Origin of the sequence: Erythrobacter rubeus (assembly GCF_014705715.1) — a bacterium.
Taxonomy (GTDB): Bacteria; Pseudomonadota; Alphaproteobacteria; order Sphingomonadales; family Sphingomonadaceae; genus Erythrobacter; species Erythrobacter rubeus.
Genome location: NZ_JACXLC010000001.1, coordinates 1,575,326 through 1,797,384, shown reverse-complemented (window position 1 = coordinate 1,797,384; position 222,059 = coordinate 1,575,326). Strand labels below are relative to the sequence as shown.

Genomic DNA, 222,059 nt, shown 5'->3' with positions numbered 1-222,059 from the left:
CAAGTCGAAAGGCGCGGACAACATCGTCTACACCCAGATCAAGGTAACCTGGACCAACGGCCCCGATCCATCGAACGGTGCCTATGCGATCTACCCGGTCGAGAGCACCGGAGTGCTTGTCGACGGTGTCATCGTGTCGGGCGCGTCGGATGCGGGCATTTATGTCGGGCAATCGAGCAAGATCACGGTGCGCAATTCGATCGCGGAGAACAATGTCGCCGGGATCGAGATCGAAAACAGCCGGGACGCTCTGGTCGAGCATAACATCGCGAGGCTCAACACCGGTGGGATCCTTGTCTTCGACCTGCCCGGCCTTCCCGTGATGGGCGGCGGAAATGTCGTCGTTCGAGAAAACCTCGTCGCAGGCAATACGACGCCGAACTTCGCGCCTCCGGGCAATATCGTCGCCGGGGTAAAGCGCGGTACCGGGATTATGGTGATGGCCAATGAGAACGTCATGGTGACGCGGAACGTCGTGAGCGAGAACCCCACCGCCGCTTTCATGGTGGTGGCTTACACGCAGGCTTTCGATGACGAGCGCTACAATCCGTATCCGCGCAATGTCGTGATTGGCGAAAACGTGGCGGACGATGTTGGTGATGAGCCGGACTTCGAGGGCGGTGAGCAGCTCGTTCAAGCGTTTGGGGGATCGCTTCCCCCTCTGCTGTGGGATGGCTTGTCCGATTCCGACGGAATGCCGGCGGTTGCGGTGACCGATGGGACCGCGGGGTGGACCCTGGGCCTGACCGAGCAGGGGCAGGGCATCGAAAGTGCTCAGCCCGCTCCGTTCCAGGCGCCCGATGCCGGGATCGAATGGGATATGAGCAGCGTGGGCGCGCCGGCGGAGCTTGAAGAGCGCCTGTAATGCGGGGGTCGGGGCTTCTTCTGGTTGCAGCTGCGGCGCTGGCCGGGGCGGTGGTCGCCGAAGCGCGGCTTGTCGCGCCGACCGTTTCCGACGCGGCGATCCAGCAAGATGGCTATCCGCGCACGCTGGAGGAATTCGGGTTTTTCATTCACGCAGACGCGCAGATTCCCACCCTTGGCGTAGTCCCCTACGAACTCAACACGCCGCTGTTCTCCGACGGGGCCGACAAACTTCGCTTCGTGTATGTACCCGATGGCACCGCGATCGAGCCTGACGGCGAAGGGCTGCTGCAATTCCCGGTCGGAAGCGCGATCATAAAAACGTTCGCTTTCGGGGAAGGAGACGAGCGTCAGCTCATCGAGACCCGCGTCCTGCTGCACCGCGCGGACGGCTGGCTTGCGCTGCCCTATCGCTGGAATGAGGAGCAGACCGAGGCGCGCCTTGCGCTGGCGGGCGCGCGCGTGCCCATTACTACGCCGGTTGGCGAGGAAATCAGCTACCGCATTCCCAACAAGAACCAGTGCAAAGCGTGCCATAGCAAGGATGGCGAAGTCATTCCAATCGGTCCGAAAGCGCGAAATCTCTCTGCTGAATGGCTCTCCGATATGGTCGGCGCAGGTCACTTGGCCGCTGTCCCGCAGGGCGCCGATATCCTTCCTGATTGGGATGAACGTGCTGAGGGGAACACCGCAAGCCTCGCCCGTGCCTATCTCGACGTGAATTGCGCGCATTGCCATCAACCCGGCGGGGGAGCGTCCAATTCAGGGCTCGACCTTCGTTGGGAGCAGGATGATCTCTACGCTCTGGGTGTGTGGAAGCCTCCAGTGGCGGCCGGACGGGGTGCAGGCGGGCATGCGATTTCGATCGCTCCGGGCGATCCTGATGCGTCGATCCTGGTCTACCGGATGAATTCTGCAGAGCCTGGCATTGCCATGCCCGAACTCGGCAGATCAATCATCGATCCCGATGGCGTCGAAGTCGTAAGCCGGTGGATCGATCAAATGGACGGGGCAGAAATCACACAATGAAATGGCCGCTTCGGGTAGTTCTGGCGCTGATCGCGCTGGTCGTAATCGCATTCTTCATCTTCAGAACCCCCGATACCGACCTCGTGGAAATGCGGGCGAAATACGGGAACGCCCCATCTCAGTTCGTGCAGATCGGGGATGGCGTCATTGCGCATGTCCGCGATGAGGGGCCGCGCGATGCCCCCGCTATCGTCCTTCTGCATGGCTCGAATTCGGACCTGCGGACATGGGATGAATGGGCTGACGGACTAAAGCAGGAATACCGTGTCGTCCGCTTCGATCAGGTCGGGCATGGCCTCACCGGTGCGGATCCGAACGATGATTACAGCAGAGCCAATTTTACCGACGATATCCGGGCGTTAACATCGGCGCTCGGGCTCGATCGCTTTATCATCGGCGGCAACTCTATGGGCGGTAAGCACGCGCTTGCCTTCGCCGCTGCCTATCCTGAGAAGGTTGGCGGGCTCATCCTCGTCGACGCGAGCGGTGGCCCTGTCATGCGTCGCGATGATGAGGAAGACAGCGGCAATATCGGGTTTACCATTGCCCGCACCCCAATCCTTAACAGTGTCGCAGAGCAGATTACGCCGCGCAGCCTGATCCAGCAGTCGCTCGAACAATCGGTCGCCGATCCGGCAGTCGTTACCGAGTCAATGGTCAATCGTTATTGGGAACTGCTGCGCTATCCCGGCAACCGCCGCGCGACGATGCGGCGTTTCGCGACGGAATACGACCCACTGGCGGAGGGCGAAATCGCCGGGATTACCGCGCCGACGCTGATCCTGTGGGGCACCGAAGACCGCCTGATCCCGGTCGAAGCGGGTGAATGGCTCGATCGAACAATGCCCAACAGCCGGCTCATCACCTACCCGAACATCGGTCACCTTCCGCAGAAAGAGGCTCCAGAGGCGACCTTGGCGGATGTCCGTGAATGGCTGGCCGCTGTCACCGCCACGGGCGATGAGGAACCGACCGAGAATTAACCTCGTGATATGGACGCAGGATCAAGTTTGGCGTTAGATCGTTCTATCGCTTCTGATCCAATTCAAGGAACTGAATTTGCGCAAACTGGGACTTATCGGCGGAATGAGCTGGGTGTCGACAGGCATCTATTACGAGCGGATCAACAGGCTCGTGCAAAAGCGCTCTGCGCCGATGGCCAGCGCGCCGCTGCTGATCGAAAGCCTTGACTTTTGCGAGCTTTACGGCCTGCAGGATGACAAAGACTGGAAACGCGCCGCAGGCGTTCTTGGCCGCAGCGCCAAACGTCTCGAAGACGCTGGCGCGAAAGCGCTGATCATCGGCGCAAATTCGATGCACAAGCTCTACGACGAAGTCGCGGCGCAGGTCGATATACCGATCCTGCACATCGCCGAGCACGTAGGTCTCGCGCTGAAGGCAGCCGGTCACAAGAACGCAGCGCTTCTCGGCACTCGCAATGTGATGACGGAAAGCTTTTACCGGAAGCGATTGGTGTCACATGGAATTGATCTTCTGCCGCCTAACATGAAAAACGTCGAGACGCTGAACCGCATCATTTACGATGAGCTGATGGTGGGGAAAGTCACCAGGGACGCCGAGCGTCAACTAAGAACGATCATCACTACCAAGGCGCAGGATGGAGCCGATTCCATCGTGCTTGCCTGCACCGAGCTTGATTTAATCGTCGACGTCGACGCGAATGTCTTGCCCGTCTTCGATTCCACGCGGATCCATTGCCAGGCTGCAGCAGATTGGATTCTCGAGCAGGAGCTGGTGGACTAGCGGGCGCTTCATCGCTTTCAAGCCACGGTCCGGCTCAGCATCGCCTAACACTGGATGCAATGTGCATCACCCGCGCCTAGGCGCAGTGTTGAGTTTGTCATGATAGCACAACATGCAAATTCTGGGTCCTCGGGTCGCCTGAGGTCCTCGGGACCGCTCTTCACCCCCCAATACACCCGGAGAGCGGTCCCGCTCCTTCCAACGACAATTCAGTGCGGCGTCGGCGAACCGGTTGCTGTCCACGGCAATCATTTGAGGTTGCCGTTCTGTTCCCGTTGAGCCGTTGCCCGCGCTGACCTAATCGCTGATGCGTGATGACCCGCGCTCCATATGCTGCCGACCCTGCGCAAACACGCGGGCGCGAGTTCGACGTTGCTCGCCGCGTGGGCGAAGCTGGATCGGGAACTCAAGCCAGAGCGGAGTCAAGGGGGCCGCGGAGCGAGTTTCAGCGAGACCGGGACCGCATCATCCATTCGATGAGCTTCAGGCGTCTCAAATCGAAAACACAGGTGTTCATCGCGCCGGACGGAGATCACTATCGCACTCGGTTGACGCACAGCCTCGAAGTTGCCCAGATCGGACGCGTTCTCGCGCGCGCGCTTGCGCTGGACGAAGACCTTACAGAAGGGCTTTGCCTCGCGCATGATCTTGGTCACCCACCTTTCGGTCACGCCGGGGAGGATGCGCTGTCGGAGGCGATGAGCCGATACGGCGGTTTCTGCCATAACGCACAGGCGCTGCGTACGGTCATGCGGATCGAAAGCCCGTATCCTTCGCACGACGGGCTCAATCTGACTTGGGATTTGCTTGAAGGGCTGGCCAAACACAACGGGCCGGTCGAAGCTCCAAACTGGGCGCTTGCCGAGCTTGATGGTGCTTTCCCGCTGGATCTGCGAACTTGGCCGTCTTTGGAGGCGCAAATTGCTGCCGTTTCCGATGATATCGCCTACGATAACCACGATATCGACGACGGGTTGCGGGCGGGGTTCCTTGGCCTCGACGACCTCATGGAGCTCGACTTTCTGGCCGAACAATGGCGCGCTGTAGAAAGACGTTTTCCGAATGCGCCGCGCGACCGACTGCTTCGCGAACTTGTTCGCGATCAGATCGGAATAATGGTGAACGATGTCATCGAGCACACGCGCGAGCAGGCTGAAGGGATGGGCTCGGTGGACGACGTCAGGAATGCAGGCCGCCAGATCGGTGGTTTTTCGCCGCACATGGCCGAGCAAGAGCGGGCGTTGAAACGCTTCATGTATCGGAAACTCTATTATCATCCCGAGCAGGTCGAAGCCGCGCAGCGCGCTCGCGATGTAATTGCGCGGTTGTTCGCTGCGTATTCGCAGGATGAGCGGCTGATACCTGAAGATTGGCAAGCGCGTCTTCCAAACGGTGAACCTCAGCGTTCTCGCATGATTGCCGATTTCATCGCCGGAATGAGCGACAGTTTTGCAATGCAAGCCTGTGCTAGGATATACGGCGAACAACCGCAGGGATTGAGCAATGTCTAACCTCAGGAGCGCCCGGCAAGCGGACAGGACAATGGGCCGCAAGGCACCGGAGCGGATTGGTATGGTCGGCGCGACCGGTCTGATCGGTCGGCGCGTCATCGAGATTTCCAGCGAGACCGATCAGGTCCGGATCGTAGGCATTGCCCGCCGCGAAATCACCCTGCCGGACGGCGCACGGATGGAGATGTTCGTTGCGGATCCCGCAAAATGGGGCGAGGTGTTCGAGGCTATTAAGCCGCGCTCGTTCATCTGCGCGCTCGGCACGACGTGGAAAAAGGCTGGCCGCGACGAGGAAGCGTTTCGTGCGGTCGATCAGGACCTGATCTTGCAAACGGCCGAGGCTGCGCGCGAAGCCGGCGTGCTCAATATGGTCCTCATCAGCGCCGCGGGTGCCAACCCGGGATCCAAGAACCTCTATATGCGGGTTAAGGGCGAGACCGAGCAGCTCGTTTCGAAAGTCGGTTTCAAACGGCTCGATATCCTGCGTCCGGGCTTGCTGCGCGGATCGCGCGAGAACGATTTCCGCTTTGCCGAGAAGGCTGCGATGACTGTCGCGCCATTGGTCGAACCCATGCTTCCGGCGAAATACGGAATGTATCATTCGGTGAAGTCCGATCTGGTCGCAGAGGCGGCGCTCGGCCTCGCCATGCGCCGCGCGCAGGGGCGCTTCACACATGATCTCGATGCCATGAAACGTGCTGCGCGAGAATGGCGCGCCAAGGTCGAGAAGGACCGGGAGCCCGAGGAGTGATGGATTGGGGACTGGTCTTCAGCGCCGTCAATGTCATCGCACTTATCGCTTGGGTCTTCCTCATAGCGTTTCCACGCTGGCCTGCCTTGCTTTCCGCTGTGCTCTACATGGGCGTCGGGCTGCTGTGCCTCATTTACGCTGCCACGCTGATCGCAGTGCTTTCAGGCGTCCTGCCCGCGGGTGAGGGAGGGGCGGACTTCACTTCGATCGAGGGCGTGCGATCGATCTTTGCGAGCGATGTCGGCGTGACAATTGGCTGGACGCATTACCTCGCATTCGATCTGTTTGTCGGTCTGTGGATCGCGCGCGACGCGGACGCGAAATTCTTTTCACGCTTACTACAGGCTCCCATCCTGTTGGCGACCTTCATGGCGGGACCGCTCGGCCTGTTTGTCTGGTTGTTGATCCGTGAACGGCGGGCACGTGCAAGGGGCAGGTTTCAGTAGCGTAAAGCGCTGGACCGCTGCCGCTTGTTTGCCCTAGACTTCCCCGTAAATAACTATTGGGGAGAGATCAGAGCCATGGAGCAGAATGCTCATCACAGCCATGTCACGTTCGACGAAATTTTGAATTTCTGGGCGAAGGAGCGCCCCGATGCGACCGCGTTCGAGCAGGATGGGCGGATCACGACCTACGCGCAGACCGATGATCTGACGCGGCGCCTCATCACTCTGCTCAAGGATCGCGGCATTGCGAAGGGCGACCGGATTGCATGGCTCGGCAAAAACCACGATTTCTATTTTCTGCTCTACCTGGCAGCGGCCCGGATGGGCGCGGTGATGGTGCCGATCGGCTGGCGGCTCGCTCCGCGTGAAATCGCCTACATCCTCGGCGATACCGGCGCCAAACTGCTGTTCTGCGGCGATGAGTTCGTCGAAACCGCGCAAAACGTGTCGCAGGATGTTCCGGCAAAGCCGCAGGTGATCGAGGCCGAAGCGGCACGGCGCGCAGCATCGGAGCTGCCACATGCGAGCTATGAGGCGCCAGCGGTCGATGATCCCATCCTGCAGCTCTATACATCCGGCACGACTGGCAACCCAAAGGGGGCTCTCCTGTCCAATGGCAACCTGCTCGGCCTGCGTAATCCGGGAAATGAGGCAGGTCTGGAGTGGAACTTCTATGAGGATGGCGATTGCATGCTGATCGCCATGCCATGCGCGCATATCGGCGGGACCGGCCTCATGAACATCGCCGTAGCCAACGGTATCCGCAGCGAAGTTCAGGCCGAATTTACGCCCGTCGGGGTGCTCGAAGCGATCGAGAACGGGGCGACCCACATGTTCATCGTGCCTGCCGCTTTGCAAATGGTGGTCCAGCATCCTCGAGCTGCCGATACGGATTTCTCGAACCTCAAATACCTGATGTATGGCGCAGCGCCGATGCCGCTCGAATTGCTGAAGCAGGCAGTCAAGACGATGCCGACGGCGAAATTCCTGCAAGCGTATGGGATGACGGAAACTAGCGGTACGATTTCTCTCCTGCCGCCCGATGATCATAGCCTGGAAGGCAATGAGCGCATGCGCTCGGCTGGCAAGGCTGTGCCCGGCGTCGAGATCGAGGTGAGGGACAGCGATAACAACGAGATCCCTCGCGGAGAGATCGGTGAGGTCTGCATCAAGTCCCCGTCCAACACCGCCGGGTATTGGAAGCTACCCGAAGCCACAGCGAGCACGATCGATGACGATGGCTGGCTGCATACAGGCGATGCCGGGATCATGGACGATGATGACTACGTCTATATCCAGGACCGTATCAAGGACATGATCATTTCGGGCGGCGAAAATGTCTATCCAGCGGAGGTCGAGAACGCGATCTTCGGCCACCCCGCTATCGCAGAGGTCGCCGTGATTGGTGTGCCTTCCGAAAAATGGGGCGAAGAGGTGAAGGCTTGCGTGGTTTGTAAGGCCGGTGAGGAAGTCGACGAGGGTGAAATCATCGCTTACACCCGCGAGCGGATTGCTGCCTTCAAAGCTCCCAAGAGCGTTGATGTGATACCGGAGATGCCTCGCAATGCTTCAGGCAAAATCCTGCGCCGTCAACTGCGCGATCCCTATTGGCAGGGACAGGATCGCCAGGTCGGCTAGATGTGAAAAAGCACGCGCCCGCCACTGAGCGAAATCGAGAGGTCATCGCCGAGGTGCTGGCGAAGGAATTGCCCACTTCCGGCGTTGTTCTGGAGATCGCCAGCGGATCAGGCGAGCACGCGGTGTATTTCGCGCGTCGTTTTCCGAAGCTTGCCTGGCAACCAAGCGATCACGAGGCCGAAGCGCTGGCTTCAATCATCGCTTGGGAGGAAGATCACGGTGCGCCGAATTTGCGCCTACCCACCATTATTGACGCTGCCGATCCTGATAGCTGGGAAGTGCATGAGGCCGACGCGGTGCTGTGCAGCAACATGGTCCACATCAGCCCGTGGTCAGCGACAACCGGCATGTTCGACGGCGCTTCCCGCATCCTGAGCGGCGAGGGCGCGCCGATTATCTTGTACGGCCCGTACTTCGAAAGCGGTGTGGAACCAGCGCAGTCGAACATCGATTTCGACCTCAGCCTGAAGTCGCGCGATGAGCGTTGGGGCATCCGTAAAGTGAGCGATATCGATGCCCTGGCGGAGAAGTACGGCTTTGCCCGTACAGCACGGCACGAGATGCCGGCGAACAATCTGACGCTGGTTTATCGTCGCGGCTGAATACCCGCGCGATCAGTCGATGGCTTCTTCGCCCGCACGGCCGACGGACGATATATCTTCGCCCAAACCCTGGACAGTGTTGCATCCGGCGACGGCTGCCAGGATTGCTGTAATAGTGAGCGCGCGTGCGATCCGATTTTTCATCTGTGAGAAGCCTATCAGTGCCAAAGGGCTATGATCGCTCGGATCTTGTGAATGTGCAATGAAAAAGGGGCCAACCGCCATATCGCGGCTGACCCCGTTTTTCGATTGGCACTACGCAATTCAGTCGATGGCTTCTTCGCCTGCCCGGCCGACCGAGCTGATGTCTTCACCAGCGCCTTGCACGGTGTTGCAGGCCGCCGCGGTGAGGGTCATCGTACCGAGCGCAATCGCGATAATGGTCTTGCGGATCATGAGTAGCTCCTTGATTTATGACGCCGCTTCAATGATCGGCGAGGCTTTCCGGTTCCCTGCCATCGTCCGCTAGTGCGTTTATTCGGGCCAGCTGACGTTCGCGCCACGCAATCAGCACACCTGCACCAATGATGAGAGGTGCGCCGACCCAGAGATTCGCGCCGGGTGCCTGATCGAAGACACTCCAACCGTACCAGGTCGCCCAGAGTAGCGAGGTGTAATCCATTAAGAGGATTACGGCAGCCGAGCCAAACCTAAGCGAAGTGGTGAGCAATATCTGCGCGAGCGCGCCGCACAGCGCGACTGAAATGATGATCGCCCAGGTAATCGGATCGTGCGGCGCGATCACGAAGGGGACCGCGAGAGCCGATATCGGAGCGGTAATGGCGGTGAACCAGAAGACGATACTCCAAGGACTTTCAGTCTTGTTAAGATCCTGAATCTGGAAACTGATCAACGCCACAAGTGCGGCTGCGATCAGACCGACTGCCGCGCCGAAGGGGTCCACCAGATCGCTTCCTCCGCCTAGAAAGCTCGGTTCAGTGATGAGCAGCACGCCTGCAAAGCCCAACACGACTGCGCCCCAGCGATAACGCCCTACGGTCTCGCCAAAAAAGAGCACCGAGATAAGAACTGCAAAGAACGGCGCGGTGAAACTGATCGCGGTCGCCTCCGGCAGAGGCAGCAGCATCACAGCGCCGTATACGAAGAACATGCCGGTAAGCCCATATGCCGCGCGGCGAGCGTGGGCGCCGAACCGATTGGTTTTCACTGTCGCCAACCTGCCCCACGTTGCGAGCAATCCGGCGACGCAGATCAGCGTGATCGCCTGACGCCAGAACACCAGCTCTGCCAGATGGACGCCACGCGTGCCGGCCAGTTTTACCAGCATCGCCATAGTTGCCAGCGTCGCTGCAGTGGCGAGCCTGACGCCTAGCGCGAGGAGGGGGCGAGGGCGGGCGACAGATCCATCCATTGACCGGGCGCTGTAGGCAGCTTGCGATATTGCGCAAGCGCTTCGAGCGATTACATCGCCAGACTGTGACGGATTTCCTGACTCAACTTGCTTTCGCCAGCGACGCCGTTTTGCTGGCCTCGACGGGAGGACTTTTCTGGGTCCTGGCGGGTTTCTGCGCGTTCATGGAGCGCCGACGCAGCAAGGCGCGCTCGGTCGATCGGCTTGAGCGGGTCGGTTTTATGCCCTGGACCACCTTGTTTGTTCTGTGCGCGATTATTGGCGGCGGGATGCTCGCAATGAGCCTCCCGGTGGTTCTCGGGAATCTGTAGCAAGGTGAGCGCACGCTGAAAGGCGCGCGCGCTTCAGATCACAAGCACGCTTCCAGATACGCTTGGTCGAACCCGTACTGACGCGCTTTTTCAAGCGTGTAGGGTCGGAGGCCAGAAGCACGGAATTCGCCGAGGATCTTGCCATCTTCGCTCTCGTCGAGATATTCGAACTTGAACAGGTTCTGGGTGACGATCACGTCGCCTTCCATCCCGATCACCTCGGTAATGTCGGTCGTGCGACGCGAACCGTCGCGAAGGCGCTTTACCTGAACGATCAGATCGACCGATTCCGCGATCTGGCGGCTGATGGCTTCCTTTGGGATCTTGATGTCGCCCATCAGGATCATGTTTTCCATACGGCCAAGGCATTCGCGCGGGCTGTTGGCGTGAAGCGTACACATGGACCCGTCGTGGCCGGTGTTCATGGCGGCGAGAAGGTCGAAACATTCCGCGCCGCGAATCTCACCCAGGATGATGCGGTCAGGACGCATACGCAGCGCGTTCTTCACAAGGTCACCGATCGTAATTGCGCCTTGCCCTTCAAGGTTCGGCGGACGCGTTTCCAGCGGAAGCCAGTGCGGCTGTTGCAGACGAAGTTCGGCCGCGTCCTCGATGGTCAGCACGCGCTCACCCGGGTCGATCATTTTAGAAAGGGCGTTGAGCATGGTCGTTTTACCCGAGCCCGTACCGCCAGAGATGACGATGTTCATCCGGCATGCGCCCGCGATCTTGAGCGCGGTACACATCTTCTCGCTCATCGAACCGAATTCCTTGAGCATGTCGAGGGTGATCGGTTTTTCGGAGAACTTACGAATTGATATGGCGGTGCCGCGCAGTGAGAGCGGCGGGACGATGACGTTAACGCGCGAACCGTCTTTCAAGCGGGCGTCGGCCAGCGGCGTAGTCTGGTCGACGCGGCGGCCAACCTGGTTCACGATGCGCTGGGCAATCTGGAACAGGTGCTGTTCGTCGCGGAACCGGATCGGTGCGATGGTCAGCTTACCCTTTTTCTCGATGTAGGTCTGGTCGGGACCGTTGACCATGATATCGGAGACGTCCGGGTCGTTCAGCAGCTCTTCGAGCGGACCGAAGCCCAGCAGCTCGTCGATCAGAACCTTTTCGAGGGCGAATTGCTCTCGGCGGTTGAGTGTGACCTTAAGCTCAGCCAGCACTTCCATGATAATCGGTCGGAATTCTTCCGACAGCTCTTCCTTGGACAGCGTCGCGGCGGCTTCCGGGTCGACGCGCTCAAGCAGGCGTGGGAGTACCTGTTCCTTGATCTTGTGAACGCTGGCTTCGAACCCACCCTGTTCTTCAGGCGTGTGAGTTGCATTCATGCGTTCGGCGAGGCGATCCATCGCCTCCGCTGAGCTTTGCGATTTCGAATTGGCTGGCGGGGGGGCAGCAGATTCAGCCTTTTCCCCTTCCTCAGGGAGAGGTGGGAACTGCTCGCCGCCTTTCGCGTCATCGCTAGCAGGTTTGCCGGTCTTCATGGGCCGTGCGACGCCGAATGCCGGGCGTCCGCCCGCTTTCGCACCACCTGCACCGCCTTTTTTACCGAATGCGCTCATTCCAAGCCCCCGAGGCCACTTACTTTATAAAACAGCGCTTGCCCGCATCACGGCGAACAGCGCCTCTCGAAGTTTGGTGAATAATTCGGAAACCTTATTTTTTTCCTAAACTCCCGACCTTCGTATCGCGTCGACCCACACCTTCGGAGGTTCCTTGATTTATTACGCCCGCTTTCGCTTGCGTTTGGACGAAGCGGGGTCCACGGCGCCACCATGTACGGCCAGCTCAACATCCGATCATGACCCATGAGGAACGTATCGGTTTGGCGTATGCTGCTGCGGGATTTGCTATCCTAGCCGTGGGCGATGGTGTGGTGAAAAGCATGGCGGGAGAATGGCCGCCATTTGCAGTGGCTGCCTTGCGGTTTTCTATGGGAGCGGCGGTGCTTTCGGTGCTGCTCCTGCGAACCGAAGGCGTAAGGGCATTCGTCCCGCGTAGCCCCTGGCTTCAGGTAGCGCGCGGAGTCTGCCTCGCTCTCGCTTCGGTGTGTTTCTTTTCGGCGATCTATATCATGCCGCTCGCCGAAGCCTTGGCGATTGGCTTCCTCTCCCCCGTACTTACCCAGGTCCTGTCTGGTCCACTGCTTGGTGAAAGAGTCAAGCCGTCTGTGCATCTGGTATCGTTGCTGGCGCTCACAGGTGTTGCGATCATCCTCCGCCCTAATCTGGCGGAATTGGGCTGGAGCGCGTTGTTGCCGCTCGTGTCGGCGATCTTCTTCGCATTGCTGATGATCACGAACCGCGCGAGCGCGGGGCAGGGTAGCGCGCTCTCGATGCAGGTCTTCATGGCAGCGATCTGCGCGCCCATTCTCATACTCCTGAGCCTCGGACTAAAGCTTTCAGGAATCGATCAGCTGGATTTCGGCTGGCCAAGCTGGGATGTGGTCGCTCGCTGCACCATCGTCGCTTTTACCGCCACCAGTGCCCACTGGCTCGCCTATATCGGCACATCGAAGGCGGGAGCCTCGCAGGTTGCGCCGGCCATTTATATTCAGATGCTCATCGCAATCTTGCTCGGTTGGTGGTGGTTTGGCGACAGACCTGATCTGCTGACGCTTTTCGGGGCAGGATTGATCATTTTGGCTGGACTATTCCTGTGGAGGGATGGACTGCGAGACAGTTCGGGTTCAGGGAATTTGTCGTTCAGGAGATAGCGGCTAGGAACGCTCCCAAATCCAGGGCTTTATTCACTCAGTCGGGCCTTTCGCGCTCGTATCAGCAGGAAATCGAACGACAAATGTGCGGTATTATCGGAATCGTTGGCGGTGAGCCTGTCTCAGACCGGTTGGTCGATGGTCTGAAGCGGATGGAGTATCGCGGCTACGACAGCGCCGGTATCTGCACGTTGCACGATGGGCGGCTCGTACGCCGGAGAGCAAAGGGAAAGCTGTCGAACCTTGTCGACGCGCTGCGCGATAACGACGCACCCGGGAGTGTCGGCATTGCCCATACGCGCTGGGCGACCCACGGCGCGCCAACGGCTGAAAACGCGCACCCGCACGCGACTGGCGAAGTGGCGATCGTTCACAACGGGATCATCGAAAACTACAAGGAATTGCGTGCCGAGCTGCGCGATGATGGCCATTCCTTCGAAAGCGAGACAGACAGTGAAGTGATCGCGCATTTGATCTCGCGCCGGATCGAAAATGGTGAAAAACCTGCCGAGGCGGTTCAGAACGTGCTCCCCAGATTGCGCGGAGCCTTTGCTCTGGCGGTTGCGTTCCGGGACCATCCGGACATGCTTATCGGAGCACGGCTTGGGTCGCCTCTCGTGATTGGCTATGGATCCGAAGGCGAAGATCCGGAGATGTATCTCGGCTCAGACGCATTGGCTCTGGCGCCTTTGACTCAGCGTATTTCCTATCTGGAAGAGGGCGACTGGGCTGTCATCACCCGCGATAGCGCCCAGATATTCGATCTCGACGGTAATGAAGTAACGCGTGAAATCCGCACGTCAGGCGCTTCTGCGGCAGCGACGGAAAAGGGCAATTATCGCCATTTCATGCAGAAGGAGATCTTCGAGCAGCCTACGGTGGTGGCGCAGACGCTCGGCTCCTACCTGCGCCGCGATGACTACTCCGTTGCGCTCCCACAATTCGATTTCGATATCTCATCGGTGCGCCGCCTAACAATCGTCGCGTGCGGGACTTCCTATTACGCCGGCCTCGTGGCCAAATACTGGTTCGAGCAATTCGCGCGGCTGCCCGTGGACATCGATGTGGCGAGCGAGTTTCGTTACCGCGAGCCAGTTCTTGAGGATGGCGGATTGGCACTATTCATCTCTCAAAGTGGTGAGACGGCGGACACGCTTGCTGCGCTCCGCCACTGCAAGGAGGAAGGCCAGACCATCGGTGTTGTCGTGAACGTGCCGACCAGCACCATGGCGCGCGAAGCCGATTTGTTGTTGCCGACCCATGCGGGACCAGAGATCGGGGTGGCGTCAACGAAAGCCTTTACCTGTCAGCTCGCCGTGCTTGCCGCTCTTGCGGCGCACATGGCGGTAAAGCGCGGTTTGATGAGCCGGGCTAAAGAAACGGAGGTGGTTCAGCACCTGCTGGAAGCGCCCGCATGTCTGAACGCCGCGCTGGATCACGACGATGACATCGCTTCGATGGCGCACCTGATCGCCCCTGCGCGCGACGTGCTTTATCTTGGCCGCGGCCAGGATTATCCGCTCGCTCTTGAGGGTGCACTAAAACTCAAGGAAATCAGCTATATCCATGCCGAGGGATATGCTTCGGGCGAGATGAAACACGGACCCATCGCGCTGATCGATGAGGATGTACCGGTCGTCGTCATCGCACCGTCAGGCCCCCTTTTCGAGAAGACGGTTTCCAACATGGAGGAGGTCCGCGCGCGGGGCGGCAAGGTGGTGCTGATTTCCGATGCTCAGGGCATCAAGGACGCGGGCGAGGGCTGCATGGCCACCATCGAAATGCCAAAGGTTCATCCCCTGATCGCGCCGCTCGTTTACGCGATCCCGGTGCAGCTGCTTGCGTATCATGTGGCAGTGGTGAAGGGCACGGATGTGGACCAGCCACGGAACCTCGCGAAATCCGTTACGGTCGAGTGAGATTTCCTTTCACGGTGACCGCTTCGGTAATGGGCATGGTTAAGTTCGCCTAAATAGCGATCGTTACACCGAGCCTGATAAATATAAATCATTGTAAAATAGCCTAAATTTTTTCGTGAGACGTCGGCGAAATACTTTCGCCTTCCCTCCGCAATTTTACCCGCCCCTAACCTTTGCTCCCTAATCGAATTTTGGTGAGCAATCCGGTTCCATCCCAACAGCAGGCAGTGCCGCCTGAATTGTCCGTATCGGCGGTTCTCGGATTCAAGAACCGCGGCGATGCCGATTGGGCGCGCCTGCGGGGCATGCAATATGCCTCTTTGGCGAAATTGACCGTAAGCCGCGGATGCGCGCAGGCGGTGCTCGCATTGTTCGTCACTCAAATCTACTCGCCTTCTGTCCCGGTTCACTGGCTCGGTGCGTGGCTGCTGGCCGTTGCTCTCGTCTATGCACGCGGCGTTATGGTCGATCGCAAGCTGGCGGACATCGAGAGCCGCCCTGCGACATCCGAAGACTTCAAAAGGAATCTCTCAAGCGCCATGCTCGCCGGATTAGTTTGGGCGATACCGGTGCTGGCATTCGCTCCGCTGGGAACGCCGACGGACCTTGCTGCACTCTTGCTCGTTCTCGTCCTGATCGTTTCCGGTTCGATCTACTTTGCGACCAATGTTCCGATAAGCATAGTCGGAGCAACGGTACTTATCTCAGGCGCGGCGATGGCCCATGCCGCATTGTCCGAAATGTGGATCGTCATGGGCGTCGCATTCGTTTTCATGGTTGCGTCGGTTTTGGGTGCGATCGAGGTTGGCCGGATCCACCTGGCCGCTCGCATTGCCGAGGCGAGCCTGAGCGAAAAGGAAGAGGTCGTCTCGCTGCTCCTGCGGGAATTCGAGGAGAACGAAGCGGACTGGCTGTGGGAGGTCGACACGACGCGCCGTTTGCGATCGGTTAGCCCGCGCTTCGCTTTCGCGTTGGGACACCGGCAATCCGAGGTTGAAGGCAAGCCGCTGCTTGAACTGATCGCCACGCGCGACTGCGCCCCGCGCGACTATGCGCCTAGCCTGCGGGAACTCGCTGAACGGCTCAAGAACCACGAAAACTTCTCAAACCTTATCGTGCACGTGTCGATCAAGGGCGAGGAGCGCTGGTGGGAGCTTTCGGGTACGCCCATGCGTGATGAACGAGGCAAGTTTGTCGGGTTTCGCGGCGTCGGATCGGACGTCACCGAGCAGCGCGCTTCCAGCGAAAAAATCGCTTACCTTGCGCGTTTCGATACACTCACAGCTTTGCCAAATCGCCTGCAGATCAATGAAGGGCTGGGCGAGGCTCTACGTTACGCGGCTCAGTGGCGCACACGTTGCGCCCTGCTCATGGTCGATCTCGACCGCTTCAAGGCCGTAAACGACTCGCTCGGACATATGATCGGCGACAAGCTTCTGGCGCAGGTGTCATCACGGCTTCAGACCATCATTGGCGGCGACCTGCTTTGCGGTCGCCTTGGCGGAGACGAGTTCGCGATTGTCATTCGCGACGCCAGCGACAGCGATCTGATCAGCGATACCGCGCGTAAGGTGATCGAGGTGCTTTCCGAGCCCTACCAGGTCGATCAGCACACCTTGTATGTTGGTGCAAGCGTCGGTTCGGCGGTCGGTCCGCGCGACGGCAATTCGGTCGAGGAATTGATGCGTAATGCCGACTTGGCGCTTTACCGTGCCAAAGATGTCGGCGGGGGGGAACACTGCCGGTTCGAACCGGAACTGCACGCGACTGCGGAGGAACGCCGGCGGCTCGAAGTGTCATTGCGCAAAGCGGTGCTCGAAGACGAATTCGTGCTGCATTACCAGCCGGTTGTGGACGCGCGGAGCGAGGAGATCGTCAGCTTCGAGGCGCTTGTGCGTTGGAACAGCCCGGAGCATGGCTTTGTGAGCCCCGGTAAGTTCATCGCGCTAGCAGAAGACACCCGCCTGATCGTGCCGCTGGGACAGTGGATCTTGCGTGAGGCCTGCCGTGAGGCGCGGGCGTGGCCTGAAGATATCAAGGTCAATGTCAATGTCTCGCCTGAGCAGCTCTTGGAGCCCGAATTTCACCAGGACGTGGTCGATGCGCTCGCCGCCAGCGGATTGCGTCCTGAGCGGCTCGAGGTGGAGGTGACCGAAAGCATCTTCGTGCGCGACGCCACAACTGCTCGCAATTCTCTGGAGCAAATCATGGCGCTGGGTTGTTCGGTGGCCCTTGACGATTTCGGGACTGGATACTCGTCGCTAGGTTATCTGCGCAAGCTGCGCTTCTCGACCATCAAAGTCGACCGCACCTTTGTTCAGGGCGCTGCTCAGGAGAGCAATGAGAGCCTCGCGATCATCAACGCCGTTGTCGCAATGGCAAAAAGCCTCGACATGACAACCACCGCAGAGGGCGTTGAGACGGCAGAAGAAGCCGAGCTTATTCGGAACCTTGGGTGTGACAAGATCCAAGGGTTTTACTTCGGCCGACCGATGTCGAAAGAGGAAGCTCGCCGCCTGTTCTGTGCCGACAATGGTCAGCGCGAAGCAGGTTGATCGCGTTCTTGGTCAGGCGTCGACCAGTGCGCCTATGACATTTTCGAAGAGCCTGCGACCATGGGCCCCTCCCATCGAAGGGTGGGCGGCCGGGGAAATCGCGCGTTCAGGGTGAGGCATCATGCCAAGCACTCGCCCGTTCGCACTCAGAATGCCAGCTATGTCGCGCCGCGAGCCATTGACGGGTTCGCCGTAGCGGAACGCGACAAGGCCTTCGCCTTCGAGCGTGTCGAGCGTGGTTTCGTCGGCGAAGTAATTGCCGTCGTGATGCGCCACGGGGATGCGCAGTGTTTCGCCTTGCTCAAAGCCTTGGGTGAAGAGCGAAGAGGTGTTTTCCACCTTGAGCGGCACCGTCCGGCATACGAATGTCTGGCCTGAATTGCGCATCAATGCTCCCGGCAGCAAGCCGCTTTCGGTGAGGACCTGAAACCCGTTGCATACGCCGAGAACCGGCATGCCGCGCTTCGCCGCATCGACAACAGCGCGCATGATCGGACTTTTCGCCGCCATGGCGCCTGACCGCAGGTAGTCGCCGTAGGAAAATCCTCCGGGCAGTGCGAGCAAGTCGAGATTGTCCGGCAAAGTCGCATCGCCGTGCCAGATACGGATGGCCGGTTCGCCGGATACCGCTTCGAGCGCGACCGCCATATCGCGATCGCAGTTGGAGCCGGGGAAGGTAATGACCCCTGCGCGGAAAGCCATCAGGCTGGCTCCTTCTCGCTATCCAGCTTCTCGATCGTGAAGTCTTCGATCACCATGTTGGCGAGCAACTTCTCGCACATTGTCGTCAGCGCTTCGTCGCTCGTTCCATCGGCCACATCCATATCGATCATTCTTCCGATACGAACGTCTTCGACACTGTCGAACCCCAGCCCCTCAAGAGCGTGATGGACGGCTCGTCCCTGCGGATCGAGAACTCCTGGTTTCAGGCGGACGAGGATGCGGACGTTCATTCGGCGATTCCTTAGCTTGGCGGCAAGGTGGCAGGTGCACCGCCGCTATAGCGTACGCGCCTGATGGCGCAATTGCAGAGGTGAGCGTTACCAACGGCTCCGGCTGCCGGACTCTCATCTTGCAATTAGTGCCATGACATCGAAGTGGCTATCAGTCCGATGCGGCGCGAGCTTCCTCTCCCGGTACTACAATCACCTCAAGCGCGGTTTCCGGATCGAGGTACTGGTTTGCGACCGTTTTCAGGTCGGCAGGCGTGATCTTCATCAGCAGCTCCGGACCATCGAAAAATCTTTCCAATCGATCCGGCTGGCTCTGCGCATTGTCCGCAAGGCCCATCCAGCCGCCCAGGCTTTTGAGTGCGTTATCATAGGTTTCAAGCAGCGGTTTGCGCGCGCGTTCAAGCAGATCGCCATCGATCGCATCGCCATCGCGGATATCGATCAGCATCTTCGTGATTGCCTCTCGCGTAGCGCCGATCTGATCGACATCGATCGAGGCACCGAGTGAGAAGGTGCCATAGTCGTCATAGACCCGGCTGCTCAGGGTCGTCGCATATGGCGAATATGCCTGGCCCAGCTCTTCCCGAAGCCGGTCGAGCATCTCGAGCCGAACCGCTTCCGACAACAGCCAGATTCGCAGCGTTTCCTCGAAATCATCATCGTCGGTGGTCGGCCAATAGAAACGCAGTATCGCCTGATCGCTTTCGCCTGAGTGGGTAAGAACGCGCGGTGAGCGGTCCTCGGTGAAGCTCCGTATGCGGGCCTCGTTCCTCGGCAGGAAGTCGGCCTCTCGCGGTGGCAGCGCGCCCAGTGTAGCCGCCACTGCGGCAATTGCTGCCTCTTCATCGAGGTCGCCGACCAGTGCAATCTCTATCGCGCCTCGGCGGAGCCGATCCCCGATCGCCGCTTCGAGCCTGGCATAATCGAGCGCAAGGAAGCTCTCCTTCGGCTGCAGAGAAAACCGCGGGTCTCCGTCGGCAAGGATGCTGCCAATCTGAGTGCTCAGCGCACTGGATGGCGTCGCATCGAGGTTGGCGAAGTAGTTTTCTATGCCCCGGCGATAAATCTCGACGCCTTCGCGCCGGTATCCCGGATCGATGAGCGTTGCGGCCGCGACCTGCAATTGTAAGCCGAGATCGCGCGGAGTGGTGTTTGACCCGATCACGAAGCTTTCGGCGTTGCTTGCGAGCCCAAAGCCAACGGTACGTCCAGCCAGGATCGTGCGCAGTTCGTCTTGGCTATGTTGGCCAAGTCCCCCTGCCGCCAACGCCGAAACCATCGCCGTTTTTAGCGGCTCTTCAGCGGTATTCAGGAGATTGCCGCCGTCCACGGATATGCGAAAGCTGATGCGATCCTCGCGGATGTCGGTTTTCTTGAGAGTCAGCCGAACGCCGTTTGCGAACTTGATGTACCGGAAACCGAGGCGTTCTTCGGTGGTATCGGATACGACCACACCCGGATCGCCGAAATCAGTATAGGCGAACTCCAGTGCGCCGGTGTCCTCGGGCGCCGCGATCGGCAGCGCCAATCCGTCCGCAAGCGCCGTTCGCAGCGCGTCTTCCCCGCCCTCCGGTGCCTGTCTGCCCTGGAACCGGATCAGCGGCTCAAGAAGCGGGGCTGCGTCATCTTTGAGAGATGCGAGCACATTGTCTGGCGTGAGCTCATCTTCCACTTCTTCCAGCAATGCCAGACGATATGCCGGCGTCGTCGGTATGCGGTCGTTCGAGACCAATGAGAGGGCCGCACCTGCATATGCCTGATTGGTGCGGGTCGCCTCGCCCTCCACCGCATTCTCGAGCGCTGTGCGAAAACTGGCGAGCTGCTCGTCGATTTCAGCTTGTGTGAAGCCGAAGGTCATCGCCTGATGGACCTCCCGAACCGCTGCGAGAACGCCCTTCCGCCATTCTCCATCGGCGCTCGACACAGTGAGCGTCGTCGCGCGGGCGTCTTCGAAAATGTCATTGCTGCCAAATCGCGCGGCGCGGAACGGCGCATCTTCACCGCGCGAAAGACGCGAGAGGCGGCGGTTGACGATGCGATACCCGAGCGAGCGGATCACGCTCGCTCTGCGCTCTGCGACAGTGTCGGGCCGGTCCCGCCAAGGTGACAGGCGTGAGAAAGCGACACTCTCGGGGAGCGCCGGATCGATGTAGATATCTGTCAGACCCTTGCGCGTGATGTCGAGTGGGCCGGTTTCCGGATCGACCGGCGCAGGGGCGGCCTGCCAATCGGCGAATTTGGCGCGGATCGTGCGCTCCATGAGCTCGGTCGGAAAATCGCCGACAATGACGAGCACCGTATTGGCAGGGGTGTAAGTCCGCTCATATAGCGCTCGCAGCTGCTCGGCCGACGCCGTCTCGAGGCTTTCGATGGTGCCAATTGGCAACCTGTCGGCAAAACGGGCGTCCGGCGCGAGGAATTCGAAGCCGTCTTCCTGTGCTCGCTGGCGAAAACCGGCGCGGTCGCGGCGCTCGGACAACACTACGCCGCGCTCGCGTTCGACAGCATCGGGGGCAATTGTAAGCTCGCTCGCGGTCTCGCGCATCAGCATCAGCGCGGTATCGAGGAGATCTTCATCGTTCCTCGGGAGATTGAGCATATAGGTGATGGCTTCAAAGCCCGTGGAGGCATTGGTATCGGCACCGAATGCGAGGCCCTCTCGCTCAAGCAGCTTGATCATCTCACCTTCGGGGATGCCGGTAGAGCCGTTGAAGGCCATGTGCTCAAGATAGTGCGATAACCCGCGTTCGGTTTCGGTTTCATCGAGCGATCCGGAATCGATCCGCATTCTGACTAGCGCGGTGCCTTCGGGTGTGGAGTTCTGGCGAAGAATGTACCGAAGGCCGTTATCCAGCTCGCCGAACACATAGCCCGGATCGACTGCTACATCGCTTGTCTCAAACGCCCAGGTCGCCTTGTCTTGGTCGGGTGATTGCTCGGTCGCAGGAACGGGCTCCTGTGCGTCCAGACCGGAAGTTAAAGCGAAGCCGGGAAGGGCGAATGTCAGCCCCGCTGCAATAGCACGTGCAGGTAGTCTCATATGTCGTGGCAGTACCTTTTCATCCCCCAAGCCCTGCAGCTTAGCGAATGAACGAGCGCTGTCAGGTCATTTCTTTGTGGGGGGCGTGCCGCGAAGACGCGAACGATGGCTCGACAGGTCGAGCACTTCGCCAGGTCCATTGTCATCGTCCTGGAGCAGACCGAGCCGACGGGCGACCTCACGGTAGGCTTCTTCCTCTCCGCCGAGATCGCGCCGGAACCGGTCCTTGTCGAGCTTTTCGCCCGATTTCATGTCCCACAAGCGGCAGCCATCGGGGCTGATTTCATCGGCGAGGATCACGCGGCTGTAATCGCCATCGTAGAGGCGCCCAAACTCAAGCTTGAAATCGACCAGACGGATATCGATCCCGGCGAACATTCCGCACATGAAATCATTGATCCGGATCGCCATGGAAGAAATGTCATGCATCTCTTCGTGGCTGGCCCAGTTGAAACACGCGATATGTTCTTCGGCGATAAGCGGATCCCCAAGGGCGTCGTCTTTGAAGTAGTATTCGATCAGCGTGTAGGGCAGCGGTTCGCCTTCTTCGAGGCCAAGGCGTTTGCAGATCGACCCCGCAGCGACGTTGCGTACGACGACCTCGATCGGGATGATCTCGACCTGCCGAACGAGCTGCTCGCGCATGTTGAGACGGCGAATGAAGTGTGTGGGGATACCGATGTGCGAGAGGCGGGTGAAAACATGCTCGCTGATGCGATTGTTGATCACGCCCTTGCCGTTGATCGTGCCGGTCTTCTCGGCGTTGAAGGCAGTCGCATCGTCCTTGAAATACTGGATGATCGTGCCCGGCTCCGGACCCTCATACAGGATCTTAGCCTTGCCTTCGTAAATCTGGCGACGACGGGACATGTGAGCAGCCTCCCAGCTCGCCTTGAAAACCGCAGAAAGTGGTGCCCGGGGGCGGATTTGAACCACCGACACGCGGATTTTCAATCCGCTGCTCTACCCCTGAGCTACCCGGGCACTCGCTGCGGCGACGGTCTGGCACGAAACGCTCAAACCGGCGAGCAAATGAGAGCGGGCCTATGGCGAAGCTGCGCGCTCTTGGCAAGAGGGAAATGGGGTATTTGTGGACTTGCCAGCCTATTCCTGCGTGTCCCAATCGGCGGTCGCGATTTCTTCCGGGCTCGCGGGCCTGCTCGGCACCGCATATCCATCGCCGAACCATTGCGCGAGATCGCGATCCTTGCAGCGGATCGAACAAAACGGCGCGTGCTCTTCGGAACGCGGTTTCTTGCAGATGGGGCAGGGTCTTTGGGGCTTCGAGCTCATGATGCGACAATCTGGGCCTGCGCAGCTTCGAGCGCAAGGCCGGGATCAACCTCGATCCGCACCTGTTTGCCGGTGCGGCGCGCGAGTTCCTCGATCCATTCAGACTTTAGCTTTGCCTTAAGGGCTGGATGGACCGCGAGCAGCACGATCGGCCCCGTGCCTTCGACAAATTCCGCTCGGCGCAAAGCCATGCGCGCGCACATGCCGACGCGAGATGTGGCGAAGCGGTGAAGCAGCGAAGGCCCTTCGAGCCGGGCAACGAGTTGGACGAAGCCAAAGCCATTCATCGCCGTGCGCTCGTGCGGCCACTCGAACAATGCCCGCCCTAGGGTCTCATCGACAGCCTTGCGACCAGCTCTGTCGGTGATCGTCGGGAAGTCGATCCCGATACTTCCGCCGAGATCGAACCAGGAAAGCGCCTGCGCAATCGCTGGGATAGCCGCCAGCGAAAGCTCCTTGGCCGATCCGTCTCCGTCGATGTCCACCAATGTCATCGCGGGAGTGGTAGAGATCAGTATTTCACCGCTGGGGAATTCGACGCTGCCTGACGATGCCGCCGACCACACATCCTCCCACAGGCCCGGAGGTAGGCGGCGGACATTGTCGCCCAGCGTGAAAATGTCGCGGGACCGCGGCTCGTCGGTGGTCTTAAATTCTTCCGTGGGAGCACTCCCAACCACGATGCATCGCGCCTGCGCCAGCTTCAGCCGTCCACGCTCCGCGATCGGTGCGCGCGCGATCCTCACGCTGAGCCTCACTCCTTCGGTCGCCTCGGGCGGAAGTCTGTCCACCAGCACGTCCCGTCCGTCCTCAAGGCGGGCCGTGCCGCGCCGCGCGCCAGCATGCTTAGAAATCAGTGTCGCGAAAGCGAGGTCACCCGCGCGCAATTCTCCGGGCCAATGTAGCTTCGCCGTCAGCACCTGGTCACCATCGACGAGCAGCGCACGCGTTTCGCCGATCCCGCGTTCGACCAGCCATTCAGGCAATGGGAAATCCCGCCGATTTGAGCAGCGCGCGGGTTTCGTAAAGAGGCAGCCCCATCACGCTGGAATGGCTGCCTCTGATCCACTGGATGAGCCCCTCAGCCGCGCCCTGGATCGCATATCCGCCGGCCTTTCCGCGCCATTCATCCCCCGAGAGGTAAGCGTCGATCTCGGCACTGGAGAGCGATTTGAAGCGGACAATATTTTCGCTCAACCGTGATTTGCAGCTGCCGTCAGGCGCGCGCAGCACTACACTCGACAGAACAGTATGTCTGCGTCCGGATAGCAATTCGAGACATTTGCGCGCTTCATCTTCGGTTTCGGTTTTCGGCAGGATTCGACGGCCTGCGGCAACCACCGTATCGCCAGCGAGCACAAATTGCGGTGCCTCGATCGCAGCGGCCTTTTCTTGACCCATGCGCAGAGCATAATCGCGGGGTCGCTCATCCTTGAGGGGCGTCTCGTCGATGTCGGCAGGCAATACCGCATCCGGCGCGATCCCGAGCCGCGCTAGCAGCTCCTTGCGGCGCGGACTGGCTGAGGCGAGTGTCAGGTGAAGGGCGCTCATCGGCAGCCCATGCGATTAGGCCGGGCCTGGGCCCTGACCGGGGCCGCCGCGACCGGGCATGAAACGATAGGTGATGCGCGCCTTGGTCAGGTCATACGGGGTAAGCTCGCACAGCACTTCGTCGCCGACCAGCACGCGGATGCGGTTCTTGCGCATCTTGCCTGCGGTGTGGCCCAGAACTTCGTGACCGTTTTCAAGCTCGACCCGGAACATCGCATTGGGCAGCAATTCGACAACGCGCCCGCGCATTTCGAGGAGTTCTTCCTTGGCCATGTAGTTCCTTCAGTCATCTAAAGCGCGAAAATGCGCCGAAAAATTGAAGCCGATTGTCGACTACCGGCGGCCATTTAGCGATGCCGAGAACAAAATGGAAGCCTAGTGCGTTTGCGTCCTTGCCGGTTTGTCCCAGACCCATGTGCATCCTGTTCATGCATGTTCGCGTATTAAGTGGTGCAAACCGATACAATTCAGATGCTTGTCGGCACTGTCACTTTGCTCAAGAAAGCAGCCATGCACCGATCCCGCCCTTTCCATGCCCTGATGCACACGGGCGCGTATCTATCGGCTTTCGCAGCCGGATTCAGCGCTGCACCAGTTGCGGCGGCCTCTGTGCAGGATGGACAGCCGGATCAGCCCGAACCGCCCGATAGGATCAATGCCTCCCAATCGCCTGCGGATGAGATCATCGTGGAGGCCGAACGCCTGCGCGGGCAGTTGATCGTTGAGCAGCCACCCCTGCTTGAGCTGAACGAGGAAGACATCGCGGCTGAAGGGGTCGCGTCGATTGCTGACCTCGTCGAACAGATTACCGCGCAGACTGGGTCGGCACGCGGCCGTGGCGGCGGACGTCCGGTGACGCTGATCAATGGGATCCGGGTCGGCAGCTTTCGCGAATTCTTTCAGTATCCTCCAGAGGCTTTGGCGAGGGTCGAGGTATTCCCCGAAGAAGTCGCGCAGCGTTTCGGCTTCCCGCCCGATCGCCGCGTCATAAATCTTATCCTCAAAGACAACTTCGCAAGCCGCGAGGTCGAACTCGAATTCGAAGGGCCATCACGGGGCGATTACTTCGTCAATGAGCAGGAACTCGGCTATCTCAAGATCACCGACGGCGGCCGGTTGAACCTGAACTTCGAGGCCAACGATACAAGCCTGCTCACCGAATCGGAACGGAATATCATCCAGACGCCTGGCTCGATTTCGGACCTCGCCAGCGACCCCGATCAAGCGGAATTTCGCAGTCTGATCGCCGACAGCAGATCGCTCGTAGGCAATATCAGCTGGGCGAAGGCCTTCATCGACAGCGGTGCCTCGGTTTCAGCCAATCTCAATTACCAGCGCAATGACAGCACGGCTCTGTCCGGTCTCAACATCGTGACGCTGATGGATAAAACGGGTGAGACCGCAATACGGACATTCGGCGAAGACACCCCGCTCGAGCGCCGCGTGTCCAGCGATACGTTCTCCAGCTCAGGCTCTTTCAGCAAATCGGTAAACGCCTTCCGGCTGACCACAACCTTCGACGGATCGCTAAGCGAGACGGAAACGCAGATCGACCGGCGCCTCGATACCAGTTCGTTCGAAGCCGAAGCGGCTGCGGGCCTGCTGTCGCTCGATGGCCCGCTTCCGGCAAATGCGGATGCGGGGTTCGATATCGCCAGCAGCCAATCCATCGCGGCTGTTTCGCAATCCACGCTGCGCGGCCCCGTGGACAACTTGCCGGCTGGGGAGGTGATCGCAACGTTCGATGTGGGGGCAGACTGGCTGCGCATCGATAGCGACGATACACGGAGTTTTCTGGACACTCGGTTGACACGGCGACGCCTTTCGACCGGCGCGAACTTTGTCATCCCCCTTACCAGTCGCCGAAATGGTTTCGCCGATGCGCTTGGCAGCTTCACGCTGACCGCACAGGCTGGGCTGGAGGATCTTTCCGACTTCGGTCTCCTCGGCGATTACAATGTCGGCCTCAACTGGGAACCGACGGAGCGGCTTAACCTGTCGGTCAACTATATTCTGAGAGAAGTTGCGCCGACTTTGGCCCAGCTCGGCAATCCGCAGATCACGAATTTCAACATGCCGATTTTCGATTTCGTGAATGGAGAGACCGTGCTCGCCACGGTCATCTCGGGAGGTAATCCTGACCTGCTTGCCGAAACACAGCGCGACTGGAAATTTGCAGCGAACTGGCAGCTTCCGTTTTGGGACAACACCCGCCTCACGGTCGAATACATCCGCAATCGCTCTGATGATGTAACGTCCGACTTCCCGACAATCACCTCCGAAATCGAAACGGCATTTCCCGATCGGATCACCCGCGACCAAGCAGGCCAGCTGACAGAGGTCGACACCCGCTTTGTGACCTTCGCCGAAACCCGGTCGGACCGGCTGCAGATCAACCTTTTTACACGAGGCACCTTTGGCGCTCCTGATGGTGGCCAGGTCGAAGGGCGCCGGGAGAGGCGACGACCAGAATCTTCTGAAGCGGCCAGGCCCAGGGGCGGACCTCCTCGCCCGTCTGGCGGACCGCCCGATCCGGAGCGCCGTGAGCGGTTCATGCGATTGCGCTCCCGGATCTGCGCCGAAGATGGCGGGGAGGTCTTGTCGCGTCTCGTCAGCGCAGTCGAGAACGGGGAGGATCTTGGCGAGATAGCACCGGGTGTCCCGCCCCAATTCCTTGAGCGTGTGATAGACCGCGCGCGCGGCGAAGACGGTGCAGTATCCAAGGAGGCGCTGGACCAGTTTCGCGAACGGATATGCGCTGGGGAAGGGCGACCCGGAGGAGGAGGAGGAGAGGCAGAGCGGCAGGCGGCGGGCGAACGGGGAGCGCGTCGGGGCGGCGGCGGGCCGTTTGGCGGCGGCAATCCCTTCGCGTCGGGTCAACGGCCCGGATGGCGATACTTCGCGAGCCTTAACCATACGATCGAATTGCAGAATGACATCTTGATCGCTCCGGGTATCGCGCGGTTGGATCAGCTCGATGGAGACGGCACGGGCGCGTTCGGGTTCCCGCGCCACAATACTCGCCTCGAGGCAGGTTTGTTCGGCAAGGGGCTAGGTGTGCGATTATCTGCGCTCTACACCGGGGTAACGCGGCTCGATGGGTCAGGCCTGCCAGGCAGTAGCGATATCTTTTTCGATGATCTCGCGACGTTCGACTTGCGCGTCTTCTCGAATCTGGCCGATCTTTTCGGATCGGATAGTGCTGCGCTCAAAAACCTTCGGGTCAGCCTGCGGGCGGACAACATTTTCGATGGGCAACGTCAGGTGCGAGACGAGAATGGCAACACACCGATCAACTACCAACCCTTTCTGATCGACCCGATCGGCAGATTTATCGGCATCGACATCCGCAAGCTATTCTAGCTGAGCGTGACCTTCGGGAAGAGTATCCGCTGATGAAGCTTGGGCTCGAACGGAGCCCATTCGCCTTCTGCCTGACTCAATCGATCAGCCATCGCCACCATCACCGACGGGTTAAAGCCCAGGCCCAGATGGCTTGCATAGACCTCGATATTCTCGCTGGGATGGTCCGCATGCCCGTTCTCGGGGTGCTGGACGCTCCCGCGCCAGTGAACAATCCCGTCCGATTTCGTGTAGACAGAGGTGGTTGGCACCGGCGGCGCTGTATCGAGACCCTGAAATTGCCCGCCGCGCAGTTCCTCCGGTTCATTACCGTTGAAGAACTCGAATAGACGGGCTGCGTTTGTGTGGTTGCGATCATCCGAAATCGGGCTGCCGAGGCTCATGACAAGGCGGACCTTGTCGGGGTGTATTTTAGCGAGTTCGCGCGCGAGCACGCCGCCGAGGCTCCATCCGATGAGCGAAACCTTGCGGCCGCTCGTCTTGTGGAGACGGCTTAACTGCGACTCCAGTTTCGACAGCAATTCCTCGTTCACGCGGACGTTTCTGCCGGAATCCCAGCCATGCGCGTCATAGCCGAGACGTTTCAGCAATCGCCGCATCGGTGCGGTCGAATTGTTCGTCGCCATAAAACCGGGAAGCGCCACGATCGAATGGCCGTCTCCTTTGGGGAGCGCCGAAAGAAATGGCCGGGCCGCATAAAATGCGCCGAGTTCGAAGAATGCGCGACCTTCAGTGAAAGTCCAGAAGCGATTCGGTGGAACCGCTGCCGGCAATTCACGCCCGCCTGCATGCATACTTGGTGCCATGCTAGCCATTATTTGGTCTCCTTCGATGTACGACCTGTAGTTCGTTTTTTCGTTGTTTTGGTTACTGCCTTGCGCGCAGGCTTCTTCGCTGGCTTGGCATCCACCGCCTTTGCCGCGGCGAGCATTTCGTCAAAACTTTCCTGCAGGCACGCAGCGTAAAATTCCGGATCCGGCATGATGTCGCGGCAGGCAGTAAAGCTGATGATCGCTTCGTCGACGTAGCTTTGAACGATGTGAGCCAGGCCCAATCCGTCGGTCAGGCAAATCAGCGAAAGCGCCATGCTCTCCATGCGCGCGCCGGCGGAATAGATATGGACCGGTGGGCCGGGGACGTTGGTGACGACCGTGTTGAACGGCATTGCCACCCGGTGGGCGAGGCTGACGCGGCTGAACAGCTGCGAACCGAGCGCCATGTAGAGCAGCGGATTGACCTTGCTCACCTCGGTCATTGTGCGCGCGCCCAGCGCGTTGGTCATCGCCTTGGAATTGCTGGTTTTACTGAAGACGTATTCGAGCCGCTCGACATGATCGGCGATGTGCGTACCAAGCGGTGCGATCATCGCGGCGACCTGGTTGCCCATATCGCCTTTTTCGTCGCTCGAGCGGACGGAGATCGGCGCCATCGCCGTCATCGTGCCTTTCGGCAGATCGTCCTTCGCGCTGAGGTATTTATTTAGCGCACCGCCGATGATGGCGAGCGCGACGTCGTTGACCTTCGCTTCCGGCAGAAGCGCGCGGATCGATTTGAGTTCGGTCAGGCTGAAACTGCGGCCTTCGACAACGCGGTGGGAGGAGATCGAACGGTTGAAGCGTGTTCGCGGCGGAACGTAATCGCTCGATAGTTTGAAATCGCGTGTGACCAGACCCTTGATCGCGCTGGCGACCCCAGGAACGGCTTGAGCGGCAACCTGAGCCTGTTTGAGCGGGTTAAGCAGCGCGTTGACGTAGGACTTGCCAAGCAGTTCGACAGCACCGGGTATCTTTTCAGGCTTCCATGTATCGGGTTCGTTGGGCGGTGCGGTGGAAGGCGTCAGCGTGTGCAGCGCCTCCATCAGGTCGATGCCGCTCATGCCGTCGATCGCGGAGTGGTGGACCTTTGTAACGAAACCGAAGCAGCCCTTCGGAAAGTCACGCACATTGTCGAGCCCCTCGACCACGGTGAATTCCCACGGCGGGCGGGTCAAATCCATCGGCCGGGCGTGGATGCGCGCGGTCTGGATGCACAATTGGCGCCAGTCACCAGGCTTTGGCAAGGCAACGTGGCGCACATGATATTCGAGATCGAAGTTCGGGTCTTCGATCCAGTAGGGGTAATCGAGATCGAATGGCACGCGGACGAGGCGCTGCCGCATGGTCTTGGACAGCTGCATCCGGTCCTCGAAGAACTTCAGGATGTCTTTGAACCGAACGAAACCGCCCGGTGCGGTCGCCGGATTGTAGATCAACAGGTTGCCGATATGCATCGGCGAATTCGGCGATTCCAACGCTACGAACGAGGAATCCATGCCCTGCAATTGCCGCAAGGTTCTCTCCCGCAGGCAAGCCGATGTGAGGCTCGCTTCGGCCCGTTTTCGGGCTCTGCATCCGGCCTAGGAGTGTTTCAGTGCTGTGACAACCTTACGCGAACGGCAGACGTTGCCGTTAGGTCACGGAGTCGAGCAATATAATTACGCGGGGGCGGAAACGCGCCGGATCATATCTGGAAAGCTTGGGCCGCTGCATAGCCACTGGACCATGCCCATTGGAAATTATAGCCGCCTAACCAACCGGTTACATCCACAGCTTCACCAATGACGTAAAGTCCTGGCGATTTCTTCGCTTCCATGGTCTTCGATGACAGTTCGTTTGTCGAAATGCCTCCAATCGTGACCTCTGCCTTTGCGAAACCCTCTGTGCCGTTGGGTGTGAACCGCCAATCGGCCAGTTTTTCCCCAACGGATCGCAGGTCCTTGTCGGATACATTGCCCAGTTCTCGGTCGATTCCGAGGCGATCGGCGAGGGCGTCCGCCAACCGGTCCGGGAGGTGTTCGCGCAGGACTGTCCTAAGCGAGGCTTTGGGGCGATCGCGCTTTAGTTCCATCAGCCAGTCCCGCTCGGCCTGAGGCAGAAACCGGATGCGGATGGGCTCATTCTTTCGCCAATAGGAAGAGATTTGCAGGATCGCCGGGCCGGATAGGCCTTTGTGTGTGAACAACGCCGCCTCATCGAAGCTGGCTTCGCCGTTTCCGCTACCAGCCGTGGCACGGACGGGAGCCGATACGCCGGATAGCTCGCGAAACAGCACATCCTCTCCGCCGAGCGTGAGCGGGACAAGAGCGGGCCGCGGCTCGACCACTTTGAGGCCAAACTGCCGCGCCAATTCGTAAGCAAAGCCGGTCGCACCCATCTTCGGTATCGAAGGTCCGCCTGTTGCTATGACGAGATTGGGCGCGCTGTAGCTTTGTCCGCTCGCGAAAACGCCGTATTGTCGATCAAGAGCTTCGACCGCGGTGATCTCTGCATTGCAAATGATCTCGACCCGGTCGTCGGGACATTCATCGAGCAGCATCTGGACAATTTGCTTCGCCGAACCATCGCAGAACAATTGTCCGAGCGTCTTCTCGTGCCAAGTGATCCCGTGCCCGTTCACGAGATCGATGAAGTCCTGAGCGGTATACCGAGCAAGCGCTGACTTGGCGAAGTGCGGGTTGTCCGAGAGGTAGTTCCCAGGACCTGCGTTTACGTTGGTGAAGTTGCAACGCCCGCCGCCGGAGATCAGTATTTTTTTGCCGGGTTTTTCCGCTTTCTCGAGCACGGCCACTCGCAAGCCCCGCTGACCGGCCTGCGCGGCGCACATCAACCCTGCGGCGCCTGCGCCGAGCACGATGACATCGAATTGTTGCATAGCTGGAGCGATAACCGTGATCTCAGAGATTGCCAATCGCGGATCGCCGGACCCTTTGCAGCTGCGTCGTCTCGCCCTATCTGGACCTGATGTCGAAAACGCCCGCCGGCACTCCGCACAATCCGCAAGGGGCCGAACGCTTTAACGAGGAGCGCGCGGCCTACACGGTTGCGCGCGCACAGCCGAACCTCGAAGCCGGAGTGACCGCAATCCGGGAGACGGTGAAGACGCTCAAGCCGGTGCCCGGGGTTTACCGGATGCTCGATGCGCGCGGCGACGTTCTTTATGTAGGCAAGGCGCGCAGTCTCAAGGCTCGAGTGGCGAACTACGCGCAGGTTGCGGGGCTGAGCGGGCGGCTGCAGCGGATGGTGAGTCAGTGCCGGTCGATGGAGATCGTCACCACCAATTCCGAGGCTGAGGCACTGTTGCTAGAAGCGCAGCTGATTAAGCGGTTCCGTCCGCCCTTCAATGTGCTGCTGCGGGATGACAAGAGCTTTCCGTTCATCCTGCTCAGGGGCGATCACAAATTTCCGCGCATTCACAAGCATCGCGGCGCGCGACGGGCGAAGGGCAATTATTATGGGCCGTTCGCCAGCGCTGGCAGCGTCAACACAACGCTCAACGCACTACAGAAGCTGTTTCTGCTGCGGTCGTGCACTGACAGCTTCTTCAACAATCGCGACCGGCCCTGCCTGCTCTATCAGATAAAGAGGTGCTCGGCGCCGTGCGTAGACCGTATCTCAGAGGAGGATTACGAAGGGCTGGTCCGCCAGGCCAAGGACTTCCTCGCGGGAAAGTCGGGGAAGGTGCAGGCCGATCTTGAAAAGCAGATGGCGAAAGCGGCGCAAGACCTCGATTTCGAGACTGCAGCGATCCTGCGTGACCGGCTGCGCGCGGCGACCTTTATCCAAGGCTCACAGGCCATTAATGCCAGCGGAGTGGGCGATGCGGACGTGTTCGCGCTTTCGGCCAAGGGCGGTCACATCGCGGTGCAGGCGTTTTTCATACGCGGCGGGCAAAACTGGGGGCACCGCGCCTTTTTTCCGGCGCACATCAAGGACATCGACGAAGCGCAGGTCCTCGCCGATGTGATGCTGCAATTCTACGAGGAGGTACCGCCGCCGGCGACTGTCCTTGTCGATCGCGAATTGCCTGAGCAGGAACTCATCGAGGCGGCTCTGTCGGAACTTGCCGACAGGAAAGTGCAGCTGTCGATCCCTCAACGCGGCGACCGTCGGAAGCTTATGGAGCAGGCGAGCCGTAACGCGGTGGAGGCGCTGGACCGGCGCTTGGCGGAAACGGGAACCAAGGCGAGGGTCAATCGCGAGCTCGCCGAGTTTCTTGAATTGGATGCGCCGGCCGAGCGTATCGAAGTGTACGACAACAGCCACATTCAGGGCGCGAAAGCCGTCGGGGCGATGATCGTCGCGAGCCCCGAAGGTTTCGAAAAGTCGCAATATCGCAAGTTCAACATCCGCGAAGCGCAGACCAACGATGATTTCGCGATGATGCGCGAGGTCATGCAGCGGCGTTTCACCCGCGCGATGAAGGACGACCCCGACCGTGAGCGCGCCGGAATTTGGCCCGATCTCGTCCTTATCGATGGCGGGAAGGGGCAGCTATCGAGCGTGATGGAAGTGCTGGGTGAGCTTGGGATCGAAGACCTGCCCGTAATCGGCATCGCCAAGGGCCCGCATCATGGCCGCGAGGGGCGCGAGGTCTTCCATTTCCCGGATGGCCGCGAAAAAACCCTTCCGACCAATTCGAAATTGCTCTTCTACCTTCAGACACTCCGCGACGAGGTGCACCGTTTCGCCATCGGAGCGCACCGCGCGAAACGTTCGAAAGCGATCACCGCCTCACCGCTCGATGAAATTCCTGGCATCGGCCCGGCGCGCAAGCGGGCGCTGCTGCTTCACTTCGGCACCGCGAGCAAGGTCCGCGCCGCCGCGCTGGAAGATCTGCAAAGGGCCCCTGGGGTGAGCGATAAGGTCGCTCAACAAATTTACGATTTCTATCATGCTGGCGCTTAGGGTGATCGCGCAATCGATGTCGTGACATTGCAGCATTTGCTACCTAGCGTTGGAAATGAAGACGAATTCGGGAAGAAACGTGACGACCAATCTACCAAGTGACGCCGCGGCAGTTGAAGCCGCTGACGCCGCGAAACCACTCGACCCGCGCAAGCTTGCGCGTGATCTTGCAAAGTTCCGCACGCCCAATTCGGCGCGCAGTTGGTGGGAATTTGCGATCACGATCGTGCCGTTCGTCGCGCTTTTCGGGTTTCTTCTAAGCGCCGTTTCTGCCGGATATTATCTCGCGCTGTTGGCCACACCGCTGGCTGGCCTGTTTCTTTTGCGGCTGTTCATCATCCAACACGATTGCGGCCATGGTGCCTACTTCGAAGATCGGAAGACAAATGACTGGCTTGGGCGCGCGATTGGTGTGCTGACGCTAACGCCGTATGATTGCTGGCGCAGATCGCACGCGCTGCACCATGCGAGCACGGGCAATCTCGACGCGCGCGGATTTGGTGATGTCGACACGCTCACGGTGCGCGAATTCCGCGAGAAATCGTGGCTAGGGCGCTTCGGCTATCGGCTGTACCGGCATCCGATCGTCCTGCTCGGTTTGGGCCCGGCCTATCTCTTCATGCTGCGCCACAGGCTTCCTATCGGGCTCATGAAAGCGGGATCGATTTACTGGATCAGCGCCATGGCGACCAATGCGATGATCGCGGTCATTATGATCGGTCTGATCATTCAGTTCGGATTGATGGCGACGGTGCTGGTGTTTGTACCGGTCCTGCTGACCGCTGCTTCGGTAGGGGTATGGCTGTTCTACATCCAGCATCAGTTCGAAGATGCGCATTGGGACCACGCCAAAGAGTGGACGTTCCACGATGCAGCTCTTCTTGGAAGCTCCTATCTTGAGTTGCCGATTGGCTTGCGCTGGTTCACCGCAAATATCGGTATCCACCACGTCCACCATCTCGCCAGTCGCATACCGTTTTACCGGCTGCCCAACGTGCTCAAGGCACATCCCGAGCTGACCGAGGTGAACCGCTTTACGACCCGCCAGACGATCAAGCCTCTGCTGCTGACCTTGTGGGATGAAAACCGCCGCAAGCTGGTGAGCTTTCGCGAGGCGGCTCGTTTGCCCGCTTAGCGCCGCGGCCAAATCCAGGCGCAAAAAAGCCCGGCTCAGCACATGAGCCGGGCTCTTAATTTTTGGCGTCAATGAAGCCGCGGACTTACTTCGGGTAAGTCCAGGTCGTCCCGCGCTCCAGGTTTTCGCTTGCGAAAGCCCAGTTCAGCTTCGAACCGACAACTGCATCGAGATAGGCCGGACGCTTGTTCTGGTGATCGAGATAATATGCGTGTTCCCACAGATCGATGACGAGGAGCGGATTCACGCCATCGTGATCGGCGAGAGTGTCGCCGTCATGGGTCTCTTCGATCGCGAGACCGCCGTTCTTTTCGGCAAGCCACACCCAACCGCTGGCGAAGTGGCCTGCGCCGCGATCCTTGAGCTTTTCCTTGAGACCGTCGACCGATCCGAAAGAGCTTTCGATCATCGATTTCAGCTGATCTGACGGCGCAGTTTCGCTTTCGGCCATGGAATGCCAGTAAAACGCGTGGTTCCAGCTTTGTGCCGAGTTGTTGAATAGACCCTGGTCGCTATCGCGCGCCGCGCCAATTACATCCTCGAGCGACTTGTCAGCATGTGCGGTGCCTTCAATCGCGCTGTTGGTCTTGTCGATATAAGCCTGGTGATGCTTGCCATAGTGATATGACAGGGTCTCGGCTGAAATCGCAGGATCCAGAGCTGTATCGGGATAGGGAAGATCAATCAGGTTAAACGCCATTTGCGGGCCTCTCTTATTCACGGAGTTGAAGTCTTGTTTGGTGAACGCCTCGGCGCGGTAAAAGTTTCAGCTTCTGATCGCAATGCCGAGGGTATTAGCTCACTAGATTCGCGCGCTTGAATTCAGCATCCGATGAAAGCTGCGAATGCTCGACCCAGGTCGAGTGGACGCCGCTCGATATCTTGTGCGGTAGGGCGAGGCGGCAGATCGGTCCTTTGCCAATATCGCCGGCGTCGAGGATTGCACATTCTGACGTGCCGGTATTCTCGTCTATCAGGAATGTGATGAGGTACGCATCGTCTTCCGCCGTGCCTTCTTTCTTCGGAATGACTGGGCTTTCACTCGCATAGATACCGGCTGGGAGCTCGAATACCTGCTCTTCGCCGGATTCCGTGTCATGCCGGACATAGCCGTTGAAGAGAAACCATCCCGGCCGCGTGGTGGTCGACCAGATGAAGCGGTTCTTGCGCATCAGGTAATCGGGATTGATCATTCCGAATTCGACAATGCGATCGGATAGGCGCTCCTCATGGCATTCGCCTGTGCGGAGGTTAAAGCGCCAGCGGTGCAGCCGCGACTGGAAGGAATGCTCGTCGACATACGCCATCATGTGGCTGTATTCGCCTGCATCCTCGATCGGGTCGGGCATCGGTTTGTCTTGATAATACCCTTCGAGCACGACCTCGTCGCCGTCCGGGCCCGATACTTCATAGGCGTTGGTCCAGTGCAGCACATAAGTGGGTGAGGCCTCGAACCAGCGAATATCCTGGGGCTCGCCATGCCTCGGGATGAGAGCAAAGCGGGTCGGCACTCCGTCATGAATGCGCGCTGAGTGGATGTCGCGCTTCAGCAATTCCTCATCCCAGAACAGCGGCATGTCATTGAGGATCGACCAGTTCTTGGTGATGGCCATGTCGTGCGGCAGGCGCGGACCCGGTAGCGGGATCGGCACGTAATGCACCAGCTTTCCAGCCCGATCGATTACGCCGTAATGCATGAACGGTGCGTGCTTCGAATAATTGAAGAACATCAGCTCTCCGGTCGCTTCGTCCACTTTGGGATGCGCGGAAACTCCGTCTAGCGGTCCCCATGGGGCCTTGCCGAGATTATCCAAAGTGACCGGGTCCATCTGCCAAGCCTCTCCGCATTGGTAGAAGGTCGCCAACGCCACGCCTGCATGGACGACGATGTCGGTGCTTCCTGTATCCTTGAGGCTGCCATGCGCGCCGAAGCCGGGGCGTTTCGATAGAGCAGGCGCGTCCATCAATCCGCCCCACAACGCGCCACCCGCCATCTGCTCTTCGGTAAAGCACTGTGTCCGAACGAACCGGTTGCGATAGCTAGCCTTGCCGCCCGAGATGCTGACCTGATGGATCATCGCGTCGCCATCGAAAGGGTGGTGTCGGCCGAGCGGCTGGTGCACGGGATTTTCCGTGTTACGCAGATAAATGCCGTCGATATCCTCCGGAATCTCGCCTTCGATCACTTCAAGCTGATCGACGCCAACCTCTTCGTGCAGTGGCGTCCAAGGTCCCGAGAGATAGGGATGATTGGACGGCTTAAGCGTTGTCTTGACTGGCGGCTCTCGCGTGATCTGCATGGCGCAACTCTCCTGACTTCGCGATCCTAGCGCAGGTGGCTGCGCAAGAGAACTGCGATAAATCGCCACTCAAATTTGATCTCGATCAAGGCAGCTCGGCTCCAAGAAGCGCATGGTGTTGTCCAACACCAAAGGAGAGCCCCATGAAATCTATTCTTGTTCACGCTGCCGACGATAATTGCATGGAAGCCCGGATGCAGGTCGCGCTCGACATTGCCCGGGCCACCGGCGCACATATTACCTTCTTGCAGGCGGTAAGTTTCGAGGTATTCGCCCCCGGCGATTTTTATGGATCGGCCATGGCAGCGGCCATGCCGCGTATCCGGGAAGCGGCGAAAGAGCTTCGCGAAAAGATTGAGACCGATCTCGCCAACGAAGACGCCGCCTGGGAATGGCAGTTCATGTACGGCATGGCGGAAAACCGACTGCTCGAACAATCCGCGCTGCACGACCTCATTCTGGTCGGCCCGAGAGATGTCGGCGAGGAAGGTTCGCACCGCCCCTCGGCCATGGTCGGAAGCCTGGTCATGAAAGCTCCCATTCCCGTAATGGTCGTACCGAAGGAGACCAAACGGCTGGACCTCAACGCGCCGGTCATGGTTGCGTGGAACGGTTCATCCGAAGCATGCGTTGCGCTGCGGGCAGCGGTTCCGCTGCTCGCCCTTGCGAGCGAAGTGCACCTCGTCAGCGTGGCCGAAGAAAACGACAAGGAACGCTTCGATTTCCCAGCGACCGAAGGCGCGAAATATCTCAGCCGTCACGGGATCGAGGCCGAGATAGTCGAAATACCACGCGGCGAGGCGAAGATTTCGGACACTCTGTTCGCCGCAGCTGAAAAACGTGGCTGCGCGATGATGGTCATGGGTGCTTATGGACATTCCCGCTTGGCTGAGATGCTACTCGGCGGTGTGACCCGTAGGTCCCTGACCGATCCACAGCTTCCGATGTTCCTCGCCCATTAAAGCGCGCGGGTTCAATCGCTACTAGTGGATTTGCTCTTTCGCCTGCGCATCATGCCTTCTTGCGCGACACTCGCAACTAGGTCGCCTGCGCGGTTGAAGATTCGCCCGCGATTGAAACCGCGCCCGCTCCCGGACCACGGTGCATCGGTCGCATAGAGCAGCCATTCATCGGCGCGGGCCTCTTTGTGAAACCAGATTGCGTGATCAAGGCTCGCGCCGACGAGTTCGCCGCGCATCCATGAAAGGCCGTGCGGCAGGGCGCTGGTGCCGAGCAATGTGTAGTCGCTGGCATAGGTGATAATCGCGCGGTGCAGGTCGGGATCGTCCGGAAGCGGCGCGGCGGTCTTGAACCAGGTATGCGCCCGCGGTTCGCGCGGTTCGGAATTCATCCAGTGGAGCCTGTCGATCGTGCGCATTTCGATCGGGCGGGGGCGCAGCATGAGCGCACGCTGTGCGTCCGAAAGCTTGTAGCCCATCTTGTCCGCCATGATCCGGCGCATTTCCATGTCGGATTTAAGCTCTTCCGGGGGCGCTACATCTGGCATGGGGGAATCGACGTGCTCCATGCCGTCTTCTGCGACCTGAAAGCTGGCGGTAAGGTTGAGGATCGGTGTGCTGGTGCCATCCTCATTCTCCTGCGCTGCCACGACCCGGCGGTTCGAGAAGCTGCGCCCGTCGAAGTCCCGCTCGATCCGGTATTCGATTGGAATGCCTTCCTTGCCGCCGCGCAGAAAGTAGGCGTGGAGCGAGTGGGCGGTCTTGTCGTCGGTGATCGAAGCCTGCGCAGCCTGAAGCGCCTGCGCTAGCACCTGTCCACCGAACACGCGTCCGACGCCGCCTTTCTGCGGATGTCCGGCATAAATGTCAGCTGCACGCTTCTCGGCGGTCAAGAGCCGGACGAGGCCGGCCACGAGATCCGCCGGTGCTGCACTCTCGTTCGATGCCATATCCTGTCGTCTCCGCCTTCTAAACCTCTTGCGGTCGGGGCAGGGCCCAACAGCAAACGCAAATCGACGCGGGCGCTAAGGAACGCCCGCGTCGATCTGGTAGTCAGATTGTACGCTTAATCCAAATTCAAAAGAGGCGGCGGGCTATCGCCGTCCGACGGCACGTATGCCGGGTTGTATTTGTCGAGCCACGCAACGGCTTCGTTGATCCACTGCATGTGTACATCGTCGTATGGCAGGTTGTGCGTGCCCTGCTCCTGCACGATGTACTTGAAATCGCGTCCTTCGACCTTGCCCGATTTCTTCAGATTGCGAACTAGGACCTCAGCCTGTTCCATGGGAATACGGGCATCACGCTCTGCCGCTACGATGAGTATAGGTGACCATTCACCATCGGTATTGCGCGCTGGCGAAATGCCTTCTGGATCGTCGGAAGTTGCCTGAAATCCGCTGCTGAAGCGACGGAGGTTTTCGGCATCCCACTTGTTCATCAAAGGCATGTCGTAAACGCCCGCTCCGGCGATGGCACACTGCCAAAGATCGGAATCGCGCTGCGCTCCGCGGGCTGCTGCATAGCCGCCATAGGACCAGCCCATGACACAAGCGCGATCCGCATCGACAAGGCCTTTTTGAGCAAAATAGGTAACTGCATCGTTCAGGTCGTCCTACATGCGCTTGCCGTATCCGCCGGGCCTGCGTCCAAGAGATACGAAGTCTTTTCCGTACCCGCCCGAACCGCGGTAGTTCGGCTGGATTACCACATAGCCCTGTTCTGCGATTGCTTGATGCCACGGAAAGAAACCGATTTCTGCACTGTCGATTGCACCGAATGGACCGCCATGGGGCATTACGAGCACTGGGAGATTTCCCTGGCCCTTGCGGTGCCGTGGATAGGTAACGATGGTCTGGATCTTTGTCCCGTCACTTGCGGTGTACCATTCCGCTTTCATGGGGTTTGCGGGCGCGTCCTTCAAAGATGTCTTTTCCCAATTCAGGAGATTGAGCGAACCCGACTGCGTTTCAAACATGAAGTATCCACCGAACTTTGTCATGCCGCCGGCATAGACGACGATTTTGGACAGGTCCGCTGTGTAATCGATGATGACAGCTTCGTCCTTGCCGAAGACCTCCTCGAGCATCGATTTGACAGCCTTAAGATGCGGATCGGTGAAGACCCTGCACATCGTGCCATCAAAAGTTCGATAGCCGAGAACCTTCGACCTGTCTTCATTCAGGATTATCCCCTGAACATCGAACCCGTCGGTTGAAAACACCTTTTCAGTCAGGTCCAAGGTGGTCATGTCCATCTTGTAGACCGCAGTATGTCCCTGATGGTTCGCCAAGGTATAAACCATATTGGTGCCAAGGATGAACATCGAGGGGTCTGGCGCTCCCGACGTCCATGTTTCATCCGCCTGATTGTAAGCGGTCTTCAGATTACGATCGCCCTCGGCTTTAAACATAACGCGGACTTTGCCGCTATCGCCATCGAATCGAGAGCCGGAGCGTACTTCTCCATTGCTGTCGACGCCCCAGTCACGGACTTCCGGATTGGTCCGTTGAACCATCGAGTATTTGCCCGTCGCCACATCTACTTTGACGACTTCTGGAAAACCGTAGCGCGACAGTGATTCCTGGATTGCATCACGCTGCAGCAGATAAGTTCCGGTGTCGTGGTCGATATGTTTGATGAAGCCGGCATCCCCGCCTGCCTTGTCCCACGCTTGCTGCACAAGCTCTCCGCTATGGACATTGCAAGCCACCAGGCGGCGAAAATCGCCGAGCTGTCCTTCGATATTTTCTCGGCTGATCGTCGTAATCACGATGTGATCGTTGCCGATCCAGCGATACCCGCTCATGGTGCGCTCGCCGCTCTCGCGGGCCTCGGATGCGCGGAGGATGGGAGTTAGCTCCTTAGTCTCTAGATTGAGCGTAACCAACATGGATTCGCCATTGGCGGCTGCCGTATAAGCCAGGCGTTTACCGTCTGGCGAGATGCGTACCGTCTGCATGTTGGGCCTGCGCAATGGCCGGAGCAGGTAACACTGCGAATGCGCCAAGCGCGCTGCAGCTCAGGGCAAGCGCGCTTGTCCCGCGAATACGATGTTCTTGAATGTCATGCTAAATCTTGGCGTCCCAGTTTACTCTACGATCCAGGGAACCAGGCAACAGATGACATCCACCAGCGCCGCCCAACAGGACGGCCAGCTGCCGGAAGTGCAAAAGATATTCTTAGTCCCCAAAGGGGATCATGCCATTTTGGAAGTGAACTGCAAGTGAAAACCCCGCCCGGATTGCTCCGAGCGGGGTGAATCTCCCGAAAAATCGGACTGACTTTTTAGTGAGTTCCGGCCAGCGCCGCCAGCAGAAGCAGTGCGACGATGTTCGTGATCTTGATCATCGGGTTCACGGCAGGGCCGGCGGTGTCCTTGTAAGGATCGCCCACGGTATCACCGGTAACGGCAGCCTTGTGAGCTTCCGAACCTTTGCCGCCGTGATTGCCGTCCTCAATGTACTTCTTCGCATTGTCCCATGCGCCGCCGCCAGCGGTCATGGAGAGCGCGACGAACAGGCCGCCGACGATCACGCCGAGGAGCAATGCGCCTAGCGCTGCGAATGCCTCGTTCTGACCTGCAATGAAGTAGATCACGTAATAGGTCACGATTGGTGCAAGCACCGGCAGGAGTGATGGAATGATCATCTCCTTGATCGCAGCCTTGGTGACGAGGTCGACCGTGCGGGCATAGTCTGGACGGCTGGTGCCCGCCATGATGCCGGGATCGTTCGCGAACTGGTCACGCACGTCGACAACCACGTCGCCCGCAGCGCGGCCCACGGCGGTCATGCCCATCGCACCGAACAGGTACGGGAGCAATGCGCCGAGCAGCAGACCGACGATCACGTAAGGATTCTCGAGGCTGAAATTGACTTCAGCGGTCGGGAAGTACTCACGAAGGTCAGCGGTGTAGGCCGCGAACAGAACGAGCGCTGCGAGACCGGCTGAACCAATGGCATAACCCTTGGTCACGGCCTTGGTGGTGTTGCCCACTGCGTCGAGCAGGTCGGTCTTTTCACGAACGCTCTCGTCCAGACCCGCCATCTCGGCGATGCCGCCTGCGTTATCCGTCACCGGACCGTAGGCGTCGAGCGCGACAACCATGCCTGCGAGCGCAAGCATCGCGGTCGCACCGAAGGCGAGGCCGAGCAGACCAGCCAGCTGGTACGCGCCGATGATGGCTGCGATGATGACGATGGTCGGCAGGGCGGTCGATTCAAGGCTGATCGCCAGACCCTGGATCACATTTGTGCCGTGGCCCGTTTCCGATGCCTTGGCGATCGACTTCACCGGACGGAAGTTCGTGCCGGTGTAGTATTCGGTGATCCAGATGATGATGCCTGTCAGCGCAAGGCCTATAAGCGAGCAGTAGAACAGGTCACGCCCCGTGAACTCGACCATGCCGAGTCCAGGGTTGAGGACCGTGTTCATGTCTGCACCAACGGTTCCGAGCGCATAGGCGGTCGCGAACCAGATCAGCGGGATCGCCAGCACGGCGGTCACGATGAAGCCTTTGTACATCGCGCCCATGACATTGGTGCCATTGCCGAGACGCACGAAATACGTGCCGATGATCGAGGTAACGATACATGCGCCGCCGATCAGAAGCGGAAGCGCCATCAATGGCAGCAGCAAATCACCGATATTGGTAAGCAGCAGCGCCATCAGAACCATCGTCGCACCGACGGTGACGACATAGGTCTCGAAGAGGTCAGCCGCCATGCCAGCACAATCGCCAACGTTGTCGCCCACGTTATCGGCGATGGTCGCCGGGTTGCGGGGGTCATCCTCCGGAATGGACGCTTCGACTTTACCGACAAGGTCTGCGCCCACGTCAGCAGCCTTGGTGAAGATACCGCCGCCAAGACGCGCGAAGATCGAAATGAGCGATGCGCCAAATGCGAGGCCGACAAGACCGTCAATCACAGTGCGGCTGTTCACTGCCTGCGCCATCGGACCGATCAGGACGTAGAAGAAGACGGCGATTGCCAGCAGAGCCAGACCGGCAACCAGAAGGCCGGTTATGGCGCCTGCGCGGAATGCAATGGTGAGACCGTTTTGGAGGCCTTTTTCAGCCGCAGCGGCGGTACGCACGTTCGAGCGGACCGAGATGTTCATCCCGATATAGCCCGCCACGCCTGACAGCACAGCGCCGACGATGAAGCCGACCGCTGGAACTACGCCGAGGAAGACCCCGACAAGCACCGCAGCGACTACACCGACGATGCCGATCGTCGTGTATTGACGGTTGAGATAGGCCTGAGCGCCTTCCTGAACCGCTCCGGCGATTTCCTGCATTTTTGCGTTCCCGGCATCAGCGCCGAGAACCTGGCGGCTAGTGACGATGCCGTAGATCACGGCGAGCAGTCCCAGCCCGATAGATATGAGTATTAGGTCCACGAATTATCCCCTCTCGTGACGCGGAAATATGTTTGGGAAATGCGCCTGATTAAAAGATCCCGCTTTATGATTAGGCGGCGCAAGGACGCACAGTCATACGGGCTAGCTTCAAGCTGACAAGCCTCAAAGACGGACGACCTGGCCCGTTTCACCAGTTTTGGGAGGAAATAAGCGCCCTGACAGGCCTAGCCGTGCTGATACCCCAGCTCGTCGGGCTCTGCTAAGGCCTCTTTGTCGAGGATCAGCGGAGCGTCTCCGCGCTCTACCACCTGGCCGATCACGGCCGCCTTTACCGGGGGATCGCAGCCGGACGGGAGGGTGAAGAGCAGCTCGTAATCATCTCCCCAGCGCATGCAGTCGAGTGCACGATCGCGATCGGCGACCGGGACGGCCAAGCTTTCGATCGAGAAGGTCGTGCCGCTTGCTTCGGCCATTCTGAAGGCATCGAGTAGCAGGCCGTCCGATATGTCCATCATCCCGCCCACTATGGGCGCGAGCGCAATTCCTTCCTCGATCCGCGGTTCCGGCCGCTCAAACGCAAGGCGATGCTCCGCAGAACCTTCGAAGCCGAGCATTGCGCGTCCAATGGAGCCTGTGACGAAGATGCTCTGACCGGGCTTTGCGCCGCTGCGGGAAGGGACCGGCGTGCTGGTCGCTCGCCCAATCGCGGTAAGGCTGAAGGTGCTCGCCCCGGTTGACGCAATGGTGTCCCCGCCCATCAGAGGAACGCCGTAGGTGGTGAGCGCGGCTCGCAGACCTTCGATAAAGCGCTGATCGTTCCCGCCAAGCGCGTGGCCCAGCAGCACACCGACCGGCCTCGCACCTTTAGATGCTAAATCCGATAGATTGAGGGCGACAAGCTTCCACGCGACGTCGGCAAGGTCGGCATTACGGCGGAAGTGAGTGTCCTCCGCCATCACGTCGTGATTGAGGACAAGCGTCTCACCGCCAATCTCGATCAGCGCGCAGTCATCCCTGAGATCGCGCGCTCCGGGATGTAGCGGTAGCGTACGCAGCGCCGCCAGAAATTCGGCTTCGGTCATCATCGCAGCAGCTCTAGCATGGCGGTCCGTAGCTAGAAAATCAGCGGCGCGCATCCTTCGCCACCGCATCGAGAATCCCGTTCACGAACTTCGCCTCGCGGTCGTCGAAAAACGCCTTTGCTACGTCGACATATTCGCTGATCGCTGTGGCCGTTGGCACGTCGGCACGGGCAAGCAGCTCATATGCGCCCCCGCGCAGCACCTGCAGCATGGTTTTGTCCAGCCGAGCGAGCGTCCAGCCCGCCGCGAGCTTGTCGGTCAGCAATGCATCGATCTCATCGCGCCGGGCATCGACCCCGCGAACGAGATCGTCGAAAAACTCCACCTCGGCATCGGCGAAAACTTCGCCCTCATGTTCTTCGTCATCGACTTCCCGGCCCAGCCGGTGCTGGTGGAATTCGTCAAGCAGCTTGGCGAGCGGTGTTTTTTCCATTTGCTGCTGATAAAGCGCCTGCACCGCAGCAAGACGAGCGGTCGAGCGCGCTGTCGATCGGGCGGTTGTATTCATTTGCTTCGAAGCTCCACCGATCTGGCATGTGCTGGCAGGCCTTCCGCATGCGCGAGGGTAGCGGCTGCAGGACCAATTGCCGCGAAGGACGCGTCGTCGAGTCCGAGAAAACTGGTCCGCTTCATGAAATCGAGCACAGACAGGCCGCTCGAAAAACGAGCGCGCCGACCGGTTGGCAGTACGTGGTTGGGCCCGGCGACATAATCGCCGATCGCCTCGGGCGTCATCCGGCCGAGGAAGACGCTGCCAGCATGTTTGATGAGTGGAAGCATGGCCTCGGGATTGTCGATGGCAAGCTCGACATGCTCGGCTGCAAGCCGGTTGGCGAGGGCAGGCGCTTCCGATTCGAGATCGTTCACGACGATCACCGCGCCATTGGCCTCCCAACTTTCTTGCGCAGTCTTTGCAGTCGAAAGCTGGTTCAATTGCAACCTTACGCAATCGGCGACGAGCGAACCGAAACCAGCGTCGTCCGTGATGAGGATCGATTGCGACGTTGGATCATGCTCCGCCTGGCTAAGCAGGTCTGCGGCGATCCAGTCCGGATCGTTCTCGCCATCTGCGATCACCAGAATTTCGGATGGCCCCGCCACCATGTCGATCCCGACAACGCCGTAAAGCTGCCGCTTTGCCTCGGCGACATAAGCATTGCCGGGGCCGGTGATCACATCGACTGGCTTTATCCGCTCTGTCCCGTAGGCGAGGGCACCAAGCGCGTGCGCCCCGCCGACGCGCCAGATTTCATCGATCCCGGCTATATGCGCGGCGGCCAGAACGGTTGGATTGCTGTCCCCGCGCGGTGTCGGCGTGACGACTACAAGCCGCTCCACCCCTGCCACGCGCGCGGGTATCGCGTTCATAAGCAGCGAAGAGGGATAGGCCGCCCGACCGCCAGGCACATAAAGACCTGCTGCATCGACCGGACGCCAGATCGAACCGAGGCGCACGCCTGCTTCGTCCGTATAATCACGATCCGATGGGAGCTGCGCTTCGTGATAGGACCGGATGCGCTTCGCCGCGAGATCGAGAGCGTCCCGCAGCTCTGTATCCAGGCCGTCATAGGCCTCCTTGCACCGCTCGGGCGTGATGACCCAGTCCTCATCCAATGCGAGGGTGTAGCTGTCGAAACGCTGGCTGTATTCGACCAGGGCGTGATCGCCGCGAGATTTGACAGCTGTCAGAATGGCGGACACGCGCCCGGCAACATCCTCGTCCGTTTCGCGGCGAGCATTGACCAGACGAGTGAATTTCTTCTGAAAGTCGGGATCAAGTGTGGAGAGGGTCTGCATCAGGCTGCCTTTTCGGTTCGAGCCTGCGCATCGGCGCGGAAGGCTGCAACCAGATCCGCCACCCTCGGATCCTGCTTGAGCGCTGCCCGATTGACGATCAGGCGCGCGGAGATGTCGATAATGCGGCTGGTTTCAACCAAGCCGTTCTGTTTGAGCGTTCGCCCGGTCGAGACAAGATCGACGATCTGCCGGGCCAGCCCAAGCGAAGGCGCAAGTTCCATCGCGCCGTTGAGCTTCACGCACTCGGCCTGAATGCCTGCCTTCTCGAAATGCTTGCGCGTGAGGTTCGGATACTTCGTGGCAACACGCAGGTGGCTGACCCCTGCGCGATCCTCGGCATCGCTCTCCAATCGCGCGACCGATAGGCGGCAATGGCCGATATCGAGATCGACCGGAGCATAAAGGTCTGCGTAATCGAACTCCTCGATCACGTCTGAGCCCACTATGCCAATCTGGGCTGCTCCGTGAGCGACAAAGGTCGCGACGTCGAAAGCACGCACACGGATCAGGCGCATATCGCTGCGGTCGGTGTCGAAGGAAAGCGAGCGGTTGGACTTGTCGTGAAAGCCATCCTCGGGCACCACGCCGGCACGCGCCATCACCGGCAGCGCCTCATCGAGAATGCGCCCCTTGGGGACAGCGAAGGTCAGCTGCCCGAATGTGTCGTTTGCTTGTTCACCGGTCATTGCGCGGCGGCAAATAGGCATTCGAGGATGAAAGAGCAATCAAAAGGGGGCACTATGAGTGACGCGAAGATCATGGCGATCGAAGAGTTCGCCGAAGCGCTCGAATGGCAGGCCGCCCATGCGGAGAAAAACAACGCCCCTTGTACGGCACGCGTCATTCGCGCGCTGGCCAAGGTCAGAGAGGGAAACACGGCAACCGGCAGGCGCATCGCCGGTTGGGAGGGGCTTACGCTAAAGGATGCCATGCCTCTGCGGATGGCTGGCGGGTTGCATCACCTTCTGTTGTCTGGCGAAGATGAACGCTTGGCGCGTGTTTATTCAGGGCAAATCACCGATCAGGGACAGATCGACGCATTGGTGTGCGAGCTGGTCGAAACATACGACACCCAGCTGCTGCCTTGGCTCGATGGACCGCCGCAGACCAATGAAGCGGGACGCGCAGCAAGCATAATGAGCAGCCTGCTCTGGATTGCGCAGCGCGCGGCGCCGCAATTCGATCTGTTCGAACTGGGTGCCAGCGCGGGCGTCCTGACCATGCTTGAACGCTATCGTTTCAACCTGGGCGGAACCGAAGTCGGACCACCAGGTTCGCCGATGCGGGTTTGTCCTGAATGGCGAGGCGAAGGGGCCCCGCCGCCGCCGCCGGGCGATTTCAGAATTGTTTCCGTAAAAGGTTGCGACCTGGCTCCGATCGATCTCAGTGATCCCGCAAGTGCTCTAAAGCTCAGAAGTTATGTCTGGCCGGACGCGCCGGGCCGCATGGCGCGGATCGATGCGGCGATCGAACTGGCGAAGGCAAACCCGCCTGATCTCGTCAAACAGGATGCTGGAGATTTTGTTGCCCAAATGCTCGCGCGACCGCAGGCAGCCGGCACGACCCGCGCGATGTTTCACTCGATCATGTGGCAATACATGCCCGCCGAAACGCAGGCCGCAATCAGTGCGCGGTTCGAGGAGACAGGAAAGGAGGCGAGCAAAGATCGACCGCTGGCCTGGGTCTCGCTTGAGACTGACCCCAAGACGTTTCGCCATGAATTGACAGTGCGTCTATGGACCGGTGCTGAACATAGCGGCGAGCCCGTACTCCTCAGCCATGCCCATCCGCATGGCGCGTGGGTGGAGTGGCTGGACGGGCATTAAGGTTGCAATTTGAAACTTGATTTGATATAGCGTCGCAATGGCCGAACCGCTTCTTTATTCCGACCTGACCTTAGAGGACGCTCTTCATCAATTTCGCGAAGACAATGGTTTAAACACCAAGTATCGCGATATGCGGAAGACAGCGCAAGAACACTTCGAAAGGCACGACATCATCCACGTCCTTTTCGGGCTCGATACGAGCATGCGACAAGAGGCCCAGGCAGATGGCTGGACGCTGTTTGGGACGGACATTTCAATCGGCGATATCAAGGCTTTCTTCGATCTTCCCGAAGAAAAGGAGCTGATCGAAGATATCGGATGGTGGCCGATCACGAAGACGTACTTTCGAGCGTTTCCCGACTATTTTCGCATCGCATGGAAGTCTCGAAAGCTTCGCAAGAAATGGAAATGGGCTGGCAATCGGGCTTACCGGTCTAAAACCGTCGCTGCCATACGACGGGAATTCGGGATTCTGCGCGCCCTCGGCTGACACTAGCTCGCGAGAAAGGCCTCCATCGCGCTGTTGACTTTCTCAGGCGCTTCCCATGGTACGAAGTGCCCGCAATCGGGCACGCGCTCGATCGTTAACGGCTCGACGAGGTCCTCCAGCCCTTGAAGGTTTTCGGGCGGCAGAGCGAGGTCGTCGAGCGCCCAAATCACCAGCGTCGGTATGGTTAGCTTGGGAAGCTGTGGTGGGGTGTAGTCCGCCGGTACCTCAAACGGCTCATCCATGGTCGGGACAGTCATCGGGCTTGCGCGGTAATAGTTGAGCATTCCGAACGCCGCATCCCGGTTCTGCCAATCGCGGAGCAAGGCCGCCCGCTCCTCCGGCTCCATTGCGCTGGGGCGATCCCACTTGACCTCTTGCAGCATCAGTCCGGTCAGCCCCTGATCCTTTACCAAGGGATCGTTCGCAGGATCGCGGAATCCGCGGATGTATTGGCTCGCCTCGCGCTGGACAGGGTTCGTGTAGAGGAGTGTCTGGAAGATTGCCGGGTGCGGCGCGTTCGCGATAACCGCGCGCTCTACTCGCATGTGCTGACCGCCTAGCGCCACGCCCCAGGCGATCGCGCCGCCCCAATCGTGGCCGACGATCGTGAATTTCGGGATCGAGAGCGCGTCGGCGAGCAAAAAGATATCGCCGATCAGCTTGTCCGGCGTGTAGGCATCGACATCCTGCGGCTTCGAAGATCCGCGGTAGCCGCGCTGATCGGGCGCGATACAGCGGAACCAGTCCTTAAAATGCGCGATCTGGTGCCGCCAAGTGCGATGGCTTTCGGGAAAACCGTGAAGGAAGATGAGAACGGGCGCGTCGACCGGTCCTTCGTCTACCACATCGAGATGTATCCCGTTGGCAAGCTCGACACGCTTCTGCTCCATTGCCGTCAGCCCTCGCTTTCCATCTTTTCCATGTAACCGCTGGCGACCATCGCCGCGACCTGATCGAACAGCTCGTCGGGTGTGCGGCGCAGTTCACCCATACCGGCTTCGGCTCCCTGTGCGACGATGATTTCTCGCTCGCCCGCTGCGATCCCGTCCAGCATTGCCTTGGCCGCATCGGGGGCGGGGATACCTTCGTCGATCACCCTGTCGCTTCGCCCGCGCTTGCTGCCGTCGCCGACCATCGCGTTGCGCGCAACGTCGGTCGCGACGGAGCCGGGGTAGATCACATGCACGCCGACGCCAGTTTGCGAAAGCTCTGCCCGCAGCGCATCGCCATAGCCCGCCAGCCCGAATTTCACCGCGCTGTAGGCCGTGCGCATCGGCACGCCGACTTTTCCGGCAATGGAGGAGATGAAGGCGAGGGCACCCGAGCCGCGCTCGACCATGTGGCCGATCAGGCCCTGGGAAAAGGCTATCTGTGCTGTCAGGTCGATATCGATGATGTCGCGGTAGACCTGCATATCGGTGTTCAGTGCCCGGCTGCGCTGCGACACGCCTGCATTGGCAAACGCGACATCGACCCCGCCTTTCCACGCGATTGCATCCGCCGTCGCGGCCGCAAGCGCGTCGTCATCGCGCACATCGAAGGGAAGAACGAGCGTTTCGCCGCATTCCGCCGCGACCTTATCGAGGCGCTCTCGATTCCGCCCGGACAAAACGATATGCGCGCTGCGTGCCGCCGCATCCCTCGCCAGCGCTGCACCTATTCCCGATGACGCGCCTGTGATCCAGACGACCTTGCCAGCATAATCCATTGCTCTCTCCCAAACCGATTTCAGGGATAGCTGACCGTCTTGGGCACTTCCGGCAAGGGGATAAATTCTTCGTCGTCGCCCGGGACCTTTGGGAACCGGCCTTCGCGCCAGTCTTCTTTCGCCTGCTGTATGCGCTCCCGGTCGGAGCTGACGAAGTTCCAGAACACGTGGCGCTTGGTGTTGAAGGCTTCCCCGCCGAGCAGCATGACGCGCGCGCCATCGCGGCTGGAAAGTGTCATTTCGGCTCCCGGTGCGAGCACCGCCAGCTCGAATGAGCCAAGCGATACCCCGTCGATTTCGGCTTCGCCCCCGACGAGGATCACCGCGCGTTCATCGGCGTTTGCTTCGATCGGTATTGTGCCGCCTGGTCCGAGCAGGATTTCGGCATAGATCGTGTCGGCATAGGTCGTGGTTGCCGCGCTTTCACCCCACAGATTGCCCATGATCACCCACGCCTTTGCGGCTTTGTCTTCGATCATCGGCAGATCCTTAACCGCCTCGAAAGCCGGATCGATCTCTTCCCGTCCGTCGGGCAGAGCGAGCCATGTCTGCGTGCCGTAAAGCATCGGTCCCCTGGCTTTCTCTTCCTGCGGTGAACGCTCAGAATGCACGATGCCCCGCCCAGCGGTCATGAGGTTCACCGTGCCGGGCCTGATCGTCGAGAATGATCCGATGCTGTCGCGGTGATCGATCGCGCCCTGAAACAGCCAAGTGACAGTCGCAAGATTGATATGCGGATGCGGGCGCACGTCCATGCCGGTTCCGATATCGAGCTGACCGGGGCCGAATTCGTCAACGAAGATAAATGGACCTACCATTGTGCGCTGTCTTGACGGGAGCACACGCCGAACCTCGAACTGGCCCAGATCGTGAGTGGTCGGCGTGATTGTTTCGGTGATCATCCTGCGAGCTCCCTCTCAATGAGTTCCGCAAGGTTTTCAGGAAAAAGCGCCTCGTGCCAATCGGAAAGTTCGGCGAGGGTGAACCAGCGATGCTGTGTCATCAACCTTTGTTCGAGCTCGGTATGATGCGAAGTGTCGATTGCGGCCTCTTTGGCGCGCACGAGAAAGTAGCGCTCGTCACCTTGCACAGGTTCGCCTTCGACTGTGACGAATTCCGGTGTGGTTCGGGCGATCTGCCGACCGGGATCCGTTACAATGCCCGTCTCCTCGAAGAGCTCGCGCGTCGCCGCGTCCTCGAAGCTTTCGCCCGCCTCACATTCGCCGCCAGTGGTCACCCAGAAAGGCGGGCGATCGGGCACGTCGAAACGGAACATCAGAGCCCGGTCTTCCGGATCGAGCACGATGATCCTCGCCGATCGGCGCAGGCGCTTTGCGGGATTGAGATCGGCCATCAGGCCGGCGCACTTGCCTTGATCGCGACCGCGTGGACCCGCTCGCCGACGATATCGCCGAGGGCGGCAATCACCGCGCGCTGACGGGCGAGCCGGTTCATCGGCGTAAACGCATCCGCCTCGATCAGAATCGTGAAATGCGATTCGCCCGACCCGTCATCGCCGGAGTGTCCTGCGTGGCTGGCGCTGTCGTTGATGATGTCGAGTTTCGACGGCGTGAAAGCTTCTGTCAGCCGCTCCCGCATTTCCTCGGCGATTGTTCCGCTCATTCCCGATTGTCCCTTTTGCAATCACGTGATGGTTGGAATCTGGTGCGCAAGTCACCATTCTCAACCCTTATGCGTTCTGCAAAGTTCCACGGCCGTCACGAAACCGAAGACCGCGTCTGCGAGCATCCGACATGCCGCAACGCTGGTGAATTTCGTGCGCCGGGATATCGTCCCAACGGTTTTGATGGACCGGGCGAATGGCGCTGGTTTTGCCTCGACCATATCCGCGAATTCAATGCAGGCTACGACTGGTTCGAAGGTATGACTGCAGAGGAAATTCTCTCAGCCCAGTCCCCTGCCAGCGGATGGCGCACCGAAAGTGCGGCGTTTTCGCCCAAGGCAGCGGTGGACGGTATGCCGCGTTGGGCCGATTTCGACGATCCGCTCAATGCGATTGCGGCGCGCGCGAGCGGCATTCGCAGCCGCGCCGAGCGCGAAGCCCGAATGGCCATGGACGGGCGTTTTTCGAAAGACGAGGCCCAGGCTCTGGAAACGATGGGTCTTGGCAGCAACACAGACCGGCGGCGGCTGCGTCGGCGCTATTCCGAGCTTGTTCGCCGGTATCATCCCGACCGCAACGGTGGGGATCGCCAATACGAAGTGCGCCTGAACAAAGTCGTAGAGGCGTATCAACTGCTGAGGAAGAGCGCTGCCATCGCCTAACCTGTGGCGCTGTCCTCGATCAGCTTGGCGTCGATTGCGTTGGCTTCCGAATAAGTTGGGCGATCGGTCACGCGCTCGACATAGGCCTTGAACGCAGGCGTTTCAGGGATCGAACCGAACCGCAGGCCCCACACGAACTGACTGCCTACATAGGTGTCGGCCATGGTGAAGCGCTTCCCCGCCACGAAATCGTTGCCAGAAAGCCAGTCCTCCATCGCCGACAGCGCAAGTTCGAGGCTGCCGAATCCCGCCATGCCGGTCCGCTCTTTCGGTACCTTCCAGTCCATCGCCTGCGCAACCACCGCTTGTTCGAGCGGACCGGCGGCGAAAAAGAGCCAGCGAAAGTAGGCTGCCTTCTCGTGTGCGTCGGGAAGCAAGCCTTTATCGGGATGCGTTTCGGCGAGATAGTGATTGATCGCCGCCGCTTCGGTGATGACGAGATCGTGGCCACCATGGTGATGGACCAGAGCGGGCACCTTGTTCATCGGATTGATCTTGGTGAAGTTGTCAGGCCGAGAGGCAAATTCGAAGACGACCTGATCATAGTCTGCGCCTGCTTCGTGCAGTGCCCAGCGCGAAATCTGACCGCGGCTCATCGCCACAGTGTAGAAAGTGAATTCCGCCATCGTCAGCGTCCTATCTGCCCAGCGTATAGATCGGTTTGAAGCTGCCATAGATGAGCCGCTTGCCAGCGAACGGCATCTCATCAGGCGGTTCCATTTCTCCACTCTCCTCCATTGCCTTCGCCGCGCTTTCACAGGTTTCCTTGTCCGGCCAAACGACCCACGAGAAGACTATTTTCTCGCCTTCCTCGGCCTTCACTGCCTTCCGAAAATCGGTATGCGAGCCTTCGGGAAGATCGTCTTCGATTATCTCGACGATCTCAAGCGCCCCATATCTCTGGAACATTTCGCCAGCCTGTCGCGCCATGTCGATATAGGCGTCTTCTTTGCCCGGCAGCAGCGGAATAACGAAGCCTTGAATATGCATGATCGGTCTCCTCCCGGAGATGCATAATGCCTCAATTCTGACGAAACGCCCAGCGCAATGTCCGGCCCACGCCCCATGTCGCTGCGCGGGCGGGCAGGGCGGTCATCATCGGACGTCTCAAGCGCAGCATTGCGCGCGCCCATTCGGGCAGCATCGCCACCGCTTCGGCCCCGATCATCGTCTGCAATGCGGGCGGGGTGCCTTTCGGGCGCTGGCTGAGGACCAGCTGAGCCACTTCGCGCGCCTCTGGCGAAGCGCGTAAATCGCTGCGGAGCTCCCGGAAGATGGCGTCTGCCTCGTTCTGCGTTTCCGGCACTGGATCGGCGCCAAGCGCGCGGGCGATGACAGCAAACTGGCGGTAATACTCATCGCGGTCGGCGTAAGGCATGTCGGGGCGCACGTGTCTGACATATCCTGCAAGAAAGCTCTGCGCTTCGACGACATGCACCCACGCTAGAGTGCGCGGATTGCTGGCATTATAGGGCGTGCCATCCGGCAGCGTGCCGCCCACTTTCGCATGGATGCGGTTTACCCGCTCGATCGCCTTCATCGCTTCGTCACGGTGGCCGAAAGTCGTCACCGCGATGAATTTGGCTGTCCGGCGCAAGCGGCCGTGCATGTCCTCGCGGAAGTTGGAATGATCGAGCACCCCCTGAAGCGCGTGCGGATGAAGCATTTGGAGAAGCAGCCCGCGAATGCCGCCCGTCATCATGCCGACGAGATCAGCATGGACCATGCGGATAGGGGTGTCGCGTTCGAACAGCGCATCATCGGAAGGCGGAACCGGCTTTTGACCTTGCGAAGTGTCGTTGAAAACGCCGCGCACCTGCTCGACGAGCTTTAAGCGCAGAGTTTCAATCGGGTCGGCCATTTCGCCAATGTAATCACAATGATCGCATTTTTCGAGCGCGCGGGCCCTTTATTCCGCCGATCCGCGAGACCATCTGCGAGAGATGCAGATTAATGCCGATTTCGATGAAGCTGTGGCGATCCACACCGACCAGCTTGAGTGGCAGGCATCACCGATGGCGGGAGTAGAGCGGCGAATGCTCGACCGCATGGGCGATGAGGTCGCGCGCGCGACGTCGATCGTCCGCTACGCCGCTGGTAGCGCCTTTTCCGAACATACCCATTCGGGCGGGGAGGAGTTTATCGTCCTTGAAGGTGTCTTCCAGGACGAGCACGGCGACTATCCGGCAGGCACCTACGTCCGCAATCCGATTGGCACGCACCACATCCCGCGCTCCGATCCGGGCTGCACGATCTTCGTGAAGCTCTGGCAATTCGACGAAGCCGATCAGGACCAGATCGCGGTCGATCTCGGTGCATTGGCGACTACGCCCGATCCGCAGCGGCCCGGCGTCCGTACTGCCGTGGTGGCCAAGCGCTCGTATGAGGAAGTCGCGGTCGAGGATTGGAGCGCTGGCGCCGCGGTCAGGCTCGAGAGCGAAGGCGGATTTGAGCTGCTGGTGCTGTCAGGATCGATCGATCATGCGAGCGAGACCTATGCCGCGCAGGACTGGCTTCGCTGGCCACCCGGCCAATCGGCGGTTTTGGTAGCTGGCAGCGAAGACGCTCGCTTATGGATCAAGCGCGGGCACCTCGCGTCGATCCGGGTTCCTGGCAGATAGGCCAAGAAAAATAGCCTTACTTGTAAATTTAGCAGGCCGAGCCGTCTTGCGGCGCAGGCTCATGCGCTTTAACCGGGGCGCGCAATGAACTCACATTCCTCAGAAGAATTCGCCGGCGCCAGCGCCATTCCTTCGAAGCCGGACACGACGGTCGATGTGCGCGACACGTTCGGCATCGATATCGATTGGCAGGTTCCCGCGTTCAGTGAAAATGATGAGCACGTACCGGAATTCGATGACAGCTACGTCTTCGATCCGGACACGACGCTCGCCATTCTGGCAGGCTTTGCGCACAATCGCCGGGTGATGGTTCAGGGCTATCACGGCACCGGTAAATCGACCCATATCGAGCAGGTGGCGGCGCGGCTCAACTGGCCCAGTATCCGCGTGAACCTTGATGCGCATATCAGCCGGATCGATCTGGTCGGGCGCGATGCGATCGTGCTGAAAGACGGGCTGCAGGTGACCGAGTTCAAGGAAGGCATCCTGCCGTGGGCCTTGCAGCATCCGGTGGCGCTGACTTTCGATGAATACGATGCCGGACGTCCGGATGTGATGTTCGTGATCCAGCGTATCCTCGAATTCGATGGCCGCCTGACACTGCTCGATCAGAACCGCGTCATCACCCCTAATCCGTATTTCCGCCTGTTCGCGACGACCAACACCGTCGGTCTTGGCGATACCAGCGGGCTCTATCACGGGACGCAGGCAATCAACCAGGCGCAGATGGACCGGTGGAACATAGTTGTCGCGCTGAACTACCTGCCCGCTGAAACCGAGCAGCAGATCGTCAAATCGAAAACTCCCGAGAGCGATGACGCGCTGATCGCGGATATGGTGAAAGTGGCGGAGCTGACCCGGCAGGGCTTTATGAGCGGCGACATCTCGACCGTGATGAGCCCGCGCACGGTGATCACATGGGCCCAGAATGCCGCGATCTTCAATTCGGTCGGTTTCGCGTTCCGTCTCTCCTTCCTCAACAAATGTGACGAGGCCGAGCGCACGCTGGTGAGCGAGTATTACCAGCGGGTGTTCGACGAGGACCTGCCCGAAAGCGCAGCTCAGGGAAGCTGAGCAAAGCCACTTGCTTGCAGGTGTAATAGACTGCTAATACACTTCGTATGGGCCTGTTTTCGCGATTTCGAAGAAATTCCCGGCAAGATTACGATCGCGGCGGCGAGGCGGGTTACTTTCCGCTGTACGAATCGCAGCGGGCCTACGCCGGTGATGACGAGTTCGAGACTTCGCCCACGCCGCGTTTCTCGCCGGACTATGATAGGTGGGATAGGCGCCTTTCTTCCCTCGACACGGATGTCGAGCGTGAACGGCGAAGGCGGCTGCCGTGGTGGCGGCCATCGAAATATCGCGGACGGCGCAAGCGTTGGTGGGCGATCCGCATTTTCACGGCGGCCGTCCTCCTGTTCGTCGCGCTCATCGCGTGGCTCGCGATCACCGCGCCGCTATCGAAATCGCTCGAGCCGATCGCCGCACCGCAGATAACTCTGCTCGCGAGCGATGGCACGCCGATCGCGCGGAGCGGAGCGATGGTGGATGAGCCGGTGGAAGTGGCGCAATTGCCGCCGCACGTCATTAAAGCGTTTCTCGCGATCGAAGACCGGCGGTTCTATTCGCATTGGGGCGTCGATCCGCGCGGGATCGCCCGCGCTGTCTGGACCGGGCGAGGCGGGGGCAGCACCATCACGCAGCAACTTGCCAAGTTCACCTTCCTGACGCCTGAGCAGACCTTGACCCGCAAGGCGCGCGAAGCGCTGATCGCTTTCTGGCTGGAGAGCTGGCTGACCAAGGACGAGATACTCGAACGCTATCTGTCCAATGCGTATTTCGGAGACAATCAATACGGGCTTCGCGCCGCGTCGATGCATTATTTCTATCGCAAGCCGGAGAACCTGCTGCCGCAGCAAGCGGCGATGCTTGCCGGATTGCTGCAGGCGCCGTCGCGCTACGATCCGACCAAGCATTATGACCGTGCGAAGCGCCGGATGGATCTGGTTGTCGGCGCGATGGTCGCGGAGGGATATCTCACGCAAGCAGAAGCGGCCGCGTTGCCTGCGCCCAAGCTTGATGTGCGCACCCGCGACGACCTGCCCACAGGCACCTACTTCGCTGACTGGGCTCTGCCGATTGCGCGAGAGGGCGTGGAGGCGAGCTATTCGAGGCAAACCTTTCGGACAACGCTCGATTCCGGACTTCAGGAACTCGCTGGACGGGTTACGAGCAAAGCTGCTCTTGGAAACGCGCAGGTCGCGCTCGTAGCAATGCGGCCTACGGGCGAGGTCGTGGCGATGGTCGGGGGCAAGGACTACGCATCCTCGCCTTTCAACCGGGCGACCCAAGCCAGACGACAGCCGGGATCGACATTCAAACTATTCGTCTATCTCGCCGCACTGGAAGCAGGGTGGGAGCCCGACGACACGATCCCCAATACACCCATCGACAAAGGCAGCTACCGACCCAAGAATTCGCGCGACAATTACTCGCCAACGATAACGCTGGAGGATGCGCTGGCCACATCGAGCAATGTCGCCGCCGTTCGTCTGTTCAATGAGATCGGAAGCGAGAACGTCATCCGTACCGCGAGATCGCTCGGCGTGACATCCCCGCTGCCCGAAGGCGATCCGAGCCTTGCTCTGGGCACATCTTCGATGACACTCCTTGAGCTGACGTCCGCTTATGCGGGCGTCGCCGCGAATTCCTTTCCGGTTCGCGCGCACGCCTTCCCAAAAGCGGAAGACAGCTGGTGGGACTGGCTTCTTACGCCGGAGGACAATGTGTCCAGCCGCGCACATGACGATCTGGAGCAAATGCTTCGTGCCGTCATCAATCGCGGCACTGGCAGGGCGGCGACACTGCCGATCGCAAATTATGGGAAGACCGGCACCACCCAAAACAATCGCGACGCGCTTTTCGTTGGCTATGCCGGTGATCTGGTAGTCGGTGTGTGGGTCGGAAATGACGACAATTCACCGCTCGACGGGGTAACCGGCGGCGGATTGCCCGCGCGCATCTGGAAAGACTTCATGCGCGGTGCGCTGTCGCTGCCGTTACCGAAGCCGAGCGCGGCACCAGATCCTGAAGGTCCGATCCAGCCCTTCGACATCGAAGACGGCGCGACCATCCCGCTTGATGAAAACGGCTCGCGCATCAGTTTCGACGATGACGGCATCACGATCAGTACTGAGGTCGAGGGTATTCCGCTCGATTTCCGGCTCGATGACAATGGTCTCGCCGTTGAACCTGCCGATTCCGAAAGATAGCGATCAAGCCATCAGAATATTCATGACCGCTGTGGCAATTGGTTTGTCGCGGTCGTCCTGCCATGCTTCGACCGAGATGTTGGCGTTGCGCCTGCCGAGCCGCGTGATTTGGCCGATGGCGAAGCTTGGCTGCGATTTCCCCGCCGACAGGTATTGGACGGTGATATTCACCGGTTTCAACTGGGCTTCACGCCCCTCTTCCTTCAGCCGAGCCCGCAGCGCGCCGTAACCTGCGTTTTCGAGCAGGCCTGCAATCGCGCCGCCATGGTAATGCTTGGGGCGTCCCTCGACCGATGATCCGAATTGCACGGTCAAAATCGGCGCGCCGCCTTCGTCGCCGCTGACCTCTATTCCCAAAGCGCGGGCATAGGGAGGCAGTTCGATCTCACTCATCGCCAGTCCCCGCTGCGCTTGCCGATTTGATATTGCCGGGCGCGTCCGCCGGATTGCGGTGCGGCCCGATCGTCATGAAAACGCCTGCGACATGCGCAACCGGATCGTCTGCGTCTCCGTCATGAGCGATGCCTCTGACGAATGACGCGGACTTGGTTGTCTTATAGCACTCGACACGTCCCCAGACAGAGCTGCGCTCGCGCGTAGGGCGCTGGTAGTCCACCCTCAGATCGAGCGTCGCAATCAGCGCCATCTGCTGTTTAACGTGCCAGATCGACATTCCACTCGCCATATCCATCAGACTGATGATCGGCCCTGATGCGAGAACGCCTCGCTCCGGGTCGCCGAGCAGGTCTTCGCGCCAAGGCAGCTCGAGCTCGACCCAATTATCGCCGTGCGCCGAATATTTCATGCCCAGCCAGCCGGTATGGCCGTGGCGAAAGAACAGCTTCGACGCCTCGGCAGGATCGAAGATAGCTGGTGGTTTGGTCATGCGGGCGATCCTTGCGAGGCATCCCAGCGCATTACAATCCTTTAATTTCTCGGGGCCCCTTTCACCCGCCAGATTGCGCATGCGCCATCGGCAACCACGCCGCTGCGCTATCCAAGAAAGGACACATGAATGAACCTTCCCAAGATCGATCTCGCCACCATTCCGGGCCTTGAAACCGCTCAGGGCCTGTATGGATCGGCCACACAGTTCGGCGCGGCATACGAGGACGGCATCGTCGCCATCATGGTTTATGTCTACGACACCGGCGCTCAGGCCATCGTGGCCTGACGGGCAGTCCTTACGATGCAAATGCATTCTGAGATTGCGGCGCTGCGGAGCGATCCCGCCCTGCAGCGCCGCGTTCAGTCGCGGATGAGCCGTGTGGCGAGCGAATGGTCTGCCGACCTCGGTGTCCGGACTGTCGCATCGGAGCTCGCCCGATATGACAGTGGGAGCGAGCTTTCCGAGTGCCCTTCGCTGCAAAGTCTTTTCACGGATCCGAAGGCAGCGGCCAGCTTTACTGCCGAATGGCAACGCCACGTGCTCTGCGCGCTGCGGGACGAGCCGCTGGGAGAGGTTCAGCACCGATATCGATGCGCGGACGGCCTTACGAGCGTACAATTGCTGCAAAGCGGCGAAGCGACGCTCAACCTGGTGGCTTATGAGCGGCGCGAGAGGCCGAATTCCGTTCAAACCCAAACTGCACTCTTCAGCGATCGCGAGAGCATGGAGATCGTCTTGTCAGGTTCTGGCCGGGGTCGCCACTACAGCAGGAACGAAGGTGTGGGTTCCTGCCGTGCGATAACGGCGGACCAGTGCGATTGGCATGTAGGTGACACAATCGCGGTGTCGGGGCCATATCAGGCGCGGCAAGTGGTGGACGTCGACGGATCGATGGTTCTGCTCCAACTTTCGCGCACTCCTCGACAGCCGAAACCCACGCAGGAATTCCGGCTAGTTGACAGCGCGCTGCTGCGTTCGACCAGCGGTGACAAATCGGCGAGCGAACGGCTGATGGCTTTGGCGGTGATAGGTGCGATGGATCATCGCCAAGCCTTGCCGTTGATGGCGGAGCGAGCCCGCGACCTGGATGAAGACCTCGACGTGCGATGGGAGGCGGTCAGACAAACGCTCGGCCTCGATACCGCGCGCGGCCTCGCGCTGCTTGCCAGCCTTCGCGGTTCCTCCCTCGATCCGCTGTCCGGTCCGGCGCGCGATCTGGAGGCCAGATTATTGCGGCGAAGCCCGACCTTCTCATGTTCACAAGAGAGGGAAGTTCCGTGCCGCAACTGATTGAAAACCTGAGCGATGATCCTTGCTCCTTGCCTGAGTGTATCGAGGCGCTCGCAGAGCTGGGTTTCGATCCGAGAGATACCGATTGTACGCACGAGGCCGCCCGGTGGCTCGGGCGATTGACGAACAATCGCGCTTTCCTGGCCGACCGGCTGATCGATCGGCTTGCCGGACGAACCGAAAGCGAGATTGCGAGCGGTTTTGGGCCGCAAGCCATCGTGCTCAGCCCGGTGCGCAGGAACATGTTCCTGCGCGCGAATATCTGGCCTGCCGAAAACGATCTCTGCTTCCGAAACAGCGGAGCCGAAACCTTTGTTTACGGAGTGCCGCATGACCATAACTTCTCGTTCCTGACGAGTGGCTACTTCGGCCCGGGCTATCGCAGCGACTACTTCGAGTATGATTACGAGGCCGTGGTGGGCTATCCGGGTGAGGCTGCTCCATTGCGGTTCATTGAGCGCAGCGCGCTTCATGAAGGCAAGATGCTGCTCTACCGCGCGCACCGCGATGTCCATTCGCAATTGCCTGCCGAAAGCCTCTCAGTCTCCTTAAACGTAATGCATGTCGATCCAGCGCAGTGCTGGCACGACCAGTACGGGTTCGACCTGCAAAGGCGAGAGGTGTCACGCGTGCTCAGCCCCAACGCGACCGAAGCATTTCTGCGGGTGGCCGTCGCCTTCGGGACCGACGAAGCGCTCGAATTCGCCGACTGGGCGGGACGTTCGCATCCCAGCGATCGTCTGCGGCTGGCGAGTTTCGAGGCCAGGGCCGCACGCCTTGGGGCGGGAGAAGAGAGAGATGAACTGTGGCGGTCGGGTGAAGCATCGGGCAGCCGAATGGTAGCAGTAGTCGCGCGGGCACGTCGGGCAGCGCCTGCCGACTAGATCACTCCGCCTGCCAGCCGGTCGATCGCCCCTTGCAGGATGATGGCCGCAGCGTGGCTGTCGATCGCTTTGGCGCGTTTGGCGCGGCTTATGTCCTGACCGATCAGCGCGGCCTCCGCGCTCTGCGTGGACCAGCGTTCATCCCAGAGAAGTACTGGAAGCCCGAATGCTTCGGACAGGTTTCTGGCAAAAGCGCGGCTGGCCTGCACGCGAGGTCCTTCGCTGCCGTCCATATTGCGCGGTAGTCCTAGCACGACGCCTTTGACGTCTCGCGATGTGATCAGTTCGCCAAGGAGCGCCTTGTCGCGCGTCCATTTCCCGCGGCCCAGCGTCTTTCCGTTGGTTGCGAAACGCCAGCCCGCATCGCAGGTCGCCGTGCCGATAGTCTTGGTGCCAAGGTCGAGGCCGAGTAGGACCCCGCCATCGGGGAGCGCTTCAGCGAAATCGGGTGCCGCTTCGGTGATGAGATGGGCGCTGCTCAGTTTGCCGCTTCCATCGCTCGCACACGGCGCGCGACGTCTGCCTGTGTGTTCGCCCAGAAAAGCGGAATGTCGTACACGTGATAATTGTTGCCCGGCAGCACATAGGAACCAAGCTCCGGCGGATCGCCTATCAGCAGCAGGCCGCGTTCATCGCAGCGCGCCGGTACAGCGCCTGGCACTAGCTCTCCGCTCGACATGCTGTCGTCCGGCACCAACGTTCCGAGGTTTGCGCTCTCTGGAGCAGAGCCTCCAAACTTGCCTGTCAGCGGGTTCGTGCAGAGGATCGTGCTATCCCCGCGCATTTTGCCGTCGAAACCCAACGAATTCGAATAGGCTTTCATCACGCTGGAGGGATCGGCAGGTTCGGCGAAGCTGGACCACGAAAGCAGGCAACCGGTCTGAGCAGCGGTTGCGCAGGCTGGCAATCCAACAGCTGGCAAATCGTGATCGACCGAAATCGGCCACCCGATCGCATAGGCGGCGATGAGACGATCCGTTTCGGCTGAGCCTGCAACTTCCTCGCGAAGCAACCGCAAAAGATGAAGCGAACCCTGGCTGTGGCCGGCAAGAACTATCGGCGTATCGTCGTCGATCGAGCTGAGGAAATAGCGATAGGCTTCGAGCACGTCTGCGTAGGCGGCGCCTATCGCCTGCTGTCCTTCGGGAGCGTCCGTCAGGAACGCCCCCATCGTCGCCTGTCGATACCGCGGCGCCCAGATTTCGCTTGCCCCGTTGAACGGGCTCGCCATCCCGCGGATGTAGATGCGGGCGATCCGTTCGGCCTCTTCGTCGGCGTTCTCACCGATTGGCGCGTTCCAGTTGTTCCGGCTGAGGTAGCTGGTCGGGTGGATGAAGAAGACGGCGAAATTCGGAAGCGCTGCGTCGCGGGCGCGATCGACTGGATTCTCACCGCCGCTACTGACATCGGCAGCATAAGCAGGCTGCCAGCGCGCCGGATCATTTACGCCGATGCCGGGCCGCGAATACCACAGCGCAGGATCCTGATAGGCGTTTGCTTCCAGCGGCTCTGTCGGTGTGAATTCGTTCGAAGGAACCAGCGCGAAGGCTGCCAGCTCATCCTTGAACATCTCGTAACCGATCCGGCCGACGAGGAAGAGGACGATGCATATTGCGATGAAATAGAGAAACTTCTTGGCCATGATGTACGTTGAAACGCGCCCGCTATTCTTCGGTTTCATATCCTTCGGCGAGCGGAGGGCGAAGCGTCGTCCACGCTCGATCAGGGCGGAAACTGCCGAACCAGGTGCCAGGATTCCACGTCGTCGATCCGTCGAGCGAGAACGTTATGAACTCCGCGCGGCCGCCGATATTTTCAAGCGGAATGCCCCCGCCGAGCCCGCGCGCTTCGGCGGGTGCGCGGCTGTCGGCGCTTTCGTCACGGTTGTCGCCCATCACGAACACACGGCCCTCCGGAACGGTGTAAGGACCGAAATTGTCGAGCAATTGCTGCCTGTGGTCGATGATGAGGTAGGTCGCGCCATTGGGCAGCGTCTCGCGGTAGGCTTCGACCTCGAAATAATCCTGTCCGTCCGGGCCGGTTTTCTGGTACGGCTCGAAGTTCGTCAAGCAAGGCCTGCCGTCGCACAGCAGGTTCGGTTCGAACGGGATCCGCACGTCCGGGATCTGCTCGCGCCTCACAGGCGTGCCGTTCAGGATGATGCGGCCTTCGCGAACCTCGATCGTATCGCCGGGAAGGGCGACGACGCGCTTGATATAGTCTTCGTCGCGCGTCGGGTGCACCGGGATGACAATGTCTCCATATTCCGGGGTGTCGGGGAAAACTCGCCATTCGCCGCGCGGCAGCAGGTGAAAACTGGCCGAAGCCCACGACCAGCCATAGGGGTACTTGCTGACCACCAGTCGATCGCCGACCCACAGGCTGGGCATCATCGACGTAGAGGGAATGTAAAACGGTTTCGCCACGAGGCTGTGAAACGCAAGCACGGCAATCAGCATGATACCCAGCCCGCGCAGTTCGGCGAACCAGTTGATCTTTTCGTCGCCTGAATTTTCGCTCGCAGCGGGGTTGGTGGTCATCTTGAAAGGTTTCGAATTGCTCGTGTTCACAGGCTTAGCTTTATGATCGCGCTCACTTGGGCGTGGCTTCGATGATAACGAAAGCCTGCGCCCATGGATGATCGTCGGTTAGGGTAAGGTGGATGTGAACCTCATGGCCTGCCGGGACCATTTCTTCAAGCCGCTTTGCAGCTCCGCCGGTCAATGCAAGCGTTGGGGCGCCCGACCGGGCGTTCACCACGCCGATATCCTTCATGAATACGCCGCGCTTGAAACCTGTGCCGACGGCCTTGCTGAACGCTTCTTTCGCCGCAAAGCGTTTCGCGTATGTACCCGCGATGGTGAACGGGCGGCGTCGCGCCTTCGCGCGCTCGATATCGGTGAAAACGCGGTTCTCGAAGCGCTCTCCAAAGCGGTCCAGCGAGTTCTGGATGCGCTCGATGTTGCAAAGGTCGGAGCCCAAGCCGATGATCATGCACCGCTCCTGAGGAAAAGCGCCACCAGCAGCATGAGCACGATAAGATGCAGGAACACCTGCGATTTGAAGAGCGGGTGCGCAAAATCGCCCTTTGCCAGACGCAGCGAGCCGACAAAGCCAAAGACTTGGAGAACAACCCAGCCGGCAGCGAACGGGATCATCGCACTTTCACCCAGCGCATAGCCCAGAAACCCGACCGCTGTCAGGAAGAGTGTCGAACCAAAGAACGCCCAGCGCTTCTGCTCCGACGTGAGATCAGGGGCCTCGCTGGTGTCCATCCTAACGCGCGTCGTCCATCAAATCGCGCATGCGGCGAATTGCACTTTCAAGTCCAACGAACACGGCTTCGCCGACGAGATAGTGGCCGATATTCAGCTCGGCGAGCTGCGGGATGGCGGCGATCGGTTGCACATTGTCGAATGTAAGGCCGTGGCCTGCATGTGGCTCGATCCCGTTTTTCGCCGCGAGCGCGGCCATATCGGTAATGCGCTTCAATTCACGCGCCGTGCGATCGCGGTCTCCATCGAGAATTGCGTGCGCGTATTCGCCGGTATGAAACTCCACGACAGGTGCGCCGAGGCGCAGAGCGGTTTCCAGCTGGCGTTCATCGGCTTCGATGAAAAGCGAGACGCGGATGTCTGCGCTGCGCAATTCATCGACGATAGGGACAAGAGTGTTGTGCAGGCCTGCTGCATCCAGACCGCCTTCGGTGGTGCGTTCTTCGCGCTTCTCCGGCACGATGCAGGCTGCATGCGGTTTGTGCCGCAGCGCGATGTCGAGCATTTCGCGCGTTGCCGCCATTTCGAGGTTCAGCGGCAAGTCCGTCGCATCCTGTATCCGCGCCAGGTCTTCGTCGCGAATGTGACGGCGGTCTTCACGCAGGTGAGCGGTGATACCGTCGCCGCCGACACTCGCGACGATCTCGGCCGCGCGGACCGGATCGGGATGATCGCCGCCGCGCGCATTACGGATGGTCGCAACGTGGTCGATGTTCACGCCGAGCCTTAGCGGATTGGGATGGAGCGATGCGTTCATTGGCAATTACCTCGCGGCCTAATCCTTGCGGCTTCCCGGCTTTGTAATAGGTACGCGGGCAAGCTCCTCGGGGATGCTGCCCGCCGCATATGTGGGAAAATCGAAGGCGGCGAGAGGGTAGAAGGGTACGCCCAGATCGACTGCGCCGACCGATCGATCGATCAGCGCGCATTCTGCGATCACTTCACCGCCCTCGCGAGCGACCGCTGCGATCGCTTCGCGGCTCGAAAGCCCTGTCGTGACGACATCTTCTACCATCAGCACCTTAGCACCCGGATTGATCGCGAAGCCACGGCGCAGATGAAATGCGCCTTCCGGTCGTTCAAGGAAAAGAGCATCTTTTCCAAGTGCGCGAGCCACCTCATGGCCAACAATGATGCCGCCCATCGCAGGCGATACGACCACGTCGACCTGGTCGATGATGTCGGCAGGAATTCCGGCGACGATAGCTTCGGCGAGTCGCGCGGCGCGGGCCGGGTTCATCAGCACCCGCGCACACTGCAGGTAATGGCCACTGTGCTTGCCGGACGACAGTTTGAAATGCCCCTCCAGCAGAGCGCCGGATGCGCGGAATTCGGCGAGCACTTCTTCTTCGGTATGCGGCAGGCTGGCAGTCATGTTCATAAGTTCGAAAGACCAATTTTCCGGGCTAGAAACAGGCAATCTTGCGCATGTGTCATGGCGCATTGCATAATTTTCTCCCTAGAAGCGCTTGAGGCAGTGAGCAAGCGCCGCTAATAGGCACGCAAAGCTGACAGAAGTGTCAGCAATGGCGCTGTCCGCGATCACTCGTACCCGAGGCGATTTCGTTAGGATGGCATGGGATTAAAATCGAAAGCGATCTGGACACCTTTATGATGGGTCATATCCACACCCGTTTGAAATTGGGGCTTATTGCGCTCCTGGCTGCCGCAACGGCAATGATGGCTCCGCAGGCAGCAATTGCGCAGGAAGTCGTTGGGGCGGACGTTCCGGCTAGCGCCGAACCTCAGGAAGTTCCTGCAGGAGAAACCGAAGCGGCTGATGCTTCCAGTGGCTACGTGCCAATGGACCCGGTTGAGGGTAAGGGCATGCCGACCAGCGCCGAAGATGACATCTGGGCCAGCATGACTTTTCAGGATCAGTACACCGCCGACGGCGCATATGCGCTGGGCATGCACGATTACATCCTGCTGCCGGTTATTACCCTGATCAGCCTGTTCGTGCTTGGCCTGCTGCTGTGGGTCATCCTGCGCTACAATCGCAAGGCGAACCCGGTCCCGTCGAAGACTACTCACAACACGCTGATTGAAGTTGTGTGGACGATTGTGCCGGTCATCATCCTCGTGATCATTGCAGTGCCTTCGATCACTTTGCTTGCACGCCAGTATGAAACCCCGCCGGAAGACGCAATCACGATCAAGGCGACCGGTTATCAGTGGTACTGGGGATACACCTATCCCGATCACGGCGAGGTCGAGATCATCTCGAATATGCTTTCCGATGCGGACGCAATCGCCAATGGCGAACCGGCCCAGCTGGCGGTGGATAACCGCATGGTCGTACCCGCCGGTGTGCCGCTGCGGATTCAGACCACTGCGGCTGACGTGATCCACGCTTTTGCCGTCCCGTCGCTCTGGTTCAAGATGGACGCCGTACCAGGCCGTCTGAACGAGAAGATGCTGACGATCGAAGAGCCCGGCCTCTATTATGGCCAATGCTCCGAGCTTTGCGGCGCGCGCCACGCTTACATGCCGATTGCAGTCGAAGCGCTGCCTATGGCTGAGTTCGAGGCGTGGATCCTGGAGCAGGGCGGCTCGCTGCCCGGTGCCGAAGAAACCACGGATGAGGCTCTTCCGTTGGGTCAGGAAACCGGGGTCGAGGTCGACGCCGATTCCGACGCCGCAGATGCCGACATCCCCGCTCCTTGAGCGTGATACGAATTTGAACGACGAATAAGACTGAACCGAGAGACACTGAACGATGGCAACCACCGCAGAAGGTTTTGACGCTCCGACCGCCGGACATGGCGGAGATCACTCGCATGATCACGCGGACCACAAACCGGGCTTTTTCGCCCGCTGGTTCATGTCGACGAACCACAAGGATATCGGCACGCTCTATCTGATCTTTGCGATCATCGCGGGGATCGTGGGCGGTGCCATTTCCGGCATCATGCGCATGGAGCTGGCAGAGCCGGGTATTCAGTACCTGCAGTTCTGGGCTCAGTTCATGGGCGGTACGAGCGACATCAATACCGCTCTGCATATGTGGAACGTCTTCATCACCGCGCATGGTCTGATCATGGTGTTCTTCATGGTCATGCCGGCCATGATCGGTGGCTTCGGCAACTGGTTTGTGCCGCTGATGATCGGCGCGCCTGACATGGCGTTCCCGCGGATGAACAATGTGTCGTTCTGGCTGACTGTTGCCGGTTTCTTCAGCCTGCTGTTCTCGCTGTTCGTACCGGGCGGTACGGGTCCGGGCGCAGGCGTTGGCTGGACGGTCTACGCGCCGCTTTCGACGACCGGTTCGGTCGGTCCCGCGGTCGACTTTGCCATCTTCTCGCTCCACCTTGCGGGCGCAGGCTCGATCTTGGGTGCAACGAACTTCATCACCACCATCTTCAACATGCGTGCGCCGGGCATGACCCTGCACAAGATGCCGCTGTTCGTATGGTCGGTGTTGGTCACGGCATTCCTGCTGCTGCTCGCGCTTCCAGTGCTCGCCGCGGCGATCACCATGCTGCTGACCGACCGTAACTTCGGCACGACCTTCTTCGATCCAGCGGGCGGCGGTGACCCTGTCCTTTACCAGCACCTGTTCTGGTTCTTCGGCCACCCGGAGGTCTACATCATGATCCTGCCGGGCTTCGGAATGATCTCGCAGATCGTGGCAACCTTCAGCCGCAAGCCTGTCTTCGGCTATCTCGGCATGGCCTATGCCATGGTCGCGATCGGCGTCGTCGGCTTCATCGTGTGGGCGCACCACATGTATACCGTGGGCCTCGACGTGAACACGAAGATGTACTTCACCGCGGCGACCATGGTTATCGCGGTGCCAACCGGCGTGAAGATTTTTAGCTGGGTTGCGACGATGTGGGGCGGAAGCCTCGAATTCAAATCGCCGATGGTATGGGCGATGGGCTTCATCTTCCTCTTCACTGTCGGCGGTGTCACCGGCGTCGTGCTTGCCAATGGCGGCATCGACGACAACCTCCACGACACATACTACGTGGTCGCGCACTTCCATTACGTGCTGTCCATGGGCGCTGTGTTCTCGCTCTTCGCCGGGTTCTATTACTGGTTCCCGAAGATGAGCGGGCGGATGCATTCAGAATTGCTGTCGCACCTGCACTTCTGGCTGTTCTTCATCGGCGTGAACGTGATCTTCTTCCCGCAGCACTTCCTGGGCATGAACGGCATGCCGCGGCGCTATCCCGATTATCCTGAAGCGTTCGCCTTCTGGAATGAGATCAGCACATACGGCTATGTCATAATGGCCGGATCGATGCTGATCTTCTTCGCAAACCTTGCCTATGCGTTCACCGCTGGCCGCAAGGCAGGAAACAACCCATGGGGCGAAGGCGCAACGACTCTCGAATGGACCCTGTCGAGCCCGCCGCCGTTCCACCAGTTCGAAACCCTGCCGGTGATCGAGGATCATCACGATTATCACGATCACATGCCGCGCGACGGAAGCCCGGCAACGGCCTGATTGCAAAGGCCGGTGACAGCCGGCTCGCGCATCGACAGAATTAGGGGGAGGGCGCGCTGGCGAAAGCGCGCTCTCCCTTTGACCAGAGACCGATACAGTACGATTTGATGGACACGCTTTTAACCCCGACCGCCAAACCGCAGGCAATGCCGACCGACTGGCGTGATTTTTTCACCCTGACGAAACCGCGCGTGATGACGCTGGTGATCTTCACCGGCATTTGCGGATTGCTGGCTGCTCCGGGAAGCATCCATCCGGTGCTGGGCTTTACTGCGATCCTCGCCATCGCCATGGGTGCCGGCGGTTCGGCCGCGCTCAACCACTGGTGGGAAGTCGACCTCGACAGAGGTATGAAGCGCACCGCCAATCGTCCGCTGCCCAGCGGCCGGATGCGCCGCGAGGATGCCCGCGATTTCGGCATCTTCCTGTCCGTGACGTCGGTCGGTTTGATGGGCGTCGCGATCGGCTGGCTGGCAGCTGCGTCTCTCGCGGTCGCGATCATCTATTACGCCGTGATTTACACGATGTGGCTTAAACCGCGCACGCCGCAGAACATCGTGATCGGCGGCGGATCGGGTGCATTCCCGCCCTTCATCGGCTGGGTTGCGGTAACTGGCGAGATCACTTTGATGCCGGTGCTGCTGTTCGCGATCATCTTCATGTGGACGCCGCCGCATTTCTGGGCGCTCGCGCTCTTTATGAAGTCCGATTACGCCAAGGTCGGAATTCCGATGATGCCGGTCGTCGCAGGCGAGCGTTCGACGCGCCGGCAGATCCTCATTTACACTGTGTTTCTGGCACCAGTGGCCATCGCGCCGTGGGCAATCGGCGCGACCAGCTGGGTCTACGGGTCGGTCGCGGTCGTACTGTCGCTGCTGTTCCTCGCACTCGCCATGCCCGTCGGTACGCGCACGCGCGCCGATGAGGACATGATGAGTGAGGAAAAGACGCTGTTCAAATACAGCATCTACTATCTCTTCATTCTCTTTGGCGCGCTCGTCGCTGATCGTTTGCTCGAAAACAGCGGGCTGATTTCCGCAGGGCCGTTCGGATGACGCCTGAGGACGAAGCCGAAACGAAACGGCGCCAGAAGGCGCGGAATTACGTGGTGGGCGGCACGCTGATCTTCTTCGTCGTGCTGTTTTACCTGATAACTATCGCGAGGCTGGGCAGCCAATGAGCTCGGTCAATCCTTCGATCGATGACAAGAACCTTCGCACGGGCGGCCTGGCGCTCCTCGGCGCGCTTGCCATGCTCGGTCTGGGATACGCCGCGGTTCCGCTTTACGACCTTTTCTGCCGGGTCACCGGATTTGGCGGAACGACGCAGGTCGCGAGCGAAGCCGACGCAAGCCGCGCGGCGCAGGCAGGGATCGATCGCGAGATCTCGATCCGCTTCGATGCTTCGACTGCCCGCGATGTGCCGTGGAGTTTCCGCCCCGCTCAGGCGACCGACACGGTCCGCATCGGCCGACGCGATATTGCCAGCTACATCGCCCGCAATGATGACAGCGTAGCGATCACCGGCACCGCGACCTTCAATGTCGAACCCGCGCAAGCAGGCAAGTATTTCCACAAGATCCAGTGTTTCTGCTTCACCGAGCAAACGCTGCAGCCCGGGCAGGAAGTCAATATGCCCGTGCTGTATTACGTCGATCCGGCCATCCTCGAAGACGAGTTCATGGCCGATGTCGAACAGATTACGCTGAGTTACACTTTCCACCGCGCGAAAGAGGCCGTAAGCACGGGCTCCTGACGCGCAAACCGATTGACCACGTATCCTCTAGGGATGGAACGCAAACAATGGCTGGCAACGTAAACCACGATTATCATATTCTCGAACCGGACATCTGGCCGCTCGTCGGCTCGATCTCGGCGCTGACCTTTACCAGCGGGATGGTCCTCAGCTTCTACCCGGACCTGTTCGGTACGGCGAGTAGCATCGTGATGTGGGCCGGGCTCGCCGGGCTGATCGCAACGTTCTTCATGTGGTTCAAAAACATCGTGGTTGAGGCGCAGCAGGGCGATCACACGCCGGTGGTTCAGCTTCACATGCGCTATGGCATGATCCTGTTCATTGCCTCGGAGGTTATGTTCTTCGTCGGTTGGTTCTGGAGCTTCTTCGACTTCGCTCTTTTCCCCACGCCGCTCGAAGTGATCGGGGCCGGCACTGCCGAGCAGGAAACGATCAACAATTTCGGCGTCGCGGGCGCGCAGGCGAGCCTGGTGCCGGAAGGCATGGAAGTGCTCGACCCGTTCAGCCTTCCGCTGCTGAACACGCTGATCCTGCTGTGCTCGGGCACGACTGTCACTTGGGCGCACCATTCGCTGATCCACGGTGACCGCGAAGGGCTGAAGCAGGGTCTGTGGGCGACCATCGCGCTTGGCGTGCTCTTCTCCGCGATCCAGGCCTACGAATATGCTGTTGCGCCGTTCAACTTCGGCCAGAACACCTACAGCTCGGCATTCTACATGGCGACCGGATTCCACGGCTTCCATGTCATCATCGGCACCATCTTCCTCGCGGTATGTCTGTTCCGCGCATACAAGGGCCACTTCACGCCGCGCCAGCATTTCGGTTTCGAAGCGGCGGCTTGGTACTGGCACTTCGTCGATGTTGTGTGGCTGTTCCTCTTCATCGCCGTCTATATCTGGGGCGGTTGGGGCGCACCGGTCCATTGATCAAGCCGGGCGACAGTCCGACGCACGAGAAAGGGCAGTCGGGATTATTCCAGGCTGCCCTTTCTTGTTTGTGCCCGCGCTGTGCACAACCAACGCTGTTTGAGGCGCCCGCGCGCGTCGCGCTCAAATGCGAGAACTGCCAGTTGGATTTCACCGGCCTTGAGCGCGGAGGGCGTCTCGCGGGTCTGGTAACGGTCTTGATCGCGGCAATCCTGATCGGCCTTGCAACCGCTATTGACGTTGCGATTTCGCCGCCATTCTGGCTTCAAGTTATGTTCTGGGCGCCTGCGACCGTCGCGGCGGTCATTGGCGTGCTGCGCTTCTACAAGACGGCGCTTTTGTATCGCCAGTACGAGGCGCAGACTGGCAAGAGCGCATTCGGCGAATGATTGCGCGCATCCCTCTGATCCCGACAATTATCGTTGCTGCAGCGGCGATTACGATGGTGTGGCTCGGCATTTGGCAGCTGGGTCGCGCCGACGAGAAGGCGGAACTGCTGGCCCGCTACGATGCCGCGATCGCAGCGGGCGACGAAGCGCGCTTTCCCACATGGGGCGATGGCAAGGACGTATGGTTTCGCCGCACTACGATCGATTGCGACGAAGTGCTCGCGATCGAAACTGTCGCCGGGACCGCTTTAAATGGACAAAAAGGCTGGGCGCAGCGCTTCACCTGCGCTGTGGATGGCGGGACGGCCCTCGTCGATCTCGGCTTTTCGCGCGCCATCGAGCCGCCTTCCTGGAACGGAGGCCAGGTCAGCGGCGTGATCGCTCCAGGACCGCGATTGGTCGCCGACCCACCGCAGGCCGGTTTGCGCCCGCTCACGCGTCCCGATCCGAGCGACTTGCCCAATAACCACATGGCCTATGCCGGGCAGTGGTTCCTGTTCGCGTTGACGGCTCTGCTTATTTACGGGTTCGCTTTGCGGTCGCGGCTGCGAAAGAAGGACTAACGGGCGGGCGAGCCGAGCTTGCTTGCCCTTGCCAGCCCGCCCCGCTAACCGCAGCGAACCCATGGAATACATCTCCACCAGAGGAAGCGCTCCGACGCTTGATTTCGAAGGCGTCACCCTGGCCGGTCTCGCCACCGATGGCGGCCTGTATCTTCCCAGCGAGTGGCCGCGCTTCAGCGAAGCGGAAATCCGCGACTTGCGGGGCAAGCCGTACCACGAACTCGCCGCCACAGTGATGCGCCCTTTCGTGAAGGGCAGCCTGACCGATGACGAGCTCGATGCGATGTGTGCGGCGGTATATGGGGATTTCGGGCATGCCGCCGTGACGCCGCTCGTTCAGCTAAACGAACAACACTGGCTGCTCGAACTGTTCCACGGGCCGACCCTTGCCTTCAAGGATGTCGCGCTGCAAATGCTCGGGCATTTGTTCGAAACGTTCCTTGCGCGGCGTGAGCAAAGGATGATGATCGTCGGCGCCACCAGCGGCGACACGGGCTCCGCGGCAATCAATGCGGTGGCGAACCGCGACAATGTCGAAATCGTGATGCTCCACCCGAAAGGCCGCGTCAGCGATGTGCAGCGCCGCCAGATGACGACGGTGCGAGCGGCGAATGTCTACAATCTCGCGATCGATGGCAGCTTCGACGATGCGCAGGCTCATGTGAAATGCATGTTTCGCGATCCGAACGTCACCGGCGCACTGAAACTTGGCGCGGTGAACTCGATCAACTGGGCGCGGCTGATGGCGCAGGTGGTCTATTACTTTTATTCGGCGCTGCAGCTCGGCGCGCCCGAGCGGAAAGTCGCCTACAGCGTACCGACCGGCAATTTCGGGGACGTGTTTGCAGGCTATGTCGCGGCCCGGATGGGTCTGCCGATCGAGCGGCTGATCGTTGCGACGAACGTCAACGACATTCTGTACCGCGCCCTGTCCGATGGCGATTATTCGGCGGGGGGAGTCACGCCGACCATCACTCCGTCGATGGATATTCAGGTCAGCTCCAATTTCGAGCGTCTGCTATTCGATTGCGGCGGGCGCGACGGAGCGGCGCTCGCCGAGCAGATGGGCGCTTTCGAGGCATCGAAGGCGATGCGGCTGACCAACGCTCAGGCCCAGGGCGCATCCGCGCTCTTCACCAGTATCCGTGCCGATCAGGACGAGACGGCGCAGGCGCTTGCATGGGCTTACCGCGAGACGTCGCAGATCATCGATCCCCATACCGGCGTGGGCCTCCACGCGAGCATCGTGGCGGGCGACACCGGATTGATCGCAAAGGACGTGCCGATCATCACGCTGGCCACCGCGCACCCTGCGAAATTCCCCGATGCTGTCGAGCGGGCCGTGGGCGTGCGTCCGGCATTGCCGCAGCGCGTGGGTGACCTGTTCGGCCGCGAAGAACACTTCACCGAAATCTCCGGCGACTATGAGGCCGCCCGCAATTTCGTTCTGCAGAACGCTGCCGACGCCTGATGGCTGAAATCGCTTCGCAGCCTGTGGTAATGGAATGCGCGGGTTGGGACGCGTATCGGCTGCTCGATAGCGGCGCGGGCCGTAAATACGAGGCATTCGGCCCCTACGCTTTTGTCCGTCCCGAACCACAGGCGCTGTGGCAGCCGCGGCTACCCGACTGGCCTGCGGCGGGCGAGTTCATTCCCGGGTCTGACGAGGATGGCGGCGGACGCTGGCATCTCGACCAAGAGCTTCCCGAGCAGGGCTGGGAGCTTGCATGGGACGATGTTCGCTTCACTGCTCAGCCGACACCCTTTCGGCACCTGCAGTTTTTTCCCGACATGGCCCCGGTATGGGACTGGATGCGCGAACAGCTGAGCGGGAGAGACGACGCCGAAGCAATGAACATGTTCGGCTATACAGGGCTGGGGACGTTGGCGTTGAGCCGTCATGGCCGGGTTACCCATGTCGATGCGTCGAAGAAATCGGTCGCACAAGCGCGCGAAAACGCTGTTTTGTCCGGCATGGATGAACGGCCAATCCGCTGGCTTGTCGATGATGCGGCGAAGTTCGCTGCGCGCGAGGTCCGGCGCGATCGGCGCTATGACGGGATCATCCTCGACCCTCCCAAATTCGGGCGCGGACCCAAGAACGAGACTTGGCGGATCGAAGAGGGACTGCCCGGTCTCATCGGCGATTGCGCGCGCCTGCTCGATGAGAAGAGCGCGTTTCTGTTCTTGACCGTCTACGCGGTGCGCATGAGCTCGGTCGCGCTTGCCGGATTGCTCGAAGAAAAACTGCGCCATCTGCCCGGGGTGATTGAACATGGCGACCTCGCCGTGCGAGAGGAGCCGGCGGGGGAGGGCGCTCCACAGCGCCTGATGCCCACAGCTATCTTCGCGCGCTGGGCAAATCCCGGCTAAGGGCATCTGCGGTATGAACGATTCGCTTATTCTCGAAGTCGCCGATCTCGAAGTCGATGTCCTCACCGGCATCTATTCGGAGGAGACCGGTAAACCGCAACCGCTGCGCATTACGGTGCAGGCGCGTTACGATGTCGCCGATCATTACGACGCCGACACGCCGCTCGATGCGAGCAAGAATTATATGGACCTGAAATTCGCCGCTTCGGAAGGTTTGCCGAAAGGGGTGCATTTCAAGCTTATCGAGGCAGTTGCGGATCACATTTGCGAAAGCCTTTTCGTGCAAGACAGGCGCGTGCAGGCGGTGACGGTCAAGATCGTGAAGCTTGCGATTGCCGAGGCGAATGAGAAGATCGGCATCACGCTGCACCGCGAGCGGCCGGCCGACTGATGCAGCAAGTGCTGACGATCGTGGCGCTTCCAAAAAGCGGGATCGAAGCGAACGCCGTTTTCTTCGCAAAGTACTTTGATACCGCTCGCGCGCGGTTGACCGGCGCAGGCGTAACCTCGCTCGTCATCGTGATGCCGCCTGCGGGAAGCGATCACGACGACTGGCGCCGGTCGCTCGCTCGCGATCTTGCACGCGATCACGCCCCGCAGCGGGTTAATATCGTTGGCGGTGCAGGGGATCATATCGAGCCCACGCTCGCATATTTGGGGAATGCGCCGGGCGTGACCGGTCAGTATATTGCCCTCCATGAGTAGTCCGCTGAACACCGGAACGACCGCAAGAGCGGTCCGCAAGCCCGACCTCATATCCGTGGGCGGCGGTGCAGCGCCGCTGGTCGATCAATTCAAGCGACCCATTTCCTACCTCCGCCTGTCGGTGACCGACCGCTGCGACCTGCGCTGCTCGTATTGCATGCCGGAGAAAATGAAGTTTCTCCCGCGCCGCGAAGTGCTGACCCTGGAGGAGCTGTACGAGCTTGCCACCGGCTTCATTGCGCGCGGTGTCACAAAGATCCGGATCACCGGCGGTGAGCCGCTTGTTCGCCGCGACATTGTCGATCTTTTCACGGCGCTCGGGCGAAGGATCGGGCATGGCCTCGAAGAGCTGACGCTTACAACCAACGCCACGCAATTGGCACAGCATGCCGACGCGCTCGCAAAAGCAGGCGTGCGCCGCGTCAACGTATCGCTCGATACGCTCGACCGCGATCGATTCGCTGCGCTGACACGCCGCGACGCTCTCCCGCAGGTTCTCGAAGGTATCGCCGCAGCGAAAGGGGCGGGTCTTAGCGTCAAATTGAATGCCGTCGCGCTCAAGGGTGTCAACGAAGACGAGTTGCCAGATCTGATTGGCTGGGGGCACTCGGAAGGGCACGATGTCACGCTCATCGAGGTCATGCCGCTCGGCGATATAGAGGAGGAGCGCCTCGATCAGTTCCTGTCCCTGGGCGATGTGCGTGCGCGGCTGGAACAGCGCTGGACGCTGGAGGATATCGAGTATTCGACCGGTGGCCCGGCGCGGTATGTCCGAATCGCGGAGACCGGCGGGCGGCTCGGGCTGATCACGCCGCTGACCGGGAATTTCTGCGCAGGCTGCAATCGCCTACGGGTCACGGCGACGGGTCAACTCTACCCCTGCCTGGGCGGTTCGGAGCGGGTCGACCTGCGTGCGGCTCTGCGTTCCGATGAGCCGGAGCGAAAGCTTGCCGAAGCGCTGGCCCAGGCGATGATGATCAAGCCGGAGAAGCATCATTTCCGCATGGATGAGCGCGGAGCCGAGCCTGCGCAACCGCGGCACATGTCGATGACTGGGGGCTAGGGATGGCGGTGACGATCCTGTTTCTCGGGCCGCTGCGCGACAAAGCGGGCGAAGATAGCCGTGCCGTGGCCGCACCGCTCGACTGGACTGGCCTGATCGAGGCAGTGGGATCCGAAATTGCTCGAGAGCTTGCCGACGACCGCGTCAACATTGCGTGCGGTGGAAAGGTGCTTTCCGACAAAACCACTCTCAATGCGCTGGATGGCGATGAAGTCGCGCTGCTTCCGCCCGTCAGCGGCGGTTGATCCGAGGGACAGGTGGCAGAAGCCGTATTCGAAGATATCAGGCTGCTGACGGACCTATTCGATCCGCAAGAGATCATTCGCGCGACGGCGGACCGAACCATGACGAAGGGCGGCGCGGCTAGCTTTACTGGATATGTGAGCTCTAATGACGGTGTAGAAGCGCTTGAGCTGTCACATTACGAACCGCTCACGTTAACCGGGATGAAGAAGCTCGCGATCGCTGCCCGGGAGCGTTTCGATCTCAAGGCAATCACCATCGTGCACCGCGTCGGACGCATGACACCCGGCGATCCTATCGTCTGCGTCGCGGCCGCCTCTCGCCATCGCCGTGATGCGATAAACGCGGTCGATTTCTGCATGGACCATCTGAAAAGCGCGGCGTGGTTCTGGAAGCGCGAGCTCAAGCACGGCGAATGGCACTGGATCGAGCCGCGGCAGGCCGATCACGAGGATCTTGCACGCTGGAATCCGGAATAATTTCGGTGATTTGATCTGGATCAAGGTGAGCGTTGGCCACGCCGCATAATTCTCCTTCCAACGAAGGAGAAGCCCCATGAGTAAGCAAGTTCAAGACCTCATCGCTCGCGGCGAAGCGCGGATCGTGGAAGCGCCGGTTCATCTGCCGAACGGACCGCGTCACCAGGTCGAGCTCGACCGCAACTTTGAACTGCCGACTGCGCTTTATGCAGCGACTGTCGGTTGTTACCTTGCCTTTATCGGCCTCATGTTCGCGGCCTTTAACACTCCCGGCCTCGTCATCCCGATGGCGATCTTTGCGGTGTTCATCGTTGCAGGGTTCGGCGTTCCGGCGATCTGGACCCGGCTTAGGGGCAATCAAACCCGTCCGATGACGAAGGGGAAATTCGATCAGGTCGGCATCATGACCCATACCGGACGGCTGGCACCGCGCGATGCCACAATCCAGGTTCTGATCCTGCCGGTTCTCATTGTGCTTTGGGCCTGCGCTGCAATCACGATCGCCGCTCTGGTGTGATCGAAGGGGCTTGATTGCCCAGACGCTAGATCTGTGCCGGGCCTAGATGGTCTGGCGGCCAGAGAGGGCCTGAAGAAGCGCGGGGTCGACCAGTTCGATCCCGCGTTTTCCTTTGCGCAGAATGGCACCGGATTCTTCGATTTCGCCGAGCTTCCGGCTGACGGTCTCGATCGTCAGGCCCAGCATATTGGCGATCTCTCCGCGCGTAAGCGGCAATTCGAATTCCTCCGCGAGATGACAGGATGACTGGCTGGCAGCGACCGCAAAATCGTGGAGCAACGCGGCAAGCCGGGTTTCGGCGTCAGCCTGTGCGGTGAGTTCAAGCAGACTGCGGGTCGCGAGCAAATCCTCCTGGCTGCGGCGCAGCAGGGCACGTGCAAGGGCCGGATACTCGTCGATCGCCCGCGCGATATCCTTGCGCGCAAAGGTGCAAAGCTTGCTTTCGGTAAGCGCGACAACATCGTGATGCGCAAAGGGCGCAAAGAGCTCCCCAATAAAGCCCGATGGATGGACGAGAGCCAGGATTTGCTCGTTTCCGTCCTGATCGATGGCGGAGACTTTCAGCGCGCCGGAAACAAGGGTGGCGCAAGCCGCATCTTCATCCCCCGCTGCGAAGAGCATCTCGCCGCGTTTGAGAACACGTGTACGGCCCGCCGCGGCGAGCGCGTCGCGCTCCTCTTCCGTGAGGACTGCGCAGGCAGCACTCTCTTTAACCGGGCAGGTTTCGCAAGCGAGGTTCATTACCGGAGCTGTTCCCACAGCGAATCGAGTGTGTCATCCTGTTCCGCGAGCAGGGCGGCAACCTCCTCGCGTGCCGCGTCGATCTCTTCGGTCGGTGCAAAAGTCGTCGCGGCCTCGGCCTTCAGCAGATCGAGGTCACCCACCGCGAGGGTTGTATCGCTGCGCAGGGCCGTGAGATCGGCCAACGCAACCAGAGCGCGCTGGCGAGCGTTGCTCTCGATACCTCGCCCGCGAGCGCTTTCGACGAGCCGCGTCACACCAGTCTGCGCTTCCAGAAAGCGGTCATGCGATTGCTGCGCGCGCGCGGTTAACGCGCCGATATCTGCAGATGATGCTACCGGTCGAATCGGTTCCGGATCTTCAGCCGCAGTTGGCGAAAACTGGCCCATCGCCCGCTCCACATCGCGCACCGCGAGCGAGGGATAGCGGCTCGGATCTCCCGCGCAGCCTGTCACCGCAAAAGCAGCGAGAGCGACAGCGAGGAGGGAGGGGCAGGGCTTTCTCATCTCGGCTCAAGCGAATATCACGATGGAGGGGCTGCGCAAACCCGCGCGCTGGGGGGAAACGGCAAATGTCTCTGTGCGGGCAAATTAGTGGCGCACGAGCGTTGACTTGAAGCGGTGTTTCCCTTAACGGCGACCATCTTTCCGACGCTGCATCCTTTGCAGCGCCGCATTGCCGTTTGATTGGCGCGGACCGTTCGCGCGATATCAGACACGCCAAGAGATTGAGAGTATAAGCCATGTTCGCGATAGTGCGCACGGGCGGCAAGCAGTATCGGGTTGCCGCCGGAGATAAAATTGCCGTTGAAAAACTCGCAGGGGAAGCCGGCGATACGATTACGCTGGGCGACGTCCTGCTGGCAGGTGAAGGCGACAAGGTTGCCGACGCTTCCAAGGTGAGCGTTTCGGCAGAAATCATCGCACAGGCGAAGAGCGAGAAGGTTGTCGTTTTCAAGAAGCGTCGCCGTCACAACTATCGCCGGAAGGCGGGTCATCGTCAGCAGATGACACTGCTGCGCATCACCGATGTAGGCGAAGGCACGAAGAAGGCTCCGGCCAAGAAAGCCGCCGCTCCCAAGACCGAAGCAAAAGCTCCACCGGCGAAGAAGGCACCGGCTAAGAAGCCAGCGGCCAAGGGCGCAGCTGCCGAAGCCAAAGCGACGGCAACCGAAGCGCAGAAGGCAGCTCCTGCAAAGAAGCCAGCCGCGAAGAAAGCACCGGCCAAGAAAGCGCCTGCCAAGAAGGCAGCGCCCAAGGCCGACGAGAGCAAGTAAGGACGTAGAACCATGGCACATAAAAAAGCAGGCGGTTCATCGCGTAACGGTCGCGACTCAGCAGGTCGCCGCCTTGGTGTGAAAAAGTTCGGCAGCGAGAGCGTCGTTGCGGGCAACATTATCGTGCGCCAGCGCGGAACCAAGTTCTATCCGGGCGCGAATGTCGGAATGGGCAAGGACCACACCCTATTTGCGCTCGAGCATGGCGTGGTGCGATTCCACAAAGGCAAGCAAGACCGCAAATACGTGTCGGTCGACGCGATTGCGGAAGCAGCCGAATAACCGGACGGTTCGTTAAAGGGATCGTCCTCCAGGACGGTCCCAGCCGATAGATCGGCACACGAAGAGGGAGATGGGGCTTTCCTGGTAACCAGGGAGCCCGTCTCCCTCTTGTCGTTTCTCCCTCACAATTCGGCGAAATATTTATTTTGCCGCCATGTATTCGTCATCGATTGTCCCTATCTGTTTCGACAGGGGCGGTCTCGACCTTGGTGAGGAGAGAGAGTTCGTGTTCCATCGTAGCGACAGATTGCTGTTAAGACCGATCTGGCCGGAGGACTGGCAGGGCGTCCTCGCCGGCATTTCCGACGAGGGCGTGGTGCGTAATCTCGCCCGCGCTCCTTGGCCTTACGTCGCTGAGGATGCGCGCAAATTCGTTTCCTTACCGATCGATCCGAAATATCCGCGCTTCCTGATAACGCGAGCGCGCGATGCCGAGGTCGTCGGTTGCATCGGCATCGACCCTTTGGAGGACCGCACCGATGCGGTCGAACTGGGATACTGGATCGCGCGGCCGTTTTGGGGACAGGGCTTCGCGACGGAGGCTGGTGCAGCGGTGCTCAATATTGTGCCGACGCTCGGTCACGAAACGGTGGTTGCATCCCACTTTCTCGACAACCCGGCATCCGGTATCGTGTTGCGCAAGCTCGGTTTCGAACCGACGGGCAGAGTGGTTGAACGCCATTCATGCGCGCGCGGGGAAAAGGCGCCGACTGCCGAGTATGAGATATCCTTGACGGAGCGCGATGTGGTGCAGCCGGTAATGGCCGAATGGCGCGCCGCGTAAGATTATTCACTCACTCGCAAAAAAACCCCGGCTACTCGGTTGAGTTGCCGGGGTTTTTTCTTTCAAGATAATCGAACTCATTCAGCTGGCATGACAGCGTCTTTGTACGGGCTTTCCCATTTCTGGATAAGCTCGCGGTCGTCATGCTGCCACGGATGAAAGCTGGGCTTGAGGATGCTCGCCCATTCGAAGAACATGCGGCGCATCATGCCCGGTTTCCACCAGAGAAACGCATAGAGTTTGCGCTTCGCCTGTTTCCGGGTGAACCCATCCTGTTCAAGCAGCCCGATCGCGTCCCTGATCCGGTTGCCGAAATATTTCTTGGTGATGAGGGCGGCGATCATCGCGCGGGTCTTGTACCGCTTCCATGCGCTCCAATCGCGCGTTGCATGCAGCCAGACATCGTAGACCAGCCCCTTGTGCTCGATTTCTTCGGTCGCGTGCCAGCGCCACACTTCGGCGGCCACAGGATCTGCACCTTCGAGATAGTCGGGATACTGTAGCAGATGGCGGCTGATGATCGCAGCAAAGTGTTCAAGCGCGATGGTGATGGCGAGGTTGAATTCCTTCGGCCGCCCTTCGGTCAAAGCGAGCATCGCCTGAATGCCCTGGTCGATGCTTTCGACGTTGTAACCATGGTCGGAAACAAGCCGATTAAAAGCGACATGTTCACGGGTATGATTAATCTCCTGCGTGGTGAACGCCTTCACTTCGCGGGCCAGATTGGCCGGAAGGTCGTCCCTGAAAAGACGCAGAGTGTCGATGAAGAACGCCTCGCCGCGCGGCAGGCTGGCGGAGACCGAATTGTACCAAGCGGTCGCGACAGGATCGCCCGAGTGCCAGTGGCGCGGAACCATCGCTTCCCTCGGGAAACGTTCGTTTCGCACGATCAGCTCATGCTCCGCAGGCGTCGCGCTGGCGCGCGCCAGGCCGAGCGATTTGTCGCTCTGTGGGGTTTCATCGACGGCCGCGGAGCGGTCGATTTCGAACGAGGTTTGCTTGTTCATGGCTTTACTTTTTATTAGGGATGCAAATTAATGACAAGTCGCAAGAGGTTAACGCCCGAAGAGTCGCGCAGTTCCGCCCTTGAGGCCGCGCGCGCACTGCTTATCGAAACAGGTCCGCAATCGGTCACGCTGAAGGCGGTGGCCGCGCGGATCGGGCGTACGCACGCCAACCTGCTCCATCATTTCGGTTCCGCATCGGGGCTGCAAAAGGCGCTGGCCGAGCATCTCGCGAAAACCGTATGCGAGACAATCATCGAAGCGGTTCGGGCCAGCAGGGCCGGGCTAGGGTCCGCGCGCGAAGTGGTGGATCTGGCGTTCGATGCGTTCGACCGAGAAGGTGCGGGTGCGCTCACCAGCTGGATGCTGCTGACGGGTAACGAGGATGCGCTTAATCCCATCATCTCGACCATTCACGAACTGGTAGATGAGATCGCGCCCGAAGAGGCTGAAACCCACGGCGACGACATGCACGTCCACAAGGACACGCTCAGTCTCGTGCTGCTGGCGCTGGGCGATGCGCTTATCGGTGCCGCGCTGGCAAAATCTTTGGGCCTTCCACGTGACACCGCGCGCGAGCGCGCCGCAGCCAATCTCGAAGCATCAATGGCCGAGCATTATCAGAATTAGATTATTCGCCGATCGCGGCAGCCTGCCAGTCGGGTAGCGTCTGGGGATCGAGATCGGCAACGCGCAAGTGATCGACCGCCAGGCCCACATCGGGATAAGCCGCCTTGCGCCGTTTCTCTTCGGATGAGGCGAGCGGCACGACGACCAGCCGCCGATTGACCTTTTGCCGCCAGTTCATCCGGGCGGTGTTCTCCTGACCGATATAACACCCCTTGTCGAAACTCACGCCGTTGAGCTCGACTGCGTTCGTTTCCAGCCACAGGATATCGCCCAGTTCAGCCTGACCTTCCGGCACGCCTAGGGCGAGCCGATGAGCGCGGTAGGCTTCGTCTGTAGCATCCCGGATATCAGCCGGCGCGACAGCGCGATAGCCGAGCGCAGGAAGGCGTGGATCTGGCAATGCTCCATCGAAAGCACGCTCGCTCCAGTATGCGGCGAGGCTTTCATCAACGGCAATGTCGATCGGGCGGCGCAGGCGGTACAGCGAAAGACGCTTCACCAGATCGTCGGCGCTCTCCGCTTCGCAATCGAGCAGCAGCGATCCGTCTTCCCCAGGCCATACGAGGAAATCGAACATCGCCTTCCCCTGCGCCGACAACAAAGCGGCATAGGCTGGCAAGTCGCCTGTCACATCGTTGGTGAGCAGACCTTGAAGGAAATCAGCGACATTCTCGTCACCGTTACGCGGGGCGACCCTAATGATAGCCCTTCGGGCGAGTGGTTTCGCAGTCATCAGTGTGCAACTCGTTTTGCTATGGCGCTGGCGAGCCGTTCGCCCAGCTCTGGTCCTTGCTCGGGATAGAGATAGGGTTCGATCAGCTCGGCTTCCATAACCATCAGCGCTTCATCCTCCGCACGCAGCATGTCGATCCGCGCATAAAGCGGAACGGGGAAGGGGAGCGCTGCGACGATCGAGGAGGCCTCTGCGATTTCTTCGGCGGCCGGATGATAGACGCCCTCGGTCCCACCATAGAGCGATTGGATGCGGTAATCCCCCTTTGCGGGAAGCTTTCGCAAGGCATGGCCGAGCTTTCCATCAATGAAGATGAAGCTGAGTTCGCCTTCGCTCGCTATTGCGGGCAGATAGGGCTGCAACATCGCGCGGTGACCGTAGCGCCAGCCTTCTTTTGGTAAGGCGTCACTGCTGAGGAGCACCTGATCGAGCGCGCCTGCACCAACCTGTCGTTTCACAACCAGTCTGTCACACCCAAACGCGGCCATCGCCGAAAGTGCATCGGCCGGAGTGACGTCGTCCAGCCACTGCGTGGGAATGGTGTGGGCGCCGCTGCTCGCGAGGTCGCGCAGATAGGTCTTGCTGTAGTTCCATCGGACCACCTCCGGCGGGTTGCACACCATGATCCCGCGTGCGCTCAATTTCTCGAGCCGCGTGATGAACTCCTGTGCCTTGTCCTGATAATTCCAAGCCGTGCCGAGCAGCACGAGATCCAGCCCGTCGAAAGCCTCGACAGGCGCTTCCCAATCGACGACCCTCAATTCGAGGTTGTGCTTCTCAAACGCTGGCTCGAGGGCGGCAACCATCAGGTCGTGCTCATACGCGTCGCCGCGGCGGCGGTCGCCGTTTCCGGGTAGGGTCGTCTCGCAAGCGAGGAATCCGATAGTGGGCATGCACTGCGCCCTATTCGTGCGCGGCGGGACTGGAAAGACCCAACGCGCGCGCTTATGGCATCGCGCATGACCGACAGCCTCACGATCCGCCGCCCCGACGATTGGCATCTCCATTTTCGCGATGGCGAGATCATGCTCGGCGTCGTGCCTTACACGGCGCGCCAGTTCGCCCGCGCGATCGTGATGCCGAACCTGACGCCGCCTGTGACGACAGCCGCGCTTGCAAGCGATTATCGCGACCGTATCCGCGCCGCGGTGCCCCCGGGCGTTCGTTTCGAGCCACTGATGACCTGCTACCTCACCGACACAACCGATCCTGACGACCTTGCGCGCGGGGCGGCGGACGGCATTTTCACCGCTGCGAAGCTCTATCCCGCCAATGCAACAACCAATTCGGCAAGCGGAGTGAGCGATGTTGCTAAGATCTACCCGGTCCTTGAGCGCATGGAAGCGGAAGGCATCGTGCTGTGCATCCACGGCGAAGTTACCGATCACGACATCGATGTGTTCGACCGTGAAGCCGAGTTCATCGAGCGACACATGCGCGCCATCACTCGCGACTTCCCGAATCTAAAGGTTGTGTTCGAACACATCACCACAGCGGATGCGGTGACCTTCGTCGAAGAAAGCGGCATCAATGTCGCTGCCACGATCACGCCGCAACACCTTCATATCAATCGCAATGCGATGCTGGTGGGAGGCATCCAGCCGCACAATTACTGCCTGCCGGTCGCCAAGCGCGAGACCCACCGGCTGGCCCTGCGCCGCGCCGCAACATCTGGGTCGCCGAAATTCTTTCTCGGCACGGACAGCGCGCCGCACCTTCGGTCTGCCAAGGAATCCTCTTGCGGTTGTGCGGGTATTTTCAACGCGCCATTCGCGCTGGAAAGCTATCTGGCCGTGTTCGAAGAGGAAAATGCTCTCGATCGATTCGAAGGCTTCGCCTCGCTCTATGGTCCGGCGTTCTACGGTCTGCCAGTGAATGAGGAGCAGATTACGCTGGAGCGAGCCGATATTGCCGTGCCAGAAACCTTGCCGCTGACGGGAGAGGACATCGTCCCCTTCCACGCCGGGCAGACGCTTGGCTGGCGGATCGCGGGCTAAGCGGTCGCTCTTGTTCGGCGGGACTTGGTCCACAGGTCGGCGACGAAAATCGCAACAGCCGTCCAGATCAACACGAAGCTGCCCAATTGCACCGGCTGAAGCTCCTGGCCGAACACTGTCAGCCCGAGAATGAACACGATGGTCGGGGCAAGGTATTGGATGAAGCCGAGCGTTGAGTAGTTCATTCGCTTCGCCGCAATGGCGAACATCAGCAGCGGCACCGCGGTCACGATCCCTGAAAACGCGATCAGAGCGCTGAGGCCGAGGTCTGTACCGAAGGCCGAACCTGCCGGGCTTTGCGCATACCACCATGCAATGCCAGCTGCAGGAAGCAGCAGGATGGCGCTTTCGATCGTCAATCCGGGTAGTGAGCCAACCGGAACTTGCTTCCTCACAATACCATACATGCCGAAGCTTAGGGCAAGTGTCAGGCTGATCCAGAGCGTCGTCAACGCACCGGCGGCCAGCAAAGCGACCGCGCCGGCGGCGATGGCGACCGCCAGCCACTGCCACTTGCTGAGACGCTCCCTCAGCAGCAATGTGCCGAGCAGCACATTGAGCAGCGGATTGAGGTAGTAGCCAAGGCTCGCCGCGTAGACTTCACTTTGCATGATCGCCCAGATGTAAACGAACCAATTGATCGCGATTAGGATCGCGCTTGCGAACAGGGCAAGCATGGTGCGCGGATTGCTCAAGGCTGCGCGGAGCGCGGGAAATTGCTTCCGCAGTGCGACGATCAGCAGGCAAAACGGCAGCGTCCAGATGATCCGCCAGCCGACGAATTCGAACGGCGGAACGGCGGTCACCAGCAACAGGTACAGGGGCATGAAGCCCCAGATGACATACGCACCCAGCGCCGCGGGCAGGCCGGATGGCTCTGCGTGATAAGGAGAGTGCGATGCGGGCTGGGAAGCGGCCATGGAGCCTTGCCCCTAGGCCTCGCCAACCGACCGCGCAAGCTCACACCTTGCGCTCAAACTCATTCAGATTCGAGGTGGTTAAGCTGAACGCTAGATTTCAAATCGGATCGCAGGCCGTTCAGATATATCTCTCTATACATGAACAACCAGATCGAGAGAGGCTGCATGCACCCCGCGCCATTGCGCCTCGCTCCCCCTTCTTGGGCCATCCCCACCAACGGCCTGAGCGCGGCAACCACCTGTCGTGGAAAGCGCCTCCATCCCTTTCTAGGGGTGGGGGCGTTTTCGTTTTCGCGTGGCGAGATGCGAAGCTTAATCCTTGAGCCCGACGCCGATCGTGGCGCGCGGCTGCTCCATTTCGGTACTCGCGACCGGATAGGCGCAGTAGTCGGCAGCGTAATAGGCGGCAGGACGGTGATTTCCGGACAGGCCAATGCCGCCAAAGGGCGCGCCTGACGAGGCACCGTTGGTGGGCCGGTTCCAGTTGATAATCCCCGCGCGGATATTGGCCCAGAAGCGTCCGTAGTCCTCCGGCGAGCCGCCGATGAGCGAAGCGGAAAGGCCGAAACGGGTGTTGTTTGCCTCTGTTATCGCGCTGTCGAGATCGGGCACGCGGATCACTTGAAGGATTGGCCCGAAAAGCTCGATATCCGGGCGGTCCTCGATATCGGTCGTGTCGATAATGCCCGGCGTAAGAAATGGCTTTTCCGGATCGGGCCGTCGCAGATGACAAATCGGTTTGCCGCCAGCCGTCACCAGCGCAAGAAAGCTTTCGCTGAGGCGATCGGCTGTTTCATTGTCGATCACCGGACCCATGAAGGGCTGCGGTTCGCTCAGCGGATCACCGACGATCAGCTTTTTGGTGAGCGGTACCAGCTCGTCCATCAGCGCGTCATAGACACTGTCGACGACGATCAGCCGCCGCGCTGCCGTGCAGCGCTGACCCGCTGTCGTGAATGCGCTCTGGACGATGAGGACAGCTGCGTCCTTCAGCTTGGGTGTCTTGGTTACAACCATCGGGTTGTTGCCGCCCATTTCGAGCGCGACGATCTTGCCAGGGTTTGCTGCAAGCTTGCGATTGATCGCGATCCCTGCATTGGCCGATCCGGTAAACAACACGCCATCAATGCCGGGGTGGGCGACCAGAGCCTTGCCTTCGTCCGGCCCGCCGACAACGAGTTGGACGACGCCTTCCGGAAAAGATGCCTTGCGGAAACACTCGACCAGCGCGGCGCCGACAGCAGGCGTTTTCTCGGAAGGCTTGAACAGGACGACATTGCCCGCGATCAGCGCCGGAATGATGTGACCATTGGGAAGGTGCGCCGGGAAATTGTAGGGGCCCAGAACGGCCATCGTACCGTGCGGCTTATGCCGGACAGAGGCGGTGCCATTAAGGCCGCTGTCGAGCTTCTTCTTTCCTGTCCGCTCGGCATAGGCATTCACGGAGATGTCGACTTTGTTGATGACCGCTTCGACTTCGGTTCTTGCCTCCCACAAGGGTTTTCCGGCCTCGCGAGCGATAAGCTCAGCAAGGCCATCGGCCTCTGCGCGCACCTCGTTGGCGAAGCGGCTGACCATCTCGATCCGGTTCGTGAGCGGACGGGCAGCCCATGACGGCCAGGCGCGGCGCGCCGCGCTGACCGCAGCATCGACATCGCCATGCTTGCCCTGCCACAGCTCCTCACCGGTCGCGGGATCATAGGAAATCAGAACGTTATCGGACACGTTTAACAGGTCACCTTTCGTCTCATCATCCCCAACTTATCGACCAGAACTGGCTCCGTTAACTAGGTCGGTAGTGTGAGACCGGCGGAAAAGATAGAGCGCCCGAGCAAATTGCTGCCAAAGTGGAGCGGCTGAGCCGGTCCGGTGGATGGCGCGGGTTAGCTAATCGGTGAATGCCCCTGCGCTTCGGGAGCCGGGCCGAGCGCGTCGCCCATCTGCCGCATCTGCACGATCTTTTCTTCGAGCGGCTTCCAGTCGTCGCTTTCGTCAATTGCTGCCCAGATCGCTTCGACTTCGTCGATCAGCAATGATTGCGGAGCCATGCCGGACCAGTATTCATGCTGCGCGTCTGCCGCTCGGTACGGGGCAAGCGCTTCGCCAAGTTCTCCGTCTGCATCGCCCCGCTTGGACCGGTGCACAAAGAAGAACGCATCCGGACCCTCGCCCATTTCGCGCATGTGCTTCTCGCATACTGAAACGAGCGCGGCATCGGCCTCTGTCCCGCGTGGCTCCACGCCCAGCCGCCAGCACCACCGCCGGGCGACGGCGGCCATGTAGAGTTCTCCGAACCTGTTCATGGCCGCGACCAGCGGTTCGCTGTCGGCAAGCAAGCGCAGCGCCACGGCCAATTGGCCGCAATTCCAATGCAGCGCTTCGGGCTGACGGCCAAAGGCGTAGAGACCGCCATGGTCGAAATAGGCGGCTGTGAAGCTCGGGTCCCATGTCGGCAACCAGCGCCACGGACCATAATCGAAGCTCTCACCCGTCACGTTCATGTTGTCGGTGTTGAGCACGCCGTGAACGAAGCCAGCGACCATGTAGCTTGCGGCGAGGTCGGCCAGTCGCTCGATAACCTGATGCAGCAGGACCACCGCAGGTTCATCGCGTCCAGGCGCGTCCTCAGGCGGGGTGGGGCCAGGGAAGTGCTTGAGGCAATATGCGACGAGCGCCTCCATCTGCGTGGTTTCTTCCAAAGCCAGAAGCCGCTGGAACGTGCCGATGCGAATGTGCGAGTGGTTGAGCCGCGTCATCACTGCGGACCGCGTCGGCGATGGCTCGTCTCCGCGCATCAGCTGCTCGCCGGTTTCGACGACCGAAAACGTTTTCGACGTATTTACGCCGAGCGCTTCCAGCATTTCGGTCGCGAGTATTTCGCGCACTGCGCCCTTCAAGGTCAGCCGGCCATCGCCCGCCCGGCTGTAGGGCGTCTGGCCCGAACCCTTTGTACCGAGATCGAGCAAGCGCCCATCCGCGCCGCGCAGCTGCGCAAACAGAAACCCGCGGCCATCGCCGATATCGGGATTGTAGACCCTGAATTGATGCCCGTGATATTTGAGCGCCAGCGGCTGGGGCAGGTTATCAGGCAGCGGTTCGAACCTGCCGAAATGCCTCAACCAATCTTCGTCGCCCAGATGATCGAGTCCCACCGATTTCGTCCAGCGATCGTTGCGAAACCGCAGCTGCGTTTGCGGAAAATTCGCAGGTTCGACAGGAGAGCCGAGCCAATCGGCCAGCTCCAGAATCGCAGGATCGGCGATATAGCTGGAAGGTTGCGGTTCTGCGCGCATGGCGCAATAGTGGGGACAAGCGAAGGCGGGCGCAAGCGCACCTGCTTGCAAAACCTGTGAGGGAATTTCGCCGCATATGGCATCCAGCTATGAAGACCGGTCCTGGGTCAGCGAGGACGGGCTGAGCCTCCATTACCGCGATTATCCGGGACCTGAAGGGACGGACAGGCTGCCGGTCCTCTGCATGCACGGTCTGACGCGCAACGCACGCGACTTTGCCGATCTCGCCGAGGATATCAGCCGGACGCGCCGCGTAATCGTGCCTGACATGCGCGGGCGCGGAATGAGCGATTATGCGCCGGATTCGGACACGTACAATCCGCTGCAATATGTCGCCGATGTCGAAAAACTTCTGAGGGAAGAAGGAATCGACCGCTTCGTCGCGATCGGGACTTCGATGGGCGGGCTGATGACCATGATGCTCGCCCATGCACAGCCCGGGCGCATCGCTGCGGTTGTGATGAACGACATCGGGCCGGAGATCGACACATCGGGGGTCGAACGCATCGCCGGTTATGTCAGGCAGGGCGGCAGCTATCCGACGTGGATTCACGCAGCCCGCTCGCTCAGCCAAGTGCACGGCGCAGCTTTCCCCGATTTCGATCTCGATCGATGGCTGGAGATGGCGAAGCGCACACTCAGCGTCTGCCAGAACGGCCGGATCAGCTACGATTACGACATGGCAATTGCAGAGCCTTTCTCCAAGCCAGGCAATGCAGCGCCTGCCAACCTATGGCTTGCGTTCGAGGCTTTGCGCGCTGTGCCGATGGTGCTGATCCGCGGCGAGCTTTCCGACCTGCTCACCGCCGAGACGGTGAAGCAGATGAAGGCGCGCAATCCCAAGATGAGCGTTGTGACGGTTCCACGCGTTGGCCATGCTCCGACGCTGGACGAGCCCGAAGCGCGCGCCGCGATTGGCGAATTGCTGGCCGGCGCAGAATGACCTCGACGCCCAGAATTCTACACTGCCATTCGACATTCGCGGCAGCAGGCGCGGGAGCGCGCTCTGCCAGTCTGATCAATGCGCTGGGCAAGGGGCTGTCGCACCACGTCGTCTCTGCCGATCCGGAGCGGATGGAAGCGCGCGCGCTTATCGACCGGCGAAAGAGCGAGGTTGGCTATCCAGCCGATTTTCCTTCCCTGACCGGTCGCCCGGCACCGGGAAAGCTGATCGCGATCGCGCAAGCGTTGAAACCATACGATCTGATCCTGAGCTATGGCTGGGGCGCAATGAATGTCGCGATGGCGCACACGGTTTTCGCGCAGCAACTCGGACTGCCCCCCCTGATCCACCATGAAGACGGCTTTGATGCGGGCGCGGTGCAGGAGCTCTCTTTCAGACGGAACTGGTATCGCAGGATCGCCCTTGGCCGCGCGCATTCGCTGGTCGTGCCGGGCGAAACGCTGGAGAAGATCGCTGTCGATGTGTGGAAGCAGCCGCGACAGCGCGTGGTACGCGTCCCGCCCGGCATCGACACCAAGGCTTTCGCGCGCAAACCCGATCCGGGCAAATTGCGGCTGGTCAAGCGTGAAGGAGAGGTCTGGATTGGCACTCTCTCCGATCTAGGTGCCAACGAACAATTGCCGCGTCTTGTCGAAGCGGTCCCCGACCTTCCGGAAAACTGCCATCTGGTCATCTTGGGCGAGGGCCCCGAAAAAGAAGCGATACAGGATGCGGCGGTCGGCCGAGAAGTCAGCCACCGCGTTCATTTGCTGGGCGCGATCGACGATCCTTCGAAGGTCATCGGCCTGTTCGACATCTTCGCCCAGGCTCTCACGACCGAACAGTTTCCGTTGGCGGTTGTGAAAGCGATGGCAGCAGGACTGCCGATCGTCGCTCCCGATGTCGGCGACATCAAGGGCATCTTGGGCGAGAGAAACCGCGAATTCATCACCGCAACCGGCGGCGCGGAAGCGCTCGCCGCTATGCTCGGCGAATTCGCGCGCGATCCCGATCTGGCCAAGCGGATCGGCAGGGAAAACCGGGAGAAAGCGCGCAAATTGTTCGATATATCGCGCATGGCTGAACGCTACGCGGATCTCTATTCCGGCGCTCTGGATGGCGCGTGGAAAGGGCCGCGTTAGTCATCGCACAGCGCCCGCTTAATGGGCGGTTCAACTTGGCGGCGGCATTTCAGGCGGGGAGAGACCGGACCCGAGCGGAGGTGCGGCATTGCGGAAGGGCGCGCGCCCGCCTAAAGGTCCGCGAAACACGCAAATGGCATGAGGAAAAGAGCCCCGTGGCGCTAGGCCCAAAAGGTTCCAAGAACCCCGCAAAAGACAACGTCCCCGCTGGTATCGAGACGAGCGCAGAGGACGAAATCCTCATGCGCGAAATCGACGATGCCGTCAGGCAGGACGATGCGCAGCAATTCTTCAAGAAATACGGCGTTGCGCTGGGCTCGGCTCTGGTGCTCGGTCTGGCGGCTTTCGGCGGATATCTTGCGTGGGACCGGTATCAGGAGGGACAGCTTGAAGCGCAGTCGGAAACCCTGATCACCGCGCTCGATTATTCGCAGGCCGGCAATTTCGATCAGGCGAGCGAAGCGGCAGCCCCCCTGATCGACTCCCAGCAGGCGGGACCGCGCACAGCGGCGCGCTTCCTGCAGGCCGGTGCTGCACTCGAGCAAGGCAACACCGCAGAGGCTGTTGAACTATACGCTGCAATCGCTGCGGACGAAACGGCACCGGGCGTGCTGCGTGATCTGGCTCTCGTTCGCGAAGTGGCGTCGAATTTCGACGAGCGTGACCCGGCGGAAGTGATCGCAAAGCTCGAAGGGCTAACCCAGCCGGACAACGCTTTTTTCGGCAGCGCGGCTGAATTGACGGCGATCGCGCATTTGGAGCAGGGCAGCCGGGCGGAGGCTGGTGCGCTCTTTGCAGCCATCGCCAAGGACGATGAACAACCCGAGACGCTGCGCACGCGTGCAAGGCAGATGGCAGGCCTTCTCGGTGTGGATGCTATCGAAGATGTCGAGCAATTGCTCGAAGATGAAGGTGTCAACGCGGAACAGGGGCTGGTGCCGCTTTCACAATAAGCGCCTCTGACGAGGGTAGAGCGCTTCTCAAGAAGACTTGGACGGACGAATGATGACTGAATTGTATCGAGCCAGAACTGCACTTGTTGCAGGTGCATTGGCAGCGACGCTCACGGGATGTTCCGGAGGGCTTTTCGGCGGCGGTAAAAAGGAAACGCCCACTGTCGGAGATCGTATGCCGATCCTGTCGCGCATCGAGAGCGGGGCGGAAGTCGATCCGGCGTTGGCGGGTGTCAGCGTGGTCCTGCCCCCTGCTCAGGCGAACGAAGAATGGGCGCAGGTCGGCGGTTCGGCCAGCAAGTCCTATGGCCACCTTGCGCTCGCCGAGAGCCCGTCGCGCGCTTGGACTGCCAAGATCGCAGGTGCGAGCAATCGGGAGCGGCTCGCCGCGACACCAGTCGTCGGCAGCGACAAGCTGTTCGCGGTTGGCTCCGATGGCACCATCCACGCCTTCAACAAGGAAACCGGCGCGACCGTGTGGCGCACCGACGCGGTGATGGAAGACGATATGCGTCCGTCCGCTTTCGGCGGCGGGGTTAGCTACAATGATGGGCGGCTTTACGCCACCAACGGTGCTGGCGAAGTCAAGGCGCTGGATGCCGATACCGGCGAGCAGATCTGGAAGGTGAAGCCTGCGGGGCCGCTGCGCGGTTCGCCGACGATCGCCTTTGGTCAGATCTTCGTGATGACGCAGGACAACCAGATTATCTCGCTGCAAGCCTCCGATGGTTCCCTCGTATGGGACGAGTCGGGTTCGACCACGCAATCGGGCGTGTTCGGCGTGGCTGCACCGGCTGCGGGGCAGGGCACCGTTATTGCGGGGTACTCGAGCGGCGAGCTTAATGCCTATCGCTATGAGAATGGCCGTGTGCTTTGGGCCGATGCCCTGGCGCGCACGAATATCTCGACGCAGGTCAGCTCGATCACCGATATCGATGCGGATCCCATCATCGATTCCGGTCGCGTCTACGCGCTTGGACAAGGCGGCCGAATGGCGGCGTATGAGCTTGTCACCGGGCAGCGTATCTGGGAACTCAACCTTGCTGGTATCTCGACCCCGGCGATCGCAGGCGAATGGATTTTCACGCTGACCGACGATGCGCGGCTGCTTGCCATTGCGCGCTCGACCGGCCGGGTGCGCTGGATCACCCAGCTGCAGCAATACCGCGATGAAAAAGACCGGAAGGGCCAGATTTTCTGGACCGGCCCGGCTTTGGCAGGCGGGCAGCTATGGGTTGCCAGCTCACGCGGCGAAATCTGGCGGGTCAGCGCGGGCGAGGGTTCGTCGCAGTTGTTTACCGATATCGACAAATCGGTCAGCCTGCCGCCCATCGTTGCGGGCGAGCACCTTTACGTGCTGGACGACAGCGGGACGATCCACGCCTATCGTTGATCGGTAACTTTTCGGAGGCAGGCTAGATTAGCGGAGCGCCGTCATCGGCGTGGTACTTGCGCGCCTCTGTCACCGTCACGTCAATCGACGCGAGCGCCTTCTGGAAGGTTGCCATATGCGGCTCCTGAAAGTGTGAGACGAGCGCAGCCTCATCGACCCATTTTTCGGTGATGTGCAGCGTTGAGGGGTCGAGCACGTCCTGCGCATAGGCATAGCTGATGCAGCCTTCCTCCTTGCGAGAGGCTTCGACCATTGCGGTGAAAGCTTTGCGCCCCTGCTCAAGTGCGCCGTCGCCCAGTTTCGCCTCGGCCAGTACGATCAGCATGGGCTTCCTCCCCCGTCAGAATGAATATTTATAGACCCGCGAAACGTCGCCGTTCCATTCGCCGTGATAGGCATCGAGCAGGCGCTGCGCAGGAGCTTTCCCCGTGCTCACGATCTCGTCGAGCGTTTCGAGATAGCCGGTCTCATTATCGCCGCTGGCGTTCAGGCGGCCGCGTGCAGCCAATCCCTGATGCGCGATCTTGAGTACGTCCCGGCCCAGATCCTTCATCGTCCCGCCGCCGGGCAATCGGGTAGCGAGACCCAGCCGCGGCACTTCGCTCCGTAGCCGTTCGCGCTCTTCCATCGACCAGTCCTTCACGAGATTCCATGCGGCGTCGAGAGCGCCTTGATCGTAAAGCAAGCCCACCCAGAACGCGGGAAGCGCACAAATGCGGCTCCAAGGCCCGCCATCGGCACCGCGCATTTCTAAGAAGCTTTTGAGGCGCACCTCGGGGAACGCGGTTGAGAGATGATCCCACCAATCGCTCGCAGTGGGGCGTTCACCGGGGAGGACAGAAAGCTTGCCGTCCATGAAATCCCGGAAGCTTAGACCTGCCGCGTCGATATATTTCCCGTCGCGGAACACGAAGTACATCGGCACGTCGAGCATGTATTCGGCCCAGCGCTCATATCCGAAACCGTCTTCGAAGACGAAGGGCAGCATGCCGGTGCGATGCGGATCGGTATCCGACCAGATGTGGCTGCGATAGGAGAGGTAGCCGTTGGGCTTTCCTTCGGTGAACGGCGAATTCGCGAACAGGGCTGTTGCGAGAGGCTGGAGCGCGAGACCGACGCGGAACTTCTTCACCATGTCGGCTTCGGACGAATAATCGAGGTTCACTTGGATGGTGCAGGTCCGCAGCATCATGTCGAGGCCCAGAGTGCCGACCTTCGGCATGTGCCGCATCATGATTTCATATCGCCCCTTGGGCATGATGGGCAGCTCTTCGCGGGTCTTGTCGGGCCACATGCCGAGGCCGATGAAGCCGACACCGCAGCGCTCGCCGATCTGCTTGACCTGGTTAAGATGCCGCCCGGTTTCCGCGCAGGTTTCGTGCAGGTTCTCGAGCGGAGCTCCTGACAGCTCAAGCTGACCCGCCGGTTCAAGGCTGACCGTGCCGTCCGCGCCGCTCATCGCAATGACCTTGCCGTTCTCCTCGACCGGTTCCCAGCCGAACTCGCGCAGGCTCAAAAGGATGTCGCGAATGCCGCCTTCTTCCTCATAAGACGGGGCGTGCCGGTCGGATCGGTGGTAGACGAACTTCTCATGCTCGGTGCCGATGCGCCAGTCGGCTGCGGGCTTTTCCCCGCCGATCATCGGAGCGACGAGATCGTCCAGGCTCTCGATGACGGGTTCGTTGGCGTCTGATGCTTCGCGTGTGCTCATGGGGGTGGGCACCTTCCTCTGTTTCGGGTTGCCTTAGGAAACCGATTCAGGCGTGGGAAGCTCAAATTGCACTGCCTGCAACTTAGTTACCTGGTGGCCTGCCAATCGCCAGACGATGCCATCCACGCGGAAAGCGCCGCGATTGCGGCGGTTTCTCCGCGTAAGATCCTGGGTCCAAGAGAGATTGCTCGCGCTTCGGAAAGCGCGCGGATGGCTTCGCGTTCAGCGTTGTCGAAGCCGCCTTCGGGGCCGATCAGTATCGCTGCCGGGCCGGAATGCGCCGCGTACGCCTCCGCCGCCGGCGTTCCGCCCAGCTCGTCGGCGAAGAACAGCGCTCGCTCGGATGGCCAATCGCGCAGCAATGCCTCGAGTTTCATCGGAGCGATCAGCTCAGGCAGCGCCGTGCGTGCACACTGTTCGGCAGCTTCGATGGTGATCGTACGCGCACGTTCCAAGTTGAGCTTGTCCGCAACGCATCTGTGAGTGATGACTGGCTGGATGCAAGCCGCACCCAGTTCGGTCGCCTTTTCGAGCACGAGGTCGAAACGATCTTTCTTCAGCAGTGCCGGGCAGAGCCAGACTTCGGGTACGCTCTCCCGCTCTCGCAGCCGTTCCACCACGGTCACCTCGACGCGGCGCTTTTCGACATCGTCCACGCGCGCGGCCCACTCGCCGGTAACATTGTCGCAAAGCACCACTGCATCGCCTTCGCGCACGCGCATGACCTTGCCGAGATAGTGCGCATGCTGCCCGTCCAGCGCGAGAGCGCGGCCTTCGCCGAGTTCATCTTCGACGAACAGACGCGGAGCGCTGCGGGGCGGCCAGGCGGGCGTTGCGGGCATGGCTTTGCACTAGTCGTGGCGGGCGCTAAGGAGCAAGCCATGACCGCAAGATTGGCACAATTCGGCATCGCGGCGGTGTTCCTGGTGCTGGGCGCCTGGGCGTTGTTCTTTCCCGCAAGCGTGATCGAACTGGCGCTGACCGAGCCGTATCGCGAAAACACGTTCATGACGCGCTTCATCATAGCGTGTTTCGGATCGCAGGCGGTGCTGTTCGGAGCCATGGCGCTGTTCGTGCGCTTCACCGCGCGCGCATTTCTGGCGTTTGCGGTGCTGCTGCTGCCATTCTTCTGGTTCAATTGGTATTTCCATTACGAAATGCTGGTGCTCACCTCGATCGGGATGCTGGATTTCGCCGGTAATGTGACGATGTTTGCGCTCGCGATCCTCGGCTGGCGGGCGGCGAAGCGAGAGGAGGCGGCCGCGTGAGCGAAACCGTCGTCCCGGATAGCGAACATCGGGGGCTTGTCGCGCGTCTGCCGCAGTTCCCCCGCGACCTCGCGCAGCTCGCGCGCTTCGACCGTCCGATCGGCTGGTGGCTGCTATTCTGGCCTTGCGTGTTCGGTGTGTGGTTGGCGGGAGCCGGATGGCAACTGCCCCTGCTCGGCTGGCTGCTGCTCGGCGCGATCGCTATGCGCGGGGCAGGGTGCGTCTATAACGACATCGTCGACGCCGATCTCGACCGGAAAGTCGCGCGCACCGCTGCGCGCCCGGTGGCGAGCGGCCGCATTTCCAAGAAAACCGCCTGGGGCTGGCTCGTCGCGCTCAGCCTGATCGGTCTCGTTGTCCTCCTCCAATTACGCCCGGAAGCCCAGCTGGTCGCGCTTGCCAGCCTTGCGCTGGTTGCGGCTTATCCCTTCATGAAAAGGATCACATGGTGGCCGCAGGCATGGCTCGGCATGGTGTTCAATTGGGGGCTTCTGGTCGGGTGGACGCAATTGCGGTTCGACAATTGGGATGCTCTCGCCGCGATCTATGCAGGCTGCATCTGCTGGGTCATCGGATTCGACACCATCTATGCGTTGCAGGACCGCGAGGATGATGCGCTGGTCGGTATCAAATCCTCTGCCCTGCGCATGGGCGAGCGAGTCCATGCCGGCGTCGGCCTGTTCTACGGTGCAACCATCTGCCTTTGGGGTCTCGGTATCTGGCTATACCGGCCCGATTGGCTGGCACTGCTCGCGCTTGCGCCGGTGGCGCTACATCTGGTCTGGCAGGTCGCGACGCTCGACCCTGCCAACCCGGCAAACCCGCTTGAAAGGTTTCGCTCGAACCGGCTGGCGGGCGCACTCATGGCTGCCGCCTGTTTTGTCGTAGGCAATGCGTGACGCGTCACGCTTTGCGTTGCGCAAGCGAGAGAAAAACACCCGCCAGCGCATTAGCCTGGGCCGCTTGGCGAACAGGGCCAACGGTTGGAGATTTCCCTCGCTTGCCACTGAGAGGAGGTTTACGAGGCGGGCCGAACATTGGTTGTCGGAAGATCGGCTCGTTCATGCCTCACCGCCGGAATAGCTGACCACCTCGAATTCAATCCCGTCCCAATCGAAGAAATAGAACCGCCTTCCCGGGTCGTAATCGTCGTGCGAGAAAGTCTTCAATCCTGCATCGATGACCACGCTTTCAGCCGCGTCGAGGTCATCGACGAGCAGTCCGATATGATTGAGCGGCGCGCCTTTCGCGAAGTCGCCCGTCACCTCATCATTGGTGTAAAGCGCCAGATAAGTCGCGCCATTGCCCGCTTCGCCGATGTGGATGGTGTCGCCGCCCAAGGCCGAATTCCCCCGCCAGCGCTCTTCCCAGCCGAGCAGTTTTGTAAGCAGCGCTGCGCTGCGCTCGGGCTGTGTCACCGATAGATTGGCGTGCTCGATCTTTCCTGTGGGCATGAGTGCCTCCTCTTTCTGCGTCGCCCGAATCACCGGACTTGAGCAGGATGCAATCTCAACCTAACTTGAGATCAAGAGATTCTTGAAGGAGCATGATCATGGCCGTTCGTCTGCGTAAATCGGATCTCATTCCGATCGGCGAAATGGCTCGGCGTACTGGGCTTTCCGTGTCCGCGATCCGGTTTTACGAAGACAAGGGGCTGGTCGAGCCGGTCCGGTCCGCTGGCAATCAGCGCCGCTTCTTGCGCTCCGACATTCGCCGCGTCAGCTTTATCCGTATTGCGCAGCAACTTGGCCTGACGCTAGGCGAAATCCAGGCCGAGTTCGCAAAGCTGCCCTATGGCCGAACGCCGACCGCTCGCGACTGGAAAGTGATCAGCACCTCGATCCGCCGAGTCCTCGATGAGCGGATTGCCGAGCTTCAGCGCACCCGCGATCGGTTGGATGGATGCATCGGATGCGGGTGTCTGAGCCTCAAGAAATGCGCGCTCTATAACGCCGACGATCATCTCGCTGCGAAAGGGCCCGGACCACGCCAGCTGCTGGCCGATTAGGTCTCCGGACCAAGCTCGGGATCGAGATCGCGCGGACGGGCGAAATGCACCACTTCGCCGCAATGGTTCTTCAGATCCGCCCAGCTGTCGATGCGGCACTCGAGCACCGCAAAGGTCGCGGTCGGAAACTTGACCGATGCCTCGCGAAACAGATCGTTCTCTCGAGAGGGGGAAACGAGATCGAGCAAAACCTCCTGCAAGCCGGGATTGTGTCCGGCGATCAGGATCGTATCGAGATCGTCTTCGGCAGATGCGGCGTGATCCTGCACCGTTTCCAGGATCGTGTCCGAGCCGGCGAGATACAGCCGCTTATCATATTCGGTATGCATTGCGGGGAGGGCGGTCTCCAGCGTGGCCACAACACGCGCGGCGGGGCTCGCGATCAGCCGATCCCACTTGATCCCGTGTTCGCGAATGTGATCGCCGATCAGCTTCGCACCGCGCCGTCCGCGATCATTGAGCCCGCGATCGAAGTCTCGCTGGGAGACATCGTCCCAATCGGATTTGGCGTGCCGCAATAATCCGAGGATTTTCGTCACTCGTTCAAACCTCTCAAAGCGTTCGCCTGACAGATGCCGCGCATCGTGCAGAGGTTCTCAACACGTAAGTGGCGCTCGTGTAAAGCAAATGCGGCAGCCGCATGCTTACCGCCGAAGCGAAAGCATGGGCTGCCGCATGGACCAGCGCGAGGAGAGCGCGGGCCGTTGGGGCTGGTTAAGCTCGTCTAAGTCCGCTCAGGCTCGCTCGGATGCATGTGCCGCGCGGGTGCCGAACGAGATCAGCGGTTTCGCGTTGGCGCGGAATTCTTCCTTGTACCGCGGGTGCTCGGTCCCCATCCATCGGTCCCACCAGGTGAAATAGAAGCCGTAATTGTAGCCCGAGGAATGGTGCAGATCGTGATGCGTGGTCGTCGCAATCCAGTCGGTAAGCGGATTGTCGACCCAGCCAGCCGGAAACAGTTCGCTTCCCGCATGGGCCATTACGTTGCGGATGATCTGGTGCCACAGGTAGAGGAAGATCGCGAAGCCTGCATAGGCGATGCCGAGCTGGCTGGTCACGAGCAGGAACAGCGGGACGAAGGCGACTTCGAGCACGGCCTCGATAGTGGTGAAGCTGTAGGCCGTCCACGGAGTGGGCGTGCGCGATTTGTGGTGGTGCAGGTGCGTCGCGCGGAACAGCGCCTTGGAATGCATGGCGCGGTGTATCCAGTAGAACCACGCATCGTGTGCGACAACGATGAGGGCGAAATGCCAGGCGACCGTGATCAGCGGCGCTTCCTGAAGAGAGAGTTTGATGACTCCGAATTCCCTACCCACCAGTGTCGCCAGTGTGACCACGGCGAAGACGAGGATGGTTCGGAAGGACGACGCGACTTCGCGTATATAATCGCTGCGTTTGGCCGTCCGGTCGCGCTGGATCCGCCGCGCCTTGGCCCAACTGCCGAAGACGAACAGCAATATCGTCATACCGCCAGCGGCAATGAGATAGCGCCCCAAATCGAAATAGAGGACGTTGGCGAAGTGCTGTGAAACGCGCTCTGCGATGTAGACAAGAGTTTCGCCGGTGGCGGGATCAATCATGTGTTTCGTATCCCTCTGTTGGATGACGACAAAGGAATGGCGGACCTATCGCGTCTTTTCCTCTCACCAGCGAAAAATCTCGGTCGATTTCGAAATCGACTTAAGTTTTTCAGTTTTGAACAGCCGTTTCGCTGCTGTTCACCCCATCATCGTTGAAGGATAAACGTCTGAATTCGCTGGGTGTTGTTCCTGTCTCAGTGCGGAAAGCCCGGTTGAAGGTCGGCAGTGAATTGTAGCCGAGATCCATTGCGATTGTGAGCACCGGCAGGTCGACATCCTCGGCGCGCGAGAGTTTTTCGCGCGCTTCGGTGATGCGGTAACGATTGAGATAGGCGGAAAAGTTGCGGTGCCCCAATCGCCGGTTGATGAGCGCACGAAGCCTGTGCTCGGGCGTATCGAGCCGCTCCGCTAGCGCGGCGATAGTCAGCCCCGGCTCGCGATAGATTCCATCGGCCATCGCCGCCTCGAGCCTTTCGTGCAGAACCTTTTCCTGCGGCGTTAGGTCGAGCGTTTCGGGTTGCTCGGTCTCCGCATCGTTGGGTCTTTCGCCCAGCAATTCGCCCACGGTGCGCAGCAAAGCAAGCCCGGCAAACAGGATGATCAGGAACATGATCAGGGCGACGGTGAATTCGATTATCGGGATGTTCCGGCTCAAGCCCGCGAAGAGCTCGTATAATTCGTAGACCATGATCGCGACCGTTTGCGCCGCGGCGAACAGCGGAAGCCACAACCGGATGGCGCGGCGTTCTTCGACAAGATCGTCGCCGCGCTCGAACAGCCCTACGCGCAGGAGATCAGCCATAAGGCCCAAGGCGGCGAAATGGAGGATCAGGAAGCCCGCGCGCCCGGTGAAGGGAACAAAGCTGCCAATGAACCAAGCGGCGACGATCAGCGCGGCGACCGCGTAAATGATACGTGGCTCTGCGTCACGTTCGAACAGTCGGCGTGCGAACAGCCATACCCAGAACGGCGTCGAGATCGCGAACAGGTCGATGAACGGATCGAGCGGCCCCTCGCCAAGCAGGGTCACGCTGGAATTGAGAAGGTAGGCGCTGCCGCCCACCAATGCGCCAACCAGCGGAACCTTCATGCTTGTGCGCGCGTCACCGGCGACAAGCTGCGCAATCAGCATTAGGGCAGCGCCCATCGCCAGCAGCCTGAGGTAGAAATCCCACAATTCGATCATTGCGGCCAATCTGGGATATTGTCGTCCAGTTCGCCAGCATTTTGGACAGCTTCGGTCTGCTTTTCACCGATCAGCCCGTCGCGCACGCGGACAAGCGCTTCGTCGAGCGTCAGGCGGTGGATGGCAATGCCTTGCGGGAACGCTGAAAGCAGGCGGCTCGGAAAAGCGGAGGACAGGACGACGAAATGCCCAGAATCGTCCCTGTTCCGGATGAGGCGGCCGAATGCCTGGGCCAGCCGCGCGCGAATGATGCGGTCATCGTACTGGCTGCCGGAGCCCGAGGCCGCTCTGCGTGCCTTGTGCAGGATATCGGGGCGGGGCCATGGCACCGCTTCCAGCGCGACGCATCGCAGCGACCGGCCCGGCACGTCGACTCCGTCGCGCAGCGCGTCGGTGCCCAGCAGGCTGGCACGCGGATCGTCGCGGAAGATGTCGACGAGCGTTCCGGTGTCGATAGGATCGACATGCTGAGCGAAGATCGGCAGCCCCTCTCGCGCAAGCCGGTCTGCAATCCGGCCATGGACCGCGCGCATCCTGCGGATCGCGGTGAAGAGCCCAAGCACGCCGCCGCCCGATGCTTCGATCAGGCGCGCATAGGCTCCGGCAAGGCCCGGCAAATCGCCCTTCTTGACGTCGGTGACAATCAGCACTTCCGCGCGGGCGGCATAATCGAACGGGCTCTCGGCGGCGGAAAGCAGCGGCTTGCTTTCGATGTGCGCCGCGCCCGATCGCGCGATGGCGGTCTGCCATTTCGCATCCTGCGCATCGCTCGCATCCGCGCCGATCCGGTCGGTCAACGTAGCGCTGGTGAGCATCACCCCGTGCGCGGGCTCAAGAACGACCTTGGCAAAAGGTTTCATCGGATCGAGCCAGCGGCGATGGATGGCGACATCGAATTCGCGCGCATCGCTGCGATCCACCGCGAGCCAATCGACGAATTCGGGATCGGCCGGTCCGCCAAGTCGGGCGAGGAGCGATTCCCAGGCTGCGATAAGATCGACCCGCCATTGCAGCGAAAACCGCGCACCTTCGATGCGGGCGCGGCCCTGACCATCCAGCCAGTCGGGCGGGTCGGCCATGATCGCCTCGAGCCGGCCACCAAGCTTGATCAGCGGCGTGCGGATGGCAGCCAGCGCTTCGGCAGCGCCGCCCGCCGCCTCGATCACTTCGCCCGGAAGCCCGGATGCTTCGGTTTCAATCCCGTACCCGGCTTCCTGCCCGCGCGAATTGTTGGCGCTTTCATCGCGGGCATAGGTTGCGGCACGCACCGCAGAGAGCAGCGCTTCGATCGGCCCTGAGGGTTCGCCTTCGTTGAGGCGTTGGAGCCAGCCTTCGCCCGGAAGCGCAGCGCCTGCCTCGCACGCATCTTCTATCGCCTCGCCGCCATCGTCGTCGTAGCTCGCGACATCGGCGAGGCGCGCGGCGAGCCCGCGGCGGCGGCCTCTGTTCTTGCGCTCTGGCCCCATGATCCAGCGCCGAAGCTCGATTGCCTCTTGGCCGCTGAGCGTGGCGGCGAAGGTCGAATCCGCTGCCTCGAACACATGGTGCCCCTCATCGAAAATCAGCCGGGTGGGGCGCTGTGCATGGTCGCGGCCCCGCGCTGCATTGACCATAACGAGCGCGTGATTGGCGATGACGAGGTCTGCCTGAGCGCTGTCCCGCCCAGCGCGCTCGATGAAGCACTTTCGGTAATGCGGGCACCCGGCATAGATGCACTCGCCGCGCTGATCGGTGAGCGCGGCAATCCCCCGCTTGCGAAACAGCGTGCCAAGCCAGCCCGGCAGGTCGCCGCCGATCATATCGCCATCGCGCGTGAACGCCGCCCAGCGCGCCACCAGCTGCGCCAGGATCGCGGGACGACTTGCGAAGCCGCCTTGCAAGGCGTCCTCCAGATTAAGCAGACAGAGGTAATTCTCGCGCCCCTTGCGCACCACCACAGGCGGTGTGCCGTCAGGCCGCTTCATCGGCCAGGCGCGGCGGCTCTCACTGCGAAGCTGCCTCTGCAGGTTTTTCGTAAAGGTCGAAACCCAGACTGTCCCGCCAGAGGCATTGGCCCATAGAGAGGAAGGCGCGAGATAGCCAAGCGTCTTGCCGATACCCGTACCTGCCTGAGCCAGAGCGAGATGCGGCAGGTCGCGCGCATCGCGCGGCGCGAAAATACGCGCCGCTTCCCTTGCATAGGCGCGTTGTCCCTCGCGCTTTTCCGATCCCTCTCCGGTAAGGTGATCAAGCTGTTGGAGCACGTCATCTTCGGGGAGCTCCACCTGCCTTGGCGATCCGCGCTCGGGCGATTCTTCCCATTCGGGCAGGGTTGCAAACAGCCATTTCTCGGCGCGCTCGGGCCTGGCGACATGCGGTTTCAGAACTCCCGCCCATGGCCAGCGCAGCCGCTCCATCGATTGCAGCGCGCTCCACGCACCCTCCCGCTCGAACCATTCGGGGTCCTCGCATGCTGTAACGAGCGCCCCGGCGGTGCGTTGCAGGAAAGCGGGGACATCTTCGTCACCGGCAGGCTCATCGATTTCCAGTGCCTGCGCCAAGCCGCGCGGCGTCGGCACGCAAAACCGCGCCGGATGGACGAATGCGAAGAGCTCCAGCAGGTCGAGCCCCGAAAGGTCGGGATAGCCGAGCCGGTTTGCCACCAGCGGCGCATTGATCAGCAAGACCGGTGTATCCGATGCGGCCATGATCGCATCGCCTTTCGAGACCGCGCCGGTCTCGCCATTCGGTGGGCGGAGCCAATTGCCGCCATGGCTCGCATGGAGCGCAGGAAGCGGGATCGGTTCCGAAGGGGGCGTGGTCGCTGTCACTACAGGAGGAATGCGGGACAGGGAACGGAATGTAAACGATTCGGCGTGATGGTCGGCTTGGATAGGGGGGATTATGCAGAAATTACGTGGATTCTCGGTTGCTTGCGCACTTGCCGCTGCGGGACTCCTCGCTGCTCCCGCCATGGCTGCTGGCGAGCAGATCGAAGAGAGTGCGGCCGATCGCGCGGACGAAGCCCGGATGAACGCCGCGGCAAAAGTCGTGCAACGATCGATCGATGCGTATCGTGCGCGCAATCTGGACCGATGGCTTGCGCAATTCTCGCCAGATGTTCTCGTCGTGGTCAACGGGTACGCCAATGTTGGACATCGCCAGTTGCGAGAAACCTTCGAAACAGCCGTGGAGCTCGGATTGCCGGATCCAGTGATACTGGATAGCGGCTGGACCGGCGAGAGGGTCTACCTGACGGTGCGCGAGTTCCTTCCCGACGGCACTCCCATTCAATCCTATTCCGAATACGTCGTGGAGAACGGCAAGATAACCGAGGTCTACGGCAGGATTTGAGCGGAGTTATGGCAGGAAGGGGCGCAGCCATCTGGCCACGCCCCAACCTTGGTCAACGAAACCATAGGGGCGCGCCCTAGAAGCTTTTCTGCAAGCCGATGGTGAAGCTGTAATTGAGCGGCATCTGCGGGCCATTGAGGTCCTGCACGACAGGTAAGCCTCCTTCGATCCCTAGTCGCCACCCCTTCAGGGTACCGGCTGTCGCCGCAAAATTGATCCCAGCGAACGCGGTCACGCTCTCACCGCCCTGAAAATCGGGATTTGCGGTTTGCACCGGACCCCGGATCAGCGGATCGATGCCGTCAATACGCCCGAGTGTTTCGGCCTGTATCCTGCCCGACAAAGCCACTGCTGGCGACAGCGAAGCTTGGCCCCAGACGGTCGCCATCGCGCGGTTCCCGAATGAGTATCCCTCGTCATTGTCGCCCAGCCTGATCGTGCCCCTGACCTGCGCTCCCCAACCGAACGCATCACTGCGATCGATATAGGTGATGCCTGGCTCAAGGTCCCATGTGCCCGACCCGATCTGCATCGGGTAGGGCGTGCGAACGGTCGGCGTCCCGCCCATCGGGGTCAGGATGTCGTCTTCCTCTGTGATGGTGCCGGTCGGGATGGAAATCCCTGCGTTGAGATGGACCGTATCGGTCAGCCCAATCAGCGCTGCCAATTTCGTATCGCCCAGATCCGCCGTGCGTGTCCGAAACGTGCCGAGCACATCGGTGCCCATACCGCCTGCAAAAGTGGTGTGGTCCATCTCCTTCGTGATGTAATTGCCCATCACCATCAGCGTCACTTGATCGGACAGTCCGTACATCGCGCCCGCCATATGCATATCCATCCGCATGGAGGTCGGCACGATGCGCAAGGTGGGCGGCTGGCCCGGCGCACCGAAGAAGCGGTTCGGGACCGTGGTTACGACCTGCTCGGCCGTAACTTCGTCGGTGCCGATCTGGATGCCCGCCATGTCCATATGCATGAATCGGTAGCTGATCATCCACTCGCCTTTTGCATGGCGGTGATCACCCATCACGCCGATCGGCGCGTGGTCGAGCGCATTGACACCGCTCGATTTGCCATCCTCGTGACCTTCTTCGGCAAACACAGGTGTGGCGGCGCACACGGCACCGGTAATGGCGAGCGCACTGCCCGCCTTGATAAACGCGTTCATTGAATTCCTCCTGAAATCTGAAAATCGGTTTTCAGGTCAGGAAAGGCGGTCCGGTTGCTTCGTATGCTGGGAACGGCGGACGGGTCTTGAGCGCGCGGATCGGTGCGGACTCGGGAATATCGCGGATTGCAGCCAGCGCCGCGAAAGGTGCGGACTCTGGAGGAAGGGTTGGCCCGCATGCGGAACAGCACGGATTGGCTGATGGATTGTCACCGTGCTGGCCGTGCGGATCATCGGAATTGTTGGGGTTTACGGAGTGATGCGCGTGTTCGGCGGCTACGCTCTGATCCGATTGCGGGATCTCCATGCAGCACGGTGCGCCGAACGCGCTTCGCACGGCGATCGCAAGGACCATGAGAGCAAGCAGGACGGGATGCTGGGACTTCGCCATCGCACAAGGCCTTAGCCTAAACGCCCCTGTGCGCAATACCAGTGTGCAACACGCGATTTCGTTACTGCGGTTTCTCCACGACAGCGAGACCGAAGCCGCTTCTACTGCTACTCTTGCGTGAGTTGCCCAGCGTCCGCAATCCGGCAAGTGAGTCTTCGCGCTTGCAACATTCACAGCCTTCCATAAAAGCCGCTCCACTATGAGCACCAATGATCTGATCGAAGCAGCCCGTTCGTCCAAGGCATGGCCCTTTCAGGAAGCGCAGCGCCTCGCGAAGCGTTTGCGCAACGGGAAACCGGACGGATCGCCGGTGCTGTTCGAGACGGGATATGGTCCATCTGGCCTTCCGCATATCGGCACGTTCCAGGAAGTGCTGCGGACGACGCTGGTGCGGCGGGCTTATGAAACACTGAGCGGTGGAGCGCCAACAAGGCTCGTCGCGTTCTCGGATGACATGGACGGCCTGCGCAAGGTGCCCGACAACGTGCCGCAGCAGGACATGCTGGCCGAGCATCTGGGCAAGCCGCTGTCGCGCATACCCAATCCCTTCAACTCGCCCCATGACAGTTTTGCTGCGCACAACAACGCGATGCTGCGGGAATTCCTCGATCGCTTCGGCTTCGACTATGAATTCGTGAGCTCGTCCGACCGCTACAATTCCGGTGCGTTCGACGAGGCTCTGCGCGGCGTTTTGAGAAATTTCGATGCGATCCTCGACATCATGCTGCCCACCCTCGGCGAAGAGCGCCGCAAGACCTATTCGCCGCTGATGCCGATTAGCCCGACCACCGGTGTGGTTCTGCAGGTTCCAATCGAAGTCGTCGACGCTGAAACAGGCACAATCCGCTTCACCGATGAGGATGGCAGCGTGATCGAACAGAGCGCTCTGGGCGGTCAGGCGAAATGCCAGTGGAAGGTCGACTGGGCCATGCGCTGGGTTGCACTCGGCGTCGATTATGAAATGTACGGCAAGGACCTGACCGACAGCGGCGTACAGTCGGGTAAGATCGCCCGCGTGCTCGGCGGTAACAAGCCCGAGGGCCTGATCTACGAGCTGTTCCTGGATGCCAAGGGCGAAAAGATCTCGAAGTCGAAGGGGAATGGCCTCTCGATCGACGAATGGCTCGACTATGGGAGCGAGGACAGTCTCGGTTTCTACATCTTCGCCAACCCGAAGAGCGCCAAGCAACTACATTCGGGCGTGATCCCGCGTGCAGTCGATGACTACTGGCAGTTTCGCGAAAGGCTTACCGAACAACCTCTCGACAAGCAGCTCGGCAATGCTGCTTGGCACCTGCTGCGCTCAAATGAGCGACATGAAGATGCAGAGGCACCCGGTGCGGGCGACAGCTTGCCGGTACCATTCAGCCTGCTCCTCAACCTTGTCGGCGTGCTGGGCGCGGAAGCGAGCAAGGACGCGGTGTGGTCCTATCTCGACAATTACATCGAGAATGCCGATCCTGCCGCGCATCCCGAGCTCGATCTGCTGGTTGGCAAGGCGATCAACTACAACCGCGTATTCATCGCCCCGACGCTCAAGAAGCGAGCGCCGCAGGGCGGTGAGGCGGCGGCTTTGAAAGCGCTGGATGATGAGCTTGCGAAGGTCGAACCCGGCATTTCTGCCGAGGACCTGCAGACCATCGTTTACGAGATCGGGAAGCGCGAGGAGTTTGGTTTCGAAAACCTGCGCGACTGGTTCCGTGCGCTTTACGAGACATTGCTGGGCAGCGAGCAGGGGCCGCGCATGGGCAGCTTCATCACGCTTTACGGGATCGAGCCGAGCCGCAAACTGATCGCGGAGGCGCTCGCGAGAGCCTGATTGACGCACCTCGCGGAGCGCCCGTCTACTTCCAAGTGCGCGTTCTGTACCACTTTGTAATGACGTATTTGGTGCCTTTTAGCACCGGCGTGCCGGCGTGCATTGTCGCTTCGTTGGGTCTGCCGTCCGGCAGCGCATTGTTCCAGACCAGCAACACGCCCGGTTTCGGTTCCACATTGATACCAATCTCGGTGAAGTGCGTACCGCCGCCTTCCTCGACTTCGTTGAGATAAGCCATCGCGGTCCAGCTGCGCTGTCCGCCACGTTTACGCTCAAGCTCCCAATATTTTTCGGTGGTGTAGAACCAGTCATTGTGCGGCTTGAACTGCTGGCCGGGAAGGTAGCGCTGACCCTGGATTGCCTCGCCGCAGACGGGGTTCATGCCGAGCAGATCGTCGATCCGGCGCGATATGCCCATCACGAAACTGTCGGTGGGATCGAGATCGCCCGAATAGGACGTGCGAAAGCCGCTTTCGTATCCGAGCTCATGCAGCGACGAGGGCCGCGCCACGAGATCGATCATCACACACAGCCGTTCGCATTCCGACGCGCTCAGAAAATCACCAATCGCGAACATATCGGCTTTGTCGGTTTCGACCTTGTACGCGCCGGGATCGGCTTCGAGCCGCTCACGAACGCTTTTGCCGAGCCGTTTGAGCGCGGCCTGATCGGGAATCACTTCCGTTTTTGCCATGCGCGGTGATTAGCAATTGGCAATGGCGGTGCAAACAAGGCGCGCGTCCTTGCAAACGAACAGTCTGCATAAGAATGCCCCCGCCGAAACGCTCCGGCGGGGGCCTGTGCCTCATCGTGAAGGCGATGAGAAGGTTGGGGGTGTTACCAGAAGAAGTCGTAGATCACGTCGACCACTTCGCCAGTGTAAATGTCTACAAGTGCGACATCGTCATAGTACCGGACCCAGCGATAGGGACCGTAGACCTGCGGCAGTCGATAAGCCCATGGGTCATGAATGTAGTACCGCGGCTGGAAGAACACGCTGTCGAGGAAGAACCCGACGCGGAACCTGTTGTACCGGTGCGCTCGGAACGGAGCGTAGTACCGGCCCAGGCGGAACACGTGGCGGTTCGAACCGCGCCAGCCGCGCCAGTTGTACCGGCGGTGGCTGCGCCATCCGCGATCCCAGCGGCGGAAATTGCCGTTGCGATAGCCATGGCGGAACCCGCGATTGTAAGCCCGACGATCGGCTCGCCGGAAATCGCGGCGATAGTCACGCCTGTCGCGCCGGAAGTCTCTGCGATCCCGACGGAAGTCACGCCGATCACGTCGGAAATCCCGGCGTTCTGCTCGCCTGCCGTCGCGGAAGCCGCGGTCGCGGGCGCGGTCCACACGCCGTTCTACCCGGTCGGCAAAGCCGCGATCGCGAAAGCCGCGCCTGTCACCGCGCCGGTCGATCCGGTCCGCGCGGCGATCACCCCGACGCTCGATACGGTCGGCCCTGCGGTCTCCGCGGCGGTCAATCCGGTCTGCCCTGCGCTCGCTGCGGCGATCGACTCGGTCGGCTGCACGATCGCGGCCGCGCCGGTCCAACCTGTCCGCGCGCCTGTCACCGCGCCGTTCAACTCGGTCAGCGCGGCGTTCGCTCCGGCGATCGACCCGATCGGCCCTGCGCTCGCTGCGGCGATCGACTCGGTTCGCGCGCCTCTCGGAGCGGTTCGCTCGGTCACCTCGGCCTTGCCATTGATCACGGCGATCGATGCGAGCAGGCCTGCGGTCGCCTGCACGGCGGTTCTGGCGGGCCTCACGGCGCTCACCGCGCCGGTTTGCACGCCTGTCGCGCCGCCCTTCGGGCTGTGCGTCCGAGGCCGACTCTCCGGCCTCTATAGCGCCCGTGGCGGCGTGCGCTTCTTCGGGTGGTGCGACGAGAGCCAACGCGAAAGCGAGAGCCGACAGTGCACTACCCTTCAATAACAAAGTGATATTCAAGAGTGCCTCCTGTGTCGCCGCCCCACCACAAACGGCATTGATAAGTCCTTTCGATAGAACGTGATCTACCGACGAGTCGCTGTCCTGACCCTTAACCGGTCGTTTAGGTTTGCGTTAATGTTAGCGCGTACTTTTCTTAACGGCTTGACCAACTGACTCAAAGCGCCAATTGCGCGGGCACCATGCTGCATACCTTCGAAGACGTGACCCGCGACCTGATCGACCGGCTGACCAATGCGGCAAAGGACCGCAAGTGCCCCATGCATACGCCTGCGGTTGTCACCAGCGATATCGATGCGCGGACGATGGTGCTGCGCGAATTCGATGCGGAGAGCCGAACCTTGCGCTTTCACACCGATACCCGCGCGCCGAAGGTCGCCACGATCGAGGCCGATCCGCGCATGGCTGTGCTGTTCTATGACAAGCCGGCCAAGGTCCAGATCAGAGCGCGGGGCGAGGGCAGGATACTGCGCAGCGGCCCGGTTGCGGACAGCGCGTGGGAGCGCGGCGATAATTTCGCACGGCGTTGCTATCTGGGAGAAGGGCCGGGCACCTTTTCCGATGAGCCGATATCCGGTCTTCCGCCCGAATTCGAGGGGAGCGAACCGAGCGACGAGCAATTGATACCGGCCCGCGAGAACTTCGCGGTTCTGCTGGTGGAGCTACACGCGCTCGACTGGTCCTATCTTGCGCATACCGGTCACGTCCGGGCGCAGTTCATGCGCGGAGAGGACGGTGAGTGGGACGGGCGCTGGGTCTCTCCCTGAGCGCTTCTTGGTAGCGTTGCCTAAGCTGCGGCCTGGCGCGAACCTTTAGCGGGGGTGTCTTCGCGCTCAGAAGTCTGATCTTCCGATATGATCACCCGGTCCCGGCCCGTGTCTTTCGCCACATAAAGCGCCTTGTCCGCCCGCGTGAACATCGATTTGTAACTTTCCGCGCCCTTTCGATGGGTCGCGCCGAAGCTTGCGGTGAGGCGGACATTGTCGCTCATGCCCTCGATCTGCGTCGCAGACAGTTTCCGGCGCAGACGCTCCGCAAGGCCAAGCGCGGCCTCCGTATCGGCGTTGCGGATAAGGATGCAGAATTCCTCTCCGCCAATGCGCCCGGCGAGGTCGTAATAACGGATCTCGCGAGCTATCAGCGCACCGAATTCCGCGATGGCGCGGTCGCCGGTCTGGTGCCCCCAAATGTCGTTCACGTTCTTGAAGTGGTCGATATCGGCGATAATCAGTGCCGCCTTGGTATCCTCCTCCACGCCCGCGGCAAGCACCTCCTCGACCTTGGTCTCGAAGGATTGGCGTGACAGCAGGCCGGACAGCGGATCGATCTCCATTTCGGTGCGCTGGTTGCGGAACTCGTCCTGAATGCTGGCCGCGATCAATGTCAACGCGAGGACCAGCGAGCCGAGCGCGATGGTCGCGTTGAGCACGGAGTAATAGATCGTCTCTCGAAACGCGACTTCGTTTATTCCGGTTTCGAAGATGAAGGAGAAAGCCGGCCGGACGAAGAACTGCGCTGCTGCGATGACGACCATCGCGAAGACAATCTTGTCCGACATGGTTTCGCGCGGGCGGCGGGCCATGATCTGCGCGCCCATTACAATCATCACACCATGCGCGGTGTTGGTAATGTAGAGGCTGGCGACGACACTCGATGACGCGGAATGACCGACGAGCAGCAGTACGCCGCTAGCTAGAAATACCCCGATCAGTCCGAGCCAGGGTGTCTTGAACCGGCTTCGCATGCATAGACCAGCAACCAGCGCGATAGTGCCCACGGAAAATGGTATGTGCGTGATCGGGACCACGGAGGGCAAATAATTCAAATGCCCCAGATGCGAAATGATGAAGCCGATGCCGAGCATGGCATAGGAGACCACGAACGCCGCAAGGTCCAGACGCGCGCGATTGCGCAGCCACATCAAGAGGAATGTGACCGAAAAAATCACCGCGACGAGCGGGTTGATCAATCCGAGAATGAGTTGCTGCACGCGTCCTTACCGTCCTTTGGTCAGGATGCTTTAGACGCCTTTGGTTAACGGAGTGCTTAGGACGAGGGCTTATTGTGGTGGAGCCTAGCGCCATGCCGACCTGGTCATCGCCGCCCGGCGCCTGACCTGGGACCTCACTTAATTTCTTCGTATTCCTATGGACCGCGAAACAAATGACGGACGGGTCTACCTAATGACCAACCGTTACCGAGGCACAATCATTGTCGGGATAACTCTGGACCCTTGCGAGACATGCAAGCCCACATTGCGACAGTACTCGATCTGATCTTTAAGCGAGATCCAAGCTCAAGTGGTTGTATGGGCCAATAAGCTAAAAAAGATCAACGATCCAATTATAGTGGGAAAAACGCCACAAACGCTGTCGCCGCGGATGGAAATTGGACTAGGCGAAGAGAGCGAGTCTAAGCTGAGGGGCTCTCGTCGATTACTCGATTTGACCCATGAAGTGCGCGTCGTCCGAGCCGGAAGTCCAAGAGGCTGAGCCTTTCCGACATCATCCTGGCCCTTAGCCGGAAATACAGTTAATCCGTACTCACAGCCGCCCAAAAAGAACGGACGCCCCGGATAAATTCAGGGGTGAGGGCGATCTGTTAAATGAGGTAAATCTTCAAAGTACTCAACTATGGGAGATGAAGTTTGTTCTCTACTTTGCTTGTAAGCAGTTTTCTCGCTGCAAGCCCGATTGATTTTTTCGACGAATGGGAGATCGACAAAATTGACGGGATAACGATCGGACTTAGCGAGGAGCAGATCCCGCCGACAGTGCGAGAGACGGCGGTGCATGAGACATGGACCACGCATGGCTACCGGCTTGTTCATGATGACCTCAGGATAAGCATTTGTGAAGGCAAGGTTGTTCAGATTAACCGCCATTATGCGCCTGACTTCTTTGCATTCTCAACGCTCGTCGAGAGGATAACCGAAAAGTACGGAACTCCTCGACATGAGATCTTCGGTACTGACATTTCGATTCCCGACAAGGGCGAGGCCAAAGGCGGGACTCTTCGTTTCAGATGGCGGGAAGAGCCAAACTATTTTCTGATGTGGTCGATCACGAACGGGCGCACTACATTTAGCGAAAATCTTGTCAAAAGAGGTGCATGTCACGACGAAAGATGGGGTCGATCTACCTAGTCAGCTTCTTATAAGCCAATCGCGTAGGCCGATCCGCCGCATCCCCAAGCCTCCGCCGCTTGTCCTCTTCATACGCCTCGAAGTTGCCCTCGAACCACTCAACATGGCTGTTGCCCTCGAATGCGAGGATGTGCGTTGCGAGGCGGTCAAGGAAGAAGCGGTCGTGCGAGATGACGACGGCGCAGCCGGCGAAATTCTCGATCGCTTCCTCGAGCGCGCCCAATGTCTCGACGTCGAGGTCGTTGGTCGGTTCGTCGAGCAGCAGAACGTTGCCGCCCTGTTTCAGCATCTTGGCCATGTGCACGCGGTTGCGCTCGCCGCCGGACAGCTTGCCTACATTCTTCTGCTGGTCGGCACCCTTAAAGTTGAATGCGCCGACATAAGCGCGGGTCGAGGTGTCGTGGCCGTTGACCTGCATGTAATCGAGCCCGTCGGAGATTTCCTCCCAGACATTGTTCGTTGGAGTGAGGTCATCTCGGCTCTGGTCGACATAGCCGAGGTGCACGGTGTCGCCGATTTCGATTGTGCCGCTGTCGGGCGTTTCCTGCCCCGTGATCATCTTGAACAGCGTCGATTTGCCCGCGCCGTTCGGGCCGATCACGCCGACGATACCGCCGGGCGGCAGCTTGAAGGAGAGGTCTTCGAACAGCAGCTTGTCGCCGTAGGCTTTGGAGATGTTGTTCGCCTCGATCACCTTGCTGCCAAGGCGTTCGGGCACCTGAATGACGATCTGCGCCTTGCCCGGCTTGCGGTCGTTTTGCGCTTCCTGAAGCTGTTCGAACTTGCGGATACGCGCTTTCGATTTGGTCTGGCGCGCGGCGGGCGTCTGCTTGATCCACTCAAGCTCGCGCGAGAGCGCTTTCTGCCGCCCGGATTCCTCGCGGCTTTCCTGCTCGAGCCGTTTCGCCTTCTTCTCCAGATAGGTGGAGTAATTGCCTTCGTATGGATAGTACGAGCCGCGATCGAGCTCGAGGATCCATTCCACCACATTGTCGAGGAAGTAGCGATCGTGCGTGATCATCAGCACGGCGCCGGCATACTCTTTCAGATGGTTTTCGAGCCATTCGACGCTTTCTGCATCGAGGTGGTTGGTCGGCTCGTCCAGCAGCAGGATCGACGGCTTCTGGATCAGCAGCCGGGTGAGAGCCACGCGGCGTTTCTCACCGCCTGAAAGGTTGGTAACTGGCGCATCGGAAGGCGGGCAGCGCAGCGCCTCCATCGCGATTTCGAGCTGGTTGTCGAGCGTCCAGCCGTCGACCGCATCGATCTTCTCTTGCAGCACGCCCATTTCTTCCATCAGCGCATCGAAATCGGTGTCGTCGCCCGGATCGCCCATCTCGGCGGAAATCGCGTTGAAGCGCTCAACCATTTCGGCGGTTTCGCCCGCACCTTCGCGCACGTTTTCGAGCACCGTCTTGCTCTCGTCGAGCTGCGGTTCCTGCGGCAGATAACCGACGGTGATGTTTTCGCCCGGCCATGCTTCGCCGGTGATATCGGTGTCGATCCCCGCCATGATCTTCATCAGGGTCGATTTGCCCGCACCGTTCGGGCCGACAATGCCGATCTTCGCGCCCTGGTAGAATTGCAGGTTGATGTTGCTAAGCACCGGCTTTTGAGCGCCGGGGAAGGTCTTGGTCATGTTCTTCATGACATAGGCGTATTGCGCGGCCATCTGGGGTCGTCCTTTTGGATCGGGAATCTGTAAGAGAATTGCTTGAGTGCGCAGATAGTGCGCAAACGGGCGCGGGGCAAGCTTGGCGGCGCTTGACGAACAGCCCGGACCATACCGAAATCGGCACGCATTTCTCAACCGTGTATTAACCTTGCCGGGCTAGTCCGGGATCAAGGGGGCTGGCCGGGTCAATGCAAGCGCAAATACTGGGATTTATCACGCCGCTGATAGCGGTCGTGATCGGGATTACTTTCGCGATCATGTGGCGTGTCGGTGGGATGCGTCGGCACGTGCTGGGCTATGCGATCGCCTATGCTTCGTTCGCGATCGGGTTTCTGATCACGCACCTGCTTCCGGCAAGCTCACTCTTCCTGTTTCACGCCACGCAATTCTTCTACAGTTTCGGTGCGATCGTGCTGCTCGCATCGGTATGCGAGCGGGTGGGGCAAAAGCTGCATATCAAGAGCATGATCGCGGTCTATCTGATCTCGGCGGCGGTGCTGACTCTGGCGGTGTCGATTTCGGACGAGGCAGATCCTCGACTCTTGATCGTGAATATCGGCTACGGCGTTATGTTCGCCATGGGTGTGACCACGCTGCTCAATGCGCGGCGGCGCGAAGCGCTCGATATCGCCCTGATCATCGTTCTTACCATCCAGGCGGCCGATTTCCTGATCCGCCCTACATTGACGCTGATGTTCGAGAGGTCGATCGACGTCGCGGTTTATCGCGATTCCATCTATTACTCGCTGATCGGGCTGGTTCTTGCAGTCAAATCGATTTCGACGGCGATGGTGCTGATCGGAGCGACGATTGCCGAATGGGCCGACCTACTGCGCGAACGCGGCAACCGCGACGATTTGACCGGGCTGAGCAGCCGCGGGGTGTTCGAGATCGAGACGCGCGCAATGTTACCGCGCGCCCATGCGGAAGGGGCATCGCTGAGCCTGATCGTCGCCGACATCGACCTGTTCAAGCAGGTCAACGACATCTGGGGGCATCAGGCAGGGGATGCCGCCATCGTGTCCTTCGCCAACCTCATCGCAAGCCGGGTGAGAGGCCATGACGTGACCGGCCGGATCGGCGGTGAAGAATTCTGCATCGCAGTCTGGAATTGCGACAATCGCGCAGCCGAAAACCTCGCCGAACGTATCCGGATGGCATTCGGAAGCCAGGAACACACAGCGCTGGGCGAAGGCATCCGGCTTACGGCTTCCTTTGGCGTGGCGACCGCGCGCGAAGGCGAGGGGTATGCGCAGCTCTTTGCAAGAGCCGACGAGGCACTTTATCGCGCAAAGGCAAGCGGACGAAACCGCGTCGAGAACGCAGAGCGGCAGATGGCATGTGGTGAACCTGAGCAGCACGGGCACGCTGATGACGTACGCGAAGGCGCGGTGCACGTGGCCGCGGGCTGATACACTGCGTACGCACTGTTCCCGCGCGCTCCAAGGTTTACAGGCTTGGGCGTCTCACTTAGCAGCAAAGCCATGAAACAGACCACCTTGCCGTTCGCCGGCGCGTTCGCCGCCCTGTCCCTCACCGCGACGTCTGTTGCTCAGGAGCAACCCAGCATGTCGCTCGAAGCGATGGCTGATGCGACGCTAACGCAGGACACGATAGCTTGGGATTTCGTCGAGGGGATCACGACCGAGGTCGGCCCGCGGCAGGCGGGGACCGAGGCAGAGGCGCGGGCCCGCGATTGGGCGATGGCGTGGCTTACCAAAAACGGTTTTCAGAACGTTGCCAACGAGCCGTTTGAGATGGAAACCTGGGTGCCAGGGGATATTCACCGGGCGGAGATCACGGCACCGTTCCCGCAGCCGCTGACGGTGCAGCCGCTCGGCTCCAGCGCCGCAACGCCGGAGGGCGGGATCGAAGCGGAACTGGTCGAGTTTGAAAGCTTCGAAGAATTGCTCGCCGCGCCAGACGGCAGCCTTGCGGGCAAGATCGCCTATGTCAGCCACGAAATGCGCGTTTCCATGGACGGATCGCATTACGGACAATTCGGCCTGCCGCGCTTCGCCGGGCCGACTGTCGCTGCGAACAAGGGGGCGGCGGCGATCCTCATCAAGTCGATTGGCACCGATTACCACCGCAACCCGCACACCGGCACCACGCGCTGGGGCGATTCCGCAACGCCGATCCCGGCTGCTGCGCTGAGCCTGCCGGACGCCGCCAATCTGGAGCGCATGTTCGATCGGGCGGGAGATCGCCCGCTCACGCTTCGTCTGGAGCTCAATCCGCGCAGCCTCGGCACCACGATGAGCGGCAACGTTGTTGGAGAAATCGTCGGCCGCAACCCTGAACTGCCGCCGGTGCTGCTCGCCTGCCATATCGACAGCTGGTGGAACGCCCCCGGCGCTTTCGATGACGGGGCAGGGTGCGGCATCATCGCCGCCGCGGCGCTGCACGTCTCCCACACCGGGCAGCCGCTACGCACGATCCGCGTGCTGTTCGCAGGGGCAGAGGAGGTCGGCCTGATCGGTTCGACGGCCTATAGCGAAGCGCATATCGATGAGCCGATCGCGGTCGGGATCGAAAGCGATTTCGGCGCGGACCGTATCTGGCGCTTCGAAAGCAATTTCCGCGAGACCAACCCCGATTTGCATGACAAGATTCGGCTAGCGGTCGCGCGTTTTGGTGTCGCCAATTCCAGCGTCGTTGCCACCGGCGGCGCGGATCTCAATATCGTTCGCGATCAGGAAGGCGCGATTATCGATTTGCAGCAGGATGGCACCCGCTATTTCGATTATCACCACACGCCCGACGACACGCTCGACAAGATCGATCCCGAGCAATTGCGCCAGAATGTCGCGGTGTGGACGCAAGTCGTGGGAATCCTCGCCAATGAGGAACGCTCGATCAAGACAGGCGGAATGATACCTTCGGCTCCCGACATCATGCAGGAGTAAGCGGACCCATCCGGCGCCGCGTTCGTTCTCTTAAGTGTTAGGAGAACGGCCATTTTCACTTCGCAGACCGAAATCGACCTTATTGTCCGCAGCCTGGTCCTGGGCACAGTCGCGCTCATCTGGATGACCGTGCTCATCAGGATCAACGGTCTTCGCTCGCTATCGAAGATGACGAATTTCGATTTCGTTATGACTATCGCGCTCGGGAGCCTTCTGGCAGGCGCGGCGCAGGCGAGCGATTGGTCCGGCTTCAGCCAGCCGATGATCGCGATGGCGGCGCTTATCCTTGCTCAGGCGTTTTCGGCGCGCTTGCGCAAATCCTCCGACAGTTTCGAGGAAATCGCTCAGAATGAGCCGCTGATGCTCATGCGCGATGGTGAGATTTTGCGCGATGCCATGACCAAGGCGCGTGTTGCCGAAAGCGACCTGATCGCGAAACTTCGCGAAGCGAACGTAATGGACTTCAGCGAAGTGCGCGCGGTCGTGCTGGAGACTACCGGCGACGTATCGGTGCTTCATGGGGAAGAACTGGATGAGCGACTTATCGAAAACGTCCGCTCTGATCCATCGTGAGGGAGGCTCGAGCCGCTGAGAGATGATGGTCGGGGAGAGAGGATTCATATTCCCCTCTTGAAAGTGAGATTTACCCACAGGTAGCCCAACAAATAGCCCAACGTCCCAAAGTGTCCCATGCGGTCCCAAGTTACTTTAAGCTGCAAGTATTAGTTTTTCAGCAATCCGATTGAAGAGCCCGATCTCAGTCCCGCTTGCGCTTGCTTCAGGGTCAAGTTTTCGCACGAGTTCGACAGGGCAACCGGTTTCGCGCAGTCGGTCTATGATTGCGTCAGCTTGCTTTCGTCCAGTCTGGTTTTCATCGGCCCAAGTCATCGCTTCAGTAGACATAATTTAGTTCCTTTCGATCGTTGCTGCCGCGAGGGTACGGTGAAACAACTAACTGAAAGTAAACGACTAATTTCACTTTTAAGGTGATATTAGATGGCGGGCGGCTCAAGCAAAAGACCGCCCGCCATCATCAATCTCTTCGAAAGCCAATCGAAAAGACTGAACCGACGGACGAAAGGTCGAAATTCCGTCGACGCGCTGGGGACTGGTGCCGGAGAAAAGGCACACCAAAGCCGCAACCGCGCGAAGCTGGGCCTACCGCTGTCCAGGCGGTTCCTTCAAAATGCCTCTCAACAATACGAAGTCAATACCGAAAGGGGATGTAAAAATGACCTGATCCGATGATCTGGAAGGAGAGAATTCAACTTTCTGTTGAGTCGTTTTATGTCTCGTTTTCCGTGGCAAAGTATTCGCGGTGTCCATATTTCTAGGTTTCAGAAACCTATGAATGATTCGCGAAAGGACGCAAGCAATGCTTTTCAATATCTCCGAGATCGCAATGGCAACTGCGGTTGCTTGCTCCGAGGGCGGGAAGATTCCCGCTTATGAGGAACGTATCAAGCGGCTGTTGAAGGCTGGACTTGTTGAGGTCCAGAGCACCGAGAGCGACCATCCCCGTGCGGCGCGACTGCTTTCCGCAGAAGAGGCCTGTCTAGCCGCATTGCTCTCGGCCACCACCGAGATGTTCGATTTCGGCATTCATCTTCAGCGGGCAATCGTCGGTGCGGTGCGCCGCTCCACCGTTGGGCTTGGTCCGAAGGCTGGTACTCGAAAAGCTCACGACCTTGCCCGTGCAGTGGAAGGCATCGCGAACGAAGAGAAGTGGGTGCTAACGCTCTCTTGGCGCGGACGTGAAGACATCGTTGCTCGCTTCGTTCCCTATACCATGGCGCAACCGAATGAGGGCACCGAGAGGCTTATGGAAGCTTCGGGTCGGCCCCTCTTCGGACGGCTGATTCTCCCGCTCAACGGAATTTTTGAGCCATTCGCACGCAGACTGCGAGCCTAAAATGCTCACTGCTTTGCTCAATCGTTTCCGGCCTGAGCGCCGGACGGCTTCGCGACGTTTCGATGCCGCTGCCGAAGGACGCCGTTGGGAGGGTACGCCGTCCTTCGGCAGCCTTGGTCCTGAAACGCTCGCAGCGGCTTCCGTGATCCGTTCACGAGCGCGCCATGCGGTTGCGAACAATCCGCACGGGGCCTCGGGTGTCGAAGCACTTGTCACCGGCCTCGTCGGTGCAGGAATTACCCCTGCCTCCCGCCACTCGGATGCAAATGCTCGCAAGGCCGTAGGCGAGACCTTCATGCGGTGGAGCAATCGCGCCGACGCGGATGGACTCACCGATTTGTTCGGCTTGCAGGCGGCTGTTGCCAGATCAGTCGTGATCGATGGCGAGGCATTTGCGCACCTCACATATGGCGAACGCGGACTATCGATCCGCTTGGTGCCAGCCGAGTTCGTGGATGAAGGAATGACTAGAGAGCTTGGCGGCGGCGCTCGCATCGTTGCGGGAATTGAGTTTTCGAGCACTGGCGAACGAGTCGGCTATTGGGTCCGGCCCGCTGTTCCGACCGACCTTTTCGCGACTGCGCAGGAGCCAATCCGTATTCCCGCCAGCGAAATGCTGCATGTGTTTCAGCCTATGGGGGCAGGACAGGTGCGCGGAATTTCACACCTAGCACCAGTGCTCTTGAAGCTTGGCGAGATCGATCAGCTTTCCGATGCGCTTCTCGTTGGCGCGAAGACCGCCGCCATGTTCGCAGGCTTCCTCAAAGACGTAAACGGTACGACCTCAGGAGAAAACCCGTTTGAAGGGGATCAGATTGGCAGCACTCTCGAAACCGGACTGGAACCTGGAACGCTGAAGTACCTCCCCGCAGGGTTCGACATTTCTTTCGCCACTCCGCAACAGGCGCAACAGACTTCCGATTTCATGGCAGCCGAGCTTCGCGCCGTTGCCAGTGGTCTGGGCGTTCCAGCGCACCTCGTTTCGGGTGATCTTAGCGATGCCAATTATTCGAGCCTCCGCGCTTCGATGGTGAGCTTCCGCCAACGTGTCGAGCGAATCCAGAATCACATCCTCATCCCGCAATTCGTTCGGCCCATTTTCGAGCGAGCCGTGACCGCTGCGGTGCTTTCCGGTGAACTGGACGCGCCGGACTTCGAAAGCGCGCGCGACGAATGGGTGAGCGCTGAGTTTTACCCGCCACGGATGCCATGGGTCGACCCGCAAAAGGACGCAGCGGCGGTCCGCGAGATGCTGGACTCTAAGCTCATGTCGCGCCGCCAAGCCATCGCCGAACTCGGCTGGAACATCGAAGCAGTGGACGAAGAGATCGCCGCCGATCACGCCCGCGAAGCCGAGCTAGGCCTTTCAAACCCAACGGAGACTAACGATGCCCGAGACGCTTGATCTTGTGACCCGCCGTGCCGAGACGCGGCCCACCACCTGGAACGAAGAGGCGCTGACTGTCGAGGCCGTGCTTTCGACCGGCGCGCCCGTGCAACGCCGCGATGCGCTTGGGCCTTATGTCGAGAGGTTGGACCTGAGCACGCTCGCGCTCTCTGAACTCGAAGGCGTTCCGTTGCTTGACGGTCACCGCCAGAGCGGAAGCGAGAACGTGGTTGGGATCATCCAATCGGCCCGCCGTGAAGGTGAAGCCCTCGTGGGCGTTCTTCGCCTGTCGGCAGCCGATGACGCTGCGAATGTCCGTGCCAAGGTGGGCGAAGGGACCTTGCGCGGCGTGAGCGTTGGCTATGCCGTTTCCGCTTTTGAAGATTCGACTGACTCCGACACGGGGCAGCGCGTCCGCACCGCGACTGCGTGGCGCATTCTCGAAGTTTCCCTTGTCGCAATTCCAGCCGACCCATCCGCAAAGATCAGGAGTCATGAAATGCCCGATACCATCGAAGTCCCTAGCGAGGACGTGGTGCAGACGCGCACCGCAATTCGCGAAATTGCCCGAACGGCTGGCCTTGAGCCGACCTGGGCAGACGAACAAATCGACAATGGCGCGGACGTCACGGCAGCCCGTGCTGCTGCGTTCGAACACCTCGCTAACCGCGAGACGCCCACCATCCAAACGCAGCGCGGGCCGAACCCCGATCATGCGGTTATCTTTGAACGGCGCGTTGAGGGGCTGGCGGCTCGAATGGGCGGTGCTGAACCTTCCGACGAGGCACGACCTTACGCAAATATGGCGCTGATCGATCAAGCTCGCTCGTCTCTTCAGGCCGCAGGGGTGGCAGGTCTCAACACCATGTCTCGCGAAGAGATTCTGCACCGCGCCCTGCACACCACGAGCGACTTCCCCAACTTGCTCACGGCTTCCGGCAACCGCGTTTTAATGCCCGCTTATCAAGCGGCTTCTTCGCCGATCAAGCGGCTCGCTCGAAAGACGAATGCGCCGGACTTCCGCCCGCTCTCGCAACTGAAGATCGGTGAATTCGGCAAGCTCGACAAAGTGAACGAGTCGGGTGAGATCAAGGGCACCACCACTTCGGAAACGATCGAAGGCTACCGTCTCGAAACCTTCGGGCGCATCTTCGGTTTGTCGCGTCAGGCAATCATCAATGACGATCTTGCGGCCCTAGGCCGCTGGGCTTCGATGATGGGGCAGGCCGCCGCCGAAACCGAAGCCGATCAGCTTATCTCGCTCATCACTGAATCGAACGGCGTTGGGCCGGTGATCAAAGAGACCGGCAACCCGCTCTTCGACGCCGATCATGGCAACCTCGCCAGTGTCGCGGGCGCGCCATCTGTCGATACGTTGAGCGCGGCGCGTCTCGCCATGCGGATGCAGAAGGGGCTTGGCGGAGATCAACCGATCAACGTGACTCCCAAGTATCTCGTAATCGCGCCCGATCTCGAAACCACCGCCGAAAAGGTGCTTGCCGAGCTTCGCGCCGCCACCGTGGACGAACAAAATCCCTTCAGCGGGCGGCTGGAACTCATGGTCGAAGCGCGCCTCCCCGAAACGGCCTGGTACGTCTTCGCCGATCCGGCAACGGTTCCGGTTCTCGAATACGCTTACCTATCGAGCGCGCAGGGTCCGCAGCTTTCGAGCCGCGACGGCTGGGAAGTGCTGGGGCGCGAATTCCGCGTGACGCTCGACTTCGGTTGCGGCGCGGTGGACTATCGTGGCGCCTACCGGAACGCAGGAGCCTAACCAATGGTCCCCGTCTCCGCTTCCGAAAGGCTAAGCGAAGCCCGCGATGCCTTACACCGCCTGAGTGTCGGCGAGTCCGTTGTCGAAGTCCGTGATCAGAGTGGGGAATCCATCCGGTACTTCCCCACCACCATGCGGGCACTCGAACGCTACATCGCCTCGCTTGAGCGGGAGGTAGCGGGACGGCGGCCACCCCTCTCCATTCATTTCCGTACATCGAAAGGAATTTCGTGATGAAAAACTACGTACAGAAGGGCAATCATCTCGACGTTGACTCGCCCGCAAACGTCGAGTCTGGCGATCTCGTTTTCGTGGGATCGATCTTCGGCATTGCAGCGATCAACGCGAACGTCGGCGATCCGCTCGTGCTCACGCTCGGCGGCGTTTTCGACCTGCCCAAGGTGGCCGCTGAAGCGCTGTCCACTGGCGACCCCGTTTACTTTGACTCTGGTGACAGCCTGGTCACGGGTAGCGACGGTGGCGGCGCAAATGCGCTGATTGGCGTGGCGGTGAAGGACGCGGCGAATCCGTCGGCGTCGGCAATCGTTCGTCTCAACGATACGTTCTAATGACTGACTCCGCGCTCGCAGCGTCCCGTGTTGCGGGCGCGGACCCTCTAAGCATTGATGATTTGCTGGGTGGCACGTCCGCGCTTGATAGGCGGCTGCCTGTATCCCTTTTCCCCGATCTGGCCGGAGACAAGTGCGAGCGAGCGAAACTTTCGCTGCACGAACTCGCGGCCCGTATCGAGCAGACTTCGGCGTCCGCGAAAGAGCGGCTGCCCTTGCTCAAGTTGGCCACCTTCGGAGATCGTAAGAGCGCCAAGGGGGCGCTGCGTCATACCGACAACATCGAAGCGGTTCATGGGATCGAAGGCGACCACGACGCAGGGACTCTGAGCGTTGCGGACGCGCACGCCAAGTTGAGCGCCGCTGGCATTGCGGGACTGATCTACACCACCCCTTCACACAAATCCGAAAGCCCGCGCTGGCGCGTTCTCGTGCCGCTCTCCCGCTCGGTTGTTGCTAACGAGCGGGAAGCCCTCACGGCGGCGCTCAACGGCGTGCTCGAAGGCGCACTTGCCCCAGAGAGCTTTACGGCGGCTCAGGCCTATTTCTACGGGCGCACGGGGAGCGCGGAAATCGAAACCGCGATATCAAGCGGCAAGGAACTAGACCTTTGTACCGGGACGCGTTCCGGGGCGCTCGGTCGCGATGGCAAGCCTTACACCGAGCGCATGACGAACACCGAAACCCATTCGATCGATGACTCGGACTTTCGCCGGGAGCCGGAATGGCCGCGTATCCGATCTGCACTCGCAATTATTCCTGCTGAAGACTTCGACACCGACTATGACGGCTGGTGCAGGGTCGGCATGGCGCTCCACCACGAGGCGCGCGGCTCTGCAAGAGGTCGCACGCTCTTCGATGAATGGTCAAAAGGTGGCCTGAAGTACGACGCGCGCGCTGTTCGTGCCAAATGGGAGTCCTTCAGCCGCAAGTCTGGCGGCGTCGCCATTGGCACACTCTTCGATCTTGCGAAGCGCTACGGCTGGGAACCGAGCACGCGGGAACCTCCCCAGCCGTCCACGCTGCAAGTGCTAACGCCTTCGGACTGCGAGAACTTGCCCAATCGCGGATACGTGGTGAAGGGCCTGATCGCGCCGCGCGACCTCGTGTGCATCTATGGTGCGCCGGGGGCGGGCAAGTCGCTCATCTCTCCGCATATCGGGTACGCGATCGCCCAGGGCCGTGAGACGTTCGGAATGCGCGTGAAACCTGGTCCGGTGCTCTATGTCGCTGCCGAGGACGCACACGGGATGCGGGGGCGCGTGAAGGCCCTGAAGCGGCGCTATGGTGATGCCAACGACTTCAAGCTGGTCGATGGCGTCACCGACTTGCTCAGCGAGGACAGCGGAGACCTGACCGCCCTCCGCGCACTTGTGGACGCTTGGCAACCGCAACTCGTGGTCATCGATACGCTCGCACTCGCCTTTCCCGGTCTCGAAGAGAACGACGCAGCCGCAATGGGCCGTGTGGTGGCCATTTCACGCTCACTGACTGAGGGCGGGGCGGCTGTTGCCCTGGTCCACCATGACACGAAAGCCGGGACGCCCACTCCGCGCGGTCATAGCTTGCTCAACGGGGCGTTAGACGCCGCATTGCAACTCATGCCGAGCGATCAGGGTGTGACGAAAGGCAAGCTCTCGAAGAACCGCAACGGTACGATGGACCGGCTTATCGCATTCTGCATTGCCACCGAAAGCTTGGGGGAGGACGAAGACGGCGACCCGATCAACGCTCCGCTTGTGCAAGAGGTCAATGCGGCTTCGCTCCCCTCCAAGGCCGAGCGACTGAAGCCTTCGGAGCAAGCCGTGCTCAACCGACTGCACACCCTTCTCGAAGAGGGTGGGCGGGTGACGGAGTCTGACTTCCGGGAGGCATGCATTGATGATCGCAAGGTCTCAGCATCCGAAACAAGGGATAGCCGTCGCAGGGTGGCCACCCGCGCAATTGCCGAATTGCTAAGGCGAGACGCGATCGTGATCGATGGTGGCTTTGTCTCGCTCCCTAGTGACGGCTTCGATCTCGATTGGGAGAGCGAATAGTGTCCCATGGTGTCTCACATCGTCTCAGCGAGTCCGCTTTAGTCCGCCTGAGTCCGCGCCAGTCCGGTTTGAAGGGGGTGCGGCATGTCGAAATCGGGACCGGACGGACTCGGACTCGCCCCTTAGGGGCGGTCCGGAGTCCGGTCCGTTCGATGCCCGGACTGATTGGGCTTGGGTCCTTCCCTCGGGGTGCGCCGTTGCGGGGAGCGCCGAGCGCGAAATTCGGCTCGCTACAGAAAATTCAAAATGGAATCGAAAATGGCCGGTGAGATCGGAATCGATGATTTGCTCGGCTCACCTGGTCCGGTCGAAGGCAGGGCGGATGAGCTAGCCGAATGGCTCGGCTTGTCCTCTCGCCAGATTTATCGGCATGAGACCGAAGGCCATGTCGTGAAGCTCGGCAAGAACCGTTTCGACCTTCAGGCGTCGGTTCGCACCTATTGCGAGTGGTTGCGCGATCAGGCGCACTACGGGCGGCCCGCAACGGGGACCGCGAAGTCGGCATTGGCGGAAGAGAACCTGAGGCTGAAGCGTGAGCAAGCCGATGCGGTGGCGCTGAAGAATGCGCAGGCGCGCGGCGAGCTTGTGCCAGCCGAGAACGTGGAGCGCGAATGGAGCGGCGTCCTTCGGACCGTTCGCGCCGCAATGCTTTCAATCCCCGCCCGCGTCCAAGCTCGACTTGCTCACCTTTCAGCCGATGACGTGGCCGTGATCGATCGGGAAGTGCGCGATGCCCTCACAGAAACCGCGAAAGGAAAAGCCGATGATTGATGAACAATGGACTGAAGAGCCGACGGGACGTGGGTTCTCGTACATGGTGCGCGCGGCGAGCGAGGACTCGACCTCATTCATTCGGAAGGGATTCCAGTACCCGCTCGAAGGATACGTGGAAGCTAGGGCGGCCCGCGATGGAGTTTTTGCATTGCGCCCCGAACTTTTCGCGCCCGGTCTCTACGGTTATGTCCACGGTTGGGGGTCATATCACACCCCGTTCTCCATGTATTACGCAGCCGGAAGCATGATCTGGCAGTTGATGATCGTTCGCGATTGCGAGGTAATCTATAACCGTCGCGACGGCGACCGTAGCTGTCGTGTCCCGCGTGCTTGGATCAAATACACCGCTGAAGCTAAAGACCTGTTGGATTTCCTGCGCGAAGAGGGGACGCCATACGCACGCCTCGTGGCGGACAACTTCGAGCGAGAATACAAGTACTGGCCATCGGTTTTTGATCGCGTGCTTGAGAAACGGACGGCCTGTGCTTGAGCAAGTTCGATCTAGCGCCCTTGAGGCCCTCAGGCCGCCGCCGCGCCTCTCGCTAGCCGATTGGATCGAAACCGAAATGCGGCTGCCCTCAACTGTTTCAGCGCTTCCCGGTCCTGTCCGCCTGTGGCCGTATCAGCGGGGCATTGCCGACGCAATTTGCGATCCATCGGTGACGAGGGTCACGATCGTGAAGCCGGTGCGCGTGGGCTTTACCACGTTGCTGTCCGGGACGCTGGCAAGTTACATCGCGAATGAACCCTCGCCTATCATGTGCCTCTTGCCGACGCAGGACGATTGCCGGAACTACATGACGAGCGACGTGGAGCCGATCTTCGAAGCGAGTCCGGCCCGGCAAGGCCTCCTCTCCGATGATGGGCGCGAGCGGGGGCGCAATACGCTTCTGTCGCGGCGCTTTCCTGGTGGGAGCCTCAAGATTGTCGCGGCAAAGTCGCCTCGCAACCTTCGAGCGCACACGGTTCGCATCCTCTTGATGGACGAAGTAGACGCAATGGAGCCGACGGTCGAAGGCAACCCGCTCGCCTTGGCCGAGCAACGCACACTTAGCTTCGCCAACCGTAAGATTATCTCAGGCTCAACGCCCACTCTCGAAGACACGTCCAACATTTTGCGCGCCTATCGCGGGTCCGATCAGCGCACGTTTGAGGTCCCTTGTCCCGAGTGCGGCACTTTCACCGAAATTCTCTGGGGGCACATCAAATGGGAGCCGGACAAGCCCGAGACGGCGTCATTTGAGTGTCCACACTGCCGATCGATGATCGATGAGCGTCACAAGGCTCAAATGGTCGAGAACGGCGTCTGGCGAGCCACTGCGCCTCATGTAGAAGGTCATGCGGGTTTCCGGCTCAACGCGCTCGTGAGCACGCTAAAAAACGCTTCGTGGGGTGTTCTTGCTTCCGAGTTCGTCCAAGCTAAGCGGAATGGGCCTGATGAGCTTCAGGTTTTCGTCAACACCATCCTCGCGGAAGGGTGGCGCGAGGCTGCCGAGGAGATTGACGAGGGTAAGCTGAAGTCGCGGGCTGAGCCGTTCGGATTAGATGACATTCCGCCCGAAGTCCTCTTCGTAACAGCCGGAGTCGACGTACAAGACGACCGGCTGGAAACCACCTTGCTCGGCTGGTCTCGCGATGAGTGCCTTGTGCTCGCTCACCATGTGATTTGGGGAGCATCGCACGAGGACTCGACCTGGATCGAATTGGACGACTTTCTCAAGTCGAAATGGGAACATCCGAAAGGCGGCACGCTCCGAATTGACGCAGCACTGATCGATTCCGGCGACGGTGGTGTGACCGATCTCGTATATCGCTTCGCCCATGCCCGCTATGGGTGGCGCGTGGTGGCTGGGAAGGGCGTAAGCGGCAATCGGCCCGCGCTGCAAATGTCGAAATCGAAAGGGACTCGGCTTTTCCTCGTAGGTGTGGACGGGCTGAAAGCGAATCTCTTGCAGCGACTCGTGCATGGGCGTTCGATGCGCTTCAGCGACACGCTCAGCGAGGAATGGTACGAGCAATTGGCGAGCGAGCGGCGCGTCATACGGTATCACCGTGGCCGCCCGGTCCGGCAATTCGTTCGCATCGCCGGGCGGCGCGCTGAAGCTCTCGACTGCGTTGTCTATGCGACGGCAGCGCGCGAACTAGTTGCTGCAAATCCTGAGCGGCGCGAAGAGGAACTTTCCAGCCGCGCCGCGCCTAAAGCGAAGGCGCCCGTTATCCGATCGAAATGGATAGGATGAAGCCTAGCTTGTCGACTCGTCTTTCAGACGCCCCAATAGATTTCGTCCCCCTGTATGGACCCAGAAAGCAAATCCTGCCGTTATTACGATAAGCGTATAATTTGGCTCATCGAGGGGTAGTTGCTTTACACAAACGGCTATCAGTGCGGCAGCGGCAATCGCGTTTATGGCATTTGCAAGAGCCTTCACTTGCTCATTGGCTCTTTTGGCATCGAGAGGGGTAGGCGGATTGAACGCGTCAACCCGATCAGCGTACAGCGTCGCATTCCAGCGAGTTAGGATTGCAAGCACCCCGACTGTGACGCTGTTTATGTCGGAGTCCTCGATACTGTCGAAGTACTGGCCTGGTGATTCAGTATTTAGAGCGATAAGAAGTAGGACGAACAATGCGTAGGTGAAAAAGTTAGGCAGTCGCCAATTGATATGTGTTTCTTTTGTTTCGGGTTCATTGCTTCGCAAACTCTCTTCTCCTGGCATGGTGCGCGTCAATTGGGCGAGCTAGAGCAATGCCGCTTCGGCCCGTCTGTTGTCGAGATATTGTGCCCACCATTCTAGCATTTCGCGCCGCTTTGGGAGGTACTGTGCCGAATTGTATGCTGCCCGCACCTGGTTCCTTTCATCATGGGCCAACTGCCGTTCGATCCAGTCAGATTGAAATTTGCCCGATTCGTTGAGAACAGTGGAAGCCAATCCACGAAAGCCGTGAACAGTTGCCTTCCCCTTGTACCCTAGCCTGTACAGAGCAAAGAGCATTGTATTCTCGCTCATCACCCCTTTTCTGAGCCCTGGGAATAGGTGAGGGCCGGGAAGTCGAAGTGCGCGTAATTCCTTCAACAGCGCGACAACTGTGGGCGTGAGCGGCACCAGGTGCTCGTATCGCATCTTCATCCGCTTCGCCGGAATGCGCCAAAGTGGCTTTTTGCCGTCCAGATTCTCTAACTCGCTCCAAACTGCGAAACGGGTCTCGTTCGTTCTGACCATGGTGTAAATCGTGAAAAGAAGGGCGATCGTCGTCATGGGCTCTGGGGGATCAGCGTGGAGTCTTTCGAAGAACTGAGGCAATTCACGTTGTGGAAGTGCCTTGTGATGCTGAACAGGGATGCGTTTCCTCAGAGCGCCCAAATGGTCCTTGGATGGGTCTCGCTCTGCAAGTTGAAGCGCCACGGCATACTGAAACACCTCACCGACGATGCTGTTCAAGCGCTTGGCCATCTCAATTGAGCCGCGATCTTCGACTTTGCGTACTGCCGCTAGTATCTGCCTCGATGCCAATTTGGAGATGGGCACGTCGCCAATTTCAGGGAAAATATCTGCTTCGAGCCTACGAAGTGTGATCCAAGCATAGCGCTCGCTCCACCTCGGCTTCCGGCTCTCGTGCCACTCACGAGCGACTTGCTCAAAGCTATTTGCATCTTCAAGTTCGATTTGCCGCCGAGCTTGTTTGCGTGCCTCGCTCGGATCAATGCCCTCGGATAGTTGGGCTTTCGCTTTGTCGCGCCAAGTCCGCGCAGCCGCAAGCCCAACCGACGGGTATGTCCCGCCCGTAAGCTCCTTTTGTTTCCCTGCGAATCGATAGGCTAGTTTCCACGTTTTTCGCCCCTTTGGCGAAACCGCGATTATCAGCCCTCCACCATCCGCGAGCTTATATGTTTTCTCACGAGGCTTGAGGCTGCGAAGCTTTGTGTCCGAAAGTGCCATGTTGGGCTTTTCGCAGCGACGTTGGGCTTTGACAACATACAGCCCAACAAATCCGTGAGATGCCATGAGAAGGCATGAGACGCTTATTCAACGAAAAATGGCCAAATTTCGCTGTTTTCTGCGGTCCCTGAGAGGCAATGGGACCACATGAGACGATGAGATGGTCGGGGAGAGAGGATTCGAACCTCCGACCCCCTGTACCCAAAACAGGTGCGCTACCTGGCTGCGCCACTCCCCGACATTCATCTCTTCGTTCGCACCGCCATGACGAAATGGTGGGCCCGGCAGGACTCGAACCCGCGACCTAGCCGTTATGAGCGGCCAGCTCTAACCAACTGAGCTACAGGCCCACGAGGTCACTTCGAGCGAACGAGCACGGCCCCTACAGCGGTGTTTTGCGATTCACAAGCACAAGCCTCCGCAAATGTGAGAATTTCCTGCTGAAGCGGCCAAATTCCCGCGCAGGCGGTGGGAAACACGCCCCAATGCAGGCGTCAGCCAGCGGCCTGCCGATCTTCCGCCTTGCTCGGTTCCATTTCCGATCCTGAAGGAAGCGGCAGCGTCAGTGTGACCGCGTCGTCCTCCACGATCAGGTTGCCGCCCGCGCTGCGAGCTTCGGCGCGCGCCAGGCGCAAGGCGAACCCCGCGCCAAAGAGCCCGGCATTGATCGCGGTGTCGACCGGTTTGGCATCGGCGGCGAACACATCTTCTTCCGCGATGAGACTTGCGGGCAGTTCGCAGCCCAGCCGAGCCTGAACAGCATCGGTTTCGATCGTCGCGAAGAGCATCTCGCCCGATGCACACAGTCCGCCGAGCGTTGCGAGCAGCCGCCAGATCAGCGCTTCGCAATCGTCCGGATCGAGCGAAACGAACACCGGCCCAGCGGCTTCGGGATCGAAATCGACACCGGCCATCCGCGCTCTCAAAACCTGACCGATCTGCTTGGTGATACGCCCGACGATGTCGGCAAGATCGGTCGCGCCTTCCTCGATGTCGATCGCGCCTGTTTCGAGTTTGGCCAGCCGGTCGAGTTCCTCAAACCCGGCAAGAATCCTCGCCGCGTCGGCTGCGATGGCGGCCGCCAGCGCGCGATATTCATGGGGGGCGGGGCCGAACAGTTGCTGCTGGATGACTTCCGCGTAACCCTGAACCGCGGTGACAGGCGTGCGCAGTTCGTGGAGCAGCTGGCGAATCCGGTCGGCCTCCTGCGCGGCGGGTGACAACCGCTTATCTCCCGCTCCGCCGAGCCTCCGAAAGCGGCCGAGATAGCCTGCAAAGTTGCCTTCATCGGTGAAAGAGGGCTGCGCATCGACTATCCAGTCGCCCGCGATCGCTTCGGCGCCGTGCAGCGGGAAATTCGCCATCGATACCGGCAGACGCCGGGCAAAGGCGCGCTCGAGCGGGGTTTCGTCTTCATTTCGCCCCAGCGTCTGCGGCCGCGTGAGCCGCGTTCCGATGACCATGGGCGCGATTTCGCTTTCGGCCCAATCGATCCGCCCGCTTACGTCGGCAGAAAAACCAAAACCCCTGATGATGCGATCGCGCGGCTGAGTGACCTCGCCCAGCGGCAGGCGCGGGGAGCGATCGGTGTCGGTTGGCGTGGCATCGCGGGTGCGGCGGAACTGGGCGATCCGCTCGACCAGCGCGGAAATCTCGCTGCGACCGGAATCGGCAGGATCGGCCGGGCGGAACATCGGTGGTTCTTCGTCGGCGACCGGTTCCTCCGGCAGCTCGGCGGCGGCTTCGGGTGCGGAACCGGTTTGAGCAGGGGGCGCAGCTTGCGCAGGTGGAGCCCGTTCGGGCTCCGCTGGAGCCTTGGCTACCTCTTGCGTTGCCTCTTCTTCGGGACGAGGCAGGCCGCGATCGTAAACGCCAAGCCTTTCCAGCAATTGTTCCGCATCGACCGGCAGATCGCGGCGCAAGCGCAGAAAGCCCCGCGCACGAACCGGCAACCGGGGGATGAGCGCAGTCCAGTCTTCGCTGGATAGCTGCGCGCGATTGAGCGCGGCGGACGCGACCTCGGGTTCGTGATCGGCAAGGTGTGCGGCCAGATCGGCGCTGCGAAACCGCCAACCGGCTTCACGAACCATGGCCGCGCGGTGCTCCGCCGGGATATCTTCGGCGAGCTTGTCCATTCGCAGCCATGCAGCGGCGACAAGGCTTTGGCTGCGCTCATCCTGCGGTGCAAATTTGCGGTTCCCCAGAATGTCGAGCAATTGCCTGAACTGTGTGCGCGCGCCCGCCTCGCTCGCGGCGCGATGGCGCAGCACGGTAGCAAGGCGGTCGTCAAAGAACATCGAGGCTCCAGCTGTATTCAGGGCGCGCTCCATGCTCCGAGCGCACCGATTCCATCATCGGCCCTACACCATGCGGCATATGTTACGGGCGAACAGTGACTGTGCGTTGCAAAGCGGGACAATTGCTGGCAAACCTAATAATATTAGCGTTGTGCGCATCCTCGCGGGCATGTTCTTACGCTTTGGGGTCAAAAACAAAATGGTGTGCGAGCGATCGCCGCCCTGTACGCTTTGGGGAGATGCCCACCAATGGCCAATCTAGACGAGATCGACAAGCGCCTGCTGGCAGAATTGCAGGCCGAAGGGCGAGTTACCAACGTCGAACTTGCGCAGCGCGTCGGATTGACCGCGCCGCCATGCCTTCGCCGGGTCCGGGGACTGGAGGAAGACGGTGTCATTCGCGGCTACCACGCCGATCTCGATCCTTCGAAACTTGGCTTCGCGATCACCGTATTCGCGATGGTCAGCCTCAAGAGCCAAGCCGAAAGTGCCTTGCGCGAGTTCGAGGATCACATGGCCGGACTGCCCGAGGTGCGTGAGTGCCATATGCTGAACGGAGAGATCGACTTCATCCTGAAGATCGTCAGCCAGGACCTTCAGAGCTTTCAGGAATTCCTGACTGGCAAGCTCACGCCCGCGCCCAATGTGGAAAGCGTAAAGACTTCGCTGACCATCCGGACCTCCAAACAGGTCCCCGGCGTCCCTCTATGAGCAATGCGGATCGCATCGCTCAGCCGATCAATGGCCGGTGCCTGTGCGGGGGCGTGACGATCACACTCGCCGATGCACACCCCGAGGTCGATATCTGCCATTGCGAGATGTGCCAGCGCTGGGGCGGCTCGATGTATGCAGGGATCGAGGCTGACGGTGCGACCGTGAAGGGCGAAGAACTCGTGTCGGTCTACAAGTCCAGCGACTGGGCCGAGCGTGCCTTCTGCAGCAAATGCGGATCGAACCTCTGGTTTCGTTTCCTGCCGACCGGCAATCGGACTTTCCTCGCCGGAATGTTCGACCTGCCCAAGGGGCTGGGGATCAAGCACCAGATTTTCGTCGATGAAAAACCGGATTGGTACGACCTCGTTCAAGATAGCCCGATGAAGACCGGCGCAGAAATCATCGCCGAGGCAAAAGCCGCCGGCTTCAGTTTCGAATGAGGAACGCTGGCGGATGATGATCGATGAACCGCCTCCGCCACCCGTGTCCCCGCATGAACAGGTTGAAGCTGTCGAACCGCACCTGCCCACAGAAACGCGCGCCGATGGATCGATCGCGATCGATCTAATTTCGCTCGCCCCTCCGCCCAAACAGTGCGCCGAAGAAGAGCCGGAGCCCGATCCTTTCAACCCCGAGATCGTGGTCTGCGGCGAAACCGAGCTTTCCGCGCGCCTCGGAGCGGATTACGGCCCCACCGCCGACGAAGTGATCGAGGGTTCCGCTGTTCCCCGCGCGAAGTGGCAACTGTCAGACAATGCGAGTGCGGAATTGAACGGCACTCAAACGGGCGTGGGCGGATTTTCTGCGCAGGGCGGTGAAGTGCGGGTGAAAATCGACTTCTAACCGGCGCTAATGCAGTTTCAGCTTGGGCCTCACGATCCGGTTCACCCGCCCGATCATCATCAGGAACAGCCCCTTCACCCAGCCGTGAATGCCGAGCAGATGGAGCCGGTAAAGCGAGGTATAGATGAACCGCGCCATGCGGCCCTCGACCGCGAGGCTGCCGCCGACCAGATTTCCCATCAGGCTTCCGACAGTCGAAAAGCGGCTGAGCGAGATCAGCGATCCCTTGTCCTGATAGACAAAGGTCTTGAGCTTTTTGCCCTTCAGCGAGCGAACGATGTTGTCGAACACGGTATTCGCCATCTGGTGCGCCGCCTGCGCGCGCGGAGGGATCGGGGCATCCGCACCTTCGGGAATGTAGGACGCGCAGTCACCGAGCGCGAAAATGCGGTCATCGGTGACGGTCTGCATCGTCTCGCGCACCTTGATCTGGTTGCGCGGGTTCGTTTCAAGGCCAAGCTCGCTGAGAAATTCAGCGCCTTTGACCCCGGCGGCCCATACGATCAGGTCGGCATCGATCTGTTCGCCCGAGCTGGTGAGGAGAGTACGAGGCCGCGCCTCGATGACCTGCGTATCGACCTTTACCGACACGCCCAGTTCGGTGAGCTCGTGCCGCGCCGCATCCGATAGCCGCTCGGGCAGGGCAGGCAGAATTCGTCCTCCCGCCTCCAGTAGCGTCACATTCAAACGGCTCTCATCGAAAACCTCGAGCCCGTAATGCCGCAGCGCACCCGCCGCGTTGTAGAGTTCCGCGGCCAGTTCAACTCCGGTCGCACCAGCGCCGACGATGGCAATCTTCACCTGCTCGTTGGCGTCGGGATTGGCCATCATCGCGCGGCTCACGCGCAGGCAGTGGTTGAGCAAGCGGGTCCGAAACCGGTCGGCCTGATCGCGCGAATCGAGATAGATGCAGTGGTCCTTGACCCCCGGCACACCGAAATCGTTCGAAATCGATCCCACCGCGAGCACAAGGTAATCGTAGCGGATCGTGTGGCCCGCGATCACTTCCTTTCCGTCGGCATCGTACATGGGAGCAAGGCTGATCGTGCGCGTCGCGCGGTCGATCCCATCCAGGCTCCCCTGGAAAAACCGGTATCCCCAGCGGTAGCAGTGCCCGCGATATCCAACCTCATCGAGATTGGCATCGAGCGATCCCGCCGCAACCTCATGCAGAAGCGGTTTCCAGATGTGACTGAGGTTCTTGTCGACGAGAATGATGTCGTGATGTTTGCGCCCGAATTTCGCGCCGAGCTTACGCACGAGCTCAAGCCCGCCCGCGCCCCCACCGACGACGACGATCTGGGTTTTGCGATCGGATGAGTTCTCACCGCGCGGGAACCCTATGGCGGCTGCGTCAGGCGCCACGTCCGGTGCGGCAGCTGACGTCTCAGCCGCGGTTTCGCTGCCCCCGGCGTCCAGAACGGATTCGTGCTTCATCCGCTCTCAACTACCACAAGCTCCGTTTGTGCCCAAAGCTGCGGCAAGGGCGGGCCTGCCTTACTATGCCGGCATATCTCGGGACGAACCGGAACGGTTCACCCCTCGCGTTGCTCCAGCCATTCCTCGAGCCACTTGATCGAATAATCGCCGTGCAGGACATCCTTTTGCCGCAGCAATTCCTGGTGGAGCGGAATGTTCGTTTTCACGCCTTCGACGACCATTTCCTCAAGCGCGCGGCGCAGGCGCATGATGCAGCCTTCGCGGGTGCGGCCGTAAACGATCAGCTTGGCGATCATGGAGTCGTAATAGGGCGGGATGCGGTACCCGGCATAAAGCCCTGAATCGACGCGCACATGCAGGCCGCCTGCGGCGTGGTAGTACGTCACTTCGCCGGGTGACGGGGCGAAGGTGAACGGATCCTCGGCATTGATCCGGCATTCGATCGCGTGGCCGCGGAACTCCAGTTCGTCCTGCGCAACCGACAGCGGCTTGCCATCCGCGATGCGGATCTGCTCGCGCACAAGATCGACCCCGGTGATCGCTTCGGTGACCGGGTGTTCGACCTGCAGGCGCGTGTTCATCTCGATGAAGTAGAACTCGCCGTTCTCCCAAAGGAACTCGATCGTGCCAGCACCGCGGTAACCCATATCGCGCATGGCCTGCGCGCACACGTCGCCCATGCGCTCGCGCTCTTCATCAGAGATGATGGGTGAGGGCGCCTCTTCGAGAACCTTCTGGTGGCGGCGCTGCAGCGAGCAGTCACGCTCGCCCAGATGGATCGCATTGCCCTTGCCGTCGCCGAAAACCTGGAATTCGATGTGGCGCGGATTGCCGAGATATTTCTCGATGTAAACGGTCGCGTCGCCGAATGCGGATTTGGCTTCGTTTCCGGCGGCCTGCATGAGGCTGGCGAGCTTGTCCTCGCTCTCGCAGACTTTCATACCGCGCCCGCCGCCGCCGGATGCGGCCTTGATGATCACGGGATATCCAATGTCGGCCGCGATTTTCTTGGCTTCTTCGGGGTCGGAGACTGCGCCGTCGGAACCGGGCACCAGCGGAATGCCGAGCGCGCCAGCGGTCCGTTTCGCCTCGACCTTATCGCCCATGGTTCTGATATGCTCGGGCTTCGGCCCGATCCAGGCGATGTTGTGCGCCTCGACGATTTCCGCGAATTTGGCGTTTTCGGACAGGAAACCGTAGCCGGGATGGATCGCATCTGCGCCTGAGACTTCGGCGGCGGAAATGATCGCGGCGTGGTTGAGATAGCTATCGGTCGCAGACGGCGGGCCGATGCACACCGCATGGTCAGCCAGCCGCACATGCATGGCATCGGCATCGGCGGTGGAGTGCACCGCGACTGTCTCGATACCCATTTCGTGCGCCGCGCGGTGGATGCGCAGCGCGATTTCGCCGCGATTGGCGATCAGGATGCGGGAAATGCTCATGGCGGCTTAACCGATGACGACGAGCGGCTGGTCGAATTCGACCGGCTGCGCATTGTCGACCAGCATAGCCTTTACCGTTCCGGAACGATCGGCGGTGATCGGGTTCATAACCTTCATCGCCTCGACGATCAGGATGGTGTCGCCCTCGGCAACCTTGTCCCCGACCTTCACGAAATTGGCAGCTCCCGGTTCCGGGGCGAGATATACGGTGCCGACCATGGGCGATTTGAGCGCGTCCGCATGGTCTTCACCAGAGGGGGCCTCTGCCGGAGCAGGCGTCGGCGCAGCCGCGGCGGGCGCGGGAGCAGCAACTGGAGCGGGCGAGGGAGCAGCAGCCATCATCGGAACCGCAACCCCGCCGCCGCGCGATACCCGGATCTTGCGGTCGTCATCCTCGACTTCGATTTCGGTAAGCCCGGTCTCGTTGAGGAGCTCGGCGAGCTCGCGGACCAATGCTGCATCGATGTTCATGCCGGATTTCTTACCAGCCGCCGGCTTACTCGTAGCCATGCATACCCCTTGTGTCGTTTCGGATGTGACTATTCACGCCAATTGCGGCTGGCAAGTGGCAATCGATGCAAAACGCGCAATACAAAGGGGATCAGACCTCGCCGGAGGCCACGGCTTCAAGGGCTATGCGATAGGAATCGGGCCCGTGCCCCTCGACGGTTTTCGCCGCGGCCATGCCGACATAGCTGGCGTGCCGGAAGTCTTCGCGGACCTTCGGGTCCGACAGGTGCACTTCGATGACTGGGGTAGTGATGGCCTTGATCGCGTCGAGCAGGGCGATCGAGGTGTGGGTGTAGGCGGCGGCATTGAGCAGCACCGCGCGGGCGCCCTCGGCCTGCGCCTCGTGTAGCCAATCGACCAGCATTCCTTCGTGGTTGGTCTGGCGCATGTCGATCGCAAGACCCAATTCGAGCGCGCGATCTTCGAGCATTCCTGCGATCTCGTCGAGCGTGACCCGCCCGTAAATCTCGGGCTCGCGCAGGCCGAGCAGATTGAGGTTTGGCCCGTTGAGGACGTAGACGGTGTTTGTCATGGCTCAAGGGATAGCGGGTCTGACCAGCTCGGGCCATCCTTAACCCATAGTGGCTGCTTCACGCGCGCACATTCGGGCCGCGGTTGGCCCGATTTCTTAACCTTATTGTGCGAACGCGGTCGCATGATTCGACTGATCTATCAAAGCGAAGCGACGGACAAACTCGGCGCGGGTGAGGTGTTCAAGATCGTCGAGACCTCGGCTGAGAATAATGCCGAGTCAGATCTCACCGGGTTCCTGCTATTCGTCTCGGGACGTTTTTTTCAGGTTATTGAGGGGCCCGAGGATTCCATCGACGATCTTGTCCAGCGGCTGGAGAATGATCCGCGCCACCGATCCATCCAAACAATTGATCGCAGGCCGATTGACGAAAGGGCCTTTGGAACCTGGCGCATGAAACGCTTCATGCCCACCAGCGGTGCCACTTCTCTGCGTGAGGTGGCACCGGAATTGCGAGATGTTCCTGCGTATATGCGACAGACTGCCGACGCATTTCTCGCCTCGTAACCCGTCTACCTTAGGGGGCAGCTACGAGTCCGACATGAGGTCTTCGTACTGGCCTATTTATCCACTCCTTTGACTTTACCCCACTGGCGTGCAGCGGTGTAGCCGAGATAGCCGGTGCCGAAGAGCGCGTAGAGCGGTTCGGGCAGCCCTGCGAGATAGGCGTTCATTCCGGCGGCGATATCCCGCGCGGCACCGGGATTGAACGCCGCAAGTATGCCCATCGGCAGAGCCCACAGGATCAGAGCGTACATCACGTAAAGGAAGCTGGGCCGAGCGCGGCTCGTCCACGGGTCCGTCGAATGCGCTTCGGCAACGATGGCCTGCAAACGCGCCTCGATCATGCGCATTTCCTGAGTGCCTTCGAGCTTTATGAGCTCAAGCTTGGCCTTCGCGCGGGCCTCCTTGTCGGGGATGATCTTGTCGATGATCGAAGTGATGGGGCCGATCAGGGTTTCGAGAATGGCCATAATGCGCTCCTGATGATTGAGTTGCGCAAGATATAACCATATAGGTTCATGTAGGAAAGTCTACGTTCCCGTTACGCTTCGCCGGCCTCCGCGAGCAACCGCTCAGCGAGCGCGAGGTGAGGGCGGTCGAGCATGTTGCCGTCCATCGATACCGTCCCTGCGCCCGGATTGTCGGCGAATGCCTGGATCACCGCGCGGGCGTGCTCGATTTCCTCGGCGCTCGGCGTGAAGGCCTCGTTGATGGGCGCCACCTGCGCTGGATGGATCGCGAGCATCCCGAGAAACCCCTGCGCGCGCACACTTTTAGCCCGCGCCGAAAGGGCATCGAGGTCGCGGAATTCGGGCTGCACCGTCTCAATCGGCGCAACGCCGGCCTTGACCGCGCCGAGCAGGCACAGGCTCCGCGCCATTTCGTAGACATGAGTGTATTCGCCATCGGGACCGCGCTGCTCGCGCGCGCCCAGTTCGCTGGAGAGGTCTTCCGCGCCCCAACTCATCGCCACGAGCCGGGGCGCGCCATCATAGCTGCCGGTGGTGAACATCGCCGCTGCGGTTTCGGTCACGAGCGCGGCGACCCGGATCGCGCCGACATCCATTCCTGTCTCTACTTCGCGCGCAGTCAGCATGGCATCGAGCCGTTCAACATCGTGGCCGCCCCCCGCCTTTGGCAGGAAAATGCCGCCTGGCCCTGCAGGAACCACCGCATCGAGATCGCCCTCGGTCCAGTCGCCGGAGAGCGGGTTGACGCGCACCCATACCCGCGACCGATCTTCCGCGCCCGCAATTGCGCTAGCCACAGCCTCCCTGGCTGCGGCCTTGTTTTCGGGAGTGACCGAATCCTCCAGATCGAGCAGGGCGATATCGGCCTCGCTCGCGATCGCTTTCGCCATCTTCCTTTCGCTGTCGCCCGGCGCAAATAGCCATGATCGCATTCGGGGAAGCGCATTGCGGGTATCGGTCATCGGGTCATCCTCTCGGCGCACCGATTAGGCGGGTGAGGGACGCGGTGCAACCGCCAGCCGGGCGCTCAGAAAGACCCTTCGATATCGATCGAATAGATCGTGCCGAACCGCCGTCGCCGCTCTTCGCGGAAATCGACAAGGCCTGCGACGCGGTCGATAAAGATCGTGCGGTCGAAATTGTCTCTCTGGTCCAGCAGATTGCCCACCCGAAACCGCGCCGTCATGCCGAACACGTCCTTGTGCTCCACGAAAACGCGCGCGAACCCGCGGGTTGCCACTCCTCTCGAAATCTCGTTCAGCCGCACGCTCGGCCGATCTTCATCGAAGCTGTATGATGCGCCAACAGCCCATGGGGAGCCGATGAAGTCCTTGCGCAAATCGACATCCACTTCGATGAATTCGAAGTCCGATAGGCTGCGGGGCGTGCCGAGCAGCGGGTCCAGAACCTCGCTGTCGGCCCATTCGACCTCGGCATCCAGCCGCAAACCGTTCACGCCAATGGGGTCGAACAACAGCGTCAATTCGGCCTCGATCCCGCTTTCGGTGGCTGCATCGATATTGCCGGGAGCTTCCCCGCCGCCGGCAATCGGGATCTGGTCGACGATATCGCTAATTTCTTCGTGAAACGCCCGCAGGTTGAGCGAACCCAGAGCGCCAAGGCCAAGCGCGCTGAGGTCCTGCGTCGCCTCCACTTCGAACAGCCAGCTTTGCGGAGGCACCAGGTTGGCGTTGGTGACATCCACCCGGTCCTGGTCGAGGTCCGTCGTGGCGATGAAATCGAAGAAATTGAGCTGGCCGACGACGCGCTCGACCCTGCCGGACAGGTTCAGTGTCGAGTTCGCTTTCCAGTCTAGCGCGGCAAATCCCTTGGGCCGGTAAAATGTCCGCGTCAGACCTGCAGGACCGGTTTGGCTGATCTGTGAATATTCCCCGCCGAGCGAAAGCTGCATCTGCAGGCTCGGGGCGAGCGCGCGGCTGTAAGTCACGCTGGTTTCGGCCCGATCCTCTTCGACCCGAGCCGTCGCGCCTTCGAACTGGATGGGCTGCAATTCGCCTGCATCATCGCGCTCCTCAAGTGAGGAATCGATGTCGAGGAAATTCCGCACGCCTTCGAGCGCAAGCTGCACATCGCCTCCAAGAGCGCCGAACGTGTATTCGCCGCGAAGGATCGTTTCGCCTTCGTCCGCGTCCCGCCTGAAGACCGACCCCTCCGAGGGGCTGCCGTCTGCAAAGCTGGTGATGACAGTGGATTTAGTAGGGCTGTCTTCGTAGCGATTGTAGCCGATCAGCTTCAGCTGCCCGCCGCCGAGCGAAAAGGCGTAATCGGCACCGATCTCGTAATTAAACTCGTCTTCGTCCGAGGTGAAAGTTCGTACCCGGTCGATGGGATCGATAAGGCCGGTGCGTAGCGACACTTCGCTGTTGCGGCGGATGTTGCCGCCGACGCTACCGGTTACGTTGAGGATATTCCCATTCGCGGCGGTGCGGGCAAATGAGCCCGACAGCGTGGGACGGTCGAAATTGAAGTTTGCCTGTTCATCGCGCGTGTCGATCACGATGTCTTCGGCATCGAATACCCGCTCGATCCCTTCATTGCCGCGGCGCGCGGCGTCGTTTTCGAAGCTTAGTGTCCATTCGGTGTTTTCCCCGCCTCCGGCGAGGGAAATTTGTCCGTCACCCCACCGAAACGGAACACCGAAGGAGCGCCACTCCGCCGAGTACCGGAATTGCCCGGTGACCCCGCCGGTGGAACGGGTGATGACGTTGAGGACCTGCCCGGTCAGACCGCCGATATCGAGGCTTGCGCCATCGACAATTTCCAGCCTGACCACTTCTTCGGCCGGGATGCGCTGAAGCGCTTCTACCGGGCCGTTCGACTTGCCCGATATGCGCTGGCCATTGATGATGACATTGGTATCGGCCTGGCCAAGGCCGCGATTGCCGCCACTCGAACGGATCGTGAACCCCGGAATCTGCTCCGCCATGTCGAGGGCGCTGCGCGGGGCAAACCGCTCGAAATCGGCAGGTGTGAAGACGCGGCGCGTTCTCGCAGAGCCTGTTTCGCTCGAACCTTCCTGCGCCGAGGCTGCGCCATCGTCCCCGACGGGTTGCGTGTCTGCGGCAGCCTCGTTCGCCGGTATGACAGCCAGCGCACCGCTAGCGGTCGCGATCAGGAGCGAGGGGACTGGCATTGGCCGAATTTATGCTTTCGCTGCGCGCACGTTTAAATCAGCGCCATGAACGAATATTGTTGTGAGACAAGCGCTAAGCTTGAAACCGAACGGCAATTTTCGACAAACGTTCCACTGGTCGGGACGACTGGATTCGAACCAGCGACCCCCACACCCCCAGTGTGATGCGCTACCAGGCTGCGCTACGTCCCGTTCCAGTGGAGGCGCGGCCTATACGGGGATGAATGTCCCCTTGCAAGCGCGATTGCTGCGAGCGCCCGATGGAATTTCGATGAAAGCTGCGGGCAGGATTGTGCGGGTCGATTGCGGGGCGCTTGCAATGCTGCTACGCGCGCCCACCTGTAGCCGAAGGGGAGGATGTCGAAAGCGGATTACGCTGCCGGCCCAATCCAGACGCACGTTTCTGCTATCGTTTACTGGGTTCATGACACATGCTTGAAATTCTCGCCGCCGCAGGCGCAGCCGCTGGTGAAGCGCCGCCAGCCTGGATCAACTGGCTGCCGATCATCGGCATGATCCTGATCTTCTGGTTCCTCATCATCCGTCCGCAGATGAAGCGGACGAAAGAGCATCAGGAGAAGGTTGCCGGGCTGAAGAAGGGCGATCAGGTCATCACCCAGGGAGGCCTTGTCGGCAAGGTGGTGAAAGTCGACGACACCTATGTCGAAATCGATCTGGCAAAGGATGTCCGCGTCAAGGCCGTAAAGCACACGATCGGCGACATCATTCCGCCGGGCGGCAGCGCAGCCAACGACTGATCCGCGACACGCATTTCCCTGAATACGACTGAGACACAGCGCTAATGCTCGATTTCCCCCTCTGGAAGAAGATATGGCTTTGGGTGTTGACCCTGGTGGCCGTCGCTGCGGCGATCCCTTCGCTGTATAATGCCACGGGCGGTGAATGGCCCGAGGGTTTGCCATCGCCCACCGTCAATCTGGGACTGGACCTTGCGGGCGGTTCTCACCTCCTGCTCGAGGCGGAATCGGAAGAGGTCGCAGCTCAGCGGCTAGAGAATATGGAAGAGGCCGTTCGCGCGGCGATGCGCAACGCCGAACCGCGCATCCGCATCGGCGATGTTTCAACCGCGAATGGCGAGCTTTCCTTCATGCTCGACAGCGCGGCGGATATCGACCGGGCACGCGGCATCCTCGAACCGATGATGCAGGGCCAGAACCTGGTGCGCGAATGGGACCTGTCGGTGGTCGATACGCAGCGCATGGTGCTGACCCCGACACAGGGCGGTACCGAGAATGCAGTAAACGACGCGATGGAAAGCGCGACCGAGGTGGTCCGCCGCCGGATCGACGAACTCGGCACGCGTGAGCCTACCATTATCCGTCAGGGTGACACCCGCATCGTGGTCCAGGTGCCCGGTCTCGAAGATCCGGAAGCGCTCAAGGAATTGCTCGGACAGACCGCGCAGCTTGAATTCAAGCTGGTCGACGAAAACGCGCTCATCACCAATATTCAGGCCGGCATAGCGCCTCCGGGAAGCCAGATTTTCCCCTATGCCGTTGGTAGCGACTTCGAAGGGCAATCGGTTGCAGTCAAACGGCTTGGCGGCATTCGCGGCGACAGCCTGACTGGCGCGCAGTCCGGTATCGATCCCGAGACCAATGAGGACGTGGTCAACATCCAGTTCGACCAGCAGGGCGGCCAGAAATTCGCGCAGCTTTCAACGCAGAATGTCGGCAAGCAGTTCGCGATCATCCTCGATGGCGAGGTTCTGTCGACTCCCGTTTTCCGCGAGCCGATCCTCGGTGGTTCGGCGCAGATATCGGGCAGCTTCACCGCCGAGAGTGCGAACAATCTTGCGATCTCGCTGCGCTCGGGCGCTCTTCCGGTGCCGCTTACAGTGATCGAGGAGCGTACGGTTAGCGCAGAGCTTGGTCAGGATTCGATCCAGCGCGGTCTCATCGCCATGCTCATCGGCAGCCTTGCCGTGATCGCGCTGATGATCGCGACCTATGGTCGGTTCGGCATCTACGCGACCATCGCGCTGTTCTTCAACGTGTTGATTCTGCTCGGCATTATGGCGGGCCTCAATACCACGCTGACCTTGCCCGGCATTGCCGGCTTCGTGCTGACCATCGGCGCGGCGGTCGACGCGAACGTGCTCATCAATGAACGCATTCGCGAAGAGCGCAAGCGCGGTCGGCGCGTCATCGCCGCGGTCGAGAACGGCTACAAGGAAGCCAGCCGCGCGATTTACGATGCCAATATCACGAACTTCATCGCCGGTGTGCTGCTGTTCCTGTTCGGATCGGGGCCAGTGCGCGGCTTTGCCGTGGTTCTCATCATCGGCCTGTTCACATCCGTTTTCACCGCACTGACGCTGACCCGCATGTGGGTTTCCGGTTGGCTCCGGGCCAAGCGTCCTAGCGACATCAACGTTTGAGGAGGGACCAAACCATGAAACTGCTCAAACTCGTCCCCGCCGACACCAACATCAAATTCCTGAAACTGCGTATCCCGTTCTTCATCCTCAGCATCGTGCTGATCGTGGGAAGCTGGGCCGCAGTGCTGACGCAGGGCCTCAATTACGGCGTCGATTTCGCCGGCGGCCAGGAAGTGCGCCTGACGTTCGAGCAGCGCGAAGAAGCGCCTGTAGGCGAGCTTCGGCAGTTGGTCGGAGGGCTGGGATACGGCACGCCGGTCGTGCAGGAATTCGGTGCGCCGAACATCGTCTCGATCCGCGTACCGCTGCCCGAAGAGGTCGAGGAGACCCCCGGCGCGGCGACCGAGATCGGCAACCAGGTCATTTCGATGATCAACGAGGAATATCCGGGCGTCCGCACTGACGGTAACGAGACCGTCTCGGGCAAGGTTGCTGGCGAATTCCGGCAGGACGCCGTGCTGGCACTCGCGCTCGCGATGCTGGGCGTCGCGATGTACATCTGGATTCGTTTCGAATGGCAGTTTGGCGCAGGTGCGCTGTTCGCGCTGTTCCACGACGTCTCCGTGACGCTGGGCATTTTCGCGATCTTCCAGCTCGAATTCTCGCTCCAGATCATCGCCGCGATCCTCGCGATCATCGGCTATTCGCTCAACGATACGATCGTCGTTTACGACCGCATCCGCGAAAACCTGAAGAAGTATCGCAAGATGCCGCTGCCCGAACTGCTCGACCTGTCGGTGAACGAGACGCTCGCGCGGACCGTGATGACATCGCTGACGCTGCTGGTTGCGCTGCTGCCGCTGCTGCTGTTCGGCCCGGCAAGCCTCTTCGGCCTCGTCCTCGCGATCACCGCGGGCCTGTTTATCGGTACCTATTCGAGCGTCTATCTCGCGGCGCCGATGCTGATCTGGCTGGGCGTGACTTCCGACAGCTTCGTGCCGAAGGAAACCGAAGCGGACCTGCAGGAAAAGAAGGCGCGCGGTCAGGTCTAGGCGTCTTGCCGGGGCCGTGCGCGCAGAGCCAAAGCAGTTTAACCCGAAAGCAGACCATCGTAATGCGCCGCCAGCTCGGCAGCATGCGCGTCCCAACTGAACCGCTCGGCCTGCGCCGCCACGTCCATGGGGTTTGGCGGATAGTTCAACACGGCGTTTACCGATGCAGCGATGGCTTGCGGGGTAGGTTCCGGCAACAGGCGGCCAGCCTTGTCGCTCGTGATGATCTCGCGCGCGCCGCCAACATCGCTCGTGACGATAGGCGTTCCGCAAGCGAGCGCTTCTACCCATGCATTGGCTAGGCCTTCGCTCGCCGTGGGCAGCACCATAACGTCTGCCGCAGATAGGATCAGTGGCAACACGTCATGGTCGAGTGATCCGGCGAACAGGACACGTTCTGCTACGCCCAAATCCTCGGCAAGTCGCCGCAGCTTCGCTTCGTCCTCACCCTTGCCTGCGAGGATCAACCTTGCCCGCGGTATTTCGGGGAGGGCGGCGATGGCGAGATGCTGACCCTTGTGCTCGATCAGGCTGCCTACACTGACCAGCAGCGGCGCATTGTCTGGGAGAGGGAATTTGAGCACCTGCGACAGCTGGCTGCGCAATTGCGTGTGATCGAGCGGGCGGAACCGATCGCGATCGAGGCCGGTGTAGTGCGCGCTCGCCTTGTCCACGGGCAGCCCAAGCTCGTCCATATCCTGCAGTAGCGCTTTGCTTACCGACAGCAGTCCTTCAGCCTGCTCGGCTGCCCGTTGCATCTCCGCGAGAGCGAAATCTTTCCCGCCCCAATACGTGATGTCACGCCCACGCGCCTTCATGGAAAGCGGTTTACTCAGGGCCTTTGCCAGCCTCGCGGCGACAGGGCCGTCAGGGAAGAAACTCTGTGCCTCGATGAGATCGACAGGGTGGGCGGAATCGATCCGCCGGGCCACGGGCAGCGCCGCCTCGGTAATCGCTTTCGTATCGGAATCTGCTGAGGTGCCGGGGACTTGGGTAAACCTGGGACGATGCACCTCGACACCATCTTCAAGCGAAACTTCGGGAGGCTCAGCCTGGCTTCCATTCGCATCCATCACTGGAGCTGTTCCAAAAGGGCTGATCACTGTCACGCGCCACCCCTCGCGCCGGACGAGCGCGGCCATGGAGCGCGCTATGACCGCCCCCGAAAGCGGGTCAGCCGCGCTCGGGTAACTGGTGCTGATGACAAGGACGTGCTTCACCCAAGCTTCCTATCGCAATAACGCGCGAGCTTCCGCCTCGAGCTTGTAAGATGCTTTCAACAAAAACGGTTAACGTGCCGAATTTCCTGCACAATCCTACAATGGGCGGACCAGCATCACTGCTACCGCGATCCACGGGGGATTGTCCACGACCTGCTGTTTCTGACCCGCGCCCGGGGGAAGCAACCCGACCAGTGTTCCGCGCCTGTCGATCAACCGGCCGAAGGCGAAGCGTCCACCAGGGCGCGGGACCAGACAATCGCGATTAATCGCTTCGCTCGCTTCATCCGGAGCCAATTGGCGCAGCCAGAGCAAATCCCCGGGGCGGTATTCACCGATGCTCTCCGTCACGCTCAGAACGGTCAGGGGACGCTCCGATGATTGGGCGGCAAGGTCGGACGGCAAAACGGCCTCTGCGGGCGTTTCGAGCGCTTCCGCACCCACAGCGCCAAGCCGTGCGACAACCTGCGGCAGAGGGTTGTCATCCGAGCGAACGAGCGTTTCCGGGTCCACTCCCAGAGCCGCACCGATGCGGTCCATCCACTTGATGGAAAGATTGCGCATTCCCGTTTCGAGCCGACCGATCGTTTGCGCGGTGGTAGGGGGATCGCATGCCTCGGCGAGTTCGGCGAGCGTGAGGCCCTTGGCCTTGCGGATGTCTCGAATGCGGTTGATCATTGGCTACCCCTCATCGCATAATGAACCCATTTGGTAATATTGGAGCCTTCCTACATCGTCGTGATCAATGCAAGGTCTTTTCACCGTTTCGGTGAAGGAGAAAGCATTATGCCCCGCAAATTGGTGGAAACAGAGTTGACGAGCGAAGGGCCCAGAAGGGCGGGCGGAGCGCGGGGCAAGCGCCGCACGGTGACGGTCAATGTCGGAGAGAGCCCCATTGCCTGGCTGCATTCACGCGGGCATCTAGAAACACGGCTTTTCGAAGCGGGCGAAGCCTTGCGGCGCGATTACGAGCGGGCGCAGCTATCGCCGAATGTCACGATGCGGTGGGATCCGGTGCGGGCGAAGACAATCGGCGAGCAGGGGCTTACCGCAACCGAGCGGCAGATCGCAGCGAAGGAGCGCTTCGATGCGGCGCTGGCCGAGGCAGGCAAAGGCCTGGAGGATGTGCTGTGGCGCGTGGTCTGTGCAGGCGAAGGACTGCCCGAAGCGGAAAAGACGCTCGGTTGGCCTGCACGAAGCGGCAAACTGGTGCTGAAGCTCGCGCTGGAACGCGTGGCCGATTTCTACCGGATCGGGTGACCGCCGGCCTGCCGCAGTCAACCGTGCCGCATTCAGGTGTAATCGCCGGTGCCGTAGAAAAAGCGTTCCTCGGCGATCTTGTCATCCTTGACCGTGTAAACGCCAACTTCCGTCATCTGCGATCGCTCTCCGTCCATGGTCACATCCATGGAATAACGAACAGCGAACTGGTCTCCGAAAACGTAAGGGCCTTGCATATCGCTCGAATGGACTTCCGCATTGGCCTCCCACCATTCGTGCTTTTGCTTGAGCGCCTCGCGCCCTTCCACGCGCGCCATCGGGCTGTCGGGCATCGGTTCGAGGCTCACGATGTCGTCGGCCCAATAGGCCTGATATCCCTCGGCGTCCTCTTCGATCATCAGCTTTATGAAATCGGCTGCGAGTTCATCGGTTGTCACGGGTTTCTCCTCTTCAATCGGGGGATCATATCGCGCGAAAATGACGAGATCGCGGCTAAGCGGGGACAGCGCTCGCAGGCAAAGGGAATTTTCCAGTCAGGACCGTGTAACATGCGGTCCATGTCTCCCCGCCGGGACGCCGCGTCAGGGAAGGCGAGCCGCTACCGCCCGTCGCAATCGCGGCAGCATCTCGGCCTCGAACCAGGGGTTCCTCGCCATCCACATGCGCACCCGCCATGAGGGGTGGGGAAGGGGCAGGAAGGGCGCGAACTCGCTGCCCCGGCGGACGCGTTCGGTCAGCGACAGCCGGCGGGTCTCGGGCAGGTAATGTGCCTGCGCGTAGGAGCCGACAAGCAGCGTCAGCCGGTCGGCTGGCAAGTGCTCCTTGATGGCGCCGTGCCATTGCGGCGCGCATTCCTTGCGAGGCGGGGCATCGCCGCCCTTGGCCTTGCCCGGATAGCAGAACCCCATCGGCATGATCGCGACAAGGTCGGGATCGTAGAAGGCGTCCTTGTCGAGCCCCAGCCACCCACGCAGCCGGTGTCCGCTGTCATCGTCCCATGGCACACCGCTCGCGTGGACCTTGGTGCCGGGAGCCTGACCGATGATGAGGATGCGGGAGCGCGGCGAGAACTGGACCACCGGGCGCGGGCCGAGCGGCAGGTGCTCGGCGCAAAGCGTGCAGGCCGCGATCTCGCGCTTGAGATCGGCGGCGGGCAGCTGGGTCACCCCTCGACCTGTTCGGCGATGGTGAGCCAGCGCTCTTCGGCGGCGTCCTTCTCGGCGCGGGCGTTCTCCAGGCCCTTCGAGATCGTGGCAAAGCGCTGCGGGTCCGCCTGGAACAGGTCGGGATCGGCAAGGATCGCTTCGCCTTTGGCAATCGCGGTTTCCAGCTCCTCGATCCGCGCGGGCAGGACCTCGTAATCGCGCTGGTCCTTGTAAGAAAGCTTGTCCGGCTTGGAACGAGCTGGGGCGGGAGAGGGCGCCGGCGTTGGTGAAGGCGCGGAGCTTGGCTTGGATTTGCCGACAACGCGCCGGCTGCGTTTCGCCTCCCAGTCCTCGTACCCGCCAGCGACCACATCGACAGTACCCGAGCCGTCGAGCCCCAGCGTCAGGGTAACCGTGCGATCGAGGAAGTCGCGGTCATGGCTCACGATAAGGACGGTGCCGTCGAAATCGGCGATCACTTCCTGCAGAAGGTCGAGCGTTTCAAGGTCGAGATCGTTGGTCGGCTCGTCGAGAACCAGGAGATTGGCAGTGCGCGCGAACTCCCGGGCGAGCAGGAGGCGCGAGCGTTCACCGCCCGAAAGGATGCCCACCTTGGTGTCGACGATCTTGGGATCGAACAGGAAGTCCTTGAGATAGGCCTGCACATGCTTGCGATTGCCGCGCACATCGATCCAGTCGCCGCCCTCGGCCAGGATATCGCGGACGCTGGCATTCGTTTCGAGCAGGCGGCGCTGTTGGTCGATCATCACGCCCGAAAGCGTGGCCGCACGGGTTACGGTGCCGCTGTCGGGTGCAAGCTCGCCGGTTAGCATCTTGAGCAGTGTCGTCTTGCCAGCGCCGTTCGCGCCGACGATGCCGATCCGGTCGCCGTTATGGATGCGGAGCGAGAACGGCTTGATGATGGTGCGGTCATCGAAGCTCTTGGTGATGTTCTCTGCCACAATCACAGACTTCGATTTGAAGTCTTCGTCGCTGGCAAGCTTGAGCTTCGCAGTGCCGCTGTCCGAAATCATCGCAGCGCGCGTGGCGCGCATCTGGTACAGTTTCTCGAGCCGACCTTGGTTGCGTTTGCGCCTCGCCGTTACTCCGCGTTCGAGCCAGTGCGCCTCGATCTTGAGCTTCGCATCGAGCTTTTCAGCCGCCCGCGCTTCCTCGGCATAGACCTGCTCCTCCCAGGCCTCATACCCACCAAAGCCGACTTCCTTGCGGCGAAGTGTTCCGCGGTCGAGCCACAAGGTTGCGCGGGTGAGGCGTTTGAGGAACGTCCGGTCGTGGCTGATCGTGATGAATGCGCCCTTGTAGCGGGTCAGCCAGTCTTCGAGCCAATCAATCGCGCTGAGGTCCAGATGGTTGGTCGGTTCGTCGAGCAGCAGCAAATCCGGCTCTTGCGCCAAAGCGCGGGCAATCGCAGCGCGGCGGCGCTCACCACCGCTGGCGCTCGCTGCTTCGGTGGACATATCGATGCCGAGCTGCCCGGCAATGGCTTCGACCTCGTATTCAGCCGGGGGATGTTCGCCCCCCAACGCAAAGTCCATCAGCGTGTCGAAGCCGCTGAAATCGGCCTCTTGCTCGAGAAACACTATGCGCGTGCCCGGCTTCACGCGGCGGGTGCCGCGGTCCATTTCGATCCGGTCGTCGATCAGTCTGAGCAGAGTTGTCTTCCCGGCGCCGTTGCGGCCGATCAGCGCGAGCCGATCACCCGGCAAGACGTGCAGATCGATGGGATCGGTGTCGGGCCCGCCGAACAGCCACCTGCCGCCCTGTTGCAGGCCGAGCCCTTCGAGACTGAGGATGGGAGGTTGCGCCATAGGCCGCGCGAATTAGGCGCTGCGCGGACCTTCGGCAAGGCCGCTATGTCACGGCTGGGCAGCCTTTTGTGCTTCGACCATGGCGGCCACGTCTTCAAGCAGCGCTGGTGCATCGAAGACGATTCCGTCCTTGATCGTCCAGCGAACCCCGCCGACCGTTTCCAGCTGGTTGGTATCGCGGTTGAGGCGCGTGTGGCCGGTGCCGTAAAGCACCTTGAGATTAGCGAGCGGATTTTCAGGCACGATGATGAGGTCCGCAAGCTTACCGACCTTTATCGAGCCGATCGGCGGCTCCTGGCCCTTCGGATCGTAGATCTCGCGCGCGCCGTTGATCGTCGCCGCCTGAATGACTTCGAGCGGGGTGAGGCCGGCCTCGCGCAGCATCTCAAGCTCGGCGATGTAGGCAAAGCCCCAGGTCTGGTAAATGTAGCCCGGATCGGACCCGGCCGTGACGCGCCCGCCGCGGTCCTTGAATTCGCGAGTCAGGTCGAACCACTTGCGATAGAATCCGCGCCACGCGGTTTCGTCTTCGCTGGTCCAATCGTGGTAATAGCTGCCGTGATTGGTCAGGCTCGGCGCGTAGAACTGCATCAGCGATGGCAGCGTGTATTTGTCATGCCAGTCGAGATTGCGGGCCCTCATGACATCGCGGCTCGCCGAATAGATGTTGAAGGTCGGGCTCAGCGTAACGTCGTTTTCGATGAGCAGGTCGATATATTCGTCCCAGCCCTCGCTTCCCGGCTCGCCCACCTGATCCGCGAGACGCGCGACCCATGCGAAGCGTGATTGCTCATCGAGGTAATTGTAGTCCGCCGGATAATTCGGCAGGCGGCTGCCATCGAGCAGGCTTTCGAAATGGCCGTAGAAATGGGTGACGCCATCGAGCCCCAGTTCGACGGCTCTGCGCGCGTTGACCTCCGCGACGCCCCGCTGGCCCAGATGGGCGACCGTGCCGAGCCCCTGCTGTTCGGCTTCATCGAGGATTGGGCCGAGGATATGGGGCGGTTCATTGTTGAAGAACTTGATCCCGTCATAGCCATTGGATTTGATCCAGCGCACCCACTCGCGGCCTTCTTCCGGGCTGTCGATCGTACCGAACGGCCCCACTGCGCCGGGCACGGTGTAGGGGAAGAGGCGGGGCGCCGTGATGGTGTTGGCTGCGCTACGCTGCTTCTGATCGATCGAGGGATCGTTGGGACCGGAACCGAAGCCGACCCCGCGAACGCTGGTGACGCCGTGCGCCAGCCATAGCTTGAAACCATAGGAGGGCTGCGGTGCCTTGGCTGGATCGCCATTGTGGCCGTGCGTGTCGATGAAGCCGGGAAGCACGAACATGCCGCTCGCTTCGATCACGCGGTCTGCTGCAATTTCGGCTCCGCCACCGCGGATGATCCTGGCGATGCGATTGTCCCGCACCACGATATCGACCGGCCCTTCCGGTGGGGCGCCGGTGCCATCGATCATGGTCGCTCCGCGGATCAGCAAGGTGGAGAAGGGCCCTTCGCCTTCGCCTGCCGGGCGGTCGGGCACGCGCTCCATCTGAGGCTGGGCGAGCGCCGGTGCAGCGAAGGTCAGAGCTGCCGCGGCCAATAGCTGTTTGAACATGTGTTTCCCCTCTTTGCGCATTGCATAGCGCTGCTCTGCTCGTTTGCACATATCCGCATTCAGAGGATCGAAAGGGAGCCGCGATCATTGATTGGATCAAGGAGGACAATTCGATGAAAAAGCTGCTTATTCCTGCCGCGATGTCACTTGCGGCGGTTTCCTATGCGCCCCTTAACGCTGCAACTGTGGAGATCGAGGCCGATGGGCCGGTGATCGAGCTTTCGGTGTTCGAAAGTGTGACGACTGAGCCGGACATCGTGACGATAGGTGCAGGGGTCACGACCGATGCGCCCACAGCGGTCGAAGCGATGCGCCAGAACGCGGTGCGAATGCAGGCCGTCATCGATCGCATCAAATCGCTCGGCGTAGATGAAAAGGATATCCAGACGACCGGCATCAACCTGAACGCCCGCTACGATTACGATCGCACTAATCAACGGCAGGTATTTCGCGGATATCAGGTCGCCAACCGGGTCAGCGTGAAATTGCGCGAAATCGAAGAGACCGGCGAAGTTCTCGACGCGCTTGTCGAGGCGGGCGCGACCGACCTCAGCGGGCCGAATTTCTCGATCGAAGACGACGAAGCGGCCAAAACCGAAGCACGCAAACGGGCGGTCGAACGCGCGGCGGAGCGCGCTGCCGCCTATGCCGACATGGCTGGGTATGACGGCGTTCGTATGCTCTCAATCAGCGAGAGCCTGCAAGGCCGCGGACCGATGCCGCAAATGGTATCGCGCGACGTGGCCGAGAATTCCATTGCGTTGACCGCCGCTCCCGTGCAGCCTGGTCAGATCAGCACCGGAGTAAGCATCACCATCAAGTACGAGATGGTCGACGATGACGAAGGTGAGGAAGAAGACGGCTGAACTGGCAGCAACGCTGTCATTCACAGCTTGTTCAACGCAAAATCCCTAGGCATGAAGGCACGATGAAAACGACTTGGGCCCTTTTTGCTGCTGCCGCGCTTGTTTCTGCCGGGTCAATCCCGGCGAGCGCGGCTGAACGCGCTTTCCAGGAGCAGTCGCGCTCCGATCAAGGCGAAGCGCGCAAGGAAATGCGCGCGGGCAACCAGCTTTCGCTGCGCCAGATCGAAAAGCGCGTGCTGCCGCAAATGAAGGGCAGCGAGTATCTCGGCCCTGCCTATGATGCGACTGCGCGGGCGTACCGGTTGAAGTTCATCAAGGACGGCCGCGTCACCTATGTCGATGTCGATGCGCGCAGCGGCCGGATAATCAATCGTTCGCGCTGAATTGGAAACCATGCCAGCAACCATCCATTGGTGGACAGCAGCCGGTGATCCGCCTGCTCATCGCTTGACGCGCCCCTTGCAAAAGCGCACGAACCCAGCGGTTTTTATGAATTTATCTGGTGGAATATGCGCATTCTGATTGTCGAAGACGAACCCACGCTCGGCCAGCAGCTAAAATCGACACTCGAACAGAACGGATATGCCGTCGATCTGTCGACCGATGGTGAGGACGGCCACTTCCTTGGTAGCACCGAGGAATACGATGCCTGCGTTCTCGACCTTGGCCTGCCGGAGATCGATGGGCTTTCGGTGCTGGGCATGTGGCGCAAGGAAGGCCGCGATTTCCCGGTACTGGTCCTGACCGCGCGCGATAGCTGGTCGGACAAGGTTGCAGGGCTCGATGCGGGCGCCGACGATTATCTGGCCAAGCCATTCCAGACCGAAGAGCTGATCGCCCGCCTGCGCGCGCTCATCCGCCGCGCTTCGGGCAACACCTCTTCCGAACTGACGGCGGGCAATGTCCGGCTGGACACGCGGTCCGGGCGGGTCACGCTCGACGGTGAGCCGGTCAAGCTGACGGCGCAGGAATACAAGCTGCTCAGCTACCTGATGCATCACAAGGGCAAGGTCGTCAGCCGCACCGAATTGATCGAACATATCTACGATCAGGATTTCGATCGCGATTCGAACACGATCGAGGTTTTTGTCACCCGTATCCGTAAGAAACTTGGCGCAGAGGTAATCACTACGATCCGTGGCCTCGGTTACAGCCTCGACGACCCCGCAGACGCGCCCCGAGCATAAGGGCGAGGGGTCCGGATCTGCTTCGCCGCCGAGCGAGGCAGCAGGGCGCTCGGCTGGCGAAGATGAAGCGATAGCAACAGGCTCGCCGCTTGCGCCTTCGCGGCGCGGCAGCCTTGCCCGGCGCATGGGCCTTATCGCAGCGGTATGGATTACGGTCCTGCTGGTCGGAGGCGGGCTGGCGCTCGATCGGACATTGACCAATCAGGTCCGGCAGAATTTCGACGAGCAGCTCGAATATATCCTGACAGCCATGATCGCCTCTGCTGAGATCGACTCTTTCGGTGACGTCTATTTCTACCGAAGCCTCGGCGATCAGCGCTTTCTCGAACCGAATAGCGGACTCTACTGGCAGATCAGCGGCGGCGAATCCGACCCCTGGCCGTCGCGCAGTCTATGGGACCGCACGCTGCAGGTAAGCGGCGATCACTTCGATAATCAGGCGCATTTTTACGATTCGGACCAATTCGAAGGCGAACCGGTGCGGATTGCCGAGCGCACGATCATCCTACCCGGCAGCGAAACCCGCTGGACCTTCGCTGTGGCCAGCGCAACCGAGGAGATGGATTACCAGATCCAGCAGGTCCGCCTGATCCTCGTGTGGAGTTTCGCGGTGCTCGGTCTTGGTCTGATGGTGATGGCCCTGCTCCAGATTCGCTACGGCCTGCAACCGCTCCGGCGTGTCCGTGCGGCGATCTCAAAACTGCGAACGACCGGCGAAAACCGCATTACCGAGCCGCTGCCGACCGAGGTCCAGCCGCTGGTGGAGGAGCTGAACGGTCTTCTCGAACATTCCGAGAAGCAGGCCGAAGAAGCGCGCACCCATGCAGGCAACCTCGCGCACGCTCTCAAGACGCCGCTGACGGTCCTCACCAATGCGGCAACCGCGCGCTCGCCCGATCTCAATGAAGCCGTTTTTCGCGAAACACGCACGATGCAGCGGCACGTCGATCACCATCTCGCCAGAGCGCGGGCGGTCGGGCGGCGCGCGGTCGGCCATGCGCGAACAGATGTGCGGGCGAGTGCGGAAGCGGTGCGGCGCGCGGTCGAGAGGCTTTATCCCGAGGGCCGGCTGGACATTGCCGGGAGCCGCGACAGCATGGTCGCTATCGAGCGGCAGGACCTCGACGAAATCCTCGGCAATGTGATTGAGAACGCAGCGAAATATGGCGGCGGAAGCGTGTTCGTAACGGTCGATGTCGATCCCGAAAGCGAGGATTGCCTGATCTGGATCGAGGATGACGGCGTCGGCATTCCCGCGAGCGAGCGCACCCGCATTTTCGATCGCGGTGCGCGGCTCGATACGGGCAAGCCCGGCACCGGTTTGGGCCTTGCCATCGTTCGCGATGTGGCGGAAATCTACGGCGGCGGGGTCAAGCTTGACGAGAGCGAAGACCTCGGCGGGCTGCTGGTCGAACTGCGCTTGCCGCGCGCATAAATTTTTATCGCGGTGCGAAGGGAATTTGCCACCGCGTCGTTTTAAGGTCGGATCGAGCACGCAAACGGGGGCTTTTGCGCGAGATTGTATGACCATTGGCAGCACGCCAAAGGCCGATGCCACAAACGAAGACGCGGCGCTCGTCGCGCGGATTGCCGCGCGCGAGGAAGCTGCGTTTCGCGAGGTTATCGGCATGCACGCGGCGCTGCTCCACCGGATTGCGTACAGAATGACGGGAGATGCACACGAAGCTGAGGATATTGCTCAGGAGGCGATGCTCCGTCTGTGGGATCATGCTCCGCGTCTTGGCCAGCGGGGCGAGGCGATGAAGCTTGGCCCTTGGCTCAAGCGGGTGGCGATGAACCTTGCCTTCGACCGGCTGCGCTCGCGAGGGCGCACTTCCGATGCCGATGTTCCCGAGCGCGTCGACGAGGCACCCCTTGCGGATGAGGCACTGGCGGCCGAGGAGGACATGCTCGCAGCGCGCGCTCTGATGGAGGGACTGCCCGAACGCCAGCGCGCCGCCATTGTGCTGACCTACTATGAGGAGCTGCCCAATGCCGAGGCAGCCGAAGTGTTGGAAATGAAGCTCAAGGCCTTCGAATCGCTGCTGTTCCGCGCCCGCGCCGCGCTGCGCAGCGCATTTGAAGCGAACGAGGCGCAGGGAGGGGCGGCATGAGCGATATCGACAAAAACGCTGGTCCGATCGTGCCTGATAGCGCCCTTGGCAGATCGCTCGGCGCCTATACCGCACCCGACCTTTCCGGGGGCTTCGCAGACCGGATTATCGCGGCGACTGAAGGGCGTGCGGCGCCGCTTCCTGCTTCCCGCCCGGCTGGCTCGCGCTGGCGCAGTGCGCGGCGCCTGGCGGTCGGAGCGCTCGCTGCTGGCGCACTTGGAACGGCAGCAGCGGCCACCGGCGTGCTTGAAAGAATCGGCGTCGATCTTCCCAGCCCCGCCGAAGTTTGGTCCACGATTACCAGAAGCGAACCCGAAGCTGTGCCAGCATCGCGTCAGGGTTCCGGCCTGCCCTCTGGCGCGCTGGATACGCGGATCGAAATCGAGGGACCGGTCGACACGCCTGAAGAACTCGAAGAGGTGTTTCGCCGGGTCGACGAAATCCGCGAGGAGCGCCGCGATATCCGCCGCGAGCGCGTCGATCGCCTTATCGACGATGCGATAGAACGCCGGCGCGAGCAGGGCCTCCCCGCGCCAACACCCGAACGGGAAGAGCAGATGCGCGAGCGGCTCGACCAGTTCCGTGAGCGCCGCGATACGACGCGCGAACAGCGTTTGGAGCAGCGCCGCGAGGAATATCGCGAACGCATAGAAAACGGCGAAGAATTGGTGCCGCAGGATATCATCCGCGAACGCCGCGAAGAGCGCTTCCAGCGACCGGTCGGGCGTCGCCTTGAGCGGCTGCGAGAAATGTCGCCCGAAGAGCGCCGCGACGCGATCCGCCGCTTCCGCGAACGCCGCGAAGAAATGAGCCAGCAACTTAACCCGGCCCCCGAAGAACGGGATCAGGAGCCTGAGGTGCTCCAAGCCCCCCAGACTGACGCTTTTGAAATGCAGCCTGAAATGCCGCCCGAATAATTTTTTCTGACCAGCGCGAAGGGTCTGCGCGACTCCTCCGTTTTACTTCTGTCACCGGCCACGAAAGGTGGATCGGAGTCGGTGCTCCAGACCTTGAACAAGATGAAACGACGAGGAAACCGAGAGATGAGAAAGACCCTGACAATCGCGGTGCTTGCCGCTCTTACCAGCTCCGGCGCGGCGCTCGCGCAGGAGCAGACGCGCACCAAGACGTTCGATGGTCCAAACGTATCGGCTACGCAGACCACCACGGTTGACCGCGAGACCGGGACTATCGACCGCGACCGGACAGTCACCAACAACAACACTGGCAACACCGCGTCGAGCACTCTCGACCGTCAGCGTACCGATACGGGTGCTGTGGTCAGTCGCTCGCAGACCGGTCCGGCCGGTAACACCCGCTCGCTTGAAGGGGAGCGCGTGCGCACCGACAATGGCTCGACCTTCACCGGAACCGCGACCGGGCGTCGTGGTGGCACCTATGGTCTGGCCGGATCGCGGAGCCGCGATGGCCAGGGCAATTCAAGCGCAAGCCAGCGTGTGACCAATTCTGCTGGCGAGACCGTGTTCAGCCGTGACCGCACGACAACGCGCAGCAACGGACAGGTCAACCGCAGCGTCGATCGTTCGCGCAAGGCCGGTGCAACGAGGCCGCCCCGTGCACGCCGTCCACGCTGATCGCCAATCGAGGCAGCGCGGCAACGCCCCTGACGCCCGCATGCCACGTCCCTGCTGACAACCTTGTTTTGGGCAGGGCAACTTGAAGGGCACGGTCGCGCAAAGCTCCCGTGCCCTTTTTGTATGTGAGCGGAAACCCTACTCGATCAGGCTTCGCGCGCTTTTTCGTGATGGCGGATTACTTCGTCGATGATGAAGCGAAGAAATTTCTCGCTGAATTCAGGGTCGAGGTCAGATTCCTCCGACAGTTTCCGAAGACGCGCAATCTGGCGCTTTTCGCGGTCGGGATCTGCAGGTGGCAGCGTGACCTTCGCTTTGTACTCACCCACTGCTTGCGTGATCCTGAAACGCTCGGCCAGCATATGGATGATCGCAGCATCGATATTGTCGATACTCTTGCGGAATATGGCGAGCTGCGGATCGTCAGCGGTCGAGGCGTGCGTTTCATCGGACATCACTTGCGAGGCTAGCAGCAATTCAGCGCTTGCCAAGCGCCTGAGGCTCGACCAAAGCCGCAGCCTATGACCGCAGAAGTCGTCCCCATCCCGCGCAAGCGGCCCACGCTCGATCCGATGCTGGCGCTGACCGCCAGCGGAATGAACTCGGTCAACTCCGTGATTCTCGACCGGATGCAGAGTGAAATTCCGCTGATCCCGCGTCTTGCCGGGCACTTGATCTCGGGTGGCGGCAAACGGCTGCGACCGATGCTGACGCTCGCCGGTGCAGAGCTCGTGGGTTACCAGGGTACACGCCATCACAAGCTCGCGGCGGCTGTAGAGTTCATCCACACGGCTACGCTGCTGCATGACGATGTTGTTGATGGTAGCGAACTGCGCCGCGGGAAAGCGGCGGCCAACATCATCTTCGGGAACCCGGCGACGGTTCTGGTCGGCGACTTCCTGTTCAGCCGCGCGTTCGAGCTGATGACGGAGGACGGTTCGCTGAGGGTGCTCAAGATCCTGAGCAATGCCAGCGCCGTTATTGCCGAAGGCGAGGTTTCGCAGCTTACCGCGCAGCGTCAGATCGAAACCAGCGAAGAGCGTTACCTTCACATTATAGGTGCAAAGACGGCCGCATTGTTCGCAGCGGCGAGCCAGATTAGCGCGGTGGTTGCCGAATGCGGCGAAGAACAGGAACGCGCTCTGGAAGATTACGGACGTAACCTGGGCGTCGCGTTCCAGCTTGTCGACGACGCGATCGATTATGATTCAGACGCGGCAGAGATGGGCAAGGATCAGGGCGACGATTTCCGCGAAGGGAAGATGACGCTTCCTGTCATCCTTGCGCACGCTCGCGGCTCGGATGAAGAGCGCAAGTTCTGGAAGGCGGCGATTTCCGGTCATCGCACCTCGGACGAAGACCTGGCGCACGCGATCGAGCTTATCGAACGGCACAATGCAGTCGAAGATACGCGCGAAAAGGCGCGGCACTTCGCCCAGCGCGCAATCGATGCGATTTCGATTTTCCCGGACAGTTCCGCGCGTGCAGCCATGGCCGAAGCGGCGCAGTTCGCAGTCGCGCGGGGCTATTGAGCGGGGAGCCACCCGCATGTCCGATAGTCTCCCGATAGACGCGGTTCTCGGCGACATTTGCGCCGCGCTTAGCGACAAAGGTGCAGGCGTGCTGATCGCGCCCCCGGGTGCTGGTAAGACAACCGGCGTGGCACCGGCGCTGCTCGATGAAGCGTGGTGCGATGGCCAGATCATCATCACCTCGCCGCGCCGTATTGCCGCCCGCGCCGCTGCGGAGCGCATGGCGGAAGCGCTCGGCGAAAAGCCCGGCGAAACGGTCGGTTACATGACCCGTCTAGACAGCAAAGTGTCGGCAGGCACGCGCATCATCGTCATGACCGAAGCGATCCTCGTCAACCGGCTGGTCGATGATCCCGAGTTGCCGGGCGTATCCGCGCTGCTGTTCGACGAAGCACACGAACGGCACCTCGACAGCGATCTGGGCCTGGCGTTGGCCTTGGAGGCTCGTGAAGTTTTGCGCGATGACCTGCGGGTGCTGGTTATGTCGGCAACGATTGACGGATCGCGTTTCGCTGATCTGATTGGGGGCGATACGCCGGTGATCGAAAGCGAGGGGCGCAGCTTTCCGCTGGAGATCCGCTGGCTCGGAGCCGATGGGACGGCGCCTGTCGAGGACCAGGCCGCGCGCGGGATCATTACCGCTTGGCGGGAAGAGCAGGGCGATATCCTCGCCTTCCTGCCGGGCGTTCGAGAAATCGAAAGGGTGCGCGAGCGGTCGGAGAGCAAGCTCCCCGATACGCCCATTCTTCCGCTGCACGGCCAGGTCGAACCGGCGGCGCAGCGCGCTGCTATCCGCCGAGACTGTGAGGGACGCAGACGTGTGGTGCTGGCGACCGCTATCGCCGAAACTTCTCTGACGCTCGATGGCGTCTCGATTGTGGTCGATGCGGGGCTGGCGCGCTATTCCGAATACGATCGGGCTGCGGGTACGACGCATCTCGTCACCCGCCGCGCAAGCCAGGCGGCGGCGACGCAGCGCGCCGGGCGGGCCGCGCGGCAGGGGCCCGGTATCGCCTACCGCTTGTGGGAGGAGGGCGGACATGGCGGCCGGCCGGAATTTGCTCCCCCCGAGATCGCGATCGCAGACCTTGCTCCGTTGCTGCTGAAATTGGCTCGCTGGGGCAACACCGATCCCGCCGCGCTCGCATGGCTCGATACGCCGCCTGAAGCCTCGATTGCGGCGGCGCGCTCGGACTTGCAAGCGCTTAGCGCGCTCGATGGCGATGGGCGCATAACCGAGTGGGGCGAGGCGATAGGCCGCATGCCTATGTCTCCTGATCAGGCCGCCGCCGTTCTGCAAGGGGCGAGCGCAGGATGTGCGGATGAAGCGGCGCGATTGGTCATGCTGATACAGGAGCGCGGCCTCGGCGGCAGGAGTGAAGACCTCGCACAGCGACTCTCAGGTTGGCGTGGCGAGAGATCGGCTCGGGCAAAGAATGCCGCTCGCATCGCGCAAGGGTGGGCGCGTCTGGCGGCGAAGGAGATGATTGAGAGTACCACTACAGCGCAATCGGCCGCAGAATGCCTTGCGCTTGCGAGGCCCGGCTTCGTCGCAAAACGGCGCGATCCGAAAGGAGAACAGTGGCTGAGCGCCGGCGGACGCGGGTTCCAACTCGACGCTACGTCGCCTCTCGCCGCATCCGAGTGGATAGTGATCGCGGATGCGCAAGGGCGGGCGAAGGGCGCACGGATAACTTCGGGCATCGAAATCCGCCCGGAACGCATCGAAGCATTGTTTGCCAATCAAGTTGAGGAACGATCGACAGCCCTCTGGAATAATACGGAAAACCGGGTGGAATTCCGAAGAGAGAAACGCCTTGGTGCGATCGTCCTCGCCCGCGGACCGGACCCTTCCCCGGATGTGGACCAGGTCGTGGATATCCTTGTGGAAAAAGCATTGGAAAAACTGGGGGAACTTCTCCCGCAAGGCTTTCTGGCGCGTGCCGCGTTCGCAGGTGTCGACACGCTTTCGGAAGCCGGACTGAGTGAGAGCGCGGGTATGTGGCTCGTTCCCTTACTTGCGGGGCGACGCGACCTCGGCCTGCCACCGCAGCGTTATGCCGATGCAGCGTTGAGCCTGCTCGACTGGAACGCGCGACAAGCCTTGGATGAGGCCGCGCCTGTGCATTTTTCGTCGCCTGCCGGAACCCGTCACGCGATCGATTACACTGGTGACGACGCGCCTAGCGTGGAGGTGCGGGTGCAGGCGCTGTTCGGGCTCGACAGTCATCCGTTGATCGGCGCCGGTAAAACAGCCGCGCCGCTCTTGCTCAAGCTTACCAGCCCCGCCGGGCGCCCGATCCAGTCCACCCGCGATTTGCCTGGTTTCTGGCGCGGCAGCTGGGCCGACGTCGCCAAGGATATGAAGGGACGCTACCCCAAGCATCGCTGGCCGGAGCGACCATGGGAAGAAAAGCCGAGCCTGAAGACCAAAAACGCCTTCAATCGCGGTTGAGTTTGGATTATCGGGACGCGGGAACGGTCGCATAGCGACCGCAAGCGCGACTGTGCGCCCGCAGCGACGCGACCGTCAGGTCGCATGAGCGAGGAAACGGAACGAAGATGACCGCACGCATTTACCAGCAGCCGAAAAGCGCGATGCAATCGGGCAAGGCCAAGACCGATACCTGGGTGCTCGAATTCGAGCAGTCCGAGGCGCGCAAGCCCGACCCGCTGATGGGCTGGACCGGTAGCGGCGATACGCAGGCGCAGGTCAAGCTCAGTTTCCCGAGCAAAGATGCGGCCAAGGCGTATGCCGAAAAGTACGGGATATCGGCCCGCGTCCACGCGACGCCGCCAAAATCGCTCAAGATACAGGCCTACGCCGATAATTTTCGGTGATTGATTTTTAGGAGAGCCGACGCCATATCCGCCACCGGGAGTCGGGTGGACGTTTGCGTTCGCTCACCGGGTCAGGTCCGGAAGGAAGCAGCCCAGGTGAATTGCGGCGGGTCGCTCGGCTCCTTTGAATTTCTCCAATCATCGCCATGACAAATGCACGCACAGCGCGTAGCTAATCGTGCATGGTCGATTCACCGGACAATTCGGATTCGCCCCCATGGGAAGGGGATCCTGAGGAAGAGCAGCAGCCGACTGCCGCCGAACTGGAGGCGGCGGGCCAGAATTCCATGTTCGGGGACCCGGATGCGCCTCTGCAGCAGGAAGCGCAGCCCGACACCCCAGCCACAACAGCGGATGAGACGTCCGCGCCTACGCCTCAAACAACCGAGACCACAGAGACGGCACAGCCTTACCGCGTGCTCGCGCGCAAGTATCGCCCCCAGACGTTCTCCGAACTGATCGGGCAGGAACCGATGGTGCGCACGCTGGCCAATGCGATCGAGCGTGACCGGCTGGCACATGCCTTTCTGATGACCGGCGTGAGAGGGGTCGGTAAGACCTCCACGGCGCGGCTTATCGCGAAGGCGCTCAACTGTGTCGGACCCGATGGCGAAGGCGGCCCGACGATCGATCCATGTGGCCAATGCGAGCCCTGCACCGCAATCGCGGAAGGCCGCCATATCGACGTGATCGAGATGGACGCGGCATCGCACACCGGCGTCGACGATGTCCGCGATATCATCGAGCAGGTGCGCTATGCAGCGGTTTCTGCCCGCTACAAGATCTATATCATCGACGAAGTTCACATGCTTTCGCGCAATGCTTTCAATGCCTTGCTCAAGACGCTTGAAGAACCGCCGGCGCACGTAAAATTCCTGTTCGCCACAACCGAGGTAGAAAAGCTTCCAGTGACGGTGCTCAGCCGCACGCAGCGTTTCGACCTGCGGCGTATTCCGTCCGATCTGCTCAGCCAGCACTTTGCGAATGTTTGCAATGCCGAAGGCGTCGAGGCGGAAGAAGAGGCCTTGCGCATCATCGCAGCAGCAGCCGAGGGTTCAGCGCGCGACGGGCTATCCATCCTGGACCAGGCGATTTCGCATGCGGACCTCGATACCGGAGGCAAGGTCACCGCTGAGCGCGTGCGCGACATGCTGGGCCTTGCCGACAAGGGCGCTCAGCGCGCGATCCTGAGCCATCTCCTCGGCGGCGATGCCAAAGCGCTGATCGCGGCGACCGAAGATCAATATGCGCTTGGAGTGGAGCCGCTCGCCCTGATGCGCGCGCTGATGGACCTGGTGCACAGGATCACCGTGGCGCAGGTTTCCGGCGGCGAGCCCGACGCACCGAGCGAGGAAGAGCGTGCCGCGCTCGCTGAGTTTGCGCAGCGGCTGGGGGCGGGGGAACTGCACCGCCTGTGGCAATTACTGCTCAAGGGACATGAGGAAGTGCGGCAGGCACCCGATCCGCTGGTCTCTCTGCAAATGGCGCTGCTGCGGGTGCTCCACGCATCCGGACTTCCCGATCCCGGAAAACTGGCGAAGCGTATCGAAGAACTGGCGAACCGCGCTCCAGCTGGACCGGCAGCAACGGCGGAGACCGGCGGAGGCGAGACCGCGAGCCAACAAGGGCCCGCCTCGGCTCAATCGCTTGATTGGGAAGAACTCGTCGACCGGATCGACAAGGCCGGACAGTTGCGGGTTGCGCAGATGATGCGAGACCGGGTTCGGGTCATCGAGTTAGCACCCGAAAAGCTGGTTTTTGAGCAGGCGGACAGTTTCCCCGATGATCCCTCTCCGGACATGCGCGAAGCGCTGTTCAAGCTGACCGGCAAACGCTGGCTGATTGAGAAGGGCACGGGCGAAGCCTCGCCAAGCCTGCGCGAACAATCCGACGCGAGGGCCGCCGCCGCCCGCGACAAGGTCTTGTCCGATCCATTGGTGAAAGCCACATTGGACGCGTTTCCCGATGCCGAGCTGATCGACGCCGACGACAAGGTGGCCAGCGCCTCCGGCAGCAAATGGAATTGATGGAGTAGTTTCGATGAAATCGATGGAAGAAATGATGCAGGCGGCTCAGAAGGCTGCCGAGAATATCCAGACGCAGATGAACGAGATGCAGGTCAAGCTCGATAATATCGAGGTTGAAGGTGCCTCGGGCGGGGGCCTCGTGAAAGTGCGCGCTACAGCAAAGGGCCGCATCCTTGGCGTGACGATCGACGACAGCCTGATGAAGCCTGAAGAAAAACAGATGGTCGAAGACCTCGTAACCGCCGCCTTCAACGACGCGCGTGACAAGGCCGACCGTGTTTCCGCCGAACAGATGAAGGAAATGCAGGGCGGGATGGGTCTGCCACCGGGCTTCAATCTGCCGGGGATGGGCGGCTGAAGCCGGTTCTTTGCCGGGCATTGGTTCCACAGCTTCATCGCAGCTAGAGTTGCGGCCAAAGGTGCCGCTTCCCATATTCTCGCAAACGGCGCGCCCCAATGGCGGCCTTGGGCCTTAGCATATGACTCAGAACTTTCCTCTTCTTCCCTTGCGCGACATCGTCGTGTTTCCCGGCATGGTCGTGCCGCTTTTCGTGGGACGCGACAAATCGGTTGCGGCGCTCGAGGCAGCCATGGAGGCGAGCAAGGACATCTTCCTGCTCGCGCAGCTCGACCCCGGATGCGACGATCCTGAGGGCGATGACCTGTACGATGTCGGCGTCGTGGCGCAGGTGCTCCAGATGCTCAAACTGCCCGACGGCACCGTGCGGGTCATGGTCGAGGGCACGCACCGCGCAAAGCTGGCCGATCTGCGCTCAGAGGATGGCTATATCCTTGCCTCGGTCGAGATGCTTGAGCCGGAAACGGTTGCCGGCAACGAAGTGACCGCGTTGATGCGGCAGGTTTCCGAACAGTTCGGTGAATATTCCAAGCTAAACAAGAAGCTCGGTGATGATACCAATGTCGAGCTGGGCGAGGTGGATGATGCCGGTCAGCTCGGCGACATGATCGCGGCGGCCATCAATGCAAAGGTGTCTGACAAGCAATCGCTCCTGACCGAGGCGAACCCGCTTAAGCGGCTGGAGCTCGTCATGGCCTTCATGGAAGGAGAGCTCTCGGTTCTTCAGGTGGAGCGCAAAATCCGTGGCCGCGTGAAGCGGCAGATGGAGAAGACGCAGCGCGAATACTACCTCAATGAGCAGCTCAAGGCGATCCAGAGCGAGCTTGGCGGCGGCGATGGCGAAGAGGGCGATGAGATCGCCGAACTCACCGCGCAGATCGAGAAAACCAAGCTTTCAAAAGAAGCAAAGGCGAAGGCCACCGCCGAGCTGAAAAAGCTCAAGGGCATGCAACCGATGAGCGCGGAGGCGACCGTCGTCCGCAACTATCTCGACGTGCTGCTCGGCCTGCCGTGGGGCAAGAAATCGAAGCTGAAAAAGGATATCGCCAAAGCGCAGGAAGTGCTCGACGCCGATCATTATGGCCTTGAAAAGGTCAAGGACCGGATCATCGAATATCTCGCAGTCCAGGCCCGCACGAACAAGCTGAAGGGTCCGATCCTGTGCCTTGTCGGGCCTCCCGGCGTGGGCAAGACCTCGCTCGGCAAATCGATCGCGAAGGCGACGGGCCGCGAATTCGTGCGGCAATCGCTCGGCGGAGTCCGCGACGAAGCGGAAATCCGCGGTCACCGTCGCACCTATATCGGCTCGATGCCGGGCAAGATTGTCAACAACCTCAAGAAAGCAGGGACGAGCAATCCGCTGTTCCTGCTCGACGAGATCGACAAGCTGGGCCAGGATTTCCGCGGCGACCCGGCTTCGGCGCTGCTCGAAGTGCTTGATCCCGAGCAGAACGACAAATTCCAGGATCACTATCTCGAGCTCGATCTGAACCTGTCGGATATCATGTTCGTCACCACGGCGAACAGTCTCGACCTGCCGCAGCCGCTCCTCGATCGCATGGAGATCATCCGGCTCGAAGGATATACCGAAGACGAGAAGGTCGAGATCGCCAAGCGACACCTCATCGACAAGCAGGTCGAACAGCACGGCCTGAAGGAAGAGGAATTCGAGCTGACCGAGGACGCCCTGCGCGACCTCATTCGGTACTACACTCGCGAATCCGGCGTTCGAACGCTTGAACGTGAAATCGCGCGGCTGGCGCGCAAGAGCCTGCGCAAGATCCTCGAAAAAGAGCTGGAGACCGTGCGGATCACGCCGGAAAACCTCGGTGACTTTGCAGGCGTGCGCAAATTCAAGCACGGCGTCGGCGAAGAGGAAGCACAGGTCGGTGCGGTGACCGGGCTCGCATGGACTTCGGTCGGGGGCGAACTGCTCACCATCGAAAGCGTGACGACGCCGGGCAAAGGCGAGATCAAGACGACCGGCAAGCTGGGCGAGGTTATGAATGAGAGTATCTCCGCAGCCTTCAGCTTCGTGAAGGCGCGCGCGCCCGCTTACGGCATCAAGCCGTCGCTCTTCCAACGCAAGAACGTGCACATCCACCTGCCCGAAGGGGCGGTGCCCAAGGATGGGCCGAGCGCTGGCATCGGGATGGTGACCTCCATAGTCTCGACGCTTTCAGGCGTTCCGGTTCGCCCCGACATAGCGATGACGGGCGAGGTGACTTTGCGCGGCCGCGTCCTAGCGATCGGCGGGCTCAAGGAAAAGCTACTCGCTGCGTTGCGCGGCGGGATCAAGACCGTCCTGATTCCCGAAGAGAATGTGAAGGATCTCGCGGAAATTCCGCAGAACGCGAAGGACGGTCTGGAGATCATCCCTGTCGATCACGTCGATGCCGTGCTTGAGCATGCCCTTACCGACATGCCGACGCCGATCGAGTGGACCGATGCCGATGACCTTGCGTCTCAGCCAAGCGGACAATCGGGCGGAGCGGCTGGCGGCTCCGACGTGCCTACCGCGCATTGATGCTTTTTGCGGCCTGGGCGAGGAGCACATCTCCGCCTGGGCTGCCGATTGCAAAGCGGCTGTCCTAAAATACCCAGCTTGGCGCATGGCTCCGCGCGGCGATGACGCTCGGTTCGTCGCAAATGCTTACCAATTGCCTAAAAACGGCGCTTTTCCGCGTTATTTGCCTTTGACAGACCCCCGAAAAAGGGCTCAACCTACGCGCTTTCGGAGAAGCGATTCACCGGAACCACATAACAAATATGCTCTAGAAAAATTTGAGGGGGTTCTCAGAATGAACAAAAATGATCTGATCAGTGCAGTTGCCGAATCTAGCGGACTTTCGAAGAATGATGCAGCAGGCGCCGTCGAAGGCGTTTTCGATGCCATTACGAAGTCGCTGTCGAACGGTGACGAAGTGCGACTGGTCGGATTCGGAACCTTTTCCGTGGCGCGCCGCAAGGCATCGACCGGGCGCAACCCGCGCACAGGTGAACCGATGACGATCAAGGCATCGAACCAGCCGAAATTCAAAGCAGGCAAGGGCCTGAAGGACGCAGTCAACTAAGGCTGCGATCGGTTGAATACCTGTCGGCGCAGGGTGGAACGCCGACCAAAAAGAACCCCGCCGTGCATCGCGCCCGGCGGGGTTCTTTTGTGCGAACTTGGATTTGCGTCTCGCGTCAGTTTCCGCGCACGGCAATCAAGGCGGTAGGAACATCGGTGCTGCGCTGTGACACTTCCCAGCTGAGCATTTTCCCGGTCGCGGTCTCGCTCGCGCCTTCATCCGTGTTGTTGGCGCGAATTTCCATGTCGCCCTGTGTCAGGATCGTAAACGTCCCTTCGAGCTCGGGAATATCGGCGAGGGCCTTGTCACTGTCTTTGCCTTCGCCGAGCGCAGCCATTCCGGCAAGGCTGGCAAGCCCGCCCATACCGCCCATCATGGCGCTCATCGGGTTGTCCCCGTTCTGCGCAGCGAAGCCCGGTGCATTGATGCGCACTATCCGATCATCGCGAATGATCATCTGAACGAAGGGGTTCGTGGTGGGAACATCCTCAATCACAGGGAAGAGGAAGTCGTGTGTAAGTTTCCCGCTCACGCGGTAGCTCACATCGAACACGCCATTGCCCTTGTCTTCGACGCGGTCCCAGCCTTCGTGACGAAGCAGCAACTGAGCGAGTTCCGCGGTCGCCTCCGGATCGGTTGGGTCGATCCCGCCAGTGACAGCGGCCATCTGCGCGGCTTGTTCCTTGGCCTTGGTCTCGCGTGCTTCTGCACCGGCATCCCATTCTGCGCGTTGCTCCGCCAGTTCGGCCTCGGTGCACTCGCGAGTTTCGAAAGTGTCGTCGTCATAGCAATCGGATGGCTCGAACTCGTCGGAAGCAGCGCCCATCTGCGCCAGACTGGACAGGCCGAGGAAGAATATCTCGCCCTCATAGGTGAAGCTGAAGCTTTCATCCTCGCTGATCGCGAGTTCGGATGTGAACTTGCCCGGAGTGATAAAGCACCCTGTCAGGAGTAATGAGAACGCGGCGAGCAAGCCTGCCGCGCGGGTCCGTGTGGATGTGTTTCTGATCATGATCCCCGTTATCCCCCCATAAACTTACGATCTGGTTGCCGCCGCATATAACGATATCGCCGCCGCGTTGGAAACGTTGAGACTTTCGATCGCAGAAGAAATCGGAAGGCGGGCGAGGGCATCGCAGTGCTGAGTGATGTTGTGGCGCATCCCTTCGCCTTCGGCTCCGAGCACGATGGCGACCGGCCCGCTTGGGAGTGCCTCGGCGAGCGTCTCCTCGGCCTCTCCCGCCATCCCGATCCGCCAATATCCAGCTTCCGCAAGCTCTTCCAGAGCGCGCGCGAGATTGACGACGCGGATCCATGGGACAGTCTCCAAAGCCCCGGAGGCGGATTTCGCGAGCACGCCGCCTTCGGGAGGGGCATGCCGGTCCTGCGTGACGATGCAGGCCGCATCGAACGCCGCAGCGGAACGCAGGATCGCGCCGACATTGTGCGGATCGGTCACCTGGTCGAGCACGACCACGGGACGGGCGGGATCGCCCTTGGCAACATCGTCGAGAAATAGGCCGTCGAGTGGTTCGCACTCAAGCACCAGCCCCTGATGTGGGGCATCTTTGGCGACCAGCCGCGCGAGGTCGGCGACGTCGGCATATTCCACCGGGAAATCGGGAGGAAGCTCGCCGTCGAGGCTGTCGATCCCGTCCCGCGTGGCCCACAATTTGCGGTGCTGGCGATCCGGGTTCTTGAGCGCCGCCTCAACCGGATGACGGCCCCACAGCCGCACATGTCCCGACGAAGCGCGGCCGGATCCGCGTCCGCCCTTCATCCGTCCTGCGCGGCCTCTCAATGCGCGTTTGCGATCACCCTTGGCCATGCTGTCTCCGTTCTGCGTGTTCTTTCGTCTGCCCCCTGCCAGCCGCCCCATTGACAGGCAAGCGTCGCTTCGCCAAAGGGGCGCCTCTCGGCAGCGCTCCGGTCCTATCGGACGGGGCACGAATCCCGGCAACGCAGCGATCTAATCCTGCAAGGCATGGTGTGGACAGGTGGCCGAGTGGTTAAAGGCAGCAGACTGTAAATCTGCCCGCGCAAGCGTACGCTGGTTCGAATCCAGCCCTGTCCACCATTTGCCCTTAGCTTCCGATTTTGATGGATAGGATACCGCACTCGCTCTTGCGAGCGCGAGGGCAGAGGATTATTGCCCGCATCCCCAAGATAAAAAGGTCACGCAGAACGTGCAGCTCACTCACCGCCCCGTCATCTCCGCAACCGGCCTATTCACGCCAGAAGCCTCCATCTCGAATGAAGAGCTTGTCGCAAGCTTCAACGAGTATGTCGAGCGCTACAATTCGCAGCATGCCGATGCGATCGAAGCGGGCGATATCGACGCGCTGCAACCCTCTTCGGTCGAATTCATCGAGAAAGCGAGCGGCATCAAATCGCGTCACGTCATGGCGAAAGAGCCTGTGCTCGATCCCGAAATCATGAGCCCCCGATGGGACGAACGCTCTAACGACCAGCTGTCGATCATGGCGGAAATCGGTGTCATCGCTGCGCGTCAGGCCTTGGAGCGCGCTGGTCGCGATGCGAAGGACGTGGACGCTGTGCTCTGCGCGGCTTCCAATATGCAGCGGGCCTATCCCGCGATGGCGATCGAGATTCAGCAGGCTCTCGGCATTGATGGTTTCGGGTTCGACATGAACGTCGCTTGCTCGTCTGCGACCTTCGGTATCCAGACCGCCGCAGATTACGTGCGCGCCGGTAACGCGAAAAGCGTGCTGGTGGTGAGCCCGGAAATCACCTCAGGTCACCTCAATTGGCGCGACCGCGATAGCCACTTCATCTTTGGCGATGTGGCGACGGCAGTGCTGGTCGAAGACGCCGCAATCGCGCCGGCGCAGCACTGGGACATCCTCAGCACCAAGCTGAAGACCGTCTTCTCGAACAACATCCGCAACAATTTCGGCTTCCTTAATCGGGCACATCCTGACACCGCGGGAAATGCCGACAAGCTCTTCGTTCAGGAGGGGCGCAAGGTGTTCAAGGAAGTCGTCCCCATGGTCGCGCAGATGATCATCGACGAGGCGGAGAAGCTGCAGATGGACCCGGCGACCTTGCGGCGGCTATGGCTGCATCAGGCGAATGCCGGGATGAACCGGCTGATTGCGCAGCGCGTTCTCGGGCATGAGGCGGATGATGATGAAAGTCCAACGGTGCTCGACACCTACGGCAACACTTCAAGCGCCGGATCCATCATTGCGTTTCATTCCAACAACGACGATCTGAAAGATGGGGATACCGGCCTGATCTGCAGTTTCGGAGCGGGCTACTCTGCCGGGACCGTTTTTGTGCGGAAGGTCGCCTGATTGGCGACCTTTTCTAGGCGGCGGAGCAAGGCGGAAGGCTAACCAACCTACTCGATTCCCAACGGGTTGGCAGCACATAATCCGAAAACTCGGGCCCACTTTGCTTGCGAGCGCGGGCCGGCCTGACTATCTGGCACGGCATGGCAGGTGAAATTCTCGATAATCAGGGGCGCGGCGATGCTGGCTGGAGCTGGCCGCCGATTCACCCCGAAGGCCGTAAATATGGCATAATCGCCGTGGCAATCAGCCTGGTCCCGCTCTTGATCCTCGACTGGGAGATCATCGGCTGGCCGTTGCTACTGCTTTCAGCGGGTGTATTTGCCTTTTTCAGGGATCCCGAGCGCGTGGTGCCGCAGGCGGACAACGCCATTGTTGCGCCGGCGGACGGGATCGTTTCGCTCATTACCACGGTTGAGCCGCCGCCCGAGCTTCGGATCGATGATGGTTCGGGTCATACGGGGCTTCCCGATGGGCCGGTCACCCGTATCTCGATCTTCATGAGTGTGTTCGACGTCCATATCAATCGCTCCCCGATTGCCGGGACGATCCGCAGGCTGGTCTACATTCCCGGAAAATTCGTCAACGCCGACCTTGATAAGGCCAGCGAGGAAAACGAGCGGCAGCACATCCTTGTCGAGCGCAATGACGGTATGCAGATCGGCTTCACCCAGATCGCAGGTCTCGTGGCGCGCCGGATCGTGCCTTCGGTAAAACCGGGCGACACCGTCGCAAAGGGGCAGCGCGTGGGGCTTATCCGCTTCGGCAGCCGCGTCGATGTGTACCTTCCCGCGGGCACGGATCCGAAGGTCCTCCTTGGCCAGCGCTGCATTGCCGGCGAGACGATTCTTGCCGAGATGGGCACGCAAGGGCTGCTCGAGGGTATTTCGCAGTGATCCGCTTTGCCGAGCTTGCGATTTGAAAAGACCATCTCCCAAGGGTTCTGTCCGACCATCCGGTGCCCGGCTTGGTCCGAAAGCGGCTGAGGATGACGATGCCGAGAGTATCGGCGACGCGCGCCCGCTTAGCCTGCGCGCCATGTTGCCGAACGCGATCACCGCGGCAGCTTTGTGCTCGGGGCTTACCGGCATCCGGTTTGCAGTCGAAGGGCAATGGTCCTTCGCCATCCTCGCGGTAATCCTCGCCGGGGTGCTTGACGGGCTGGATGGCCGGATCGCCCGGCTACTCAATGCGCAATCACGGTTTGGCGCCGAGCTTGACAGCCTTGCGGATTCGCTCTCCTTCGGAATGGCGCCCGCGCTCATTCTCTACATGTGGTCCCTGCAGGAGCTGGACCGGTTCGGCTGGTTCGCGGCGCTTGCCTTCGCGATCTGCTGCGCACTCCGACTGGCGCGGTTCAACGCTCAGATCGACGTGGATGAGCAGCCGCACAAATCTGCCGGGTTTCTCACCGGAGTTCCCGCACCTGTCGGGGCAGGGCTGGCATTCGCTCCGTTCTATATCTGGCAGGAAACCGGCATCGAGCTCTTCCGCGATCCGGTCATCCTGTCGATCTGGATCAGCCTGATGGCGGTGCTGCTCATTTCCAACATGGCGACGCTGAGCTGGGCGGCCATCCGTCCGCGCCGCGGCATCAGGCTATGGCTAATCGCGTTCATGACGCTGGCCTTTGCCGCCTTGCTGCTGGAACCGTGGTGGTCACTGACGGCAATCAGCGCCGGTTATCTCGCGCTGATGCCTTACGCCTTGATCAAGTATGGCAGGATCAAGCGGCGCCGCGCAGCCGAGCGGGCAATGATGCGCGGCGGGGAAGGCGTGTCGCAAACGGACGCGTAGCCGCTGACGAACCTCTTGGTGCAGCAGGACGAAGCCTGACCACCCGGGCCTCCACCTGCGGAACGAAGCCGGCCTTCACCAGATCGCTCTGCCGCTTGAGCAAGGCATAGGCGCTGCTCGCGCGCAGCCAGAAATCGACCAGGGCAAGCGCGGTCGCAATCGTGACCACCGATATCAGGACGGAAAGCGTTGCTGCGATCATGGTCAATTCCTTCGTTCGATCTTTGTTCCGCATCACTTGTTCTATAAGTGTTCTCCCCAGTCAAGCCATTTTGTTCCGCTTGTGTTCCGGATCGTCCGATTGCACTAGATTTTGTGCGAAAGCCCCGCTATTGGCCCCGCCATCGCCGGATCGGAGCATCCGAATCGGCGAAATTCACATGGAAGGCGCACATACCGGTGCCGCACGCGGGATCTCCGCCAGCGGTTCCATGCTTTCCAGAGGAACAACCGGAAAGGAATTACCTATGGCGGGCACCACCGTCACCATGCAGCAATTGATCGAGGCCGGCGCACATTTCGGCCACCAGACCCACCGCTGGAACCCGCGGATGAAGCCGTATATCTTCGGCAACCGCAACGGTGTTCACATCATCGACCTGTCGCAGACCGTGCCGCTGTTCGCGCGCGCTCTCGATTTCGTCGAGCAGACTGTCCGTTCGGGCGGCAAGGTCCTGTTCGTCGGCACCAAGCGCCAGGCGCAGGAACCCATCGCCGAAGCAGCCCGCGCATCGGGCCAGCACTTCGTCAACCACCGTTGGCTCGGCGGCATGCTCACCAACTGGAAGACCATCAGCGGTTCGATCAAGCGTCTCAAGACCCTTGAAGAGCAGCTTTCGGGCGACACCAGCGGCTTCACCAAGAAAGAAGTCCTGCAGCTTACGCGTGAGCGCGACAAGCTCGAACTGTCGCTCGGCGGCATCCGCGACATGGGCGGCATTCCGGACGTGATGTTCGTGATCGACGCCAACAAGGAAGACCTCGCCATCAAGGAAGCCGCTGTGCTCGGAATTCCGGTGATCGCGGTGCTCGATACCAATGTCGATCCGACCGGTATCGCTTTCCCCGTTCCGGGCAATGACGATGCGAGCCGCGCTGTGCGCCTCTATTGTCAGGCCATCAGCGATGCAGCCAATGCCGGTAAGGGCGGGGCGCAAGCGGATTCGGGCGAAGACATCGGCGCAATGGCGGAGCCGCCTGCTGAAGCAGCTGCCGAAGCCTAAGCTTTATCTTTAGCGACGCGCTTCAAATGCGTGTCACAATTCAAAACTACCGCGCCGGGCGACCGTAACGGGCCCCGGCGCCCAAACCCCCGAAGGAATTCAATAATGGCTGATTTCACCGTCGCCGATGTGAAGACCCTGCGCGAAAAGACCGGCGCGGGCATGATGGACGCCAAGAAGGCGCTGACCGAAGCGGGCGGCGACATCGAAGCTGCTGTCGATGCACTGCGCGCCAAGGGCCTCGCCACCGCTCAGAAAAAGTCCAGCCGTACCGCTGCCGAAGGTCTCGTCGGCGTTGCTGTCCAAGGCACCAAGGGCGTTTCCGTAGAAGTCAATTCGGAAACCGATTTCGTCGCCAAGAACGAGCAGTTCCAGGATTTCGTTCGCAAGACGACCGAAGTCGCGCTGACCCTCGACAATGACGATGTCGAAGCGCTCAAGGCGGCGAGCTACCCCGATGGCGGCACCGTCGCCGACAAGCTCACGGACAATGTCGCGACCATCGGCGAAAACCAGCAGATCCGCCGCATGCGCATCGTGTCGGTCGAACAAGGTGCGGTCGTGCCATACGTGCACAACGCAGCGGCTGACGGCCTCGGCAAGATCGGCGTGATCGTTGCTCTCGAAGGCGACGCCAGCGATGATGTTCTCGCGACGCTCGGTAAGGATATCGCCCAGCACGCTGCGGCGATGTTCCCGCAGGCGCTCAACGCTGACGGGCTCGATGCGGACGTAATCGCGCGCGAACGTGCCATTGCACAGGAAAAGGCAGCCGAAAGCGGTAAGCCTGAAAACGTGCAGGAAAAGATGGTCGAAGGCGCCGTCAAGAAATACGCCAAGGAAAACGCGCTCCTTAGCCAGATCTTCGTGAAAGACGGCAAGGCGACCGTCGAAGAATACGTTGCCCGCACCGCAAACGAAGCCGGCGCGTCGATCAAGCTGGTCGATTATGTCCGCTTCCAGCTCGGCGAAGGCATCGAGAAGGAAGAAAGCGACTTCGCAGCGGAGGTTGCGGCTGCCGTCGGCGGCTGATTGGCAAGCGTGAATCCCCGCATCGGCGTGGAACTCGCTTCATCTGGATGAGGTCCCGCCTTCGAGGGGACTCGCGAACCGAGAATGACGGCCGCCGCAGCATCAGTGCTGCAGCGGCCGAATTTCGATCAGCCAGATTTCCGGCCGGGTGAACAGACGGATCGGAAGCAGGCTGGTGCCGATCCCTCCACTCGTCACCAGTATCTTACCGTGCTGCTCGGTTACCCCGCAGGCGTACAGATCGCCATATTCGGACATCGTTGCAGGCGCACCTCCCCATGGATAGGCGATCTGTCCGCAATGGGTGTGCCCGGCGAGCACGAGACCGATATCGACCGGAACTTGAGGGAAGATGTCAGGCGAATGGGTGAGAGCAAGCTTTACGCCGGTAAGCGGTCGCAAAGCGTCGAAGGTCGCGTCGAGGTCGTCCCGCCCGGTAAAGGCATCATCGACACCGCCGACCGCGAGAGGCCCGAATTGGGCGGCTTCGTTGGCGAGAATTGTGATTTGCGGATGGCGCGCGATCTGCGCTGAGAGGGCTGGCCAATCAAACCAGTGATCGTGATTACCTGGGACGATCACAACCCCGTGCGTGGCTCTCAATCTGCCGAGTGGGGCGATCACCTCCCCGGCGGAGTAGACATTCGTTGCCGTGCGCTTCTCGCTGACTAGATCACCAGCGATAGCGACGAGATCGGGCTGCAACGCGTTTACCTGCTTGACGATGCGCGCGAGCCGGGATGGCGGCATGTCCGGCCCTGCCACATGGATATCGGCAAGCAGTGCGACAGTAACCGGCTGCGATCCGGCGCGCAGGGCGTCACTTTCGATCGAAACACGCTGGACAACCGGATCGCGCATCGTGTCGAACAAAGCTTTCGCACCGATGACGAACGCGATCAGAAGCGCAGCGACTATCAGTCTGCGGATCATGCCGAACCATTGCGAGCGATTTTCCTACTCCTCCTGCGCGCTTTAAGAAATGGGCATGATCATTCAGCCTGCGTTACACCCTGCTTTACATGCGCGATGTGCTGCACCGCCAGAGGCAAAATCGGCGGCTGCGCGGAAAGTCACACCGAATTCCGCTTGTACATTGAAAAGTTTGCGAAAAACAGGATTTGAATATTTGCAACGCTCTAGCGATGCGTGTCACAGGTTATGGTCAGAAAGGCGCTATCCCTCTTGGCATTACAGCCCCTCCCGGATAAGGGCAGCGCAGTCTAGTCTCCGAGCGAAAGACCGTTTCGATCATGCCCCTTCCCGAAATCAAGCGCGTTCTCCTGAAACTGTCGGGCGAGGTGTTGATGGGCGAGCAGGAATACGGGATCGATCCGGCTTACGTTGCGCGGCTTGCCGAGGAGGTAAAGGCGGCGCAGGAGACGGGGCTCCAGGTCTGTCTCGTCATTGGCGGGGGCAACATTTTCCGCGGCGTCGCGGGCGCAGCGCGCGGGCTGGACCGGACCACCGGCGATTACATGGGCATGCTCGCGACGGTCATGAATGCGCTGGCGATGCAGAATGCGCTGGAGCAGCTTGGGGTGCAGACCCGCGTGCAGAGCGCGATCCCGATGTCCTCCGTCTGCGAACCGTATATCCGTAGGCGTGCAGAGCGGCACCTCGAAAAGGGTCGCATCGTCATCTTCGCAGCGGGCACGGGCAATCCGTTCTTCACGACCGATACAGGCGCGGCGCTCCGCGCGGCGGAGATGAATTGTGATGCGCTGCTCAAAGGCACCAGCGTCGATGGCGTCTATGACAGCGATCCCAAATATAACCCGGATGCGACCCGCTTCGAGACGATAACCTATGATCAGGTTCTGTCTGCTAATCTGAAGGTTATGGACGCAACAGCGGTCGCTCTTTGCCGAGAGAACGACATTCCGATAGTGGTGTTCTCAATCCGCGATAAAGGCAACGTCGCCACTGTCCTTTCGGGCAAAGGCACGCAAACGATAGTTCAAAAGGAAGCGTAAGCACATGCCGCAGTATGACAAGGCAGATATCGAGCGCCGCATGAACGGCGCGGTTGAGGCGCTCAAAGGCGATCTTTCGGGTCTGCGCACGGGCCGTGCCAACACCAGCTTGCTCGACCCCGTTCAGGTCGAGGTGTACGGAGCGATGATGCCGCTCAACCAGGTGGCGACGGTCAACGCGCCCGAGCCGCGCATGCTCGCTGTGCAGGTATGGGACAAATCGAACGTCGCTGCGGTCGAAAAGGGAATTACTAAGGCTAACCTGGGCCTTAATCCGATGACCGATGGCCAGACGGTGCGTCTGCCGATGCCCGACCTTACCGAAGAGCGGCGCAAGGAACTCGCGAAGCTCGCCGGGCAATATGCCGAGAAAGCCAAGATCGCCATCCGCAATGTGCGGCGTGATGGAATGGAAGACCTCAAGGCGGACGAGAAGAAGAAGGAAATTTCCGAAGACGATCGCAAGCGGATGGAGGAAGAAGTCCAGAAGCTGACCGACAAATACGTCGCCGAAACCGACGAGGCGGCGGCGAAGAAAGAACAGGAAATCCTTACGCAATAACGCGCGAGGGGCGGGGAGGGTCAATGGGCGACATGCCCGCTCAGTCTGGCGAAAGTGCGCATCTGCAGGACGGAGGTTCTGGAGCGCGTCACGTTGCGATCATCATGGATGGCAATGGCCGCTGGGCGAAGAAACGGGGACTGCCGCGTTCGGTCGGTCACCAACGCGGTGTCGAGGCTGTGCGCAGGCTCGTGCGCGGGTTGGGGCCGCTCAATCTCGATTGCCTGACGCTATATGCTTTCTCTTCGGAAAACTGGAAACGATCAGAAGATGAGGTCGATGACCTGATGAACCTGATGCGCAAGTTCATTAAGTCCGACCTTCCCGAATTCGTGGCGAACGATGTGGAGCTTCGGATTATCGGCGATTGGCAATCGCTCGCGCCCGACATCGTTGCCATGCTCGAAGACGCGCTGGCGCAGACGGCGAACGGCACCAAGAAGCTCGCGGTTGCGCTCAATTATGGTGCGCAGCATGAGATCGCGCGAGCTGCTGCAAAGGCCGCGGCGAACGGCGAGATCACCGCGGAGGCAATCGAAGCGCAACTCGATACCAGTGACTTGCCGCCGCTTGACCTGCTGATCCGCACAAGCGGAGAGATACGTCTGTCGAACTTCCTGCTTTGGCAGGCAGCCTATGCCGAGATGTTGTTCGTCGACACGCTGTGGCCCGATTTCAAGCCCGAGCATCTGGCCCAAGCGCTCGATGACTTCGCCCGGCGGGAGCGTCGCTATGGCGGAAGATAGTGCTATGTCGAAACGTCAGCGAGCGAAAGAAACGGTGAAAGGCCTCGCAGATCTGCCGGTCCGCTTCGTTTCAGGTGTCGTAATGGCCGCCGTGGTAAGCGTGGCATTGTGGCTTGGCGGCTGGTGGTGGGTCGGTTTCGTCGCATTGCTCGCTGGGCTTGTGCTATGGGAATGGAACCGCTTGGTGCGGGCGTTCGGATTGTCAGCGCTTTCCGAAGTCGCTTGGTCGTTCGCTGGCGCGGCCTATGTCAGCGCAGCGGCTTATGCCTTGATGCAAGTGCGGATGAGCTATGGGCCGCTGGAAGTGTTGCTGGTCTTCCTCGCGCCCGTTGTCGCGGTCGATGTCGGCGCATACTTCATGGGCCGAGCCGTCGGCGGACCGAAGATTGCGCCTTCGATCAGCCCGTCTAAAACTTGGGCCGGATTGATCGGAGGCGGGCTCGCCGCGAGCGTTGTCGGTATTGGCATTGATGTCACCGATTTCGGGCCAGCAGCATTCGAAGGCTTCGCCTGGCTCAACATAGTGACAGCATTTGCGGCAGGCGCTCTGGTTGCGGTGGTCGCGCAGACGGGCGACTTTTTTGAAAGCTGGATGAAACGCCGGGCCGGGGTCAAAGATTCCAGCAATCTCATTCCCGGTCATGGCGGCGTGTTCGACCGGGCGGATGGGTTCTTGGCAGTCTACTTCGTGGTGTTTCTGATTGCGGTGGTGCCCGCATTGCTTGGATTATGATGGCATGACCCGTTCGATTACCATTCTCGGCGCTACCGGATCGATCGGTGCCTCGACACTCGATCTTGTCAGGAGCAACCCGGACAAGTGGCGCGTGGGAGCGCTGACGGCGAATTGCTCCGCCGACGAGCTGGCGCGGCTCGCACGGGCGTTCGGCGCAAGACTGGCGGTTGTCGGCGATGAGACCTGTCTGGGAGATCTGAAGGCAGCCTTGGCGGGCACCACGATCGAGGCCGCAGGCGGTTCGGGCGCCTTGCGTGATGCGGCTCGCATTCCGGTGGATATGACTGTTGCTGCCATCGTCGGATGCGCGGGTCTGGCACCAGTGATGGCCGCGGCCGAACGCGGAGGAACGATCGCGCTGGCGAACAAGGAAGCGCTCGTGTCCGCGGGTGAGATCCTCAAATCGGCGGTAGAGCGATCCGGAGCAACTCTGCTGCCGACGGATTCGGAGCATAATGCAATCTTCCAATGCCTCTCGGGCAACAGCATTGCCGATGTGCGGCGGATCATCCTTACCGCGAGCGGCGGACCATTCCGAACGCTGGACGCCGATCAGCTGAAGACGGTGACTCGGGAACAGGCGCTAAAGCATCCGAATTGGGAGATGGGCGCAAAGATCACGATCGATTCGGCCACGATGATGAACAAGGGCCTCGAATTCATCGAAGCGCACCATCTTTTCCCTGTAGGGCTCGACAAGATCGAGATCGTCGTTCACCCGCAGAGCATCGTCCATTCTATGGTCGAGTACCGCGACCGGTCGACGCTCGCTCAGCTCGGCCCGTCCGACATGCGCGTGCCCATCGCGTCTTGCCTCGCCTGGCCAGAACGTATGCAGACGGAGCTCAAGCCGCTCAATCTTGCCGAAATCGGCCAGCTCACTTTCGAACCGACAAATGAAACCTTGTTCCCGGCCACACGTATCTGTCGTGAGGCGATCGACGCAGGCGGCGCTGCGCCAGCGATCCTCAATGCGGCCAACGAAATTGCGGTCGCTGCGTTTTTAGACGGTCAGATAGGGTTCATGGACATTACGGCAGTGGTTGAAAGCACATTAAGCAAATATACCGCAGACGCCCCCGGCACGTTGGACGACGTGCTGCACGTTGACGCACAAGCACGCTCTTACGCGAAAGAAGCTCTGGAAAGCCACGCTCTTGTTTGAATCGCCTCCATTCTGGATGTACCTCGTGGGGTTCCTGCTGTTGCTGGGACCGCTAGTCACACTTCACGAACTCGGTCATTATCTCGTCGCTCGCTGGTTCGGCGTGCGGTCCGATGCATTTTCGGTCGGTTTCGGCAAGGAAATCGCTGGATACACCGATAGCCGCGGAACGCGCTGGAAACTCTCGGCGCTTCCTCTGGGCGGCTATGTCCAGTTCAGCGGCGACATGAACCCTGCATCAATCCCTGATCCCAAAGCGCCGATACAGCAGGGGAGCTTTCAGGGTGCGGCGCTCTGGAAGCGTGCGCTGATCGTTGCAGCGGGGCCCGTCGCAAACCTGCTCATAACCATCGCTATATTTGCGTCCTTGTTTGCCGTACTCGGCAAGCCGACGATCGTCGCTTCGGAAGACTCCCGCACTATCGGAGAGTTCTCGGAAACCTCCGTTGCCGAGGCGGCGGGCATGCAGGTCGGCGATACCATAATAGCTGTCGACGGTGTGCCGGTTGACGACTTCGACGGGATCAGGGGAGAGATTGCGCTTTATCCATCGAAGGACCTCACCGTTACGGCTGTGCGTGACGGCGTTGAGCGCGAATTCGCCATGACGACTGAACGCGTCGAGGTAAGCGACAGCTTCGGAAACACCAGCGTGATCGGCCAGATCGGCGTGGGCCCGTCGGGCGGAGAGTACATTATCGAACAAGTCGGCGTGCTTGAATCGGTTCCGCTCGCATTCGCCCATAGCTGGGACGTGCTCGAGATGATGTTGACCGGGCTCAAGCAGGTTGTGACCGGCGAGCGTTCGATCAAAGAGCTCGGCGGCCCTGTAAAGATTGCGAAATATTCGGGCGAACAGATGAGTTTGGGATTCGTCGCGTTCGTCAATTTTGCAGCGCTGATCTCGCTTAACTTGGCATTCATCAACTTCTTGCCAATCCCCGCTCTCGATGGTGGTCATCTGGCATTCTACGCCGCGGAAGCGGTTCGCAGGAAGCCGGTCGGGCCTGTCGCAACAGAGTGGGCCTATCGCACCGGCATCGCCGTTGTTCTGGTCTTCATGGTCGTTGTGACGGTCAACGATGTCACCTCGCTGGCGTTCTTCGGATCGCTGTTCGGCAGTTAGCCGGGGAAAGGAAACGGACGAACCGGGATTGTCCGGGGAGTCGGCTTGATTGCGAAGGCTGCATGGGGCAGAGGCGAATGCGGACCGATTGGGACCGCCAGTTACGCGCCATGGGGATGGCGTGCCCACATGTTTCGGGCGTGGCATAGACGGGTTAAACGGGATTTTTTACTCCATGAATCGACGCAGCGAGAAGGGCAGTTCCACTGCCACTCCAAAAGTGATCACTTGTGCAGGACGATTGGCTATCGCCTTGTCCGGAGCGACGATGCTGGCCGGTGTTCCGTTCACCGCTCTGGCCCAGGATGCAGAGCCGGACGCGGATCCAGCGGCTGAAGCTCCTTCTGCGGCAGAGCAGCAGCCTGCGACCGAACCAGCGCCAGCTCCGCCGCCCGCGCAGAGCGGCGATATAATCCGCACAATCAGCGTTTCGGGATCCGAACGGCTCGAGCCGACCACGATCCTCAGTTACATCCGTTTGAGGGTCGGTCAGGAATACACCTCTGCTGCAGCGGACGAGGCACTCAAGGACCTGGGTGCGACGGAGTTGTTCTCCAGCTTCTCGATCCGCAACGATAATGGCAATGTGGTCATCTCGGTGACTGAAAACCCGGTGATCAACCGCATCGTGCTGGAGGGCAACCGGCGGCTCGATTCGGATAAGATCTTGCCGGAGATCAAGCTTTCGCCGCGCCAGATCTTTACCCGCTCGAAAGTCCGCGCCGATGTTGCGCGCATCGTCGAGCTCTACAAGCGCCAAGGGCGGTTTGCTGCCACAGTTGAACCGCAGATGGTCCAGCTCCCACAGAACCGTGTGGACGTGGTCTTCGAGATCACCGAGGGGCCGAAGTCCAAGGTGCGCCAGATCAACATCATCGGGAACGAGAAGTTCTCCGACGGTGAGCTTCGCGGCGAAATGGTCACGAAACAGTCGCGTTTCTACCGCTTTTTCAGCTCCAACACGAGCTACGATCCTGACCGTCTGGCGTTCGACCAGCAAAAGCTGCGCCAGTTTTATCTGACCGAAGGCTACGCCGATTTCCGCGTCGTTTCGGCTGTTGCCGAGCTTACGCCGGATCAGGAAGACTTCATTATCACCTACGTGGTCGAGGAAGGCGAACGATACAAATTCGGTGACGTGGTCGTCGAAAGTCAGCTCCGCGATTTCGACAGCGACGTGATGAGCGGCAATCTCGCGATGCAGACCGGCGATTTCTACGACGCGAAGGCGGTGGAAGACACCGTCGAGCAGCTGACAGAACTCGCCGGGCGTTTCGGCTATGCCTTCGCCGACGTGCAGCCGCGTTTCAATCGCAATCCAGACGATCTGACGATGGACATAACGTTCATCCTTCGTCAGGCGCCGCGCGTTTACGTCGAACGGGTTGACGTCAACGGCAACACGTTGACGCAAGACAAGGTTGTTCGCCGCGAATTCCGCATCAGCGAAGGCGATGCGTTCAACTCGCTCGGTGTTCAGCGGACGACCGCGCGTATTAACTCGCTTGGCTACTTTCAGGAAAACTTCGAGGTCAATCAGGTCGAAGGCAGCGCGCCCGACCGCATCGTGCTCGAAGCGAACGTCGAAGAACAGCCCACTGGCGAGTTACAGTTTTCGGCCGGTTTCTCATCGATCGAACAGTTCATTCTGGCAGGGAGCATTCGCCAGCGGAACTTCCGCGGGCGCGGACAGACGATCGGGCTCAGCCTGAACTATTCGCAGTTCTCTCGGTCGGCACAGGTCAGCTTTACTGAACCATATCTGTTCGATCGCAACATCTCGTCCGGCATCGACATCTATCGCCGCGATTTCAACAGCTTCAACCGCTTTGGCGGCGATCGCAATACTACGTTCGAGCAGGCGACGACGGGTGGTGCGGTTCGGGTCGGCGTGCCTCTCACCGAATTCATGTCGCTGGTCGGCAGCTACACGCTGAACTACGAACAGGTCAGCCTCGATGAGAACATCTTCTTCTCCGATATCGACGGCGACGGGATAGCCGAGTGCGATCCGCTGCTGGCGGGCCGGTTCCTATGCGATGCACTGGGCGATCGTCTCAGCTCGATCCTCGGCTTGAGCCTCAGCTACAACACCCTCAATTCTCGCCTGCGCCCGACGCGCGGCCGGAACGTCACGTTCAGCACCGAGTTTGCCGGACTTGGCGGTGACCAGCGCTACCTCAGGTTCCGGGGACGTGCCCAGCAATTCTGGAACGTCGCCAATAGCGGCTTTATCTTCTCCGTTTCGGCGGAGGGCGGCACGATCATTCCACTTCGCGATCGCGAGGGCGAAGGTGTGGACGATGTCCTGCTTACGGACCGCTTCTTCCTCGGTGAGCCGCAATTCCGCGGGTTCGATCTTCGCGGGGTAGGACCGCGCATCCTGACCCAGCCATTCAGCTTCAACCCGGCGACGGGCATGACCGATCTCGACGAGGACGGAAATCCGATCGTAATTACCGACCGCGATTCGGTGCGAGACGACGCCTTGGGCGGCCGCAACTACTACCTGGCGCGGGCCGAGCTCGAAATTCCGCTTGGCACGGGCGCTCGCGAACTTGGTCTGCGACCATCGATCTGGGTCGATGTCGGCGCGCTCTGGGGGGTCGAACAGCCAATCCTGCAAGACAATCCCAATGGTGTTCAAAACGTCGATGCAAGCGGAAATCCGCTGTTCATCGAGACCGTTGTGGTCACCAATCCCGATGGTTCGTCGACAGTCACGCAGGTTGCAACCATCAATCCCATCGCTGCCGATGGTGTTACGGAGAACATCCCGAGCATCAGGAGCGGCAGCGCAATCCGAGAGGTCTTTCTCGGGGATACACCCAGCCCGCGTATTACCGCGGGCATCGGGGTCAACTGGAACTCGCCATTCGGGCCGTTCCGTATCGATTTCTCCCAGACGATCCGCAAGGTCGAGGGAGATGACGACAGAACCTTCACGTTCAACGTAGGAACTCAGTTCTAATGAAAAATGTTACGAAATTTCTCGCTCCCGCAGGGCTAGCACTCGCTGCGGCCGCTGCGACCGCTCCGGCCACTGCCCAGGTCCAGGGCGGTATCGCTACGGCCGATATCGCACGCGCCATCCTCGGCACGACCGCGCTGCAGACCGCTTATCAGCAGGTCACCACCACCTACGCAGCCCAGATCGAAACGCGCACGACCAAGCAGCAGGAGCTCGCAACTCTGCTTCAGCCGTTCGATCAGAATGGCAACGGCCAACTCGACGATAGCGAGCTGCCGGCAGTGCAGAACTCCTCGAGCTTCACGCAGATTCAGACCCTTGAGGGCGAAATCGCGACCATCAACGGTCAGGTCAATAATGCCCGGATTTTCGCAGTCGAGCAGATCCTTGCGCAGTATCCGACCGCGCTGCAGGAAGTTGCCGCCGCTCAGCAGGTCGCAGTGGTGTTTCAGCCCGAAGCGATCCAGTTCGCCGGGGAAGGCGCGGATATCACTCCGCAGATCACCACGTCGCTGAATGCCAAGGTGCCGACCGTCGGGATCGTACCGCCCAACGGATATCGCCCAACCCGCAACGGCGCGCAGATTTTTCAGGAAATCCAGCAGACGCTGATCGCGGCCCAGCTGCGTCAGCAGCAGCAGGCCCAGCAGCAGCAACAGCAGGGTAACGCACAGGCACCAGAGGGCCGCTGAGGCTTTCGGGACTAGGAACAAGTAGGGGCAGGGCATGAGCGACGAACCGAAATCTTCGGATCCGATTGTGGATTACGACATCCACAAGGTGCTCAATGCCCTGCCTCATCGATACCCGCTATTGCTGGTCGACCGGGTCAAGGCGATCCACCTCGGCGAGCGCATTCACGCCGTCAAAGCCGTGAGTATGAATGAGGAGTTTTTCCAAGGACATTTCCCCGGCGCTCCCATTATGCCCGGTGTCTTGCAGATCGAGGCGCTGGCGCAGGCCGCAGCGATCCTCGGCATCGAAACGCTGGAGCTCGCCGGAACGGGAAAGCTTGTGATTTTCATGGGCATCGACAACGCGAAGTTTCGCAGCCAGGTCACGCCGGGCTGTCTGCTCGATCTCGAAGTCGAGTTTCTCCAGCAGCGCCGCCGGGTCTACAAGTTCAAGGGCAAGGCAAGCGTCGAAGGCAAGACTTCTTGCGAGGTTGAATTCACAGCCATGATCGCCGACCCGCCGGAGAACTGAGCGGAAGATAGCTTGCATTTTGCTGCGACGGCGCTATTTGCGCCGCTTCCAGTTTTTATAGCGCCGCCGGTCGGTACCGGCGAAAGCTTCAAAGGAATTAGTCATGAAAGCCGAAGGGCATCCCGAATATCACACCATCAAGGTCAAGATGACCGATGGTACCGAGTTTGAAACCCGCTCAACGTGGGGCAACGAGGGCGACACTCTTTCGCTCGACATCGACCCGACCAGCCACCCGGCATGGACCGGCGGCAAGCAGCAGCTTCAGGAAGGTGGCCGTGTCGCCGCATTCAACAAGCGCTTTGGCGGGCTGTCCCTGAAGAAATAAGGGGCGCTCCTCCAGTGAGCGAACACCAGTTTGCAGCCTTCGGGCTGTAAGGGAAGGCGGTCCGACGGGGCCGCCTTTTTCTTTGCGCTACAGAGCAGATGAAATCAGCCGCGCCAGGGCGCCTCGCGGTACCATTTCGTGATTACGTATTTCGTGCCTTTTCGCACCTTCATGGCGTGATGCAGGGTTGCGGCATTGCCGCTTCCGTCAGTGTTGCGATTGTTCCATCCGACAATCTTCCCGCGTTCTGGCTGGATTTTTTTGTCGATCATCTTGAAACGGGTCGCGCCGCCCGCTTCCACATTGTTCAGGTAGATCATGAATGTCCAAGTCCGCTGCCCGGACTTGGCGCAGAATTTCTCCCAGTCCTGACCACCCGGATTGAACCAGTCGGTGTGATCCTTGAATTGCTGGCCCACTTCATAACGCTGGCCCTGCAAGGGCTCGCCATAAGCGGGATCGATGCTAGTGAAGTGCGTCAGCATGGCCTCCAGCTCGCGCACCGCCTTGTCTTCGGGCTTCAGATCGCAAGTCTCGCTGGTTCGAAAAGCGACGTCGCCGTTTTCGTCCGCAAGGGTTGATGGCCTACGATCGAGATCAATCAGGCGCATAAGCTCCTCGCAATGCTCGGCGGTGAGGAAGTTCGGCTTTATCACCATTTCGACTTTAGGCGACGGTACACGCTTCACGCCGTCATGCGCGCGCAGGATGTCGACGGAGGATTCGCCGGGACCGACCATGAAAACGGAATACCGGCTGGTTGCATGGCGGCCAAGGACCTAGACCAAGCGAGAAATAATGTTGCGTCATCGGTCCACTCAAACAGTTTTCGCTTCCCTTGGGAGGCGCTTTGTGCAACAGGCTCGCGCCGCGTTCGCGTAGCCTTGACCGGCGGCGCAACACGCGTAAACCGCCCCTCCTGCGTGGACTTGGCAAAGGCCGGAAGGTTGCGTTGAGAAGGGCTTGTGGCGATCGTAGCTCAGTTGGTTAGAGCGCCGGTTTGTGGTACCGGAGGTCGGGGGTTCGAGACCCCTCGATCGCCCCATTTCCCCCAGTTTCTCAATGTGTGTCGGGCTTCCGCTCACAACGCGCACCATGCGCAGAAGGTAGGGGCTTGTCGCTGATGACCGCATTCTGGACCGAACCCGATTACGACGATCACGAGATCGTCCATGTTGTGCGCGATCGCACGCGCGGTCTGATGGCGATTATCGCGGTGCACTCGACCCATCTTGGTCCTGGCGCAGGTGGCACGCGTTTCTGGCACTATCCCGACCCGAAAGACGGTCTGCGCGATGCACTTCGCCTGTCGCGCGGGATGAGCTACAAGAATGCAATGGCCGGGTTGCCGCTCGGTGGCGGGAAGGCCGTGATCCTGGCCGACGATAATCGGACCAAGACCCCGGAACTGCTCGCGGCGTTCGGCGATGCTGTCGAAGGGCTCGGCGGCAAATATGTGACCGCGGAGGATGTCGGGATCAGCGAAGCGGACATGGTCGCCGTGTCGAAGCGGACGGCCCATGTTTCGGGGCTACCGGTCTCTGGTAATCATGCGGCTGGCGGCGATCCTGGGCCCTTCACGGCGATGGGCATCTATCTCGGCATCAAGGCGGCGGTTCGCCACAAGCTGGGCAAGGGCAGCGTCGAAGGTGTTCACGTTGCCGTGCAAGGCGTTGGGAGCGTAGGAGGCGGTGTTGCAAAGCTGCTCGCCAAGGATGGCGCAAAGCTGACGCTTGCCGATATCGATGCCAAACGCGCCGCGGCGCTCGCGAAAGAGCTAGGCGGAAGCTCGGTCGACGCAGATGGTATTCTGTCTACACCTTGCGATGTTCTCAGCCCGAATGCGCTGGGCGCGATCCTGAACGAGGACAGCATAGCAAATCTCGACACTCGGATTGTCGCAGGCGGAGCCAACAATCAGCTCGCCCGCGCGCATCACGGCCAGACCCTGTTCGATCGCGGAATCCTGTTCGCGCCGGACTATGTCATCAATGCCGGCGGCATCATGTCGGTCGCTACCGAATATCTGGCGCGCCGTGATGGCAAGGAGACCGGCGTCGAAGCCGTTCACGACCGTATCGCCACGATCCCCGAACGGCTTGAGCAGATCTGGGAGGCAAGCGATTCGACGAATACTTCGCCAGATATCGTTGCGGACCGAATGGCCCAGGAGCTGATTGGCCGCGGCTGATCTCGCTGGGCGGCGGCCCTCTATTGCATCAGAGCGATAGCTAATTGCACTATTTGCGACCTTGCGGGGAGCGGCTGGGCGACTAAAACAGTCTCAGGGATCCAACGCATGCATATCTACGCCAATCCCAAACGTTTTCTGTCGCTTGCAAAGTGGCTGCTGCCGCTCCTGTTCTGGGGCGGTCTGGTGCTGTCCGCTGGTGCTTTAGCATGGGGAATGTTCCTGGTCCCGCCCGACCACCTGATGGGTGAGAGCGTCCGCATCCTGTTCATCCATGTCCCTGCCGCCTGGCTGGGCATGGGAGGCTGGACCGGCATCGCCATTGCGAGCGCAATGCTGCTCATTTGGAAACACCCCCTTGCAAGTATAGCCGCAAGGGCAATCGCGTTGCCCGGCATGACTTTCACCGCGATCTGCCTTGCCACCGGATCGATCTGGGGCAGGCCAACCTGGGGCACGTGGTGGGTGTGGGACGGACGTTTGACATCGATGCTCGTCCTCTTGTTTCTTTATGCGGGCTATATCGCGCTAGCGCAGGCTGCTGCCCGTGAAGGCGGGTCAACGAAGATAGCCGCGATTTTCGGGCTGGTCGGCGCGATCAACATTCCGATTATCAATCGCTCGGTTGTGTGGTGGAACTCGCTTCATCAGCCGCCCAGCATCACTGCCGGGAATAGCGCGATCGATCCTACGTTCTTGTGGCCGCTTTTGGCCGCGGTGCTGGGTTTCTCGTTGTTGTTTGGCGCCATAGTGCTCATGCGAATGCGCGCTTTGATTGCTGAACAGCAGGTGGAGGCCCGCTTGCGCCGACGCGCGCTCGCCGATGAGGTACCCGAAGCCGGCGCTCCAGCCATGGCCAATTCATGATGGATGTGCGACATGCGTGAAGCGCTCGATCATTGGGATTTCGTGATTGCGGCCTATGCCATCGGGCTTGGTGCGCTCGCGCTGTTGATCTCATGGAGCTGGCAGACGATGCGGCGCGCCGAGCGGCGCCGCGACGAAGTGAAACGCCAAGGGACCGACCGGTGAAAGCCAAGCATCAGAGAATGGCCCTTGTGGTCTTCGCATTGATTGCAATCGTTGCGGCCGGGCTTCTGGCGGCCTGGACGCTGCGCAACCAGGCGAATTATTTCTATCTCCCCGAACAGATGACCGCTTCGCCGCCCGCCGTGGGGCAGGCCGTTCGTCTCGGCGGTATGGTTCAGCCCGGTTCAATCGCGACTTTGCCGGACGGCGTTACCGTCAATTTCACGGTCACCGGGAACACCGAAAGCACCGTGCCAGTCCGCTATAGCGGCATCCTGCCCGACCTTTTCGTCGAAGGTTCGGGCGTGGTGGCAGAAGGCAGTCTGGGTCCGGACGGGGTCTTTCTGGCGACCAATCTTCTCGCCAAGCACGATGAGAACTACGTTCCGCGTGAGCTCGAGGGGCTGGAAGGCCACCAGGCCGCGGATTACGCCGCCGATACGACTGTCGGTATCGAGTAGGGGCGCAGCTAGGCTATGATCGCCGAACTCGGCCTTGCAGCCTTGTGGCTCTCCGCAGCACTTGCCGTTTTGCAAATGGTGTCGGGAGCGCTCGGTTTGAAAATCGGCGATCAGCGGTTAGCCGCGTTTGCGGCCTATGCCCGGCCCGCAGCCGTGGTTCAGGCGTTTCTGGCCGTCTTGTCATTCGGCATGTTGCTCTGGGCCTTCGCGATAACGGATCTCTCTATCAAGCTGGTTGCTACCAATTCCCACTCGATGAAGCCGTTCATCTACAAGCTGACCGGCACCTGGGGGAATCATGAAGGCTCCATGCTACTTTGGGTCGCCGTTTTAGCGCTGTCAGGCGGTCTGCTAGCCGGGCTCGAGCGCCGTTTGAAAGAGCGCACGATGAACGCAACGCTTGCGGTGCAAGGCTTCGTCGCGCTTGGCTTTTATGCGTTTCTGCTGCTCTCATCGAACCCGTTCGAGCGGCTACCAGTGCCTGCATTCGAGGGGTCTGGCCTGAACCCGCTCTTGCAGGATATCGGCCTCGCGATCCATCCGCCGACCCTTTACATCGGCTACGTCGGCCTGTCGGTTGCATTCAGCCTGGCGATGGGAGCGCTGATTACGAAGCAGGTGACGCCCGATTTCGCCAAGGTGATGCGTCCGTGGGTGCTCTTCGCCTGGGTGTTTCTAACCCTTGGCATCACCGCTGGATCATATTGGGCATATTACGAGCTCGGATGGGGCGGCTGGTGGTTTTGGGACCCGGTCGAGAATGCCTCGCTCATGCCATGGCTGGCCGCGACCGCGCTCCTCCATTCCGTCAGCGTGCTGGCGGCCCGAGATGCCCTGAGGACATGGACAATCATGCTCGGCGTGCTTGCCTTCTCCATGAGCATGCTCGGCACTTTCCTCGTGCGCTCGGGCGTTTTGACGAGCGTCCATGCGTTTGCGGTCGATCCCGAACGCGGCACGTTCATCCTGGTCTTGCTGGGCCTCTATATCGGCGGAAGTCTGGCCATATTCGCTGTGCGCGCCGGATCAATCGCGGAAGGCAAACGCTTCTCCGCGACGAGCCGCGAAGGGGCGCTGGTATTCAACAATGTGATGTTGTCTGCAATCCTGGCGATTGTCCTGCTTGGAACTCTGTATCCGTTGCTCACAGAGGCGTTCGACGTGCGTGTTTCGGTGGGTCCACCTTATTTCAATCCGGCAGGCGCGATCTTCGCGATTCCCATGTTCATCGTGATGGCCATCGGGCCTCTGCTGCGTTGGAAAAGCGACAAACCTGTGCGCATCAAACTCGAACTGATTATACTCGCCCTGATAGTTGTCGGAGCCATCGTGCTAATCGCGGTGCTCGGCGATTACCCGGTCCTGCCGGTGCTCGGCCTCGCACTTGCTGCTGCGCTTGGCGTAGCGGCATTTCTGCCCTTGCGCGGACGGAAAATCAGTCGAACACCGCTGGCGACCTGGGGCATGATCACGGCCCATTTCGGCGTCGCGGTTTCGCTGTTCGGGATGGCCACCGAAAGCGCGTTCACGCAGGAGCGATTGGCTGCGGTTGCTCCGGGCAGCACCGAGGAATTGGCTGGCTGGACGGTAACCCTTGACGGTGTCGATCCGGTCGCTGGGCCAAACTGGACTGCAATCGAAGCGCGGCTGTCAGCCAGTCGGGGCGGAGAAGAAGCAACCCTCCTCAACCCGCAGGCGCGCAATTTCTGGGCTCCCTCGCAGGCGACGAGCGAGAGTGCTCTGATCACCCGGTGGGATGGGCAGCTTTACGCGGTCATTGGAGACACGGCCGGTTTGGATGCCGATGGCAATCAGCGCTGGCAGCTGCGCATATGGTGGAAACCGTTCGTGACCTTCATCTGGTATGGAGGATTGCTGATTTCGCTCGGCGGTATTCTTGCGATCATCGGCCGCGTTCGCGTGGACTTGCGCCGGCGTAAAGCGGTGCAGCTCGGGAACGAGCGCCGCGCCGATAAAGCATTGCTCGATCAGGCGGCTACTCCGCCCAGGGCCGAACCGGAGCCTGTGTAATGAGGACCATCTTCTTCATCCCGTTGGCTCTGTTTCTGTTTTTTGCGGGGCTTGCGGGCTACATGCTTACGCAGGAGAAAAACCAGACGGTTGCCTCCGCGATGATCGACAAGGCGCTTCCCGAATTCGATCTGGAACCCGCATATGACGGTCTGCCCGGCGCATCGCGCGCGGACTTCATCGGCGGGGAGCCGAAACTGCTCAACATATGGGCCAGCTGGTGCCTCCCTTGCATCGCAGAAGCACCGCAGCTCGAAGCGCTCAAAGAGGAGGGCGTTGAGATCATCGGCATTGCGATCCGGGACACGCCGGAGGACGTCACGAATTTTCTCGACCGTCACGGCAATCCTTACACCCGCATCGGCGCCGACGATATCTCGGCGCTGCAGATTGAGATCGGAGCGGCAGGAGTGCCCGAGACCTTCGTAATCGATGGCGAAGGCAGCATCCGATACCAGCATATCGGCGATATTCGCGAGAACGACGTGCCAAAGCTGCTGCAAGTCTTGGAGGACGTTCGCTGATGCGGTGGGTTCTCGCGTTTTTGCTCGCAGTTCTTGGCGCCTCGGCTGCGGCGCAGGACGCGCTGCCTCCCGCGCCATACGCGTACAAGCAGCTCGACGATCCAGTTCTCGAGGCGGAGGCGACCGCTCTCATGGAAACGCTCCGCTGCCTGAGATGCCAATCGCAGAGCATCAACGATAGCGATGCTCCGATGGCGGGGGATATGCGGCACCAGGTCCGCTCACGCATTCTGGCCGGTGAAGAGCCCAAAGAAGTCCGTGCCTGGCTGATCGAGCGCTATGGCGATTATGTGAGCTATCAGCCGGAAGTCAGCTCGACGACTTGGCCGTTGTTTGCCGTACCGATTGCATTGGTGCTTATCGTGCTGCTGGTCCTGCTACGGCGACTGGGCCTCCGCCGTAAAACTGGCGATAGCTGATGGCGGGTTGGATCGCCGTTCTCGCGCTGGCGCTGGTCGCGTTCGCGATCGCCGCGACGGTCCTCCGCCTCCCTCGAGAAGGATACGCGCTGTTCGGGTCCGTCTTGCTCTTCGGTTTGGCCGGATATGCCTGGCAGGGCTCGCCCGAACAGCCGGGTAGCCCAAAAGCAGCGCAGGTACAGGAACCACGCTCGGGTGAGGGGATGGTTGAGGCGCGGCGATCTCTGTTCGGTGAGAATACGCCGACCCCGAATTACCTCCTGACGTCCGATGCTTTTGCGCGGCGCGGACAGTTCGATGATGCAGCGGGTCTGCTACGGCGAGGTCTCAATGAGAATCCGGATCATCTCGAGGGCTGGCTTGCGCTTGCCATGGCGCTGACGGGCCATGCCGATGGGACGGTCACACCCGCCGCAGAGCACGCTTTCGACCGTGCAAGAGCGATCGATCCTGCAAACCCCGCGAGTGACTTTTTCCTCGGCTTTGCGTTTTTGCAGAGCGGTCAGATCCGCCGGGCGCGTTCGATTTGGGCCGACCTCCTAGAACGCTCACCTGACGATGCGCCGTGGCGTGAGGACCTTGCGGCGCGCGTGGGGCAACTCGACCAGATGATCGCCAATGCGCCGATGCTGCAATAGTGCCACAGTTGGGGGCGGGCGAATTGTTGCGAGCGCGAAAAGGCGGTGCTAGGGGCCGCACCTTCGCGCAATGGCGCATTTCGAATGACGCGCTTCCGGAAATGACAGGCGCTTAGGGGCAGTACCGGATTCGGGAAATCCAGATAGAATGAACGATACACCAACATCACCGGCGGTGCCTCCGGCCCATCAACCTCCCACCGGAGGACATGGCCACAATGCCTCGAAGAAGGCGTTGGCGGTGGGCGCAATCGGTGTTGTCTTCGGTGATATCGGCACCAGCCCGCTTTACGCGTTTCGCGAGACTTTTGTCGGGCCGCATCCGCTCGCGCTGGATACACCCCATGTTCTAGGGGTCATCAGTCTGATTTTCTGGTCGATGACGCTCGTCGTGTCGATCCAGTATGTCTCGATATTGATGCGGGCCGATAACAAGGGGCAGGGCGGCTCGCTCGCGCTCGTCGCGCTCATTTCGCGCAGCATATCGAAGTCCAAGTATGGCTGGGTCGCGATCCTCCTCGGAGTCTTTGCGACCTCGCTTTTCTATGGCGACAGTATGATCACGCCGGCGATTTCGGTTCTGTCGGCGGTCGAGGGGCTGACAGTGGTCGATGCGGGATTGCAGCGCTTCGTCATTCCCATTGCGCTCGGCCTGCTGGTTTTCCTGTTCGTACTCCAAAAGCGCGGGACGGCGAAGGTCGGCGCGCTGTTTGCGCCCGTGATGATCGTCTACTTCACCGTAATCGCGGGAATGGGTCTTTGGCAGATCATCAATATGCCGGAAATCCTGTGGGCGCTTAACCCCTACTATGCGATCAATTTCTTCTTCCTCGATGGTTGGCTCGCATTCCTCGCGCTCGGCTCGGTCGTGCTTGCGGTGACCGGTTCCGAAGCGCTGTATTCCGATATGGGGCATTTTGGGCGCGGTCCCATGCGCCTCTCCTGGTTTGGCTTCGTGATGCCATGCCTCTTGCTCAATTACTTCGGACAGGGGGCGATGATCATCAGCCTTCCGCCCGAGCAGGCAGCCGAAGCGATCCAGAGCCCATTCTTCTTCCTCGCATCCGAGGAATACCGGCTGCCGCTGGTCCTTCTGGCAACGATCGCGACTTTTATCGCCAGCCAGGCTGTTATCTCCGGCGCATTCTCGATCACCCATCAGGCAATCCAGATGGGCTATATCCCGCGCCTCAACATCCGCCACACTAGCGAGACTGAGGGCGGACAGATATATATCCCTGCGGTGAATTGGGCACTGATGGTGGCCGTCATTATCCTCGTCCTGACCTTCCAGAATTCGTCCAATCTCGCGAGCGCATACGGCATTGCGGTTACCGGTGCGGTGACGATCGACACGCTTCTGATGGCGGTTCTGTTCGTCGGAGTATGGAAGTGGAAGTGGTGGTATGCCCTGCCGGTCGTGCTGGTCTTCCTGATCGTAGACGGAGCCTATTTCGCGGCGAACCTGACGAAGGTGCCTCAGGGCGGCTGGTTCCCGCTTATGGTCGGCTTCATCGCCTTCCTTTTGCTCACCACCTGGGCCCGCGGCCGCAAGCTGATGCGCGAACGCATGAGCGAACACGCGCTCCCGATGGAGATTTTCGCGAAGTCGGCCAAGAACTCGGCGCTGCGTGTGCCGGGTACCGCAATCTTCATGGCGTCGAGCAGTTCCGGCGTCCCGTCCGCGCTGCTCCACAATATCAAACATAACAAGGTGCTGCATGAGCGCGTCGTCATCCTGACCGTGGACATTCAAGATGTGCCCTATGTCGATCCCGATGCGCGCTGCGAGTACACCGATATGGGCGATGGGTTTTATCGAGCGGTGCTGCATTACGGCTTCATGGAGGAAACCAACGTACCCATCGGTCTGAAAAAGATGGAACGGTGCGGCGGTGAATTCGACATGATGCACACCAGCTTCTTCCTGTCGCGTCAGACGCTGCTGGCCAGCGACAAGCCGGGCATGCCGATCTGGAGGGAAAAGATTTTCGCATGGCTGCTGAGAAACTCGGCCAGCGCGATGGATTTCTTCAAGCTCCCGACGAACCGAGTGGTGGAGCTGGGCAGCCAGGTCGAAATCTAGCCAGGTAGGCTCAGCGATGCAGATATTCTTCGACGACCGCCAGTGCCTTCATAACCCGGCCCGTGAGCTGCATAATGGCGACTGGACCGACTATTACGAATCTGCAGACAGAGCTCGAAAGATTGCGGGCACCGTGGGCGCTGCCACGGCTCCAGCGGATTTCGGTGAAGGTCCGATTGCGGCCGTTCATGCGCCGGAATACCTTCACTTTTTGAAGACAGCCATGACCCGCTGGCGAGAGGCAGGGCGCAGCGGCGATGCGATTGGATATGTCTGGCCAATCGTCCGCCGACGGGCGCTCGAATTCGGGCGAATCGATGCCGAGCTGGGGCAGTACAGCATGGATGCGTCGACTCCGATCTCCGATAGCACATGGGAAGCCGCCTACTGGAACGCGCAATGTGCGGTCGCTGCCGCCCATACTGTTCTGTCCGGAGAAAAGTCTGCCTTCGCCCTGTGCCGCCCGCCGGGGCACCATGCAGGGCGCGATTATCTCGGCGGATACTGCTACCTAAACAATGTCGCCATTGCCGCGCAGCACGCTCTCGATCAGGGGCGTTCGCGCGTTGCGATCCTCGATGTCGACTATCATCACGGGAACGGTACGCAGGACATTTTCTGGAGGCGCGGCAACGTGCTGTTCGCCTCACTACATGCCGATCCAAGAACCGATTTTCCGTTCTACTGGGGGCATGCGGATGAGCGCGGGGAGGGCGATGGCGCTGGCGCAACGCTCAATTATCCGCTGCCTCGAGGCACGACCATTGAGCCCTATCGCAGCGCGCTCAGCCAAGCGCTGAAGAAGATCGAAGCGTCCGCGCCTGAGCTGCTCCTTGTAAGTTTCGGTGCGGACACCTTCGCGCTTGACCCGATTTCCCATTTCGAGCTGCAGCGCGAGGACTACGCCGTCATCGGACGCGACATTGCGGCGCTCGGCCTGCCAAGTGTGATCGTGATGGAAGGCGGTTACGATCTCGACGCGCTTGGCGACAACACGACCGAATTCCTCGGAGCTTTCTGACCGCACAGGGCGCTAGCGCCACTCCAGAGATATCGATCTGGTGTCCGCAGGAACAGCGGGCAAACGCGTGATTTGTAACGAATCCGTCATCTGGACCGTAATGCCCGTCATCGATCTCATTCCCGTTTTCGAGCAGATCCCCATCGACGAGGAATTACGCCATGACCTCCATCCGAGTTTTCGCCCAATGTCGTACCGAGCACAAAAACGGTCATCGCGGCTATTTGAGCCCGAGCAGTGCAAGCCGGACGGTAGACAATCAGGAAGCCGTGGTTTCGGCAATGCTGCAGGAACGTGCGCGCCGCGCGCTCTATGCTGATTGCGATCGTGCGCCGCTCGGATGGGAAATCGTGGCTGTTTAAGCTGTAGGCGGTTCGTCGTTCACCACGTCCTCTTCTTGTCCAACATCGAGCCCGTGCTTGAGCAGCATCGGAAGCTGGGTGAACGTGAACAGGAACGTGAGCGGAAGGAACACCCAAAGCTTTGCCCATAGCCAGCCTTCGAATGTCATGTAGGCGACCAGCGCTTCGTTCAGCGCGGCAAGGATGAGGAAAAATACACCCCAGTTGCGCGATAATTTTAGCCAACCTTTATCGGACAGTCCCTCGAATGCGGCTTCCAAAAGGATTTTCAGCAGCGGACGGCTCAGGAAATAGCCAACCAGCAGAGCTACGCCGAAAACGCTGTAGATGATCGTTGGTTTAAGCTGCACGAAGCGAGGATCGCCGAAGAAGATCGTCAACGCTCCGAACCCGAGGATCAAGGCCGTCGAGAACCACAGCATTGGCGAGATTTTGCCAAGCCGCCACTTGGAAATTACCAGAGCACTGACGGCTGCAACCATGAACGCACCGGTGCCGTACATGATCGCAAGCAGTTCGCCCGCCGGATTGGGATCGTCAGGCGCGTTGAAGCGGTAGACGCCGAGAAACACGAGCAGCGGCCCGTAATCGACCGCGACATTGAGCCAGCTCGAACCGGCTTTCTTGGTTTCGTTATCTGCCATCAGGCCACACCTGCTATCACGCGCGCCACCAGATCCGGGTCGAAGGCGCGCAAGTCTTCCATCTTCTCACCGACCCCTATCGCGTGAATGGGCAGGCCATATTGCTCGGCGGCCGCAACCAGCACGCCGCCGCGCGCCGTCCCGTCGAGTTTGGTCATAATCAGCCCAGTAACGCCCGCCACTTCCTTGAAGACATCTATTTGCGAAAGAGCATTTTGCCCATTGGTCGCATCGAGCACCAGCACCACATCATGCGGCGCCTCGGGGTTGAGCCGCCCCAGGACCCGGCGGATTTTTTCAAGCTCGTCCATCAGTTCGCGCTTGTTCTGGAGCCTGCCGGCAGTGTCCACGATCAGCGCATCGATGCCCGTATCCGTAGCCTGCTTGACCGCATCGAAAACGATGCTAGCCGGATCGCCGCCTTCGGGGCCGCGCACCAGCTCGACGCCCGCGCGTTCGGCCCACGTTGCCAGTTGACCAATGGCGGCTGCGCGGAAGGTGTCACCTGCGGCAAGCAATACACCGTAATCATCCTCGGTGAACAAATGCGCAAGCTTAGCGATGGTCGTGGTCTTACCCGATCCATTGACCCCGATCACGAGGATGACTTGCGGGCGAGGGAACGCAGTCACTTCCAACGGTTTGGCCACCGGGCGGAGAATTTCCGCGATTTCCTCTGCGACAGCCTCTTTGAGCTCGGTCTGCGTTATCTGCGCGCCGAAGCGTTTCTCCGCTAGACGGTTGCGGATGCGCGAGGCGGCTGCTGGCCCCAAGTCTGAGATGATCAGCGCATCTTCGATATCATCGAGCGTCGCCTCGTCGAGCCGTCCTCCGCCGGCAATACCGGTGAGGTTTTCGGACAGCCGGTCGGACGTCTTGCGGAATCCGCCAAGCAGTCGCTCGCTCCAGCCAGCTTCGCTCATACCAATTGCCCCTCTTGGACGCCCCGCACCGTCATTCGCACAATCTCGCCCGCCTGTGTTTCTTCGGGGAGAACTGCGCGCGCATATGCGGGCGCATAGCCTGTCCCGTCACGTTCGGCGAGAATAGGCAGCGTTCCGCCCACAAAGCTTTCGAGCCAATGCGCGCGGACTTCGCTGACCGCTGCCCGCAGTTCGGCTGCCCGGGCTTTGATCAAGGCCCGGTCATGCTGTGGCATACGGGCTGCTGGCGTGCCAGGGCGCGGGGAGAAAGGAAAGATATGTCCGTGCACGATATCGAGCTCGCGGATGATGGAGAGATTGTCCTGGTGATGCTGTGCGGTCTCTGTCGGAAATCCAGCCATCAGGTCAGCGCCCACTGCGATATCGGGACGGCGCGCCTTTAAGCCTTGCACCAGCTTTATCGCATCGGCGCGCAGATGGCGGCGCTTCATCCGCTTCAGGATGAGGTCTGCGCCGTGCTGGAGCGAAAGATGCAAATGCGGCATAACCCTTTTTTCGCTGGCAAGAAGCTCAAACAGGTCCTCGTCGATCTCAATCCCGTCGAGAGAAGAAAGGCGCAATCTGGCAAGGGAAGGAAATGCGTCGAGTATCCCCGAGACGAGCGCGCCAAGCTTCGGTGCGCCTCGCAGATCATGCCCCCAAGACGTCAGGTCGACACCGGTAAGCACAACTTCCTTCGCGCCGAGATCGAGGTGTTGCTCAATCTGTTTGAGCGCATCGCGAATGGACAGCGACCGGCTCACCCCGCGGCCCTGCGGTATCACGCAGAACGTGCAATCATGGTCGCAGCCGTTCTGGACTGCGATAAACGCGCGGGTCTTGGTCGGCGCAAGCGGCGCTTGGGCAACCGGTACATTCCAGGCGCGCGGATCAAGCTTTGCGGTGTTCGCGACGAGGCCGTCGACTTCGTCCATATCGCTTAGCTGGCCGCGTTCGATATCGGCAGCGCAGCCGGTCACGATAAGCCGAGCATTCGGCCGTGCGCGGCGCGCCTTGCGGATAGCTTGACGGGTCTGGCGGACGGCTTCGGAGGTGACGGCGCACGAATTCACGACGACGACATCGCCGGCATCGGCCAGCATCGCGCGCATGCGCTCGCTCTCTGCAATGTTGAGGCGGCAACCGAGAGAAATCACTTCCGGCTTGAGGTCGGCAGGCGCGCTCACGCGAAATCGTCCCATTCGAAACTGCCGCGAAACGCTTCTGTTGCAGGACCGGTCATGCGGATCGTGCCGCCCTGTTCCCACGAAATGGTCAGATCACCGCCGGGAAGCGTGACTGTCACTGGACTTTTCGCGATGCCCTTGCGGATCGCTGCCACAGCAGTTGCGCAGGCCCCGGTCCCGCATGCTCGGGTCAACCCTGCACCCCGTTCCCAAACGCTCAGCTTCAGATGATTGTCTGCAATGGAACTCGCGACGTTCACATTTATGCGCTGCGGAAAAAGCGGGTCGTTTTCGATCACCGGGCCGAGCGTCGCTAGGTCGATCGCATCTGCGTCGTCCACGAAAAAGACTGCGTGGGGATTTCCGACATTGACCGCCATGGGATTTTCAAGTCCATCCCACGCAACCGGCATCGCCGAAGTGTCGACCGCGTAAGCGAGGGGGATATCATCCCAGTCGAAGCGCGGTGCGCCCATATCGACGCTTGCGCCGCCACTCGCGAGCTCGAGAGAAATCATCCCTCCGGCAGTTTCGACCTCGGCTGGTTCGCCGTGCAGCAACGCGACCGCCCGGCTTGCATTTCCGCACGCCTCAACCTCGCCGCCATCGGAATTGAAAATCCGCATCCGAAAAGCGGCGCTTTCGCTTTGTCCCAGCACGATCAACTGGTCGCAGCCAATCCCTTCACGTCGATCGGCGATGCCAGCAGCTATCTTACCTGAGATCTCAGGAATCGGCTGATTGCGAGCATCGAGGACGACAAAATCGTTGCCGAGACCGTGCATTTTGATGAAGGATACGCGCATATCGTCCGCGCATTTATGCTCGGCGGACCTTCACGTCCAGTGCGCGGCATCGGAAGCGAGTGCGCAGACTATAAACTGGCGCGCGTTTTGGTGCTCTCGATGATGTTGGGAGCGGCATTTTCAGCAACCAACGCTGCCGTGTCGGAGGTTGTCGAAAGCAGTCCCATACTTTTGAGCCGAGCGTGGACTTCCTCGGCATTTTCCGGTCTGCCGTAGAGGAAACCCTGACCTTTGAGATTTCCCATTTGCTTCAGCGTATCGAGAATTTCCTCGCTTTCGATACCCTCTGCGGTGATTGGAAGGTCGAGCCCGCGTCCCAGCGAGATGATAGCGTCGACGATTTTGCTGCAACCCTCCGAGCCACGCAATTCGCGAACGAAGGATCGGTCTATCTTCAGACGATCGAAGGGCAACGATCTCAGCTGCTCAAGGCTGGAATAACCAGTGCCAAAGTCATCGAGGCTGATCTTTACGCCTTGGTTTCTCAGGCTCGTGATCGTCGATCGCACCATGCCCACATTTTCGTGAAGACAGCTTTCGGTGATTTCGATCTCGAGCCTGTGTGGCGGAAAATTGTTGGCGACCAGTTGCTTCAGCAGTTTCTGTGCGAACCATGGGTCCCTCAGCTGCACTGGCGAAATATTGACCGATAAAGTGATCGACTCGTCCCACTGCTGTGCATCCCTGAACGCGCGATCCATCAGTTTCTCGGACAGCTCTGCAATCATTCCGATTTCTTCGGTGATCGGAATGAACACTTCGGGACTCACCACCCCGAGGTCCGGGGAATCCCATCGGGCGAGCATTTCAAATCCGACGAGTTCGCCGGTCGCGATATCTACCTGCTGCTCGTAATAAGGCACAAATTCGCCGTCGACGATCCCTCGGCGGATACCGAGTTCGAGTTCATTGCGAAAACGCAGCTCGTTTTCCATGCTTGGTTCGAACCAGAAATAGCGGTTCTTGCCCTGCTTCTTTGCGTGGTACATCGCGATGTCCGCGCGGTGCATCAATTGGGTGGCATCATCGAGGGTTGGGTTCAGTTCGGTCTGCCCGTCATCGGTCGCCACGCCCATCGACATGGTTGCATCGATTACGAGGTTACCAAGGCGAAACGGCAGGATGGCCTGATCGAAAAGCCGGATGACAAGATCGTCGATCCGCCGCCTCTGATGCAGGTCGTATGCCACGACGAACGCAAATTCGTCACCGCCGAGGCGCGCCAGGATCGCGTCGTCTGGCAGTTCCTCTTTCAGCCGCTTGGCCAAAATTACGAGCACCTGATCACCGACCGAGTGACCGTGCATGTCGTTGATCTGTTTGAAATTGTCGAGATCGATCATGGTGTAGGCGACGGCTTGACCGCGTTCGCTTGCCGTTTTTCGCAAGCGCTGGGTGGCTGCTGCCATGCTGCGGCGGTTAAGGCAGTTGGTCAGGCAGTCTATTTCCGCCAGTTCGCGGGCCTGACGTTCGGCGCGTTTGCGCTCGGCGATTTCGTACGACAACTGGCGATATCGCCGCCAGCCGAAAATTATGAGCGCGATATTCAGCAACAGCGCGGATACGAGTAGCCGTTCGGGTTCCTTACCGCCGGAGAACACCGCGTCGATAGCGCGCGGAAGCACCGAGCTGCCGGTACCGACGAAAAGAATGATTGCAGCAATAGCGATGCCGAGTGCGACGAAGTCCTTCTCGGCGTTCCCGAATGTCTTGCTATCGGTCTCTGTCTCTTCCACTGCCATCCAACCCGAACCACGTGCGGTCAGCCTCTCTCAAGACAAGACCGCTACCCCCAAGAAGTGCGAAAACCGTGGTGGTATGCTGTGATCCGATAAAAATCGGGTTAATTGCGCTGCTTGCTTCGTTCTGGGGTGGTGAGCGCGCCGCCAGAAGGTTACGCGTCGGACCAGTTGGAGAATTATAGGAGAAATGCCCGTGGCCAAATCTGCCCGCAATTACTGGCTGATGAAATCCGAACCATTCAAATACAGTTGGGACCATCTTGTCGCCGAAAAGGAAGGCACTTGGGACGGGGTGCGCAACCATCTTGCCAAGAATAATCTGGCTGCGATGGAAGTGGGCGATGAAGCCTTCTTCTATCATTCTCGAGAAGGTTTGGAGATCGTGGGGATCTGCGAGGTAAGCGTCGCCGGGATAACCGATCCGACCGATGAAACAGGCAAATGGGCCGCGGTAAAGGTGAAACCGAAGCGCAAATTCGAAAACCCGGTAACGCTCAAACAGATCAAGGCGGAGCCGAAGCTCGCCGATTGCGAACTCGTTCGCCTGTCACGTTTGTCCGTTGCAAAGATCACGCCGAAGGAATGGGAAATCATTTGCAAGATGGCGGAAGGCTGAAAATGCGGCGAGCCGTAGCATAAAGATCGGAACCCATTTGCCGGACATGCCGTTGGTTTGAAAACAGACTTTAGACCATCGGAGCGATCATGAGCAGGTTCGAGAACAAGCGTATTCTAATCACTGGCGGCACAAGCGGCATGGGCCTCGCGGCGGCCAAGATGATCGTCGACGAAGGCGGAGAGGTCGCCGTCACGGGCACCAGTCAGGATCATCTCGACGAGGCTGGTCGCAGCTTGCCGTCAGGCTCGCTCGTCCTTCGCAGCGATGCCGCAGACCCAGCGGCGGCCAAAGAGCTTGGCGATAAGGTCAAGGATCAGATGGGCAGCATCGATGGCCTGTGGCTCAATGCCGGGTACGGAAAGTTCGGCCCGAACGATAAGATGGATGCCGAATTCTTCGACCACATGAACAACGTGAACGTACGCGGCCCGGTTCTGCAGATGGCGGAGTTAATTCCGGCATTGAACGACAACGCGTCTGTTGTAGTCACGTCTTCCGTCTCTCCGTACCTCGGTCAGGCCGAAGGTGCGGTCTATGCGGGGACCAAGGGCGCAGTTACTGGGATAACGCGGAGCTGGGCGGCGGCGCTCGCTCCCAAGGGCATTCGGGTCAATTCGATCGCACCCGGCCCAATCGATACGAACTTCATGAACGGAATGGGCCTTTCTGAAGAAGAGAAAGAGCAGTTCTTGGAGCAAATCCAGACAATGGTCCCGCTCGGCAGGCTCGGAAATCCTGAGGAAGTGGCGCAGGTGGCGCTGTTCCTGCTGTCGGACCAGAGCTCTTATGTCACTGGATCGCAGTACATGGTCGATGGCGGCATGACAATGCGGTGAAGCTGCGAATGGGGAGTCAGCGAGCGCGCAGCCCGCTGATCGTCGCGCCGCTCGCGGCTAGCTGTTCCACGTCGATTTTCATGTGGATCAGCCTGAGACCAATCCGTTCCTGAGCTTCGGCCAGGGCCTCGCGAAACTCGTCGGTTGTCGATGCGGCTTTGCTCCAGGCGCCGAAAGCCGCGCCCAGCATTGCAAAATCGGGATTGGCGAGCTGCGTGCCGGACACACGGCCCGGATATTCACGCTCTTGATGCATCCGGATCGTGCCGTAAGCGCCATTGTCGACGATTATGACCAAGAGATTGGCACCATGCTGCGCAGCAGTCGCCAATTCCTGTCCATTCATGAGGAAATCTCCGTCCCCCGCGACGGCAACGACCGTGCGGTCGGGCTCGCGCAGGCTTGCGGCCACGGCAGCCGGCAGGCCGTAGCCCATCGCACCAGCTGTCGGTGCAAGTTGGCTCGGAAATCCGGCATAGCGCCAATAGCGGTGCCACCAGCCCGCGAAGTTACCTGCGCCGTTGCAGATAATGCTGTCGGCTGGCAACGTTTCTCGCATGAATGATACGCAGGCCGCCATGTCCAGTGTGTAGGTGTCGCTGGTAGGTTTGGCAGTCGCCCATTCATCCCATTCGCTGTGAGCCTGCGCCCCTGCATCGAACGGAATGATCGAGTGATCTTCCCAAAGAGCGGCGGTCTCGGCGAATTCATCGACCGCGCAACATAGGGCGAGGTCGGTCTTGTAGACGCGCCCTAATTCCTCCGGGTCCGGATGAATATGGACCAGCAGTTGATCAGGATGCTCCAGCGCAGGGACTTCATATCCGTCCGTGGTCGCCTCTCCCAGACGGGCGCCGATCGCTATGACGAGATCCGAAGATTTGACTCGCTCAACCAGCTTGGGGTTGGGGCCGTAGCCAAGATTTCCGGCATAAACAGACGACGTCGGCGCGATCGCGTCCTGCCTGCGAAACGCTGTCGCGACGGGCAGGCCTATGCTTTCGGCGAATTGCTGAAAGTGATCGCGCGCCTTCGCATTCCAGCCCGCCCCTCCGATGATTGCCACGGGGCTGGCCGCATCCGCGATCAGCCCGAACAGCGCTTGCATGGCGTCGGGACAGGCGGCCTGCGCAGGACGCGTCACGAGCGGCCGCGCTTTAAGCGCCTCGTCTACTTGATCGCAGAGCATGTCTTCGGGCAAGGCAATCACGACCGGCCCGGGCCGCCCGCTGATCGCGACGGAATAGGCGCGCGCGATAAATTCGGGAATGCGCGCAGGATCGTCGATCCGCACGGCCCATTTGCAGATGGGCCCGAAGAATGCTTCGAAGTTGATCTCCTGAAAGCCTTCGCGGTCGCGCATTCCGCGCGCGACGTCGCCGACAAATAGGATCATGGGCTGCGAATCCTGATGGGCCACATGCACGCCAATGCTAGCATTGGTGGCGCCAGGGCCTCGCGTGACGAATGCTACTCCGGGCCTTTGCATCATCGAGCCGTCGGCGCACGCCATGAAGGCTGCGCCGCCTTCTTGGCGGCAGACAACCGTATCAATCTTGGTGTTTTCGTGAAGCGCATCGAGCACCGCGAGGAAGCTTTCCCCGGGGACTGTAAAAATGCGGTCGGTGTCCTGTTCAGCGAGGCACTCGACCAGCAGTTCGGCGGCACTTTTCACGAAAGAATTCTCCCAAATCTAGCTTCCGGTCGCGCTTAGACCCAGCTGCGCACGCGCGCAACGTGAGAGCGAGCAGAGAGATGGTTAGCAGACCCTCGGTTCTGTCCCGCTGTGCGACAGCTGAAAACCTGCGCGGCACTCAAGGGTTAAGAATTCGTTAAAATCGTGTACGCCCGGTGACGGGAAGCAAGAAGTAGAGAGAACGATGCGCAGAAGCCTGGTCCTCACCAATGAGACAACCCGTCATCCATTTCGCATGACGTTGCCCCCACATGTGAAAAACGACATTTTCGACATTCCGGCCGAGAGCCTTTGGCGGCTCACGGCCAAGGATGTGCAGGGCTTTGCAAGCACTTATGTCGCAGCAACCGCGGCCATTCTCATTTTCATAATCTAGTTGATTTGCTGAATGATCTGCGCGTCACGCGAGGGCGAGCGCTGCTCTTTCCGCGTTGAACAATAGCCGTCCGAGCCATGCCGAGATAATCGACATGGCCGCCGCTAGCAGCAATTGTTCTGCAACCGGAATTCCAATCGACGTCATCCCGATGGCGATAAGCGAGCCTACCACCATCGACAGCGAATTGACGATATTGTTGGCCGCGATCGTGCGGGATGCCGCATCATGGGCACAGCGAGTGGTCAGAAACGCATAAAGCGGTACCACGAAAAACCCGCCAGCGGTCGAAATGCCCAGAAGCATCAGCAGCAGCGGAATTGCCAAGGGCTCCATCAGGAAGGACCCGACCGAAAGGAGTTCACCTGCTGCGTTGGGTGACCACATTTTTGCCACCACATAAAAGCCGATCACGAAGACTCCCATGACGACTACAGATGCGGGCGAAAACCTGGCAGAAACCTCGCCTTTCAGCAGCGCATTGACGCCGACCGATCCGATTGCGATGCCGATTGAGAAGATGACGAGGAAAAGACTGGCGACTTCCTTGCTCGCGAGCAGCTGGTTCTTTGCAAGCGGAGGGAACTGGATGAACAGCACCGCTCCGATGGTCCAGAAGAAACTGATGGCGATGATAGCAAGAAAAATCTCGCGGTTGTGCATCGTGTCGCGCACAAGCCGCCAGCTCATCACAGCCTGATCGGCGATGGCGACCGGCGCATATCCGAGCCAGCGAAGCACTGGATTGCGCACTTTTTCCGCATAGGGTTCAAGGAGTGGATAGTGCATTTCGTAGTCGCTCTGCGGAGGAGCGTCCGGCACCCAGCGGCTGACAAAATATCCTGCCACTGCAGTCACCACGATAAGCACCATCGCCAGTTCCACATAGATAAATCCGGCGAGGATTGTTCCTGTTAGGATCGCGATATAGGTGCCGGCTTCGACAAGGCCGGTTCCGGGGAGAACTTCGTCCTTTTCGAGATGCTGCGGCAGGATCGCATACTTGATCGGGCCCAAGAAGGTCGATTGCGCAGCGGCGAGGAACACCACGAAAAGGAGTAGCGGAATGGCGAAGGTGTGAACGGCAATGCCCTGCCACGCCATGAAAAGCCCAGCCGCGCCGAGCGAAGCCCAGCCTATCTCGCACAGTTTGACAATGCGGATAATCCTCGCCTTGTCGCGTGTATCGGCCAGCTGTCCCGCCAGCGCAGATAGTAGGACAAAAGGCAGGATAAATACGAGCGAGGCGAGGCCGCTGAAAAACGCCTCGTGCTTCTCCGAATTGTAGACCGAATAGACGACGAAGAGGACCAATGCCGTCTTGTAGAGATTGTCGTTGAAAGCATTGAAAAACTGGGTCGCCATCAAAGGCAGAAAGCGCTTGGAGCGCATGAGGTGCGTCGTGGTGGTCATATCAGATCGTCGAAATCGCTCCTCGATCTCTTCACATAGCGAACGCACTCGCATGCACAAGGGCGATGACAAGAGCGTTCACAAGCGGTGCGAGGAGCCTTTTATGCGGTCAAAAGGGGCGTTAGAGCGGTACCCGTTATGTTGACTGTGCCCAACATCCTGACCCTGTCGCGGATATTCGCGCTGCCGCTTTTGGCGTTTTTCCTGTGGTGGCCAGGTTGGCAGCTGGGATACGCGATCGGATTTGCGCTCTACTGCCTGATTGCGATCACCGACTTCTTCGATGGCTATCTTGCCCGCGCTCAAGGTACGGTGTCGAAGCTGGGAATCTTCCTCGACCCGATCGCGGACAAGATCATGGTTGCCACGGTGATCCTCATCTTGACCGCTCAGGGTTATCTGCGAGGTCCATATGTTGGCGACTTTCACGTGATTGCGGGCCTCATCATCCTGATGCGCGAAATTGCTGTATCGGGCCTGCGCGAATTCCTAGGCGGGCTTCAGGTATCTGTTCCTGTGTCGCGGCTCGCCAAGTGGAAGACGACGTTCCAGCTTATCGCGCTCGGTGCGCTCATAGGCGGTGGGGCGGTCCACGGTCAGCCCTGTCAGTCGCTTGGGATGCCTTGTACGACGATTGCCGAAAGCTGGATTCATATTGTCGGTCTTGCCAGTCTGTGGACTGCCGCCGTGCTGACCTGTGTCACCGGCTGGGATTACCTGAGGGTTGGTCTGAAGCATATGGATTGAATTAAGGGCGAGCTGGTGTGGAAACCGCGCGGAGTTGCAGCCAGCCTAACCGGCGCGCAATTCCTCTGCCAACAGCTTGAAATCCGCCTCGCGCGGGGAGTTCTTGCGCCACACCAGCACAATTTCGCGTTTTGCCGTTTCGCCTTCGACCGGGCGCGCAACCACATCTGTACTTTTCAAGATACCCGCCTCGATTGCCATTTCCGGCAGCATCGTCAGCCCCAAATCGTTGTCGACCATTTGCACCAGGGTATGAAGGCTCGTGCCGATCATCGAGGCACTTCCGCGCAGTTCGCTGCGGTTGCAGGCGGCGAGCGCATGATCGCGAAGGCAATGTCCGTCTTCGAGCAGTAACAACCGCCCTTGGTCTATCATGTCGGGTGGCACTTGCGCGGGCGGATCGCGCGGATCGTCTTTCGGAAACGCAACGTAGAGACGATCATCCGAAATATGCTCGACCTCGACATCGCCCGTATCGAAGGGCAGGGCGAGAAGCACGCAGTCTACCCGACCATGTTGCAACGACTCAATCGCGTCCTGGCTGGTTTCCTCGCGCAGCATCAATTGTAGGTCCGGCCGCTCCTTCTTCAGCCGCGGCAGAAGGCGCGGAATCATGAACGGTGCGATGGTCGGAATGACGCTCATGCGCAGCTGTCCCGACAGCGGCTTTCCTGACGCTTGGACAAGGTCTGAGAGCTCTTCGGCTTCGCGCAGCAAACGGTTGGCTTTGGCAACCACCTGCTCACCCAGAGCTGTAAAGCGTACGACGCGGCGGCTGCGTTCAACCAGTGTCACGCCGAGCAGCGATTCCAGTTCGCGTATTCCGGCGGACAAGGTCGATTGCGAAACAAAGCTAGCGTCTGCAGCGCGGCCAAAATGGCCGTGCTCATGCAGCGCAACCAGATATTGCAGCTGCTTGATCGTAGGGAGATAAATACTCAACTCAGTCGGCCGCCAGCGCTTCTTCCATGCTGGCCTGCATGTCGTCGATATGGGTCATCTTCAGCCGGCCGCCTTGCACAGCAAATCCAAGCTTGCCTTCCACGAGCTGCAGCGCATCCTTGCCGAAGACGTCGTAGCGCCAGCCTTCGAGCACCTTCAAATCACGGACCCCTGCGGCGAGCGCTTCCATCTCATCGGCGCGGGTCAGCAAGCGGGGTGCAACGTCGATCTCGCGCGCGCGGATTTTCAGGAGAAGCTTCAGGAGGTCGGCAACAAGCGCGCCCTCTTTACCCAGCGGCGCGCCGCGCTTCATCTTGGCGGGCATCTCGTCCTTCGGCAGCGGATCGGCGTCCGCAATCACACGCATCAGTCGTTTGCCGATGTCGTTGTCGCGCCAGGCGGCAGAAAGCCCGCGTACCTTTGCCAAGTCTGCCTGCTTTTTCGGCGGATGGCTCGCGATGTCGGCCAGCGTCTCATCGCGCATGATCCGACCGCGCGGGATGTTCTTGTGCTGTGCTTCGCCTTCGCGCCACGCGGCCAGCGCCTTCAATCGGCCGAGGACTTGCGGATTGCGCCCTTGCGAGCGGATGCGCTTCCACGAGGCATCCGGGTTGACGATGTAGTTGCTCGCATCGGCAAGCTTTTCCATTTCGGCATTCAGCCAATTGCCGCGATCGGTCTTGATCAGCTTGCCCAGGATTTTCGGGAAGATCTTGGACAGGTGCGTCACATCGCCAATGGCATATTCGATTTGACGATCCGTCAACGGACGGCGGCTCCAATCGGTGAACCGCGCACCCTTGTCGATCGTGATGTTGAGCCAGGTGTCGACGAGGTTTGCATAGCCGATCTGCTCGGACTGGCTGATTGCCATCATCGCAATCTGGGTATCGAAAATGGGGAAAGGGGTCTTGCCCGTCAGGTTGACGATTATTTCGACGTCCTGACCACCGGCATGGAAGACCTTGAGCACATCTTCGTTTTCGCACATCAGATCGAGCAGCGGCGCAAGGTCGATACCTTCGGCGAGCGGATCGATTGCCGCCGCCTCTTCACTATTGGCGATCTGCACCAGGCAGAGCTCCGGCCAATAGGTATTTTCGCGCATGAACTCGGTATCAACGGCGACGAATTCTGATTGGGAAAGGCGCTCGCACAAATCCGTGAGAGCTTCGGTGGTGGTTATCAGGTCGTGTATTTTCATTTGTCTTCTTGTCGTTTTGAGCGGAGTACCGCTCTCGGGTAGTTTCCCAGAGGCTTGCTATGCTGCACCTTGGCGTCTTGACAAAGTGCGGGTCATGCCCTGTTAGCGCGCCCATATCCGCGAGGCTTTCGAAAGCCCGCAAAATGCTGGCGCGCCTTTAGCGCCATACGCTCAAACAGGACAAGAGTTTAGATGCACGCCTATCGTACGCACACTTGCGCACAGCTTTCCGCTCAGAATGTCGGTGAAACCGTCCGCTTGTCGGGCTGGATCCACCGGAAACGCGACCATGGCGGTGTTCTATTTGTCGATCTGCGCGATCATTACGGCATCACGCAGATCGTGGCGGATGAGGATTCGCCTGCGCTCCCGGTGCTCGAAAAGCTGCGCAACGAATCGGTCGTCACCATCGATGGCGATGTGAAAGCGCGCACCGCGGAGACAGTGAACAAGGATTTGCCGACCGGCGAAATCGAGGTGTTCGCTCGCGAGATCACGGTGCAGAGTGCTGCGGAAGAACTTCCGATGCCGGTGGCGGGCGAGCAGGAATATCCGGAGGAAATCCGCCTCAAATACCGTTTCCTCGATCTCAGGCGCGAAACCATGCATCGCAACATTATGCTGCGCAGCAAGGTCATCACATCGCTGCGCCAGCGCATGATCGATCAGGGCTTCACCGAGTTTCAGACTCCGATCCTGACGGCATCTTCTCCGGAGGGCGCGCGCGACTTCCTCGTGCCGAGCCGGATGCATCCGGGCAATTTTTACGCGCTCCCGCAGGCGCCGCAGATGTTCAAGCAAATGCTGATGGTCTCAGGCTTCGACCGTTATTTCCAGATCGCGCCTTGCTTTCGCGACGAGGACTTGCGCGCCGATCGCAGCCTCGAATTCTACCAGCTCGATTTCGAAATGAGCTTCGTGACGCAGGAAGACGTTTTCCAGGCGCTCGAGCCAGTGCTCGCCGGGACCTTCGAGGAATTTTCGGGTGGATACAGCGTTACTCCGTCGGGCAGTTTCCCGCGCATACCCTACGCCGAAGCGATGATGAAATACGGCACGGACAAGCCTGATCTACGCAACCCGCTGATCATCAGCGATGTGACGTCGCATTTCGAGAAATCCGGGTTCGGCCTGTTCGAAAAGATCGTGGGCGGTGGCGGCGTGGTCCGTGTGGTCCCGGCCCCCAAAACGAACGAAAAGAGCCGCAAGTTCTTCGATGACATGAACAATTGGGCGCGAAGCGAGGGTTTTGCAGGGCTCGGCTATGTCACGCGCAAGGGCGGCGAATTTGGCGGGCCGATCGCCAAGAACCACGGCCCGGAGCGGATGGAAGAGCTTTACAATGAGCTCGGCCTGGGTCCGGACGACGGGCTGTTCTTCGCTGCTGGCAAGGAGAAAGATGCAGCAAAGCTCGCCGGTGCCGCCCGCACACAGGTGGGCGAGCAGCTCGGCCTCATCGAAGAGAACTGCTTCAAGTTCTGCTGGATCGTCGATTTCCCGATGTATGAGTGGGACGAGGACCTCAAAAAGGTCGATTTCTCTCACAACCCGTTCTCGATGCCGCAGGGCGAGATGGATGCGCTCGAGAACATGGACCCGCTCGAAATCAAGGCGTGGCAGTACGACATCGTCTGCAACGGCTATGAGCTGTCATCCGGCGCAATCCGGAACCACCGCCCGGATATCATGTACAAGGCTTTCGAAATCGCGGGCTACGACAAGGCAACTGTCGACCGCGAGTTTTCCGGGATGATCGAAGCGTTCAAGCTCGGTGCGCCACCGCATGGCGGCTCCGCTCCGGGTATCGATCGTATTGTCATGCTGCTCGCCGGAGAGGAAGCAATCCGCGAGGTAATCGCCTTCCCGATGAACCAGAAGGGCGAAGACCTGATGATGAGCGCGCCGTCCAAGGCAGAGCCATCGCAGCTGCGCGAACTGTTCCTGCGGACGATCGAACCGCCGCAGAAGCAAGCCCCAAAAGATCAGGCCGGCGAAAGCGAAAGCTGATTGAGCGGGCGGGAGGCGCTAACTGCATCTCCCGCCGTTCAAAGGCCCGCTACCTCGCTTCGGGGGCGGCTGCTGCGGCATCATCGGGTAGACCGCCCAGATCGTAAACGAGCTTCGAATAGGCATCGAGGTAAGCCAGCACGATAACCTGACCGATCTCGGTGTTCTGGTATCCGCTCGCGCCCACTGCGCCAAAGCCGGTCCACCAACCGCCGCCACCGCCCCCGCGGAAGCGCAAATCCCTCTTGCGCGCGTAGCCCTCGACAAGAGCCTCCTCAACCGTCGTGCGTGCGTTCACGACCGACAGCGTGACGTTCGCCTCTTTCTTTTTGACGTTGATGCCGCCGGCAAGTCCGCCGAGCACCCTGCGCCCCAGCAAGCCGCCAACCAAAGCGCCGACGCCGCCTCCGCCGCTATCCGAATTTGTCGTCACAATATCGGGCTGCAGGAAGTAGTCGGCCGCCTTCACCTGCCCGCGGCCCAGGTTCGAGCCATCTTGCAGCTCGCCCTGATCGGCGAGTGCGCGCTCCATGGCGCGGCTGCGCATCGAGCGGCCACGATTTACCAGAGTGAAGCAGCCTGATCGTTGGACGAATATGCGCATAATTGCCTCGGGGCTGCCGAGGCTCAGTTCCCGCCACCATTGGTTGTCAGGCTCAACGATTGCGATCGTGCCGAGATTGCGTGAACATTGCGGAATTTCAGCGGTGCCCCGCTCCTGATCCTGACGACCGGAGGATCGATCCTGTGCAGAAGCAGGCGCCGCTACGAGGATTGCCAAAGTCGCGGCAAAAGTGGTGGCTAGAGAAGTCTTCAACATGCATCTTGCTCCCGTTCAACATGAGAGTGACGCGGGCCCAATGTTTTGAATACCCAGCAAGAATGCGTTCCCGAATCCCGCTTAGCACAGCTGGTGCGAAATTACACTTCGTGGCGATTCCCCGAGGCTGGGGCGTGTATTGCGGCACGATCAATCGGTAGGTAACACGCAAAAACGCCCGACCGTGAGGCCGGGCGCTTTCGTTTCTGGATGGAAAAGTCTTGGCGGAGCAGCGCAAGTCGCTGAAAATCAGCGCTCCCCAATACGTGGCGCGCTCAACGCCAAAACCGATGTTGGTTCGGGCGGAGCGCGGCGCAGCGCAAGGCTGCGGCGCTCGACACCCTAAGGACGCTCATCCACGCGTCCTATCCTGATGCGGTTACGCGTATTGCTTCTCGAGCATGTCGGTAAAACGTTCGCCTTCGCGTACTTCGCGGTATGCCGATTGGATCAGCATCCTGGTCGAACTGTCGAGTTCGTTGCTGTCGTCTTCAAGGACATCGCGGAACTGTTCGACGAGATAATCTTCGCCTTCTTCGACACGTTCTGCCGCTGCTTCGTTCCCGTTCGAGAACGAGTCGGTAATCGACAGCCATGTCTGGTGCATCTGGCTCATCGTACTCGGCGATGTAATGGGGTCTTCACCGCGCGAGGTCAGCGCCTGGTTCAACGTGTCCAGCGTCTTCGAACGTTCGCTTGCGCGGCGCTCCAGTGCCTGGGTCAGTGCCGGACTTTCGGCCTTGTCGCCGGCCTTGCGATAGCCTTCGACGGAATCAAAAGTGGTTTGTGTAAGGTTCTTCAGAATGTCGACTGTATTAGTCATGGATCTCCTTGATTGTTTTAGCTTCATGATCCGCAAGCCTTTTGCATTGCGGTTTCAATGACTTAACGGGCTGAGGGCATAGATCGTTCCGAGCCTTCGCCGAGACGTTAATCAGCTGCGATGAGCTGTTTATGCGCGGGCTGGGCAGTGCGTTTCCAGTCGATGAAAGGTACATTCACGAGGCATAAAGCGACGCTGCAACAGGCTCCTCCAAATCAATCGGGGGGTTCGAGAATGTCTTCTTCTGCATCTGCGCCTTTGCGCATTTTCCTTGCTGCAATATGCGCGGTGGGCGCCTCCAGCACGGCGCTGGCGGAGACACTGCCGGTAGAAGGCTTTTATGCCGCCCGTGCGGATGTCCCGGCGGAAATCGACATTCTTGCTACCGAGCCATTCGGCGGCGACTGGGGCTACGGATTACAGGCGAGTATAACCGATCTATTGAGCCAACCGGTCGTGGCGGACGAGCCTTACTTCCAAGTTATCCCTGCCGCGCTCGCGCAAAGGGAGCGGATATTCGTGGTCGATCCCGCAACCGAAGACGAAGCGGAGCAGCGGTATATTGAGGTTGCTGGCTCAGACAGCGGCCCCGACGCGGTCCTGCGCGGCGCAGCCCATAGCAGCATATCCGATTACTCCACGTCGCCAAAGATCCGCAAGGAGTGCGTGCTCCGGGACGAGGATGACGAATGCGTAGAGCACGAGGAAATAGAAATACCGTGCCGGCAGATCACAGTCCACTACCGTGCAAGTGTGACGATGGTCGCCGCCGATGGCAGCCGTCTTTATCACGACGATGCGGATCTCGAGAGCTCTCAAACGTATTGCGAAGATGATCACGCTGCGCCTGATCCTGACGCAATGATTGGCGCCCTTGCCGCCAGATATATTGATGCGGTGCAGAGCGATCTTTTGCCAGCGTTCAGGAAGTCCGATCCACGCTTGCTCGAACGGCGCAAAGGACTGACCAAGCAGGACCGGCGAACCTTCAAGGAGGCGCTGCGCCTTACCAAAAACGATCCTTTTGGCGCGTGCATCAAATTTCGCGAGCTCGAAGCTTCAAATCCGGAACACGTCTCGGTCCTATTTAACATCGGGCTGTGCCATGAGAGCGAGGGTGAACTGGACCGGGCGACAACATATTACGAGCGGGCGCTAGCGACCGAACCCGACAAGAACTATCCGAAGGCCGGTCTCAAGCGCGTGGAAAGTCGGGAACGCGGAGAGGCGCAGCTCGCAGCCAAGGGCTTGATATAGAAAGCCTGTCGTCGCACGGTCGCAACCTGACAGCGGCAAAGAGGCGATGAGAAGACATGCGAACCACCCGTCGAACCGCCATGCTCGGGAGCCTTGCAGCAGCTTCCGGTGCCGGTGCCGCGTCCCAGACGCTGGCCAGTTGCGCACCGGAGAGCTCGTCTTCTCCAGATGATCTGACGAAAGTTTCGGTCATTGGGGCAATCCACGGCACGCACCGCACCAGTGAGCTCTATTCGCTCGATGTGCTGCGGGAGGCGGTAAGACGCTTCGATCCCGACATTGTCTTGAGCGAAATTTGCCCTGATCGAATTAAGGCCGCCCGCACCAGCTTTGCGGAGACTGGCGAAGTCACCGAGCCGCGCACACGTGTCTTCCCGGAACTCACCGATGTCGCCTTTCCGCTTTCGGTCGAACTGGATTATTCGATCGCTGGAACTGCGGGCTGGACACAGAAAATCGCTGATGACCGCGCCGCTGCGCTCAAACGGATAGAGGATGATCCAGCCAGAGCCTCGCAATGGGCGGAACATCAGACGGCGAGGGCGCAATATTCCGAGGCGCTGGACGGGCGCGGGCAGGATCCGCGCTTCATCCACACGCCCGAATACGATGTTATCGTTCAGAGTGCGCAAACACCTTACCAGATCTATTTCGACCCCGATCTCGGCCCGGGCGGCTGGACCCGCATCAACCGCGCGCATACCGATCTGATCGAGCAAACGCTGGACACGATAAGTGGGCAAGGGCTCAAAGCCCTTGTGATCTTCGGCGCATGGCATAAATACATGATCGAGCGCGCTTTGATGCTGCGCAGCGATGTCGAGCTGACTTCGGCTCGTCCGCTGTTCGGTTAGAAAACGCGGGAAACGGGGGCATTTGCGTTCTGCACTTGCGCTCTATCGAACCGGCCTTTAGGGCACTTTTTGAAATTCTAACCCCAATACAAGAGGGACACACATGAGCGATACTGCCGACCGCGTGCAGAAAATTGTTGTCGAGCACCTGGGTGTTGAAGGCGATAAGGTAACTCAGGAAGCAAGCTTCATCGACGATCTGGGCGCAGACAGCCTCGACATCGTCGAGCTGGTGATGGCGTTTGAAGAAGAGTTCGGCGTCGAAATCCCCGACGATGCGGCTGAGAAGATCAGCACGGTCGGCGATGCCACCAAATATATCGAAGAACACAAGGGCTAATCGCCCTCAGAACGCCCGCATCGGCGGGCTTCTGACCGACAGGCCCGTGCCCTTTTGAACAAGGGCTCCGGGCCTGTAGTGTTTCAGGGCAGCGTGAAGCTGCCGCAGCATGCGCCGAATGGCTCTTGGCCCGGATGCAATTGGAGATTTTAATGCGCCGTGTTGTCGTAACCGGACTAGGTCTTGTGACCCCGCTTGGCGGTGATGTCGAAACGAGCTGGAAAAACCTCATCGCGGGCGAAAGCGGGGCCGGGCCGATCACGCGCTTCGATCCGGAGGGCCAGAAGGCGACGATCGCGTGCGAGGTGAAGGGCAAGGATCACCCGTGGGGCTTCGATCCTGACAAGCGCGTCGATCACAAGGTTCAGCGGCAAGTCGATCCTTTCATCGTTTACGGCATCGATGCCGCGGGGCAGGCGCTTGAAGATGCCGGCCTGACCGAAATGACCGACGCCGAGAAAGAGCGCACCGGCTGTTCGATCGGCGCAGGGATCGGCGGACTTCCCGGCATCGAAATCGAGAGCGTCAATCTGCATGAGCGCGGCCCAGGCAGGGTCAGCCCGCATTTTGTGCATGGCCGCCTGATCAATCTCGTCACCGGTCAGGTGCAGATCAAATACGGCTTCATGGGCCCGAACCATGCCGTTGTGACGGCGTGTTCGACAGGCGCACATTCGATTGGCGATGCCGCGCGCATGATCGCGATGGACGATGCCGACGTCATGCTTGCAGGTGGCGCGGAAAGCACCGTGAATCCGCTCGGCATCGCAGGCTTCGCGCAGGCGCGGGCTCTCAACACCAGCTATAACGATCGCCCAACCGAGGCGAGCCGCCCATACGACAAGGATCGCGAAGGCTTTGTCATGGGCGAGGGTGCAGGCGTGGTCGTGCTCGAAGAATACGAGCGGGCGAAAGCGCGCGGCGCGACCATCTACGCCGAAGTCACCGGCTATGGCCTGTCGGGCGATGCCTACCACGTCACTGCACCTCATCCGGAAGGCAAGGGTGCTGAGCTAGCCATGCGGATGGCTCTAAAGAAAGCAGGGCTGGGGCCGGGCGACATCGACTACGTCAACGCGCACGGAACCAGCACGATGGCGGACACGATCGAGCTTGCTGCCGTAAAGCGCGTGCTCGGCGACGATCTGAGCGGCGCTTCGATGAGCTCCACCAAATCGGCTATCGGGCATCTGCTAGGCGGGGCGGGCGCAGTGGAGGCCGTGTTCTGCATCCTCACCATGCGCGACGGTGTCGTCCCGCCGACACTCAACCTGCATAATCCGGACGATGGCACCGAAGGTATCGACCTCGTCCCGCTTAAGGCGAAAAAGCGCGAAGTGCGCGCGGTGCTCAACAACAGCTTCGGTTTCGGCGGCACCAATGCCTCGCTGATCATGCAGAAGGTCGATTGATCCGGTGAAACGCCTCGGCCTTTTCGTCGTGAGCCTGTTCATGCTGGCGGCGGTAGGATTGATCCTTGCGGGCTCGTATCTAGGCGAAGCGACGATCGAAGAAGAGTCGCCATTCATTATCCCTGCCGGATCGTCGCTCGGCAGCGTCGCATACAAGCTCGAAGAAGAAGGGCTAATCTCTTCAGGAGACGGCTTTCTGCTGCGTGCGCGTCTGTTTGGCTCCAGCGAGCCGATACAGGCGGGTGAGTTCGCGCTGACGCCCGATATGGACCAGGGCGACATTCTTGCCGCTTTTCAGAACGGCGACGTCATCCGCCGGTTCGTCACCATTCCAGAGGGAACACCGTCCATTCTGGTCTGGGAAAAGCTCATGGAAGAAGAGCTGTTGACCGGCGAGATCGAGGTGCCGGAGGAAGGTTCGGTCCTGCCCGACACTTATGCGTTCGAAAGGGGCCAGGATCGCAGCGAAATCATCGATCAGATGAAGTCTGCGATGGACGCATATCTTGCCGAAGCTTGGGCCGAGCGCGCGCCCGACATCGCCGTCGACAATCCGTGCGACGCTGTCATCCTCGCATCCATTGTCGAAAAGGAAACCGGGACCGCATCGGAGCGCAGGACTGTCGCTGGGCTCTATTCGAACCGGGTTCGCCAGGGGATCATGCTGCAAGCGGACCCAACGATTATCTATCCTATCACCAAGGGTAAACCGCTCGGCCGCCGTATCCGGCAGTCGGAGATCAACGCCGTCAACGATTACAACACTTACACTCGCGTCGGTTTGCCCGAAGGACCGATCACCAATCCCGGTCGTGAAAGCATCGCTGCCGTGCTGAACCCGGAAAAACACGATTATGTGTACATGGTCGCCGACGGAACGGGCGGGCACGAGTTCAACGAGACTCTCGCAGGGCACAATGCAGCCGTCGCGAAATGGTACGCGCTTCGCCGCGAGCGAGGCGAGATGTAGGGCGCGGATGGCTCAGCCCTTCATCGTCACTGCGAAATTACCGCCGGACATGCATAACTGGGCGGATGCTCTACGCCGCAAGCACTTTCCGCCAGAGCGAAACCATCTGCACGCGCATGTCACGATGTTTCACGCTTTTGCGCCTTCGCTGCTGGGCGAACTCTGTGATTTCCTTCCGCGAGTGGCCCGCGAATTTGCTCCGCCAAAGGCGAGGGTTATTGGATTGATGAATCTCGGTAAAGGCACCGCGATCAGACTGGAATCGCCTGAACTGCTCTCTTTGCGCGCGATGATTGCTGACCACTTCCATGGCAGCCTTACCGAGCAGGACCTGCATGAACCGCGCCCTCACATTACTATCCAGAACAAGGTGACCAGGAAAGAAGCGCAAGCACTGCAGTCCGAGCTCGAACCTCAGATCGAGGAGCGCGATTTTGTCTTTCCTGCGCTGGAACTCCACCGCTATCTCGGTGGACCATGGGAGGCTGTGAAGAGGATGCCATTCCGCGGAAAAGCCAGACCATGACACTGGAGGACGGCGTGTGTGCAAGAATGGTTGACCAGCACGCAGACGCGCCCTAAATGCGCCGCTCGCGCAGGGCAAAGCCCTTGCGAATCCTGGCCACCATAACCGGCCCGGAACCCCGATTGGGGCGGAGTAGCTCAGGTGGTTAGAGCAGCGGAATCATAATCCGCGTGTCGGGGGTTCAAGTCCCTCCTCCGCTACCAGTCGTGGATCTGAATAGGTGCGCAGACTTTCGTATGTACCCGAAAATGTGAAAAGGATCAGTCGTGTGCGGCTGGACTCTGTTCGTTTGTGTTTGCTTACATTCGTGTGCAGTCGGATTTGGTGTGGGGTGTTTGGAGGAACTCTCACGGGGTTAGTAAATGGAGCGATAGCTCCAATTTTTTTCAGGACCTTTAGTTCAGAAATGCGCGTGTCGGGGACCATCTCTCTAAACTCGCGGACGGGTAGACGTTTCTTTACTTGTCAAAACCAATGGCTGCAAGCTTTGGCGGTGGAAGTATCGCTTCGGAAGCAAAGAGAAGTTGCTTTCGTTTTTATGCTTACCTTGACGTGGGGATTTCCGCAGCGAGGAAGTTGCGTGCGATTGCGAAAGGCACGCTCGAAAAGTGACCTTAGCTTTTGGCGTTTCGCCGACAAAGGTGATGTGCTGGAAATTGGCGTTCACCTTTCCGTTAAATGTTAGGTCGGGATCATGACGGAAACCGAAGCGGCCATAGTAGGATGGGTACCCAATAAGCACGCACCCTTCCGCACCTAATTGCTTGATCTGCTCCAGCCCGTGGTTGATCAGTTGGCTCCCGATACCGCGCGACTGTAGGTCAGGCTTCACTGATACGGGACCGAGGTCGAACCAATCGCCCGGATTGCCATTTAGCCACACGCGTGAGAACGCGATGTGTCCAACAATCTCTCCTTTCAGCTCCGCAACGAGCGAGACCGGCAATTCTCCATCTGCCCGCAGCGCATCGATGAGGTGCTGTTCGTCGCCCGCGCTAAACGGCATGGGTGCGAACGCGATCTTCGTCAGCTCGTGTATTGCGGAAACATCCTCAGATACTTCGTCTCTGATGATTATTTGATCGGCTGACATCGCAGGTTTCCCATCTCAGGTTCGTAGAGCGTTTACTATGTTCGATCACGAGAACAGGAAAAAGAAGCAGACTGAGGAGCAGGCAAGAAGCATCCAAAGCGAGCTTCCAAGCGCTAAGACGGAAACGGTCCGCTCCTTCGCCTTGGTGGTACTGAACCCTTTTCCAGCGATCGGCAGCGCTTCGCCCGCGCCAAAGGACGCGGCGAGGACAAGGCTCACAATCAGAACACTGAAGGATCCGACGAGCGATACGGCCAAAGGCATGGCTGCCCATGCTGCAATTTCCAAGTGCGGCCAGAAAAGCCCGAACGCGATCAGGGCGGTCCCCGTCTGCACGGCAGTCGTATGCGCGGAGAGACCCATGCGCGGGTTGCGAAAACGCGGGATGGCTGCGCCGATTACGAGCCCGATAGTGAAGATGAGAAACCCGGATTTGCCGAGAAGCAGTTCAACGGAGCCCATATTGAGTTATCCTGAGAGAAGATCTATTTCCGACTAGTGGTCGGTATTTATTGACCGATAGTCGGTATGTCAAGCGGGAGCAAGAAGTTGGTGCGCCAAGAGGAGCGAAGGGCAAGGACAAAAGCGGCCATTCTTCAGGCTGCCACAGAAAGCTTCGGGACCCTTGGTTTCATAGCGACGAGCGTTGACGCGATCGCCTCACGGGCGAATGTCGCCAAAGGAGCGGTCTACCATCACTTTCGCAACAAAGAGGAACTCTTCGAATGTGTGTTCGAGACCGTCTCTTCTAATGTGGCAGCAGCGGTGGCGGCGAGTGCAAAGCCGAATCTGGGGCCTCTTGAGAACATGACACTGACGACCGAGCGCTACTTCGAGTTATGCGCCGATCCACCAACGGCCCGTATCACTTTGCAGGACGGTCCAAGCGTTCTCGGTTACGAACGTTGGAGGGAGCTGGACACCGCACACTTTGGCGGCTTGGTGACTGCCGGCCTGACTTCAGCGATGGAAGCGGGCGCAATCGTGGAGCAGCCTGTCGCGCCGTTATCGAACATTGTTCTCGCCGCCATCCAGGCCGCAGCGCTCGATTGCGCCGTCCAAGAGGACTTTGCGGAGGCTGCATCTCGTTATCTTAGAAGTTTCGAGGCCATCTTGAGCGGTCTTGCAAGAGACACTTAGGTCTCGTCTGGCTAAAAGAGATAATCGGCTTGCACTTCCAGAACCGTTATTCGGCAGTGCATTCCACCCTCTCTGCCTATTAACGAAGTGCGAACGTGGGCCGCTAGCGGACTGGCTGGATTTGGACAGGTTGCTCGAGAT

Annotated in this window: 229 protein-coding genes, 7 tRNA genes, 1 other RNA gene and 2 pseudogenes (1 of these 239 cut by a window edge); 136 read left to right on the top strand and 103 right to left on the bottom strand. The window is 60.3% G+C overall.

All coding sequences use genetic code 11. The annotated features are described in order from the left end of the window. The 9 genes from IB285_RS08905 to IB285_RS08865 form a co-directional block, all read left to right on the top strand. On the top strand, nt 1-865 hold the 3' portion of the coding sequence (locus tag IB285_RS08905; protein ID WP_190787836.1) for a parallel beta-helix domain-containing protein. 338 nt of this gene lie to the left of the window's left edge; only the last 865 of its 1,203 coding nucleotides appear in the window; the start codon falls outside the window, past its left edge; the stop codon is at nt 863-865. Further along, a complete protein-coding gene (locus tag IB285_RS08900) occupies nt 865-1,893 on the top strand; it encodes an SO2930 family diheme c-type cytochrome (protein WP_190787835.1) in 1,029 nt (342 codons plus the stop codon). Before IB285_RS08905 ends, IB285_RS08900 begins: the two co-directional genes overlap by 1 nt. Next, nucleotides 1,890-2,876, top strand: a complete 987-nt coding sequence (locus IB285_RS08895; RefSeq protein WP_190787834.1) for an alpha/beta fold hydrolase — start codon at nt 1,890-1,892, stop codon at nt 2,874-2,876. Before IB285_RS08900 ends, IB285_RS08895 begins: the two co-directional genes overlap by 4 nt. Nucleotides 2,877-2,952: 76 nt before the next feature. After that, entirely contained in the window at nt 2,953-3,657 is a 705-nt protein-coding gene (locus tag IB285_RS08890; RefSeq protein WP_190787833.1) for an aspartate/glutamate racemase family protein, read from the top strand. 314 nt (nt 3,658-3,971) lie between these two features. Next, on the top strand, nt 3,972-5,168 hold the full coding sequence (locus tag IB285_RS08885) for a deoxyguanosinetriphosphate triphosphohydrolase (protein WP_190787832.1): 1,197 nt from the start codon (nt 3,972-3,974) through the stop codon (nt 5,166-5,168). Next, the gene (locus IB285_RS08880) at nt 5,161-5,919 is read left to right on the top strand and encodes an NAD(P)H-binding protein (protein WP_234033101.1); all 759 of its coding nucleotides are present in this window, start codon (nt 5,161-5,163) and stop codon (nt 5,917-5,919) included. Before IB285_RS08885 ends, IB285_RS08880 begins: the two co-directional genes overlap by 8 nt. Then, the gene (locus tag IB285_RS08875) at nt 5,919-6,365 is read left to right on the top strand and encodes an ABA4-like family protein (protein ID WP_190787831.1); all 447 of its coding nucleotides are present in this window, start codon (nt 5,919-5,921) and stop codon (nt 6,363-6,365) included. Before IB285_RS08880 ends, IB285_RS08875 begins: the two co-directional genes overlap by 1 nt. 75 nt (nt 6,366-6,440) lie before the next feature. Continuing rightward, nucleotides 6,441-8,003 (top strand): long-chain-fatty-acid--CoA ligase, encoded by a 1,563-nt coding sequence (locus IB285_RS08870; protein ID WP_190787830.1) that lies wholly within the window; start codon nt 6,441-6,443, stop codon nt 8,001-8,003. Nucleotides 8,004-8,005: 2 nt separating this feature from the next. After that, complete coding sequence (locus IB285_RS08865) at nt 8,006-8,605, top strand: DUF938 domain-containing protein (protein ID WP_190787829.1); 600 nt, start codon at nt 8,006-8,008, stop codon at nt 8,603-8,605. Nucleotides 8,606-8,617: 12 nt separating this feature from the next. On the opposite strand, the gene IB285_RS08860 is transcribed toward IB285_RS08865, so the two are convergent. The 3 genes from IB285_RS08860 to IB285_RS08850 all read right to left on the bottom strand — a co-directional run bounded on the left by IB285_RS08860 (nt 8,618) and on the right by IB285_RS08850 (nt 9,977). Next, complete coding sequence (locus tag IB285_RS08860; RefSeq protein WP_190787828.1) at nt 8,618-8,749, bottom strand: entericidin A/B family lipoprotein; 132 nt, start codon at nt 8,747-8,749, stop codon at nt 8,618-8,620. Between the two features lie 120 nt (nt 8,750-8,869). Next, nucleotides 8,870-9,001: an entericidin A/B family lipoprotein gene (locus tag IB285_RS08855; protein WP_190787827.1), complete on the bottom strand. Its 132-nt coding sequence runs from the start codon at nt 8,999-9,001 to the stop codon at nt 8,870-8,872. Nucleotides 9,002-9,029: 28 nt separating this feature from the next. After that, nucleotides 9,030-9,977 (bottom strand): DMT family transporter, encoded by a 948-nt coding sequence (locus tag IB285_RS08850; RefSeq protein WP_190787826.1) that lies wholly within the window; start codon nt 9,975-9,977, stop codon nt 9,030-9,032. Nucleotides 9,978-10,042: 65 nt separating this feature from the next. Between IB285_RS08850 and IB285_RS08845 the strand changes: the two genes are divergently transcribed. Then, entirely contained in the window at nt 10,043-10,288 is a 246-nt protein-coding gene (locus IB285_RS08845) for a hypothetical protein (RefSeq protein ID WP_190787825.1), read from the top strand. A 38-nt stretch (nt 10,289-10,326) separates the two neighbouring features. On the opposite strand, the gene IB285_RS08840 is transcribed toward IB285_RS08845, so the two are convergent. Beyond that, on the bottom strand, nt 10,327-11,859 hold the full coding sequence (locus IB285_RS08840) for a CpaF family protein (protein WP_190787824.1): 1,533 nt from the start codon (nt 11,857-11,859) through the stop codon (nt 10,327-10,329). Between the two features lie 239 nt (nt 11,860-12,098). Here IB285_RS08840 and IB285_RS08835 point away from each other — a divergent pair, with 239 nt between their 5' ends. The 3 genes from IB285_RS08835 (at nt 12,099) to IB285_RS08825 (ending at nt 17,487) form a co-directional block, all read left to right on the top strand. Then, entirely contained in the window at nt 12,099-13,013 is a 915-nt protein-coding gene (locus IB285_RS08835) for a DMT family transporter (protein WP_190787823.1), read from the top strand. Between the two features lie 83 nt (nt 13,014-13,096). Beyond that, entirely contained in the window at nt 13,097-14,932 is a 1,836-nt protein-coding gene (glmS, locus tag IB285_RS08830) for a glutamine--fructose-6-phosphate transaminase (isomerizing) (protein WP_190787822.1), read from the top strand. A 194-nt stretch (nt 14,933-15,126) separates the two neighbouring features. Beyond that, nucleotides 15,127-17,487 (top strand): putative bifunctional diguanylate cyclase/phosphodiesterase, encoded by a 2,361-nt coding sequence (locus IB285_RS08825; RefSeq protein ID WP_328705875.1) that lies wholly within the window; start codon nt 15,127-15,129, stop codon nt 17,485-17,487. A 12-nt stretch (nt 17,488-17,499) separates the two neighbouring features. Here the strand turns inward: IB285_RS08825 and purQ are convergent, their stop codons facing one another. The 9 genes from purQ to infA form a co-directional block, all read right to left on the bottom strand. Beyond that, nucleotides 17,500-18,189, bottom strand: coding sequence for a phosphoribosylformylglycinamidine synthase subunit PurQ (gene purQ / locus IB285_RS08820; RefSeq protein ID WP_190787821.1), 690 nt, complete (start codon nt 18,187-18,189; stop codon nt 17,500-17,502). Then, nucleotides 18,189-18,440 (bottom strand): phosphoribosylformylglycinamidine synthase subunit PurS, encoded by a 252-nt coding sequence (gene purS, locus IB285_RS08815; RefSeq protein ID WP_190787820.1) that lies wholly within the window; start codon nt 18,438-18,440, stop codon nt 18,189-18,191. The genes purQ and purS overlap by 1 nt, the downstream gene beginning before the upstream one ends. A 151-nt stretch (nt 18,441-18,591) precedes the next feature. Further along, the gene (locus IB285_RS08810; RefSeq protein ID WP_190787819.1) at nt 18,592-21,480 is read right to left on the bottom strand and encodes a M16 family metallopeptidase; all 2,889 of its coding nucleotides are present in this window, start codon (nt 21,478-21,480) and stop codon (nt 18,592-18,594) included. 66 nt (nt 21,481-21,546) lie between these two features. After that, nucleotides 21,547-22,350, bottom strand: coding sequence for a phosphoribosylaminoimidazolesuccinocarboxamide synthase (gene purC / locus IB285_RS08805; protein WP_190787818.1), 804 nt, complete (start codon nt 22,348-22,350; stop codon nt 21,547-21,549). 39 nt (nt 22,351-22,389) lie between these two features. Continuing rightward, nucleotides 22,390-22,464 (bottom strand) — tRNA-Phe (locus IB285_RS08800). Between the two features lie 120 nt (nt 22,465-22,584). Beyond that, nucleotides 22,585-22,773, bottom strand: coding sequence for a DNA gyrase inhibitor YacG (locus tag IB285_RS08795; RefSeq protein WP_190787817.1), 189 nt, complete (start codon nt 22,771-22,773; stop codon nt 22,585-22,587). After that, nucleotides 22,770-23,759, bottom strand: coding sequence for an Rne/Rng family ribonuclease (locus IB285_RS08790; RefSeq protein ID WP_190787816.1), 990 nt, complete (start codon nt 23,757-23,759; stop codon nt 22,770-22,772). The genes IB285_RS08795 and IB285_RS08790 overlap by 4 nt, the downstream gene beginning before the upstream one ends. Then, nucleotides 23,752-24,324, bottom strand: a complete 573-nt coding sequence (locus IB285_RS08785) for a Maf family protein (RefSeq protein ID WP_190787815.1) — start codon at nt 24,322-24,324, stop codon at nt 23,752-23,754. Before IB285_RS08785 ends, IB285_RS08790 begins: the two co-directional genes overlap by 8 nt. A 15-nt stretch (nt 24,325-24,339) precedes the next feature. Beyond that, nucleotides 24,340-24,597, bottom strand: a complete 258-nt coding sequence (infA, locus tag IB285_RS08780) for a translation initiation factor IF-1 (RefSeq protein ID WP_108786584.1) — start codon at nt 24,595-24,597, stop codon at nt 24,340-24,342. Nucleotides 24,598-24,774: 177 nt separating this feature from the next. On the opposite strand from infA, the gene IB285_RS08775 reads away from it, so the two are divergent. Then, a complete protein-coding gene (locus IB285_RS08775) occupies nt 24,775-27,687 on the top strand; it encodes a TonB-dependent receptor (RefSeq protein ID WP_190787814.1) in 2,913 nt (970 codons plus the stop codon). On the opposite strand, the gene IB285_RS08770 is transcribed toward IB285_RS08775, so the two are convergent. The 3 genes from IB285_RS08770 to IB285_RS08760 form a co-directional block, all read right to left on the bottom strand. Then, nucleotides 27,684-28,502 carry an esterase/lipase family protein gene (locus IB285_RS08770; protein WP_190787813.1) on the bottom strand — a complete coding sequence of 273 codons (819 nt, stop codon included), beginning with the start codon at nt 28,500-28,502 and terminating at the stop codon, nt 27,684-27,686. The genes IB285_RS08775 and IB285_RS08770 overlap by 4 nt on opposite strands. Continuing rightward, nucleotides 28,502-29,998, bottom strand: a complete 1,497-nt coding sequence (locus IB285_RS08765) for a WS/DGAT/MGAT family O-acyltransferase (protein WP_190787812.1) — start codon at nt 29,996-29,998, stop codon at nt 28,502-28,504. The genes IB285_RS08770 and IB285_RS08765 overlap by 1 nt, the downstream gene beginning before the upstream one ends. Before the next feature lie 188 nt (nt 29,999-30,186). Continuing rightward, nucleotides 30,187-31,377 (bottom strand): BaiN/RdsA family NAD(P)/FAD-dependent oxidoreductase, encoded by a 1,191-nt coding sequence (locus IB285_RS08760; RefSeq protein WP_190787811.1) that lies wholly within the window; start codon nt 31,375-31,377, stop codon nt 30,187-30,189. Nucleotides 31,378-31,466: 89 nt separating this feature from the next. On the opposite strand from IB285_RS08760, the gene uvrC reads away from it, so the two are divergent. Together uvrC and IB285_RS08750 are read left to right on the top strand one after the other, a co-directional pair. Continuing rightward, nucleotides 31,467-33,410 carry an excinuclease ABC subunit UvrC gene (uvrC, locus tag IB285_RS08755; protein ID WP_190787810.1) on the top strand — a complete coding sequence of 648 codons (1,944 nt, stop codon included), beginning with the start codon at nt 31,467-31,469 and terminating at the stop codon, nt 33,408-33,410. A 55-nt stretch (nt 33,411-33,465) separates the two neighbouring features. Continuing rightward, nucleotides 33,466-34,545 carry a fatty acid desaturase gene (locus tag IB285_RS08750; protein WP_190787809.1) on the top strand — a complete coding sequence of 360 codons (1,080 nt, stop codon included), beginning with the start codon at nt 33,466-33,468 and terminating at the stop codon, nt 34,543-34,545. Nucleotides 34,546-34,630: 85 nt separating this feature from the next. Here the strand turns inward: IB285_RS08750 and IB285_RS08745 are convergent, their stop codons facing one another. Further along, entirely contained in the window at nt 34,631-35,245 is a 615-nt protein-coding gene (locus tag IB285_RS08745) for a superoxide dismutase (RefSeq protein WP_190789053.1), read from the bottom strand. A gap of 94 nt (nt 35,246-35,339) precedes the next feature. Beyond that, the gene (locus IB285_RS08740) at nt 35,340-36,845 is read right to left on the bottom strand and encodes a carotenoid oxygenase family protein (protein ID WP_190787808.1); all 1,506 of its coding nucleotides are present in this window, start codon (nt 36,843-36,845) and stop codon (nt 35,340-35,342) included. A 143-nt stretch (nt 36,846-36,988) separates the two neighbouring features. Here IB285_RS08740 and IB285_RS08735 point away from each other — a divergent pair, with 143 nt between their 5' ends. Next, nucleotides 36,989-37,807 carry a universal stress protein gene (locus IB285_RS08735; protein ID WP_190787807.1) on the top strand — a complete coding sequence of 273 codons (819 nt, stop codon included), beginning with the start codon at nt 36,989-36,991 and terminating at the stop codon, nt 37,805-37,807. An 11-nt stretch (nt 37,808-37,818) separates the two neighbouring features. Here IB285_RS08735 and IB285_RS08730 read toward each other — a convergent pair whose 3' ends face one another. From IB285_RS08730 to hisG, 7 genes and pseudogenes are all read right to left on the bottom strand, one after another. Further along, a complete protein-coding gene (locus IB285_RS08730; RefSeq protein WP_190787806.1) occupies nt 37,819-38,754 on the bottom strand; it encodes an acyl-CoA thioesterase in 936 nt (311 codons plus the stop codon). Between the two features lie 116 nt (nt 38,755-38,870). Continuing rightward, a pseudogene (locus IB285_RS15195) lies at nt 38,871-40,217 on the bottom strand (alpha/beta hydrolase family protein). Between the two features lie 875 nt (nt 40,218-41,092). Further along, nucleotides 41,093-43,210, bottom strand: a complete 2,118-nt coding sequence (locus IB285_RS08715) for a sodium-translocating pyrophosphatase (protein ID WP_190787804.1) — start codon at nt 43,208-43,210, stop codon at nt 41,093-41,095. Between the two features lie 185 nt (nt 43,211-43,395). Continuing rightward, entirely contained in the window at nt 43,396-44,253 is an 858-nt protein-coding gene (gene thiL / locus IB285_RS08710) for a thiamine-phosphate kinase (protein WP_190787803.1), read from the bottom strand. A 40-nt stretch (nt 44,254-44,293) separates the two neighbouring features. Then, a complete protein-coding gene (nusB, locus tag IB285_RS08705; RefSeq protein ID WP_190787802.1) occupies nt 44,294-44,761 on the bottom strand; it encodes a transcription antitermination factor NusB in 468 nt (155 codons plus the stop codon). Next, a complete protein-coding gene (gene hisD / locus IB285_RS08700) occupies nt 44,758-46,050 on the bottom strand; it encodes a histidinol dehydrogenase (RefSeq protein WP_190787801.1) in 1,293 nt (430 codons plus the stop codon). Before hisD ends, nusB begins: the two co-directional genes overlap by 4 nt. After that, complete coding sequence (hisG, locus tag IB285_RS08695) at nt 46,050-46,736, bottom strand: ATP phosphoribosyltransferase (RefSeq protein ID WP_190787800.1); 687 nt, start codon at nt 46,734-46,736, stop codon at nt 46,050-46,052. Before hisG ends, hisD begins: the two co-directional genes overlap by 1 nt. 54 nt (nt 46,737-46,790) lie before the next feature. Here hisG and IB285_RS08690 point away from each other — a divergent pair, with 54 nt between their 5' ends. Together IB285_RS08690 and IB285_RS08685 are read left to right on the top strand one after the other, a co-directional pair. After that, a complete protein-coding gene (locus IB285_RS08690; protein ID WP_234033100.1) occupies nt 46,791-47,876 on the top strand; it encodes a DUF2332 domain-containing protein in 1,086 nt (361 codons plus the stop codon). A 37-nt stretch (nt 47,877-47,913) separates the two neighbouring features. Further along, nucleotides 47,914-48,366, top strand: a complete 453-nt coding sequence (locus tag IB285_RS08685) for a hypothetical protein (protein WP_234033099.1) — start codon at nt 47,914-47,916, stop codon at nt 48,364-48,366. Nucleotides 48,367-48,368: 2 nt separating this feature from the next. Here IB285_RS08685 and IB285_RS08680 read toward each other — a convergent pair whose 3' ends face one another. The 5 genes from IB285_RS08680 to IB285_RS08660 are packed head-to-tail and all read right to left on the bottom strand — an operon-like array spanning nt 48,369 to nt 51,697. Beyond that, a complete protein-coding gene (locus tag IB285_RS08680) occupies nt 48,369-49,256 on the bottom strand; it encodes an alpha/beta fold hydrolase (protein WP_190787798.1) in 888 nt (295 codons plus the stop codon). 5 nt (nt 49,257-49,261) lie between these two features. Continuing rightward, entirely contained in the window at nt 49,262-50,074 is an 813-nt protein-coding gene (locus IB285_RS08675; protein WP_190787797.1) for an SDR family NAD(P)-dependent oxidoreductase, read from the bottom strand. A 20-nt stretch (nt 50,075-50,094) separates the two neighbouring features. After that, complete coding sequence (locus tag IB285_RS08670; protein ID WP_190787796.1) at nt 50,095-50,976, bottom strand: pirin family protein; 882 nt, start codon at nt 50,974-50,976, stop codon at nt 50,095-50,097. Then, nucleotides 50,973-51,428, bottom strand: coding sequence for an NUDIX hydrolase (locus IB285_RS08665; protein ID WP_190787795.1), 456 nt, complete (start codon nt 51,426-51,428; stop codon nt 50,973-50,975). The genes IB285_RS08670 and IB285_RS08665 overlap by 4 nt, the downstream gene beginning before the upstream one ends. Continuing rightward, entirely contained in the window at nt 51,428-51,697 is a 270-nt protein-coding gene (locus IB285_RS08660; protein WP_190787794.1) for a BolA family protein, read from the bottom strand. The genes IB285_RS08665 and IB285_RS08660 overlap by 1 nt, the downstream gene beginning before the upstream one ends. A gap of 69 nt (nt 51,698-51,766) precedes the next feature. Between IB285_RS08660 and IB285_RS08655 the strand changes: the two genes are divergently transcribed. After that, on the top strand, nt 51,767-52,360 hold the full coding sequence (locus IB285_RS08655; protein WP_190787793.1) for a DnaJ domain-containing protein: 594 nt from the start codon (nt 51,767-51,769) through the stop codon (nt 52,358-52,360). On the opposite strand, the gene IB285_RS08650 is transcribed toward IB285_RS08655, so the two are convergent. The 3 genes from IB285_RS08650 to IB285_RS08640 are packed head-to-tail and all read right to left on the bottom strand — an operon-like array spanning nt 52,357 to nt 54,221. Then, entirely contained in the window at nt 52,357-52,986 is a 630-nt protein-coding gene (locus IB285_RS08650; protein ID WP_190787792.1) for a glutathione S-transferase family protein, read from the bottom strand. The two genes, IB285_RS08655 and IB285_RS08650, sit on opposite strands and share 4 nt — an antisense overlap. 10 nt (nt 52,987-52,996) lie before the next feature. Then, the gene (locus IB285_RS08645) at nt 52,997-53,350 is read right to left on the bottom strand and encodes a DUF1428 domain-containing protein (protein ID WP_190787791.1); all 354 of its coding nucleotides are present in this window, start codon (nt 53,348-53,350) and stop codon (nt 52,997-52,999) included. Between the two features lie 31 nt (nt 53,351-53,381). After that, nucleotides 53,382-54,221, bottom strand: coding sequence for an oxygenase MpaB family protein (locus tag IB285_RS08640; protein WP_190787790.1), 840 nt, complete (start codon nt 54,219-54,221; stop codon nt 53,382-53,384). A gap of 82 nt (nt 54,222-54,303) precedes the next feature. Between IB285_RS08640 and IB285_RS08635 the strand changes: the two genes are divergently transcribed. From IB285_RS08635 to IB285_RS08625, 3 genes are all read left to right on the top strand, one after another. After that, on the top strand, nt 54,304-54,981 hold the full coding sequence (locus IB285_RS08635; protein ID WP_190787789.1) for a cupin domain-containing protein: 678 nt from the start codon (nt 54,304-54,306) through the stop codon (nt 54,979-54,981). Between the two features lie 84 nt (nt 54,982-55,065). Next, nucleotides 55,066-56,055, top strand: a complete 990-nt coding sequence (cobS, locus tag IB285_RS08630) for a cobaltochelatase subunit CobS (protein WP_190787788.1) — start codon at nt 55,066-55,068, stop codon at nt 56,053-56,055. A gap of 47 nt (nt 56,056-56,102) precedes the next feature. Then, on the top strand, nt 56,103-58,256 hold the full coding sequence (locus IB285_RS08625) for a transglycosylase domain-containing protein (RefSeq protein ID WP_190787787.1): 2,154 nt from the start codon (nt 56,103-56,105) through the stop codon (nt 58,254-58,256). Nucleotides 58,257-58,259: 3 nt separating this feature from the next. Here IB285_RS08625 and IB285_RS08620 read toward each other — a convergent pair whose 3' ends face one another. Together IB285_RS08620 and IB285_RS08615 are read right to left on the bottom strand one after the other, a co-directional pair. After that, nucleotides 58,260-58,649 carry a PaaI family thioesterase gene (locus tag IB285_RS08620; protein WP_190787786.1) on the bottom strand — a complete coding sequence of 130 codons (390 nt, stop codon included), beginning with the start codon at nt 58,647-58,649 and terminating at the stop codon, nt 58,260-58,262. Continuing rightward, nucleotides 58,642-59,142, bottom strand: coding sequence for a PaaI family thioesterase (locus IB285_RS08615; protein ID WP_190787785.1), 501 nt, complete (start codon nt 59,140-59,142; stop codon nt 58,642-58,644). The genes IB285_RS08620 and IB285_RS08615 overlap by 8 nt, the downstream gene beginning before the upstream one ends. A 129-nt stretch (nt 59,143-59,271) precedes the next feature. On the opposite strand from IB285_RS08615, the gene IB285_RS08610 reads away from it, so the two are divergent. Genes IB285_RS08610 through IB285_RS08600 form a run of 3 tightly spaced genes read left to right on the top strand, consistent with a single transcriptional unit; the run spans nt 59,272 to nt 61,319 of the window. Beyond that, nucleotides 59,272-59,430 (top strand): hypothetical protein, encoded by a 159-nt coding sequence (locus tag IB285_RS08610; protein WP_190787784.1) that lies wholly within the window; start codon nt 59,272-59,274, stop codon nt 59,428-59,430. Between the two features lie 15 nt (nt 59,431-59,445). Further along, nucleotides 59,446-60,435, top strand: coding sequence for a HEAT repeat domain-containing protein (locus IB285_RS08605; RefSeq protein ID WP_190787783.1), 990 nt, complete (start codon nt 59,446-59,448; stop codon nt 60,433-60,435). Nucleotides 60,436-60,464: 29 nt separating this feature from the next. Then, a complete protein-coding gene (locus IB285_RS08600; RefSeq protein ID WP_234033098.1) occupies nt 60,465-61,319 on the top strand; it encodes a transposase in 855 nt (284 codons plus the stop codon). Here the strand turns inward: IB285_RS08600 and ruvX are convergent. The 7 genes from ruvX to pyrE are packed head-to-tail and all read right to left on the bottom strand — an operon-like array spanning nt 61,316 to nt 65,975. Beyond that, nucleotides 61,316-61,801 carry a Holliday junction resolvase RuvX gene (ruvX, locus tag IB285_RS08595; protein ID WP_190789048.1) on the bottom strand — a complete coding sequence of 162 codons (486 nt, stop codon included), beginning with the start codon at nt 61,799-61,801 and terminating at the stop codon, nt 61,316-61,318. The two genes, IB285_RS08600 and ruvX, sit on opposite strands and share 4 nt — an antisense overlap. Then, nucleotides 61,798-62,961 carry a DUF3089 domain-containing protein gene (locus tag IB285_RS08590; protein ID WP_190789049.1) on the bottom strand — a complete coding sequence of 388 codons (1,164 nt, stop codon included), beginning with the start codon at nt 62,959-62,961 and terminating at the stop codon, nt 61,798-61,800. The genes ruvX and IB285_RS08590 overlap by 4 nt, the downstream gene beginning before the upstream one ends. A gap of 22 nt (nt 62,962-62,983) precedes the next feature. Then, nucleotides 62,984-63,859 carry a signal peptidase I gene (gene lepB, locus IB285_RS08585; RefSeq protein WP_190787782.1) on the bottom strand — a complete coding sequence of 292 codons (876 nt, stop codon included), beginning with the start codon at nt 63,857-63,859 and terminating at the stop codon, nt 62,984-62,986. Between the two features lie 52 nt (nt 63,860-63,911). Then, nucleotides 63,912-64,313 carry a holo-ACP synthase gene (gene acpS, locus IB285_RS08580; RefSeq protein WP_190787781.1) on the bottom strand — a complete coding sequence of 134 codons (402 nt, stop codon included), beginning with the start codon at nt 64,311-64,313 and terminating at the stop codon, nt 63,912-63,914. Continuing rightward, nucleotides 64,310-64,594 carry a pyridoxal phosphate biosynthetic protein gene (locus tag IB285_RS08575; RefSeq protein ID WP_190787780.1) on the bottom strand — a complete coding sequence of 95 codons (285 nt, stop codon included), beginning with the start codon at nt 64,592-64,594 and terminating at the stop codon, nt 64,310-64,312. The genes acpS and IB285_RS08575 overlap by 4 nt, the downstream gene beginning before the upstream one ends. A gap of 1 nt (nt 64,595) precedes the next feature. Then, entirely contained in the window at nt 64,596-65,351 is a 756-nt protein-coding gene (locus tag IB285_RS08570) for a pyridoxine 5'-phosphate synthase (protein WP_190787779.1), read from the bottom strand. Between the two features lie 18 nt (nt 65,352-65,369). After that, the gene (gene pyrE, locus IB285_RS08565) at nt 65,370-65,975 is read right to left on the bottom strand and encodes an orotate phosphoribosyltransferase (protein WP_190787778.1); all 606 of its coding nucleotides are present in this window, start codon (nt 65,973-65,975) and stop codon (nt 65,370-65,372) included. A gap of 233 nt (nt 65,976-66,208) precedes the next feature. Here pyrE and coxB point away from each other — a divergent pair, with 233 nt between their 5' ends. From coxB to IB285_RS08490, 16 genes are all read left to right on the top strand, one after another. Then, nucleotides 66,209-67,261, top strand: a complete 1,053-nt coding sequence (gene coxB / locus IB285_RS08560) for a cytochrome c oxidase subunit II (protein ID WP_190789047.1) — start codon at nt 66,209-66,211, stop codon at nt 67,259-67,261. A gap of 52 nt (nt 67,262-67,313) precedes the next feature. Beyond that, complete coding sequence (ctaD, locus tag IB285_RS08555) at nt 67,314-69,047, top strand: cytochrome c oxidase subunit I (protein WP_190787777.1); 1,734 nt, start codon at nt 67,314-67,316, stop codon at nt 69,045-69,047. Between the two features lie 107 nt (nt 69,048-69,154). Next, on the top strand, nt 69,155-70,102 hold the full coding sequence (locus IB285_RS08550) for a heme o synthase (protein ID WP_190787776.1): 948 nt from the start codon (nt 69,155-69,157) through the stop codon (nt 70,100-70,102). After that, nucleotides 70,099-70,227, top strand: coding sequence for a hypothetical protein (locus IB285_RS15090; protein ID WP_268888700.1), 129 nt, complete (start codon nt 70,099-70,101; stop codon nt 70,225-70,227). The genes IB285_RS08550 and IB285_RS15090 overlap by 4 nt, the downstream gene beginning before the upstream one ends. Beyond that, nucleotides 70,224-70,802 carry a cytochrome c oxidase assembly protein gene (locus tag IB285_RS08545; protein ID WP_190787775.1) on the top strand — a complete coding sequence of 193 codons (579 nt, stop codon included), beginning with the start codon at nt 70,224-70,226 and terminating at the stop codon, nt 70,800-70,802. Before IB285_RS15090 ends, IB285_RS08545 begins: the two co-directional genes overlap by 4 nt. A gap of 47 nt (nt 70,803-70,849) precedes the next feature. Next, nucleotides 70,850-71,728: a cytochrome c oxidase subunit 3 gene (locus IB285_RS08540; RefSeq protein ID WP_190787774.1), complete on the top strand. Its 879-nt coding sequence runs from the start codon at nt 70,850-70,852 to the stop codon at nt 71,726-71,728. After that, complete coding sequence (locus IB285_RS08535) at nt 71,725-72,117, top strand: DUF983 domain-containing protein (RefSeq protein WP_190787773.1); 393 nt, start codon at nt 71,725-71,727, stop codon at nt 72,115-72,117. Before IB285_RS08540 ends, IB285_RS08535 begins: the two co-directional genes overlap by 4 nt. Beyond that, on the top strand, nt 72,114-72,680 hold the full coding sequence (locus IB285_RS08530; protein ID WP_190787772.1) for an SURF1 family cytochrome oxidase biogenesis protein: 567 nt from the start codon (nt 72,114-72,116) through the stop codon (nt 72,678-72,680). The genes IB285_RS08535 and IB285_RS08530 overlap by 4 nt, the downstream gene beginning before the upstream one ends. Nucleotides 72,681-72,741: 61 nt before the next feature. After that, nucleotides 72,742-74,151: a threonine synthase gene (thrC, locus tag IB285_RS08525; RefSeq protein ID WP_190787771.1), complete on the top strand. Its 1,410-nt coding sequence runs from the start codon at nt 72,742-72,744 to the stop codon at nt 74,149-74,151. After that, on the top strand, nt 74,151-75,053 hold the full coding sequence (locus IB285_RS08520; RefSeq protein ID WP_190787770.1) for a class I SAM-dependent methyltransferase: 903 nt from the start codon (nt 74,151-74,153) through the stop codon (nt 75,051-75,053). Before thrC ends, IB285_RS08520 begins: the two co-directional genes overlap by 1 nt. A 13-nt stretch (nt 75,054-75,066) precedes the next feature. Next, a complete protein-coding gene (locus tag IB285_RS08515; protein WP_190787769.1) occupies nt 75,067-75,444 on the top strand; it encodes a dihydroneopterin aldolase in 378 nt (125 codons plus the stop codon). Beyond that, on the top strand, nt 75,444-75,758 hold the full coding sequence (locus IB285_RS08510; RefSeq protein WP_190787768.1) for a Rossmann fold domain-containing protein: 315 nt from the start codon (nt 75,444-75,446) through the stop codon (nt 75,756-75,758). The genes IB285_RS08515 and IB285_RS08510 overlap by 1 nt, the downstream gene beginning before the upstream one ends. Then, entirely contained in the window at nt 75,751-76,821 is a 1,071-nt protein-coding gene (gene moaA / locus IB285_RS08505) for a GTP 3',8-cyclase MoaA (RefSeq protein ID WP_190787767.1), read from the top strand. Before IB285_RS08510 ends, moaA begins: the two co-directional genes overlap by 8 nt. A 2-nt stretch (nt 76,822-76,823) precedes the next feature. Continuing rightward, entirely contained in the window at nt 76,824-77,066 is a 243-nt protein-coding gene (locus IB285_RS08500) for a MoaD/ThiS family protein (RefSeq protein ID WP_190787766.1), read from the top strand. A gap of 12 nt (nt 77,067-77,078) precedes the next feature. After that, complete coding sequence (locus tag IB285_RS08495) at nt 77,079-77,543, top strand: molybdenum cofactor biosynthesis protein MoaE (protein ID WP_328705874.1); 465 nt, start codon at nt 77,079-77,081, stop codon at nt 77,541-77,543. A 76-nt stretch (nt 77,544-77,619) separates the two neighbouring features. Next, nucleotides 77,620-78,060 carry a hypothetical protein gene (locus IB285_RS08490; protein WP_190787765.1) on the top strand — a complete coding sequence of 147 codons (441 nt, stop codon included), beginning with the start codon at nt 77,620-77,622 and terminating at the stop codon, nt 78,058-78,060. Between the two features lie 42 nt (nt 78,061-78,102). On the opposite strand, the gene IB285_RS08485 is transcribed toward IB285_RS08490, so the two are convergent. Together IB285_RS08485 and IB285_RS08480 are read right to left on the bottom strand one after the other, a co-directional pair. After that, nucleotides 78,103-78,801 carry a Crp/Fnr family transcriptional regulator gene (locus tag IB285_RS08485; RefSeq protein WP_190787764.1) on the bottom strand — a complete coding sequence of 233 codons (699 nt, stop codon included), beginning with the start codon at nt 78,799-78,801 and terminating at the stop codon, nt 78,103-78,105. Next, entirely contained in the window at nt 78,801-79,307 is a 507-nt protein-coding gene (locus IB285_RS08480) for a hypothetical protein (protein WP_190787763.1), read from the bottom strand. The genes IB285_RS08485 and IB285_RS08480 overlap by 1 nt, the downstream gene beginning before the upstream one ends. A gap of 236 nt (nt 79,308-79,543) precedes the next feature. Between IB285_RS08480 and rplU the strand changes: the two genes are divergently transcribed. The 3 genes from rplU (at nt 79,544) to IB285_RS08465 (ending at nt 81,143) form a co-directional block, all read left to right on the top strand. Then, nucleotides 79,544-80,077 carry a 50S ribosomal protein L21 gene (gene rplU / locus IB285_RS08475; RefSeq protein ID WP_190787762.1) on the top strand — a complete coding sequence of 178 codons (534 nt, stop codon included), beginning with the start codon at nt 79,544-79,546 and terminating at the stop codon, nt 80,075-80,077. A 12-nt stretch (nt 80,078-80,089) separates the two neighbouring features. Beyond that, nucleotides 80,090-80,359: a 50S ribosomal protein L27 gene (gene rpmA, locus IB285_RS08470; RefSeq protein WP_190787761.1), complete on the top strand. Its 270-nt coding sequence runs from the start codon at nt 80,090-80,092 to the stop codon at nt 80,357-80,359. A 226-nt stretch (nt 80,360-80,585) separates the two neighbouring features. Then, nucleotides 80,586-81,143, top strand: a complete 558-nt coding sequence (locus IB285_RS08465) for a GNAT family N-acetyltransferase (RefSeq protein ID WP_190787760.1) — start codon at nt 80,586-80,588, stop codon at nt 81,141-81,143. A 77-nt stretch (nt 81,144-81,220) separates the two neighbouring features. Here IB285_RS08465 and IB285_RS08460 read toward each other — a convergent pair whose 3' ends face one another. Next, on the bottom strand, nt 81,221-82,150 hold the full coding sequence (locus IB285_RS08460; RefSeq protein WP_190787759.1) for a metal-dependent hydrolase: 930 nt from the start codon (nt 82,148-82,150) through the stop codon (nt 81,221-81,223). Nucleotides 82,151-82,180: 30 nt separating this feature from the next. On the opposite strand from IB285_RS08460, the gene IB285_RS08455 reads away from it, so the two are divergent. Next, entirely contained in the window at nt 82,181-82,777 is a 597-nt protein-coding gene (locus tag IB285_RS08455) for a TetR/AcrR family transcriptional regulator (RefSeq protein WP_190787758.1), read from the top strand. Nucleotide 82,778: 1 nt separating this feature from the next. On the opposite strand, the gene ygfZ is transcribed toward IB285_RS08455, so the two are convergent. Further along, nucleotides 82,779-83,510, bottom strand: a complete 732-nt coding sequence (ygfZ, locus tag IB285_RS08450; RefSeq protein WP_190787757.1) for a CAF17-like 4Fe-4S cluster assembly/insertion protein YgfZ — start codon at nt 83,508-83,510, stop codon at nt 82,779-82,781. Beyond that, nucleotides 83,510-84,403, bottom strand: a complete 894-nt coding sequence (locus tag IB285_RS08445; RefSeq protein WP_190787756.1) for an ATP-grasp domain-containing protein — start codon at nt 84,401-84,403, stop codon at nt 83,510-83,512. Before IB285_RS08445 ends, ygfZ begins: the two co-directional genes overlap by 1 nt. Before the next feature lie 66 nt (nt 84,404-84,469). Between IB285_RS08445 and pyrC the strand changes: the two genes are divergently transcribed. Continuing rightward, the gene (gene pyrC, locus IB285_RS08440; RefSeq protein ID WP_190787755.1) at nt 84,470-85,507 is read left to right on the top strand and encodes a dihydroorotase; all 1,038 of its coding nucleotides are present in this window, start codon (nt 84,470-84,472) and stop codon (nt 85,505-85,507) included. On the opposite strand, the gene rarD is transcribed toward pyrC, so the two are convergent. The 3 genes from rarD to IB285_RS08425 all read right to left on the bottom strand — a co-directional run bounded on the left by rarD (nt 85,504) and on the right by IB285_RS08425 (nt 89,720). Continuing rightward, a complete protein-coding gene (rarD, locus tag IB285_RS08435) occupies nt 85,504-86,427 on the bottom strand; it encodes an EamA family transporter RarD (protein WP_190787754.1) in 924 nt (307 codons plus the stop codon). The genes pyrC and rarD overlap by 4 nt on opposite strands. A 312-nt stretch (nt 86,428-86,739) precedes the next feature. Continuing rightward, complete coding sequence (gene astD / locus IB285_RS08430; protein WP_199803460.1) at nt 86,740-88,161, bottom strand: succinylglutamate-semialdehyde dehydrogenase; 1,422 nt, start codon at nt 88,159-88,161, stop codon at nt 86,740-86,742. Between the two features lie 149 nt (nt 88,162-88,310). Continuing rightward, complete coding sequence (locus IB285_RS08425; RefSeq protein WP_190787752.1) at nt 88,311-89,720, bottom strand: protein adenylyltransferase SelO family protein; 1,410 nt, start codon at nt 89,718-89,720, stop codon at nt 88,311-88,313. 76 nt (nt 89,721-89,796) lie between these two features. Here IB285_RS08425 and IB285_RS08420 point away from each other — a divergent pair, with 76 nt between their 5' ends. The 4 genes from IB285_RS08420 (at nt 89,797) to IB285_RS08405 (ending at nt 94,151) form a co-directional block, all read left to right on the top strand. Then, nucleotides 89,797-90,663, top strand: a complete 867-nt coding sequence (locus tag IB285_RS08420) for an alpha/beta fold hydrolase (RefSeq protein WP_190787751.1) — start codon at nt 89,797-89,799, stop codon at nt 90,661-90,663. Then, a complete protein-coding gene (locus tag IB285_RS08415) occupies nt 90,660-91,805 on the top strand; it encodes a glycosyltransferase family 4 protein (protein ID WP_190787750.1) in 1,146 nt (381 codons plus the stop codon). Before IB285_RS08420 ends, IB285_RS08415 begins: the two co-directional genes overlap by 4 nt. A gap of 155 nt (nt 91,806-91,960) precedes the next feature. Next, on the top strand, nt 91,961-92,758 hold the full coding sequence (locus IB285_RS08410) for a tetratricopeptide repeat protein (protein ID WP_328705873.1): 798 nt from the start codon (nt 91,961-91,963) through the stop codon (nt 92,756-92,758). A gap of 49 nt (nt 92,759-92,807) precedes the next feature. Beyond that, a complete protein-coding gene (locus tag IB285_RS08405; RefSeq protein WP_190787749.1) occupies nt 92,808-94,151 on the top strand; it encodes an outer membrane protein assembly factor BamB family protein in 1,344 nt (447 codons plus the stop codon). Between the two features lie 22 nt (nt 94,152-94,173). Here the strand turns inward: IB285_RS08405 and IB285_RS08400 are convergent, their stop codons facing one another. The 3 genes from IB285_RS08400 to IB285_RS08390 all read right to left on the bottom strand — a co-directional run bounded on the left by IB285_RS08400 (nt 94,174) and on the right by IB285_RS08390 (nt 96,704). Beyond that, nucleotides 94,174-94,476, bottom strand: a complete 303-nt coding sequence (locus tag IB285_RS08400; RefSeq protein WP_190787748.1) for a putative quinol monooxygenase — start codon at nt 94,474-94,476, stop codon at nt 94,174-94,176. 15 nt (nt 94,477-94,491) lie between these two features. Continuing rightward, on the bottom strand, nt 94,492-95,862 hold the full coding sequence (locus tag IB285_RS08395; protein WP_190787747.1) for a glutamate--cysteine ligase: 1,371 nt from the start codon (nt 95,860-95,862) through the stop codon (nt 94,492-94,494). Nucleotides 95,863-95,948: 86 nt separating this feature from the next. Beyond that, nucleotides 95,949-96,704: a 16S rRNA (uracil(1498)-N(3))-methyltransferase gene (locus IB285_RS08390; RefSeq protein WP_190787746.1), complete on the bottom strand. Its 756-nt coding sequence runs from the start codon at nt 96,702-96,704 to the stop codon at nt 95,949-95,951. A gap of 39 nt (nt 96,705-96,743) precedes the next feature. On the opposite strand from IB285_RS08390, the gene IB285_RS08385 reads away from it, so the two are divergent. Beyond that, entirely contained in the window at nt 96,744-97,130 is a 387-nt protein-coding gene (locus IB285_RS08385; protein WP_190787745.1) for a hypothetical protein, read from the top strand. Further along, the gene (gene ubiA / locus IB285_RS08380) at nt 97,127-98,029 is read left to right on the top strand and encodes a 4-hydroxybenzoate octaprenyltransferase (protein WP_190787744.1); all 903 of its coding nucleotides are present in this window, start codon (nt 97,127-97,129) and stop codon (nt 98,027-98,029) included. The genes IB285_RS08385 and ubiA overlap by 4 nt, the downstream gene beginning before the upstream one ends. Nucleotides 98,030-98,191: 162 nt before the next feature. On the opposite strand, the gene IB285_RS08375 is transcribed toward ubiA, so the two are convergent. Beyond that, nucleotides 98,192-98,584, bottom strand: a complete 393-nt coding sequence (locus IB285_RS08375; protein WP_190787743.1) for a VOC family protein — start codon at nt 98,582-98,584, stop codon at nt 98,192-98,194. A 98-nt stretch (nt 98,585-98,682) separates the two neighbouring features. Here IB285_RS08375 and soxR point away from each other — a divergent pair, with 98 nt between their 5' ends. Beyond that, the gene (gene soxR / locus IB285_RS08370; RefSeq protein ID WP_234033097.1) at nt 98,683-99,138 is read left to right on the top strand and encodes a redox-sensitive transcriptional activator SoxR; all 456 of its coding nucleotides are present in this window, start codon (nt 98,683-98,685) and stop codon (nt 99,136-99,138) included. Here the strand turns inward: soxR and IB285_RS08365 are convergent. The 4 genes from IB285_RS08365 to IB285_RS08350 all read right to left on the bottom strand — a co-directional run bounded on the left by IB285_RS08365 (nt 99,135) and on the right by IB285_RS08350 (nt 104,591). Continuing rightward, nucleotides 99,135-99,677, bottom strand: a complete 543-nt coding sequence (locus tag IB285_RS08365) for a SixA phosphatase family protein (RefSeq protein ID WP_190787742.1) — start codon at nt 99,675-99,677, stop codon at nt 99,135-99,137. The two genes, soxR and IB285_RS08365, sit on opposite strands and share 4 nt — an antisense overlap. 195 nt (nt 99,678-99,872) lie before the next feature. Beyond that, nucleotides 99,873-100,718 (bottom strand): sterol desaturase family protein, encoded by an 846-nt coding sequence (locus IB285_RS08360; protein WP_190787741.1) that lies wholly within the window; start codon nt 100,716-100,718, stop codon nt 99,873-99,875. 109 nt (nt 100,719-100,827) lie between these two features. After that, entirely contained in the window at nt 100,828-101,904 is a 1,077-nt protein-coding gene (locus tag IB285_RS08355; RefSeq protein WP_190787740.1) for a helix-turn-helix domain-containing protein, read from the bottom strand. After that, complete coding sequence (locus tag IB285_RS08350) at nt 101,901-104,591, bottom strand: ATP-dependent DNA helicase (protein ID WP_234033644.1); 2,691 nt, start codon at nt 104,589-104,591, stop codon at nt 101,901-101,903. The genes IB285_RS08355 and IB285_RS08350 overlap by 4 nt, the downstream gene beginning before the upstream one ends. Before the next feature lie 265 nt (nt 104,592-104,856). Here IB285_RS08350 and IB285_RS08345 point away from each other — a divergent pair, with 265 nt between their 5' ends. Beyond that, entirely contained in the window at nt 104,857-105,237 is a 381-nt protein-coding gene (locus IB285_RS08345) for a nuclear transport factor 2 family protein (protein WP_190787738.1), read from the top strand. Between the two features lie 76 nt (nt 105,238-105,313). On the opposite strand, the gene IB285_RS08340 is transcribed toward IB285_RS08345, so the two are convergent. Together IB285_RS08340 and IB285_RS08335 are read right to left on the bottom strand one after the other, a co-directional pair. Beyond that, nucleotides 105,314-106,405, bottom strand: coding sequence for a transporter (locus IB285_RS08340; protein WP_190787737.1), 1,092 nt, complete (start codon nt 106,403-106,405; stop codon nt 105,314-105,316). Nucleotides 106,406-106,436: 31 nt separating this feature from the next. Further along, on the bottom strand, nt 106,437-106,796 hold the full coding sequence (locus IB285_RS08335; protein ID WP_190787736.1) for a hypothetical protein: 360 nt from the start codon (nt 106,794-106,796) through the stop codon (nt 106,437-106,439). 199 nt (nt 106,797-106,995) lie between these two features. Between IB285_RS08335 and IB285_RS08330 the strand changes: the two genes are divergently transcribed. Next, nucleotides 106,996-108,615: a lysine--tRNA ligase gene (locus IB285_RS08330; protein ID WP_190787735.1), complete on the top strand. Its 1,620-nt coding sequence runs from the start codon at nt 106,996-106,998 to the stop codon at nt 108,613-108,615. A 25-nt stretch (nt 108,616-108,640) separates the two neighbouring features. Here IB285_RS08330 and IB285_RS08325 read toward each other — a convergent pair whose 3' ends face one another. Both IB285_RS08325 and IB285_RS14960 read right to left on the bottom strand, forming a co-directional pair. Then, a complete protein-coding gene (locus tag IB285_RS08325; RefSeq protein ID WP_190787734.1) occupies nt 108,641-109,309 on the bottom strand; it encodes a prolyl hydroxylase family protein in 669 nt (222 codons plus the stop codon). A 143-nt stretch (nt 109,310-109,452) separates the two neighbouring features. Beyond that, nucleotides 109,453-109,692, bottom strand: coding sequence for an RcnB family protein (locus IB285_RS14960; RefSeq protein WP_328705872.1), 240 nt, complete (start codon nt 109,690-109,692; stop codon nt 109,453-109,455). Between the two features lie 93 nt (nt 109,693-109,785). On the opposite strand from IB285_RS14960, the gene IB285_RS14955 reads away from it, so the two are divergent. Together IB285_RS14955 and IB285_RS08310 are read left to right on the top strand one after the other, a co-directional pair. Continuing rightward, nucleotides 109,786-110,544 carry a hypothetical protein gene (locus IB285_RS14955; RefSeq protein WP_199803351.1) on the top strand — a complete coding sequence of 253 codons (759 nt, stop codon included), beginning with the start codon at nt 109,786-109,788 and terminating at the stop codon, nt 110,542-110,544. A gap of 197 nt (nt 110,545-110,741) precedes the next feature. After that, entirely contained in the window at nt 110,742-111,326 is a 585-nt protein-coding gene (locus tag IB285_RS08310) for a pyridoxamine 5'-phosphate oxidase family protein (protein ID WP_190787731.1), read from the top strand. A gap of 20 nt (nt 111,327-111,346) precedes the next feature. On the opposite strand, the gene IB285_RS15140 is transcribed toward IB285_RS08310, so the two are convergent. Continuing rightward, nucleotides 111,347-112,549, bottom strand: coding sequence for a GGDEF domain-containing protein (locus tag IB285_RS15140; RefSeq protein WP_190787730.1), 1,203 nt, complete (start codon nt 112,547-112,549; stop codon nt 111,347-111,349). Between the two features lie 657 nt (nt 112,550-113,206). Here IB285_RS15140 and IB285_RS08300 point away from each other — a divergent pair. Beyond that, on the top strand, nt 113,207-113,704 hold the full coding sequence (locus IB285_RS08300; protein ID WP_190787729.1) for a hypothetical protein: 498 nt from the start codon (nt 113,207-113,209) through the stop codon (nt 113,702-113,704). Here the strand turns inward: IB285_RS08300 and ettA are convergent. Continuing rightward, nucleotides 113,697-115,376: an energy-dependent translational throttle protein EttA gene (gene ettA, locus IB285_RS08295; RefSeq protein ID WP_190787728.1), complete on the bottom strand. Its 1,680-nt coding sequence runs from the start codon at nt 115,374-115,376 to the stop codon at nt 113,697-113,699. The two genes, IB285_RS08300 and ettA, sit on opposite strands and share 8 nt — an antisense overlap. A gap of 191 nt (nt 115,377-115,567) precedes the next feature. Here ettA and IB285_RS08290 point away from each other — a divergent pair, with 191 nt between their 5' ends. The 3 genes from IB285_RS08290 (at nt 115,568) to IB285_RS08280 (ending at nt 118,861) form a co-directional block, all read left to right on the top strand. After that, a complete protein-coding gene (locus IB285_RS08290) occupies nt 115,568-116,791 on the top strand; it encodes a GGDEF domain-containing protein (RefSeq protein ID WP_190787727.1) in 1,224 nt (407 codons plus the stop codon). Nucleotides 116,792-116,863: 72 nt separating this feature from the next. Further along, entirely contained in the window at nt 116,864-118,288 is a 1,425-nt protein-coding gene (locus IB285_RS08285; RefSeq protein ID WP_190787726.1) for a M20/M25/M40 family metallo-hydrolase, read from the top strand. A gap of 123 nt (nt 118,289-118,411) precedes the next feature. Continuing rightward, the gene (locus IB285_RS08280) at nt 118,412-118,861 is read left to right on the top strand and encodes a DUF421 domain-containing protein (RefSeq protein ID WP_199803350.1); all 450 of its coding nucleotides are present in this window, start codon (nt 118,412-118,414) and stop codon (nt 118,859-118,861) included. A 135-nt stretch (nt 118,862-118,996) separates the two neighbouring features. Here IB285_RS08280 and IB285_RS08275 read toward each other — a convergent pair whose 3' ends face one another. Beyond that, nucleotides 118,997-119,191 (bottom strand): hypothetical protein, encoded by a 195-nt coding sequence (locus IB285_RS08275; RefSeq protein WP_190787725.1) that lies wholly within the window; start codon nt 119,189-119,191, stop codon nt 118,997-118,999. 472 nt (nt 119,192-119,663) lie between these two features. On the opposite strand from IB285_RS08275, the gene IB285_RS08270 reads away from it, so the two are divergent. The 9 genes from IB285_RS08270 (at nt 119,664) to IB285_RS08230 (ending at nt 128,983) form a co-directional block, all read left to right on the top strand. Continuing rightward, the gene (locus tag IB285_RS08270) at nt 119,664-120,200 is read left to right on the top strand and encodes a hypothetical protein (protein WP_190787724.1); all 537 of its coding nucleotides are present in this window, start codon (nt 119,664-119,666) and stop codon (nt 120,198-120,200) included. A gap of 1 nt (nt 120,201) precedes the next feature. After that, entirely contained in the window at nt 120,202-121,605 is a 1,404-nt protein-coding gene (locus IB285_RS08265) for a phage portal protein (RefSeq protein WP_190787723.1), read from the top strand. Further along, nucleotides 121,589-123,361 carry a prohead protease/major capsid protein fusion protein gene (locus tag IB285_RS08260; protein ID WP_190787722.1) on the top strand — a complete coding sequence of 591 codons (1,773 nt, stop codon included), beginning with the start codon at nt 121,589-121,591 and terminating at the stop codon, nt 123,359-123,361. The genes IB285_RS08265 and IB285_RS08260 overlap by 17 nt, the downstream gene beginning before the upstream one ends. Before the next feature lie 3 nt (nt 123,362-123,364). After that, complete coding sequence (gene gpW, locus IB285_RS15190; protein WP_190787721.1) at nt 123,365-123,595, top strand: gpW family head-tail joining protein; 231 nt, start codon at nt 123,365-123,367, stop codon at nt 123,593-123,595. Next, a complete protein-coding gene (locus IB285_RS08250; protein WP_190789042.1) occupies nt 123,595-123,930 on the top strand; it encodes a DUF2190 family protein in 336 nt (111 codons plus the stop codon). The genes gpW and IB285_RS08250 overlap by 1 nt, the downstream gene beginning before the upstream one ends. Next, on the top strand, nt 123,930-125,969 hold the full coding sequence (locus IB285_RS08245; RefSeq protein WP_190787720.1) for an AAA family ATPase: 2,040 nt from the start codon (nt 123,930-123,932) through the stop codon (nt 125,967-125,969). Before IB285_RS08250 ends, IB285_RS08245 begins: the two co-directional genes overlap by 1 nt. Before the next feature lie 258 nt (nt 125,970-126,227). Then, nucleotides 126,228-126,740 carry a terminase small subunit gene (locus IB285_RS08240; protein ID WP_190787719.1) on the top strand — a complete coding sequence of 171 codons (513 nt, stop codon included), beginning with the start codon at nt 126,228-126,230 and terminating at the stop codon, nt 126,738-126,740. Then, on the top strand, nt 126,733-127,233 hold the full coding sequence (locus IB285_RS08235; RefSeq protein ID WP_190787718.1) for a hypothetical protein: 501 nt from the start codon (nt 126,733-126,735) through the stop codon (nt 127,231-127,233). The genes IB285_RS08240 and IB285_RS08235 overlap by 8 nt, the downstream gene beginning before the upstream one ends. A gap of 76 nt (nt 127,234-127,309) precedes the next feature. Then, nucleotides 127,310-128,983 (top strand): phage terminase large subunit family protein, encoded by a 1,674-nt coding sequence (locus tag IB285_RS08230; RefSeq protein ID WP_190787717.1) that lies wholly within the window; start codon nt 127,310-127,312, stop codon nt 128,981-128,983. Between the two features lie 3 nt (nt 128,984-128,986). Here IB285_RS08230 and IB285_RS08225 read toward each other — a convergent pair whose 3' ends face one another. From IB285_RS08225 to IB285_RS08205, 5 genes are all read right to left on the bottom strand, one after another. Beyond that, nucleotides 128,987-129,472, bottom strand: coding sequence for a hypothetical protein (locus IB285_RS08225; protein ID WP_234033096.1), 486 nt, complete (start codon nt 129,470-129,472; stop codon nt 128,987-128,989). Nucleotides 129,473-129,481: 9 nt separating this feature from the next. Further along, complete coding sequence (locus IB285_RS08220; RefSeq protein ID WP_190789041.1) at nt 129,482-130,681, bottom strand: tyrosine-type recombinase/integrase; 1,200 nt, start codon at nt 130,679-130,681, stop codon at nt 129,482-129,484. Nucleotides 130,682-130,842: 161 nt separating this feature from the next. After that, nucleotides 130,843-130,919 (bottom strand) — tRNA-Pro (locus tag IB285_RS08215). Between the two features lie 35 nt (nt 130,920-130,954). Further along, a tRNA-Ile gene (locus IB285_RS08210) sits at nt 130,955-131,031 on the bottom strand. 144 nt (nt 131,032-131,175) lie between these two features. Beyond that, nucleotides 131,176-132,978 (bottom strand): HAMP domain-containing histidine kinase, encoded by a 1,803-nt coding sequence (locus IB285_RS08205; protein WP_190787715.1) that lies wholly within the window; start codon nt 132,976-132,978, stop codon nt 131,176-131,178. A 249-nt stretch (nt 132,979-133,227) separates the two neighbouring features. Here IB285_RS08205 and IB285_RS08200 point away from each other — a divergent pair, with 249 nt between their 5' ends. Genes IB285_RS08200 through IB285_RS08190 form a run of 3 tightly spaced genes read left to right on the top strand, consistent with a single transcriptional unit; the run spans nt 133,228 to nt 134,535 of the window. After that, nucleotides 133,228-133,689, top strand: a complete 462-nt coding sequence (locus tag IB285_RS08200) for an Lrp/AsnC family transcriptional regulator (RefSeq protein ID WP_190787714.1) — start codon at nt 133,228-133,230, stop codon at nt 133,687-133,689. Next, nucleotides 133,686-134,132: a GFA family protein gene (locus tag IB285_RS08195; RefSeq protein WP_190787713.1), complete on the top strand. Its 447-nt coding sequence runs from the start codon at nt 133,686-133,688 to the stop codon at nt 134,130-134,132. The genes IB285_RS08200 and IB285_RS08195 overlap by 4 nt, the downstream gene beginning before the upstream one ends. A gap of 13 nt (nt 134,133-134,145) precedes the next feature. After that, a complete protein-coding gene (locus IB285_RS08190; protein ID WP_190787712.1) occupies nt 134,146-134,535 on the top strand; it encodes a hypothetical protein in 390 nt (129 codons plus the stop codon). A gap of 6 nt (nt 134,536-134,541) precedes the next feature. Here the strand turns inward: IB285_RS08190 and IB285_RS08185 are convergent, their stop codons facing one another. The 4 genes from IB285_RS08185 to IB285_RS08170 all read right to left on the bottom strand — a co-directional run bounded on the left by IB285_RS08185 (nt 134,542) and on the right by IB285_RS08170 (nt 138,462). Further along, nucleotides 134,542-135,972, bottom strand: coding sequence for an NAD(P)/FAD-dependent oxidoreductase (locus IB285_RS08185; protein WP_190787711.1), 1,431 nt, complete (start codon nt 135,970-135,972; stop codon nt 134,542-134,544). Nucleotides 135,973-136,070: 98 nt separating this feature from the next. Further along, the gene (gene accC, locus IB285_RS08180) at nt 136,071-137,420 is read right to left on the bottom strand and encodes an acetyl-CoA carboxylase biotin carboxylase subunit (RefSeq protein ID WP_190787710.1); all 1,350 of its coding nucleotides are present in this window, start codon (nt 137,418-137,420) and stop codon (nt 136,071-136,073) included. A 6-nt stretch (nt 137,421-137,426) separates the two neighbouring features. Next, nucleotides 137,427-137,930, bottom strand: a complete 504-nt coding sequence (accB, locus tag IB285_RS08175) for an acetyl-CoA carboxylase biotin carboxyl carrier protein (RefSeq protein WP_407925604.1) — start codon at nt 137,928-137,930, stop codon at nt 137,427-137,429. A gap of 91 nt (nt 137,931-138,021) precedes the next feature. Next, nucleotides 138,022-138,462: a type II 3-dehydroquinate dehydratase gene (locus IB285_RS08170; RefSeq protein ID WP_190787709.1), complete on the bottom strand. Its 441-nt coding sequence runs from the start codon at nt 138,460-138,462 to the stop codon at nt 138,022-138,024. Nucleotides 138,463-138,585: 123 nt separating this feature from the next. On the opposite strand from IB285_RS08170, the gene IB285_RS08165 reads away from it, so the two are divergent. Then, complete coding sequence (locus tag IB285_RS08165; protein WP_190787708.1) at nt 138,586-138,969, top strand: BLUF domain-containing protein; 384 nt, start codon at nt 138,586-138,588, stop codon at nt 138,967-138,969. A 53-nt stretch (nt 138,970-139,022) separates the two neighbouring features. Here IB285_RS08165 and IB285_RS08160 read toward each other — a convergent pair whose 3' ends face one another. From IB285_RS08160 to IB285_RS08145, 4 genes are all read right to left on the bottom strand, one after another. Then, entirely contained in the window at nt 139,023-139,436 is a 414-nt protein-coding gene (locus IB285_RS08160) for a holin family protein (protein ID WP_190787707.1), read from the bottom strand. 71 nt (nt 139,437-139,507) lie between these two features. Continuing rightward, nucleotides 139,508-140,398 carry an HpcH/HpaI aldolase/citrate lyase family protein gene (locus tag IB285_RS08155; protein WP_234033095.1) on the bottom strand — a complete coding sequence of 297 codons (891 nt, stop codon included), beginning with the start codon at nt 140,396-140,398 and terminating at the stop codon, nt 139,508-139,510. Nucleotides 140,399-140,463: 65 nt separating this feature from the next. Beyond that, nucleotides 140,464-142,590 (bottom strand): TonB-dependent receptor plug domain-containing protein, encoded by a 2,127-nt coding sequence (locus IB285_RS08150; RefSeq protein WP_190787706.1) that lies wholly within the window; start codon nt 142,588-142,590, stop codon nt 140,464-140,466. Nucleotides 142,591-142,705: 115 nt separating this feature from the next. Then, nucleotides 142,706-142,782: transfer RNA gene (locus IB285_RS08145), tRNA-Pro, on the bottom strand. 239 nt (nt 142,783-143,021) lie between these two features. On the opposite strand from IB285_RS08145, the gene yajC reads away from it, so the two are divergent. From yajC to secF, 3 genes are read left to right on the top strand one after another with little or no spacing between them, the layout of a single operon-like run. Further along, on the top strand, nt 143,022-143,348 hold the full coding sequence (yajC, locus tag IB285_RS08140; RefSeq protein WP_190787705.1) for a preprotein translocase subunit YajC: 327 nt from the start codon (nt 143,022-143,024) through the stop codon (nt 143,346-143,348). Nucleotides 143,349-143,392: 44 nt separating this feature from the next. After that, nucleotides 143,393-144,991 (top strand): protein translocase subunit SecD, encoded by a 1,599-nt coding sequence (secD, locus tag IB285_RS08135; protein ID WP_190787704.1) that lies wholly within the window; start codon nt 143,393-143,395, stop codon nt 144,989-144,991. A 14-nt stretch (nt 144,992-145,005) separates the two neighbouring features. Continuing rightward, a complete protein-coding gene (secF, locus tag IB285_RS08130) occupies nt 145,006-145,983 on the top strand; it encodes a protein translocase subunit SecF (protein ID WP_190787703.1) in 978 nt (325 codons plus the stop codon). Between the two features lie 38 nt (nt 145,984-146,021). On the opposite strand, the gene IB285_RS15135 is transcribed toward secF, so the two are convergent. Further along, entirely contained in the window at nt 146,022-147,203 is a 1,182-nt protein-coding gene (locus tag IB285_RS15135) for a glycosyltransferase (RefSeq protein ID WP_190787702.1), read from the bottom strand. Between the two features lie 96 nt (nt 147,204-147,299). After that, nucleotides 147,300-147,881, bottom strand: a complete 582-nt coding sequence (locus IB285_RS08120; RefSeq protein WP_190787701.1) for a helix-turn-helix domain-containing protein — start codon at nt 147,879-147,881, stop codon at nt 147,300-147,302. A 108-nt stretch (nt 147,882-147,989) separates the two neighbouring features. Here IB285_RS08120 and IB285_RS08115 point away from each other — a divergent pair, with 108 nt between their 5' ends. After that, entirely contained in the window at nt 147,990-148,463 is a 474-nt protein-coding gene (locus IB285_RS08115; protein WP_190787700.1) for a DUF6456 domain-containing protein, read from the top strand. Nucleotides 148,464-148,495: 32 nt separating this feature from the next. Here IB285_RS08115 and IB285_RS08110 read toward each other — a convergent pair whose 3' ends face one another. The 4 genes from IB285_RS08110 to IB285_RS08095 all read right to left on the bottom strand — a co-directional run bounded on the left by IB285_RS08110 (nt 148,496) and on the right by IB285_RS08095 (nt 153,003). After that, nucleotides 148,496-148,861, bottom strand: coding sequence for a SnoaL-like domain-containing protein (locus tag IB285_RS08110; RefSeq protein WP_190787699.1), 366 nt, complete (start codon nt 148,859-148,861; stop codon nt 148,496-148,498). 144 nt (nt 148,862-149,005) lie between these two features. Further along, nucleotides 149,006-149,581, bottom strand: a complete 576-nt coding sequence (locus IB285_RS08105) for a uracil-DNA glycosylase family protein (RefSeq protein ID WP_234033640.1) — start codon at nt 149,579-149,581, stop codon at nt 149,006-149,008. 5 nt (nt 149,582-149,586) lie between these two features. After that, nucleotides 149,587-151,398 carry an ABC-F family ATP-binding cassette domain-containing protein gene (locus IB285_RS08100; protein WP_190787698.1) on the bottom strand — a complete coding sequence of 604 codons (1,812 nt, stop codon included), beginning with the start codon at nt 151,396-151,398 and terminating at the stop codon, nt 149,587-149,589. A 48-nt stretch (nt 151,399-151,446) separates the two neighbouring features. Continuing rightward, nucleotides 151,447-153,003, bottom strand: a complete 1,557-nt coding sequence (locus IB285_RS08095; protein WP_190787697.1) for an amidohydrolase family protein — start codon at nt 153,001-153,003, stop codon at nt 151,447-151,449. Nucleotides 153,004-153,116: 113 nt separating this feature from the next. Between IB285_RS08095 and IB285_RS08090 the strand changes: the two genes are divergently transcribed. From IB285_RS08090 to IB285_RS08060, 7 genes are all read left to right on the top strand, one after another. Then, nucleotides 153,117-153,869, top strand: coding sequence for an SIMPL domain-containing protein (locus IB285_RS08090; RefSeq protein ID WP_190787696.1), 753 nt, complete (start codon nt 153,117-153,119; stop codon nt 153,867-153,869). A gap of 62 nt (nt 153,870-153,931) precedes the next feature. After that, complete coding sequence (locus IB285_RS08085; protein WP_190787695.1) at nt 153,932-154,252, top strand: PepSY domain-containing protein; 321 nt, start codon at nt 153,932-153,934, stop codon at nt 154,250-154,252. Between the two features lie 126 nt (nt 154,253-154,378). Further along, a complete protein-coding gene (locus IB285_RS08080; protein WP_190787694.1) occupies nt 154,379-155,056 on the top strand; it encodes a response regulator transcription factor in 678 nt (225 codons plus the stop codon). A 124-nt stretch (nt 155,057-155,180) separates the two neighbouring features. Continuing rightward, a complete protein-coding gene (locus tag IB285_RS08075; RefSeq protein ID WP_190789037.1) occupies nt 155,181-156,491 on the top strand; it encodes a sensor histidine kinase in 1,311 nt (436 codons plus the stop codon). Between the two features lie 88 nt (nt 156,492-156,579). Continuing rightward, nucleotides 156,580-157,170 (top strand): sigma-70 family RNA polymerase sigma factor, encoded by a 591-nt coding sequence (locus IB285_RS08070; RefSeq protein WP_190787693.1) that lies wholly within the window; start codon nt 156,580-156,582, stop codon nt 157,168-157,170. Next, a complete protein-coding gene (locus tag IB285_RS08065; protein ID WP_190787692.1) occupies nt 157,167-158,087 on the top strand; it encodes a hypothetical protein in 921 nt (306 codons plus the stop codon). Before IB285_RS08070 ends, IB285_RS08065 begins: the two co-directional genes overlap by 4 nt. 126 nt (nt 158,088-158,213) lie before the next feature. After that, nucleotides 158,214-158,765, top strand: coding sequence for a hypothetical protein (locus IB285_RS08060; RefSeq protein ID WP_190787691.1), 552 nt, complete (start codon nt 158,214-158,216; stop codon nt 158,763-158,765). Between the two features lie 146 nt (nt 158,766-158,911). Here IB285_RS08060 and IB285_RS08055 read toward each other — a convergent pair whose 3' ends face one another. Then, on the bottom strand, nt 158,912-159,220 hold the full coding sequence (locus IB285_RS08055; RefSeq protein WP_190787690.1) for a chorismate mutase: 309 nt from the start codon (nt 159,218-159,220) through the stop codon (nt 158,912-158,914). Between the two features lie 66 nt (nt 159,221-159,286). On the opposite strand from IB285_RS08055, the gene IB285_RS08050 reads away from it, so the two are divergent. The 8 genes from IB285_RS08050 (at nt 159,287) to IB285_RS08015 (ending at nt 168,597) form a co-directional block, all read left to right on the top strand. Beyond that, entirely contained in the window at nt 159,287-160,297 is a 1,011-nt protein-coding gene (locus IB285_RS08050; RefSeq protein ID WP_190787689.1) for a polyprenyl synthetase family protein, read from the top strand. A 16-nt stretch (nt 160,298-160,313) separates the two neighbouring features. Then, nucleotides 160,314-162,752 carry an ATP-dependent helicase HrpB gene (gene hrpB, locus IB285_RS08045; RefSeq protein WP_190787688.1) on the top strand — a complete coding sequence of 813 codons (2,439 nt, stop codon included), beginning with the start codon at nt 160,314-160,316 and terminating at the stop codon, nt 162,750-162,752. Nucleotides 162,753-162,859: 107 nt separating this feature from the next. Further along, on the top strand, nt 162,860-163,138 hold the full coding sequence (locus tag IB285_RS08040; protein WP_190787687.1) for an ETC complex I subunit: 279 nt from the start codon (nt 162,860-162,862) through the stop codon (nt 163,136-163,138). A 34-nt stretch (nt 163,139-163,172) separates the two neighbouring features. After that, nucleotides 163,173-163,267: signal recognition particle sRNA small type (gene ffs / locus IB285_RS08035), an RNA gene on the top strand. A gap of 53 nt (nt 163,268-163,320) precedes the next feature. Further along, nucleotides 163,321-165,165 (top strand): DNA polymerase III subunit gamma/tau, encoded by a 1,845-nt coding sequence (locus IB285_RS08030; RefSeq protein ID WP_190787686.1) that lies wholly within the window; start codon nt 163,321-163,323, stop codon nt 165,163-165,165. A 13-nt stretch (nt 165,166-165,178) separates the two neighbouring features. Further along, the gene (locus IB285_RS08025; RefSeq protein ID WP_190787685.1) at nt 165,179-165,523 is read left to right on the top strand and encodes a YbaB/EbfC family nucleoid-associated protein; all 345 of its coding nucleotides are present in this window, start codon (nt 165,179-165,181) and stop codon (nt 165,521-165,523) included. Nucleotides 165,524-165,644: 121 nt separating this feature from the next. Then, nucleotides 165,645-168,050, top strand: a complete 2,406-nt coding sequence (gene lon, locus IB285_RS08020) for an endopeptidase La (protein ID WP_190787684.1) — start codon at nt 165,645-165,647, stop codon at nt 168,048-168,050. A 274-nt stretch (nt 168,051-168,324) separates the two neighbouring features. Further along, nucleotides 168,325-168,597 (top strand): HU family DNA-binding protein, encoded by a 273-nt coding sequence (locus IB285_RS08015; RefSeq protein WP_190789036.1) that lies wholly within the window; start codon nt 168,325-168,327, stop codon nt 168,595-168,597. Nucleotides 168,598-168,712: 115 nt separating this feature from the next. Here IB285_RS08015 and IB285_RS08010 read toward each other — a convergent pair whose 3' ends face one another. Together IB285_RS08010 and rlmB are read right to left on the bottom strand one after the other, a co-directional pair. Then, nucleotides 168,713-169,609: a hypothetical protein gene (locus tag IB285_RS08010; protein WP_190787683.1), complete on the bottom strand. Its 897-nt coding sequence runs from the start codon at nt 169,607-169,609 to the stop codon at nt 168,713-168,715. Between the two features lie 24 nt (nt 169,610-169,633). Beyond that, nucleotides 169,634-170,425: a 23S rRNA (guanosine(2251)-2'-O)-methyltransferase RlmB gene (rlmB, locus tag IB285_RS08005; RefSeq protein ID WP_190787682.1), complete on the bottom strand. Its 792-nt coding sequence runs from the start codon at nt 170,423-170,425 to the stop codon at nt 169,634-169,636. Between the two features lie 163 nt (nt 170,426-170,588). Here rlmB and IB285_RS08000 point away from each other — a divergent pair. The 4 genes from IB285_RS08000 (at nt 170,589) to IB285_RS07985 (ending at nt 173,708) form a co-directional block, all read left to right on the top strand. Beyond that, nucleotides 170,589-170,674: transfer RNA gene (locus tag IB285_RS08000), tRNA-Tyr, on the top strand. A gap of 109 nt (nt 170,675-170,783) precedes the next feature. Then, nucleotides 170,784-171,914, top strand: coding sequence for a beta-ketoacyl-ACP synthase III (locus IB285_RS07995; RefSeq protein WP_190787681.1), 1,131 nt, complete (start codon nt 170,784-170,786; stop codon nt 171,912-171,914). 140 nt (nt 171,915-172,054) lie between these two features. Further along, on the top strand, nt 172,055-172,807 hold the full coding sequence (locus tag IB285_RS07990; RefSeq protein ID WP_190787680.1) for a phosphatidylserine decarboxylase: 753 nt from the start codon (nt 172,055-172,057) through the stop codon (nt 172,805-172,807). A gap of 142 nt (nt 172,808-172,949) precedes the next feature. Further along, nucleotides 172,950-173,708 carry a CDP-alcohol phosphatidyltransferase family protein gene (locus IB285_RS07985; RefSeq protein ID WP_190789035.1) on the top strand — a complete coding sequence of 253 codons (759 nt, stop codon included), beginning with the start codon at nt 172,950-172,952 and terminating at the stop codon, nt 173,706-173,708. Here IB285_RS07985 and IB285_RS07980 read toward each other — a convergent pair. Continuing rightward, nucleotides 173,638-173,910 carry a hypothetical protein gene (locus tag IB285_RS07980; RefSeq protein WP_190787679.1) on the bottom strand — a complete coding sequence of 91 codons (273 nt, stop codon included), beginning with the start codon at nt 173,908-173,910 and terminating at the stop codon, nt 173,638-173,640. The genes IB285_RS07985 and IB285_RS07980 overlap by 71 nt on opposite strands. A gap of 265 nt (nt 173,911-174,175) precedes the next feature. On the opposite strand from IB285_RS07980, the gene rpsB reads away from it, so the two are divergent. Together rpsB and tsf are read left to right on the top strand one after the other, a co-directional pair. After that, nucleotides 174,176-174,931: a 30S ribosomal protein S2 gene (rpsB, locus tag IB285_RS07975; RefSeq protein ID WP_190787678.1), complete on the top strand. Its 756-nt coding sequence runs from the start codon at nt 174,176-174,178 to the stop codon at nt 174,929-174,931. A gap of 105 nt (nt 174,932-175,036) precedes the next feature. Further along, nucleotides 175,037-175,963, top strand: coding sequence for a translation elongation factor Ts (gene tsf / locus IB285_RS07970; RefSeq protein ID WP_190787677.1), 927 nt, complete (start codon nt 175,037-175,039; stop codon nt 175,961-175,963). 102 nt (nt 175,964-176,065) lie between these two features. Here the strand turns inward: tsf and IB285_RS07965 are convergent, their stop codons facing one another. Next, entirely contained in the window at nt 176,066-176,896 is an 831-nt protein-coding gene (locus tag IB285_RS07965) for a metallophosphoesterase (protein ID WP_190787676.1), read from the bottom strand. Nucleotides 176,897-177,216: 320 nt separating this feature from the next. Here IB285_RS07965 and pyrH point away from each other — a divergent pair, with 320 nt between their 5' ends. From pyrH to rpmE, 10 genes are all read left to right on the top strand, one after another. Continuing rightward, on the top strand, nt 177,217-177,939 hold the full coding sequence (gene pyrH, locus IB285_RS07960; protein WP_190787675.1) for a UMP kinase: 723 nt from the start codon (nt 177,217-177,219) through the stop codon (nt 177,937-177,939). A 4-nt stretch (nt 177,940-177,943) separates the two neighbouring features. Next, the gene (gene frr, locus IB285_RS07955; protein WP_190787674.1) at nt 177,944-178,501 is read left to right on the top strand and encodes a ribosome recycling factor; all 558 of its coding nucleotides are present in this window, start codon (nt 177,944-177,946) and stop codon (nt 178,499-178,501) included. A gap of 23 nt (nt 178,502-178,524) precedes the next feature. Then, nucleotides 178,525-179,247 (top strand): polyprenyl diphosphate synthase, encoded by a 723-nt coding sequence (uppS, locus tag IB285_RS07950; protein ID WP_190787673.1) that lies wholly within the window; start codon nt 178,525-178,527, stop codon nt 179,245-179,247. Further along, nucleotides 179,234-179,980 (top strand): phosphatidate cytidylyltransferase, encoded by a 747-nt coding sequence (locus IB285_RS07945; RefSeq protein ID WP_234033094.1) that lies wholly within the window; start codon nt 179,234-179,236, stop codon nt 179,978-179,980. The genes uppS and IB285_RS07945 overlap by 14 nt, the downstream gene beginning before the upstream one ends. 4 nt (nt 179,981-179,984) lie before the next feature. Next, nucleotides 179,985-181,148, top strand: coding sequence for a 1-deoxy-D-xylulose-5-phosphate reductoisomerase (locus IB285_RS07940; protein WP_190787672.1), 1,164 nt, complete (start codon nt 179,985-179,987; stop codon nt 181,146-181,148). A gap of 16 nt (nt 181,149-181,164) precedes the next feature. Further along, nucleotides 181,165-182,274: an RIP metalloprotease RseP gene (gene rseP / locus IB285_RS07935; protein ID WP_190787671.1), complete on the top strand. Its 1,110-nt coding sequence runs from the start codon at nt 181,165-181,167 to the stop codon at nt 182,272-182,274. 268 nt (nt 182,275-182,542) lie between these two features. Then, nucleotides 182,543-185,245 carry an outer membrane protein assembly factor BamA gene (gene bamA, locus IB285_RS07930; RefSeq protein WP_234033632.1) on the top strand — a complete coding sequence of 901 codons (2,703 nt, stop codon included), beginning with the start codon at nt 182,543-182,545 and terminating at the stop codon, nt 185,243-185,245. Further along, the gene (locus IB285_RS07925; RefSeq protein WP_190787669.1) at nt 185,245-185,937 is read left to right on the top strand and encodes an OmpH family outer membrane protein; all 693 of its coding nucleotides are present in this window, start codon (nt 185,245-185,247) and stop codon (nt 185,935-185,937) included. The genes bamA and IB285_RS07925 overlap by 1 nt, the downstream gene beginning before the upstream one ends. 34 nt (nt 185,938-185,971) lie before the next feature. Beyond that, nucleotides 185,972-186,451, top strand: a complete 480-nt coding sequence (gene fabZ / locus IB285_RS07920) for a 3-hydroxyacyl-ACP dehydratase FabZ (protein WP_190787668.1) — start codon at nt 185,972-185,974, stop codon at nt 186,449-186,451. Nucleotides 186,452-186,554: 103 nt separating this feature from the next. Then, on the top strand, nt 186,555-186,779 hold the full coding sequence (rpmE, locus tag IB285_RS07915) for a 50S ribosomal protein L31 (RefSeq protein ID WP_190787667.1): 225 nt from the start codon (nt 186,555-186,557) through the stop codon (nt 186,777-186,779). A 104-nt stretch (nt 186,780-186,883) separates the two neighbouring features. On the opposite strand, the gene IB285_RS07910 is transcribed toward rpmE, so the two are convergent. Next, nucleotides 186,884-187,519 carry a prolyl hydroxylase family protein gene (locus IB285_RS07910; RefSeq protein WP_190787666.1) on the bottom strand — a complete coding sequence of 212 codons (636 nt, stop codon included), beginning with the start codon at nt 187,517-187,519 and terminating at the stop codon, nt 186,884-186,886. Between the two features lie 228 nt (nt 187,520-187,747). Between IB285_RS07910 and IB285_RS07905 the strand changes: the two genes are divergently transcribed. From IB285_RS07905 to IB285_RS07850, 12 genes are all read left to right on the top strand, one after another. Next, nucleotides 187,748-187,824: transfer RNA gene (locus IB285_RS07905), tRNA-His, on the top strand. 78 nt (nt 187,825-187,902) lie between these two features. Then, nucleotides 187,903-188,970 carry a Leu/Phe/Val dehydrogenase gene (locus IB285_RS07900; RefSeq protein ID WP_190787665.1) on the top strand — a complete coding sequence of 356 codons (1,068 nt, stop codon included), beginning with the start codon at nt 187,903-187,905 and terminating at the stop codon, nt 188,968-188,970. Between the two features lie 108 nt (nt 188,971-189,078). Beyond that, nucleotides 189,079-189,837, top strand: coding sequence for a heme ABC transporter permease CcmC (gene ccmC, locus IB285_RS07895; RefSeq protein WP_190787664.1), 759 nt, complete (start codon nt 189,079-189,081; stop codon nt 189,835-189,837). A 12-nt stretch (nt 189,838-189,849) separates the two neighbouring features. Then, nucleotides 189,850-190,002: a hypothetical protein gene (locus tag IB285_RS07890; protein WP_190787663.1), complete on the top strand. Its 153-nt coding sequence runs from the start codon at nt 189,850-189,852 to the stop codon at nt 190,000-190,002. After that, on the top strand, nt 189,999-190,460 hold the full coding sequence (gene ccmE / locus IB285_RS07885) for a cytochrome c maturation protein CcmE (protein ID WP_328705871.1): 462 nt from the start codon (nt 189,999-190,001) through the stop codon (nt 190,458-190,460). Before IB285_RS07890 ends, ccmE begins: the two co-directional genes overlap by 4 nt. A gap of 15 nt (nt 190,461-190,475) precedes the next feature. Beyond that, the gene (locus tag IB285_RS07880; protein WP_190787661.1) at nt 190,476-192,491 is read left to right on the top strand and encodes a heme lyase CcmF/NrfE family subunit; all 2,016 of its coding nucleotides are present in this window, start codon (nt 190,476-190,478) and stop codon (nt 192,489-192,491) included. Then, nucleotides 192,491-193,015 carry a DsbE family thiol:disulfide interchange protein gene (locus IB285_RS07875; protein WP_190787660.1) on the top strand — a complete coding sequence of 175 codons (525 nt, stop codon included), beginning with the start codon at nt 192,491-192,493 and terminating at the stop codon, nt 193,013-193,015. Before IB285_RS07880 ends, IB285_RS07875 begins: the two co-directional genes overlap by 1 nt. Then, complete coding sequence (locus IB285_RS07870; protein ID WP_190787659.1) at nt 193,015-193,434, top strand: cytochrome c-type biogenesis protein; 420 nt, start codon at nt 193,015-193,017, stop codon at nt 193,432-193,434. The genes IB285_RS07875 and IB285_RS07870 overlap by 1 nt, the downstream gene beginning before the upstream one ends. Continuing rightward, on the top strand, nt 193,434-194,072 hold the full coding sequence (locus IB285_RS07865) for a tetratricopeptide repeat protein (RefSeq protein WP_234033092.1): 639 nt from the start codon (nt 193,434-193,436) through the stop codon (nt 194,070-194,072). Before IB285_RS07870 ends, IB285_RS07865 begins: the two co-directional genes overlap by 1 nt. A gap of 148 nt (nt 194,073-194,220) precedes the next feature. Beyond that, nucleotides 194,221-196,158, top strand: a complete 1,938-nt coding sequence (locus IB285_RS07860; protein ID WP_190787658.1) for a potassium transporter Kup — start codon at nt 194,221-194,223, stop codon at nt 196,156-196,158. 16 nt (nt 196,159-196,174) lie between these two features. Continuing rightward, nucleotides 196,175-197,179, top strand: a complete 1,005-nt coding sequence (locus tag IB285_RS07855) for a histone deacetylase family protein (RefSeq protein WP_190787657.1) — start codon at nt 196,175-196,177, stop codon at nt 197,177-197,179. 161 nt (nt 197,180-197,340) lie between these two features. Beyond that, nucleotides 197,341-197,541: a hypothetical protein gene (locus tag IB285_RS07850; protein ID WP_190787656.1), complete on the top strand. Its 201-nt coding sequence runs from the start codon at nt 197,341-197,343 to the stop codon at nt 197,539-197,541. Here the strand turns inward: IB285_RS07850 and IB285_RS07845 are convergent. The 5 genes from IB285_RS07845 to IB285_RS07825 form a co-directional block, all read right to left on the bottom strand. After that, on the bottom strand, nt 197,538-198,185 hold the full coding sequence (locus IB285_RS07845) for an inner membrane-spanning protein YciB (RefSeq protein ID WP_190787655.1): 648 nt from the start codon (nt 198,183-198,185) through the stop codon (nt 197,538-197,540). The two genes, IB285_RS07850 and IB285_RS07845, sit on opposite strands and share 4 nt — an antisense overlap. Next, on the bottom strand, nt 198,185-199,108 hold the full coding sequence (gene ftsY, locus IB285_RS07840; RefSeq protein WP_190787654.1) for a signal recognition particle-docking protein FtsY: 924 nt from the start codon (nt 199,106-199,108) through the stop codon (nt 198,185-198,187). Before ftsY ends, IB285_RS07845 begins: the two co-directional genes overlap by 1 nt. After that, complete coding sequence (locus tag IB285_RS07835; RefSeq protein ID WP_190787653.1) at nt 199,105-200,310, bottom strand: MiaB/RimO family radical SAM methylthiotransferase; 1,206 nt, start codon at nt 200,308-200,310, stop codon at nt 199,105-199,107. Before IB285_RS07835 ends, ftsY begins: the two co-directional genes overlap by 4 nt. Then, nucleotides 200,292-201,101, bottom strand: a complete 810-nt coding sequence (dapF, locus tag IB285_RS07830) for a diaminopimelate epimerase (protein ID WP_190787652.1) — start codon at nt 201,099-201,101, stop codon at nt 200,292-200,294. Before dapF ends, IB285_RS07835 begins: the two co-directional genes overlap by 19 nt. Nucleotides 201,102-201,169: 68 nt before the next feature. Next, nucleotides 201,170-202,843, bottom strand: coding sequence for a putative bifunctional diguanylate cyclase/phosphodiesterase (locus IB285_RS07825; RefSeq protein ID WP_190787651.1), 1,674 nt, complete (start codon nt 202,841-202,843; stop codon nt 201,170-201,172). 223 nt (nt 202,844-203,066) lie between these two features. Between IB285_RS07825 and IB285_RS07820 the strand changes: the two genes are divergently transcribed. Both IB285_RS07820 and IB285_RS07815 read left to right on the top strand, forming a co-directional pair. Beyond that, complete coding sequence (locus IB285_RS07820) at nt 203,067-203,459, top strand: EVE domain-containing protein (protein ID WP_407925616.1); 393 nt, start codon at nt 203,067-203,069, stop codon at nt 203,457-203,459. Nucleotides 203,460-203,548: 89 nt separating this feature from the next. Beyond that, a complete protein-coding gene (locus IB285_RS07815; protein ID WP_190787649.1) occupies nt 203,549-204,298 on the top strand; it encodes an SDR family oxidoreductase in 750 nt (249 codons plus the stop codon). Between the two features lie 16 nt (nt 204,299-204,314). Here the strand turns inward: IB285_RS07815 and IB285_RS07810 are convergent, their stop codons facing one another. Next, nucleotides 204,315-205,973, bottom strand: a complete 1,659-nt coding sequence (locus IB285_RS07810) for a thiamine pyrophosphate-binding protein (RefSeq protein ID WP_190787648.1) — start codon at nt 205,971-205,973, stop codon at nt 204,315-204,317. Nucleotides 205,974-206,229: 256 nt separating this feature from the next. On the opposite strand from IB285_RS07810, the gene IB285_RS07805 reads away from it, so the two are divergent. Beyond that, nucleotides 206,230-206,370: a hypothetical protein gene (locus IB285_RS07805; protein ID WP_190787647.1), complete on the top strand. Its 141-nt coding sequence runs from the start codon at nt 206,230-206,232 to the stop codon at nt 206,368-206,370. A 24-nt stretch (nt 206,371-206,394) separates the two neighbouring features. Here the strand turns inward: IB285_RS07805 and IB285_RS07800 are convergent, their stop codons facing one another. Further along, nucleotides 206,395-207,783: an MFS transporter gene (locus tag IB285_RS07800; protein ID WP_190787646.1), complete on the bottom strand. Its 1,389-nt coding sequence runs from the start codon at nt 207,781-207,783 to the stop codon at nt 206,395-206,397. Between the two features lie 138 nt (nt 207,784-207,921). Here IB285_RS07800 and pgsA point away from each other — a divergent pair, with 138 nt between their 5' ends. Further along, entirely contained in the window at nt 207,922-208,530 is a 609-nt protein-coding gene (pgsA, locus tag IB285_RS07795; protein ID WP_190787645.1) for a CDP-diacylglycerol--glycerol-3-phosphate 3-phosphatidyltransferase, read from the top strand. Nucleotides 208,531-208,575: 45 nt separating this feature from the next. Here pgsA and IB285_RS07790 read toward each other — a convergent pair whose 3' ends face one another. Together IB285_RS07790 and rnd are read right to left on the bottom strand one after the other, a co-directional pair. Next, nucleotides 208,576-209,472 (bottom strand): hydrogen peroxide-inducible genes activator, encoded by an 897-nt coding sequence (locus tag IB285_RS07790; protein WP_190787644.1) that lies wholly within the window; start codon nt 209,470-209,472, stop codon nt 208,576-208,578. Between the two features lies 1 nt (nt 209,473). Beyond that, complete coding sequence (gene rnd / locus IB285_RS07785; RefSeq protein WP_190787643.1) at nt 209,474-210,676, bottom strand: ribonuclease D; 1,203 nt, start codon at nt 210,674-210,676, stop codon at nt 209,474-209,476. Nucleotides 210,677-210,868: 192 nt separating this feature from the next. Between rnd and aspS the strand changes: the two genes are divergently transcribed. Further along, nucleotides 210,869-212,683 carry an aspartate--tRNA ligase gene (gene aspS / locus IB285_RS07780; protein ID WP_190787642.1) on the top strand — a complete coding sequence of 605 codons (1,815 nt, stop codon included), beginning with the start codon at nt 210,869-210,871 and terminating at the stop codon, nt 212,681-212,683. A 49-nt stretch (nt 212,684-212,732) separates the two neighbouring features. On the opposite strand, the gene IB285_RS07775 is transcribed toward aspS, so the two are convergent. Together IB285_RS07775 and IB285_RS07770 are read right to left on the bottom strand one after the other, a co-directional pair. After that, on the bottom strand, nt 212,733-213,503 hold the full coding sequence (locus tag IB285_RS07775) for a CsgG/HfaB family protein (protein WP_190787641.1): 771 nt from the start codon (nt 213,501-213,503) through the stop codon (nt 212,733-212,735). A 379-nt stretch (nt 213,504-213,882) separates the two neighbouring features. Then, on the bottom strand, nt 213,883-214,326 hold the full coding sequence (locus IB285_RS07770) for a ferritin-like domain-containing protein (RefSeq protein WP_190787640.1): 444 nt from the start codon (nt 214,324-214,326) through the stop codon (nt 213,883-213,885). 234 nt (nt 214,327-214,560) lie between these two features. Between IB285_RS07770 and IB285_RS07765 the strand changes: the two genes are divergently transcribed. From IB285_RS07765 to IB285_RS07735, 7 genes are all read left to right on the top strand, one after another. Further along, complete coding sequence (locus tag IB285_RS07765) at nt 214,561-215,583, top strand: hypothetical protein (RefSeq protein ID WP_190787639.1); 1,023 nt, start codon at nt 214,561-214,563, stop codon at nt 215,581-215,583. 56 nt (nt 215,584-215,639) lie between these two features. Beyond that, nucleotides 215,640-216,437 (top strand): hypothetical protein, encoded by a 798-nt coding sequence (locus tag IB285_RS07760; RefSeq protein ID WP_190787638.1) that lies wholly within the window; start codon nt 215,640-215,642, stop codon nt 216,435-216,437. Nucleotides 216,438-216,540: 103 nt separating this feature from the next. Next, complete coding sequence (locus tag IB285_RS07755; protein WP_160779455.1) at nt 216,541-216,777, top strand: acyl carrier protein; 237 nt, start codon at nt 216,541-216,543, stop codon at nt 216,775-216,777. Nucleotides 216,778-216,929: 152 nt separating this feature from the next. Continuing rightward, entirely contained in the window at nt 216,930-218,189 is a 1,260-nt protein-coding gene (fabF, locus tag IB285_RS07750; RefSeq protein WP_190787637.1) for a beta-ketoacyl-ACP synthase II, read from the top strand. A gap of 4 nt (nt 218,190-218,193) precedes the next feature. Beyond that, a complete protein-coding gene (gene mltG, locus IB285_RS07745) occupies nt 218,194-219,159 on the top strand; it encodes an endolytic transglycosylase MltG (protein WP_328705870.1) in 966 nt (321 codons plus the stop codon). Between the two features lie 7 nt (nt 219,160-219,166). Further along, complete coding sequence (locus IB285_RS07740; RefSeq protein WP_190787636.1) at nt 219,167-219,685, top strand: 2'-5' RNA ligase family protein; 519 nt, start codon at nt 219,167-219,169, stop codon at nt 219,683-219,685. A gap of 126 nt (nt 219,686-219,811) precedes the next feature. Continuing rightward, nucleotides 219,812-219,888: transfer RNA gene (locus IB285_RS07735), tRNA-Met, on the top strand. Between the two features lie 227 nt (nt 219,889-220,115). On the opposite strand, the gene IB285_RS07730 is transcribed toward IB285_RS07735, so the two are convergent. Both IB285_RS07730 and IB285_RS07725 read right to left on the bottom strand, forming a co-directional pair. Further along, nucleotides 220,116-220,778 carry a GNAT family N-acetyltransferase gene (locus tag IB285_RS07730; RefSeq protein WP_199803347.1) on the bottom strand — a complete coding sequence of 221 codons (663 nt, stop codon included), beginning with the start codon at nt 220,776-220,778 and terminating at the stop codon, nt 220,116-220,118. A gap of 45 nt (nt 220,779-220,823) precedes the next feature. Continuing rightward, nucleotides 220,824-221,240, bottom strand: a complete 417-nt coding sequence (locus IB285_RS07725) for a hypothetical protein (protein ID WP_190787635.1) — start codon at nt 221,238-221,240, stop codon at nt 220,824-220,826. A gap of 66 nt (nt 221,241-221,306) precedes the next feature. On the opposite strand from IB285_RS07725, the pseudogene IB285_RS15180 reads away from it, so the two are divergent. After that, a pseudogene (locus tag IB285_RS15180) lies at nt 221,307-221,492 on the top strand (TetR family transcriptional regulator); the annotation flags it as partial. 15 nt (nt 221,493-221,507) lie between these two features. After that, on the top strand, nt 221,508-221,918 hold the full coding sequence (locus IB285_RS07720) for a hypothetical protein (protein WP_234033091.1): 411 nt from the start codon (nt 221,508-221,510) through the stop codon (nt 221,916-221,918). Nucleotides 221,919-222,059 lie beyond the last annotated feature (141 nt).

Bases quoted from the DNA above. Each gene is read 5' to 3' on its own strand.
- IB285_RS08900 (WP_190787835.1), top strand. From the start codon at position 865: ATGCGGGGGTCGGGGCTTCTTCTGGTTGCAGCTGCGGCGCTGGCCGGG.
- IB285_RS08895 (WP_190787834.1), top strand. From the start codon at position 1,890: ATGAAATGGCCGCTTCGGGTAGTTCTGGCGCTGATCGCGCTGGTCGTA.
- IB285_RS08885 (WP_190787832.1), top strand. From the start codon at position 3,972: ATGACCCGCGCTCCATATGCTGCCGACCCTGCGCAAACACGCGGGCGC.
- IB285_RS08880 (WP_234033101.1), top strand. From the start codon at position 5,161: ATGTCTAACCTCAGGAGCGCCCGGCAAGCGGACAGGACAATGGGCCGC.
- IB285_RS08875 (WP_190787831.1), top strand. From the start codon at position 5,919: ATGGATTGGGGACTGGTCTTCAGCGCCGTCAATGTCATCGCACTTATC.
- IB285_RS08870 (WP_190787830.1), top strand. From the start codon at position 6,441: ATGGAGCAGAATGCTCATCACAGCCATGTCACGTTCGACGAAATTTTG.
- IB285_RS08860 (WP_190787828.1), bottom strand. From the start codon at position 8,749: ATGAAAAATCGGATCGCACGCGCGCTCACTATTACAGCAATCCTGGCA.
- IB285_RS08855 (WP_190787827.1), bottom strand. From the start codon at position 9,001: ATGATCCGCAAGACCATTATCGCGATTGCGCTCGGTACGATGACCCTC.
- IB285_RS08850 (WP_190787826.1), bottom strand. From the start codon at position 9,977: ATGGATGGATCTGTCGCCCGCCCTCGCCCCCTCCTCGCGCTAGGCGTC.
- IB285_RS08840 (WP_190787824.1), bottom strand. From the start codon at position 11,859: ATGAGCGCATTCGGTAAAAAAGGCGGTGCAGGTGGTGCGAAAGCGGGC.
- IB285_RS08835 (WP_190787823.1), top strand. From the start codon at position 12,099: ATGACCCATGAGGAACGTATCGGTTTGGCGTATGCTGCTGCGGGATTT.
- glmS (WP_190787822.1), top strand. From the start codon at position 13,097: ATGTGCGGTATTATCGGAATCGTTGGCGGTGAGCCTGTCTCAGACCGG.
- purQ (WP_190787821.1), bottom strand. From the start codon at position 18,189: ATGGCTTTCCGCGCAGGGGTCATTACCTTCCCCGGCTCCAACTGCGAT.
- purS (WP_190787820.1), bottom strand. From the start codon at position 18,440: ATGAACGTCCGCATCCTCGTCCGCCTGAAACCAGGAGTTCTCGATCCG.
- IB285_RS08810 (WP_190787819.1), bottom strand. From the start codon at position 21,480: ATGAGACTACCTGCACGTGCTATTGCAGCGGGGCTGACATTCGCCCTT.
- purC (WP_190787818.1), bottom strand. From the start codon at position 22,350: ATGTCCCGTCGTCGCCAGATTTACGAAGGCAAGGCTAAGATCCTGTAT.
- IB285_RS08795 (WP_190787817.1), bottom strand. From the start codon at position 22,773: ATGAGCTCGAAGCCCCAAAGACCCTGCCCCATCTGCAAGAAACCGCGT.
- IB285_RS08785 (WP_190787815.1), bottom strand. From the start codon at position 24,324: ATGAGCGCCCTTCACCTGACACTCGCCTCAGCCAGTCCGCGCCGCAAG.
- infA (WP_108786584.1), bottom strand. From the start codon at position 24,597: ATGGCCAAGGAAGAACTCCTCGAAATGCGCGGGCGCGTTGTCGAATTG.
- IB285_RS08770 (WP_190787813.1), bottom strand. From the start codon at position 28,502: ATGGCTAGCATGGCACCAAGTATGCATGCAGGCGGGCGTGAATTGCCG.
- IB285_RS08765 (WP_190787812.1), bottom strand. From the start codon at position 29,998: ATGGATTCCTCGTTCGTAGCGTTGGAATCGCCGAATTCGCCGATGCAT.
- IB285_RS08760 (WP_190787811.1), bottom strand. From the start codon at position 31,377: ATGCAACAATTCGATGTCATCGTGCTCGGCGCAGGCGCCGCAGGGTTG.
- uvrC (WP_190787810.1), top strand. From the start codon at position 31,467: ATGTCGAAAACGCCCGCCGGCACTCCGCACAATCCGCAAGGGGCCGAA.
- IB285_RS08750 (WP_190787809.1), top strand. From the start codon at position 33,466: ATGAAGACGAATTCGGGAAGAAACGTGACGACCAATCTACCAAGTGAC.
- IB285_RS08745 (WP_190789053.1), bottom strand. From the start codon at position 35,245: ATGGCGTTTAACCTGATTGATCTTCCCTATCCCGATACAGCTCTGGAT.
- IB285_RS08740 (WP_190787808.1), bottom strand. From the start codon at position 36,845: ATGCAGATCACGCGAGAGCCGCCAGTCAAGACAACGCTTAAGCCGTCC.
- IB285_RS08735 (WP_190787807.1), top strand. From the start codon at position 36,989: ATGAAATCTATTCTTGTTCACGCTGCCGACGATAATTGCATGGAAGCC.
- IB285_RS08730 (WP_190787806.1), bottom strand. From the start codon at position 38,754: ATGGCATCGAACGAGAGTGCAGCACCGGCGGATCTCGTGGCCGGCCTC.
- thiL (WP_190787803.1), bottom strand. From the start codon at position 44,253: ATGACCGAAGCCGAATTTCTGGCGGCGCTGCGTACGCTACCGCTACAT.
- nusB (WP_190787802.1), bottom strand. From the start codon at position 44,761: ATGAATACAACCGCCCGATCGACAGCGCGCTCGACCGCTCGTCTTGCT.
- hisD (WP_190787801.1), bottom strand. From the start codon at position 46,050: ATGCAGACCCTCTCCACACTTGATCCCGACTTTCAGAAGAAATTCACT.
- hisG (WP_190787800.1), bottom strand. From the start codon at position 46,736: ATGACCGGTGAACAAGCAAACGACACATTCGGGCAGCTGACCTTCGCT.
- IB285_RS08690 (WP_234033100.1), top strand. From the start codon at position 46,791: ATGAGTGACGCGAAGATCATGGCGATCGAAGAGTTCGCCGAAGCGCTC.
- IB285_RS08685 (WP_234033099.1), top strand. From the start codon at position 47,914: ATGGCCGAACCGCTTCTTTATTCCGACCTGACCTTAGAGGACGCTCTT.
- IB285_RS08680 (WP_190787798.1), bottom strand. From the start codon at position 49,256: ATGGAGCAGAAGCGTGTCGAGCTTGCCAACGGGATACATCTCGATGTG.
- IB285_RS08675 (WP_190787797.1), bottom strand. From the start codon at position 50,074: ATGGATTATGCTGGCAAGGTCGTCTGGATCACAGGCGCGTCATCGGGA.
- IB285_RS08670 (WP_190787796.1), bottom strand. From the start codon at position 50,976: ATGATCACCGAAACAATCACGCCGACCACTCACGATCTGGGCCAGTTC.
- IB285_RS08665 (WP_190787795.1), bottom strand. From the start codon at position 51,428: ATGGCCGATCTCAATCCCGCAAAGCGCCTGCGCCGATCGGCGAGGATC.
- IB285_RS08660 (WP_190787794.1), bottom strand. From the start codon at position 51,697: ATGAGCGGAACAATCGCCGAGGAAATGCGGGAGCGGCTGACAGAAGCT.
- IB285_RS08655 (WP_190787793.1), top strand. From the start codon at position 51,767: ATGCGTTCTGCAAAGTTCCACGGCCGTCACGAAACCGAAGACCGCGTC.
- IB285_RS08650 (WP_190787792.1), bottom strand. From the start codon at position 52,986: ATGGCGGAATTCACTTTCTACACTGTGGCGATGAGCCGCGGTCAGATT.
- IB285_RS08645 (WP_190787791.1), bottom strand. From the start codon at position 53,350: ATGCATATTCAAGGCTTCGTTATTCCGCTGCTGCCGGGCAAAGAAGAC.
- IB285_RS08640 (WP_190787790.1), bottom strand. From the start codon at position 54,221: ATGGCCGACCCGATTGAAACTCTGCGCTTAAAGCTCGTCGAGCAGGTG.
- IB285_RS08635 (WP_190787789.1), top strand. From the start codon at position 54,304: ATGCAGATTAATGCCGATTTCGATGAAGCTGTGGCGATCCACACCGAC.
- cobS (WP_190787788.1), top strand. From the start codon at position 55,066: ATGAACTCACATTCCTCAGAAGAATTCGCCGGCGCCAGCGCCATTCCT.
- IB285_RS08625 (WP_190787787.1), top strand. From the start codon at position 56,103: ATGGGCCTGTTTTCGCGATTTCGAAGAAATTCCCGGCAAGATTACGAT.
- IB285_RS08620 (WP_190787786.1), bottom strand. From the start codon at position 58,649: ATGAGTGAGATCGAACTGCCTCCCTATGCCCGCGCTTTGGGAATAGAG.
- IB285_RS08615 (WP_190787785.1), bottom strand. From the start codon at position 59,142: ATGACCAAACCACCAGCTATCTTCGATCCTGCCGAGGCGTCGAAGCTG.
- IB285_RS08610 (WP_190787784.1), top strand. From the start codon at position 59,272: ATGAACCTTCCCAAGATCGATCTCGCCACCATTCCGGGCCTTGAAACC.
- IB285_RS08605 (WP_190787783.1), top strand. From the start codon at position 59,446: ATGCAAATGCATTCTGAGATTGCGGCGCTGCGGAGCGATCCCGCCCTG.
- IB285_RS08590 (WP_190789049.1), bottom strand. From the start codon at position 62,961: ATGGCCAAGAAGTTTCTCTATTTCATCGCAATATGCATCGTCCTCTTC.
- lepB (WP_190787782.1), bottom strand. From the start codon at position 63,859: ATGACCACCAACCCCGCTGCGAGCGAAAATTCAGGCGACGAAAAGATC.
- acpS (WP_190787781.1), bottom strand. From the start codon at position 64,313: ATGATCATCGGCTTGGGCTCCGACCTTTGCAACATCGAGCGCATCCAG.
- IB285_RS08575 (WP_190787780.1), bottom strand. From the start codon at position 64,594: ATGGACACCAGCGAGGCCCCTGATCTCACGTCGGAGCAGAAGCGCTGG.
- IB285_RS08570 (WP_190787779.1), bottom strand. From the start codon at position 65,351: ATGAACGCATCGCTCCATCCCAATCCGCTAAGGCTCGGCGTGAACATC.
- pyrE (WP_190787778.1), bottom strand. From the start codon at position 65,975: ATGAACATGACTGCCAGCCTGCCGCATACCGAAGAAGAAGTGCTCGCC.
- coxB (WP_190789047.1), top strand. From the start codon at position 66,209: ATGGGTCATATCCACACCCGTTTGAAATTGGGGCTTATTGCGCTCCTG.
- ctaD (WP_190787777.1), top strand. From the start codon at position 67,314: ATGGCAACCACCGCAGAAGGTTTTGACGCTCCGACCGCCGGACATGGC.
- IB285_RS08550 (WP_190787776.1), top strand. From the start codon at position 69,155: ATGGACACGCTTTTAACCCCGACCGCCAAACCGCAGGCAATGCCGACC.
- IB285_RS15090 (WP_268888700.1), top strand. From the start codon at position 70,099: ATGACGCCTGAGGACGAAGCCGAAACGAAACGGCGCCAGAAGGCGCGG.
- IB285_RS08545 (WP_190787775.1), top strand. From the start codon at position 70,224: ATGAGCTCGGTCAATCCTTCGATCGATGACAAGAACCTTCGCACGGGC.
- IB285_RS08540 (WP_190787774.1), top strand. From the start codon at position 70,850: ATGGCTGGCAACGTAAACCACGATTATCATATTCTCGAACCGGACATC.
- IB285_RS08530 (WP_190787772.1), top strand. From the start codon at position 72,114: ATGATTGCGCGCATCCCTCTGATCCCGACAATTATCGTTGCTGCAGCG.
- thrC (WP_190787771.1), top strand. From the start codon at position 72,742: ATGGAATACATCTCCACCAGAGGAAGCGCTCCGACGCTTGATTTCGAA.
- IB285_RS08520 (WP_190787770.1), top strand. From the start codon at position 74,151: ATGGCTGAAATCGCTTCGCAGCCTGTGGTAATGGAATGCGCGGGTTGG.
- IB285_RS08515 (WP_190787769.1), top strand. From the start codon at position 75,067: ATGAACGATTCGCTTATTCTCGAAGTCGCCGATCTCGAAGTCGATGTC.
- IB285_RS08510 (WP_190787768.1), top strand. From the start codon at position 75,444: ATGCAGCAAGTGCTGACGATCGTGGCGCTTCCAAAAAGCGGGATCGAA.
- moaA (WP_190787767.1), top strand. From the start codon at position 75,751: ATGAGTAGTCCGCTGAACACCGGAACGACCGCAAGAGCGGTCCGCAAG.
- IB285_RS08500 (WP_190787766.1), top strand. From the start codon at position 76,824: ATGGCGGTGACGATCCTGTTTCTCGGGCCGCTGCGCGACAAAGCGGGC.
- IB285_RS08490 (WP_190787765.1), top strand. From the start codon at position 77,620: ATGAGTAAGCAAGTTCAAGACCTCATCGCTCGCGGCGAAGCGCGGATC.
- IB285_RS08485 (WP_190787764.1), bottom strand. From the start codon at position 78,801: ATGAACCTCGCTTGCGAAACCTGCCCGGTTAAAGAGAGTGCTGCCTGC.
- IB285_RS08480 (WP_190787763.1), bottom strand. From the start codon at position 79,307: ATGAGAAAGCCCTGCCCCTCCCTCCTCGCTGTCGCTCTCGCTGCTTTT.
- rplU (WP_190787762.1), top strand. From the start codon at position 79,544: ATGTTCGCGATAGTGCGCACGGGCGGCAAGCAGTATCGGGTTGCCGCC.
- rpmA (WP_190787761.1), top strand. From the start codon at position 80,090: ATGGCACATAAAAAAGCAGGCGGTTCATCGCGTAACGGTCGCGACTCA.
- IB285_RS08460 (WP_190787759.1), bottom strand. From the start codon at position 82,150: ATGAACAAGCAAACCTCGTTCGAAATCGACCGCTCCGCGGCCGTCGAT.
- IB285_RS08455 (WP_190787758.1), top strand. From the start codon at position 82,181: ATGACAAGTCGCAAGAGGTTAACGCCCGAAGAGTCGCGCAGTTCCGCC.
- ygfZ (WP_190787757.1), bottom strand. From the start codon at position 83,510: ATGACTGCGAAACCACTCGCCCGAAGGGCTATCATTAGGGTCGCCCCG.
- IB285_RS08445 (WP_190787756.1), bottom strand. From the start codon at position 84,403: ATGCCCACTATCGGATTCCTCGCTTGCGAGACGACCCTACCCGGAAAC.
- pyrC (WP_190787755.1), top strand. From the start codon at position 84,470: ATGACCGACAGCCTCACGATCCGCCGCCCCGACGATTGGCATCTCCAT.
- rarD (WP_190787754.1), bottom strand. From the start codon at position 86,427: ATGGCCGCTTCCCAGCCCGCATCGCACTCTCCTTATCACGCAGAGCCA.
- IB285_RS08425 (WP_190787752.1), bottom strand. From the start codon at position 89,720: ATGCGCGCAGAACCGCAACCTTCCAGCTATATCGCCGATCCTGCGATT.
- IB285_RS08420 (WP_190787751.1), top strand. From the start codon at position 89,797: ATGGCATCCAGCTATGAAGACCGGTCCTGGGTCAGCGAGGACGGGCTG.
- IB285_RS08415 (WP_190787750.1), top strand. From the start codon at position 90,660: ATGACCTCGACGCCCAGAATTCTACACTGCCATTCGACATTCGCGGCA.
- IB285_RS08405 (WP_190787749.1), top strand. From the start codon at position 92,808: ATGATGACTGAATTGTATCGAGCCAGAACTGCACTTGTTGCAGGTGCA.
- IB285_RS08400 (WP_190787748.1), bottom strand. From the start codon at position 94,476: ATGCTGATCGTACTGGCCGAGGCGAAACTGGGCGACGGCGCACTTGAG.
- IB285_RS08395 (WP_190787747.1), bottom strand. From the start codon at position 95,862: ATGAGCACACGCGAAGCATCAGACGCCAACGAACCCGTCATCGAGAGC.
- IB285_RS08390 (WP_190787746.1), bottom strand. From the start codon at position 96,704: ATGCCCGCAACGCCCGCCTGGCCGCCCCGCAGCGCTCCGCGTCTGTTC.
- IB285_RS08385 (WP_190787745.1), top strand. From the start codon at position 96,744: ATGACCGCAAGATTGGCACAATTCGGCATCGCGGCGGTGTTCCTGGTG.
- IB285_RS08375 (WP_190787743.1), bottom strand. From the start codon at position 98,584: ATGCCCACAGGAAAGATCGAGCACGCCAATCTATCGGTGACACAGCCC.
- soxR (WP_234033097.1), top strand. From the start codon at position 98,683: ATGGCCGTTCGTCTGCGTAAATCGGATCTCATTCCGATCGGCGAAATG.
- IB285_RS08360 (WP_190787741.1), bottom strand. From the start codon at position 100,718: ATGATTGATCCCGCCACCGGCGAAACTCTTGTCTACATCGCAGAGCGC.
- IB285_RS08355 (WP_190787740.1), bottom strand. From the start codon at position 101,904: ATGATCGAATTGTGGGATTTCTACCTCAGGCTGCTGGCGATGGGCGCT.
- IB285_RS08350 (WP_234033644.1), bottom strand. From the start codon at position 104,591: ATGGCCGCATCGGATACACCGGTCTTGCTGATCAATGCGCCGCTGGTG.
- IB285_RS08345 (WP_190787738.1), top strand. From the start codon at position 104,857: ATGGCTGCTGGCGAGCAGATCGAAGAGAGTGCGGCCGATCGCGCGGAC.
- IB285_RS08340 (WP_190787737.1), bottom strand. From the start codon at position 106,405: ATGAACGCGTTTATCAAGGCGGGCAGTGCGCTCGCCATTACCGGTGCC.
- IB285_RS08335 (WP_190787736.1), bottom strand. From the start codon at position 106,796: ATGGCGAAGTCCCAGCATCCCGTCCTGCTTGCTCTCATGGTCCTTGCG.
- IB285_RS08330 (WP_190787735.1), top strand. From the start codon at position 106,996: ATGAGCACCAATGATCTGATCGAAGCAGCCCGTTCGTCCAAGGCATGG.
- IB285_RS08325 (WP_190787734.1), bottom strand. From the start codon at position 109,309: ATGGCAAAAACGGAAGTGATTCCCGATCAGGCCGCGCTCAAACGGCTC.
- IB285_RS14955 (WP_199803351.1), top strand. From the start codon at position 109,786: ATGGCGGAACCCGCGATTGTAAGCCCGACGATCGGCTCGCCGGAAATC.
- IB285_RS08310 (WP_190787731.1), top strand. From the start codon at position 110,742: ATGCTGCATACCTTCGAAGACGTGACCCGCGACCTGATCGACCGGCTG.
- ettA (WP_190787728.1), bottom strand. From the start codon at position 115,376: ATGGCCGCGCAATACGCCTATGTCATGAAGAACATGACCAAGACCTTC.
- IB285_RS08290 (WP_190787727.1), top strand. From the start codon at position 115,568: ATGCAAGCGCAAATACTGGGATTTATCACGCCGCTGATAGCGGTCGTG.
- IB285_RS08285 (WP_190787726.1), top strand. From the start codon at position 116,864: ATGAAACAGACCACCTTGCCGTTCGCCGGCGCGTTCGCCGCCCTGTCC.
- IB285_RS08280 (WP_199803350.1), top strand. From the start codon at position 118,412: ATGACCGTGCTCATCAGGATCAACGGTCTTCGCTCGCTATCGAAGATG.
- IB285_RS08275 (WP_190787725.1), bottom strand. From the start codon at position 119,191: ATGTCTACTGAAGCGATGACTTGGGCCGATGAAAACCAGACTGGACGA.
- IB285_RS08270 (WP_190787724.1), top strand. From the start codon at position 119,664: ATGCTTTTCAATATCTCCGAGATCGCAATGGCAACTGCGGTTGCTTGC.
- IB285_RS08265 (WP_190787723.1), top strand. From the start codon at position 120,202: ATGCTCACTGCTTTGCTCAATCGTTTCCGGCCTGAGCGCCGGACGGCT.
- IB285_RS08260 (WP_190787722.1), top strand. From the start codon at position 121,589: ATGCCCGAGACGCTTGATCTTGTGACCCGCCGTGCCGAGACGCGGCCC.
- gpW (WP_190787721.1), top strand. From the start codon at position 123,365: ATGGTCCCCGTCTCCGCTTCCGAAAGGCTAAGCGAAGCCCGCGATGCC.
- IB285_RS08250 (WP_190789042.1), top strand. From the start codon at position 123,595: ATGAAAAACTACGTACAGAAGGGCAATCATCTCGACGTTGACTCGCCC.
- IB285_RS08245 (WP_190787720.1), top strand. From the start codon at position 123,930: ATGACTGACTCCGCGCTCGCAGCGTCCCGTGTTGCGGGCGCGGACCCT.
- IB285_RS08240 (WP_190787719.1), top strand. From the start codon at position 126,228: ATGGCCGGTGAGATCGGAATCGATGATTTGCTCGGCTCACCTGGTCCG.
- IB285_RS08235 (WP_190787718.1), top strand. From the start codon at position 126,733: ATGATTGATGAACAATGGACTGAAGAGCCGACGGGACGTGGGTTCTCG.
- IB285_RS08230 (WP_190787717.1), top strand. From the start codon at position 127,310: ATGCGGCTGCCCTCAACTGTTTCAGCGCTTCCCGGTCCTGTCCGCCTG.
- IB285_RS08220 (WP_190789041.1), bottom strand. From the start codon at position 130,681: ATGGCACTTTCGGACACAAAGCTTCGCAGCCTCAAGCCTCGTGAGAAA.
- IB285_RS08205 (WP_190787715.1), bottom strand. From the start codon at position 132,978: ATGTTCTTTGACGACCGCCTTGCTACCGTGCTGCGCCATCGCGCCGCG.
- IB285_RS08200 (WP_190787714.1), top strand. From the start codon at position 133,228: ATGGCCAATCTAGACGAGATCGACAAGCGCCTGCTGGCAGAATTGCAG.
- IB285_RS08195 (WP_190787713.1), top strand. From the start codon at position 133,686: ATGAGCAATGCGGATCGCATCGCTCAGCCGATCAATGGCCGGTGCCTG.
- IB285_RS08190 (WP_190787712.1), top strand. From the start codon at position 134,146: ATGATGATCGATGAACCGCCTCCGCCACCCGTGTCCCCGCATGAACAG.
- IB285_RS08185 (WP_190787711.1), bottom strand. From the start codon at position 135,972: ATGAAGCACGAATCCGTTCTGGACGCCGGGGGCAGCGAAACCGCGGCT.
- accC (WP_190787710.1), bottom strand. From the start codon at position 137,420: ATGAGCATTTCCCGCATCCTGATCGCCAATCGCGGCGAAATCGCGCTG.
- accB (WP_407925604.1), bottom strand. From the start codon at position 137,930: ATGGCTACGAGTAAGCCGGCGGCTGGTAAGAAATCCGGCATGAACATC.
- IB285_RS08170 (WP_190787709.1), bottom strand. From the start codon at position 138,462: ATGACAAACACCGTCTACGTCCTCAACGGGCCAAACCTCAATCTGCTC.
- IB285_RS08165 (WP_190787708.1), top strand. From the start codon at position 138,586: ATGATTCGACTGATCTATCAAAGCGAAGCGACGGACAAACTCGGCGCG.
- IB285_RS08160 (WP_190787707.1), bottom strand. From the start codon at position 139,436: ATGGCCATTCTCGAAACCCTGATCGGCCCCATCACTTCGATCATCGAC.
- IB285_RS08155 (WP_234033095.1), bottom strand. From the start codon at position 140,398: ATGACCGATACCCGCAATGCGCTTCCCCGAATGCGATCATGGCTATTT.
- IB285_RS08150 (WP_190787706.1), bottom strand. From the start codon at position 142,590: ATGCCAGTCCCCTCGCTCCTGATCGCGACCGCTAGCGGTGCGCTGGCT.
- yajC (WP_190787705.1), top strand. From the start codon at position 143,022: ATGCTTGAAATTCTCGCCGCCGCAGGCGCAGCCGCTGGTGAAGCGCCG.
- secD (WP_190787704.1), top strand. From the start codon at position 143,393: ATGCTCGATTTCCCCCTCTGGAAGAAGATATGGCTTTGGGTGTTGACC.
- secF (WP_190787703.1), top strand. From the start codon at position 145,006: ATGAAACTGCTCAAACTCGTCCCCGCCGACACCAACATCAAATTCCTG.
- IB285_RS08120 (WP_190787701.1), bottom strand. From the start codon at position 147,881: ATGATCAACCGCATTCGAGACATCCGCAAGGCCAAGGGCCTCACGCTC.
- IB285_RS08115 (WP_190787700.1), top strand. From the start codon at position 147,990: ATGCCCCGCAAATTGGTGGAAACAGAGTTGACGAGCGAAGGGCCCAGA.
- IB285_RS08100 (WP_190787698.1), bottom strand. From the start codon at position 151,398: ATGGCGCAACCTCCCATCCTCAGTCTCGAAGGGCTCGGCCTGCAACAG.
- IB285_RS08095 (WP_190787697.1), bottom strand. From the start codon at position 153,003: ATGTTCAAACAGCTATTGGCCGCGGCAGCTCTGACCTTCGCTGCACCG.
- IB285_RS08090 (WP_190787696.1), top strand. From the start codon at position 153,117: ATGAAAAAGCTGCTTATTCCTGCCGCGATGTCACTTGCGGCGGTTTCC.
- IB285_RS08085 (WP_190787695.1), top strand. From the start codon at position 153,932: ATGAAAACGACTTGGGCCCTTTTTGCTGCTGCCGCGCTTGTTTCTGCC.
- IB285_RS08080 (WP_190787694.1), top strand. From the start codon at position 154,379: ATGCGCATTCTGATTGTCGAAGACGAACCCACGCTCGGCCAGCAGCTA.
- IB285_RS08075 (WP_190789037.1), top strand. From the start codon at position 155,181: ATGGGCCTTATCGCAGCGGTATGGATTACGGTCCTGCTGGTCGGAGGC.
- IB285_RS08070 (WP_190787693.1), top strand. From the start codon at position 156,580: ATGACCATTGGCAGCACGCCAAAGGCCGATGCCACAAACGAAGACGCG.
- IB285_RS08065 (WP_190787692.1), top strand. From the start codon at position 157,167: ATGAGCGATATCGACAAAAACGCTGGTCCGATCGTGCCTGATAGCGCC.
- IB285_RS08060 (WP_190787691.1), top strand. From the start codon at position 158,214: ATGAGAAAGACCCTGACAATCGCGGTGCTTGCCGCTCTTACCAGCTCC.
- IB285_RS08055 (WP_190787690.1), bottom strand. From the start codon at position 159,220: ATGTCCGATGAAACGCACGCCTCGACCGCTGACGATCCGCAGCTCGCC.
- IB285_RS08050 (WP_190787689.1), top strand. From the start codon at position 159,287: ATGACCGCAGAAGTCGTCCCCATCCCGCGCAAGCGGCCCACGCTCGAT.
- hrpB (WP_190787688.1), top strand. From the start codon at position 160,314: ATGTCCGATAGTCTCCCGATAGACGCGGTTCTCGGCGACATTTGCGCC.
- IB285_RS08040 (WP_190787687.1), top strand. From the start codon at position 162,860: ATGACCGCACGCATTTACCAGCAGCCGAAAAGCGCGATGCAATCGGGC.
- IB285_RS08030 (WP_190787686.1), top strand. From the start codon at position 163,321: ATGGTCGATTCACCGGACAATTCGGATTCGCCCCCATGGGAAGGGGAT.
- IB285_RS08025 (WP_190787685.1), top strand. From the start codon at position 165,179: ATGAAATCGATGGAAGAAATGATGCAGGCGGCTCAGAAGGCTGCCGAG.
- lon (WP_190787684.1), top strand. From the start codon at position 165,645: ATGACTCAGAACTTTCCTCTTCTTCCCTTGCGCGACATCGTCGTGTTT.
- IB285_RS08015 (WP_190789036.1), top strand. From the start codon at position 168,325: ATGAACAAAAATGATCTGATCAGTGCAGTTGCCGAATCTAGCGGACTT.
- IB285_RS08010 (WP_190787683.1), bottom strand. From the start codon at position 169,609: ATGATCAGAAACACATCCACACGGACCCGCGCGGCAGGCTTGCTCGCC.
- rlmB (WP_190787682.1), bottom strand. From the start codon at position 170,425: ATGGCCAAGGGTGATCGCAAACGCGCATTGAGAGGCCGCGCAGGACGG.
- IB285_RS07990 (WP_190787680.1), top strand. From the start codon at position 172,055: ATGGCAGGTGAAATTCTCGATAATCAGGGGCGCGGCGATGCTGGCTGG.
- IB285_RS07985 (WP_190789035.1), top strand. From the start codon at position 172,950: ATGTTGCCGAACGCGATCACCGCGGCAGCTTTGTGCTCGGGGCTTACC.
- IB285_RS07980 (WP_190787679.1), bottom strand. From the start codon at position 173,910: ATGATCGCAGCAACGCTTTCCGTCCTGATATCGGTGGTCACGATTGCG.
- rpsB (WP_190787678.1), top strand. From the start codon at position 174,176: ATGGCGGGCACCACCGTCACCATGCAGCAATTGATCGAGGCCGGCGCA.
- tsf (WP_190787677.1), top strand. From the start codon at position 175,037: ATGGCTGATTTCACCGTCGCCGATGTGAAGACCCTGCGCGAAAAGACC.
- IB285_RS07965 (WP_190787676.1), bottom strand. From the start codon at position 176,896: ATGATCCGCAGACTGATAGTCGCTGCGCTTCTGATCGCGTTCGTCATC.
- pyrH (WP_190787675.1), top strand. From the start codon at position 177,217: ATGCCCCTTCCCGAAATCAAGCGCGTTCTCCTGAAACTGTCGGGCGAG.
- frr (WP_190787674.1), top strand. From the start codon at position 177,944: ATGCCGCAGTATGACAAGGCAGATATCGAGCGCCGCATGAACGGCGCG.
- uppS (WP_190787673.1), top strand. From the start codon at position 178,525: ATGGGCGACATGCCCGCTCAGTCTGGCGAAAGTGCGCATCTGCAGGAC.
- IB285_RS07945 (WP_234033094.1), top strand. From the start codon at position 179,234: ATGGCGGAAGATAGTGCTATGTCGAAACGTCAGCGAGCGAAAGAAACG.
- IB285_RS07940 (WP_190787672.1), top strand. From the start codon at position 179,985: ATGACCCGTTCGATTACCATTCTCGGCGCTACCGGATCGATCGGTGCC.
- rseP (WP_190787671.1), top strand. From the start codon at position 181,165: ATGTACCTCGTGGGGTTCCTGCTGTTGCTGGGACCGCTAGTCACACTT.
- bamA (WP_234033632.1), top strand. From the start codon at position 182,543: ATGCTGGCCGGTGTTCCGTTCACCGCTCTGGCCCAGGATGCAGAGCCG.
- IB285_RS07925 (WP_190787669.1), top strand. From the start codon at position 185,245: ATGAAAAATGTTACGAAATTTCTCGCTCCCGCAGGGCTAGCACTCGCT.
- fabZ (WP_190787668.1), top strand. From the start codon at position 185,972: ATGAGCGACGAACCGAAATCTTCGGATCCGATTGTGGATTACGACATC.
- rpmE (WP_190787667.1), top strand. From the start codon at position 186,555: ATGAAAGCCGAAGGGCATCCCGAATATCACACCATCAAGGTCAAGATG.
- IB285_RS07910 (WP_190787666.1), bottom strand. From the start codon at position 187,519: ATGGTCGGTCCCGGCGAATCCTCCGTCGACATCCTGCGCGCGCATGAC.
- IB285_RS07900 (WP_190787665.1), top strand. From the start codon at position 187,903: ATGACCGCATTCTGGACCGAACCCGATTACGACGATCACGAGATCGTC.
- ccmC (WP_190787664.1), top strand. From the start codon at position 189,079: ATGCATATCTACGCCAATCCCAAACGTTTTCTGTCGCTTGCAAAGTGG.
- IB285_RS07890 (WP_190787663.1), top strand. From the start codon at position 189,850: ATGCGTGAAGCGCTCGATCATTGGGATTTCGTGATTGCGGCCTATGCC.
- IB285_RS07880 (WP_190787661.1), top strand. From the start codon at position 190,476: ATGATCGCCGAACTCGGCCTTGCAGCCTTGTGGCTCTCCGCAGCACTT.
- IB285_RS07875 (WP_190787660.1), top strand. From the start codon at position 192,491: ATGAGGACCATCTTCTTCATCCCGTTGGCTCTGTTTCTGTTTTTTGCG.
- IB285_RS07870 (WP_190787659.1), top strand. From the start codon at position 193,015: ATGCGGTGGGTTCTCGCGTTTTTGCTCGCAGTTCTTGGCGCCTCGGCT.
- IB285_RS07865 (WP_234033092.1), top strand. From the start codon at position 193,434: ATGGCGGGTTGGATCGCCGTTCTCGCGCTGGCGCTGGTCGCGTTCGCG.
- IB285_RS07860 (WP_190787658.1), top strand. From the start codon at position 194,221: ATGAACGATACACCAACATCACCGGCGGTGCCTCCGGCCCATCAACCT.
- IB285_RS07855 (WP_190787657.1), top strand. From the start codon at position 196,175: ATGCAGATATTCTTCGACGACCGCCAGTGCCTTCATAACCCGGCCCGT.
- IB285_RS07850 (WP_190787656.1), top strand. From the start codon at position 197,341: ATGACCTCCATCCGAGTTTTCGCCCAATGTCGTACCGAGCACAAAAAC.
- IB285_RS07845 (WP_190787655.1), bottom strand. From the start codon at position 198,185: ATGGCAGATAACGAAACCAAGAAAGCCGGTTCGAGCTGGCTCAATGTC.
- ftsY (WP_190787654.1), bottom strand. From the start codon at position 199,108: ATGAGCGAAGCTGGCTGGAGCGAGCGACTGCTTGGCGGATTCCGCAAG.
- IB285_RS07835 (WP_190787653.1), bottom strand. From the start codon at position 200,310: ATGGGACGATTTCGCGTGAGCGCGCCTGCCGACCTCAAGCCGGAAGTG.
- dapF (WP_190787652.1), bottom strand. From the start codon at position 201,101: ATGCGCGTATCCTTCATCAAAATGCACGGTCTCGGCAACGATTTTGTC.
- IB285_RS07825 (WP_190787651.1), bottom strand. From the start codon at position 202,843: ATGGCAGTGGAAGAGACAGAGACCGATAGCAAGACATTCGGGAACGCC.
- IB285_RS07820 (WP_407925616.1), top strand. From the start codon at position 203,067: ATGAAATCCGAACCATTCAAATACAGTTGGGACCATCTTGTCGCCGAA.
- IB285_RS07815 (WP_190787649.1), top strand. From the start codon at position 203,549: ATGAGCAGGTTCGAGAACAAGCGTATTCTAATCACTGGCGGCACAAGC.
- IB285_RS07805 (WP_190787647.1), top strand. From the start codon at position 206,230: ATGACGTTGCCCCCACATGTGAAAAACGACATTTTCGACATTCCGGCC.
- IB285_RS07800 (WP_190787646.1), bottom strand. From the start codon at position 207,783: ATGACCACCACGACGCACCTCATGCGCTCCAAGCGCTTTCTGCCTTTG.
- pgsA (WP_190787645.1), top strand. From the start codon at position 207,922: ATGTTGACTGTGCCCAACATCCTGACCCTGTCGCGGATATTCGCGCTG.
- rnd (WP_190787643.1), bottom strand. From the start codon at position 210,676: ATGAAAATACACGACCTGATAACCACCACCGAAGCTCTCACGGATTTG.
- aspS (WP_190787642.1), top strand. From the start codon at position 210,869: ATGCACGCCTATCGTACGCACACTTGCGCACAGCTTTCCGCTCAGAAT.
- IB285_RS07775 (WP_190787641.1), bottom strand. From the start codon at position 213,503: ATGTTGAAGACTTCTCTAGCCACCACTTTTGCCGCGACTTTGGCAATC.
- IB285_RS07770 (WP_190787640.1), bottom strand. From the start codon at position 214,326: ATGACTAATACAGTCGACATTCTGAAGAACCTTACACAAACCACTTTT.
- IB285_RS07765 (WP_190787639.1), top strand. From the start codon at position 214,561: ATGTCTTCTTCTGCATCTGCGCCTTTGCGCATTTTCCTTGCTGCAATA.
- IB285_RS07760 (WP_190787638.1), top strand. From the start codon at position 215,640: ATGCGAACCACCCGTCGAACCGCCATGCTCGGGAGCCTTGCAGCAGCT.
- IB285_RS07755 (WP_160779455.1), top strand. From the start codon at position 216,541: ATGAGCGATACTGCCGACCGCGTGCAGAAAATTGTTGTCGAGCACCTG.
- fabF (WP_190787637.1), top strand. From the start codon at position 216,930: ATGCGCCGTGTTGTCGTAACCGGACTAGGTCTTGTGACCCCGCTTGGC.
- IB285_RS07740 (WP_190787636.1), top strand. From the start codon at position 219,167: ATGGCTCAGCCCTTCATCGTCACTGCGAAATTACCGCCGGACATGCAT.
- IB285_RS07730 (WP_199803347.1), bottom strand. From the start codon at position 220,778: ATGTCAGCCGATCAAATAATCATCAGAGACGAAGTATCTGAGGATGTT.
- IB285_RS07725 (WP_190787635.1), bottom strand. From the start codon at position 221,240: ATGGGCTCCGTTGAACTGCTTCTCGGCAAATCCGGGTTTCTCATCTTC.